Origin of the sequence: Clostridium aestuarii, assembly GCF_026735135.1 — a bacterium.
Taxonomy (GTDB): domain Bacteria; phylum Bacillota; class Clostridia; order Clostridiales; family Clostridiaceae; genus Clostridium_H; species Clostridium_H aestuarii.
Window position 1 is genome coordinate 122,843 of record NZ_JAPQER010000001.1, and the last position, 230,686, is coordinate 353,528.

The 230,686-nt window shown below is 27.9% G+C and carries 184 protein-coding genes, 4 pseudogenes and 4 riboswitches; of the genes and pseudogenes, 53 read left to right on the top strand and 135 right to left on the bottom strand.

Annotated features, from left to right (window positions below):
• Positions 1 to 227: 227 nt before the first annotated feature.
• Both OW763_RS00540 and OW763_RS00545 read left to right on the top strand, forming a co-directional pair.
• On the top strand, positions 228 to 1,502 hold the full coding sequence (locus OW763_RS00540; protein WP_272507207.1) for an ArsB/NhaD family transporter: 1,275 nt from the start codon (positions 228 to 230) through the stop codon (positions 1,500 to 1,502).
• Positions 1,503 to 1,586: 84 nt separating this feature from the next.
• A complete protein-coding gene (locus OW763_RS00545) occupies positions 1,587 to 2,072 on the top strand; it encodes a hypothetical protein (RefSeq protein WP_268039109.1) in 486 nt (161 codons plus the stop codon).
• Between the two features lie 98 nt (positions 2,073 to 2,170).
• Here the strand turns inward: OW763_RS00545 and OW763_RS00550 are convergent, their stop codons facing one another.
• The 14 genes from OW763_RS00550 to OW763_RS00615 all read right to left on the bottom strand — a co-directional run bounded on the left by OW763_RS00550 (position 2,171) and on the right by OW763_RS00615 (position 28,566).
• Positions 2,171 to 8,614 carry an Ig-like domain-containing protein gene (locus tag OW763_RS00550; RefSeq protein ID WP_268039110.1) on the bottom strand — a complete coding sequence of 2,148 codons (6,444 nt, stop codon included), beginning with the start codon at positions 8,612 to 8,614 and terminating at the stop codon, positions 2,171 to 2,173.
• Positions 8,615 to 8,627: 13 nt separating this feature from the next.
• Positions 8,628 to 9,326 (bottom strand): ECF transporter S component, encoded by a 699-nt coding sequence (locus OW763_RS00555; RefSeq protein WP_268039111.1) that lies wholly within the window; start codon positions 9,324 to 9,326, stop codon positions 8,628 to 8,630.
• Position 9,327: 1 nt separating this feature from the next.
• Positions 9,328 to 10,944: an ABC transporter ATP-binding protein gene (locus OW763_RS00560; protein WP_268039112.1), complete on the bottom strand. Its 1,617-nt coding sequence runs from the start codon at positions 10,942 to 10,944 to the stop codon at positions 9,328 to 9,330.
• Positions 10,932 to 11,834 carry an energy-coupling factor transporter transmembrane component T gene (locus OW763_RS00565; protein ID WP_268039113.1) on the bottom strand — a complete coding sequence of 301 codons (903 nt, stop codon included), beginning with the start codon at positions 11,832 to 11,834 and terminating at the stop codon, positions 10,932 to 10,934. The genes OW763_RS00560 and OW763_RS00565 overlap by 13 nt, the downstream gene beginning before the upstream one ends.
• Positions 11,835 to 11,863: 29 nt before the next feature.
• Positions 11,864 to 14,494 carry a DUF4430 domain-containing protein gene (locus tag OW763_RS16875; RefSeq protein WP_268039114.1) on the bottom strand — a complete coding sequence of 877 codons (2,631 nt, stop codon included), beginning with the start codon at positions 14,492 to 14,494 and terminating at the stop codon, positions 11,864 to 11,866.
• Between the two features lie 40 nt (positions 14,495 to 14,534).
• Positions 14,535 to 15,377, bottom strand: coding sequence for a DUF4430 domain-containing protein (locus OW763_RS00575; RefSeq protein ID WP_268039115.1), 843 nt, complete (start codon positions 15,375 to 15,377; stop codon positions 14,535 to 14,537).
• Between the two features lie 148 nt (positions 15,378 to 15,525).
• Positions 15,526 to 15,703, bottom strand: a riboswitch (cobalamin riboswitch).
• Between the two features lie 292 nt (positions 15,704 to 15,995).
• Entirely contained in the window at positions 15,996 to 17,198 is a 1,203-nt protein-coding gene (locus OW763_RS00580; protein WP_268039116.1) for a hypothetical protein, read from the bottom strand.
• Between the two features lie 315 nt (positions 17,199 to 17,513).
• The gene (gene ade / locus OW763_RS00585) at positions 17,514 to 19,211 is read right to left on the bottom strand and encodes an adenine deaminase (protein WP_268039117.1); all 1,698 of its coding nucleotides are present in this window, start codon (positions 19,209 to 19,211) and stop codon (positions 17,514 to 17,516) included.
• Between the two features lie 405 nt (positions 19,212 to 19,616).
• The gene (locus OW763_RS00590) at positions 19,617 to 20,798 is read right to left on the bottom strand and encodes a CaiB/BaiF CoA transferase family protein (RefSeq protein ID WP_268039118.1); all 1,182 of its coding nucleotides are present in this window, start codon (positions 20,796 to 20,798) and stop codon (positions 19,617 to 19,619) included.
• A 313-nt stretch (positions 20,799 to 21,111) separates the two neighbouring features.
• Positions 21,112 to 21,408, bottom strand: a complete 297-nt coding sequence (locus tag OW763_RS00595) for a nucleotidyltransferase domain-containing protein (RefSeq protein WP_268039119.1) — start codon at positions 21,406 to 21,408, stop codon at positions 21,112 to 21,114.
• Positions 21,409 to 21,487: 79 nt separating this feature from the next.
• Positions 21,488 to 22,249 carry a YdcF family protein gene (locus OW763_RS00600; RefSeq protein WP_268039120.1) on the bottom strand — a complete coding sequence of 254 codons (762 nt, stop codon included), beginning with the start codon at positions 22,247 to 22,249 and terminating at the stop codon, positions 21,488 to 21,490.
• Between the two features lie 214 nt (positions 22,250 to 22,463).
• On the bottom strand, positions 22,464 to 24,488 hold the full coding sequence (gene ptsG, locus OW763_RS00605; RefSeq protein WP_268039798.1) for a glucose-specific PTS transporter subunit IIBC: 2,025 nt from the start codon (positions 24,486 to 24,488) through the stop codon (positions 22,464 to 22,466).
• A 297-nt stretch (positions 24,489 to 24,785) separates the two neighbouring features.
• Complete coding sequence (locus OW763_RS00610) at positions 24,786 to 26,810, bottom strand: methyl-accepting chemotaxis protein (protein ID WP_268039121.1); 2,025 nt, start codon at positions 26,808 to 26,810, stop codon at positions 24,786 to 24,788.
• Positions 26,811 to 27,033: 223 nt separating this feature from the next.
• Positions 27,034 to 28,566, bottom strand: a complete 1,533-nt coding sequence (locus OW763_RS00615) for a SulP family inorganic anion transporter (RefSeq protein ID WP_268039122.1) — start codon at positions 28,564 to 28,566, stop codon at positions 27,034 to 27,036.
• Between the two features lie 304 nt (positions 28,567 to 28,870).
• Here OW763_RS00615 and OW763_RS00620 point away from each other — a divergent pair, with 304 nt between their 5' ends.
• On the top strand, positions 28,871 to 29,773 hold the full coding sequence (locus tag OW763_RS00620; RefSeq protein ID WP_268039123.1) for an alpha/beta hydrolase: 903 nt from the start codon (positions 28,871 to 28,873) through the stop codon (positions 29,771 to 29,773).
• 97 nt (positions 29,774 to 29,870) lie between these two features.
• Here the strand turns inward: OW763_RS00620 and OW763_RS00625 are convergent, their stop codons facing one another.
• The 5 genes from OW763_RS00625 to OW763_RS00645 form a co-directional block, all read right to left on the bottom strand.
• Complete coding sequence (locus OW763_RS00625; RefSeq protein ID WP_268039124.1) at positions 29,871 to 30,104, bottom strand: hypothetical protein; 234 nt, start codon at positions 30,102 to 30,104, stop codon at positions 29,871 to 29,873.
• 50 nt (positions 30,105 to 30,154) lie between these two features.
• Positions 30,155 to 32,062: a CehA/McbA family metallohydrolase gene (locus OW763_RS16880; protein WP_268039125.1), complete on the bottom strand. Its 1,908-nt coding sequence runs from the start codon at positions 32,060 to 32,062 to the stop codon at positions 30,155 to 30,157.
• 87 nt (positions 32,063 to 32,149) lie between these two features.
• The gene (locus OW763_RS00635) at positions 32,150 to 33,673 is read right to left on the bottom strand and encodes a sensor histidine kinase (RefSeq protein WP_268039126.1); all 1,524 of its coding nucleotides are present in this window, start codon (positions 33,671 to 33,673) and stop codon (positions 32,150 to 32,152) included.
• Positions 33,666 to 34,349 (bottom strand): response regulator transcription factor, encoded by a 684-nt coding sequence (locus tag OW763_RS00640; protein WP_268039127.1) that lies wholly within the window; start codon positions 34,347 to 34,349, stop codon positions 33,666 to 33,668. The genes OW763_RS00635 and OW763_RS00640 overlap by 8 nt, the downstream gene beginning before the upstream one ends.
• Positions 34,350 to 34,451: 102 nt before the next feature.
• Positions 34,452 to 34,913, bottom strand: a complete 462-nt coding sequence (locus tag OW763_RS00645; protein WP_268039128.1) for a DUF4342 domain-containing protein — start codon at positions 34,911 to 34,913, stop codon at positions 34,452 to 34,454.
• A 193-nt stretch (positions 34,914 to 35,106) separates the two neighbouring features.
• Between OW763_RS00645 and OW763_RS00650 the strand changes: the two genes are divergently transcribed.
• Both OW763_RS00650 and OW763_RS00655 read left to right on the top strand, forming a co-directional pair.
• On the top strand, positions 35,107 to 36,534 hold the full coding sequence (locus OW763_RS00650; protein ID WP_268039130.1) for a NosD domain-containing protein: 1,428 nt from the start codon (positions 35,107 to 35,109) through the stop codon (positions 36,532 to 36,534).
• A gap of 72 nt (positions 36,535 to 36,606) precedes the next feature.
• Complete coding sequence (locus OW763_RS00655) at positions 36,607 to 37,560, top strand: 2-hydroxyacid dehydrogenase (protein ID WP_268039131.1); 954 nt, start codon at positions 36,607 to 36,609, stop codon at positions 37,558 to 37,560.
• A 41-nt stretch (positions 37,561 to 37,601) separates the two neighbouring features.
• On the opposite strand, the gene OW763_RS00660 is transcribed toward OW763_RS00655, so the two are convergent.
• The 3 genes from OW763_RS00660 to OW763_RS00670 all read right to left on the bottom strand — a co-directional run bounded on the left by OW763_RS00660 (position 37,602) and on the right by OW763_RS00670 (position 41,429).
• Complete coding sequence (locus tag OW763_RS00660) at positions 37,602 to 39,065, bottom strand: LexA family protein (RefSeq protein WP_268039133.1); 1,464 nt, start codon at positions 39,063 to 39,065, stop codon at positions 37,602 to 37,604.
• A 126-nt stretch (positions 39,066 to 39,191) separates the two neighbouring features.
• Positions 39,192 to 40,394: a cation:proton antiporter gene (locus OW763_RS00665; RefSeq protein ID WP_268039134.1), complete on the bottom strand. Its 1,203-nt coding sequence runs from the start codon at positions 40,392 to 40,394 to the stop codon at positions 39,192 to 39,194.
• Between the two features lie 210 nt (positions 40,395 to 40,604).
• Positions 40,605 to 41,429 carry a mechanosensitive ion channel family protein gene (locus OW763_RS00670; RefSeq protein ID WP_268039136.1) on the bottom strand — a complete coding sequence of 275 codons (825 nt, stop codon included), beginning with the start codon at positions 41,427 to 41,429 and terminating at the stop codon, positions 40,605 to 40,607.
• 236 nt (positions 41,430 to 41,665) lie between these two features.
• Between OW763_RS00670 and OW763_RS00675 the strand changes: the two genes are divergently transcribed.
• Positions 41,666 to 42,031, top strand: coding sequence for a LapA family protein (locus OW763_RS00675; protein ID WP_268039137.1), 366 nt, complete (start codon positions 41,666 to 41,668; stop codon positions 42,029 to 42,031).
• A gap of 26 nt (positions 42,032 to 42,057) precedes the next feature.
• Here the strand turns inward: OW763_RS00675 and OW763_RS00680 are convergent, their stop codons facing one another.
• From OW763_RS00680 to OW763_RS00720, 9 genes are all read right to left on the bottom strand, one after another.
• Complete coding sequence (locus tag OW763_RS00680; RefSeq protein WP_268039138.1) at positions 42,058 to 43,227, bottom strand: M20 family metallopeptidase; 1,170 nt, start codon at positions 43,225 to 43,227, stop codon at positions 42,058 to 42,060.
• 175 nt (positions 43,228 to 43,402) lie between these two features.
• Positions 43,403 to 45,172: a diguanylate cyclase domain-containing protein gene (locus tag OW763_RS00685; protein WP_268039139.1), complete on the bottom strand. Its 1,770-nt coding sequence runs from the start codon at positions 45,170 to 45,172 to the stop codon at positions 43,403 to 43,405.
• A 17-nt stretch (positions 45,173 to 45,189) separates the two neighbouring features.
• A complete protein-coding gene (locus tag OW763_RS00690; protein ID WP_268039140.1) occupies positions 45,190 to 45,657 on the bottom strand; it encodes a chemotaxis protein CheX in 468 nt (155 codons plus the stop codon).
• A 2-nt stretch (positions 45,658 to 45,659) separates the two neighbouring features.
• On the bottom strand, positions 45,660 to 46,034 hold the full coding sequence (locus OW763_RS00695; RefSeq protein ID WP_268039141.1) for a response regulator: 375 nt from the start codon (positions 46,032 to 46,034) through the stop codon (positions 45,660 to 45,662).
• Positions 46,035 to 46,039: 5 nt separating this feature from the next.
• Positions 46,040 to 46,888, bottom strand: coding sequence for a CheR family methyltransferase (locus OW763_RS00700; RefSeq protein ID WP_268039142.1), 849 nt, complete (start codon positions 46,886 to 46,888; stop codon positions 46,040 to 46,042).
• A 12-nt stretch (positions 46,889 to 46,900) separates the two neighbouring features.
• A complete protein-coding gene (gene cheB / locus OW763_RS00705; RefSeq protein ID WP_268039143.1) occupies positions 46,901 to 47,980 on the bottom strand; it encodes a chemotaxis-specific protein-glutamate methyltransferase CheB in 1,080 nt (359 codons plus the stop codon).
• A 14-nt stretch (positions 47,981 to 47,994) separates the two neighbouring features.
• Positions 47,995 to 50,001: a methyl-accepting chemotaxis protein gene (locus OW763_RS00710; protein WP_268039144.1), complete on the bottom strand. Its 2,007-nt coding sequence runs from the start codon at positions 49,999 to 50,001 to the stop codon at positions 47,995 to 47,997.
• Positions 50,002 to 50,448 carry a chemotaxis protein CheW gene (locus OW763_RS00715; RefSeq protein WP_268039145.1) on the bottom strand — a complete coding sequence of 149 codons (447 nt, stop codon included), beginning with the start codon at positions 50,446 to 50,448 and terminating at the stop codon, positions 50,002 to 50,004.
• Positions 50,449 to 50,450: 2 nt separating this feature from the next.
• Positions 50,451 to 53,120, bottom strand: a complete 2,670-nt coding sequence (locus tag OW763_RS00720) for a chemotaxis protein CheA (protein WP_268039146.1) — start codon at positions 53,118 to 53,120, stop codon at positions 50,451 to 50,453.
• Positions 53,121 to 53,334: 214 nt separating this feature from the next.
• Between OW763_RS00720 and OW763_RS00725 the strand changes: the two genes are divergently transcribed.
• The 13 genes from OW763_RS00725 to OW763_RS00785 all read left to right on the top strand — a co-directional run bounded on the left by OW763_RS00725 (position 53,335) and on the right by OW763_RS00785 (position 62,998).
• Positions 53,335 to 54,102 (top strand): histidinol phosphate phosphatase, encoded by a 768-nt coding sequence (locus tag OW763_RS00725; RefSeq protein ID WP_268039147.1) that lies wholly within the window; start codon positions 53,335 to 53,337, stop codon positions 54,100 to 54,102.
• A 149-nt stretch (positions 54,103 to 54,251) separates the two neighbouring features.
• Positions 54,252 to 55,502 (top strand): ATP phosphoribosyltransferase regulatory subunit, encoded by a 1,251-nt coding sequence (locus OW763_RS00730; RefSeq protein ID WP_268039148.1) that lies wholly within the window; start codon positions 54,252 to 54,254, stop codon positions 55,500 to 55,502.
• A complete protein-coding gene (gene hisG / locus OW763_RS00735) occupies positions 55,489 to 56,133 on the top strand; it encodes an ATP phosphoribosyltransferase (RefSeq protein WP_272507219.1) in 645 nt (214 codons plus the stop codon). The genes OW763_RS00730 and hisG overlap by 14 nt, the downstream gene beginning before the upstream one ends.
• A complete protein-coding gene (hisD, locus tag OW763_RS00740) occupies positions 56,126 to 57,403 on the top strand; it encodes a histidinol dehydrogenase (RefSeq protein ID WP_268039150.1) in 1,278 nt (425 codons plus the stop codon). The genes hisG and hisD overlap by 8 nt, the downstream gene beginning before the upstream one ends.
• Positions 57,400 to 58,440 (top strand): histidinol-phosphate transaminase, encoded by a 1,041-nt coding sequence (gene hisC / locus OW763_RS00745; protein ID WP_268039151.1) that lies wholly within the window; start codon positions 57,400 to 57,402, stop codon positions 58,438 to 58,440. The genes hisD and hisC overlap by 4 nt, the downstream gene beginning before the upstream one ends.
• A gap of 4 nt (positions 58,441 to 58,444) precedes the next feature.
• A complete protein-coding gene (gene hisB, locus OW763_RS00750) occupies positions 58,445 to 59,029 on the top strand; it encodes an imidazoleglycerol-phosphate dehydratase HisB (RefSeq protein ID WP_268039152.1) in 585 nt (194 codons plus the stop codon).
• 11 nt (positions 59,030 to 59,040) lie between these two features.
• The gene (gene hisH, locus OW763_RS00755; RefSeq protein WP_268039153.1) at positions 59,041 to 59,643 is read left to right on the top strand and encodes an imidazole glycerol phosphate synthase subunit HisH; all 603 of its coding nucleotides are present in this window, start codon (positions 59,041 to 59,043) and stop codon (positions 59,641 to 59,643) included.
• Complete coding sequence (gene hisA / locus OW763_RS00760) at positions 59,640 to 60,347, top strand: 1-(5-phosphoribosyl)-5-[(5-phosphoribosylamino)methylideneamino]imidazole-4-carboxamide isomerase (protein WP_268039154.1); 708 nt, start codon at positions 59,640 to 59,642, stop codon at positions 60,345 to 60,347. Before hisH ends, hisA begins: the two co-directional genes overlap by 4 nt.
• 11 nt (positions 60,348 to 60,358) lie before the next feature.
• Complete coding sequence (gene hisF / locus OW763_RS00765) at positions 60,359 to 61,120, top strand: imidazole glycerol phosphate synthase subunit HisF (protein WP_268039155.1); 762 nt, start codon at positions 60,359 to 60,361, stop codon at positions 61,118 to 61,120.
• Between the two features lie 5 nt (positions 61,121 to 61,125).
• Positions 61,126 to 61,440, top strand: coding sequence for a phosphoribosyl-AMP cyclohydrolase (gene hisI, locus OW763_RS00770; protein ID WP_268039156.1), 315 nt, complete (start codon positions 61,126 to 61,128; stop codon positions 61,438 to 61,440).
• A 12-nt stretch (positions 61,441 to 61,452) separates the two neighbouring features.
• Complete coding sequence (gene hisE / locus OW763_RS00775) at positions 61,453 to 61,776, top strand: phosphoribosyl-ATP diphosphatase (protein WP_268039157.1); 324 nt, start codon at positions 61,453 to 61,455, stop codon at positions 61,774 to 61,776.
• Between the two features lie 264 nt (positions 61,777 to 62,040).
• A complete protein-coding gene (locus tag OW763_RS00780) occupies positions 62,041 to 62,646 on the top strand; it encodes a hypothetical protein (RefSeq protein WP_268039158.1) in 606 nt (201 codons plus the stop codon).
• A gap of 166 nt (positions 62,647 to 62,812) precedes the next feature.
• The gene (locus OW763_RS00785; protein ID WP_268039159.1) at positions 62,813 to 62,998 is read left to right on the top strand and encodes an alpha/beta-type small acid-soluble spore protein; all 186 of its coding nucleotides are present in this window, start codon (positions 62,813 to 62,815) and stop codon (positions 62,996 to 62,998) included.
• A 318-nt stretch (positions 62,999 to 63,316) separates the two neighbouring features.
• On the opposite strand, the gene OW763_RS00790 is transcribed toward OW763_RS00785, so the two are convergent.
• From OW763_RS00790 to OW763_RS00800, 3 genes are all read right to left on the bottom strand, one after another.
• Positions 63,317 to 63,967 (bottom strand): ABC transporter ATP-binding protein, encoded by a 651-nt coding sequence (locus OW763_RS00790; protein ID WP_268039160.1) that lies wholly within the window; start codon positions 63,965 to 63,967, stop codon positions 63,317 to 63,319.
• Positions 63,967 to 65,550 carry an ABC transporter permease gene (locus OW763_RS00795; RefSeq protein WP_268039799.1) on the bottom strand — a complete coding sequence of 528 codons (1,584 nt, stop codon included), beginning with the start codon at positions 65,548 to 65,550 and terminating at the stop codon, positions 63,967 to 63,969. The genes OW763_RS00790 and OW763_RS00795 overlap by 1 nt, the downstream gene beginning before the upstream one ends.
• A gap of 114 nt (positions 65,551 to 65,664) precedes the next feature.
• Positions 65,665 to 66,738, bottom strand: a complete 1,074-nt coding sequence (locus tag OW763_RS00800) for a Fe(3+) ABC transporter substrate-binding protein (RefSeq protein ID WP_268039161.1) — start codon at positions 66,736 to 66,738, stop codon at positions 65,665 to 65,667.
• A 388-nt stretch (positions 66,739 to 67,126) separates the two neighbouring features.
• Between OW763_RS00800 and OW763_RS00805 the strand changes: the two genes are divergently transcribed.
• Both OW763_RS00805 and OW763_RS00810 read left to right on the top strand, forming a co-directional pair.
• Positions 67,127 to 67,435, top strand: coding sequence for a hypothetical protein (locus OW763_RS00805; protein WP_418921786.1), 309 nt, complete (start codon positions 67,127 to 67,129; stop codon positions 67,433 to 67,435).
• Between the two features lie 448 nt (positions 67,436 to 67,883).
• The gene (locus tag OW763_RS00810) at positions 67,884 to 68,246 is read left to right on the top strand and encodes a phage holin family protein (protein ID WP_268039163.1); all 363 of its coding nucleotides are present in this window, start codon (positions 67,884 to 67,886) and stop codon (positions 68,244 to 68,246) included.
• A gap of 33 nt (positions 68,247 to 68,279) precedes the next feature.
• On the opposite strand, the gene OW763_RS00815 is transcribed toward OW763_RS00810, so the two are convergent.
• The 6 genes from OW763_RS00815 to OW763_RS00840 form a co-directional block, all read right to left on the bottom strand.
• Positions 68,280 to 70,406 carry a sensor histidine kinase gene (locus OW763_RS00815; RefSeq protein WP_268039164.1) on the bottom strand — a complete coding sequence of 709 codons (2,127 nt, stop codon included), beginning with the start codon at positions 70,404 to 70,406 and terminating at the stop codon, positions 68,280 to 68,282.
• 140 nt (positions 70,407 to 70,546) lie between these two features.
• On the bottom strand, positions 70,547 to 71,506 hold the full coding sequence (locus tag OW763_RS00820; protein ID WP_268039165.1) for a D-2-hydroxyacid dehydrogenase: 960 nt from the start codon (positions 71,504 to 71,506) through the stop codon (positions 70,547 to 70,549).
• A gap of 82 nt (positions 71,507 to 71,588) precedes the next feature.
• Positions 71,589 to 72,335: a sulfite exporter TauE/SafE family protein gene (locus tag OW763_RS00825; protein ID WP_268039166.1), complete on the bottom strand. Its 747-nt coding sequence runs from the start codon at positions 72,333 to 72,335 to the stop codon at positions 71,589 to 71,591.
• 195 nt (positions 72,336 to 72,530) lie between these two features.
• Positions 72,531 to 73,493, bottom strand: coding sequence for a patatin-like phospholipase family protein (locus OW763_RS00830; protein WP_268039167.1), 963 nt, complete (start codon positions 73,491 to 73,493; stop codon positions 72,531 to 72,533).
• A gap of 123 nt (positions 73,494 to 73,616) precedes the next feature.
• Positions 73,617 to 74,531 carry a DUF4846 domain-containing protein gene (locus tag OW763_RS00835; protein ID WP_268039168.1) on the bottom strand — a complete coding sequence of 305 codons (915 nt, stop codon included), beginning with the start codon at positions 74,529 to 74,531 and terminating at the stop codon, positions 73,617 to 73,619.
• A gap of 172 nt (positions 74,532 to 74,703) precedes the next feature.
• A complete protein-coding gene (locus OW763_RS00840; RefSeq protein ID WP_268039169.1) occupies positions 74,704 to 75,225 on the bottom strand; it encodes an ECF transporter S component in 522 nt (173 codons plus the stop codon).
• A 200-nt stretch (positions 75,226 to 75,425) separates the two neighbouring features.
• On the opposite strand from OW763_RS00840, the gene OW763_RS00845 reads away from it, so the two are divergent.
• A complete protein-coding gene (locus tag OW763_RS00845) occupies positions 75,426 to 76,517 on the top strand; it encodes a GerAB/ArcD/ProY family transporter (protein ID WP_268039170.1) in 1,092 nt (363 codons plus the stop codon).
• 66 nt (positions 76,518 to 76,583) lie between these two features.
• Here the strand turns inward: OW763_RS00845 and OW763_RS00850 are convergent, their stop codons facing one another.
• The 9 genes from OW763_RS00850 to OW763_RS00890 all read right to left on the bottom strand — a co-directional run bounded on the left by OW763_RS00850 (position 76,584) and on the right by OW763_RS00890 (position 87,071).
• Complete coding sequence (locus OW763_RS00850) at positions 76,584 to 77,888, bottom strand: amidohydrolase (RefSeq protein WP_268039171.1); 1,305 nt, start codon at positions 77,886 to 77,888, stop codon at positions 76,584 to 76,586.
• Between the two features lie 17 nt (positions 77,889 to 77,905).
• Positions 77,906 to 79,609 carry an adenine deaminase C-terminal domain-containing protein gene (locus OW763_RS00855; protein WP_268039172.1) on the bottom strand — a complete coding sequence of 568 codons (1,704 nt, stop codon included), beginning with the start codon at positions 79,607 to 79,609 and terminating at the stop codon, positions 77,906 to 77,908.
• 13 nt (positions 79,610 to 79,622) lie between these two features.
• Positions 79,623 to 80,693: an ABC transporter substrate-binding protein gene (locus OW763_RS00860; protein WP_268039173.1), complete on the bottom strand. Its 1,071-nt coding sequence runs from the start codon at positions 80,691 to 80,693 to the stop codon at positions 79,623 to 79,625.
• A gap of 22 nt (positions 80,694 to 80,715) precedes the next feature.
• A complete protein-coding gene (locus OW763_RS00865; RefSeq protein WP_268039174.1) occupies positions 80,716 to 81,756 on the bottom strand; it encodes an ABC transporter ATP-binding protein in 1,041 nt (346 codons plus the stop codon).
• 16 nt (positions 81,757 to 81,772) lie between these two features.
• Positions 81,773 to 82,555, bottom strand: a complete 783-nt coding sequence (locus OW763_RS00870; protein ID WP_268039175.1) for an ABC transporter permease — start codon at positions 82,553 to 82,555, stop codon at positions 81,773 to 81,775.
• A 1-nt stretch (position 82,556) separates the two neighbouring features.
• Complete coding sequence (locus OW763_RS00875; RefSeq protein WP_268039176.1) at positions 82,557 to 83,387, bottom strand: ABC transporter permease; 831 nt, start codon at positions 83,385 to 83,387, stop codon at positions 82,557 to 82,559.
• A 234-nt stretch (positions 83,388 to 83,621) separates the two neighbouring features.
• On the bottom strand, positions 83,622 to 85,238 hold the full coding sequence (locus tag OW763_RS00880) for an ABC-F family ATP-binding cassette domain-containing protein (RefSeq protein WP_268039800.1): 1,617 nt from the start codon (positions 85,236 to 85,238) through the stop codon (positions 83,622 to 83,624).
• A gap of 218 nt (positions 85,239 to 85,456) precedes the next feature.
• Positions 85,457 to 86,161, bottom strand: a complete 705-nt coding sequence (locus OW763_RS00885) for a lysophospholipid acyltransferase family protein (RefSeq protein ID WP_268039177.1) — start codon at positions 86,159 to 86,161, stop codon at positions 85,457 to 85,459.
• A gap of 31 nt (positions 86,162 to 86,192) precedes the next feature.
• Positions 86,193 to 87,071 carry a diacylglycerol/lipid kinase family protein gene (locus OW763_RS00890; RefSeq protein WP_268039178.1) on the bottom strand — a complete coding sequence of 293 codons (879 nt, stop codon included), beginning with the start codon at positions 87,069 to 87,071 and terminating at the stop codon, positions 86,193 to 86,195.
• Positions 87,072 to 87,324: 253 nt separating this feature from the next.
• Between OW763_RS00890 and OW763_RS00895 the strand changes: the two genes are divergently transcribed.
• Positions 87,325 to 87,555 carry a hypothetical protein gene (locus OW763_RS00895; protein ID WP_268039179.1) on the top strand — a complete coding sequence of 77 codons (231 nt, stop codon included), beginning with the start codon at positions 87,325 to 87,327 and terminating at the stop codon, positions 87,553 to 87,555.
• Between the two features lie 85 nt (positions 87,556 to 87,640).
• Here the strand turns inward: OW763_RS00895 and OW763_RS00900 are convergent, their stop codons facing one another.
• The 8 genes from OW763_RS00900 to OW763_RS00935 all read right to left on the bottom strand — a co-directional run bounded on the left by OW763_RS00900 (position 87,641) and on the right by OW763_RS00935 (position 96,233).
• Entirely contained in the window at positions 87,641 to 88,822 is a 1,182-nt protein-coding gene (locus OW763_RS00900) for a pyridoxal phosphate-dependent aminotransferase (RefSeq protein ID WP_268039180.1), read from the bottom strand.
• Positions 88,823 to 88,936: 114 nt separating this feature from the next.
• Positions 88,937 to 89,923, bottom strand: coding sequence for a LacI family DNA-binding transcriptional regulator (locus OW763_RS00905; protein ID WP_268039181.1), 987 nt, complete (start codon positions 89,921 to 89,923; stop codon positions 88,937 to 88,939).
• Between the two features lie 181 nt (positions 89,924 to 90,104).
• Complete coding sequence (gene iolG, locus OW763_RS00910) at positions 90,105 to 91,127, bottom strand: inositol 2-dehydrogenase (protein ID WP_268039182.1); 1,023 nt, start codon at positions 91,125 to 91,127, stop codon at positions 90,105 to 90,107.
• Positions 91,128 to 91,498: 371 nt separating this feature from the next.
• Positions 91,499 to 92,887 carry an MATE family efflux transporter gene (locus OW763_RS00915; protein ID WP_268039183.1) on the bottom strand — a complete coding sequence of 463 codons (1,389 nt, stop codon included), beginning with the start codon at positions 92,885 to 92,887 and terminating at the stop codon, positions 91,499 to 91,501.
• Between the two features lie 18 nt (positions 92,888 to 92,905).
• On the bottom strand, positions 92,906 to 93,685 hold the full coding sequence (locus OW763_RS00920; RefSeq protein ID WP_268039184.1) for a TrmB family transcriptional regulator: 780 nt from the start codon (positions 93,683 to 93,685) through the stop codon (positions 92,906 to 92,908).
• Positions 93,686 to 93,956: 271 nt separating this feature from the next.
• Entirely contained in the window at positions 93,957 to 94,295 is a 339-nt protein-coding gene (locus tag OW763_RS00925; RefSeq protein ID WP_268039185.1) for an arsenate reductase family protein, read from the bottom strand.
• 159 nt (positions 94,296 to 94,454) lie between these two features.
• Positions 94,455 to 94,625 (bottom strand): zinc-ribbon domain-containing protein, encoded by a 171-nt coding sequence (locus OW763_RS00930; RefSeq protein ID WP_268039186.1) that lies wholly within the window; start codon positions 94,623 to 94,625, stop codon positions 94,455 to 94,457.
• Between the two features lie 162 nt (positions 94,626 to 94,787).
• Positions 94,788 to 96,233, bottom strand: a complete 1,446-nt coding sequence (locus OW763_RS00935) for a DEAD/DEAH box helicase (RefSeq protein WP_268039187.1) — start codon at positions 96,231 to 96,233, stop codon at positions 94,788 to 94,790.
• Between the two features lie 243 nt (positions 96,234 to 96,476).
• Here OW763_RS00935 and OW763_RS00940 point away from each other — a divergent pair, with 243 nt between their 5' ends.
• Genes OW763_RS00940 through OW763_RS00950 form a run of 3 tightly spaced genes read left to right on the top strand, consistent with a single transcriptional unit; the run spans position 96,477 to position 98,879 of the window.
• On the top strand, positions 96,477 to 97,094 hold the full coding sequence (locus tag OW763_RS00940; RefSeq protein WP_268039188.1) for a TetR/AcrR family transcriptional regulator: 618 nt from the start codon (positions 96,477 to 96,479) through the stop codon (positions 97,092 to 97,094).
• Between the two features lie 12 nt (positions 97,095 to 97,106).
• Positions 97,107 to 98,033, top strand: a complete 927-nt coding sequence (locus OW763_RS00945; RefSeq protein ID WP_268039189.1) for an ATP-binding cassette domain-containing protein — start codon at positions 97,107 to 97,109, stop codon at positions 98,031 to 98,033.
• A 12-nt stretch (positions 98,034 to 98,045) separates the two neighbouring features.
• The gene (locus OW763_RS00950) at positions 98,046 to 98,879 is read left to right on the top strand and encodes an ABC transporter permease (protein WP_268039190.1); all 834 of its coding nucleotides are present in this window, start codon (positions 98,046 to 98,048) and stop codon (positions 98,877 to 98,879) included.
• Between the two features lie 105 nt (positions 98,880 to 98,984).
• Here the strand turns inward: OW763_RS00950 and OW763_RS00955 are convergent, their stop codons facing one another.
• Positions 98,985 to 99,596: a DNA-3-methyladenine glycosylase gene (locus tag OW763_RS00955; protein ID WP_268039191.1), complete on the bottom strand. Its 612-nt coding sequence runs from the start codon at positions 99,594 to 99,596 to the stop codon at positions 98,985 to 98,987.
• Positions 99,597 to 99,643: 47 nt separating this feature from the next.
• On the bottom strand, positions 99,644 to 100,828 hold the full coding sequence (locus OW763_RS00960) for an MFS transporter (protein ID WP_268039192.1): 1,185 nt from the start codon (positions 100,826 to 100,828) through the stop codon (positions 99,644 to 99,646).
• A gap of 434 nt (positions 100,829 to 101,262) precedes the next feature.
• On the opposite strand from OW763_RS00960, the gene OW763_RS00965 reads away from it, so the two are divergent.
• Positions 101,263 to 103,608 (top strand): diguanylate cyclase domain-containing protein, encoded by a 2,346-nt coding sequence (locus tag OW763_RS00965; protein ID WP_268039193.1) that lies wholly within the window; start codon positions 101,263 to 101,265, stop codon positions 103,606 to 103,608.
• 5 nt (positions 103,609 to 103,613) lie between these two features.
• Here the strand turns inward: OW763_RS00965 and pelG are convergent, their stop codons facing one another.
• The 5 genes from pelG to OW763_RS00990 are packed head-to-tail and all read right to left on the bottom strand — an operon-like array spanning position 103,614 to position 111,421.
• Positions 103,614 to 105,089 (bottom strand): exopolysaccharide Pel transporter PelG, encoded by a 1,476-nt coding sequence (gene pelG / locus OW763_RS00970; protein ID WP_268039194.1) that lies wholly within the window; start codon positions 105,087 to 105,089, stop codon positions 103,614 to 103,616.
• Positions 105,052 to 106,461 carry a GT4 family glycosyltransferase PelF gene (gene pelF / locus OW763_RS00975; protein ID WP_268039195.1) on the bottom strand — a complete coding sequence of 470 codons (1,410 nt, stop codon included), beginning with the start codon at positions 106,459 to 106,461 and terminating at the stop codon, positions 105,052 to 105,054. Before pelF ends, pelG begins: the two co-directional genes overlap by 38 nt.
• A gap of 4 nt (positions 106,462 to 106,465) precedes the next feature.
• Entirely contained in the window at positions 106,466 to 108,277 is a 1,812-nt protein-coding gene (locus OW763_RS00980) for a DUF2194 domain-containing protein (RefSeq protein WP_268039196.1), read from the bottom strand.
• On the bottom strand, positions 108,270 to 109,178 hold the full coding sequence (locus OW763_RS00985) for a tetratricopeptide repeat protein (protein WP_268039197.1): 909 nt from the start codon (positions 109,176 to 109,178) through the stop codon (positions 108,270 to 108,272). The genes OW763_RS00980 and OW763_RS00985 overlap by 8 nt, the downstream gene beginning before the upstream one ends.
• Positions 109,175 to 111,421, bottom strand: a complete 2,247-nt coding sequence (locus OW763_RS00990) for a GDP-mannose 4,6-dehydratase (protein ID WP_268039198.1) — start codon at positions 111,419 to 111,421, stop codon at positions 109,175 to 109,177. Before OW763_RS00990 ends, OW763_RS00985 begins: the two co-directional genes overlap by 4 nt.
• Before the next feature lie 496 nt (positions 111,422 to 111,917).
• Between OW763_RS00990 and OW763_RS00995 the strand changes: the two genes are divergently transcribed.
• Entirely contained in the window at positions 111,918 to 112,739 is an 822-nt protein-coding gene (locus OW763_RS00995) for an endo alpha-1,4 polygalactosaminidase (protein WP_268039199.1), read from the top strand.
• A 44-nt stretch (positions 112,740 to 112,783) separates the two neighbouring features.
• On the opposite strand, the gene OW763_RS01000 is transcribed toward OW763_RS00995, so the two are convergent.
• Positions 112,784 to 113,830 carry an aldose epimerase family protein gene (locus OW763_RS01000; protein ID WP_268039200.1) on the bottom strand — a complete coding sequence of 349 codons (1,047 nt, stop codon included), beginning with the start codon at positions 113,828 to 113,830 and terminating at the stop codon, positions 112,784 to 112,786.
• A 473-nt stretch (positions 113,831 to 114,303) separates the two neighbouring features.
• Between OW763_RS01000 and OW763_RS01005 the strand changes: the two genes are divergently transcribed.
• Positions 114,304 to 116,274: a BMP family ABC transporter substrate-binding protein gene (locus tag OW763_RS01005; protein ID WP_268039201.1), complete on the top strand. Its 1,971-nt coding sequence runs from the start codon at positions 114,304 to 114,306 to the stop codon at positions 116,272 to 116,274.
• Positions 116,275 to 116,300: 26 nt separating this feature from the next.
• On the opposite strand, the gene OW763_RS01010 is transcribed toward OW763_RS01005, so the two are convergent.
• The 3 genes from OW763_RS01010 to OW763_RS01020 all read right to left on the bottom strand — a co-directional run bounded on the left by OW763_RS01010 (position 116,301) and on the right by OW763_RS01020 (position 121,433).
• Positions 116,301 to 116,888, bottom strand: a complete 588-nt coding sequence (locus tag OW763_RS01010) for a metallophosphoesterase family protein (RefSeq protein WP_268039202.1) — start codon at positions 116,886 to 116,888, stop codon at positions 116,301 to 116,303.
• A complete protein-coding gene (locus tag OW763_RS01015; RefSeq protein WP_268039203.1) occupies positions 116,866 to 119,997 on the bottom strand; it encodes an insulinase family protein in 3,132 nt (1,043 codons plus the stop codon). Before OW763_RS01015 ends, OW763_RS01010 begins: the two co-directional genes overlap by 23 nt.
• A 134-nt stretch (positions 119,998 to 120,131) precedes the next feature.
• Entirely contained in the window at positions 120,132 to 121,433 is a 1,302-nt protein-coding gene (locus tag OW763_RS01020; protein ID WP_268039204.1) for a hemolysin family protein, read from the bottom strand.
• A 307-nt stretch (positions 121,434 to 121,740) separates the two neighbouring features.
• Here OW763_RS01020 and OW763_RS01025 point away from each other — a divergent pair, with 307 nt between their 5' ends.
• Positions 121,741 to 123,036, top strand: a complete 1,296-nt coding sequence (locus tag OW763_RS01025) for a DUF5050 domain-containing protein (RefSeq protein WP_268039801.1) — start codon at positions 121,741 to 121,743, stop codon at positions 123,034 to 123,036.
• A gap of 93 nt (positions 123,037 to 123,129) precedes the next feature.
• Here the strand turns inward: OW763_RS01025 and OW763_RS01030 are convergent, their stop codons facing one another.
• Positions 123,130 to 123,870, bottom strand: a complete 741-nt coding sequence (locus tag OW763_RS01030) for a hypothetical protein (protein ID WP_268039205.1) — start codon at positions 123,868 to 123,870, stop codon at positions 123,130 to 123,132.
• 302 nt (positions 123,871 to 124,172) lie between these two features.
• Here OW763_RS01030 and OW763_RS01035 point away from each other — a divergent pair, with 302 nt between their 5' ends.
• Positions 124,173 to 124,634, top strand: coding sequence for a ribonuclease H-like YkuK family protein (locus tag OW763_RS01035; RefSeq protein ID WP_268039206.1), 462 nt, complete (start codon positions 124,173 to 124,175; stop codon positions 124,632 to 124,634).
• A 967-nt stretch (positions 124,635 to 125,601) separates the two neighbouring features.
• On the opposite strand, the gene OW763_RS01040 is transcribed toward OW763_RS01035, so the two are convergent.
• From OW763_RS01040 to OW763_RS01095, 12 genes are all read right to left on the bottom strand, one after another.
• Entirely contained in the window at positions 125,602 to 126,819 is a 1,218-nt protein-coding gene (locus OW763_RS01040; protein WP_268039207.1) for a DUF5050 domain-containing protein, read from the bottom strand.
• Between the two features lie 336 nt (positions 126,820 to 127,155).
• Positions 127,156 to 128,109, bottom strand: coding sequence for a VgrG-related protein (locus OW763_RS01045; protein WP_268039208.1), 954 nt, complete (start codon positions 128,107 to 128,109; stop codon positions 127,156 to 127,158).
• A gap of 132 nt (positions 128,110 to 128,241) precedes the next feature.
• Positions 128,242 to 129,396, bottom strand: a complete 1,155-nt coding sequence (locus OW763_RS01050; protein WP_268039209.1) for a TolC family protein — start codon at positions 129,394 to 129,396, stop codon at positions 128,242 to 128,244.
• Positions 129,397 to 129,414: 18 nt separating this feature from the next.
• Positions 129,415 to 130,920, bottom strand: coding sequence for a TolC family protein (locus OW763_RS01055; protein WP_268039210.1), 1,506 nt, complete (start codon positions 130,918 to 130,920; stop codon positions 129,415 to 129,417).
• A gap of 27 nt (positions 130,921 to 130,947) precedes the next feature.
• The gene (locus OW763_RS01060) at positions 130,948 to 132,141 is read right to left on the bottom strand and encodes an ABC transporter permease (protein WP_268039211.1); all 1,194 of its coding nucleotides are present in this window, start codon (positions 132,139 to 132,141) and stop codon (positions 130,948 to 130,950) included.
• A 2-nt stretch (positions 132,142 to 132,143) separates the two neighbouring features.
• On the bottom strand, positions 132,144 to 133,325 hold the full coding sequence (locus tag OW763_RS01065; RefSeq protein ID WP_268039212.1) for an ABC transporter permease: 1,182 nt from the start codon (positions 133,323 to 133,325) through the stop codon (positions 132,144 to 132,146).
• Between the two features lie 2 nt (positions 133,326 to 133,327).
• A complete protein-coding gene (locus OW763_RS01070) occupies positions 133,328 to 134,560 on the bottom strand; it encodes an HlyD family secretion protein (protein WP_268039213.1) in 1,233 nt (410 codons plus the stop codon).
• A gap of 44 nt (positions 134,561 to 134,604) precedes the next feature.
• Positions 134,605 to 135,087: a MarR family winged helix-turn-helix transcriptional regulator gene (locus OW763_RS01075; RefSeq protein WP_268039214.1), complete on the bottom strand. Its 483-nt coding sequence runs from the start codon at positions 135,085 to 135,087 to the stop codon at positions 134,605 to 134,607.
• Positions 135,088 to 135,276: 189 nt separating this feature from the next.
• Entirely contained in the window at positions 135,277 to 140,880 is a 5,604-nt protein-coding gene (locus OW763_RS01080; RefSeq protein WP_268039215.1) for a carboxypeptidase regulatory-like domain-containing protein, read from the bottom strand.
• 206 nt (positions 140,881 to 141,086) lie between these two features.
• Positions 141,087 to 141,926 carry a hypothetical protein gene (locus OW763_RS01085; RefSeq protein WP_268039216.1) on the bottom strand — a complete coding sequence of 280 codons (840 nt, stop codon included), beginning with the start codon at positions 141,924 to 141,926 and terminating at the stop codon, positions 141,087 to 141,089.
• Positions 141,927 to 141,985: 59 nt separating this feature from the next.
• Positions 141,986 to 142,360, bottom strand: coding sequence for a hypothetical protein (locus tag OW763_RS01090; RefSeq protein WP_268039217.1), 375 nt, complete (start codon positions 142,358 to 142,360; stop codon positions 141,986 to 141,988).
• Positions 142,361 to 142,582: 222 nt separating this feature from the next.
• The gene (locus tag OW763_RS01095; protein WP_268039218.1) at positions 142,583 to 143,167 is read right to left on the bottom strand and encodes an NUDIX hydrolase; all 585 of its coding nucleotides are present in this window, start codon (positions 143,165 to 143,167) and stop codon (positions 142,583 to 142,585) included.
• 224 nt (positions 143,168 to 143,391) lie between these two features.
• Between OW763_RS01095 and OW763_RS01100 the strand changes: the two genes are divergently transcribed.
• A complete protein-coding gene (locus OW763_RS01100; RefSeq protein ID WP_268039219.1) occupies positions 143,392 to 144,612 on the top strand; it encodes a DEAD/DEAH box helicase in 1,221 nt (406 codons plus the stop codon).
• A 102-nt stretch (positions 144,613 to 144,714) separates the two neighbouring features.
• Here the strand turns inward: OW763_RS01100 and nagZ are convergent, their stop codons facing one another.
• The 4 genes from nagZ to OW763_RS01120 form a co-directional block, all read right to left on the bottom strand.
• Positions 144,715 to 145,980 carry a beta-N-acetylhexosaminidase gene (gene nagZ, locus OW763_RS01105; RefSeq protein ID WP_268039220.1) on the bottom strand — a complete coding sequence of 422 codons (1,266 nt, stop codon included), beginning with the start codon at positions 145,978 to 145,980 and terminating at the stop codon, positions 144,715 to 144,717.
• A 240-nt stretch (positions 145,981 to 146,220) separates the two neighbouring features.
• Positions 146,221 to 147,378 carry an amidohydrolase gene (locus tag OW763_RS01110; RefSeq protein WP_268039221.1) on the bottom strand — a complete coding sequence of 386 codons (1,158 nt, stop codon included), beginning with the start codon at positions 147,376 to 147,378 and terminating at the stop codon, positions 146,221 to 146,223.
• A gap of 62 nt (positions 147,379 to 147,440) precedes the next feature.
• Positions 147,441 to 147,866, bottom strand: a complete 426-nt coding sequence (locus OW763_RS01115) for a GatB/YqeY domain-containing protein (protein ID WP_268039222.1) — start codon at positions 147,864 to 147,866, stop codon at positions 147,441 to 147,443.
• Positions 147,867 to 148,023: 157 nt separating this feature from the next.
• Positions 148,024 to 148,857 (bottom strand): 5'-methylthioadenosine/S-adenosylhomocysteine nucleosidase, encoded by an 834-nt coding sequence (locus tag OW763_RS01120; RefSeq protein ID WP_268039223.1) that lies wholly within the window; start codon positions 148,855 to 148,857, stop codon positions 148,024 to 148,026.
• A gap of 123 nt (positions 148,858 to 148,980) precedes the next feature.
• Positions 148,981 to 149,082: riboswitch (purine riboswitch) on the bottom strand.
• A gap of 239 nt (positions 149,083 to 149,321) precedes the next feature.
• Between OW763_RS01120 and OW763_RS01125 the strand changes: the two genes are divergently transcribed.
• Complete coding sequence (locus tag OW763_RS01125) at positions 149,322 to 149,816, top strand: GNAT family N-acetyltransferase (RefSeq protein WP_268039224.1); 495 nt, start codon at positions 149,322 to 149,324, stop codon at positions 149,814 to 149,816.
• An 80-nt stretch (positions 149,817 to 149,896) separates the two neighbouring features.
• On the opposite strand, the gene tlp is transcribed toward OW763_RS01125, so the two are convergent.
• Positions 149,897 to 150,124: a small acid-soluble spore protein Tlp gene (tlp, locus tag OW763_RS01130; RefSeq protein WP_268039225.1), complete on the bottom strand. Its 228-nt coding sequence runs from the start codon at positions 150,122 to 150,124 to the stop codon at positions 149,897 to 149,899.
• 132 nt (positions 150,125 to 150,256) lie between these two features.
• A complete protein-coding gene (locus tag OW763_RS01135) occupies positions 150,257 to 150,937 on the bottom strand; it encodes a pseudouridine synthase (protein ID WP_268039226.1) in 681 nt (226 codons plus the stop codon).
• Between the two features lie 289 nt (positions 150,938 to 151,226).
• Between OW763_RS01135 and OW763_RS01140 the strand changes: the two genes are divergently transcribed.
• Positions 151,227 to 152,051, top strand: coding sequence for an aldo/keto reductase (locus OW763_RS01140; RefSeq protein WP_268039227.1), 825 nt, complete (start codon positions 151,227 to 151,229; stop codon positions 152,049 to 152,051).
• Positions 152,052 to 152,144: 93 nt separating this feature from the next.
• Here OW763_RS01140 and OW763_RS01145 read toward each other — a convergent pair whose 3' ends face one another.
• Positions 152,145 to 155,363 carry a ligand-binding sensor domain-containing protein gene (locus tag OW763_RS01145; protein ID WP_268039228.1) on the bottom strand — a complete coding sequence of 1,073 codons (3,219 nt, stop codon included), beginning with the start codon at positions 155,361 to 155,363 and terminating at the stop codon, positions 152,145 to 152,147.
• 551 nt (positions 155,364 to 155,914) lie between these two features.
• Here OW763_RS01145 and OW763_RS01150 point away from each other — a divergent pair.
• Positions 155,915 to 158,413, top strand: coding sequence for a 3-keto-alpha-glucoside-1,2-lyase-like domain-containing protein (locus OW763_RS01150; RefSeq protein ID WP_268039229.1), 2,499 nt, complete (start codon positions 155,915 to 155,917; stop codon positions 158,411 to 158,413).
• A 130-nt stretch (positions 158,414 to 158,543) separates the two neighbouring features.
• Here the strand turns inward: OW763_RS01150 and ablB are convergent, their stop codons facing one another.
• The 8 genes from ablB to OW763_RS01190 all read right to left on the bottom strand — a co-directional run bounded on the left by ablB (position 158,544) and on the right by OW763_RS01190 (position 168,260).
• Positions 158,544 to 159,389: a putative beta-lysine N-acetyltransferase gene (gene ablB / locus OW763_RS01155; protein WP_268039230.1), complete on the bottom strand. Its 846-nt coding sequence runs from the start codon at positions 159,387 to 159,389 to the stop codon at positions 158,544 to 158,546.
• Positions 159,379 to 160,698, bottom strand: coding sequence for a lysine 2,3-aminomutase (kamA, locus tag OW763_RS01160; RefSeq protein WP_268039231.1), 1,320 nt, complete (start codon positions 160,696 to 160,698; stop codon positions 159,379 to 159,381). The genes ablB and kamA overlap by 11 nt, the downstream gene beginning before the upstream one ends.
• A 211-nt stretch (positions 160,699 to 160,909) precedes the next feature.
• Positions 160,910 to 162,877 (bottom strand): FtsX-like permease family protein, encoded by a 1,968-nt coding sequence (locus OW763_RS01165; RefSeq protein ID WP_268039232.1) that lies wholly within the window; start codon positions 162,875 to 162,877, stop codon positions 160,910 to 160,912.
• Complete coding sequence (locus OW763_RS01170) at positions 162,867 to 163,634, bottom strand: ABC transporter ATP-binding protein (RefSeq protein ID WP_268039233.1); 768 nt, start codon at positions 163,632 to 163,634, stop codon at positions 162,867 to 162,869. Before OW763_RS01170 ends, OW763_RS01165 begins: the two co-directional genes overlap by 11 nt.
• A gap of 149 nt (positions 163,635 to 163,783) precedes the next feature.
• Positions 163,784 to 164,797 carry a sensor histidine kinase gene (locus tag OW763_RS01175; protein WP_268039234.1) on the bottom strand — a complete coding sequence of 338 codons (1,014 nt, stop codon included), beginning with the start codon at positions 164,795 to 164,797 and terminating at the stop codon, positions 163,784 to 163,786.
• The gene (locus OW763_RS01180; protein WP_268039235.1) at positions 164,794 to 165,459 is read right to left on the bottom strand and encodes a response regulator transcription factor; all 666 of its coding nucleotides are present in this window, start codon (positions 165,457 to 165,459) and stop codon (positions 164,794 to 164,796) included. Before OW763_RS01180 ends, OW763_RS01175 begins: the two co-directional genes overlap by 4 nt.
• A 109-nt stretch (positions 165,460 to 165,568) precedes the next feature.
• The gene (locus tag OW763_RS01185) at positions 165,569 to 166,114 is read right to left on the bottom strand and encodes a PadR family transcriptional regulator (protein ID WP_268039236.1); all 546 of its coding nucleotides are present in this window, start codon (positions 166,112 to 166,114) and stop codon (positions 165,569 to 165,571) included.
• Between the two features lie 457 nt (positions 166,115 to 166,571).
• Positions 166,572 to 168,260 (bottom strand): NAD(P)H-dependent oxidoreductase, encoded by a 1,689-nt coding sequence (locus OW763_RS01190; protein WP_268039237.1) that lies wholly within the window; start codon positions 168,258 to 168,260, stop codon positions 166,572 to 166,574.
• Positions 168,261 to 168,510: 250 nt separating this feature from the next.
• Between OW763_RS01190 and OW763_RS01195 the strand changes: the two genes are divergently transcribed.
• Both OW763_RS01195 and OW763_RS01200 read left to right on the top strand, forming a co-directional pair.
• Positions 168,511 to 168,909 (top strand): (deoxy)nucleoside triphosphate pyrophosphohydrolase, encoded by a 399-nt coding sequence (locus OW763_RS01195; RefSeq protein WP_268039238.1) that lies wholly within the window; start codon positions 168,511 to 168,513, stop codon positions 168,907 to 168,909.
• 212 nt (positions 168,910 to 169,121) lie between these two features.
• Positions 169,122 to 170,048, top strand: a complete 927-nt coding sequence (locus OW763_RS01200) for a DUF6414 family protein (protein ID WP_268039239.1) — start codon at positions 169,122 to 169,124, stop codon at positions 170,046 to 170,048.
• A gap of 111 nt (positions 170,049 to 170,159) precedes the next feature.
• Here OW763_RS01200 and OW763_RS01205 read toward each other — a convergent pair whose 3' ends face one another.
• On the bottom strand, positions 170,160 to 173,078 hold the full coding sequence (locus OW763_RS01205; protein ID WP_268039240.1) for a DEAD/DEAH box helicase: 2,919 nt from the start codon (positions 173,076 to 173,078) through the stop codon (positions 170,160 to 170,162).
• Between the two features lie 305 nt (positions 173,079 to 173,383).
• Here OW763_RS01205 and OW763_RS01210 point away from each other — a divergent pair, with 305 nt between their 5' ends.
• The 3 genes from OW763_RS01210 to OW763_RS01220 all read left to right on the top strand — a co-directional run bounded on the left by OW763_RS01210 (position 173,384) and on the right by OW763_RS01220 (position 176,063).
• The gene (locus OW763_RS01210) at positions 173,384 to 174,529 is read left to right on the top strand and encodes an SLC13 family permease (protein WP_268039241.1); all 1,146 of its coding nucleotides are present in this window, start codon (positions 173,384 to 173,386) and stop codon (positions 174,527 to 174,529) included.
• Positions 174,530 to 174,754: 225 nt separating this feature from the next.
• Positions 174,755 to 175,567 (top strand): alpha/beta fold hydrolase, encoded by an 813-nt coding sequence (locus tag OW763_RS01215; RefSeq protein WP_268039242.1) that lies wholly within the window; start codon positions 174,755 to 174,757, stop codon positions 175,565 to 175,567.
• Between the two features lie 217 nt (positions 175,568 to 175,784).
• Positions 175,785 to 176,063, top strand: coding sequence for a hypothetical protein (locus OW763_RS01220; RefSeq protein WP_268039243.1), 279 nt, complete (start codon positions 175,785 to 175,787; stop codon positions 176,061 to 176,063).
• 235 nt (positions 176,064 to 176,298) lie between these two features.
• Here the strand turns inward: OW763_RS01220 and ade (OW763_RS01225) are convergent, their stop codons facing one another.
• From ade (OW763_RS01225) to OW763_RS01240, 4 genes are all read right to left on the bottom strand, one after another.
• The gene (gene ade / locus OW763_RS01225) at positions 176,299 to 178,098 is read right to left on the bottom strand and encodes an adenine deaminase (RefSeq protein WP_268039244.1); all 1,800 of its coding nucleotides are present in this window, start codon (positions 178,096 to 178,098) and stop codon (positions 176,299 to 176,301) included.
• Positions 178,099 to 178,229: 131 nt separating this feature from the next.
• Positions 178,230 to 178,329: riboswitch (purine riboswitch) on the bottom strand.
• A 152-nt stretch (positions 178,330 to 178,481) separates the two neighbouring features.
• Positions 178,482 to 179,285, bottom strand: a complete 804-nt coding sequence (locus OW763_RS01230; protein WP_268039245.1) for a nitroreductase family protein — start codon at positions 179,283 to 179,285, stop codon at positions 178,482 to 178,484.
• Between the two features lie 284 nt (positions 179,286 to 179,569).
• On the bottom strand, positions 179,570 to 180,910 hold the full coding sequence (locus tag OW763_RS01235; RefSeq protein WP_268039246.1) for an acetyl-CoA hydrolase/transferase C-terminal domain-containing protein: 1,341 nt from the start codon (positions 180,908 to 180,910) through the stop codon (positions 179,570 to 179,572).
• A gap of 40 nt (positions 180,911 to 180,950) precedes the next feature.
• Positions 180,951 to 181,736 (bottom strand): enoyl-CoA hydratase/isomerase family protein, encoded by a 786-nt coding sequence (locus OW763_RS01240; protein WP_268039247.1) that lies wholly within the window; start codon positions 181,734 to 181,736, stop codon positions 180,951 to 180,953.
• Positions 181,737 to 182,010: 274 nt separating this feature from the next.
• Here OW763_RS01240 and OW763_RS01245 point away from each other — a divergent pair, with 274 nt between their 5' ends.
• On the top strand, positions 182,011 to 182,589 hold the full coding sequence (locus tag OW763_RS01245) for a cupin domain-containing protein (protein ID WP_268039248.1): 579 nt from the start codon (positions 182,011 to 182,013) through the stop codon (positions 182,587 to 182,589).
• 140 nt (positions 182,590 to 182,729) lie between these two features.
• Here OW763_RS01245 and OW763_RS01250 read toward each other — a convergent pair.
• The 3 genes and pseudogenes from OW763_RS01250 to OW763_RS01260 all read right to left on the bottom strand — a co-directional run.
• Positions 182,730 to 182,921, bottom strand: a pseudogene (locus tag OW763_RS01250) (cytochrome C biogenesis protein); the annotation flags it as partial.
• A 10-nt stretch (positions 182,922 to 182,931) separates the two neighbouring features.
• A complete protein-coding gene (locus tag OW763_RS01255) occupies positions 182,932 to 184,284 on the bottom strand; it encodes an amidohydrolase (RefSeq protein WP_268039249.1) in 1,353 nt (450 codons plus the stop codon).
• Between the two features lie 80 nt (positions 184,285 to 184,364).
• Positions 184,365 to 185,714, bottom strand: a complete 1,350-nt coding sequence (locus OW763_RS01260) for a nucleobase:cation symporter-2 family protein (RefSeq protein ID WP_268039250.1) — start codon at positions 185,712 to 185,714, stop codon at positions 184,365 to 184,367.
• Positions 185,715 to 185,836: 122 nt separating this feature from the next.
• Positions 185,837 to 185,936, bottom strand: a riboswitch (purine riboswitch).
• Positions 185,937 to 186,273: 337 nt separating this feature from the next.
• On the opposite strand from OW763_RS01260, the gene OW763_RS01265 reads away from it, so the two are divergent.
• On the top strand, positions 186,274 to 186,444 hold the full coding sequence (locus tag OW763_RS01265; protein WP_268039251.1) for a hypothetical protein: 171 nt from the start codon (positions 186,274 to 186,276) through the stop codon (positions 186,442 to 186,444).
• A gap of 22 nt (positions 186,445 to 186,466) precedes the next feature.
• On the opposite strand, the gene OW763_RS01270 is transcribed toward OW763_RS01265, so the two are convergent.
• From OW763_RS01270 to OW763_RS01300, 7 genes and pseudogenes are all read right to left on the bottom strand, one after another.
• The gene (locus OW763_RS01270; RefSeq protein ID WP_268039252.1) at positions 186,467 to 186,802 is read right to left on the bottom strand and encodes a YqfO family protein; all 336 of its coding nucleotides are present in this window, start codon (positions 186,800 to 186,802) and stop codon (positions 186,467 to 186,469) included.
• Between the two features lie 395 nt (positions 186,803 to 187,197).
• Positions 187,198 to 187,650 (bottom strand): annotated as a pseudogene (locus OW763_RS01275) (transposase); the annotation flags it as partial.
• A 491-nt stretch (positions 187,651 to 188,141) separates the two neighbouring features.
• A complete protein-coding gene (gene dpaL / locus OW763_RS01280) occupies positions 188,142 to 189,347 on the bottom strand; it encodes a diaminopropionate ammonia-lyase (RefSeq protein ID WP_268039253.1) in 1,206 nt (401 codons plus the stop codon).
• 65 nt (positions 189,348 to 189,412) lie between these two features.
• Complete coding sequence (locus tag OW763_RS01285; RefSeq protein ID WP_268039254.1) at positions 189,413 to 189,793, bottom strand: RidA family protein; 381 nt, start codon at positions 189,791 to 189,793, stop codon at positions 189,413 to 189,415.
• 43 nt (positions 189,794 to 189,836) lie between these two features.
• Positions 189,837 to 191,000 (bottom strand): M20 aminoacylase family protein, encoded by a 1,164-nt coding sequence (locus OW763_RS01290; RefSeq protein ID WP_268039255.1) that lies wholly within the window; start codon positions 190,998 to 191,000, stop codon positions 189,837 to 189,839.
• A gap of 178 nt (positions 191,001 to 191,178) precedes the next feature.
• Entirely contained in the window at positions 191,179 to 192,576 is a 1,398-nt protein-coding gene (locus OW763_RS01295) for an alanine/glycine:cation symporter family protein (protein ID WP_268039256.1), read from the bottom strand.
• A 38-nt stretch (positions 192,577 to 192,614) separates the two neighbouring features.
• Positions 192,615 to 192,743, bottom strand: a pseudogene (locus OW763_RS01300) (ATP-binding protein); the annotation flags it as partial.
• Between the two features lie 550 nt (positions 192,744 to 193,293).
• Between OW763_RS01300 and OW763_RS01305 the strand changes: the two are divergent.
• The 3 genes from OW763_RS01305 to OW763_RS16950 all read left to right on the top strand — a co-directional run bounded on the left by OW763_RS01305 (position 193,294) and on the right by OW763_RS16950 (position 194,981).
• Positions 193,294 to 194,232 (top strand): AraC family transcriptional regulator, encoded by a 939-nt coding sequence (locus tag OW763_RS01305; protein WP_268039257.1) that lies wholly within the window; start codon positions 193,294 to 193,296, stop codon positions 194,230 to 194,232.
• A gap of 248 nt (positions 194,233 to 194,480) precedes the next feature.
• A complete protein-coding gene (locus OW763_RS01310) occupies positions 194,481 to 194,786 on the top strand; it encodes an IS3 family transposase (protein WP_268039802.1) in 306 nt (101 codons plus the stop codon).
• A 3-nt stretch (positions 194,787 to 194,789) separates the two neighbouring features.
• Entirely contained in the window at positions 194,790 to 194,981 is a 192-nt protein-coding gene (locus tag OW763_RS16950; protein WP_418921787.1) for a DDE-type integrase/transposase/recombinase, read from the top strand.
• Positions 194,982 to 194,995: 14 nt separating this feature from the next.
• Here OW763_RS16950 and OW763_RS01315 read toward each other — a convergent pair.
• Positions 194,996 to 195,088: pseudogene (locus OW763_RS01315) on the bottom strand (cytochrome C biogenesis protein); the annotation flags it as partial.
• A 272-nt stretch (positions 195,089 to 195,360) separates the two neighbouring features.
• On the opposite strand from OW763_RS01315, the gene OW763_RS01320 reads away from it, so the two are divergent.
• Positions 195,361 to 195,531: a hypothetical protein gene (locus tag OW763_RS01320; protein WP_268039258.1), complete on the top strand. Its 171-nt coding sequence runs from the start codon at positions 195,361 to 195,363 to the stop codon at positions 195,529 to 195,531.
• Between the two features lie 75 nt (positions 195,532 to 195,606).
• Here the strand turns inward: OW763_RS01320 and OW763_RS01325 are convergent, their stop codons facing one another.
• The 10 genes from OW763_RS01325 to OW763_RS01370 form a co-directional block, all read right to left on the bottom strand.
• The gene (locus tag OW763_RS01325; RefSeq protein WP_268039259.1) at positions 195,607 to 195,876 is read right to left on the bottom strand and encodes a hypothetical protein; all 270 of its coding nucleotides are present in this window, start codon (positions 195,874 to 195,876) and stop codon (positions 195,607 to 195,609) included.
• Positions 195,877 to 195,991: 115 nt separating this feature from the next.
• Positions 195,992 to 196,729: a hypothetical protein gene (locus OW763_RS01330; RefSeq protein WP_268039260.1), complete on the bottom strand. Its 738-nt coding sequence runs from the start codon at positions 196,727 to 196,729 to the stop codon at positions 195,992 to 195,994.
• Complete coding sequence (locus OW763_RS01335) at positions 196,719 to 197,570, bottom strand: hypothetical protein (RefSeq protein WP_268039261.1); 852 nt, start codon at positions 197,568 to 197,570, stop codon at positions 196,719 to 196,721. Before OW763_RS01335 ends, OW763_RS01330 begins: the two co-directional genes overlap by 11 nt.
• A gap of 2 nt (positions 197,571 to 197,572) precedes the next feature.
• A complete protein-coding gene (locus tag OW763_RS01340; RefSeq protein ID WP_268039262.1) occupies positions 197,573 to 199,465 on the bottom strand; it encodes a hypothetical protein in 1,893 nt (630 codons plus the stop codon).
• Between the two features lie 84 nt (positions 199,466 to 199,549).
• Positions 199,550 to 200,383 (bottom strand): HNH endonuclease, encoded by an 834-nt coding sequence (locus tag OW763_RS01345; protein ID WP_268039263.1) that lies wholly within the window; start codon positions 200,381 to 200,383, stop codon positions 199,550 to 199,552.
• A gap of 12 nt (positions 200,384 to 200,395) precedes the next feature.
• Positions 200,396 to 201,136, bottom strand: a complete 741-nt coding sequence (locus OW763_RS01350) for an OmpA family protein (protein WP_268039264.1) — start codon at positions 201,134 to 201,136, stop codon at positions 200,396 to 200,398.
• A 2-nt stretch (positions 201,137 to 201,138) separates the two neighbouring features.
• Complete coding sequence (locus OW763_RS01355; protein WP_268039265.1) at positions 201,139 to 202,758, bottom strand: MotA/TolQ/ExbB proton channel family protein; 1,620 nt, start codon at positions 202,756 to 202,758, stop codon at positions 201,139 to 201,141.
• Between the two features lie 78 nt (positions 202,759 to 202,836).
• On the bottom strand, positions 202,837 to 204,189 hold the full coding sequence (locus OW763_RS01360) for an HRDC domain-containing protein (RefSeq protein ID WP_268039266.1): 1,353 nt from the start codon (positions 204,187 to 204,189) through the stop codon (positions 202,837 to 202,839).
• Positions 204,190 to 204,234: 45 nt separating this feature from the next.
• Entirely contained in the window at positions 204,235 to 206,748 is a 2,514-nt protein-coding gene (locus tag OW763_RS01365) for a DEAD/DEAH box helicase family protein (RefSeq protein ID WP_268039267.1), read from the bottom strand.
• Positions 206,749 to 206,769: 21 nt separating this feature from the next.
• Entirely contained in the window at positions 206,770 to 207,144 is a 375-nt protein-coding gene (locus tag OW763_RS01370; RefSeq protein WP_268039268.1) for an HIT family protein, read from the bottom strand.
• A gap of 194 nt (positions 207,145 to 207,338) precedes the next feature.
• Between OW763_RS01370 and OW763_RS01375 the strand changes: the two genes are divergently transcribed.
• Positions 207,339 to 207,650 carry a nucleoside triphosphate pyrophosphohydrolase gene (locus OW763_RS01375; protein WP_268039269.1) on the top strand — a complete coding sequence of 104 codons (312 nt, stop codon included), beginning with the start codon at positions 207,339 to 207,341 and terminating at the stop codon, positions 207,648 to 207,650.
• Between the two features lie 89 nt (positions 207,651 to 207,739).
• On the opposite strand, the gene OW763_RS01380 is transcribed toward OW763_RS01375, so the two are convergent.
• The 7 genes from OW763_RS01380 to mntA all read right to left on the bottom strand — a co-directional run bounded on the left by OW763_RS01380 (position 207,740) and on the right by mntA (position 212,382).
• Positions 207,740 to 208,993: a PDDEXK-like family protein gene (locus OW763_RS01380; RefSeq protein WP_268039270.1), complete on the bottom strand. Its 1,254-nt coding sequence runs from the start codon at positions 208,991 to 208,993 to the stop codon at positions 207,740 to 207,742.
• Positions 208,994 to 209,044: 51 nt separating this feature from the next.
• Positions 209,045 to 209,785, bottom strand: coding sequence for a hypothetical protein (locus tag OW763_RS01385; RefSeq protein ID WP_268039271.1), 741 nt, complete (start codon positions 209,783 to 209,785; stop codon positions 209,045 to 209,047).
• Between the two features lie 155 nt (positions 209,786 to 209,940).
• Entirely contained in the window at positions 209,941 to 210,549 is a 609-nt protein-coding gene (locus OW763_RS01390) for a methyltransferase (protein ID WP_268039272.1), read from the bottom strand.
• A 71-nt stretch (positions 210,550 to 210,620) separates the two neighbouring features.
• On the bottom strand, positions 210,621 to 211,007 hold the full coding sequence (locus OW763_RS01395) for a HEPN domain-containing protein (RefSeq protein ID WP_268039273.1): 387 nt from the start codon (positions 211,005 to 211,007) through the stop codon (positions 210,621 to 210,623).
• Entirely contained in the window at positions 211,000 to 211,311 is a 312-nt protein-coding gene (locus tag OW763_RS01400; RefSeq protein WP_268039274.1) for a nucleotidyltransferase domain-containing protein, read from the bottom strand. The genes OW763_RS01395 and OW763_RS01400 overlap by 8 nt, the downstream gene beginning before the upstream one ends.
• 212 nt (positions 211,312 to 211,523) lie before the next feature.
• Entirely contained in the window at positions 211,524 to 211,955 is a 432-nt protein-coding gene (locus OW763_RS01405) for a hypothetical protein (protein WP_268039275.1), read from the bottom strand.
• Positions 211,948 to 212,382, bottom strand: coding sequence for a type VII toxin-antitoxin system MntA family adenylyltransferase antitoxin (gene mntA / locus OW763_RS01410; protein ID WP_268039276.1), 435 nt, complete (start codon positions 212,380 to 212,382; stop codon positions 211,948 to 211,950). Before mntA ends, OW763_RS01405 begins: the two co-directional genes overlap by 8 nt.
• Positions 212,383 to 212,606: 224 nt before the next feature.
• Here mntA and OW763_RS01415 point away from each other — a divergent pair, with 224 nt between their 5' ends.
• Complete coding sequence (locus OW763_RS01415; protein ID WP_268039277.1) at positions 212,607 to 214,340, top strand: ABC transporter ATP-binding protein; 1,734 nt, start codon at positions 212,607 to 212,609, stop codon at positions 214,338 to 214,340.
• A 99-nt stretch (positions 214,341 to 214,439) separates the two neighbouring features.
• Here the strand turns inward: OW763_RS01415 and sstT are convergent, their stop codons facing one another.
• Both sstT and dptF read right to left on the bottom strand, forming a co-directional pair.
• Entirely contained in the window at positions 214,440 to 215,675 is a 1,236-nt protein-coding gene (gene sstT / locus OW763_RS01420) for a serine/threonine transporter SstT (protein WP_268039278.1), read from the bottom strand.
• A gap of 414 nt (positions 215,676 to 216,089) precedes the next feature.
• On the bottom strand, positions 216,090 to 218,294 hold the full coding sequence (gene dptF, locus OW763_RS01425) for a DNA phosphorothioation-dependent restriction protein DptF (RefSeq protein WP_268039279.1): 2,205 nt from the start codon (positions 218,292 to 218,294) through the stop codon (positions 216,090 to 216,092).
• A gap of 281 nt (positions 218,295 to 218,575) precedes the next feature.
• On the opposite strand from dptF, the gene OW763_RS01430 reads away from it, so the two are divergent.
• From OW763_RS01430 to OW763_RS01445, 4 genes are all read left to right on the top strand, one after another.
• Positions 218,576 to 219,946, top strand: a complete 1,371-nt coding sequence (locus OW763_RS01430; RefSeq protein ID WP_268039280.1) for a sigma-54 interaction domain-containing protein — start codon at positions 218,576 to 218,578, stop codon at positions 219,944 to 219,946.
• A gap of 317 nt (positions 219,947 to 220,263) precedes the next feature.
• The gene (locus OW763_RS01435) at positions 220,264 to 221,616 is read left to right on the top strand and encodes an aspartate aminotransferase family protein (RefSeq protein ID WP_268039281.1); all 1,353 of its coding nucleotides are present in this window, start codon (positions 220,264 to 220,266) and stop codon (positions 221,614 to 221,616) included.
• Between the two features lie 62 nt (positions 221,617 to 221,678).
• A complete protein-coding gene (locus OW763_RS01440) occupies positions 221,679 to 221,900 on the top strand; it encodes a hypothetical protein (protein WP_268039282.1) in 222 nt (73 codons plus the stop codon).
• Positions 221,901 to 222,383: 483 nt separating this feature from the next.
• The gene (locus OW763_RS01445; RefSeq protein ID WP_268039283.1) at positions 222,384 to 224,690 is read left to right on the top strand and encodes a diguanylate cyclase domain-containing protein; all 2,307 of its coding nucleotides are present in this window, start codon (positions 222,384 to 222,386) and stop codon (positions 224,688 to 224,690) included.
• A 94-nt stretch (positions 224,691 to 224,784) separates the two neighbouring features.
• Here OW763_RS01445 and OW763_RS01450 read toward each other — a convergent pair whose 3' ends face one another.
• The 4 genes from OW763_RS01450 to argB all read right to left on the bottom strand — a co-directional run bounded on the left by OW763_RS01450 (position 224,785) and on the right by argB (position 228,543).
• Positions 224,785 to 225,585 (bottom strand): HAD-IIA family hydrolase, encoded by an 801-nt coding sequence (locus tag OW763_RS01450; protein WP_268039284.1) that lies wholly within the window; start codon positions 225,583 to 225,585, stop codon positions 224,785 to 224,787.
• A gap of 243 nt (positions 225,586 to 225,828) precedes the next feature.
• Complete coding sequence (locus OW763_RS01455; RefSeq protein WP_268039285.1) at positions 225,829 to 226,329, bottom strand: flavin reductase family protein; 501 nt, start codon at positions 226,327 to 226,329, stop codon at positions 225,829 to 225,831.
• Between the two features lie 201 nt (positions 226,330 to 226,530).
• Entirely contained in the window at positions 226,531 to 227,145 is a 615-nt protein-coding gene (locus tag OW763_RS01460) for an acetate uptake transporter (RefSeq protein ID WP_268039286.1), read from the bottom strand.
• A 513-nt stretch (positions 227,146 to 227,658) separates the two neighbouring features.
• Positions 227,659 to 228,543: an acetylglutamate kinase gene (gene argB, locus OW763_RS01465; RefSeq protein ID WP_268039287.1), complete on the bottom strand. Its 885-nt coding sequence runs from the start codon at positions 228,541 to 228,543 to the stop codon at positions 227,659 to 227,661.
• 465 nt (positions 228,544 to 229,008) lie between these two features.
• On the opposite strand from argB, the gene OW763_RS01470 reads away from it, so the two are divergent.
• Complete coding sequence (locus OW763_RS01470; protein ID WP_268039288.1) at positions 229,009 to 230,574, top strand: putative bifunctional diguanylate cyclase/phosphodiesterase; 1,566 nt, start codon at positions 229,009 to 229,011, stop codon at positions 230,572 to 230,574.
• The last annotated feature ends 112 nt before the right edge of the window (positions 230,575 to 230,686 follow it).

Consider the following 230,686-nt stretch of genomic DNA (forward strand, 5'->3'; position numbering starts at 1 on the left):
TTCTTTTTTGAATAAAATTATTCACTTATTGTATCCATGGATGATTTTATTCATTTATTATACTTTTTAGAGAATAGTCTTTTTTCATTATATATTTAATTTTACAACTTTTCCTCTATATATTTAATTTTACAACTTTTCCTTGATATATTTCTTTTAGTAGTATAATCTAAAATTATATTTATTTTCAATTTTAATACATAATACATAATAAAAGGAGGACTCATATGTCACATAATACTATCTTAATTCCAACTGTTATATTTCTAATCGTATATGCATTAATAGTTAGCGAGAAACTAAATAGAGTTGTTGCAGCTCTTGGCGGAGCAGCAATAATGCTCGCTCTAAAACTCATATCACAGCAAGAAGCCTTTGCTAAAATTGATTTTAATACTATAAGCTTGCTTATTGGAATGATGCTTATTGTAAACATAACTAAGAGAACTGGATTATTTGAATATGTTGCCATAAAAGCAGCTAAATTTTCTAAAGGTAATCCCCTTACTCTTCTTATAGTATTTTCATTGATAACCTTTGTTTTTTCTGCTTTACTAGATAATGTTACTACCGTTTTGCTAATTGTTCCTGTAACATTAGTTGTAACTAGAACTTTAGATACTAATCCAATACCATTCTTAATAACTGAAATATTATCTTCAAATATTGGAGGTACTGCAACCTTAATAGGTGACCCACCTAATATAATGATAGGTAGTGCAGCACATATTAGCTTTTTAGAATTTATAAAAAATTTAGCTCCTATTGTAATAATTATTTTTATAGTTAATATGTTTTTAATAAAATTTATATACAAAAAACAAATAAAAACTACAGAAGATAAGAAACAAAAAATAATGTCTATGGATGAATACAAAGCAATAACTGACCCTGTTTTATTAAAAAAATGTTTATTTGTACTAGCCTTTACATTTTGCGGATTTTTACTTCATGCATCTTTTCATTTTGAATCAGCAACTGTAGCAATAATCGCTTCCTCTATGCTTTTACTTATAAGTAAAGTAGATCCTGAAGAAATATTAGAAGAGGTTGAATGGGGAACATTATTTTTCTTTATAGGTTTATTTATAATGACTGGAGTACTAGAAAATGTTGGTTTGATGGAGCTTTTAGCAAAAAAAGCTTTAGCATTAACGCAAGGCAATCAAACACTAACAGGAATTTTAATTTTATGGGTATCTTCTATTGCATCTTCGTTTATAGATAATATACCTTTTGTAGCTACAATGATACCTTTAATAAAATCAATGTCAACTATGGGACATATGAATGTTATGCCTTTATGGTGGGCTTTATCTCTTGGTTCTTGTTTAGGTGGAAATGGAACTATTGTAGGAGCTTCTGCTAATTTGATTGTAATAGGAATTGCTGGAAAAAATGGTCATAAAATATCTTTTAAAGACTATTTTAAAATAGGATTTCCTCTAATGATAATATCTATAATTATCTCTACAATATATCTTTTATTGTTTTATTTATAAAAACAATTTATACCATCATTTTAAAATGGTATAATGGTATTACAAGTTTTAAATTATAAATTTATATAAGGGATGTGCTACTTTATGGAAAAAAAGTATATGTCAGTTAAAGATTCCATGCTTAAATTTCAGTTAGAACAACTTGGAGCTGAAGTATGTAACATCAAAGGGCCTTTATGCTATATAAAATTTACAATAGATGATACAAAATTCAGATATCTGTATCACATAAACAGAAAAAATAAATATTTTCTTGAAAGAATTTCGCCCTATAGTATGCCTATTGCTAACTTTAATTCAGAAGAAAATATAGTTAACAGTATAAAAACAGATATTGATAAATTCAAAAATGCAAAAAATAGCAAAAAATTCGAAGAATTTATTTCCACAAATAAAAATTTAGTTCATATAGCTAAAACTTTTGAAAAAATTTATTTACATTATAATGTATCAAAATATGATTTAAAAGATATAAATGCTGAAATTTATAATATAAAAAATAAATTAGAAAGCATTATTAAAACTAATGAAGTAGTATATGATATTGATGAAGATATAGAAATATACTAAAAAAAGAATCCACAAATTTCGTGGATTCTTTTTGCATTAAATTTTAAACATATAAAAGATGTAGGACAGTTATAATAACCACTCTACATCTTTATTAATTATTTAACTGGTATTACTATTACATTTGAAAGCGGATTCATGTTTTCTAAATCATCAACTATCATGGCTCTTATCTCACATTCTCCACTTTCAGGTATTTTTAACATTCCTATAAGCTTTGTACTTTGTAAAGTATCAACTTGTTGTTGTGCTGCTGCATAAGTTAAAAATTTGCCTTGCTTAGTAAATAAAGCTGTAACTACAGTTATATTTTGAGTTTTATTAGTATTATTAGTTATTTTTACTATTACTTTTGCACTTCTTCCTAATTTGAATTCAGTTTGTTCAGTTAGGTTTTCTACTGATATTGCTTTTGATTTTTCATTTTCCAATGAAATAGTCTGTTTTACTATATCTGGACCATTTTCGCTGTATTTAGTTATTTCTGCTTCAAAAGTTCCTTTTGGAAGTTCAAATATAACTTGTCCATTTGCATTCGTTTTATAACTTCCTACACCTTCTATATTTATATCTACATCTATTACTTTAACTGTACTTACCGCTCCTGTACTCCAATCTGTTTTTTCTGCAGTAACAGTTAATGTATACTTGTTTTCCTCATTTGTTATATCTATATTTGGAATTAAAGTGGAGTAAGTTTTATTAATCGCATAAAATACTATCTCATCACCATCTGTTATATCCTGTGATTCTACTCCTACCATTGGAACTATTACTTCTCCATTTTTAACTATATAATCCATCCATCCAAATCCAGATAAACCTTTTATAGCTGTTATATAACTTGTATATGTTACATTTTCTTTTCCTACTGCTTTTGTCAATAATTCGAGAGCGTTTTTGGCTGTTCCTATTTCTACTTCTTCATTGAATAAAGTGCTTTTATCACCTTCTACTCTCACTCTTACTTTTTTGTCACTACTTATAACTTTTTTATAAATAATTGTTATTGTTCTTATATCCTTCTTACCTTCAGTGTCCTCTGCTTCTATTGTTACTATGTTTTCCCCTTCTGATAGTGTTACCTTATAGCTTCCACCTTCTTTTGGCGCTACTACTTCTTTTCCTAATTTAACTACTGGAGTTATATCTCCATCTTCCTTATCATTTACTTCTACTGTGAATATTAATTCCTCACTATTTATCATTTTATCTTCTAAACTAGTAATTATTATTGGAGCTTTATTATCTCCTTGATCAGGCTTTCTATCTCCCCAATTATAAATTGATCCATTGTCTTCTAAGTAATATATATACTGATCTAAAGCATATAAAGCTTGTTCTGTTGCCAATAGATTATATTTTGTGTTTGTAAATCCAAAACCACCATTATCTGATTTAAAACCTAATAATGCTTCAACTACATTCACACCATTCTTTGTAAATTCATCACCAGTTGGATTTATTCCATTGATGCATAATCCCATTACAACTTGAGAGCAGCTGTTAGAATTTTTGTCTCCCTTTGATGTATATGAACCATCTTCTTCTTGTACTGTTGACAACCAAGCAACTGCTCTTTTAATAGCTTCTTGTACTTCTGGGTATTGGCTATTATTATACGTTGCTAAAGCTGTCATTACCATTCCTGTAGTGTCAGGATCACTTATTTCTCCAAATAATGCCCAGCCACCATCATTATTTTTATTATCTATTAACTTCTTCACTAAGTCTTTTCTTGTCCAACTTGTTTTCTTTGGTATATTATACTCACCTGCATCTAATGCAATAAGTCCATATGCTATATCAATATTTGTACCATTAACCAAATTAATTTCGCATAATTTTTCAATTAAGTTTATATCTTTTATATCAGTCGGATCTCCACCAGCCGCTAAAACACCTAATATAGTTCTTTCATAATCAGTTGCAACTTTAAGATCTTCCATTTTGACACCATCAAAATAACTATTAGGAACAGATTTTGATGCTCTTGCAATACCAATTGCTTGCCAATCACCTATTTTTCCATTTTGTATAAGTAATTCACTAACACTATCTATAGCTTTCTCTACTTGTTCTCTTAATTCTTCATCACTAATTTCTATATATGTTATAGTGCAAATTTGTTTTTCTGCTTTATTTCCAACTTTATCTACTGCTTCTATTGTTATTGTATTTTTTCCTTCTGATAAAGCTACTTTATAGCTTCCATTTACTTGTGGAGTTACTACTTCTTCTCCCAATTTAACTATTGGAGTTATATCTCCATCTTTGTTATCATTTGCTGATACTGTAAATATTAATTCTGAGCTATTTACTGTTTTATTTTCTAAATTTGTAGTTATTACTGGTGCTTCATTATCTAATTCTTCTATAATTCCAAAATCATCATACATAGAAGTTCGAGTATATATATCCGAAAGTGCTGCAAAAGCAAATTGAGTAGCTCCTTCTTCTTCCTCTCCCATTCCTTCTATCATTTCAAATCCTTTGCCGTCTATTTTGCATGTAAGTAAAGAATCTACTAATGTTCTAGTACCTTTTTTCCACTGCTCAGAAGATATATTTTCTTTTGCTCTTACCAATGCTTGCACTACTGGACCTGTAGAATATGGACTACTTCCCGACTCATAATAATCATATCCTCCATTTTCCAATTGCTGTTCTTGTAAATAAGCTAAAGATGATGATATTAAAGCATCAACACCATCTATGTCTTTATGCTTTAAAAGTGCTCTAAGTGCATAAGCTGTAGTAGTTGCATCTTCATAATGTCCACTATTAGCTAAACCTACAAGTACCTTAACTGCTTTTTCAACATTGTATTCTGCTTTTGCCATATCAAGTGCTGTTATAGAATCTGCAAGTGCTGTAACAGAATCCGCATCATTTTCTCCTATTACAAATTTTCCTTCTTCATTTTGAGAATTTACAAGTTTATCAATGTAAGATTTTGCATCCTGACCAGTAGCTAAGCAGCCCATAATATTCTCTGCATAAGCTCCTACATTTTCACTAGTATTTAATGCAAATGATGTTTTATAATCATTTTTATCATTCATTAAGCTGTTATAGGCCATAACTTCAATAGCTTTTAAGTCTTCTTTATTTTTATAATATACTTTTAATTCTTCAATAACATCTTGTAATTCTTGTGTACTGCTGCCTTCACTTTTTAAAACTATATGCTGTCTTACTATCATAGGATAATCTTTATCCTTAGAAATCTCAACATTATAAGTTCCAGCTTTATTTAAGTTAAAAGAAACTTCCCCTTTTTCATCTGTTTCATAAGTTCCTTCTGCTCCTACCTTTACTTCAACACCTTTTATTGGTTCATTTCCAACTTCATTATTAACAACTTTTATTCCATCTTTTTCTACTCTAATTATTGGTATCTTAGTAAATATAGATGTTCCTGAATAAGCACTAATATAAAATACAAGTTCATCTGTAATTGATTCACCATTTACATCTGTCATTCCTTCAAAATCATTTACTCCAACCATAGGTTGAATAATATTACCATCTTTAAATTTAACGTAATAACACCAACCGCTACTTCCTCTCTTTTGTTCTTCATCTAATATACTTGTTAAAAACATAGAAGAATCATATTGAACTTTGTTTTCCCCTACAACTTCCTTTAAAACATCTAAAGGATGTGTTTCAATATTAAATGGATATTCTATTTCTTCATTAAATAATGTATTAGCATATCCCTCTACTCTTACTTTCACACTTGCTTTATTTTCATTGAAAATCGTAAGCTCTATAGTTTCCTTTATATCTTCATTTTCCTTAAGCTTAGCTGTTATAATTACTGTTCCAGAAGATACAGCAGTAACTTCTCCAGTATTTTCATTTATAACGGCAATATCTTTTTTTGAACTACTCCACTTAAATTCTTTACCTAAAATAACTTCTCCTACTCCATTTTTTGCTTTAGCATTCAGCTTAAGTTTATTTCCTACTTTAACTTTTTCTGAAGTTGATTCTATTTCTATTTCTTTTACTTCTTTTCCCTCAATTAAAAGTTCTATCGTATCTTTTATTTGTGTATTTTTAACCTTAGCTGTTATAGTTACACTTCCTGCTGAAACAGCAGTTACTACTCCATTTTCAATGCTTACTTTAGATTCATCTGAACTATTCCATTCAATTTCCGCATCTTCTATCCAATTTTCATTTTCATCAAAAACAACTGCATTAAGCTTTAAATGACTACCTACTAAAAGCTTTTTATCTTGTATATCTTGCATTTTTATATTTTTAGGTTGTCCTTTTTCTGCATCCTCAAAATCAATTTTCAATTTATTAAACATGGACTCATTATTATATACATCAACTAAAGCTGCAAAAGCATAATAGGTAGCTTGATAATCCATACCATTCTTACCATCGCCTTTAGAAAAACCTGAACTTTTATCATCACTTCCATTATATTTTGCCTTAAGTAGTGAATCTAACATAGTTTTGTCATTTTTAATCCACTCAGTTGAACAAAGAGGATTTATTCCATTTGCTATAAGAGCCTGTATTACAGTTCCTGTTGCAATAGGACTATTTACAAAATATCCTCCATTAAGATTAAATCCACCATCTTCATTCTGTTGTGTCTTTAAATAATTAATCAACTTATTTATTGTATCTTGTACACCATCTATATTCTTATAATGAGCAAGTGCTATTAGAACACCTGCTTCTGTTCCAACCTGTTTATATCCATTAGATTCTTCTAAATTTTTACCATTAACTATTTCTAATAAAGCTTTTACTGCATCTTCTTTATTATATTCAGCATATGCCATATCAAGAGCTATTATAGAATATGCAAGATATTCAGCTGAATCTGCATCCATTGTTTGATTTAGTATAAATTGACCTTTATATTGTCCTTCTTTCACTTGAGATGCTCTTAATATATCTACATAATTCTTAACTTGTCCATCTATTTCATAACGTCTTGGATTAATTCCAGCCCCTATTAAAGCAATTATAGTTTTAGCATTTAAAAATGCTGTATTAGTTTTTCCATATTTAAAAATATTATTTTGTATATGACCTTTATCTATTTGTGCTAAATTAGCTGCTGGACTAGCTAAAAATTCATATGAATTATAAGCAGTAAAATGCTTCTTTAAAAATTCTATTTCATTTTTAACTTTTTCTTGTTGTTCTTTACTTAATCCAGTATTTTTTTCTACATTAATATTAACTGAATCTGAAATACTATTGTCATCTTTTAAGCTTACTGTTATTGTAACAGTACCAGCTGCTAAAGATTTAACAGTTTTTTCTTCAACAACTGCAACTTTTTCATCTGAACTTTCCCATTTTAAATCAGCATCTTTTATTAATAAATCATTATCATCATAAGCTTTAGCTGCAAGTGATATAGTATCTCCTTCAACTAAATTTATGTTCTTTTCTCCCTGTATTTCAATTCTTGTAGCTTTAGAAACTTCAATGTATTTTAGTTCATTATAAACAGAATTATTTTGTCTTAAATCAGTAAGCGCTAACAATACTGATGCAGATACTTCTTTATTACCTGATCCACCAGAAGGATTGTTTTTGAACTTTTGTCCATCTTTACAAGATAATAATGCATCAAGCATTGTAACCGTATTGCCTTCTGAATTAACCTTTGTCCATTCGTCACTTAATGGGTCTTCTCCTAAAGCAATAAGTGCCTCAACAACTATTGCAGTAGTACTAGCGTCTTCATCTTCGCTCCATGAAGTTTTTTCTTTAATGAATGCATTATCACTTTGGAAAGATTTTAAATACTTTTTAGCTTTAGTAATTGTATCATTTACACCATCCATATTTCTATATTTAGAAATTGCAGTAAGAACAAGTGCAGTTGTTGCTGTATTAGGACTATATCCTCCTTCAATCCATCCCTCCCAATCATCATAATATCCTGCTTCTATAACTCCGAAAGAAATCATTTCATTTCCTTCATCATTTGCTTTAGATATTAATGCTTTAACTGCTTTTTCTTTATCATATTCATCTCCAACCATATCAAGAGCTAATATTGCTTTTGCTATATATTCAGAATTATCATCCTCATAAAATTTTTCTTCTAATAATCTTTGTACATAATTCTTTTCTTTATAATTTTTAGGATCATTATTTGAAGCAATTAATGTCATTATGTTTCTAGCATAACTATGAACATCTTGAATTCCATATATATTAATTTTTTCAGCTATATCTGATGTATTTGTTCCTGTTCTTCTTAAAGCCATTGCTATTTTATAATCATATACATTAGAATATCTGCCATCAAATCCTTCAAAATATGCTTTAACATCATCAATAGCTTCATCAATTTTGCTATTATCTATTGTTATAGCTGAACCTGTTGTAACATTTTCTTTAACTTGTCCCTCAATTGTTGGTTGTCCACCTGATTCTGCATATACATTTTTTAAATTAAAGCTTCCAAATATGCTAAATATCATTGATAAAATTAGTATTCTAGCAATATAGCGTTTAAAGTTCTCTAGCTTAAATGTTTTGCTCATTAAAATTTCCTCCTCATATTTTTATAAATTCATCATCTATATATTCAATTTTGTTTTTCTTATTATATCTTTCTAAAACCTTTATAAAACTACGTCCAAAAAAAACTGCAAAAATAACATTTCCAATTGCGTGTATTGTATCTTGGGGAAAACTTAATACAATTCCTGATATTATTGCTTTTATAGTTATTGGTCTAATAAATTCTACAATATACCATTGATCTAGTATTATTCCATATATATATCCCCAAATACCGCAACATATTATAAATCCTTTTATTCCTGTTTTCTTTATTACTTTCCTAAGTACTCCAAAACAAACACCACAAAGTCCCCAAGCCATCATTTGCCATAGTGTCCATGGACCATGTCCTAAAAAAAAGTTTGATATGAAAGCACACATGCTTCCTACCATAAATCCATTTATTGAACCTAATGTATATCCTGATACTGCACAAATAAATGTTACTGGTTGAAATCCTGGAATAGCTGCAAAAGGAACCCTCATAACTCCACCTAATGCTGACATTGTTGCTATAACAGCCATTGTTTTTGAATTTAATTCCTTAGTTTCAAATAAAACTATAAAAGCTAATATCAAAAACACTGCCGAAATTTGTACTTCACTTCCAAATTGGAAATCAAAATATGACATACTTAAAACCAGTACTATATAAGTTATTATGATTAAAAGCCCTATTATCTTTTTCATATTAAATCTCCTTTAAAACCTCTACAGCATCTTCTGATTTTATAATTTTACATTTGTTTTTAAATACTCTTGCAACCTGTGGTGAATAATATAATGAATCATATAATATGTCCACCGCTTGCCCTAATGCAGTTATTTCTCCATTAAACATGAGCATAACAGTATCAGCATAATCTGCAGCAAAATCAGAATCATGAGTAACAAGAACTATTGTTTTACCCTGCTCAGCCAACATCTTTATCATTTCTCCAAGCTTATCCTTTGCTGATGCATCCATTCCTCTAGTAGGCTCATCAAGAATTAAAATTTCAGGTTCTGTAACTAAAGTACATGCTATTGCTACCCTCTGTTTCTCACCACCACTCAAGTCTCTAGGATTTTTATCTTTTAAATGTTCAAGATTAAACTGCTTTATAATATTATCTACTTTAGCTTCTTCATATTCACCAATATTTCTTAAAGTATATGCAATTTCCTCAAAAACATTTTCTCTTCCAAAATAATCATTTGGATTTTGTGAAAGATATCCTACTAACTTTATCCTTTGCTTTACATCTAACTTTTTTATATTTTGATTTTTTATTTTAATCTGTCCTTTATACCTATTAATAACACCTGCAATTATCTTAAACAAGGTACTTTTTCCTGCTCCATTCTCACCCATAACTGCTAGAATTTCGCCTTTTTTTAAGTTAAAATTTATATTGTTAAGAGTTTTTTGACCTTTCTCATACTGAAATCTTAACTTTTTTACCTCTATAATATTTTCCTTATATTCCTTTTTACATTCTTTTGTTATATTAAATTCTTTATCTGATATAAGTTCTCTAGCTTCTTTTACGTTTACAGGTATATTATTTTTTTTAGCTTTTTTAAATATATAAGATATATTCGGCATAAAATATTTTTTATCTATTATTTTAGGTATTAAATTTGGTTTACCTTCTGCAATGATTTTTCCATCCTCCATAAATATTATCCTATCAGCTAAATCAAAGCATCTATCGAGACGCTGCTCTATTAGTATTACTGTCTTTCCCATATCTCTATTTAACTTTTTAATTGAATTTAAAACCTCTTCAGAACTTATAGGATCAAGTTGAGATATAGGCTCATCAAACAACAAAATATCAGGGTCCATAGATACTACTGATGCTATTGCTACCCTCTGTTTTTCACCACCTGATATTTCTGTAGTTGTTTTGTCTTTTATTTTGTACAATCCTAGTAATGACATAGCCTCAGCTACATTTCTTTTCATTTTATTAATTTCAGTATTAAGATTTTCAAGTCCAAAAGCTATTTCTCTTTCTACATCTTCAAGAACTATTTGTTTTTCAGGATGCTGATAAACCATTCCAACATTTTTAATTATATCTGCTTTGTTAAGCCCTCTTATATTTTTACCTTTTAAAAACACTTTTCCTTTAATCTTTCCACCATAATAATCTGGAATTACTCTATTAAAAAGTCTTACTAATGTGGATTTACCACAGCCAGATGGTCCTACTATAAGAATAAATTCTCCTTCATTTACTGATAAATTTATATCTTCAATAGCTGTTTTTTCTTCGTCAGGATACCAAAAGCTTAAATTTGCAACTCTTAATATTTCCACTGCTTCCACCCCCAATTCACAACTGTAGGTATGAAGAAAAGTACTGTAAACATCAATCCGTTAAAGGTTAAATTATTTATAGGATTATCTACTCTAGGATAAAACATCATTTTATTTAATCCCCACATTTGAAATAATTTTAAATATACAGCTGTAAAAATTGATGTTAATATAATTACTGTATCCCATAAACATAATGACATATTAAAATAAACACTTCTTTTTCCAATACCATATCCCCTTGAATACATTGATTCTGCCATATCTCCTGCATCTTCTATACTAGAAAGGAATAATATATTTACTATGTTACCCTGTTTTTTTATTTTGTTTTTAATGTTTTTATCTATTACTATATTTCCTCTTAATCTTTCTATTTCAGTTATATGAGTATATTTTTTAGCGAGAGTTGGAAAAAGTCTTATGGTCATATTCATAAGCAGTGCAGATTTTCTCAAATACTTTGAAAAAAAACTAAAACTTTTATCTGGGTTCACTATTAAATTTGCAAATCCAAAAACTAATGTTAAAGAAATTACTCTAAGCCCATTAAATATTCCATACATAACTGCTTCAAGAGTAATTCTTAGCGTTCCTAGTACTGGAATATTAAAATGTCCTTTATATAAAACTGTACTTCCATTATGAACTATTAAAGGATTTAAAATCATTACTAATATTACAAATGGTAAAATAAGCTTTGCATATTCCATCAAATCATAAATACAGCCGTCAATTACAGCCAATAATACTAATGATGCTAATATGATCAATAAATAAATTGGATTTTTAATAACAAGAAATGCTATTAAATAAATCAGTAATAAACTTATCCCTGCAGCTGGATGCAGTCCCTGTAAAAAAGTATTTCTTTTTTTATATATAAGCATATATTCTATCTACCTCATATGTCTTTTTATTATTGTTTAACCTTAAATTTATCAATTTCTACTTTTTTATTTAAAACTAAACTATTTATATAACCATAATAAGTTCCTGTTTTTAAGAATGTATTAAAATCTATTTTTCCATCTTCTTTTATCTGTTCAACATTCATATATTCAATATAACCAGATTCATCATATAAAATAATTGATACATTTTCATTTTTCAATTTACTATTTTCTATTAAAACTTTTCCTCCATTTGTTCTAACTATAACTATTTTAGTATCATCCTCATTTAAAATTGTATCTTCATATTCATCATCTGAATGATTATGATTTCCACCAGAAGTACCACTATCATTATTGTTATTATCATCCTCTTCAACAATTCCTTCATCATCATTTGGATTCTTTGCAAATATAAATTTAATACTATCATTTTCTTTAACTTTATAGTCTCCAATACTTTTACTTGGAAATTTCCTATTTACAGAATAACGCCACCCACTTAAAGTTCCTTTATCTCTTTGTCTTTGACCATCTATCATGGAAACATAGTCACTACTAATTCTGTAACTTATTTTCTCACTATCTAAAGCTTTTTTAAGAATATCCTTAACTGTATCTCCTGAATTAAATTCAATATCTTTATTTAATATAGAACCTTTATATCCTATAATTCTAAGTTCTACAATTAATTTGTTAGTTTTCTTATTATTATCATTTTCCTCATTATCATTGATTATTTTATTTACCTTTGCATTGTCAGACATAACTATATCTGATTGTGAATTATTGTCTACAGTTTCAACCTTAGAATCTCCTTCTATCTTTACTTTACATTTTTCTAAAATATCTAGTTCTTTAAAATTACCTTTAAATCTTACTTGTTGACCATTTTTTGCAGAAACAACGACCTTTGATATTTCAGAGTTTTTTGTTGATTTAATTAAAGTTTTTGTATGTATTACTATTGGTTTTTCAAATTTACCTTTTAGCTCTAGAAGCTTTTCTTTATCATCTTTAGATGATACTTCAACTTCTCCGAAGCTTCCAGATACATTATCTAAAAATGCATCTGAACTAACATCTGTTTTCTTTATATCTGTTTTTCCTTTTATCTCTATTCTAACCTTATAGCTTGAATTTACCCTTAAGTTATCTGTAGTTACATTGTTAAAGTGAACACTGTGCTCTCCTCCAGATAAAACAACAATTTGAGTTGCTTGTACATTTTCTATATATGCATTACCATTTTCACCAGCATCTATAGACAGTACCCCTTGGATTTTTAAATTTTTAAGCTTTACATTATTAGCTTCAATTTTAAAATCACTTGTAATTATTTCTTGTTTATTATCATTTCCATATACAGTTTCATCCTTATTTATAACTATATATTTTTTATTTTTATTTATATCCTTTTTATTTAATTCATCAAAAAGATTCTTATTATTCTTATAAATAGATAATGCTATCACTGCTTGCTGAGTAGCCATTGCATTGATATTTCCATCTTTTATATGTTTAAAACAGCCGTTTTCTGATCTATAAGTTAAAATTTCATCTACAATATTTTTACCATTTATTTTATAATTATTTAAATCATCACCAGCAATTACTACTGCCGTAAGTATTTGTGTTAAAGATTCTAAATTTTGCAATTCTGAATTATTTTCTAATTTTCGAAGCGATACCTTTAAATAATTTAATGCTTTTTTTACTGCAGGATAGTTCTTATCCTTTCCTTCCATTATCATAGAATATACAGCCATTGCAGTTACATCTGGGTTTTCATCGCTTTTTTCTGCTCCCGCAATCATTGAAAATCCACCATCTGATTTTTGCTCAGATTCTAAATATTCTAATGCTTTTGTTTTATCATAATCTGCATTTGCAGCTTCTAAAGCTATTATCCCCCATATATGTCCATTAATAAGCTCCCCATTTTCTTCAACTAATTTTTTAGTAATATCTATTAAATTGTTGCCATAAAAATTTTTAACATCACCGTCTAAAGCCATAACTGTAAGGCTTGATCTAGCATAATCTGTAAGCGCATAGTATTCAATATTTTCTTTTAGTTCTTTAGCTTTTTGCTGTGAATAACTTTCTTTAATTGCTTGTCCTCCCATTTTTAAAGCAATTATATCCCAGTCATCAATTTCATTTTTCGCTTTAATATTATCTACAGCACATTTTATTGCTTCATCTACTGTTATTATAACTTTTGTATCTTCTTTACTTGGATTCTTATTGTTACCTTCATTAACTTGATTATTTTTCTTATTTATATCACTATTTGTTTTTTCATTATCTTTAATTGATTTATTTATATTATTAACTTGTATATCCTGTACTTTATTATCTACTGATGAAGTATATTTTTGTAGCTCTACTTTTTCATCCTTTTGTTTATCTGAACTTTCTTTATTAACATCCTCCATGTTAATTTTCTGTATAGAATCATTGCCTTGAACGATTTTATTTTGTTTACCTAAATCAGTTACTTTATCTTTATCTGTATTTGACTCTTGTGAATCACATTTTTGTTCAATTTTAACTGTTTTTTGTGTAGTTTTACTATTTATTTTTGTTATACCTAATATCACTGCTAAAATAATAAAAACAGATATTAAAGCACTCTTTAACTTTTTGTTCACTTAATAGCCTCCTCTAGTTTTATTAATTTCTATTTAATTTCTATTTAGATTGAAATTCTCTCTTATCCCATTGATGATAATCTACCCTTACTATATCTCCTTTTTTTACATATAAATCATTAGCTCCAGTATTACATTTTTCTCCATTTAAATAAACAAACCAATCTATTCCCATTATTTTATTCTTTTTCTGTTTCTCTGTAAGCTGTGATTTAGGTATAGGATAAACATTATGAATTCCTTCTATTTCATATATAAATCCCCCTTTCTCTAAAACATCAAATTTATCTTTTAAATAAGTCATGAAATTTGTATTATCTTTAATTTCAATTTTCTTGCTTGATATTATTTGTTCTGGATTTTCTGTATAACCTTTAGCATTCTTAGAAATAATTATTGTAAAAATTTCTTTATTATCTTTTACTTTAAGTTCTTTATTGCTACTAGCCTCTAATGCTGTTTTTACATTATTTTGTTGAACTTCAGCAATTTCTTCACCTTTGACATTCTCATCATTTTGTTTATCTTTAATAATTTCTTTAGTTTTAATTTTTTCACTATCTTTGTTATTTTGTTTAATCTTACTATCTTCTTTAATGTATTCAGTTATTTTATTTTCTTGTTCTTCATTATCTTTTTTAATATTTTCTTTACCCTTATTTTTTTCTACTTGTTTATTTGAAGCATTGTTTCCTTCTTTATTAATTTTTTTTGAAGTTGAAATATTTTCTGTATCCTTATTAATTTCTTCTTGATTAACAATCTTCTGTAACGAAGTATCTTTATTAGATTTAGTATTTACTTGTGATACTTCACCACAACCTGAAAAAATAATAACTATCATTAAAACTAGAGAACAAATACTCTTTTTTATAACCTTCAAATTTTTACACCTCTTTTCAAATATTGTAAAATCAAAAAAAGACCCCACTAGGAGTCTCTTTATACATCTAAGCAAAATAATACATTTTTATTACTATACAAATTTGTTTTTATTGTTTTGCTCAAATGCTTCTACCGCCCTCCGAAGTATCACATTATAAATATAGGCAGGTTTCCTGACTCTTGATTCTTCCTACTCCCTTAACCTTCCCTCTCGGTGGTATATAAAGGTTTTGTCATCAATTACAGTAGCGGGGGCTGCAACAGCTTCTCACTGTTTTCCCTTTTAACCTTATTTTATAAGGCACCTATATTTTTACACTAACTTTTCAATTAATATACGATTTACTATCCATGATATTTTATCATAAATATGGTAGCAATTAAATATTTATATTTGCAAATTAATTATTTTCTTCTATTATAGGTATACCTCCATATCCACAATATATGGTAATTATTTTCAAACCGACCATAAATTTAACTTCGAATTAAATTTATGTGCTGTCTCTATACAACTCAATATTTTTCCAATTTGAGGTCCATTTCCATGTACTATTGATATAATATGGCCCTCTTCTATTTAATATACAAAAGTTGAGAGTTGATAAATCAACTCTCAATTGGAAATATACTCTATTTCTTTTTCTGCTTTTTGATTTAATGAATCTACTACCCATACCTTTATTTTATATTTAGATTTTTCAGGTAAAGCAAACAAAATATCTCTTATATTCTCATATAAAATACCATCATTTCTACAATCATAATTATCCTCTAGAATCACTTTTTCTCCATTTGTTTCATCGATAACCTGTAAACATATTTTTGATATATCACCAAATTTATCTTTAACAATATAACTTATATTTTTATTGTCTTTTACATTTATATCCACAATCTCTGGTTTATCATTTTTAACTGTTTCTTCATCTAATGCACTTAATAAATACCGTGCTTTAATTCCTTCTCTTTCATCTACTGCTTTTTCATAACATTGAAGTATTTTATTTTTATCTTTGCTTTTAATAATATTTTCTACAGATTTAAAATATTCTTCACTGGCTTTTTTAGCTTCATTGTATCCTTCTCTTTTTATTGAATAATTATTATATAATATACTTAAATTAAAATCTGGTTCCAAATCATCTTGTTCGTATACTAAATTATTGCCATCAAACTTAAAACTTTCCATGTTCGATATGCCGTTATTTATAATATTGTTAAATCTTATGTCTCCCATATTAAAATAAACTCTAGCATGTCCTATATTTCCTTTCCAATAAGCTCCTGTCTCTAAAATATATCCACAATAAGTCCATCCAACTACATTCACTGGATTTACAAAATCATAAGAATTCTTTATTATTTTTGTTTCATTAGCTTTAAAATTAACTTTAAATGTATACCATTTTGTATATCCATCTTCAAAGTTTTCATTGATTCTTTTTTCATTAGTAGCTTTTTCTAACTTCACAGGTATCTCTTTTTCACCTATATAAGTTTTAAAATTTGAAAAAATTGCTTGTTCTTGTTTTACCATACCTTCATAAAGCTCTTGAGCTGGAAATCCCATTAATACCTCTTTAGCTTCTCCCTCGTTTTTAAATTCAAACGTACATTTAGTTTTACCATTTTGTACATCTATATAAATATCCTCTGAACACATTATTACATCCTCATTATTCATAGGATAAACTCCGTCAGGCGTTCTTCCCATACTACAATCATCTGCTAAAACCACCGTTGTAAAAAATGTAAAAAATACAAAAGTCAAAAAAATTGATATAAGGACTTTAACTTTTAAATACCCACAATTCATTATTTTCTCCTCCTATTTTGTTTGAATGGTTTTAAAGTTATTTATTGCTTATCCATTTTTTACCATTTAACTAATATAATTATACTATATTATTTGTGGTTTTGCATAAAAATATAAAAAATTTATTATAGTGTGAAAATTTAGTATCTGTTCCCACTCTAGATAAATTTGAATTTTAAATATTAAAAGACTGATGATAATTTAACATCATCAGTCCCTGTAAATTAAAATCTATTTTTCTCCCATAAACAACGTCATAACAGCTTTGGGTGTATGAATTTTGTTTTCTGCTTCATCATAAATGAACTTATTATTTTAGCAAAATAAATCTATAAACTTATTTTTAGTAAAATCAAATATTCCTCTGGTTGTAATTCTTATTTCTGGTATAACAGGTAATCCCATAAATCCTAAAGTTAAAAATGGATCCAAGTTATCTTTAATACCATATTCTTTAGATATATTATTCATAATTATCAATTTATCGATTACATATTTAGGGTCATTAAATGTCATTAACCCGCCTATAGGTAAGCTTAAATTTTCTATAACCTTGCCTTTTGATGCTATAGCTATTCCACCACCTATATTTATAATACTATTAACTGCCACTTCCATATCCTTATCATTACTTCCTACTACTATAAGATTATGCGAATCATGAACTATAGTTTGTGCTACAGCACAATCTTTTAATCCTAGACCCTGTATAAATCCGACACAATATTTCCCTGTCATTTTATGTCTTTCAAAAACTGCTATTTTCAAAACATCTAATGCATTAACTTTTTTAATATGCCCATCCTTAACACTTACATCACATATTTCTTTTTTCGTTTCAATCGAATTTTCAATAACTCTTATTACATTTATACTATTAGATTTTGCTTTTATCTTAAAAATATCCTTATCTATATATTTCATATTGATAAAGGATTTAACATCTAACTTAGAATAATCAATAGTATCTTCAGTATATATTTTTCCATTTTTCATTGTATCCTTTATTGTAACATTTTTTAAATCCTTTAAAATTACTAAGTCTGCTTTATATCCTGGTGCAATTGCTCCTCTTCTTTTGAGCCCATAACATTGTGCTGAATTTAGAGTAGCTATAGTAATGGCTTTTATAGGGTTGATTCCATATTTAATAGCAATTCTTATACATTCATCTATAGATCCTTTTTCAGTTAGTTCAACTATATCTTTATCATCTGTACAAAATAAAAATCTATGAAAATTCTCATCATTTACTGCTGGCAATAAGTCTTTTAAATTTTTTGCAGCCGAACCCTGTCTAAGCATTACATACATACCTTTTTTAACCTTTTCGGTAGCTTGCTCAGATATTGTGCACTCATGATCTGTAACTATTCCACTATTCATATACGCATTTAACCACTTATTATCAATTTGAGGACAGTGACCATCTATAATCTTATTCTTAAATAAGCATAATTTATTTAACATATTCTCTTCTCCATGCACAACCGCTGGCACATCCATTACTTCTCCAAGCCCTAAAACTCTATCATCATTAATAAAGCATGCTAAATCTTCAGCTCTTAATACTGCTCCATTATCCTCAAACTCTACCGCTGGTACACAAGATGGCATCATATAAAATATATCAATTACACTTTTTTTACTGTTATCAATCATAAAATTTAATCCACTCATTCCCAATACATTTGCTATCTCATGAGGATCAGCTATACAGGTAGTCACTCCTTTTTTTATCAAAATATGAGAAAATATTTCTGGTGTAACTTTTGAAGATTCTATATGAACATGAGAATCTATAAAACCTGGTGCTATATAATCGCCGGTACAATCCATCTCGTTTTTCCCACTATAATCACCTATTCCTATGATCGTATCTCCATTTATAGCTACATCACCTTGTTCTATATTCTGAGTAAATACATTTACGATAAAAGCATTTTTCAATACAATATCTGATTTTTCATTGCCAAGCGCAGTATTAAGATTTCTCTTTAATTTTTCTATCATATTTATTCTATCCTCTCCTCTCTATCTTACTTTATATACATAAATATTTTTCAAATAACCTTATATAAATATCAATCCGAATACAAAAATAGTAAGTTAGAAGCATCACTATTGTTGTTAGGAACACAGGGATTACTTCTTTATAGTCATAAAAAATCAATTTAAGTTATATTTTGCATTATAAATAAGAGATAATTAGACAGTATATACTATATATATTATTTATAGCATTATTTATGTCATTCCTCTTATATATATTTAAAAGGATTTTAAAAAAGCGTTATCAGAATGATGTTTTTCATCATTCTGATAACGCTTTTAGTTGCTTATATTTTAAAACTTATATTAAATCTCTTATTATATATAATTACCATTTTGATAATTGAAGACATAATAAGCATGTCCTTATATAATTGAATTTTTACGCAACTCATCTATTTCGTTTTTGGAATATCCAATACTATTTAGAAGCTGTTCAGTATGTTCACCTATTTCAGGAAAAATATGTTTTGCTTCTCCTGGAGTATCAGATAACTTTATAGGAACACCTGTTAAAACAAGTTCCTTACCAGACCCTTTAAAATTACCAAGCTTTGTAATCATATTTCTAGCAACAACTTGAGGATGATTACTCATTTCTTCCATATTAAGAACTGGAGTAAAACATATATTGCTGGTTGAGAAAAACTCAACCCATTCTTCTCTAGTTTTTTCTTTCAATATAGAACTAATATCTTCAATAATGTCCTCTTGTTTTTCTTTATTCCATTGAAGTTTAATATATTCATTTTTGTCTAAACGTTCACAAAATTCAGCCCAAAACTTTCCTTCTACAGCTCCTAAACTTACATATTTCTCATCTTTAGTTTCATAAATATGATAACATGCATATCCGCCTGTTAGAGTTTCATTGCCTCTTTCTGGAAGCACTTTACTGCCAGACCATTCTCCTAAAGCATAAGCCAAAAGAGTAATAGAACCGTCAAGCATTGCCACATCACACAACTGTCCTTTACCTGTCTTTTGTCTACTAGCCAAAGCTAACAGAATAGCAATAACAGAATATAAAGAACCAGCCGCAGTATCAGCAATTTGTACTCCACTTATTGATGGCTTTCCTTTACAATTTCCTATTTGTTCTGTAACTCCAGCTAAGCTCAAATAGTTCAAATCATGACCAGCAGCATCTCTTAACGGTCCATCAAGTCCATAACCAGTCAATGAACAATAAATTAATCCTTCATTTATTTTCTTTAATGTATCATAACCTAATCCCATTCTCTCCATAACACCTGGTCTGAATTGATCAACTACCACATCAAATTTAGTAACTATTTTTTTAAATATTTCTTTGCCTTCTTGTTTTTTAAGATCTAAAGTTATACTTTTTTTATTACGATTAACTGTATAAAAACGTGAGCTTTCTTCATTAATAAATGGTCCAAGTTGCCTTCCTAATTCTCCAGTTTTAGGCTGCTCAACTTTAATAATTTCTGCTCCAAAATCTGCAAGTATTTGAGTACAAAGCGGACCTGGAAGATATCTAGATAAATCTAATATTTTTATTCCTTCTAAAGGTAAACTCATAATATTACTCCTTCCCTTAAGTTAAACTTGTCCAAATACAATTGTACCAATAACATACTATTAATTCAATATAATGATTTAATTACAAATATTGCATTACTAGATATCTTCAATATTCTTAATAATAATTTATTTAAATAAATTGCATAATTAAAAATTGTAAATGCGAAATGCAAGTTTTATTGTGAACATCACCTTAAAATTTCTCTTTCACTATATTTTAAGCTTATTATAACTCTTAAAACAGAAATTTTCGAAGTAGTAAACAAGAAAACTTGCATGTAAAATATGCTCTTGGAATTATGTAATTTTATTAATTACTACAATATATTATTTTCCCATTCTCTTTCATTTCCTTCTTATATTCTTCTGTACATTTTTCTAAATCAACTACCTGTACATCCACATGAAGTATTTCTCCTAATTCTTGTGACAACATAAATGTTTCAAATACATTATAGTGTTTATCACTTATGAAACCTACATCTAAATTCTCTTTATCTCCAGTTTCTCTATGCTCAACATTTCCAGAAACCATAACTAAATATGGTTTAGTATTATCTATTAGGAATCCATTAATTTTGTTTACATCATAACTATCTAATATCATATTCTTATCACCAGCCTAGAGTTATTTATAGTTTAGTATGCACTAAATTATAATTCTTATAAGCTTTGTTTTATTTATTTTATCTGTCAAAAAAATATGATTTTATAATAGCTAAAAATTCTCTTACATAATAATTAGGAGTTATAAGAGGATGAAGTGATGCTGGCATACCATAAGCTTTAAACCCCTGTCTTTTCGCTAACATCTTTGCCCTATATACATGAAAATTATTAGTAATTATTGTTATACTTACTTTTTTATTTCCATTAAGCTTTTGAAGTTTTTCTTTTGTAAACTTTAAATTTTCATATGTACTTCTAGATTTATCCTCTTTTATTATTTTTTCTTTATCGATATCATTTCTAACTAAAAATCTTTCCATAGCCTCAGCTTCTGATATATATTCACCAGGTCCCTGTCCACCAGAAACCACTATCATAGTATCTGGATTTTCTTTTATATATTCTAAGCTTTTTATCATTCTAGCATATAAAGCTTGAGACATTCTCTCTCCTTTTAACCCCGCCCCTAAAACAACCAAATAATCACTTTTTGCTTTATCATAGATAGTACCTGAATATATAAGCAGTCCTTCCACACTAATAAAAAACATTAGTATAATCGCTATTGATATTTTTAATATTTTTTTCACATTTTTTGAAAATTTATTGCATATTGTTTTTTTACCCGAACATCTGTCTGTTCCTAAAATTATCAATAATACTCCAAGTATTATCCAAAATTCAGAAAAGCTAATAATCTTTCCACCAAATATAAACATAGCTATAAAATATAAAATACTGCATATGCCTAAAATAATTGATATTGCTCCAGTTTTCATTTTTTCCTCCTCAAGTCAGTAATAGTTTTCATGTTAATATTACATTAAATGATAGATAGATGTGTAACAAACCAGTAAAAAAATCAATTTACTTTAAAATATTTTAAATAATTATAAATGAAGTTGTAAATAAGAATAGTAAAACTCATAAAAACAACATATCAAAAAGCTGCTGACAATTCGTCAACAGCTTTTTGAAACTTCTTTTATTAACTTATTTGATAGTTACAATATTATTTTGACCACGTTTTACTGTTAGTCCAATTTTAACAGATACACTTTTTCCTTCTTCTAAGTTTGTAAATACAACTGGAGTAACAACAGATGGTACTTTACCTTTTATTTGTTCTAAATCCGCACGAATTAACAATTGTCCTGCTTTTACAACATCTCCTTGTTTAACAAGTGCTTCAAACCCTTCACCCTCAAGAGCTACAGTATCGATACCAAAATGAACTAATATTTCTTGCCCATTATTAGCTGTTAATCCTACAGCATGTTTTGATGGTAAAATAGTTGTTACAGTTCCATTTACAGGTGATACTATTTCTCCATTTTTAGGTTCAATTGCAAAACCATCACCCATTATTTTTTTAGAAAAAACTTCATCTGGAACATCTTTTAAATCTACTATTTTTCCATCTAATGGAGCTACAAATGTATCATCGTTTACAACTACAGATTGTTTATTTGGTTCTACACTTACTGCAACTTCTTTTTCTACTACAACTTTTCCAGACATTATATCCTTAATTTGACCCTTTAATTGATCTGACTTTGGTCCAAAGATAGCTTGTATATTGTTACCAATTTCCAAGACACCTGAAGCTCCTAAGTTCTTAAGTCCTTGTTTATTAACATTTTCAATATCATTTACACTTACACGAAGACGAGTTATACAAGCATCTAACTTACTTATATTTTCTTTTCCGCCTAGTTCTTTTAATATACCTGCTGCAAGTTCTGCACCTTTTACGTTAATTGTTGCTGAACCTTCAACATCCTTTTCACGACCTGGAGTCATAAGATTCCATTTTCTAATAGCAAATCTAAATCCAAAGTAGTAAATTACTGAGAATCCTAATCCTACAACAATTACTAACCACCATGATGTACGATTTGGTATCACACCAAATAGAAGATAATCGATAACACCACCTGAGAATGTCATACCTATCTTAACATTTAATATCTGCATCAACATAAATGAAAATCCAGCAAATATACAATGAATTCCAAATAATACTGGTGCAACAAATAAGAATGAGAACTCAATTGGTTCTGTAATACCTGTTAAGAAAGAAGTTAAAGCCGCAGATGCTAAAATACCAGCTGCTAAAGTTTTCTTTTCAGGTCTTGCTTCCTGATACATTGCAAGTGCTGCTGCTGGTAATCCAAACATCATGAACGGGAATTTACCAGTCATAAACGTACCTGCTGTAAATGGTACATTATCTTTAAACTGAGCAAACCATATCAAGTTATCTCCATGTACAAGGTTTCCTGCACTATTTACATAATCACCAAATTGGAACCAGAATGGATTATAGAAAATATGATGTAACCCAAATGGTATTAATGAACGTTCTATTACTCCAAATATAAATGCTGCTGCTGTTTGATTAGAATCTATCATACTATGTGAAAATGCATTTAGTCCATTTTGAATAGGAGGCCATACAAATATCATAATAATTCCTAATGCTAACGCAAATACTGATGTGATAATTGGTACAAATCTCTTTCCTGCAAAGAATCCTAAATATGATGGTAATTCAATATTATAATATTTTTTATATAATTGCGCTGCTACAATACCAATAATAATACCGCCAAACACACCCGTTTGTAATGTATTAATTCCTAAGACATTTGCGTATTGTGGCATTTTGTCTATATTATCTGGAACATGTGCAAATATTGCCATTGTTTTGTTCATAATTAAAAATCCTACGATTGCTGCAAGTCCTGCAACACCATCTCCATCAGCTAAACCTACTGCAACACCTACAGCAAATATTAATGCAAGGTTAGCAAAAATAATACCTCCAGACTCCGCCATAACATTAGCAAATTGTTGAAACCAACTAACATTTAATGCTGGAACTAAATTTAAAAATTGTTCTTGTTGAAACATAGTACCAAATGCAAACAATAACCCTGCTGCTGGTAATAATGCCACTGGTAACATTAACGCTTTACCTACTTGTTGTAAAACACCAAAAATTTTTTTCATAATTTTTTCTCCTTTCTTTCCTTTAATTTTTTTACATATTACTAACATAAAATTGCTTAGAAATGGATTTCTAAATTAATTTTCATAACCTAAAAAGGCATGAGCAAGGTTAACTAAAGTAGATATACAGTATAAAACATACTATACTTCTATTTTAACTAACTTTTGCTCATGCCTGATCGTATCAGTAACACGCAAAATTTGTATTCTATTTTATTGTTTTTTATGTGTATCGTTTACAACTAAATTATATCATAAACTATAATGTTTTTTCAATACTTTTTTTAAAAGTTTTCTAAATTATCTTTCAACTTCATCAGTTTTAAATTTATCTGTTTGTTGTTTCAATTTTGAAGCTAAGTTATCTAATTCATTTACACTTGCACCTATTTCTTCAAAAGAACTAACTTGTTCTTCTACAGCTGCATTTATTTGTTCTACTGACAATGCATTATCTTGAGTAGTTGTAGATATTTCGTCCATTGCTTTTGTCATTTCTTCAGCAATTTCAAATTGCCTTTTTGATGATTCAGATATCATTCGAATTTTTCCATTTACTTCTTGTACTAATTTTAATATATTATCAAATTGAGTATTTGTATCATTTGCCTTTTCAACACTTGCTTTTGCTAATTCTTGACCTTCTATTATTGATGAATCAGCATTATTTGCTTTTTCCCGAATTTCAGATATTAACAAGCTAATCTTAGAGGCAGCCCCTTTGCTTTCTTCTGCTAGTTTTTTTACTTCATCCGCAACAACTGCAAATCCTTTTCCCTGCTCTCCAGCTCTAGCAGCTTCAATGGATGCATTTAATGCTAGCATATTAGTTTGATCTGCAATTGATGTTATCATTGAAACTATTTCACCTATATTCTCTGATGAAATTTTAAGTTTTTTTATAGAATCATATACATTTTCTGTGGATTCTTTAACCTTAATATTAGATTGAACAACTTCTTTTATATTTTCTACTCCTATACTAGCTGCATCTAAAATATTTTTACTTGTTTCAACTGTATTTTCTGATTCTTTAGAAATTATTTCTGAATTATTGGTCATTTCTTGAATACCAGCAGCTGTTTCTTCAACCATACTAGCATTATTTTGTAATCCACTAGATACCGTATTTATTTCTCTAGCAATACTTTCTGCGCCTTTATTCGACTGTTCTATTACTAATGATAATTCTTCTGATGACTTAGACAAAATATAAGCATCATCTTTCACATGTCCTATAAGCTGCTGCATTTTTTCAATAAATACATTAAACCATTTCGAAAGAGTTCCCATTTCATCTTTAGAGTCAACTTTCAATCTTTGTGTTAAATTTCCTTCTCCTTCAGAAATATCCTTTAACATGGCATTAGTTTTATTTATTGGCTTCGTTATTAAAATTGAAATATATATACCTAATAATACTGATATTATAATCGTTATTATAATCACTAAAACAATTATAATTACGGATTTTGATGCTGTAGTATTTATTAATTTTATATTATTTATATGCATTTCTTCAACTAAAGGCTGAATTTTATGAACTATATTTCTATATTCACCCATCAAGCCTTCTGTAGACTTTAGCCCAATTTCTTTATCTACACTAACTACTTGTTTAAATTTATTTTCATAGTTATCCATTAACGAATTTAAATTTGATTTGGTTTTTTCATCATAGCTAGAACTATTTAATAGATTTTTAAATTTTCCAACTATTTCTTCTAATTTTTCAACATACTTTATATCTTTTCTTAAAAGATAATCCTTTTCTGCTCGTCTAGCTTGTAACATTAAAATTTCTAATTGCTGATTTTGTGGTAATTTTTCTATACTGTCTTCAACTTCATGAACAGAATTTCTTAATTCTCCAACCAAACCATAGTCTTTAAACCCTCTAACTTTTAATTTGTCAACTACTTTTAAAAAAGAATCATGATATTGTTGTGTTAGATTTTTTAATTCATCCATTTTTTTTATAATTTGAACATTTTTCTGTGTTTCTTCGTAATTCTTTACCAATTCAATTTTATCTATCAAACTTTTAAAATTCACTTCAAGCGTATCAATATAGCTACTTTTTCCTGCTTTAAAAAACTCTATATTAGTTTGTTCTCTCAACATAAAATCTTTTTCATTTTTTCTCATTTCTAATGCAAATTGATAAATATTATTATTTTCTAAAAGCAAAGGTATCTTTTTATTAACAATATTAGTTGTAACTAAATACGCTGTTCCTCCTAATATCAACATAAAAATTATTATAAGTAAAAAACCTGCTCTTATTTTTACACTAATTTTTAAATCATTAAATTTATTTTTCATTAGTCCATACCTCTTCCTGTAGATACTTTTATTATCCGACATCCCCTTTTATTAACTTCTTTTAATTTTAAATATATCTATATTTAATATATTCGTGGATAATTTACAACTCTTAAGTTGAATTTTAGTTTTTTTTAAATTTAATTAAAAAAATTAAAATGCCAAAATTTTATGCACACACCTAAAAAGAGAGCAGCCTATTTAATATAGACTACTCTTCTTTTTATGCCAAATCATTAACAGCTACATGATATTTTGGATCTTTAATTATATTAACTTCCAATATTTTCTCTGAATCCTTTATTAATTGATAACACTCTGTGCTTAGATGTCTTAAATGAAGTTTTTTACCTGAATTCTTATATTTTTCTGTTAATGAATTTATACTCTCTATACCTGAATGATCAAAAACTCTCGCATGCTTAAAGTCTATTATAACCTCTTTAGTATCATTCTTTATATCAAACGCTTCAATAAAGTTACGAGCAGAACCAAAGAACACTGCTCCTCTTATCTCATATACTTTAACTCCATTTTCATCTACAAAAGAATTAACATCTATTTTCTTTCCTTTTTTCCATGCAAATACAAGTGCTGAAACTATTACACCTGTTGCTACTGCAATAGCTAAATCTGTAAATACTGTAACTACAGAAACCAATACGATAACAAAAGCATCACTTACTGGGATATTACGCATAATTCTAAAGCTTGCCCACTCAAAAGTTGCTATAACAACCATAAACATTACCCCAACTAATGCTGCTAAAGGTATTTTTTCAATTAACTTTGATCCGAATAATACGAATCCCAATAAAAATAATGATGCAGATAATCCTGATAATCTTTTCCGTCCACCAGAATTAATGTTTATCATGCTTTGTCCAATCATTGCACAACCACCCATTCCACCAAAAAATCCAGTTATAAAATTGGCAATTCCCTGTCCAATACATTCTTTATTTCCTCTTCCTCTTGTATCTGTAATTTCATCTACAAGAGTTAAAGTCATAAGTGATTCAATTAATCCTACTGCTGCAAAAATTATAGAATACGGTAATACTATTTTTAAAGTTTGTAAGCTTACAGGGATTTGGGGCATATGAAATTGTGGTAATCCGCCACCAACACTAGCTATATCCCCAACTGTTCTTGTATCTATTCCTAATCCATTCACTAACAAAGATACTACTACTATTGCTACTAACGGTGCTGGTACAGCCTTAGTTAATTTAGGCATAAAATAACTAATTGCCATAGTTAATAATACCATTCCTAACATTATCCATAATTGTGAACCTGTCATCCACTTCATTGTTCCATTGTCTGATGGAATTTTAAATTGATTCAACTGAGCTATAAAAATAACAATAGCAAGTCCATTTACAAATCCCAACATTACTGGATGCGGTATCAATCTTACAAACTTACCTAATTTTAACAATCCTATTATAATTTGAATAATTCCCATTACAACTACTGCTGCAAATAAATATTCCACACCATATTTAGCTACGAGTTCTACCATAACAACAGCTAATCCACCTGTAGCTCCAGAAATCATTCCTGGTCTTCCTCCTAAAATTGAAGTTATAAATCCTACTATAAATGCGGCATATAACCCCACCAGCGGCTGAACCCCTGCTACAAATGCAAAAGCTACAGCTTCAGGCACTAACGCCAATGCTACTGTAAGTCCCGATAACACTTCATCTTTTACATTAATTTTTTCATTATTTTTTTGTTTAAATATCATAAATGTCCTCCTCTTTTTATCATGTCACAAGGCATAATCTTATCATATATTTCATATAAAATCTATTAAAACATTCAGTTTTTGCTTGTGTAAACGTTGTATAGAATCAAACATAAAAAAACAGTATTTTAATTGAAAATATTGCCTGTAAGAATATATAATATTAATTATAAAATGTATTTTGATATCTATGATTATCAAAGTTTAAACTTTGATATATTAGTAATTGAGGAAATTATGCAAATTCCTCAATTTATAATCAATAAGCTTTTTATTCTATAAAAAATCTTGGGGGACAAAAATTATGCACATAATTATTACATTACTTATAATTTCATCATTATTACTTATATTTATAGGCTTTTATTTTTCAAACCTAGTTATAAACCCTAAAATAAGAGACTATGATTCAACTTACACTAAAGAAATAAAAACAGGTAAAATAATAAAAGAAAACTTTGAAAAATTACAAAATGAGATTTTAAAAATAAAATCACCTTATGGATATACTCTTAATGCTATATTTTTTCCCAATAATTCTTCTAAAAAAGTTATTATTTTCTCTCACGGAATAACCTGTAACCTTAATACTTCCATAAAATATATGAACATATTTTTAAAACGAGACTTTAACATACTTATTTATGATCATAGAAATCACGGAAAAAGTGAAGGTAAATATACAACCTTTGGATACTATGAAAAGTATGACCTTAAAACTTGTGTTGACTGGATATTAAATAGGATAGGACATGATGCAATTATAGGAATTCATGGTGAATCAATGGGCGCCAGTACAGCTCTTCAAACATGTGCTATTGATGATAGAGTAGCTTTTTATATAGCAGATTGTCCTTTTAGCGATTTAACTGAGATTTTAAAATTTAGATTAAAAGAAGAGTATAAATTCCTTTGTTGTCCTATAATTCCTATAGCAAGTTTATTCAGTAAAATAAGAACTGGTATGTCTTTTAAAGACGTTTCACCTATAAAATCTATTAACAACAATAACACCCCTATCTTTTTTATTCATGGAGAAAACGATAACTATATTCCTAAAGAAATGAGTATAGATATGTATACAATAAAAACTGGACCAAAGAAACTATATATTTCACCAAATGCTGATCACGCAGAAGCTTACTTGAAAAATAAAAAAGAATACGATAAATTAGTAGGAGAATTTTTAAAAGAGATTGGTTTATAATCCAATCTCTTTTAAACAGCTTTATATAAAAAACAATAGAGTACATAAAATTGTTCAAATTAATCAATCAAGTATTTATGAATAACCTATTCTTAATTTATAATATTAAATCCTTATTTTTAAGTTCTTCTCTAAACGCTTTTAAAAGTTTTTCTATTTTTTCATTGTCTTTACTAAAATCTATTTCATCTTTATATTCTTCACATTGTTTCTCTATATGTTTTGCAATTTCTTTTATTGTATTTGCATTTCTATCTAATCCTTCGCCACAAGTACTTTCATTACTGATGGTTTTACCATTTTTAAGCTTATAAAAGAAACTTATTTTCATATTATTCTCCTCCTAATAATCTAATATATTTTTATGGAAGGATTTTTATTCTATTTATTTTTAATATATTTTATAATATTCTTAACTTGTGCAAATATAGGAGAAGATATCCCTTGTCTACCATTTCTGTGTATTATTCTAACTACATACCACGCATCATCATTTACAATTAATGGTAATCTCCATTCTACTTTATTAGAAATTTCAAAATTCTTTTCTTCTAATATTCTTCCTCCATTAGATATTATTTGAATTTTATCTATAGGCGATGATTCATCTTCAGCAACAATTTGCAACTCCATTTCGTCTCCTTTATTTAACTCAATTACACTTCCCATCCAGTGATTATTAGCTTTAACAGTAAGTTTAAGGGTTTTAGTTTCAGAAGAATAAGTTCTTCTGAAATTCATTGCATTTATAATGGAATCTACATCTAACTTATCAGTAATAACAACCATTACATTATCAAAATCCCCCCAATTGTCTCTGTGGTTGTCCTGTCCATTTGTAGCACCAATATGCCACCCATTATCTAGTGCTTTAAAATAATATTCTTCCATTCTATGATAACCATGAGGTGGAACACCATTTCCTACTTCAATTAAATTTACAAACTTGTCAAATTCATTTAAGTATTCTACATTTTCAATCGAATCATTAGGATGATTAGCACAAAGTATTATGTTACCTTGAGTGCATATCCATTCATATAAATCATTTATTTTTTCAATTCTTTTTATTGTAATAATATTTTTATTGTTAATAATGTTCATATGATGCCAAAGCTCAGTTTTAACTTCAAATCCTACCATGGCAAGAAAATCATCATACTGTTTGTTTATCTTATTTGCTTCAAGGTTAATAGCTTCCCATCTACTCTTTCTTTCTCCTTTATATATTATAGCTTTAGGAGTATTGCATTTAGGACAAATCAAGCCATTAAGGTGATCAGTTACAATTAAAAAATCAAGTTTATTATTTCGTGCATGTTCATATGCATCTGTAGGTGTCCCTTTGCCATCAGAATAAGATGTATGTGAGTGAGAAATACCATAGTAAAATTTATAATCTGTATCCTTACTTTCAACTGAAAAACACCACTGAAACTCATATGAATTATTATCTATATCACAAACTGATATTTTAATATAATGTTGACCAACCCCCAACTCTTTATCTGGGATATAACTTATCATATTTTCATTAACTAATACTGGAACTTTCTTATTATCCAAATATAGCTGAACAGTAGTTAAGTTCAAAAAAGACTGCTTTTGTTTTAAAAAAGCGCATATTTTAGGAGTTGTATCAAAGATTGATGTCATGTTTCCAGGAATAAAATCAAATTCTATTTTAGAATGCACCTTAACTATATCTCTTGTATTTCTTATATACAACTGCTGTTTATATCCACCATAAACAATAGCCGTGATATCAACCAAATCTCCATTTTTTATATTAGATAAATTCAATTTATTGTATATATACACCCTATTCCCCGTACTATCTACCAATTTAGCTTTCATAGAAGAATCAAGATTTTCAATTCTAACATTTTTTATCTTTACAATTTGAGATTCATATTCACTATATTTTCCATCAATAATCTTTTGTATTGTTATATCATATATCTTTGGCAATATATGATCTGAAGATAGCTTCTTTATTTTATATTTTTTTATTTTTATCATTCTTTTTTTATTTATTCTTCCTGTTACCTCTACTAAATCCCCTTTTTCAAAGCTGTCTCCATCTATTTTTTTATATAAGTTAATTCCTGCTGTGTTATCTTGTATAAATATTTTTTCTCCTGCCGAAGTAACAATTCCTTGTACTTTAACCCTTGTATATGATAACTTATTTCTAGCTTCTTCTATAGTAATTACATCATTATTTTGGTCTTCTTTTAATTTATTATTTTCTGATATTATGAACTTATTTAGACGTGAGCTGTTCACTTAACATCACCTTTACTTATTACTTAACAAAATTACAAAATTCACTTTGTTAATTTATTCCTTAATATAATAATATATATTTTTCTTTTATGATGTTACATAAGTTGCTTTATTTTTTATAGGAATAGAAATACTAATTTTAGTACCAAAATCAACAACACTTTTGATATTTATTGTGCCTTTATGCTGAGCTATAATCCATTTTGCAATTGATAAGCCAAGCCCTGTTCCACCTTTATCTTTAGATCTTGATTTATCCGAGCGATAAAATCTATTAAAAACATAGGGAATATCTTCTTTAGGAATTCCTATACCCGTATCTTCAATTACAAGTATAGCTTTATTCTTGTTAGAATATGCATTTACTGTTATACTTCCTTTTTCAGCAGTAAATTTTATACTGTTATCTATAAATATTCTCAATGTCTGCTTTAATAACTTACGATCTGCAAATATCAAAATTTTTTCATCTGTTTTATTAATAATTTCATGATTAGTATCAATTAATTTGGTTTCCTTAAAAACCTCATCTACCAATTCATCCAAATAAAACTCACTTTTTTCTACCTTTTGAGTTTTCTTATCTGCTCTTGCAAGGAATAATAGCTTTTCAACTAGCTCCTTCATGTTTTGGGATTCACTTTTAATTGCAATTATAGATTCTTCTAAAACTTCCTTATCATTTTTTCCCCATCTATTGAGTAAATTAACATATCCCTGAATTACTGCAATTGGAGTTCTAAGTTCATGAGATGCATCCGATACAAATTGATTTTGCCTTTCATAAGATTCCTGAATTCTATCAAACATCTCATTAAAAGTTTGTGCTAATTCTTTAAGCTCGTCATGAGAACCATTAACATTAAGACGAGTATCTAAATTTTTAATATTAATAGCTTTTACAATTTTCGTCATATCATCTACAGGACGCAGCATCTTTTTACTTACTTTTGAAGCTACTACCATTGTTATAATTATTATAATAATATCTAAAACAACTAACGCAGTAAGCAGTATAAAAAAATATTCATTTTCCTCTTCCAAGTTTTTTGAAAACTGAAGATAATAAATTTTATCATTAACACTAATACCTTTATTTAAAATAAGTTTTTCATAATTATTTGTATCCCTAATAACTTCAGAATAATTTATATTAGGAATGTAATAACTTTCATATTCATTATCTTTAATAGATGTATAAATTAATTTCTTATTAATATCAAAAACATTAACTTCTATATTTTCTCTTAATACAGTATCATATATAAGTTTCTCAGGAATTTCTGAAATATTCTTCATCTTATTAACTATAATCTCGCTGTTTTTATCTACATTTTCACGTGTTTGTTCTATTAAAAAGAATTTAAATCCAAATAAAATCCCCACACTTACTAAAAAAAGAAGAATGGACAATATAAACGTATATACAAATGTAATTTTGAAAGTAATAGAAAATCGTAAAAGCCTTTTAAAACTGTTAATTATACCACTTAGTATAAACTGCAGCGCTTTAAAAAGTCCTGGTATTATATATATAATCTTCTTAATTATAATAAATGTATAATAAAAAATAACTTTTAGCATCTTTATTAATTTTGTTTTTTTATTCATCTTTTAGAAGGTATCCCACCCCTCGAATTGTATAAATAAATTTTTTATTATATTTATTATCGATTTTAGTTCTTAAATATCGTATATATACATCAACCACATTAGTATCTCCTAAATAATCAAACCCCCATACATTTTCCATAATTTGTTCTCTTGACAAAGCTATGTTTTGGTTTTCCATAAGATATTTTAACAGATCAAATTCCGTTTTTGTTAAATCTATATTTTCACTATTATAAGTTACAATATACTTGTTCAAATCCAAAGTTAATCCTCCTACATAAAAACTTTTTGAGGATTTAGTTTGAGAATTTTTTCTTTTTAATGTTACACGAATTCTAGCCAATAGCTCTTCTATAGCAAAAGGTTTCGTCATATAATCATCTGCACCAGTATCAAGCCCCATTACAACATCCATAGTTTCATCCTTTGCAGTCAACATTATAATTGGTGTTTCTGAAACCTGACGTATTCTTCGACATACTTCCATACCATTTAGTCCTGGTAACATTACATCTAATAAAATTAGATCATATTCTTCACTTAAAGCTTTTTCAAGCCCAGTTCTCCCATCATGTGCTTGCTCAACATTGTAACCTTCATATTTTAATTCTAATTCAACAAAACGAGCAATTTTCACTTCATCTTCTACTATAAGAATTTTTTGTGATGTCAATTTAATTCCTCCTAAAACAACTTCTTACTTTAAATTATATACTATTCCAATGTTTGTAAACAATAACAAAACAAAACTGACATAATATATATGTCAGTTCTATTAACACTCTTTTTTTACTTCACTGTCTTCAGTATTTATATCATCTATTACCTTGCTAACTTTATTTGTAATTTTATCTAGCACCTTATTTACTGAACAATCCTTTTCGTCATTTTTTTCTATTCTTATTTTATGTTTTGTAATTAGAGCAAGTAAAAAAACAACTAATACAACCGGTGTAGCAAAAATAGTAAATACAATAACTAAATTAAGTGGTATATTTAAAGCATTTTTTTCTTGTTTCTTTATTACAACTCTTGTTAGATTACCTTTTCTTATGATTTTTTTCATTTTACTAAAAAATTGACTTGAACATTTTTCTTTAGTTTTTTTTGCCCCTTCAAGGTATATTAATGCTTCTACCATTTCACCATTACATTTTTCTAAAGCTTCTTTTGCCTCCTTATACCCTACATGTGCTCTCTCTCTTAATAAATCAATTTGTTGTAATGATATTGCCATATTAATCCCTCCAAAATAATTTTATCTTCTTTACACTATCTATTATATTTAATAAAAATTAGAGTTATCTTAGTAAAAGATTAGAATTTGATTAGAAATTAAAATTCTTCAAGTAACTAAATTTACTAACAAATTATATAATGTTAATGGGCAATTAATGTTGCTCAAATATTAGAAAAGGAAGTTATGCTGTATGGATGAAATTATTATTAAAAACAGTAATCATTTAATAGAAAATATAGACAATTCCTTAGAACTAAAAGAAGAAAAAATAATAATAACTTCACTTTTAGAAAAATCTCCTGTAATATTTTTAAATGAAAAAGGATGGAGTGATGCGTCTGCTGGTAATTGGGATCCAAATACTAGAACAGCAACGTTAATTCAGGATATACATGCAACAATTGAAATTGATATAGATAATGTTATTCTTAATGGTAATAATAAAAAAATAGAAGGTTCTGATATTGGTATTGGAATATTTGTTCCTCATAAAAACAAAGTTACTTTAAAAAATCTAGATATATCACATTTTTCTTATGGAATTTTATATGAAAGATGTGATCATACCAAAATAGTAAATTGTAAAACAAACCACAACATAGGCCCTGGAATATTATTATTTAATTGTTATAATAACAAGTTAAATAACAACATTAGTTCTTACAATAGTACTAATGGATTCTCTTTATCTAATTGCCACTATAATAAAATAAAAAATAATATTATTGAAAATAATTTTAATAAAAATAGCGATAAGTCTTCAAATGGCATATTATTGAATAGTACTCATAACACAGAACTTGATAATAACAAGTTTATATCAAATCAAAAATATGGATTGTTGTTAAGAGATTGTTATAATGCTGATATTAAAAACAACTCTTTCAATAATAATACTACTGCACTTAAATGTGATTATTGTATGGATATATACGTTAATGAAAATAAAGTATTTAACAATTTAGCTAATGGTATAAAATTATGTTATTGTAACAAATGTACAATTGAAGATAATAAGGTTTATTCAAATTCTTACACAGGAATACAGTTAAATGGAAGTAACTCAAATGAAATTGAAAATAATGAAGTTTATAATACCAATGTTGGAATAGAACTTTATTTTTCAAATTCTAATACTATTTTAGAAAATACTATTACTGACAATAAAAAACATGGTATAGTGCTAAGAGATAATTCATTTCATAATGATATAATAAGAAACATTATTTCAAAAAATCATGACGGAATATATTTAAGTTTAGCACATTATAATAAAGTTTATGAAAATACAATTTCCTATAATATTAACTATGGAATCTATATATATACTTCTAGCATTAATAAAATCTATAACAACAATTTTATTAATAATACAAAACAAGCCGCTGATATACTCGGAAACAACTCAATGAATATGTATGATTATAAATGTGGTAATCATTGGAGTGATTGGACAAGTCCAGATGATAACTATGATTGTATAGCGGATAAACCTTATAAAATAGAAGGTGGAAATGAAGATAAACTTCCATGGATAATGCCTAATGGATGGTATTACAATTCTACACCTCGTACATTATGGTTATATTTAAATAAACTATTAAATAATCTTAAATAAAAAATTATGTAATTGACCTTGAAATTTATTATGATATTATTAACATATATAGAAAAAGAGAGGTGTTATTCAATGCGTATTGTTATGTTAGAACCCTTAGCTGTAAGTAAAGAAACTATCGATTCCCTTGCTAAATCTTTTACTAATCAAGGTCATGAATTTATTCCATGTTATCAAAAAACAGAGAATAAAGAGGCTCTTATTGCTCAAGCATCAGGAGCAGATGTATTTATTATTGCAAACTCTCCACTTAGTGCTGAAGTAATAAACTCAGCCCCTAATCTTAAAATGATTTCTGTTGCATTTACTGGTATAGATCATGTAGATATACAAGCTTGTAAAGAAAAAGAAATTACCATATGTAACGCTGCTGGTTATTCTACTCATTCAGTGGCTGAATTAACTTTTGGTCTTATTTTGTCTACTCTAAGGAATATTGTTCCATGTGATACTGCTGCAAGAAATGAAAACACCAAAGCAGGATTAGTGGGAAATGAACTTTATAATAAAACCCTTGGCATTGTAGGTACTGGTGCTATTGGAATAAGAGTAGCCGAAATTGGAAAAGCTTTTGGTTGTAAATTATTAGGTTATAGTAGAACTAAAAAACAAACTGCAGAAAATATAGGAATTAAATATGTAAGTCTTGAAAAACTTTTAAGCAAAAGTGACATTGTAAGCTTACATGTTCCTCTTACAGCTGAAACAAAGTCGCTTATTAATAAAGAGCGTATAGCATTAATGAAACCTTCAAGCATATTAATTAATGTTGCAAGAGGACCTGTTGTTGATAGTAATGCTCTTGCTGAAGCATTAAACAATTATAAGATTTCGGGAGCTGGTATTGATGTATTTGAAATGGAACCTCCTATTCCTGAAGACCATCCATTGTTAAACGCTAAAAATACTGTTGTTACTCCACATGCAGCTTTTGCTACAGATGAATCTATGGTTAGAAGAGCGGAAATAACATTTAATAATGTACTATCATGGTTAAATGATGAACCTGAAAATGTAATGCTTTAAAACTATCACTTGCATCAAACTTTAAGCTTAAAGTTTGATGCTTAGTTTTTTCTTATTACCCCTACTGCTTTTCCTATTAAATATATTCCTTCCTCATTAACTGGAATTGGGTCATACTTCTCGTTTTCCGGCATAAGTAACACTTTATTTTTTCCTATATGGAGTCTTTTTAACGTTGCACTTCCTTCAAGGTTAACAGCTACTATATCATTATGATTGGCACTAAATTGTTGTTGAACAACTACATAATCTCCATCATGAATATTAGCATTTATCATACTATTTCCTTTTACTTTAAGAATAAAACATTTTTTTAATCCCTTTAACCAATATTCAGGAATATAAAAGTTATCTTGCTGTTCTGTATCTATCAATATAGGTTCTCCTGCAGCTATATTACTAAATACTGGTATTTGTCTTAATTCTTCATTCTTATACTCCATATCCCCATCTTCATCATTAACAATAATCTCATTAAGATTGATATAATCTCGTGTCATATCAAATCTTTTATTATGCCTAAAATCAAAATATTCAAATTTTTCAATAGAAGAATCTTCTTTTTCCTTCAATGTATCATAGCTACTTTTAAAATTATATCTTTTTATTTTTACACCTAATTCTTTAGAATATATCCTTCCTCTTCTTACAAACGCAGAATACAAACTTTCTTTTTTATCTATATCAACTATAAATGTAATAGTTGAATATGGCCTTTCATTCTGTAATGTTTTAATAAATTCTATTTGTGACTTTGTATAATTTTCACTTTCATCTATAAATATATGTGAATATTTTGTATTTGCTTTTCTTTTAGCTTCTTTTATTGCAAATAACACAGCATCTTCATAATCTATGTGCCCTTGTTCTTTAATCTTTTCATTATATATTTTCATTAATTTAAATATTGCTTCTCTTGCTATACTATTTTTCTTAAGCGTTGATGGACCTTCTCCTCTTTTGCATTTTCTACCTTTTCTTTGAGCAGTTTTATATTCTTCACATGTTTCATAATTAAAACTCTTAATCCACTTTATTTCATCAATAAAAAAATTTATATAAGCCTCTTTTAATATTCTCATTCTTGGATAAAACTTTTTAACTTCTGGGAGACTTTGCTTTATAATTCTTCTCTTTATATCATCACTGAAAATAAGCTTATAGCTTATTTTATTGTTTTTATTATATTCATTAAAATATTCTTTTATAATATCATCCAACTTAACTATATGTGTTTTGCTTTCCGAACTAGAAAATAAAGTATAATAATCGTATTTCGTATCTTTTTCAAGCCTATTATATATATTATTTATGTAATCAAAATGATTTTGACTATAAGCTATCATCAAAATTTTTTCATCCTGACAAAGCGAATAATTATTCTTTAAGTACAAAGCTCTATATACTGATGCTGTAGTTTTACCACAACCTTCTATTCCTTTTATTATGCTGTATCTACTTGGTTTACTATCAATTAACTTTAATTGTTCTTTATTTGCTTGCATACACTCCCATCCCCCCTAAAAGAAACACTTATAAATTCAAACACTCTATTTTATTATAACATATTAAGATATTAAAAATATATTGTATAAATCATTGCATTTTTGCAAGGATTTATACAATATATCTTATGTTATCTTATTAATTTTTTTATTATCATTTACATAAACTATTTTAAGTAAAATAGGTGTTATGAGTGTTGTTACTATAACAACCAGTACTATTGGAGCAAAATACACTGAGCTAAGCAAACCAAGAGCAGCACCTTTATTTGCTATAATAAGAGCCACCTCTCCTCTTGAAACCATTCCTACTCCAATACGAATAGAATCTTCATTTGTATAACCACAAAGTCTAGCTCCTAATCCACATCCTATTATTTTAGTTACTATGGCAATTACTAACAGAACTATAGTAAATATTATCATTTTTGAATTCATGCCACTAATAGATGTATTAATACCTACATTAGCAAAAAAAATAGGAGATAGAAGCATATAACTCATAATTTCAATTCTGCGCTGTACATATTTACTTTGACATGTATTGGATATGACAACACCTGCTATAAAAGCACCAGTAATATCCGCTACTCCAAAACAATATTCTGAAACATAAGCAAAAACTAAACAAAAACTAAAAGCAATTAAAGGTATTCTCCTTTTTCTACCACAATCTTCAGATAATTTTTCGAATAAATAACTGAACCCTATTCCTACTATAACTGCAAGTACGAAAAAGGCTAAAATTTTCATAAATATTATCCCTAAGTGCACAGAAGAATCAGTAGTACTAGTTACTATTGTTAATAAAACAATACCTAAAATATCATCAATAATAGCTGCACCCATTATAGCCGTTCCAGAAGTGCTTTTTAGTTTACCTAATTCTTGTAATGTTTCAACAGTTATACTCACCGACGTTGCTGTTAAAACTATCCCAATAAAAACATTTTCTAAAAATGCTTTAGAGTAAATATTAATAAAGCTACTTCCACTACTATTAAAAATAGAAGCTGCTAAAAAACCTCCAAGTAAAGGAACTAACACACCAATTAGTGCAATTAGAAATGAAGCTTTTCCACATTTTTTTAATTCTTTAAAATCAGATTCCAATCCAGCTTGAAACATTAAAACAATAACCCCAAGTTCTGCCATTCTAGTTATAAAATCTGTTTCGTGAACTATGTTAAGTAAAGAAGGTCCAAAAATAAGCCCAGCCAATAAAGCTCCTACTACTTGAGGCATTCTAAACTTTCGTGTCAATAATCCTAATACTTTTGTACTTAATAAAATTATTGCTAAATCTAAAAGAAAATGAATAGAAAGCATTTAGACACCTCTCTTTTTTAGTTTTTATATATTTATTTGTATGTAAAATTTTATTTAATAATTACTTATATTAAAATCAAAATTTCAATGAATATCATGTTCCATAAAAATCTGAAATAATGGAAGTAAAATTCAACTACACACATAACTTTTATAATTTGATACAAAAAAAGCCATTCACTTGAATGACTTTGCTCTTATACCTTAAGGTTATTTTTTTAACATTACATCCATATGAGGATATGGTATGTTGATACCTTCTTCATCAAATCTAATTTTCACTATTTCTAGAAGATCATAATATACAGTCCAGTAATCTTCTGACTTACACCATACTCTAACAACAAAATTAACTGAACTTTCTCCATGTTCTCCTACTCTAATAAATGGTTCTGGATCATCTAATATCAATTTATGATTTTGCATAATATCCTTTAATACACTCTTAACTCTATTAACATCTTCTTCATATCCAACTCCAAAAACCAAATCTACTCTTCTTGTAGGCATAGCAGAATAATTAACAGCACTAGCATTAGATAAGCTACCATTTGGAATTAAAATCATTCGATTATCAGGTGTTTTTAAAGTTGTATAAAAAACTTGTATTTCTTCTACTGTTCCTGCATATCCAGCAACTTCAATATAATCTCCTAATTTAAAAGGCTTTAATAATAAAATTAAAACTCCACCTGCGAAATTAGCTAAACTTCCCTGCAACGCTAACCCTACAGCTAACCCTGCTGATCCTATTATAGCAACAAAAGATGTTGTTTCAACCCCAGCCATACCTATCACAGTAATGAACAGCAATATTTTTAATGCAATTCTTGTTACCGATAATATGAAAGACTCTAATGATTTATCTACTTTTGATTTTTTTACTGCTTTTTCAATTATCTTTACTAAATATTTAATTATTTTCATTCCGATTAAAAATACAACTACTGCAGTAATTAATTTCATTCCATAAGTCGTCACTAAATCTGTCAAATATTTTTCATTTATTTTGTTAAATACACTAATCCCATCCATATAAAATCACCTTTTCCTCTTATGTATTTTTTTATAAACTATACTTATATATTCGCGCTGAAAAAATATATATGCAACATAATAAACATATTTTATCAGTACATTGAATTTTTTTCAATATTTTTTAAATACTATTTATATATTCTTAATAATTTTATATAATATTATTAAAGACATGTCAAATTAATTTTAGAATTATGGAATTTAATAAAATAATAATTTGTTGAGGTGATTTTATGAGAATTGGATTTATTTTTTCATTATTGTTTGGAATTCTAGTTACAATCTTTGCTTTACAAAATGCCGACACTGTTTCAATTAAATTTTTCTCTGGTAATATTCAAATATCACAAGCACTTATAATTTTTATATCTGCAATTTCTGGTGCATTAATTGTTACATTATTAGGTCTTTACAGGGAATTACGCCTAAAGCTAAAACTTAGACAACAAAACAAAACAATTTCTCAACTACAAAAAGAAATTTCAGAACATAAACTAGAACTAGAAAACTTAAATACAAAACTAGCTACTTCTTCCTTACAAAACATGTTAAATAAACCCTTAGAAGAAGATTTAAATGATGAAAATTCAACTGAATAATCTAAGAAAAGTGCAACGCACTTTTCTTAGATAGTTAAACTATTTTTATTAAACTCTTCTTTTATTTTATTCAAAAGATCTTCATTTTTTATAATTTCTACACCAGTTAAAACTAATGTTCCTATTGCTTTACACATACCTTCATAAGCAGTTGGTCTACATGTTGCTTCAGCAAATTCGACAGTATGAGCTACCACATCTTTATCACTTATTTTAAAGTATGGATGTATTGCAGGGCAAACATAGCTTACATTTCCCACATCTGAAGAACCATAGCCCTGTTTAGGTTCATTTATTTCTTCAACCCCCATACCGTTTGACATTTTACAATAAATATCTGACAATGTTTTATTTGTAATCATATCATAATATGGTACCTCATCATTAATTATTTCCAATTTAGCCCCTGCTCCCAAAGCAGCTCCTTTAGCACAATCTTCAACCTTTTTTACTAATTCTTTAACATAAGATTTTTTAGCTGCTCTAACATAAAATTCAGTTACAGCTAATTCAGGAACTATATTAGGTGCTTTTCCACCTTCGGTAATTATCCCATGTATTCTAGCATCAGAAGCTATATGCTGTCTTAAAGCATTTATATTATTAAAAGTATTTATAGCTGCATCCAGTGCATTTATTCCCTTTTCTGGTTCAGACGCAGCATGAGCTGACTTACCTTTATAAATAAATTTTATAGATTCCATAGCTAAGAAGCTGCCACTCTTATAGTAATTCCCAGCAGGATGTGCTTCCATAGCAACATCTACATCATTAAAAGCCCCATTAGCAGCCATTTTAACTTTAGCTCCTCCAATTTCTTCTGCTGGAGTTCCAAATACAATAACCTTTCCCCCTAAATCAGATATTAATTTACTTAAAATTATACCTGCTCCACTGCTGACTACACCTAATATATTATGTCCACAGCCGTGTCCTATCTGAGGTAAAGCATCATATTCTGATAAATATGCTATTGTTGGTCCTTTTCTACCACTATCAAAAACCGCTTTAAAGGCAGTTTTAAAATTCATATATTTCTCTTCAACAGTAAACCCATGCCTTTTTAACAAATCCATATGTACTTTGCAAGCCTTATATTCTTCATACCCTAATTCAGGATTATTAAAAATATACTCACTAATTTCAATTAATTCACTTTTCAATTTTTCTGTTAAGTTCACTACTTTTTTAATCATTGTTTGTTCCCCCTTTTGAAAAATTATACCATATTCTTTTCTATGTTAACTAGTTCATACATATTGGTAATTACGCAATTTCATCAAATATTAAAACTATTTTCATATAAAAACTACCCCTTAAAATATCATACAGACATTTTCCATCTGTATCCACTTTAAGGGGTAGTTTTTATTATTGAATACAATAAATCACTTTCTTAAATACCTCAACTAAATTAGGATCGAATTGAGTTCCTGAACATCTTGTTATTTCTAAAACTGCTTCCTCTTTGCTCATAGCCTTCCTATATTTTCTATGAGTAGTCATGGAATCATATGCCTCTGCAATAGCTATCATTCTAGAAATCAAAGGTATTTGATTTCCTCTTAATTTATGTGGATATCCATTTCCATCCCATCTTTCATGATGGTACAAAATATACTCTGCTATAGGAATACACTCCTTAATACTCATAGATATTCTATATCCAATCTCCGGATGTTTCTTAACTATGTCAAATTCTTTTCTGTCTAGTTTGGATTTTTTATTCATTATTTTTTCTGGTACAACAATCATACCTATATCACCTAGTTTTTGATATATAGTTAATTCTTCTAATTGCTTTTGTGAAAACTCCAATTTTATTCCCATTTCAATTAATACTTTTCCTATTTTAGCAAGGTTTTTTTCTTGTTTATAAGGATTTTGTTTTAATTTCTTTTTTAAATATTCCAATATTTCTTCTCGTATTCTTTTGCTTTCTATAAATTTCTTGGAATACATATTTTCATCTGCTTCACTTATAATAGTAGATATATCCTGTTCCACTGTTTCTTTTGTAGCTATTCCTATAGCCATACTAACCTTACCTAGTACAGTCTTTTGTACACTACAAATCTCATTTATCTTTTTTTCTATTTTTTCTGCCATATTTCTATCCGTATTGGGAAGCACTATTATAAATTCATCGCCTCCTAATCTTGCAACTAAATCACATTTCCTACAACTTTCAGTTATTGCTTTTGCTGCCGTCTTTATTAAATCATCTCCTGCTTTATGTCCAAATACATCATTAGTTAATTTCAATCCATTTAAATCTGTAACCATTATGCTAATTGGCATATCTTCTTCTGTATCCAATTTACTAAATTCCTGTTCAAAATAAGTTCTATTATAAACTCCTGTTAATTGATCATGAAAGGTTAAGTAATATATATCGTTTTGTAATTTTTTTTCTTCTGATATATCAGAAAAAGTAATAACACACCCCATTTTTTCTCTATTTTTTTTAGGTATAGCCGTTACCTTACAAATAATTATATATTCTTTATTATCATTTCCCACCAAAACCACTTCTGTTTTTTCTTTTAATTTCATTATATCTATCTTTTGCCTAGTTTTATAATCTATTAATTTAACAACATCATTTAGTTTAACATTTGTAGCTTCACCACTGTATCCAGTAATACTTTGAGCATTTTCATTCATAAATTTAATATTACCATTTCTATCTGTTGCAATAACACCATCTTCTATACTTTGTAAAATTGTATTTAGCCATTTTCTCTCTTCTTGTAATTTATTTTTCATCTTATGCTTGTACAATGTCATTTCAATATTAAAATAAAGTTCTGCTTCCTTAAAAGGCTTTATTAAAAAAGAATATCCTTTACTTAATTTTGCTTCTTCTAGCATATCCTTATCTGATAAAGCTGTAAGATATATTACAGGTATATTTAATATATTTGTTATTTTTGTAGCTGCTTCAAGCCCATTCATTTCTCCTTCCAATTGTATATCCATAAGAATTATATCTGGATTATAAATTAGGGCAGATCTAATAGCACTTTGGCCTGTAGAACATATATCTGCTATTTCATATTTGAAATTAAGTAAGCTTTTTTTAATTGTTTTTGCTGTTGCTGTTGAATCCTCTACAATTAATACCTTTATTTCATTCATTTACTCGCTCCCCCAAATTAGTCTATATAATAAACCTGTAGTAAAAGCTCTTTGCTTTCTATAAAATAGCTTTTTGTAATTTTTAGAATGTTATCTTTATGAAAAATAAAATGATTATCTCCAACTATAGTAAAAGGAGGAGTTATATTAAAATAGTATTTTGTGCCTTTTAGCAATGCCTTGGTTCTACCTGCTATCATATTTATAATTTCTCCCACTCCATCATAAACTTCCTCATTTCTTAAATTCTCAGATGAAATTCCCGTCATATACGATATAATTAAACTAGCTGATTCTTTTGACATAGTTAAAGACATAAATGCTTTTTTTTCTCCTACCATAATCATAGCTCCTGATATTTCACCTTTGCACATACTATTTTGTTGATTTGTATTTTCTTCAATATATAATCCTGTCATAGTTTCAATAACATCTTTTATTGCAATATTAAGACTCTGTTCTAAGTAAATTATTTCTTTATCCAAGCTCACTCTCCCCTTCCCAACGATTCAAGCATCTTTTTTGTAACTTCTTCCATGGTGAAGGGTTTAATAACATAATGTATAGCTCCAGCCTGTATAGCTTTTATAATATTTAACTTTTCACTTTCTGTAGTTACCATCATAACAGGGATATTTTTGAATCTATCTTCTACTTTAAGTTTACTTAATAATTCAAAACCATCTATACCAGGCATATTCCAATCTAATAAAATTAGAGCAATATCTTTATATTCTTGTTCTATAATTTTCAAGGCATCTTCTCCATCTGCTGCCTCAAGGAAATCATACTCTATTACTTCTACTGCCATTTTCATTATTTTTCTTATTATAGCTGAATCATCAACAGATAAAATTTTCATTATATTCACCTCTTTACCTCATAATACACACTGCCCATATAATTCTTTTTATCATAACATTCATTATAGTTAAAGTATATTTCTGAACTTCCTAAGAAAAATTTACCATTTTCTTTCAAAGCCAATGCTATCCTTTTTAAAATATCATTTTTTAAATTGTCTGAGAAATATATCATAACATATCTGCAATATATCAAATCAAAATTTCCTAGGAAAACAAAACTTCTCTGCAAATTAAATCTATAAAACTTAACCATTTCCTTTATATTATCGTTTAAAATATAAACCCTACCTTTTTTTTGAAAATATTTTGCCTTATAAAATTCTGGCAACCCTCTCATAATAGATATAGCATCATATCTAGCTGATTTAGCAATCTCTATTATAGCACCTGAAATATCCGTTGCTATTATTTCAAATTGTGATGTACTTACATCTAAAATGTTATTTTTACTTAAATAATTATCTATTATCATAGCCATTGTATAAGGTTCCTGACCAGTAGAACATCCTGCACTCCATATTCTAACTTTATTTTTTTTATTTTCTCTTAGCATATTTACATATTGAGGCATTAAAACATTTTCTAATACTTCCCACGACTTTTTATCTCTAAACCACAAAGTTTCATTTGTAGTTATTGCATCGATTACCTTTTCAGTAATATACTCATTTTGATTATTATAAATTAATTTATAAAATTGTTCAAAAGTATTACATTTAAAATCTATAAGTAATTTTGAAAGTCTACTTTCAATCAAGTAAGCTTTATCATCTGAAAGCAAAATCCCACACTTATCTTCAATATATCTTTTCATAAGAGCAAACTCTTCTGATGACACATTTACTATCATTCTTATCACATCCTACACTTGTGTTAATATATTTATTCTATTTCCTATGTAAAGTATATCCAAACACTCATCTGAAAGCCCCTTATTGTCTACACATTTAGGCATACCATAAACTACACAACTATCTTCACTTTGTGTTATACAATAACAGTCACAGCTTTTCTTTAATTCTTTAACTCCTTCTACTCCATCACATCCCATTCCTGTTAATATAATAACTAAAACTTTTTTTCCACTATATTCTCTAGCAATAGATTTAAAAAGCACATCTGCTGAAGGTCTAACACCATTAACATAAGATGTATCTTTAGTTTTAATTATCTTTTCATTATTCCTGCTTTCTACTAGCGTATGTAGTCCGCCCTTAGCAATTAATACTTCTCCCAATTTTATTATTTCTTCATTTTTTGCTTCACTAACAGATAAATTGCATACCCTATCTAGTGATTTTGCCAAGGATTTAGTAAATTCAGAAGGCATATGCTGCACCACTAAAATAGGTTTATTTATATTATTATTTAACTTGTCCAATACTTTTTCTAGTGCTGTAGGTCCTCCAGTAGAGGATGCTATAAGTATTATATCTGGATTCTTAAAATTTTTCACTTTATATTTCATGACTTGTTTTTCCAAATAGGTGTTTTTACATTTTTTTTTCTCATCTAAATCAGTTAATGTATTTTTTGTGTTTTTATCAATAAAAATTTGATTTAAAATCATTTTTAAATTATTAGTAACCTTTTTAGAATTATTTATTTTTATACTTGGCTTTCTTATAAACTCTATAGCACCATTATTTAATGCTTCAATTGTTAATTTTGCAGTAGCATTGCTTGTTCCAGTTATTATAATCACCTTTATTTGTGGATATCTTTTCCTTACTATTTTAAGAATTTCTACTCCTTCCATTTCTAACACTACTATGTCTAAAAACATCACATCAAATTTAGAATATCTCATTCTTTCTAACGCTATAATTCCATTTGAGGCTGTATATTCAACTTTTGCTATACTCGTATTATTAACAATATTTCTAATTAGATTTCTGTCTAAAGTAGAATTTTCCACAACTAATACATTAAGCTTACCCAAGTAATCACTTCCATTTATTTTATTTTATATTCACTTACAAAGTGATTTAATTCTTTTCCCATCTCATCAAGTTCTTTAGATAATTCACTAGCACTTGTAGCAATTTCAAGGTTCTGTTCTGTATCTGAGCTAATTTTCTCTATATTTCTAGAAATTTCATTAGCACCTACTGTCATTTCTCTAGAACTTCTTGCTACTTCATCTGTTTTTAAGGAAACTTCCTCTGTATTTTTTACAATTTCATTTGAAGTCATTGAAATTTCTGAAACAGATCGTGCCACTTCTGCAACTCCTTTACCTGCTTCTGATATACTTGTTAATATTTTTTCTGATTTTTCATTTACATTCTTAATTTCATTATTAATCATTCTTATTTTTTCTGAAGCTTCTGAAGAAGAATCAGATATTAATTGTGTATTTGAAGATTGTTCTGTTACAGCAGAAGACACTATATTAATTGATGTAACCATTTCATTCATAACATCATTTATAATTTTCATGGCTTTTACAGCCTCATTTGTATCTAATTGAATTTCCTTTATTTGATCACTTATTTCTTCTGTAGCTCCCGTGGTCTGTTTAGCTAATTCTTTAACTTCGTTAGCTACTACTGCAAACCCTTTACCAGCTTCTCCTGCGCCCGCTGCCTCAATAGCTGCATTTAATGCTAACATATTTGTTTGATCTGCTATATCATTAATGATATCAATAATTTTTCCTATATTTTTTGATAAATTATTTAACTTAATTATGCTATTAGTTGTTTGTTCAATTTTTTCCTGAGCATCTTCTGTTATATTTAAAGCTCTTTCTCCATTTTTACTTATTTCATTAATAGATATGTTAATTTCCTTAGTAGACGTTGCTATACTTCCTACAAATTTATAAATTTCCTCTGAAAAATCCAAGATTCCTCTAGTGCTTTCAGACATACCTTCTACTAAGTCTGATACTTTATCTATTTCTGAAGATGTTTGTGCTGATGATGACGCTATATTTCTGATATTAACCGAAAACTCTTCTGCTGCTGAAACAATCATACTTATATTATTACTAATCTCAGCTGAAGCATTTGCACTTCCTTCTATACTTGCAGTTATTTCCTCTATAGAAGCCATCACACTTGTTGTTTTATAATTGGTTGCTTTACTTTTTCCTGATAAATCCTCAGCAGTTGATAAAAGTACTCTCGAAATTTGGTTCAATTTTTCAGATTTTTCTTGTACATTTTCTGTAAATTTTTTCAGTTTACTCACAAAACTATTAAAAGCTATTGATAGTCTTCCAATCTCATCATACGAAAACATTTCTGCTTTAACAGTTAGATCCCCTTCTTCTGCTTTTTTCATTAAATTTTCCATATGCATTACTGCTTTAGTAATTGATGTTGTAGCATACTTACCTATTACTCCCACTAACACAATACCCAAACCTAATAGTAAAACAATAATTTTCATTGCATTATTTTCTTTATTTAAAATAAGCTCATTACTATTTTTAGAATCATTTGTTTTCATTTCTATGGCTTCATATATAAAATCTTTCATATCATTATAAGCTTGGTCATATTGTGGCGTCTCCATTAATAATTCAAGAGCTTCTTGATTTTTATCATCATAAACTAATTGTATTAGCCTATCTGTATATGACTTATAAATTTTAATTGCTTCTTTTGTTTCTTCAATTTTTTTTGCACTTTCCCCTGAAAATTTTATATGATTTAAGTTATCTTCAATAATATCAAATCCATTTGCTATCTCAGTTACATACTTATTTTTAACTTGGATATCTTTTTCTAAAATAATATCTCTTAAATAAACTCTTACGCCTTGAAATTGTTCTGCTATTTCTCCTGTCTTATTTAACGCTATGGTATTATTTTCATAATTTTCACTATTGATTTTAGATAAATCAGATAGATTTTTTATACCTAAAAATCCTATTACAAAAGTAATCAAAATAGTAGTGGTAAATGCTATACCTAATTTTTGCCCTATTTTTAAATCTTTAAACTTTTTCATTTAACTATCCTCCTCTAAATTTTCAATGTTGTATATCTTCTTTAAATCCAATATTCTTAAAAGTTTTTCTTCTAGTTTCATTATGTTAGCTATATATTTTTCTTTACTTTTTCCCATTCTTTCTGGTAATTTACAAAAATCTTCTTTTTTTACATCTATAACATCTTCAGTTCTATCTACTAAAAAACCTATCTCATCTAGATTTTCATAATTCGACTTTAACACAATGCACTTAGGTCTTATATTTTCTTTATCATGCTCTTCCCCCAGTATTAAACTTAAATCAAATAGAGTAATAATATTTCCTCTAAGATTCATCAATCCTTTAACATAATTTTTAGTATCAGGTACAGATGTATACTCTGTATTTCTTGTAATTTCTTTAACTAAATCAATATCTATCCCTAAAAGAGTTTGTCCTAAATAAAACGTTAATATTTTCTTCATTTTTATCCCTCTTTTTCTAACTGTGTTCTCACTGTTTCTATTTTATATTTTTCTGGGGCAGCCATTTCTAAGAGCTCATATATATTTAGTATTAAGGTTATTTTATTCTCTATAATCGCACTTCCTAATATACCTTTATAATTGAATTCATCATTATTTAATTTCATATGCATTTCTACAGCATCATATATTTTATCTATCAATATACCTGCTGGATATTTTATACCCTTTAGCATTATAACGTAATATTTTTTATTATATTTTTGCTGCTTGCTTATAGGTATATAATCTGATGGTCTTATAATCCTAAGTGGATTGCCCATAATTTTTACATATTCCTTATCCCCTATTAATTCAATATCTTCTAATTGAATTTCCTCTACTCTTTTAATGAAAGATAAATCTAATCCAATTGTTTCATATTGTGAGCATTTAAATAATATAATTTTTCTTTTTTCTTCTATGTTTTCATTCTTTTCTTTTTCTATTTTTAGTTTTATCAATTCACTTTCATCTTTTAACTTTAATTTAGCTTTTTGTATAATACCATTTACATCTAAAATCATTGCTACTTTTCCATCTCCCAAAATTGTTACACCTGAGTAACAATTTGAATCTTTTATATATTTAGGCAGTGATTTTACTAATATTTCTTCACGTCCTTGAATTTCATCTACAATTAAACCAAATTCTTTAAAACCAATTTTTAAAACCAATATCCTTATTATTTTATCACTGCAACCTTCACAAGAATTTTCACATTTTCCTTCCAATATTTCTGTTAAATTGACAATTGGCAAAAACTTATTTCTAAGTTTTAAAACCTTAGAATCATTTATTTGTTCTATTCTTTTATTTTTATCTTTTGAGGTAACTCTAACTATCTCTTTAAGATTAATTTGTGGAAGAACAAATTTTTGATTTTTACTCTCTACTATAAGCGAAGAAATTATAGCAAGAGTTAATGGAATTATAAGTCTAACTGTAGTCTCTTTTTCTTTTTTTGTATATATTTCAATATTTCCACCTAATTTTTTTATGTTAGTTTTTACTACATCCATTCCTACTCCACGTCCTGAAATATTAGTTACATTCTCTATTGTAGAAAATCCTGGTATTAGAATAAGTTCTATAATTTCTTTTTCTGTCATTAAGAGAAGTTCATTTGGGGAAACTAATTTTTTTTCTAAAGCTGTCGTTTTTATCTTTTCTATATCTATTCCTTTACCATCATCCTTTACATCTATTATTACATATCCCGCTCTATAGTACGCCTTTAATCTTACATTCCCAGCATCCGGTTTTCCTTTTTTCAATCTTTCTGTACTATTTTCTAATCCATGATCTGCAGCATTTCTTACTAAATGAGTTAGCGGATCAGACAAAGCTTCTATAATAGACTTGTCTAACTCAACTTCTCCACCTTCTATTTCTAATTTAATATCCTTATTTAAACTTTTTGATAAATCTCTAATTATTCGCGGAAATTTATCAAAAATGTTAGCAATAGGCTGCATTCTTGTCTGCATTACTTTTTCTTGTAAATTAGATGTTAAATAGTCTATATGCTGAATAATTCCATCTACACCTTGAATATCCTTTTTGTGATTTTCCATAGATCTTAATAATTGATTTCTACCTAACACTAATTCTCCAGTTAAATTTAATAAATCATTTAAAAGACTTAATTTAACTCTAATACTTTCTTCTTTGTGTTGGCTATTTTTTTGCTTTATAATGTTTTTTTCTTTTTGGTAAACATCCTCATATTCTTCTGTTAACGCAATTTGATTATATGATTTATCTGGATTTTGTTTTTGATTGTTATTTTCATTAACCTCTATAACATTTTTATTATTCACTTCTAGATTATCTTTTTCTTCTAAAAATTTTATATTATCTTCTATTGTATATTCATGTATTTTAATTTCATCTAAATTTAATGCTAAAAGAATCAATTCTTTTTCTAATATAGAGGATACTAACAAATATAATCTATCTTCTGATTTATTCAATTTCTCTAAATCTATAATTTTACTAGTATCTATATTAGAGTCAATTATTTCACCTATAGACTTAACACATTCTATTAATTCCATAATTTCTATATTATTTTCTTTTAAATCCATTAAATTAATACTTATTTCATAAAACATGTGACCTATTTTTTTAGCTTTCCTTATTATTTCATAATCTATTTTTTCAAAATGAAAATTTTTATTGTAATTATCTAAATTAGTATTAATATCACATATATCTAAATTTTCTTTCTCTTTATTTCCTTGTAAAATTTGTAATTCCAACTGTAAAATATTATTTATTTTAGTGATATACTCATCTACATTAACATTTTCATTATCATATACATTTTCACTCAATGTTTTCAAACAATCATTAGCCGAAAGTAGTATGTCTATATCTCTATCATTCAATTTATACTTGTTATTTCTTATTTTTCCAAATAAGTTTTCCATTGAATGAGCTAACTCTACAATTTTATCTAACTTGAAGAAACCTGCTGTACCTTTTATACTATGAACTGCTCTAAATATTTTGTTGATACACTCAACATTCTCTTTTTCATCATTTAATTGCAGCAAACATTTTTCAACATTTGAAGTATGGACTTTAGCCTCTTCTATAAAATCGTTTATAAATTCTTCATTTATCATTTGGGTTCCACCTTTATGAAAATATACCAATAAATTATCCAGTTTAATTATTTAAAACAAATATTGTTATATTTTTTCGCTAATATAACAATACTATATCATATTATTTCTACAAAAAACTATCTCTTTTTTAATCTTTATTTTCCTTTTTAATACTTCCTATAACCTATTTAAAAGTGTTATACTATTCTAAAAAATATACGGGAGGTCACTTATGTTTGATTCACATATGCACACATCTTTTTCATCAGATTCAGAAATGAATATAGAATCTGCTATTAAGAAAGGACAAGATTTAGATATAGGACTAATTGTAACAGATCATTATGATTATAATTTTCCTATAGAAGGAGAATTCATATTTGATGTAAATACTTATTTTGATACATATTCCAAATATAGAAATGATAAACTACTTTTAGGTATTGAACTTGGAATGAAAGAAGATGCCTTAGAAGAAAATAAAAAACTCTGTGAAAAATATAAATTTGATTATGTTATAGGTTCAATTCATGTTATTAATAACATTGACATATATGAAGAACTATTCTATAAAGGAAAATCTAAAAAAGAAGTTTATCTTCAATATTTTAATGCAATGTTAAATTGTGTCAAATCTCATGATTTTATAGATTCCTTAGGTCATATAGACTACATTTCTAGATATGCAAGATTTCCGGATACTGAAATTTACTATAATGAATATAAAGAAGTAATAAGTGAAATACTTAAAACAATAATCAATAATGATATTGTTTTAGAATTAAATGCAAAAAGATTAAATAATAATAAAAACATTAAAGAAATGATTAATATTTATAAAAGATATTATGAATTAGGCGGTAAATACGTTACTCTTGGTTCTGATGCCCATACTTCTGAAAACATTGCAATAAATTTTAATAATGCAAGATATATACTTGAAGAATGTAAACTTAAAGATATTTATTTTAAAAATAGAAACAAAAACTTTAACATATAAGAAAAGTGCAACGCACTTTTCTTATAATGTGTAGCAATTTTATAAGTTTTTTCTTGACAAATTATTATAAAGAATGTATTATTATATAAATCACTTTAGTTCGCTAAATCATTAGCGTGATAAAACAATAAAATTTATAGGAGGTATATATGAATAGCTATAAAAATTATATACCAGATGGTACAAAAGATATTCTATTCAATGAATGTAGTTCTAAAAAAAATATTCAGCATCTTATCAGAAATACTTTTATCGAAAGAGGATATAAAGAAGTTATCTCACCTACATTAGAATATTATGACGTATTTGATTTTAAAAACCAACCTATACCTCAAGAAAAAATGTATAAGTTTTTTGATAACAAAGGCAGAATACTTGTACTTAGACCAGATATGACCATGCCTATAGCTAGAATTTGTAGTAGCAAAATAAGTAATTTCCCAATTAAATTATGCTATAGCGAAAATGTTTTTAGAATGAATGAGAGTTTGCATGGTAAGATGAATGAAATCACCCAATCTGGAGTTGAAATAATTGGAGCTAGCGATGTAAAAGCAGATGCGGAACTTATAATTACTGCTATTGAATCATTAATAAATGTGGGAATAAATAATTTCAAAATTGAAATAGGTAATATAAATTTTTATAAATCAATTATTGAAGATATAGGTATGGATGAAATAGAAACAGAAAAACTCAGAAAATTAGTTGAAAATAAAAATTTTGCTAGTGTAAGAAATTTCATTAATGAGAGAAAAAATATTATAGATGAAAACTCTATAGAAATACTTAAAAAATTGCCTGAATTGTTTGGAAATATTAGCACGATAAATGAAGCTGAAAAACTAATTAATGACAAAAACGCCTTATGTGCACTAAATAATATAAGAGAAGTATACTCCTTAATAGATAATATGGGATATAGTGAATTTATTTCTATCGACTTAGGAATGATACAACATATAAATTATTATACTGGATTTATATTTAGAGGATACGTTAATGAACTGGGAGAAGAAATATTAAGTGGCGGAAGGTATGATAATTCACTAGAAGAATTTGGAAATGGGAATTATGCTACTGGATTTGCATTAAATATTGATAACATTTTAAAAACATTAAAAAATAAAAATGAACCCCAAGAAGAGCTAAAGCCCCAATATATCATTTATTATCAAACTAATTTAATCAAAAAAGCATATGAAATATACAATAAACTCAAGAAAAAAATTAGAGTTGAAATGGCCCTTATAAATAATGAAAATGATGCAATAAAATATTGTTATGATAACAATATTGATAAACTGATTAGCCTTACAACTAAACATAAAATAATATTTGATATACCTAATAATACAAATAAAGCTTTTAATTGGAGTGAATTTAATGAAAAATATTAGGATAGCCTTAACCAAAGGAAGAATTGAGAAAAGCGCTATTAAAATTTTTGAAAATATAGGAATAGATTGCAGCCAATTAAAAAATAAAGGTAGAAAATTAATATTTAAAAGTAATAATTCAAATATAGAGTTTGTCCTTGTTAAAGCTGCTGATGTTTTAACATATGTTGAACACGGTACAGTTGATATTGGCATAGTAGGGAAAGATACTTTGTTAGAACAAAATAAGGAATTTTATGAAGTAGCTGATTTAAAAATAGGAAAATGTAAATTTTCATTAGCATCACTCCCCTCTTTTAATATTAACGAAGGATATAACAGAAAAAAAATAGCTACAAAATATCCAAATGTAGCAGCTAATTTTTTCAGATCTAAAGGTTTTGATGTTGAAATAATTAAAATAGAAGGTTCTGTAGAGCTAGCTCCTATATTAGGTTTAGCTGATGCAATAATAGATATAGTAGAAACTGGTAATACATTAAGAGAAAATGGATTAGTTATATTTGAAAATGTATGTGATATTAGTGCAAGAATGATTGTAAACAGAGCAAGTATGAAAATGCGGAAAAACGAGATAGTAGATATAATTCAAAAAATCGAGAAATATGTAGAAGGAGGTAGCAATGATTAATATAATCCAAGATAATATTAATGAATATATTCAAATAATAAAAAATAGAGCTAACACAGTTCAAAGTGATGTTAGCATTGTCGTTGAAAAAATATTAAAGGATATTAAAGTAAATGGAGATAATGCAGTACTAAATTACACTAAAAAATTTGATAGTCAAAATATAACAAATCTAAAAGTGTCTAAGGAAGAAATTAAAAATGCTTATACTAAAGTTGATGATGAATTTGTAAATGCACTAAAATTGGCTAAAGAAAATATTAAATCATATCATAAAAAACAAGTTCAAAATTCTTATATTACCACTAAAAATGAAATAGTTATGGGTCAAGTCATTAGAGGTCTTGAAACCGTTGGAATATATGTACCTGGAGGTACAGCAGCTTATCCATCATCTGTGCTTATGAATGCTATTCCTGCTAGTGTAGCTAAGGTAGATAAACTAGTTATGGTTACTCCTCCACTAGAAGATGGAAGTATAAATGCTAATATATTAGTAGCAGCAGATATTGCAGGTGTTGATGAAATATACAAGGTGGGTGGTGCACAAGCCGTTGCTGCTTTAGCATATGGTACTGAAAGTATACCAAAAGTTGATAAAATAGTAGGTCCTGGAAATATTTACGTCGCAACTGCTAAAAAGATGGTTTTTGGAAATGTAGATATTGATATGATCGCAGGTCCTAGTGAAATACTTATTATCAGTGATAAAAATGGTAATGAAAAATATATAGCTGCTGACTTGATGTCACAAGCTGAGCATGATATATTAGCTTCTTCTATATTAGTTACCACATCAATGGATTTAGCTAAAAAAGTGAAAAGCGAATTAAAAAACCAAGTACAATACTTAAGCAGAAAAGAAATAATTGAAAAATCATTAAATAATTTTGGTGCTATTATTGTTGTGGAAAATATAGACGAAGCAATAAAAATTGCAAATATAATTGCACCTGAACATTTAGAACTTATGATTAATGAACCTTTTATATATCTTAATGAAATTAAAAATGCTGGTTCAATTTTCTTAGGATACTATTCACCTGAACCTTTAGGCGATTACTTTGCGGGACCAAACCACGTATTGCCTACTAGTGGTACTGCTAAATTCTTCTCTCCTCTATCTGTAGATGATTTTATAAAAAAATCAAGCTATTTATATTATTCAAAAAATGCTCTAAATAAGGTAAAAGAACCAATAATAAAACTTGCTGATACAGAGGGACTAACGGCTCATGCAAATTCTATAAAAGTGAGGTTCGATTTATGAAATACATAAGAGATGATTTAAAAGATTTCACACCATATTTAGTTGAGAAAAAAAAATACGACATAAGATTGGATGCAAATGAAAGTTTTTTAAAATATAATAATGAAATATTACAAAAAATGTGTACAGCATTACTTAAGACTGATTTTAATAGATATCCTGATGCTGATGCTAGCAAAGTATGTAATTTATATTTAGATTACTTAGGTATAAAAGATGTTAGTATTATTGCAGGTAATGGTTCAGATGAACTTATTCAAATCATTGCTAACACCTTTTTAAATAATAACGACAAAGTAATGATGCTAGATCCAGATTTTAGTATGTATGGAGTATATACTAAATTAGCAAAAGGTAATATTATCAAATTTCCACTTGATGATAATTTTAATATTAACGTTGATACTCTCATTAATGAGATCAATAAAAACAATGTTAAAATATTATTCTTATCAACTCCAAATAATCCTACTGGAAACATAACCAAGCAAGATGACTTATTAAAAATAATTAACAATTCAAACTGCATAGTTGTTGTTGATGAAGCATATGTTGAATTTTATGGTGAAAGTATAGTTAATGAAATCAATAATTATGATAATTTAATTATATTACGAACCCTATCAAAAGCAGTAGGTCTTGCAGCTATAAGACTTGGTTTTTTGCTTACAAATAATGAATTATACAAACAAATATATAAAGCCAAACCACCTTTTAATGTGAATTCAATTACACAAAATTTAGCCACAGTAGTATTAGAAAATAAAGATATAATACAAGAAAACATAAATATTATTTTAAAAGAAAAAGAATTTTTATACAGTGGTCTTAAAAAAATAAATGATATTAAAATTTATAAATCTTACTCAAATTTTTTCTTAATAGAATGCGATAATGCATCATATATAAATAACTTATTAGAAACTAACGGTATTAAAGTTAGATATTTTGGAAAAGGAAGATTAAAAAACTATTTAAGAATAAATGTAGGCAGTAGAGAAGAAAATATATCATTATTAAATGTATTGAGTAGGTGAAATAATGAGAAACTTTGAATTAAATAGAGATACATTTGAAACTTCTATAAAAGCTAGTCTAAATATAGATGGACACGGTGAAAGCACTATTAATACTGGAATTGGTTTTTTTGATCACATGTTAACTCTTTTTGCTAAACATGGTTTCTTTGACTTAACCTTAAATACAATTGGAGATATCCATGTAGATTCACATCATACTATTGAAGATGTAGGTATAGTATTAGGACAATGTATAAAGAATGCTTTAGGTGATAAAAATGGTATTAAAAGATATGGCACAAGTTATTTGCCTATGGATGAAACTTTAGCTTTAGTAAGTCTTGATATAAGCAATAGACCTTTCTTAGTCTTTGATGCAAATTTCACCACTCCAAAACTAGGAGATTATGATACTGAGATGACAGAGGAATTTTTTAGAGCGTTAGCCTTTAATGCAGGTATAACACTGCATATTAAAATACTTCATGGAACCAATAATCATCATATGATAGAAGCAATCTTTAAGGCATTTGCTAGAGCCTTAAATGAAGCAACCACTATAGATAATAATATAAAAGGTGTGTTATCAAGCAAAGGCAGTTTGTAAGGAGTGAATTTATGATAGCAATAATAGATTATGGCATGGGAAATTTAAAAAGTGTTGAAAATGCTTTTAAATTGTTAAATATAGAAACCATAATTACAAGTGAAGAAAAAGAAATACTAAACTCTGATGGAATAATACTTCCAGGAGTAGGGGCATTTCCTGATGCTATGGATTGTATTAAAAGAAATAATATAGATGATATTATTTATAAAGCTGTATCTATGAATAAACCTTTATTAGGTATTTGTTTAGGAATGCAATTATTATTTGAAAGCAGCAGTGAAATCAAAGAAACAAAAGGATTAGGTCTTATAAAAGGTCATATAAAAAAATTTGAAGTTGATTTAAAAATTCCACATATGGGTTGGAATAATTTAATAATAAAAAAAGAAAATATGTTGTTAAGTAATATAAAAGAAAATTCTTATGTATACTTTGTTCATTCATATCATGCAGTATGTGAAGAAAAATATTTAGATGCATATTGTAAATACGACTTAAATGTTCCCGCTGTAGTTAGCAATGGAAATATATTTGGTATGCAATTTCATCCTGAAAAAAGTGGAGATGTGGGAATAAATATGCTTAAAAACTTTGGGGAGATGATAAAATGATTATATTTCCAGCAATAGATATTAAAAACAGGAAATGTGTTAGACTTTATAAAGGTGATTTTGATACAACAGAAGTAATGGCTGAAGATCCCGTAGAAGTAGCAAAAAAATTTGAAGCAGCAGGTGCAGAATATTTGCATATAGTAGATTTAGATGGAGCACAAAAAGGAGTTATCGAAAACATTGATATCATTGAAAATATCATAAATTCCATTAACATCCCTATTGAACTAGGCGGCGGAATAAGAGACATAGAAACAATAAATTCTCTTATTAAAAAAGGTGTATCAAGAGTTATACTTGGTACTGCTGCTCTTAATAATAAGGATTTAGTGCTTGATGCATTAAAAAAACATAAAGAAAAGATTGCAATCTCTATTGATGCCAAAAATGAACTAGTTGCTATAAATGGATGGGTTAATTTAAGTGAAGTGAATTACATAGACTTCGCAAAAGAAATGGAAAATATCGGAGTCGGAACTATTATCTTTACTGATATTAGCAAAGATGGAACTTTAAAAGGTCCTAACTATGAGCAGTTAACAGAATTAAATAAAAACGTAAAATGTAACATAATAGCTTCAGGTGGTATAAAAGATATAAATGATATTATTAAACTTAAAGAAATGAACTTATATGGAGCTATAACTGGTAAAGCAATATATTCAGGAAATATTAATTTAGAGGAAGCTTTAAAATTATAGGAGGTTTTATTTTGCTAACTAAAAGAATAATCCCCTGTCTTGATGTTAAAATGGGTCGAGTTGTTAAAGGAGTTAATTTCGTTAATTTAAAAGATGTAGGTGATCCTGTACAAGTAGCAGAAGTATATAATAAACAAGGTGCCGATGAAATAGTTTTTTTAGATATAACTGCAACTCATGAAGGTCGAAAAACTATGATAGATGTTGTTAGACGTACCGCTGAAAAAATTTTTATACCACTTACAGTTGGTGGTGGTATAAATAGCTTAGAAGACATTAAAAACATTTTACGAGCAGGTGCTGATAAAATATCTATTAATTCCTCTGCTATTAAAAATCCTGATCTTATAAAGGAAGCTTCAGATAAATTTGGAAGTCAATGTATAGTTATAGCTATTGATGCTAAACTTCGTGATGATAAAAGTGGTTACAATGTTTTTGTACATGGTGGTAGAATTGATACTAATATCGATGCTGTTCAGTGGGCAAAAAAAGTAGAATCCTTAGGAGCTGGAGAAATATTACTTACAAGTATGGATTCTGATGGTACTAAAGATGGATACAATTCAAATCTTTGCAATGCTATTTGTAATGCAGTTAATATTCCAGTAATAGCTTCTGGCGGATGTGGAAAAGTAGAAGATTTTTATGATGTTTTTAATAAAACAAATGTAGATGCGGCACTTGCAGCATCAATATTTCATTATAACCAAAATACAGTTTCAGATGTAAAGAAATACTTAAATAATAAAAATATAAGTGTAAGGTTGTAGATATTATGGATATTTTAAACAAAGTTGATTTTTCCAAAGGATTAGTTCCAACTATAATACAAGATTATGAAAACAATGAAGTTCTTATGCTTGCTTATATGGATAAAGAAGCTTTAAAAAGAACTTTAGAAAGTAACCAAACTTGGTTTTACAGCAGAAGTAGAAAAGAATATTGGCATAAAGGTGCAACATCAGGACATTTTCAAGATGTAAAAGAAATATATATAGACTGTGATAATGATACTCTACTTATAAAAGTAATTCAAACTGGTGCTGCTTGTCATACTGGTAATAGATCATGCTTTTATACTAAAATATAAAGGAGTTTAATTATGGACGTTATAAAAGATTTATATACAATTATTAAAGAAAGAAAAGAACAAAAAATAGAAGGTTCCTATACTAATTATTTATTTGAAAAAGGAACAGATAAAATATTAAAAAAAGTAGGCGAAGAATGTACAGAAGTAATTGTAGCTTCTAAAAATGATGACAAAAATGAACTAGTAAATGAAACCTGTGACTTGATATACCATATGCTAGTTTTGCTTGCAAATAGTAATATTCCTATAGATGATATTGAAAAAGAATTATTAGAAAGACGAAAAAAAATAGGAAATAAGAAAAATGAAAGAAAAGAAATACAAACTTATTAATTACTAAAATAATATATAATATCAGCTAAAAGAGAATCCAATATAAAGTCAATGCAGTTATTACTACTGTCACTGCTTATTGGGTTCTCTTTATATTATTAATATTATTGAAACTATCATAATTATGCTACAAAAGCTTATAATTTTCACAATTTAATCACAATTGTACCATATTTTAATCAAATTTTATTAGTATTATAAATACATAAGATAAATAAAAAAACTTAATAAACACAAAATATAAACAAATGGGAGGAATTAATTATGAAAAAAAGAAAAATTTTAGCTACATTAACATTAGTTTTAACTTTAGGATTAGGTGCTACTGCATTCGCTCAAAATGTAATACCTACTGATAACACACCAACTTCAACTACAACTACTAATTCAACTACAACAAAAGGAATTGGTTTAAGAAGAATAACAGGTAAAAGAGGATATGATTACGTTGTTTCTATAGCTAAAGATATTCTTAACATTGATGATGCTGCAATAGATCAAGCAAGAGCTGAAAATAAAACTATATATGATTTATTAGAAGAAAAAGGCATATCTCATGATGATTTTAAAGCTAAATTAATAGAATCAAAAGAAAAAGCAATAGATAATGCCGTTGAGCAAGGAACTATAACTAAAGAAGAAGGTGAAACTTATAAAGAAAATATAAAAAACAATTCAGCAAATGCTGTTCCAGGCCAAGGTAGACTTGGAGCGCCGAGAGGCAACGGTCAAGGTTTAAAAGATGGAACTGGCTCTAGAAATGGCGGTGGAAAAGGAAGAGGAACTGGAAACGGTTTAAGAGATGGAAGTGCTGGTGGCCAAGGCAGCCGTGGCGCAAGCAATGGATACAATTGTGTACTAAATGATTAATCACACTATAAGAATATTGCTTTGCAATATTCTTATATCATGTATTTAACTCTTGTCCTTTTTATTGCCAAGCTTTCCATTAGGTCACTAACATATTTCCTCTATATTTGTGCAAGCTATGAATATAAACACAAATAAAACTCACTTAACAAAGGAGGAAAAATATATGTCATATAAAAAATTAGTTCCAGAAGCTCGCGAAGGACTTAATAGAATGAAAATGGAAGTTGCTAATGAAATAGGAGTACCTTTAAAACAGGGTTATAATGGAGAATTAACTTCTAAGCAAAATGGCTCTGTTGGTGGAGAAATGGTAAAAAAAATGGTTCAACAGTATGAACAAAATCTATAATATTTATATATATAAAAAATAACTCATATGCGGATTCAAATCCGCATATGAGTTATTTTTGCATAAAATTTTCTTAGATACCAATAATAGATATAAAACTTTAATATAAGGAGTAATCTTCTATGTCAAAGAAAGAATTTTTTCTATGTTTAGTTCCTATTCTCCCACTAATTTTTTTAGCCGTATCAAAAATGCTAAATGAAACTTTTGTTGTGTTCTCTTTAATATGGTTAGTAGTTACGAGTTTGTTATTAATCGTATATCTGCTAAAAACACAAAGTAAAGAACAATAAATATGGAGTTTGGTGACTTAAAGATTTAGGTAATTTTACCTTTAGTTAAAACTATAACTTGATCTGCAATAGCTTTTGCATCTTCTTCATCATGAGTAACAAAAATTGAAGTTATACCCGTCTGCTTTATTATTTGCTTAAGCTCATTTCTTATTTTTTTCTGTAGATGAGCATCAAGATTACTAAACGGTTCATCTAAAAGTATTAGAGCGGGTTGTGGCGCAATAGCTCTAGCTAAAGCTACTCTTTGCTGCTGCCCTCCACTTAATTCATAAGGATATCTTTTTTCATATCCCTGCAAATTAACAAGCTTTAATACTTCTTCTAATCTTTTTTTCTTTTCACTACGTAAAATTTTTTTAAGCCCAAATTTAATATTCTCCTCAACAGTCATGTGTGGAAATAATGCATAGTCCTGAAACACCATTCCAATTCCTCGTTTTTCAGGATAAATAAAAGTACTATCATCAACCATAACTTTACCGTCTATCTTAATAGTGCCACTTAAAGCCTCTTCCAATCCAGAAACTAATCTTAATATTGTGCTTTTACCACATCCACTTTCACCTAATATACAAACAATCTCACCTTGCTTTATATTTAAACTAAAATTCTTTATTACATTTTCTTCACTATTTTTATATTTAAAATTTAAATTTTTTATCTCAATGTACATTATTTTTCCTCCTTATCCCCTATTTTATAGAAGAAATATATAGCTAAAAAACTTATCAAAATAATTACTATTGACGCAACAGCTGCCTCATGAATCATTTCATCATTAGCATATTCATAAGCCTTAGTAGCTAGTGTATTAAAGTTAAATGGTCTTAAAATTAAGGTTAGTGGTAATTCCTTTAAAACTTCTATAAATACTAAAAAAAAGCCACTTAGTACTGTACCTTTTATCATTGGCAAATCAACCTTAAAGAATGTTTTCGTTATACCAAACCCCAAAGTTCTTGATGCTTCTGAAAACTTTGTTCCTATTTTTTCGAATCCCGCTTCTACTGAATTATATCCTACCGCTAAAAATCTAATTATATATGCAAAAATTAACATGACTATACTAGTACTAAGTACTAAACTTGAAGAATTAACCCCAATAACCTTGTATAACCATTGTAGTTTTCTATCTAATGCAACAAAAGCAACAATAACCCCAATAGCAATAACCGCACCAGGAATTGAATATCCTAAAACTGTTATTCTTGAATAAATCTTTGATACAGCATTATCATTAAGTCTACAATAATTTGCTATAATTAAAGCAAAAATAACTATTAAAACTGCTGTAATCAATGCAACTGATAGAGAGCTAAACATGAATTGAATAAACTCCACACGTAATATTTTTTTATAAGTCAATAAGCTCCAGCTAAACAACTGAATAGTTGGTATTAAAAAGCCTAATGTAAAAATAATAAAACAGAATAAAGAAGCTATAAAAGCCTTAATTCCCTTTAGTTTTGTTCTTGATATAGGTCTTATTTTAGTAGTAGTAAAACTGTATTTCCTTCTTCCTCTTAAAAACTTTTCTAGAACTAACAATGTTAAAATTACTATTATAAGTATAGATGCTAATCTCGATGCAGAATCTATATCTCCCATACCAAACCAGGTTTTAAAAATAGCTGTACTAAAGGTTTGAACTCCAAAATAATTTACAACTCCATAATCATTTAATATCTCTAAAATCACTATACTTACTCCACCAACAATTGACCCTCTTAATATAGGCAGAACTACATACCAAAATATTTCTAAAGAACTTCTACCTAATACCCTACCATTTTCTATTAATGATGCAGACTGCTTTTCTAAAAAAGCTCTAGTTATCATATAAACATAAGGAAATAAAAATATAGTAAATATGAAAATAGCTCCTTCTATAGACATAATATCGAAGAACTTAGGGTTCACTTTTATATTCAGATTTCTTAGAGTAATTTGAATTATTCCAGTATAGCTTAACATTCCATTGTATGTATAAGCAGCAATATATGGTGGAATTGCTAAGGGTAAAATAAGCGCCCACTTGAAGAATTTCCTCAATGGGAAATCATAAACAGATATTATCCACGATAAAATTGTACCTATCAGTACTGTTAAACTTCCTGTTATAATAACTATTTTTAATGAATTAATTACATATCCTTTTAAAAGATATTGCTTAATATGGTACCAATTTTCATTAGGTTCTTTAAATACATTAACAAACATTTGTATATTAGGTAAAATAATCATCATAACTATCATAAAGCTTAAAACATTCCAACTGTTCAGCTTATTCTTCTTTAGTTTAATCACTATAGTCACATCCTTTTACAATAAATTCAGAAAAAGCAGCTGTGTCAGCTGCTTTTCAATATTTTATTTCCAATTTACTTCGTTTAAAATTTGAACTGCTCTCTTATTGTTTTCACCAAGCTTAGATAATCTTATATCTTGTTCTTTAAAACTTCCCCATGATTTAAGAAGTTCTGATGGTTCAACTTCTGGGTTTACTGGATATTCATAATTAGCCTCTGCATATTGTTTTTGTGCTTCTACACCTGACAAAAATTCTATAAATTTAACCGCATTCTCTTTATTCTTAGCATCTTTAGTTAATCCTGCACCACTAATATTTACATGTGTTCCTGTTGTTTGTTGATTTGGGAAGAACACTTTTACACTTTTTCCTACTTTAACTTCTTCTGAATCTGCTGAATTTAAAAGCTTTCCTACATAATAAGTATTCATAATAGCTATATCGCCAATACCAGCAACTACTGCTTTTGCTTGGTCTCTATCATTTCCTTGAGGCTCTCTAGCCATATTTCCCACAATTTCTTTTGCCCATTCTTTAGCTTTTTCTTCACCATTTATTTCTATAAATGAAGCTAATAATGATTGATTATATATATTCGTTGATGATCTAACTAAAATCTTTCCTTTCCATTTTGCATTTGTTAAGTCTTCGTATGTAGATAGATCTTTTGAATTAACTCTATCTTCTGAGTAAACCATAACTCTAGCTCTTTTAGTTAATCCAAACCATTGATTATCTTCGTCTCTATATTTTTCTGGAATATTTTTTGTAAGTTCATCGCTTTCAACTGACTGTAACAGTTCACTTTCCTTAGCTCTATATAACCTTCCAACATCTGCTGTTATTAAAACATCAGCTTGTGTATCTTTTCCTTCTCTTTTTAATCGCTCAATTAATTCGTCTGATTTGCCCTTTACAACATTTACTTTAATACCTGTTTTTTCTGTGAACATTTTATAAAGTTCTTCATCTGAATCATAATGCCTATCTGTATAAACATTTACTATCTTTTCTTGGTCTTTTGAAATGTTCTTCTTATCTGTTTTTTGACTACCTGAGCACCCAGCTAGTACACCTGCTGAAATTACTAAAGTTAATGCTGCTGAAATTAATCCTAATTTTTTCTTTATCATTTGTTTTCCTCCTTTGGAAACTTTTTTGATTAAATTAGTCTATTATTTAAAAGATTACGCATATAAAACATAGACCGTTAATTGATAATTCATAGCAATCATTAATATTATTTATTTGATATAGATTATCATTTACAATTAAATATTATTAGATCTTTTCATAATTGTCAATATGAAATTTAAGGAAATCACATAATGTTATTTTTTATCTGCATAATATATGCTTTAACCTTTTTCTAATTATAACCATATAATATAAGTGTAATTTGAAAAAGGAGTGTATAAATGCATGTATTTCTATGATTATTTTGAAGATTATGATTATCTAGAGGACTATGATGACATTCAGTATTTTCCTATTCCATATATGAACCCTTATTATAGATTTATGCCTATGTTCCGATTTTATCCAATGCCTATGCCATATATGATGAGGCAAACTTCTAAACCTCCTACAGGACCTCCACCATCTACTATTCCTGACAAAGACTCACCTAAACTTAAAGCTGTTGATCCTGGTGCAATCAAAAATTGTAAATATAGGTATGTATATTTATGGCTCAAAAATGGAAGGTCATTTTGGATATGGCTTACTTATGTAGGTAAAACTTCTATTTCAGGCTGGAGATGGACTGGTTTCTTCTGGGTTTACTTTGGAATTGATTTGAAAAAAATTGACAGTTTTATATGTGTATAGTACTCATAATTCCAAATTTATGCTGACCTTTAAAGAGAAATAAGAGTTGAACTTACATGTAGCTATATAACTTTTGAATTGTAAAAATTGAATAATTAAAAAATTTGTATTCAGCTACATAATTTTGGAATTATGCAATTTCAGAAAATAATAAAGGAAAGCATATATTGCATAGAATGAACTTCTATCAATATATGCTTTCCTTTAATTTCGCCCACAACATTTTTTATTTTTGTTATCTAAAATATTTTTTTAATTTATGTAAAAGATATATATAAGTAAGGAATTTGTATAATTAAAAATTTTAAAGGCAACATGCAAGTTTTGTTGTGAACAACGTTTTAAAAGAACTATTTTCGAAGTAATAAATAATGAAACTTGCATAGAACTATCTAAGTTTTGAATTATTCAACTTCCTTAAGTTAATATTTAAAGGAGTGTTTAAATTATGGATGAAAAGAATGAAAAACGCTATAGATCTGGTGCATCTCAATATATAATAAGATTTGTATTGGTTTCTATTATATTAACCGTAACATCATTTTTAACACCTGGTTTTAGTATTATAGGATTATGGCCAATACTGATGGCCGCAATTGTAATAACCGCACTAGATTACTTAGTAGAAAAGATTATGAAGATTGATGCATCCCCTTTTGGAAAAGGCTTAAAAGGATTTGTAATTGCAGCTTTAATATTATATATAACGCAATTTATAGTTCCCAACATGAGAGTCTCTGTAATAGGTGCATTTTTAGCAGCATTAGTTATTGGAGTGCTGGATGTTGTGTTCCCTAATAGAGTAATGTAATAAAAAGGTGCCAAAATAGCACCTTTTCTTTTTCTATGAATATACATCCGAAAATTCAATATTTATTCTTTCTATTTTATCATTTTGCTCTATAGTTTTAGGCTCTATCTTTTCTTTTTCTGAACACATTTTTTTAGGAAGCTCAACAATAAACTCACTGCCTTCTCCTTCTTTACTTTTAACACTTATATTGCCCTCATGCATTTTTACAATTCCTTCTACCAAAGATAGCCCTATTCCGCTTCCTTCATAATTTCTAGTAAAGGATTTATCAACCTGCATAAATCTTTTAAATATAATTTTTTGCTTATCTTTGGGTATACCTTGTCCATTATCTTTTACAGATATAATAATTTTTTCCTCTTCATCATAAATATTAACTTTTATTTCTCCATTATTTTGTGTAAACTTTATAGCATTTGACAGCAAATTCAACATAACTCTTTCAATTTTATAAGGATCACACGCTATAGTTTGTTCTTCCATTTCAGTATCAAAAATCAAATCTATATATTTATTCTTGGCATATGGTACTACTGATAGAGTTATATCTTCAACAATCTTGACAATATCGCCATTATGTAAATCAACTTCAAAAAAATTAGCATCCATTTTGGTAACATCTATTAGATTATTAACTAGCCTTAACAATCTATAACAATTTTGATTCATATAAACAATATACTTATTTATATTGTTTACACAAACCATAGGTTTATTTTCAGTATGATATTTAATCAATTTTAGTGAACCTAAAATTACATTTAAAGGAGTTCTTAATTCATGAGAAATGTTAGCAAAAAATTCGTTTTTTATTTTATCATACTGCTTTGCTTCTCTTAAAAGTTCTTCATTCTTTTGAGCTCTTTTTCTTTCTGTAATATCTCTAATAACACACATAGTAAGACATCTTCCATTTTCCATGTATGGAGCACCCGCGGCCTCTACATATGCAATCTCACCATTCATTCTTATAATTTTTTCTTCAATAATTGGCACTTTTTTCCCTTCTTGTTCATTTTTGATTCTTTCTATTGCTATCTCTTTATAATCTGGATGTACAAATTCCAATAAACTGTTACCTATTATGCTATTATCAGAATATATGTTGAAAATTCTTCTTCCTACCTTATTAATATATATACATTTTCCATTATCATGAACACAGATTCCATTCGGAGAAAGCTCTAAAAGCAATTTGTATCTTTCTTTGCTTTTTCTTAGTTCATTTTCAATTTGATTTCTTTCCTCTATTTCTTTCATTAAAAATTGATTTATTGCCTTTAATTCATCATTTTTATTTTTAAGCTTATCATTTAATTCATTAGACTTATCTCTCAAAATCTCATTAGGCTTTTTTATTAATGTTCTTATTACTGCTCTATAAATAAGATAAATTGATAAAATACAAATTATATGAATAATACAATTAATTGTTATACTTAACTCATTGTATATAGCTCTATATACAATAGATATTATTCTAGCTATTACACTACTTATAAAAGAAAGCTTCATATTTTTGATAATTTTATCATCAAAATGTTTTTTATTTCTATCAAGTATAAATATATTAACAACAAGAAATGCCAAACTCCCATATCTAATTTTTCTAAAAGCTGAGGTAACACCATAATTTTTTATATAAACTATAGGAAAAATTTCAAACTTGTATATAGCTAAAATCATCAATATAGATACTATTAAATAAACAAATATCACCTTAATTATATTAATTTTCTTGTATAAAAATCTATTTGCTATTAAACAAGATATACAATACATATATTCATACATAATCATCAATTGCATATTTATATTCGAAATCGGACCACCAATAAAAAAAACATTTTTTCTATATGAAATAATATTAAGCAATCCAATGACTGATATAAATCCAAAAGCAATTCCAATAAACATAAAATACTCATTTTTAGCAATCTTATAAGTACTAATTGCAGTAATAAATATAACAAATGGTATAGCTGTACTTAATAATCTAATTATAAGCATAAATAACTGAAAATTTCCTAAAGCTATACGAGAAATCATTAAAATCATAGCTATAAATAAAAATATATTAATTAATATATTTTTATTTAATCCTTTTATTTTTTTACTTAATACACCCATATTAAAACAAGAAATGTGTTTTTCCATAAATTATACCTCTTTCTTGCATCATAATCCATTTTTAAACATTTTACTCAATATTATTAATATTCTTCATTATTTTTACAATTCCTTCTAAATAAAAACAGACTAATTGACAAATTTATCAATTAGTCTGTTTTTTAAGTTTAAACTACATAGTTTCTCTTTTCATCATCTATAAATGCTTCAATATTTAATACTATTTCATCTATAAGTTTTTTTCTAGCTTCAAAGCTTGCCCACGCAATATGTGGAGTTATAAGTAACCTATCTTTATTATTTATTTTTAACAATGGATTATCTTTATTAATAGGCTCCTTTGATATAACATCTAAAGCTGCACCTGCAATTATTTTTTTATCTAAAGCCTTAGCTAAATCATATTCATTTACTATTTTGCCTCTACCGACATTTATTAAGAATGCAGATTCTTTCATAATATTTAATTTGTCCAAAGTTATTAGATTTTCTGTTTCTTCATTAAGTTGACAATGGATTGAAACTATATCACTTATTTTTAACAACTGTTCAAGTTCTTTTCTCTCATAATTCAGGTTATTATTTCTACCTGATGCAGAATAATAAATCACCTTACATCCAAAGCTTTCAGCTATTTTAGCTACACCTCTTCCTATTTCTCCTAAACCTATTATTCCCCAAATCTTACCATTAAGTTCATAAAACGTTTTTGAAAAATGGGTAAATAGCGTACTCTCGCAATACTCTCCACTCTTTGTATATTTATCATAGTAATTCAAGTGTTCCAATAAATAAAACATCGCAGCGAAAGTGTGTTGCACAACGCTGTTAGTAGAATAACCTGCAACATTAGCAACTCCTATATTATTTGCACTTGCATATTCTAAATCTACATTATTTGTACCTGTAGCTGCTATACATATCAGTCTTACTTTTTCAGCATATTTTAGATTTTCTTCATTTAAAACTACTTTATTAGTTATTATTATATCCGTATCTTTTATTCTCTGTACAACTTCTTTTTCATCAGTTGTATCATAAACTTTAACTTCTCCAAACTTATCAAAAACTTTTAAATCAATATCACTTCCTAAAGTATTTGCATCTAATATTACTATTTTTAACATCCGTATAATCTCCTTTGTCTATATTTTATTGTTTCAGGGAATTGCATAATTAAAAATTTCAAATGTGGAATGTAAGATTTCCTCATTTATATATTCCTAATAGTTTACCAGCCATAAGTAAGACTGCAACAAATAAAACAATTCTTATATATTTATCTCCTTTTTTAACAGCAAAATTGCTGCCTATATATCCCCCTAAACCATTTCCAACAGCCAAAGTCAATCCTAAAAGCCAATCTACTTTTCCGTTCACTATAAAAACAAGTAGCGCTGAAACCATATACATGGCAATTACAAATACCTTTAAGCTATTTATTTTCACAAGAGAAAATCCAGTAATCAGTGTTAATGATATTATAACTATAAACCCAGTTCCAGCCTGAACTAATCCTCCATATATTCCAACAAAGAAAAAAACTATTGAAGCTAAAGCTTTATGCTTTTTTGTTAATTCTTTTTTCATTGACGCAATTCTCTTTTGAGGTTGCCAGATTATAAATATAACAACAATTATCATAATTACACCAAGAATTTTATTAAAAACCTCATCTGGAAGCTTAATGGCTATTTTTGCTCCTACAATAGAACCTATAATTGCTGGAATACCCAGCATTAAACTAAATTTAATATCAAAATATCCTTTTTTCTTGAAATTTGTAACTGCAACAATGTTTTGTACCATTAAAGCAACTCTATTTGTACCATTTGCCACTACCGAAGGAAGCCCTAAAAAAATTAATAAAGGCATAGTCAGCAGCGAGCCTCCTCCTGCTAATGTGTTTATAAAACCAGCCACTACCCCTGCAGCTAGAACCATTAATAATTTCATTTTTTACCCCCTTTTTACAAATAATAATGAACAGTATTTATTATTTAAATATTTTGTATATTATATCATATTTTAAGAAAAGTGCTACGCACTTTTCTTAGTTTACATGCTGTATCAGCAAGCTTATACTAGCAGTTAACAAAGTTATCAACAATTTTAAATTTTTATAATTTATTATAGAACAAAATCAGGAGCCTATTCAGCTTCTGTTCTGTATCTCATTATATAATTTCGGAAATTCCATTTATGCAAGAATTGTTTTGCACTGACATATCCCGAATCAAAAAGCTTTTGGCTAGTTTCTTTTGTTATATCAAACTCAGTTGTTTTTACTCCTAATGTAGGAATGAATATAGTCCTTACTACATCCTTATCTCTAACATATATATCTTCATTTCTATTAATTATAGTAGTAATCATATCAAGTGAAAATGAGATAATATCATTTTTTCCCTGCTGTGTATAACTTTTTTCATCATCCACAAGATTAAATCCAAAGGTTGGAAATTTAGGTTTCCCTTTTACATCAAATATCCATACAGGAAAATTACTTAAAATCCCACCATCTACTATATAACTCATTTTATTATCGTAATGAAGTTTTACAGGTTTAAAAAAATAAGGAATGCTGATACTCATTCTTACAGCCTTAGCAATTTCAAACTCCATTGGATCTATTCCATATTTATAAAGATCATCTGGTAAAATCAATATATTTCTCTTTGTAATATCTGAAGCAATTATTTTAAGCTTTGATTTTCCATTAACACTTATATCTTTAAACTTTGTTTTTCCTTTTACTTTAAGGAGATTTTCCATCCATTTTTCTATATAATCCTCACTATTCATTCCTTTATCCTTAAACAAATTATAAATATGGGATATTTTTTCAAAAAAGTCTCCCAAATATTTCATACAAGAAATAGATTGTATCATATTTTTATCTAAAAATTTACTATAGTCTGTTTTAAGTATTACCTCTTTCACTTCTTTACCAGTATATCCTACAGCTAAAAGCGCCGCTATAATAGCACCTGCCGATGTTCCAGCACAATTTTGCCATCTATAGCCTTTTTCTTCAAGATAACATATTGCACCTACAAAAGCTATTCCTTTAACTCCTCCGCCTTCGAAAACAGCATCAATTTTTCTAGGCATACTTCCCCCTTTTTATCTATTAATTAACATTTCTAACGTTCTATCTAAATTAAATTTTACTTTATGACAAATCACCTGTATATGTATACTTTGTTACATTATATTCATGAATTCTAAAATTATTTAATTTTCTTTAAATCTCCTCAACATATCCTCATCAAAAGTCCATTCAGGTGTATATAATTTATCCTCAAAATTCAAATTGTACCAGGGGCTGAACAAGCTATTATCATTGTTGCATAATATCTGTATATCCTGTGCTGGCATATAACTTTGAGCAATCATAAAAACTTTTTCTCCTGTTTTCTTGTTTTTAGCCATATCCACAACTATTACTGCATGGCCTGGACTTCCTCCCTTTATATAAACATCTCCAATTTTCATAGAATCTTTTGAAATGGGGATTAGTTCTTTTTCTAATGATAGAGTACTTGCATATGCAAACACTACATTCATATATTTTCTGAAACTTTCATAGTTGTTCGATGGATTATATTTCTTCTTCCAGTAAGCTTTATCATTTTTAATACCAACTCTATAACCATCCATCCATTTTGAATAACTGCAGTTAAATCCACTTACAAAGTTAAAGTGAATTTTATCATACTCCTTATTTTTGTATAAATACTCTCCTCTTAACCTCATAACTGCATCTGCACACTGCTGCAAATCTCTATCTCCAATATCCATATCCACAACACCAATATAAACATTATCTCTTATTTTTTCTCTTCCATCATAATATAACACTTTTGATCCATGAGTCTTTAATGGAAGTTTTCTTAAATAGTCGCCAAAAGAATTTTTCTTTATACTTATTCTCTCAAATCCTTTTGGAACATTAAATCTTTCTTCTATCGTTTTACCTTTTTTATTGATAACATCGTACTCTTTTCCCTGGTTCTCATCCTTTATATCTGGGTTTTTAATAGATTTTTCTGTAGCAATTTGAGATTTTTTCATATCAACCTTATTACACGAAGTTGCAGAAAAAGCTGTTACTATACTAATGCAAACTAATAAAACCTTTTTTATCATATATATACCTACCTTTCCATTTTGAATCACTAAAACATTATAAATTAACTATAATATATTTATTCACCTCAAAAGTTAAAACAATATGACAAAAAACTTCTTAAGAATTTTTATTCCAAAATTCTTAAGAAGTTTTATTATCTCTATTGTTTTACCCAGATTTTATTAATTTTTAAGCTTCCAAATTAATTCCACTTTTATTGATTATTGGTTTAATTGCTGCTGCTATAGGGATTGTTATTGCAACTCCAAGTGCTGTTGTCGATAATGATGTTATCATTTTTAGCATAGCTGTATGGAAACCAACAAAAACCAACCAATTAACTATAAAGTATCCAAATAGTGATACCAATCCACCTACTATGAATGCTAAAATATTTTGTTTCATGCTATTTCCCTTTTTATTACCTGCAAATGCTATTTTGCCTGCTGCATATCCTGTTAATCCTTTTACTATAAATGTAGGTACAACCCATGCTGTAAACATTGGATTCATTCCATCAAACAATGCACAACCAATAGCTCCAGCTAATGCTGCATCCTTACCTATTAAAATAGCTGCAATAAATATAGCTGTTGTTCCCAAATGTATCATAGAATTACTTCCACCTAAAGCTATTGGAATGTGCATAGCTGTTCCTATAAAACATATTGCTGCAAAAAGTCCTATTAATACAACTCTTTTTATTTTCATAATAACTCCTCCCTTTAATGGATATTAACTATTTATATATATATTGCCTTTTTTTGTATTGTAAACTCATAATACTTTTTCGTCAAATGTATGGATACAATTTAGTTCAATTTGTAATTCCCCTACTTAATTCCTCATTAAAATCAATTAATTGGTTAACATATATATGAAAAGATTTTATAATTGAGGTAAATTAAATAATGAATAATAAAGAGACTCTTTCTGATAAACAATATATATCCATCATAATTTTGTTTTTTACAGGTTCAAATTCAATCTTTGTAATGGGTTTAGAAGCTAAAAAGGATGCATGGTTAGCTTTTATTTTAGCAATATTAATAACATTACCTATGGTGCTTATATATACACGACTTCACACTCTTTTTCCAGGGAAAGATTTGTTCGATATTCTTGAAATTTGTTTTGGAAAATTTGTTGGGAAATTAATGATACTTTTATATACTTGGTTTGTTTTTTATTTTGTTTCTGATATTCTAGTTACTTATAGCTTTTTTATTAATGTAGTTAATTTACATTACACTCCTACCATTATATTAAACATATTTTTGGCAATATTATGTGCTTTTGGGGTAAAAAAAGGTCTTACTGTTTTGGGTAGATGGTCAGAATCTTTTGTAATTGTACCTATTATCACTTTACTTACTATAGTATTATTATCAATTCCTAATATGAAAATAAATAATATTCTTCCTATACTACAAGATGGTATTAAACCGATTTTGAAAGGAACTTTTAGTACATTTACATTTCCACTTATTCAAATAGTAGTATTTACTATGGCTTTTTCAAATTTTGAAACTCCAAAATCTCCTTATAAAATCTATATTAAAGGATTATTAATAAGTGGGGTCTACTTATCTATACTTTCTATAACTAATATTCTAGTATTAGGAGTAAATACTGCTGGATTAGTATATTATCCCGCTTTTGCTACTATTTCAAAAATAGTTATTGGAGATATACTCCAAAGAATAGATATACTTATAGTCATAACATTTATCTTAGGTGGTTTTGTTAAAATAAGTATATTACTGCTTTGTATTTGTAAAGGAATAACCAAATTATTTGGATACCAAAACTATAAATTTATAATAATTCCTATAGCTTTACTTGTAATTAATTTATCTTATTTCCAATATGACAGCGTAATGCATTATTTTAACTTCAATATACGAATATGGCCTTATTATCATTTTCCTTTTCAGGTAATTTTTCCTATAATCACACTTATTACTGCTGAAGTTAAAAAGAAAAAGTTAAAAAACATATAGTAAGTAAAATAAATTTAAAAATACTTAATTTATTCTACTTACTATATGTTTTCATCCTCATAAAATTCAAACGTTGAAATTTTGTATTTTCTCTTTAATTTCTCTAAGCTGATAAGTAACATCACTCATATCCAACGATTTAATAGATTTATTTTTCACAAGTATTTTTCCGTTTACCATTACAGTATCTACATTAGAAGGATTAGCTGAATATACCAAAACAGAATAGTAATCATATACAGGCTGCATATTGATAGATTTTGTTTCTACTATCACAAGGTCAGCTTTTTTTCCTATTTCGATTGAACCTATTTCAGCATCCATACTTAACGCTCTAGCTCCTCCCATAGTTGCCATTTCTAAAATTTCACTGGCAGGGAACAGTGTTCTATCTTCATTTACAAGTTTATGCACCTTTCCAACTAGAGCCATCTGAGTCATTATGTCTAAAGTATTACCACTCATAGCTCCATCAGTACCTAACCCTATCTTTAATCCGTATTTATACATTTCAACTGCTGGTGCAGTGCCTTTTCCACCTTTTGAATTTGCCCCTACATTGTGGGATATGCCAACTTCTCTCATCTTCAAAATCTTTAAATCTTCATCCGTTACATGAATAAAATGTGCACCTATTAGTCTCTTATTTAACATACCGATACTATCTAAATAAGCAGTAGGAGTCATATCATATTTCTTTACATATTCCTCAAATTCATATTTCATTTCAGCTACATGCATTAAAATTGGGACATCATATTTTTCGGATATTTCCAAAACTTTTTTCAAGCTTTCTTCACTGTTTGTATAAGGTGCATGTGGTGCAATAGCAGGCGTTATAAGCTCACTTTCCTTCCATTTTTCAACAAACCATTTGCTGTACTCTAGCCCTCCATATGGCTCATTTGAATCTGGCGCAGGAAAATTAACCACTGTTTCTCCGAGTACAGCTCTCATTCCAGCTTCCTGTACAGCCTTTGCTACCTCGTCTTCAAAATAGTACATATCTGCAAAAGTTGTAACTCCGCCTAGCAACATTTCAGCTACAGCATATTTTGCTCCAGCATATACAAGCTGCTTATCTACTAAATTTTTTTCTAAAGGAAATATATATTTTTGAAGTCTATCAGAAACATCATCTCCCAAGCTCCTAAATACAACCATAGAAGCATGAGTATGAGCATTCACCATTCCAGGAATTAGTATGCCATCTTCCCCATCTATTATCTCACTATCAAGATATTTTGATATAAGACTTCTATCTCCTACATCTACAATCAAATTATCCTCTACCACTACAACTCCATCTTCTATAATATCTTTATTTTTATTCATTGTTATGACATTTACATTTTTTATCAATATGCTCATTTTACTCTCTCCCACATTTAATAAAACAAACTTACAACCTTCTGTTTTTTTACATCTATAAGACCTTTATCTGTTATTTTCAAGGCTGGGCTTACCGGAAGACATAAAGTACTGAAAGACATTATTTCATTCATATGTCTATACCCTAAATCCTTAAGCGCTTCTCTTACTTTCTTTAATTTATACGCTAAAACATCTATGCTATCTTCTGACAAAATTCCTCCCACAGGCAGCTCAACTCCAGCTACTATTTTGCCATCCTTGACAACACAATATCCGCCATTATTTTCTATAATCCAGTTAACAGCTATTGCCATATCTTCAGAATTTTTTCCCATTACAATTAGATTATGCTGATCATGGGCATAAGTAGATGCTATTGCTCCGCTTTCAATTATACTTCCTGTAACAAACCCAAAAGATTTATTTTTCTCTTCTGTATACCTGTTTAATACAGAAACCAAACAGTATTCTGACTTATGCCAATCAAGATTTCCGTCTTTAGCATTTATATTAACCTTTACCTCATTTGTAAATGTACTATCAGGATTAACTTTAATAGCTCTACAGCACACTTCACCATCATGCACTGGAGAAGAAACTCTAAAGTAATCCGTATCAATATAACCTAAATTGACACTATTATAAAAGCTTTCAGGGAAACATTTTTCATGTTGAGTATATCTATTTTCTCCACAGAATACTTCTTTTCCACTCTTATATACAAATTTTATATTAAATTTATTTATATCACTTATTAAAATAAAATCTGCTTTTTTACCTGGAGCAATAGCACCTCTGTCATTGAACCCCATTCTTCTAGCAGGAGTATGTGTAGTTACATATATAGCATTTTCTACAGACATACCTAGTTCTACAGATTTCTTTAATAGAAGATTCAAATGTCCCTCTATCAATTCATCTGCCATAACATCATCAGTTACAAGACAAAAATGTTCATACAAATTATTATCTATTAAAAACTTTATATTTTCCTCTGTCAAAGACTTTTTCTGAATTTCCATAAACATTCCATTTTCAATTTTTTCTTTCAATGATTCAACAGTCTGTTGTGTATGATCTGAATCCACACCACCATATATAAATTTAGCAAGATCTAAATCTGTTATTTTAGGACAATGTCCTTCTATTTTCATAAATGATTTTTCTTTTTTTATAATCTCTATTATAGATTTTATCAACGTTTTATCATCACTTATTAGATCTTTAAAATTCATAACCTCACCAAGACAGCACATATCATAGGACTGTATCAATTTTAAAACCTCTTCAATTCCAATGCTTCCTCCAGTAGTTTCAAGATATGCTGAAGTTGATGGAACAGAACTAGGAACACCGTAGAATATATCTACGGCATCCTGATTAGAACATTTTATCATAGCTTCTATTCCCTTTATTCCAAACACATTAGCTATTTCATGAGGATCAGCAACTATTGTAGTCACTCCATGTTGTACCACTGCTTGGGCAAAATGAGGTGGAGTTGTCATAGAGCTTTCAATATGCATATGAATATCAATTAACCCCGGAATCATATACATTCCTTCAGCATCTATAACCTTCTTTGGTTTTAACTCCTCAACACATTTATTTCCAACGTATAAAAACTTATCATTTACAACAGCAGCATTTGAGTAAATAAATTTTTTAAAGTATGTGTTATATATCAATGCATTTTTTATTAATAAATCTACCTTCATAATTTTATCATCCCTATTGATTTAAAATTCTATTCCATTTATCAATCCAACTTGTTCTTACAGAATTTACAAATTTATAATCGATAACATTTGATTTTTCTAAGCTTTCGCCATATGTTAAGTTTTTGCTTTCTTCTTCTGAAAGTTTCACTTCAACATTTACAGGAGATTCTCCTAATGCTTTAGCTGTTCTCGTTTGAACTTCTTCACTTAATGCATAGTTTATAAATTTTAAAGCTAATTCTTTATTTTTTGAACTTTTAACTACATTTATTGTGTTAAAATTTAAGTAAGCACCTTCTTCTGGGTCAATGAATTTAACATTAGGACTTGATTCTACCACTTTAGGATATGCAAAATCTGCTATAACAGCTGCTGTTATTTCTCCACTTGAGAACATATTTGCAAGATCTGATGATCTTTTATATGTTTTTACTAAGTTAGGTTTTAAAGCTTCTAATTCTTTAAAAGCAGCTTCTCCATTATCACCTTTAACATCAGCTCCGGCTTTAGCTGCTGCAGTATATACAACTGAAGGTCCAAAAGTAGTAGTTATATCTGGTATTGATACTTTACCCTTTAAAGATGCATTCCACAAGTCATTCCATGATTTAATTTCACCATCAACCTTTGATGGATCATATGCTATAGCAGCTCTGTTTAAAGTATATGCTGGTCCATAACCTTGATTTATTAAGTATTTAGCTTTTTCTGTTATTTTTTCAGCATTTGGTATTTTACTATAGTCCACTTTTTCAAATAATCCCTCTTTAATTCCATCTTGTGCAAAACCTTCTGCCAAGTATACTATGTCAATATTACTATTTGGATTTGTCTTTAATTTAGTTAATCTTTCAGAGTTATTTCCTGTTTCCAATACTATTTTTACATTGTTTGCTTTTTCAAATGGTTTAAATACATTCTCCCAAAGCTTATCTTCACTATATCCCCAAGTTGAAATTACAAGTTCAGTTGGTTCACTGCTATCCTTTTTGTCTGTTTTTGCTTGTTTATTTTCACCACATCCTACAAATGCTGCAGTAACTAGAATTGATGTTAAAAATAAAGCTATTTTCTTCTTCATATCTACAATCCTCCTAAGTTTTTTATACTAATATTATTTTATTTGAAGGTAAATATAGTTTTACCTTATCACCTTGCTTATACTTTATATCACTGCTCTCATTCACAACTAAAGTTCCTAAATCCGTTTCCACTGTGTATTGGTATTTTTCCCCTAAATATGTGCGAATCCCAATCACTCCCTTTATAACATTTTCTTCTTTATTTTCTCTTAATATTTCTATATCATCAGGTCTTATAGTTCCTTTAACATTTTTAGAATTTAACTTATTTTCATAATCACAAGTAAATTTAACTCCTGAATTTGACTCATAAGTCTTTTCACCTATTACTTCAAAATCCAAAAAATTTTCGAACCCTACAAATCTAGCTACAAACTCTGTAGATGGATAATTATAAATATTTTCAGGAGTATCATACTGCTCAATAACTCCCTTATTCATAACTGCCACCTTATCAGAAATAGAAAAACATTCTTCCTGATCATGAGTAACAAAAACTGTAGTTATTCCTAATTTCTGTTGAAGTCTTCTTATTTCTACTCTCATTTTTAATCTTAATTTTGCATCAAGATTGCTTAGTGGTTCATCTAAAAGCAAAAGATCAGGTTTTATAACAAGTGACCTAGCTATTGCAACCCTTTGTCTTTGCCCACCTGATAATTCTTTTGGATATCTGTTTTTATAATCCTGTAAATCAACAATTTCTAATATTTTATTAACCTTTTCATTAATTTCTTCTTTATTTGTCTTTCTCATTTTTAATCCAAAAGCTACATTATCAAAAACCGTTAAATGAGGAAACAATGCATAGCTTTGAAATACAATACCAAAGTTTCTCTTATGAACAGAAACTTTAGTATAATCTTTATCTTTAAAAATAAACTTTCCACCAGTAGGTTCTATAAATCCTGCAATAACCCTTAAAGTAGTAGTCTTTCCACAGCCACTGGGTCCTAATAAAGAAACTAATTCTCCTTCTTGTACATCTAAATTTAAATCTTTTAGTACATCTATTTTTCCATCATATGATACTTTTATACTTTCTAAATTTATTACCGCCATAATACCCCTCCAAAATCTATTTTGAAAAATAACTTAATCCTAAAGTTTTTTCTACAATGAACATTATTATAATAGTCATAATCATTAGAACAACCGAAAGAGCTGATACTGTAGGGTCGTAGTTATATTCTATATAGCTCATCATAGTAATTGGCAGAGTACTTACTCCAGGTCCTGTTAAAAATATGGATACAGGCACATTATTAAATGAATTAATAAATGCCAACATAAATGCAGCTATAACCCCTGATGTTATATTCGGAAATACTACAAGAAAAAAAGTTTTTATACTGCCAGAACCCAAACTTATAGCAGCTTCTTCTATTGAATAATCAAAACTTTCAAGACTTGAAGCAATAACCCTTATTATATAAGGAATGATTATAACAGTATGACCTATTATTAGACTTGTAAAAATAGGTAATCTTAACTTTATTATGATAAAATTAAACAATGCAAATCCAAAAACTATACCAGGCACTATTATTGGAGAAAAAAAGATATTCTTTAAAATTGATTTTCCTTTAAACTCATATCTGCTCAATGAATATGCTGCTGGTATTCCAACAATAAGTGCTATTATTGTAGCTAACACCGAAATTTCAATACTCATTTTAAAAGTTCTCATAAACATTTCCGAACTAAATATATTTGAAAACCACTTAAGACTAAAGCCTTGAGGCGGAAAAGTAATATATGTTTTAGACCCAAACGCTGTCGTTACAATTATCACTAAAGGTGCAAACAAAAACATATAAATTAAAGTTACAAAAAACGTCAGTAGTTTACTTTTCTTCATTTTAAACACCTCTTTCATTTAACCTACTAGCTAATTTGTTTATTACAAAAATTATAGTTACAGTAGTTATACTCATAATAGCTGCTACTACAGAAGCTGAATTCCAATCTCCAAGTGTCATGGTCTTTTGATATATTAATGTAGATAATACCATATTCCTATTTCCACCTAATAATTGTGGTGTAGTATACGCAGTTAATGATCCTGTGAAAACCAAAACACTTCCAACAATAATTCCAGGTATACTTAAAGGAAATACTACTTTGAAAAAAGCTTTAATTCTACTTGCTCCTAAACTTTCCGCAGCTTCTAATAAATCATTTTCTATATTTTCCATAACTCCAACTAAGGATACTACCATTAGTGGAAGAAATAAATAAACCGTACCTACAATAATAGCACTCTCTGTATACAAAAGTTTGTATGGCTCTTTGATAAGACCTACATTCATAAGAAATGTATTTATTATTCCATTCTTACCTAAAATGGTCATCCATGCAAAGGATCTTACAACGGAATTGGTTAAAAGAGGGAAAACTGTACAAGCAATCAATGCTCCTCTTATATTCTTATTGCTTCTAGAAATAAAATAAGCAACTGGTATTCCTAATACCATAGTGATAACCGATGTAATTAGCGCAATTTTTAAAGTTCTTTTAAAGATTGAAACATAATATTCATCTTTAAAAAACTCAACATACTTATCAAAGCTAATACCTGTTTTACCATAAAAAGTAGGTATTATTATGTTAATAATCGGTATGAATAAAAACACTAATATCAATGCAATACCAGGAACCAATAATAAATATAACCATTTGTTTTTCTTCATAAGGATTCTTCCTTTCTTGTAAATAAAAATCTTTTTTGAACTTAATCATTTTAATACTAAGTTAACTTTCGTAATGTAACGAACTTTATTGAGCATAAATTAATTAAAATTCACTTTAGTATAACATTTGATATTTTCTTAGTCAATATATAACTTAAAAAATTGCATAATAAAAAAACAAAGTCATTCAAATTTGGTGAATCCAAATTCAATGACTTTGTTTTTTATGTTATATTATTTATACATATTTTCAATTGTATTTTGAGCATCTTCATCTTCTAAGAATTCATCAAAAGTACTTTGTTTATCAAAAACTCCATTTGGTGTTAATTCAATAATTCTATCGGCAATAGTCTGTATGAACTTATGATCATGAGATGCTAAAAGCATTGTTCCTTTAAAGGCTATCAATCCATTATTAACAGCTTGAATAGATTCTAAATCCAAATGATTTGTTGGCTCATCAAGAATTAATACATTTGCATTGGAAAGCATTAATTTTGAGAACATGCATCTTACCTTTTCTCCTCCAGAAAGCACCTTTACCATTTTCAAAGGCTCCTCACCAGAAAACAACATCTTACCTAAGAAACCTCTAATAAAAGTTTCTGTTTTCTCTTCAGAATATTGTCTTAACCAATCTATCAAATTCAAATTAACATCTTCGAAATATCTTTCATTATCCTTTGGGAAATATGCTTTTTTAATAGTAACTCCCCATTTAAACGTGCCTTCATCCGGTTCCATCTCACCCGTCAAAATTTTAAACAAAGCTGTTCTTGCAATTTCGTTTCTTCCAAGAATAGCTATCTTTTCTCCTTTATTTAAAATGAAAGAAATATTATTTAAAACTTTTACTCCATCAATTGTTTTACTTATGCCATCAACTCTTAAAATATCTTTCCCAGCTTCTCTTTCCGGTGTAAATCCAACAAAAGGATATCTTCTTGATGATGGTTGAATATCTTCTACATCAATCTTATCTAAAAGTTTCTTTCTTGACGTAGCTTGTTTTGCTTTTGAAGCATTTGAACTAAATCTTGCAATAAAGTTTTGCAGTTCTTTAATTTTCTCTTCTTTTTTCTTATTTTGATCTTTCATTAATTTTAACGCTAATTGGCTAGACTCATACCAAAAATCGTAGTTACCAACAAATAATTTTGCTTTACCAAAATCAATGTCCAGCATATGGGTACATACTTTATTTAAAAAATGTCTATCATGTGATACTACTATAACTGTCTTTTCATAATTTAATAAAAATTCTTCTAACCAATTTATCGCTTTAAAATCTAAATGGTTTGTAGGCTCATCTAATAAAAGAATATCTGGATTACCAAAAAGTGATTGAGCTAATAAAACTTTCACCTTCTCACCAGCTTTTATATCTTTCATTTGCTTTGAATATAATTCTTTATCTACACCTAAGCCCATTAAAAGCTTTTCTGCATTTGTTTCAGCTTCCCAACCATCTAACTCTGCAAACTCTCCTTCTAATTCAGATGCTTTTATTCCATCCGCTTCAGTAAAATCTGCTTTTTGATAAAGAGCATCTTTTTCTTGCATTATTTCATAAAGTCTTTTGTGTCCCATAATTACTGTATCTAAAACAACACATTCGTCAAATTCAAAGTGGTTTTGTTTTAATACCGCTAATCTTTCACCTGGTGTTATAGATAATTGTCCTTCATTTGGTTCTATTTCACCAGATAAAATCTTTAAAAATGTTGATTTTCCTGCACCATTTGCACCTATTACTCCATAACAATTTCCCGGAGTAAATTTTACATTTACATCATCAAATAATTTTCTATCTCCAAATCTCAATCCTAAACCAGTAACTGTAATCAAATTAAATTTGTTATACAACTATTTGTATAACATCCTCCTTCCAACTTTTTCAAACAAAAAATTGCACAAATCACTGTGCAATTTTCAATCTCACTCACTAAATTATACACTTTTTTTTAAAATTATTAAACACTTTAATTCAAATAACTTGTTGAAAACATCATAATTTAGCTATTAACTGCCCTATACTTAAAAAATTTCATCTTTAAACTTAGTCATCATAGTGCACTTTCAATTATATCATGGGTAATTTTAGCTAATTTCTTTTTTTCTTCTACAGATAACTTTTCTAAATATATAGGTTTGTGAACTACCATTTTTAAATTGTTACCTCTTACTTTATTTCCAACTTCTAAAACATTATATGTCCCATCTATAGTAATAGGCACTACAGGTACATTAGCTTTAAGTGCTAGTTTCATACTTCCTCTTTTAAAATCTATCATTTCTGATTTTAAACTTCTCGTTCCTTCTGGAAAAATAATCATAGAATATCCCTTTTTTAAATTTTCTACACCTTCGTTAATAGCTTTTATACCTTCTCGAATGTTTTTTCTATCAATATATACAGTATGCATTGCACTTAACCAGGTTCTAACCAGAGGAATTTTTTTTATCTCTTGTTTCGCAATAAAGCCTGTAAGCCTGTTCAAATTTGAAACTAAAATAAAGCCATCAAAAATTGCTTGATGATTTGCCACAAAAACACAAGGTTCATCTGGAATATTTTCCACTCCTCTTACATAAGTTTTAGTCTCAGTTTTTTTTAAAACATGATCCGATATAGCCTTAACCTTTTCATAAACATATTCATCTACAAGTTTAACTGATTTTTTTCTTAAAAAAAGTATTTTCACGCCTCCTATTATGCTATTTAGCAAAAGATAAACTCCAAAATATGTATACCAAAGTAATTTAATCATTTGTCCTTCTCCCTCTTTCTTTAGTGTATTATTATGGAATAATAACTTTTATACTCTTAGGAATTATCTGTAAATCAATTTGTTGAACTTTTATTAATTCCCCATCAATATTTACCAAGATTCCTTTTTCTGATATCAATGTTATCTTTTTACCTTTATAAAAGGATACTTCTTTTATATCAGAATGTTTTCCTTTCATAAGCTTTGGGAATAAAACTAGTATTTTCATTTTACTTAGTTTATCAATAACACAGATATCCAAAATACCATCTTGTAAATCTGCATAAGGAGATACTTTCATACCTCCACCATAATATTTTCCATTTGCAATTGCTAATAGTGTTATTTGAGATTTTATTTCTTTATCATCAATTTTTAACTTAATATGTTTATATTTATAAGTAAATATTGTCATAAAAATACTTAATATATAAGCTACCCCCCCTGAAATAAAGGGAAATGTTTTTAATTTTCTAGCGTTATTTGTTACTTCCGCATCAATACCTACAGAAGAAATATTTATAAAATATCTATCATTAATCTTTGCTAAATCTAGCATTTCAGTTTTTCCAAATATAGTGCTTTTTAATATTTCTTTAACAGAAGTTCCTTTATTAATACTTCTTACAAAATCATTGCCGCTTCCACTAGGTATAACTGCAAGACAGCTATTACTATTAACCATACCATTCAAAACTTCATTAAGAGTTCCATCACCACCAACAGAATAAACTCTATAATCTTCTTTATTTACATAATTTCTAACTAATTCAGTAGCGTGTCCTTGTCTTTCAGTTATTTCAATAATAAACTCCTCATCTATTTCTTTAAATATATTCTTGATTTCTGGTATAATCTCACTTGCTTTCCCTTTACCAGCTTTAGGATTTATAATAAATAAGTGTTTCATTACTTTACCTCTTTCGTTTGAAAATATATGTCTCTTTAGTAATTTCATTTTATATTATATCAGAAAACCACATTATTAAACATCAATTACACTATTCAGTTACTCGGTGACAGAGGATAATTACTGTCAATTCTCCTCTGTCAGTTATAATTTATAAAAAATAAATTAGATACCGTTTTCACTAATTTACTTTATTTACATTTTATGTTTATTGGTATATAATATGGTTGTATTTTGAGGGAGGTACAAATATATGCAAAATTCAGTTAAAGATTATACTTTTTCACTACCTGTAGATTTAGTTGTAAAATTAAAGGAGTATTCAAAAAAAGGCTATACACCTTCATTTGATAATGCTATTGTAGCAGCTGTTAAAAATTATATAAAATCAATAGAAACACAAAAAATATATGATGAAATAACAGCTACTTCTAAAGATCCTTTATTTACAGCATCAGTTAAAAATGCATTAAATATCATTTAACTTAATATAGTTTTTATTCAAACAAAAACTATCAGAGTGTATTAGCTACATTCTGATAGTTTTATTAAATCATTAACCCTTTAACTTACTTAAATTCTTGAACCAATTTTTCAAAAGCAGAAATAGAATTTTTAATCATTTCAAAACTCACACAGTAGGACATTCTAAAATATCCTGGACATCCAAATCCACTACCTGGTACCAGCAATAAATTATATTTCATTGCTCTCTTTACAAATTCTACATCATCCTCAATAAGTGCTTTAGGAAAAAGATAAAACGCTCCTTTTGGTTTCACACATTCAAAACCAAGTCTTGTAAGATTTTCATATAAAAAATCTCTTCTCATTTTATATGCTGTAATATCTACTCTAGCATCTATTGCATCTCCCACAACCTTTTGAAATAATGCAGGAGCATTTACAAACCCTAAAGTACGATTACAAAAACTTAAAGCATTCATAAACATATTTATATTTTTAATTTTGTTACTTGCTGCAATGTAACCTATTCTTTCTCCTGCAAGCCCTAATGATTTACTAAACGAATTTACAATAATAGCATTATTAAAAATAGAAAGTATGCTTGGAAGTTTTATATCATCATAAAGTATTTCACTGTATGGTTGATCTGAAATTACAAATATATCTGTACCATATTCATCTTCTTTTTTTGCAACAATCATTGCAATATTCTTTAATTTTTCTTCTCCATATATAACTCCAGTAGGATTATTAGGAGTATTAATAATAACTGCTTTCGTATTTGATGTGATGTTTTTTTCTAATTCATTTAAATTTGGTTCAAAAGTTGAAGTATCAGGAGAAACCACTACTGTTTTTCCACCATGATTATTTGCATAAAAATTATACTCAACAAAATATGGTGCAAACACAATAACTTCTTCTCCTTGATTAAGCAACGCTTTTAAAACAACATTTAACCCTCCAGCAGCTCCAACTGTCATTACTATATTTTCACTTGAAAGCTTAATTCCACTTTCTTTTTCCAAAGATTTTGCTATTTTTTCGCGAACATCAGTAAAACCAGCATTGTTCATATATCTATGAATTCCTTTTTCATCACTCAAGATATGTTTTTTTAGTGACTCAGTAACCTCTTTTGGAGGTTCTGCATACGGATTTCCAAGACTATAATCATAAACCTTATCTGCCCCATACTTTTCAGCAAGTCTTGCACCTTCTTCAAACATTGCTCTTATCCATGAAGACCTACTTAAATTATCTACAACCTTTTCTGAAAACATAAAATCGCCCCTTTTTATTTATAAATACGCCAACCCTCTGACTTTAATTATTTAACATTTTACTACAAACCATTAATTTATACCATACATATAATTTAAAAATTTTATACATTATTAAATTTTTCTTGTTGTTTTTCTTAAAATTAATTCAGGATTTAAAACTGTATTATCTACTTCTTTATTATTAATTTTATCTAATATGGTTTTTGCAGCAATTACCCCCATATTATATTTAGGCTGTGCTATAGTTGTAAGTGAAATTTCAGGCAACTGTGCAAAAGATATATCATCAAATCCAATTACACCTATATCTTCTGGAATATTTAGTCCATATTCACGAACAGCTTGCATAACCCCAAGCGCTAACATATCTGTACCTGCAAAAACACCTGTTGGTATAATTCCTTTCTTCAAAGAATTCTTTATTAGTGTATATCCACTTTCCCTTGTAAAATCACCATTTTTAATCAAAGTCTCATCTAATTCAATTCCTTCTTCTGTCAGTGCTAACTTATACCCCTCTAAACGCATTCTATTGGTTTCAATGCTGTTTTGTCCACCTATAAACATTATCTTTTTATATGCATTCTCTAAAAGATGTTTTGTTGCTAAATATCCACCTTTTTTATCATCAATTACAACAAAATTTTCTTCTTTATATCCACTTTTAGTAGCTACACTTACTATAGGAATATCTATATTCTCTAAAGACCAACTTTTCATCCCACTATGTGCTAAAATTATACCATCTACCTGTTTACTAATTAATAAATCTATATATTTTTTCTCTCTTTTCACTTCCCAGTTTGAATTGCACAAAAATACATTATACCCATGTTCATTTAATTTTTCTTCTACACCTCTAGCTATCTCGGGATAAAAGGGATTAGTTATATCGGGAATAATAAGTCCTATTGTATTTGTTTTATTAGTAACTAATCCTTGTGCTATTGCATTAGGTTTATAATTCATTTTTTTAGCAGTTTTCCTAACTTTATCTTTTGTTTTATCACTAATATCATAGCTATCATTTAAAGCTTTTGAAACTGTAGCTATAGAAATATTTAATTCTTTTGCAATATCTTTAATTGTAGTTGACATATATATCATCCATTCATTTATTTTTGTATCTATCCTATCATAAAAATATACATTTTAAAAGAATATTGAGTTGCACTATTCTTAAACTGTTTGCTAATATAATAAAAAAGAGGATAAAAAGTTTTATAAAAGTAAAACCATTCATCCCTTTTTAGTAATATAAACTAAATAACCTATCTTATTAAAGTTCTATTTCTGATATTTTTACTGGTCTTCCTTCTTTATAAGACTTGGTAGCTGCAAGACCTATTAGCACAGGTTTTAATCCATCTATTCCTTGTACTGGAGTTTCTTTATCATTTTCTACTGCATCAAAGAAATCTGTTAATTCTGTTAAGAATGAATCTTTATATCTTTCTATAAAGAAATATTTAGGTTTTTCACTAAACACCCCACCTTCTGTGCTTAACACTGCGGAATTATTTGTATCATTAGATACAGTTATTCCACCCTTTGATCCAAATACTTCTACTCTTTGATCATATCCATATGCTGCTTTTCTACTGTTATCTATAACTCCTATTGCTCCATTTGCAAATTTTAAAGTTATTATAGCTGTATCTACATCGCCAGCTTCTCCTATTGCTGGATCTACAAGTACTGCTGCATTCGTATATACTTCTTCAACTTCACTTCCTGTAAGATATCTAACCATATCAAAGTCATGTATAGTCATATCTAAGAAAATTCCGCCTGATACTTTTACGTAATCTATTGGAGGTGCTTCTGGGTCTCTTGATGTAACTTTTACTATATGAACATCCCCTACTTTTCCTTCTTCTACTAAATCCCTAACTTGTTTAAAGTTATGGTCAAAACGTCTATTAAATCCTACTTGAAATTTAACTCCTGCTTCTTTTACAGCATCTAATGCTGCATCAATTCTTTCTATATCATAATCAATTGGTTTTTCACAGAAAATATGTTTTCCTGCATTTGCAGCTTCAATTGTTATTTGTGAGTGCGTATCTGTTGAAGAGCAAATTAGAACTGCATCTATTTCTGAATCATTTAATATTTCTTTATAATCCTTATAAACATTTTCTATTCCTAAGTTAGCTGCCCATTCTCTAATTTCGTCATTAACAAAAATGTCAGCAACTGATTTAACGTTTACATTTATAAAATTATTCACTATATTTTTAGTATGCATTTTTCCTATTCTTCCTGTTCCAATAACACCAACATTAATTTTTTTAGACATTTTTAATACCTCCTAAAATTATAATTTAACTTTAATGAGTAACCCTACTTACTGTTAACTCATTATTACTCACAGAGCATTAAAGCTTGTCTTTTATCATTGCTCCAATAATTTTCTATAACTTGCTTAAACGTTTAAGTAATTCAGAAAATAAATAACGGATAGCTTATTTACAGCTAAAACCGTTTTTGTGTCTTTACTAAAACGTTTAAGTGAGTCTTTACTCATATTATATACAACTAAAATAAAAATGTAAAGTTTTTTAATTATTTGAGGAAATTAAATTTTTTTAAACTATCTATTTTTAAAATTCATTCTTAGGTTTTAAATATTTACTAAGTAATCATGTACATGAAATATATTTTTTATCTTTAAACTGACTCTGTAACACTCTTTTCCTGCTTAATTTCTGTTATATTTTTCATCCATTTTCTAGAATATACTAATTTAATTCCAATAACAAATCTTATAAATTCCTCCATCGAAATTATAAAATAAACCCAATGAATTGGAAGTTTTAAAAGAAATGCTGAAATAAATCCAACTGGTACTCCTATTCCCCATGTACCAATCATATCTAAATAAAGTGTATATTTAGTTTTTCCTCCACTTCTTAAAATTCCTCCACCTATAATCATATTTGAAACCTTAACCCACAAAACTACACTAAATACAATTAGAAGTTTAACTGTCTTAACTTTTAAATCATTAGATACATTAAATACTGAAACATATAAATTTGAACAAATCACTAACAAAACGCCAAACGTTACTGCTCCTATAATTCCTAATTTAATAAACTTTCTTGAATATTTTAAAGCAGCTTCATTATCATCTGCTCCTAACTTCTTTCCTATCATAATACCAGCAGCACTACCTACCCCTGTAAAAAATCCTATACTTAAACTCTGAATTGGATATGTCAAAGTCATTGCTGCAACTTCATCTGTCCCTATTCTTCCATAAACAATAGAATACATTGTTTCTCCTACAGCCCACATAAATTCATTTAATAATAGTGGACTTGCTACAATAAGAATTTTTTTCATAAATGTAGATGATATATCAAAAATTTCATTGAATTTAAATGCACCTGGATATTTTCTAATATAAGTTAAAAGTAAAATCAAAGCACATTCAACATATCTAGTTATAGTTGTAGCATAAGCAGCACCATATAACCCCATATTAGGCAAACCTAATTTACCAAAGATAAAAATATAATTTAAAATAGTATTCAATGTAACTGCAAATAATCCTGCATACATTGGAGTCTTAACATGTTCTGTACTTCTTAAAACTGCTGAATAAATAGCAATCAGAAGCATTGGTATATACCCAATTGCAATAATCTTAAGATATTCACTTCCTAACTTAATTATTTTGACATCTTTAGTATATAAGCTTACTATCCTTTGTGGAAATATTAATGAAATAAAAGCAAATATAATTGTTATAAAAATTCCACACACAAGAGTTCCACCTAAAGCACGTGCTATATTTTTAATATCTTTTTTACCCCAAAATTGAGCTGTGAAAATAGCTGTTGCTGAAGCAACTGCTGATAATGTTATTAGTAAAATAAAAGGAAATCTTGATCCTAATCCAACAGCTGCAATTGCATCTTTACCAAGCTGCCCTATCATAAATTGATCAATCATACTCAATGAAGCCTGAAATAAACTTTGAATAGAGACTGGTATAGCTATTGCTAACATAATTTTATAATATGGTCTATCTTGAAAAAATTGTTTAATCATAACATATCCCCCTATTTCTTATCTATTTTCCAAAATGGTATTTATCTTTATATCTTCTTCAATCAAATCTTTTTGATATTTATTTTTAAGTTTTAAAAGATATATATCATGATGTATATGTTCAGAAATAATTGATGCCAAAAGTGTATTTTCCGTAAAGGTTCCTAGAAATTCTTCTCTATGTTTTCCTCTATCTGCAATTAATGTTCTTTTACAGTCTACTACAAGCATTATTCTTGTTTCTTTTCCAAAACAAGTTGAATCGCAGTGATTATATGTTTCTACTGGAATGTTTTCGCTATCAAGTTTTGAAAAGGAAAATACTATTACTCTAACTCCTCTTTTACCAAGTTCTACAAATTCCTTTGAAAATGCTTGAAGATTAAAATCAGTATTTATATAAACTTCTTTTTTTGCTGTTAAAAGTAGTGTCTTACACTTTGAAACAATATTATCATAGCCTTCAATATTTAAAAATCTTTCCTCTGAATCATCACTTTCCAATTCATTTAATTTAGTTTCTAACAAATCTGCAGTTTCAATAAATTCGCTCTTCATTTTATTCATCAAAGTTGTAGGATTTTCAGCCTTATATATTTGTGTACCCCCTGGTAATAGAAAAACAACTCCCCTCTTATATAAGTTATCCAAAGCTGCGTAAACAGAAGATCGAGATATATTTAAATTTTTAGCAATTTGATATCCTGTTAAACTTTTATTTTTTAATAAATTCACATAGACTGCCGCCTCTGTCTTTGTAAAATTAAGTTTTTTTAATAAACTTACAAAATCAATCATTTTAGCCCTCCTTTATAGTAGTATATTATGTACTACTATATTATCTAAGTATATAATATTCCATTTTATTACTATTGTCAATGTTTTTATTGACTTTATATTTGCACAATTATATTTAGCTAATTCAAATAAAATAAAAAAACTTCCTAAGAATTTATATTTCTAAATTCTTAAGAAGTTTTACTGAGGCTCTCGAATCAGTGAGCAATAAAACATACATACAGCTATGTGATTTTGGAATTGTGCACTTTTCTTAATATATATAATCATATTATTCCCAAATTTTCCAAACTTCTGGTTGATAACCTACTGTTGCCTTTTTCCCATTACGCACTATAGGCGTTTTGTAAAGCTTAGGATTATTTAATAATATCTCTTCTTTAACACTATCATTAATAATATGTTGAATATTTAATCTTACATATTCCTTAGATTTTTCATCAATTAAATTCATTAAACCTACTGCTGCTTTAATATTTCTTAATTCTCCCTTGCTTAGACCCTTTATAGTTAAATCAATAAATTGATATTTAATTTTTCTCTCTTTAAAATAGCGCTCAGCTTTTTTTGTATCAAAACATTTTTTTACTCCAAAAATTTGAATATTCATTTGTTCATATTCTCCTTAAAATGTATTAATTTTTGATTGTTTATTATTTAAAATTAATTTATATTATATGATAATACAATATTATACTTCCCTATATATTACAAAAAAACAAAAAACCCCATAAGAACTAATCCTTATAGGGTGTATAGTACAATGATACTATCTTCTGAATCCTCTGTTGTTATTGTTTTTTTGCTTTCTTGCTTTTCTGCATTCAGCACATCTTTGAGGTTCATTATCAAACCCTTTTTCTTTGTAGAACGCTTGTTCTCCTTCAGTGAAAACAAATTCATTTCCACAATCTTTACAAACTAAAGTTTTATCTGCCATTTTAACATTCCTCCTTTTTTTAATTAGATCTAAGTACTGATTAACAATATCTTCTCAAAAGAGGAAATGTTGTTTACCGTAATAAATCTTTTCTATGTAATAATCTTAATTACAAAGACTTATTGAGTTTAACACATTTATAAATGATATGCAATAGCAATCTTATTTTTTGGCTTTTTGAATTTTAACTTTCTTTTTCTTTATTGTTGTATTTTGAAGTGCCTTAAATACTTTATCCCCTTTTTTATTAAGTATGTCAACATAAGAAAAATTATCCTGAACATCTATAATTCCAATATCATCCGCACAAATTCCTTGAATATTTACAATTGCTCCAACAATATCTCCAGGACGTATTTTTTTCTTCTTTCCTGCATTTATATGAAGTTTTGTAATATCCTTATTCAACTCAATGTCCTTTTCATTCTTTGGTTTTTGTCTAACCTTAGCTTTAGTTTTAAAAATTTTCTTTCCACTTTCTACTTCTTCTTCTGAAGGAATTTCTTTCTTTGGTATTTTATAATTTACATATTCCTCAATTTCATTTAAAAATCTAGATTCATAAGGAGTTACAAATGAGACAGCTTTACCCTTATTACCAGCACGTCCTGTTCTTCCAATTCTATGAACATAACTTTCTTTTTCCATTGGTATATCATAATTTATAACATGAGTTATATCCTCTACATGAATTCCTCTGGCTGCAACATCAGTAGCTATTAAGAACTGTCCTTCTCCTCTCTTAAAGCTTTTAATTGCATCTAATCGATCCTTTTGCTCCATTCCACCATGTAATGAAATACAAGAATAACCTTTATTCTTCATCTTGTCAGTTAAATTGTCCACCGCATCTTTTGTATTACAAAATACTATGCAACTGTCTGGCCTTTCAGTATAAATTATTTTATTTAAAAGGGTAAATTTTTTCTTATGTTCAATTTCATAATATACTTGTTCAATTTTTTCTACGGTAATATTTTTTGTATTTAACTCTATCTTGCTAGGATTTATCATATATCTGTCACATAATCTCTCAATTTCGTCACTCATAGTTGCTGAAAATAACATAGTTACTCTATTAGCTGGTAATTTATTTATAACTGCTTCTACTTGATCTATAAATCCCATATTTAGCATTTTATCCGCCTCATCAATAATCAAGTATTTTATCTCTTTAAGTTCTATATTTCCTCTATCAATGTGATCTAAAGTTCTTCCTGGTGTACCAACAATAACATGTATTCTCTGTTTTAACTGCCTTTTTTGAATGTGCACAGGTTCTTTACCAAAAACAGCAGTACATCTTATTCTTTTAAATCTACCTATATTAGAAATATCCTCATTAACTTGCAGTGCCAACTCTCTAGTTGGAGTTAAAACTAACACCTGTGGTTTCTTTTCTTCTAACTCTACTTTTTCACAAATAGGAATAGCAAAAGCTGCAGTTTTTCCGCTTCCAGTTTGTGATTTAACTATAATGTCCTTACCCTCAATTGCAAATGGAATAGTCTTTTCTTGTACCTCCGATGGTTTTTCATACCCTAATTTTTGTAAAGCTTTTAATATTTCTTTACTTAAGCCAAAGTTCTTAAAATCTAATTTATCCATAATTTTTCGCCCTCATATTTCTATAATTATAATTTATTATTATAATCTGCTTAATCTAATATAAAATTCGCAAAATAATATTTACTTACCATTTTAATCTACCATATATGATGGTAACTAGTAAATAATTTTTTATTTACTTAAATTAGGTACTCACTACATTAATTACATTTGATCTATGACACGCTGTCATGTAATATATATGACAAGATGTCATTTGAAATTGAAAAAGGAGATAGTACTATGCCTAAAAATACTTTTTTTAATCTTAATAAAAATAAAATTGATAATATCATCAATGCCGCAGTAAAAGAATTTTCTAGAGTTCCTTTTGATAAAGCTTCTATTAATAATATAGTTTCAGATGCAAATATTCCACGAGGAAGCTTTTATCAATATTTTGAGAATAAAGAAGATTTATATGAATATGTAATTCGCAGTATTTGCATTAGTAAGGGGAACACTCTAAAAAGCCTACTAGAAAAAAATGGTGGTGATATATTCAAAAGTTTTGAATCTTTGTTTATACAAGAATTTCAATTTTTTAAAGATAAAAACTATCATGATTTGTTTAAAAATTTCTTTGCACACTCAAGACAAAGTATGCAAGAGAAAATTAGTAACAAAATATTAATGGATGATATGAATAAAAAACATCAAGAAATAATAAAAATGGTGAATATGCGTTTGTATAACCTTACTGAAGAAAATATTTTCACTCTTCTTCATTTACTATTTACTTCTATGCGTAATGTATTTATAAAAGCAGATAGAAAAAATCTAACAGAAGAAGAAGCCTTAAACACATATAAAAATATTTTGAACATATTTAAATATGGAGTTTTAAAAACAAATGATTAAGGAGATGTTTTAATGAATGATATTATTAAAGTAAAAGGACTTGTTAAAGATTATGGAAATAGTTTAGCCGTAGATAATATTAGCTTTAAAGTAAAAGAAGGAGAAATATTTGGCTTCTTAGGACCTAACGGTGCAGGTAAATCAACAACAATAAATATTCTGTGCACAATTATAGGAAGAACTAGTGGAGAAGTGTATATCAATGGATTAGATGTATATAAAGAACAAGATGAAGTACGAAAAAACATAGGGATAATTTTTCAAGAAAAAACATTAGATGAAAAACTAACAGCCCGTGAAAATTTAATCATACACGGCAGATTATATAACGTACCTGAAAAAGAAATTAATTTAAGAATAGATGAAGTATTAGAAATTGTGGAACTAAAAGATAGAAAAAAAGATATTGTATCATCCTTTTCTGGAGGAATGAAAAGAAGATTAGAAATTGCAAGAGGACTAATGCATTATCCTAAAGTGCTATTCTTAGATGAACCAACAACAGGTTTAGATCCTCAAACAAGAGTGCACATGTGGGAATATCTCTTAAAATTAAAAGAAGAGCACAACATGACAATTTTTTTAACTACACATTATATGGATGAAGCAGAAATTTGCGATAATATAGCAGTTATAGATAACGGTAAAATTGTAGCATATGGTACTCCAATGAAACTAAAAGAAGACTTAGCTTCAAATATTGTTAGATTTAAAGCTTCAAACATAGCTGAAGCAAAAAAGTTTATAAATAAACATTATGATTATAGTACAAAATTATATAGTGGCAACATTGTAGAAGTTACCACAACTAATTCTACAACCCCATTTGTAGTGGATTTCATAAAAAATTACAAAGGCGAAATTGACCATTTAGAAATCAATAGACCTACATTAAATGATGTTTTTATGAATATTACTGGAAAAGATATTAGAGAATAGGAGGATGAAAAATTGAGAGCTATTACAACTATATGGTATCGTGAATTTTTAAATTACATTAGAGATAAAGCACGTATTATCAGTTCTGTAGTAATGAGTGTTACCATGTTATTCGTTTTTACCTTTGCATTAGGAGAATTTGACACATCAATGTTAGGTATTGAACAAATTCAATACTTGCTGCCAGGAATTATTGCCACAACTGCTTTTATGACTTCAATTTCAAATGCTTTAAGTGTTGTTACTGATAAAACAGATGGATTCATGAAAGAGTTCCTTGTTTCTCCAACAAAACGCTCTAATATTGCAGTTGGAAAAATTTTAGGTTCAGCTACAACAGCAGTAATTCAAGGTACAATAATTTTAGCTATATCTCCTTTCTTTGGGATGAGGTATACAATTGGAATGATATTAGGAATATATATTGCAATGATAGCAATTTCAGTTACCTCTTCTTCAATAGGTCTATTTTTAGCTTCTACTGCAAAATCAGCTATTGGTTTTCAGATGCAAGTTCAAATGCTTATGATGCCAATGATGTTCTTATCAGGAGCCTATGTTCCAATTGAATTGCTACCTAACTGGATAAGACCTGTTGTATATATTAACCCTGTAACTTATGCAGTAAGTGCATTCAGAAATATTTCTATAAATACCACAAATATACCTAATGTAGTTCTTGAAAAAATGGGCTTAGTATTAAAAATAGGTGATTTTAAAGTAACACCTGTGGTTTCAATAAGCATTATGCTAATTATAGGATTAGTTTTCTTATTATTAGCAATAAGAGCCTTTAAGCGCACATCAATTACTAACAAAGTTTCTTTAAAAAGAGGAATGCATTAGAAGAACCTATTAACTTAAATCTGGCAGAGTTAAATTTACAATTTCCATTATGTTAAAATAAATAGGCATCTATCAGCAGGTTAATGCTTGATTGATGCCTAATCTCTATTTTTTAGATATCCATTCATTATCTTTTATATAAAATCTCCACAGAAAATCTTTCGCTTCTTCTGCATAATCAATTCCTATTCTTTTAACTTCTACAATTTCAAAACTGTTCTGATTGTCATCCTCTTCTATATAAAGAACATCTCCACATAAATCCTCTTTATTATGGTCTTTATTTATATTTAAAGCTATACAAAGCTTTGAAGGACCAGATGTTAAATTTTTCTTTTTTGCTTTAGTTAAATCATTATATGACTTTTTAAATCTTAATTGTGACATTTCTTCTAAACCTTCTAATGGTTCTACTGCTCTAATTAATACTCCTTCTGGTGAACCTTCTTTTTTAGTAATTGCATTAAAGCAATGATACATGCCATATATAAAATAAACATAAGCAATACCTGGTTTTCCATAAAGCGGTTCAAGTTTAGGTGTTCTTTTTCCTCCGTAAGCATGACAAGCTTTATCAATATTTCCTATATACGCTTCTGTTTCTACTATCCGTCCTTTAATTTTAAATCCATTTACTTCATGTACAAGAACTTTTCCCAAAAGTTCTTTAGCTACTATAAGAGTATCTCTTGCATAAAAGCTTCTTGAAATTTTCATTGATAATGATATTCTCCTTTCTTAAATAGTAAACTTAAAAAATGTTCTTATCTTGCAACAACTTCAGTACCCCTTATATTTTTATAATTAAGATTAATAATTACTACAATCGCTACTCCGATAAACATATATATAATTAAACTTCCAAACCCAACAGTTATTCCAAAAGCATCACCTAATTTTCCTATAGCCCAAATAAAAACATATTCTATCATTCCACCCATCATAGAAATCCATCCAATCATCCCAACATTTACTCCTGAAAAACGTTGCTGCATCATAGCCATAATTGTTGGATACATAGTAGCTGTGAAAATTCCTGTAAGAGCAAAAAATATAAGTTGAGATGTATACAGTCCCAACGCAATAAGTATTACATTACATATAAAAGAAAACAATAAGCATCTTTCATAACCAACTTTCTCAAGAATTTGACTAAATAGTCCTCTAACAATAGGATAACAAATCCAAAATATTGTTAAGTAATTTGCAGCTTGATCTTCGCTAACTTTGTGAGCTTCTCTTGCAAATATAATAAACCATGTACCCAATCCATATTCCCAAACTTGACCACATATAAATAATATTACAAACAGCCAAACAATCATATTTCTCCATGAATAAATATTTTCCTCAATAATATTAACTTTTTCCTCTACTTGAACAACATATTTATTTTCTGTTTCTTTTACAAACATAAGAATAAAAAATATAATTAAAGTAGGTATTGAACTTAAACCAAAAATCATCTGCCAATTAACTCCATTTTTCAGTAATCCACTCATTAACTTAGGTCCAACTAAAGCACCTATAGAAAACCCCAAATGTAACTTCATTAAAGATTTTCCTCTTGCATTTAGATCAAGTACTCCAACATAAAGATTTACCGCTAAAACACAAATTCCATAAGCAAACATATAAAAACAAAATAAAATATCAAATATTAATATAGATTGTACAAAAATCATCGCTAGTGAACTAATGCTATACAATATAAGTCCTATACTCAATATAAGTTTATGATTCCATTTTTCAATTGCATATCCTGTTCCCAAAGTAGCAAACTGCATAATAATTCCTGAAATTAAAACAAGTGTGGCAATATGTCCATATCCTCCTAGATAATCACTTTGAACCACTGAAAATACGTTTGTTCTCATACTAAATACAAATCCTATCATTGCAAAAGCAATAAAACATAACTGCATTAACTTATTTCTTGTAATTCTCATAATTTTATTCCTCCAATTTTATTATATGTATATAATATCACCACCCTCTTAAAAATCACAATCATTAACTTGTAATTTTATTTGAATTTTTATTTTTTCTTTTTTATTTTTATTTATTATTTTTTATTTTTAACTATATGAAATTTAATTTAACTTTAAGATAGTAGTGTATACAATTACAAATATAACCTCTCTAGGTTAACTCTATATACAATTCCAAGTTTAAAGTTTAAATTGAAAAAATATTTTATATACATTCACTCTACTTATCTTAACAACAGTTGTTACATATAATGTTAAAAATTTACTCACATTAACAATAAAAGAACGATTTTATACCAATTCATAAAGAATTATGTAGAATTTTATCAATATGTATTATAAAATAAAGGAAAACAAATTTTTATCGTTTGCGATGAAATGGGGAGATGATATTGAATATTTTTATTAAAAAATCTACATTTTTATTTATTTTAATAATTACGTTATTTTTGTGTAGTTCATTTGCTTACAATACAAAAGCAAATTCTTATAATAAAATTGATAAAATAAAGGTAGTTCTAGGGAGTGACTATCCTCCATATGTATTTAGAGACAGTAATGGAAACCTTCAGGGTATTGCAATAGACCAATGGAATCTTTGGGAAACCAGAACGGGAATAGCAGTTGAACTTCATGTAACTAGTTGGGCTGAAGCCCTAAATCTTATGGCAAAAGGGGAATTTGATGTAATTGATACTATTTATTTTAATCATGAGAGAGAAAAAATTTATAGTTTTTCAAAACCATATGCAAAAATAGAAGTACCTATTTTCTTTAATAAAAACATTTCAGGAATAACTGGAACTGACACCTTAAAGGGTTTTTCTGTAGGTGTAATAGCAGGTGATAACAGCATAAATTTTCTTAAAGAAAAAGGTATCAATGAGTTTCAGCAGTATGACAGTTATGAAGATCTGCTTAATGCTGCCAAAAATAATAAAGTAGTTGTTTTTGTCGCAGATAAGCCTTCTTCCCTTTATCATATGTACAAGCTAAAAATTCAAGATAAATTTAATTACTCTACCCCATTATATACAGGTAACCTTAACAGAGCAGTAAAAAAAGGAAATACTCAACTATTAAAAACTATTGAAGATGGTTTTTCATTAATTTCAAGCGCAGAATATAAGAAAATCGACAGAAAATGGTTAGGGACTCCATTTGTTATTCCTAAGTTTATCCATTATATTATAATTATATCAATCATTATTATGAGTATACTGTTTTTACTTATTTTTTGGAATAGGACACTGAATAAAAAAGTTAAACAAAAAACATCTGAACTTACAATGCTTATCAAAGAAATTAGTATCAGTGAGGAAAAATACAGAGAACTTTTAAGAAGTTTAAACATTGGAATTATTGTTTATTCATCAACAGGAGAAATTCTAATTTGTAATAAAGCATACTTAAAGCTATTAGGATTACCTAACAAAAAATATCTTAATGAAACTTTTTTGAATTCAGTTGGGTATTTTTCACATGAAAATGGAAATTTATTTACTATAGATGACTATCCAGCAACTAAAGTAATAAAAACCAAAATGCCTATTCGTGATTACACTATAGGCATAAGAAGAACTCCCTCTGAAGATATCCTTTGGGTTCAAGTTGATGCATTCCCAAAATTTGATATAAATAATAAATTAATAAAGGTTATAGTAACTTTTGTTGACATTACAGAACGAAAAAAAGCTGAAACTCATATATACCAAATGAGTATACACGATAGTTTAACTGAACTTAAAAACAGAAATTTTTTTGAAAATCAATTAAAAAAATATCAAACAAAGGATTTACCTAATCTTGCAATGGTTATATGTGATGTTGATGGTCTTAAGCTAATAAACGATACTCTTGGTCATTCAGTAGGAGATGAATATCTATGTGCTACTGCAAATATATTACGCTCTTGTTTTAGGAAACAAGATTTAATTGCAAGAATAGGCGGAGACGAGTTTGGTATCTTAATGGAGAACACCACATCAGAAGAAATAGAAAAAATCCGAGTGGATATAAATGAGTTTATTAAAAACATAAACAGCCATAATAAAGTAGTTCCACTTAGTATTTCCTTAGGATACGAACTCTATAAAAAAGAATATAAAAACTTAGGAGAACTTTTTAAAGTAGCAGATAATTATATGTACCGTGAAAAATTACATCATCAACAAAGTGCAAAAAGTGAAATTGTTAATGTGTTGATGAAAATGCTTGAAGCACGTGACTTTATTACTGAAGGACATGGTGAACGTTTGCAAGAACTTGCCGTTAAACTAGCAGAATCAATAGGAATGACTGACAATAAAATTAAAGATATAGGTTTGTTAGGACAGTTCCATGATATAGGTAAAGTTGGTATTTCAGATACTATACTTTTCAAACCTGGAAGACTTACTAAAGAAGAAGCAACTGAAATGAAAAAGCATACTGAAATAGGATATCGTATTGCTAAATCCACACCAGATCTTATGCATATTTCTGATTGGATTTTTAAACATCATGAATGGTGGGATGGTAATGGATATCCATTAGGAATAAAAGCTGAAGATATACCAATTCAATGCAGAATACTTTCAATTGTAGACACTTACGATGCAATGACTAATGACCGTCCTTATAGAAAAGCATTACCAAAAGAAGTAGCTCTTGAAGAAATAAAACACTGTGCTGGTACACAATTTGATCCAATACTTGTGGACAAATTTATTGCTATTATGAATGAGGAAATTGAATAATTTCCTCATTCATAAATGTACTGCACTATCTTAGTAAAAATTCCTCTTGTTTCTCTATAAACTATAGGTTGAGAACAAAAAGTATGGTGATTTATATATTTTAAAAATTTTATTAACCTATTAAGTCCAACTAGCAAAGTTATAAATGTAGCTAAGAAAAACCCTAACCCATAAAAACTTTCTCCAAAATATATAGTAATTAAAGAAAAGGTTAAATTAGTTATTAAAAAGGTTGTAGAAATTATTAAAGCTCCTTTTATATCTTCAAAGTATAATTCTATCAACATTATAATTAACATTATTATATTTGCATATGCCCCTAACGTTGTTATATTAAATATATCTATTGATAACTTAATAAGTCCTATTCTTGTTAAAATGAAACCACCTAAAACTAAAAATATCAATGTGAAAAATAATTGAAATTCCATTATATTTCTTATTTCAGCCCATAGAACATTTGTCATATCTTTTCTTGAATTCTTTATATCCAGTAAATTCCCTCTGCCAATAATATTAGAATAATATGCTCTATATTTTTCATAAAATGAAGTTTCCACAGATACAACAAACAGTACCATTGAAGGTATAATAGACAAAAACGCATAAAAAACAGGCACATCATATATTGGAGAATAACTATAAGTATATGCAATAATATTTTTTAAGCCACTGTTCCAAAAAACAAAATTGTGTACATATAATCCTAATGTGTAAAATAAATTCACAAAGAATAATGCTGGATATTTATCAAAATAACCTAAAAACAGAAAATACTTATCACTGCTTTCACTAAAAAAGCTTTTGATATATGCCATAAGCACTACTATTATAGTAAATATTCCTACATCCATAGCCACTAATAGTGATAAAACAGCTTTAATATTTGAAAATTTTATCAAGCAATATGCCAATACCAAAGTAATTACTATTCCAAATAAAAATCCTTTAACTATTTTTATATAATCTTTTAAAGCACTTAAATACACTGATTGAAGCCACATTATTATTAACTCCATATATAAAATATAGGAACAAAGCTTTATATTCCATTCTAAAGGTGATCTTACTAAAAATATAATAGCTGGCACTGCTCCTATAATTACTGAAATGCTTATAATCCCATAAAGTGAAGGTAAAATATCTTTAAATTCTTTATTATACAATTTATCAGATATAAACCTTGTTATGATCATAGAAAATCCACTAGTTACGATTTGAGAAAATATAAAAGCATATACTATGGATACTAAAAATAGTTCTCTTTCTACAAAAGAAATATTCATATAACGCATTAAAATCTGAATGACAGTTATCATCAATGTGCATAAAATAAATGGACCAACCGTGACCAATGAAGAATATAAGTACGCTCTGATATTATTGAAAAAGCTTTTACTTTTAAATAACTTTTTTAATTCAAATCCAATTCCTGCCACAGCTTCACTTCCTATACCCGTTATAGATTTCTTTATATCCATTAATAAAATTTTCTATGGTATATAAATTTGACACTCTGTTAAAAGCATTTTTTCCCATTTCTTTTCTCAATTTTTCATCTCTACATAATCTTATAATTTCTTTAGCCATTTTTTCATAATTCATAACTGGTACAATAAAACCAGCTTGTCCGTAATTATCATTTAAGCCATACAAAAGTTCTTTACAACTTCCTACATCTGTAGCTACAAAAGGCTTTTTAAAACACATTCCTTCCAATATAGCCAACGGCTGCCCTTCACTTATGCTGCTTAACACTAAAATATCCATCTTTCCTACATACTCCTTAATATTTACTTTTCCTGTAAATATTATATCTTCCGCTCCAATTTCTTTTACAATACTCTTGCATTCTTCATAATATTCCTCATTCTCATCTGTTGGACCCATTATATAAAACTTAGCATTTTTCATCTCCTGCTTTACCAAATTGAAGCTGTAAATCATTGTTTTAATATCTTTTATAGGAACAACTCTAATTACTGCTCCTATATTTATATTGTTATCATTTTCATCTTTACATGGTACATCTTTAAAATTGTTCATATCTACACCATTAGGAATTATATCTATTTTATCTTTGCTACATCCTAATTCGATTTCCATCTCTTTATTTTTATTAAAAAGAGTGATTACTTTATCTGAATTATCATATGCACACTTAGACATATTATAAAAAAAATCAATCCACATATTCTTAAAATATCCCTTTACCCATTGAGATTTTATTATTTCTTCTTCTCTTTCTCTTGTATATATTCCATGTTCAGTTAAAATAAAAGGCTTATTATATATGTGCTTTGCTAAGCTTCCTGCTATACCTGCATATCCTGTAGATACACTATGATATATATCAGCTTCTGGAATAGGACTTTTTAATACCAAGAAAATTGGCAAAAGCATAGACCTTACCATCCAAAAATATTCTGTAAAAGGAATTAAATCGTACTTCTCAATATAAGCCTCTTCTATTATATCGAAAAAATCCCAACTCATAAAAAGCTCCATTACATTGTTTGTTTTTGCTTCTCTCATAAATGAAAATATATTATCCCAGCATATTTCATCTCCTGTTACAAATGCTTTTAAATCTTTTTTCACCTCTTCCTTAATTTTATATTTCTTTTTATATCGAGTTTTATATTTAAGAAAACTATCTAAAAATATCTCTTCCACCTTTATTACATTATCAGGTATTTCATACTTAAAATTACCTTTATTTTTTTCTTCTGCTCCTATAGCGTAAATTACAAATTCATGTTCATTCATATTTTTAATAAGCATCTGTATCCAGCTGGAAACCCCTCCAGTTACATATGGATAACTGCCTTCAGCTATTATACATATCTTCACATTCTTACTCCTTTTCTATATTGATTGAAGCATAAGCTTCCTTAAGGCAAATTAAATAAACACCTTCATCAATTTTATTAACATCGCAGCCTTTGCTTTTTAATATTTCTTTTTCACTTCTTAATATAAAATAAGTATTTTTTCTAAAGCTCTCACAATAAATCTCAATTATATCCTTATCATAAGCTATATAAGGGTCACACTGTAAATATTTTTTTACTTCTTCTCCACCAGTTGATGCATTCATACTTCTAAGCCATGAATATTTGTCTTTTACTTGTTTTAATAAAGAAGTAAATTCTTCATACAGTTTAGTCCATCCTTTTCCATTATTTCTGTCATAATCTAAAACATCGTCTGGATGTACAAAGTGAGAAAAAACCCCTAAGGAAGTTACCCCATTATATATGGACCACATTTCATCAGATTTTTTTTCATATCCTGAAGTGAATCTTGGCATTTCAATTATTCCATCTGCTGATATCTCAAATTCTTGACAGTAGCTGTCTCCATATGCATCACTCATATAAACAGAAGAAATTATTTTTATATTTGGCATAGCCTCTATTACAGCTTGTCTTCCTTCTGGGCTTAAAATATTTGATGGTGGTACATATACTCTGAAATTATATTTTGGATATACTTCTTTAGCATACCTCATAACCTCTTGTAATGATTTGATCATATCAACCTTATTGTCCCATGAATTATAGCCTAAATTTTGTTTTATATATCCCTTATATGCAAAAGATTGATGATTATATCCGTGAATACCTATTTCTCCTCCGTTTTTAAGTAATTCCCTTCCATATATTATTAAATCATTTCTATTATTAGTATCTTGTATCACAAAAGGAGATTTAACTTTATCATTGTATGTTTCAATAATAAGTCCAGTGTATTTTACATCATATTTAGCCGCTGCTGCTATCATATCGGCCCACCAGATTTCTCTATAAAACTTAGGTATATTTCTACCAAATTCTTTATATATATTAGGCTCTACTCCTTCTGGCACAGGAGCTGGAAAATCATCAATATATAAAAGCTTCATATTAATAACAGGATAAATAAACTCTTCCTTACTTAAACTCAAAATACCTGTAATTAATCCTCTATTTATCTTTTCATTTAACATTGTTCCATTAAAAAATATAATTTTCCCTTTGTCTAAATTCTTACTCCAAAGCAGTGGCAACTTATCATAAGATTCAATATATATTTTTGTGTCATCACTCAACTTTAAATCTAAAGATGAATTTTCAATGCTTGAATCATTTATTTCAAACTCTTTTGCTCCTACAAGTACATTAGATAAAAGTTTAATTCCATAACTATTAATTAAATCATTCAAACTGCTAATTCCAAGTTCCTTATAAAAACTTTTAAAGCTTTCATCTATAACTGGACGTTCCATAAACAGCAAGCTGCCTCCACCTCTTGAATATTCAATAAAATTATCAATATTTTTTAAATAATCCATTCTTTCAAAAGCAAAAATCACCCCATCATAGTTCAGATCATTATTTTCATATTCTTCAACACTTAATTCCGTATAATCCTTTTTCATATTCTCAATAACTTTTATAACATTATTTTTAATATAAATACTATTAGTATCTGTTTTATCATATATAACTAAGTATTTTTCTTTATTTACATTTATTTTAACACCTGTATTTTCTTCACTATTTAACATCTTATAATCATTAGTATTTCTTATGAATTTTATAAATATATCTGAGCGTAAGCATTGATAAAATACAGCTAAGAGAAAAACTAAACTAAGAGAAAAAAACATATTCTTCTTATACAACACTTTCACCTTCTATCCAAAATCTCAATAAATTCAGACCTTCATTGGATAATTTTATTTTTCTATTTTTTTTAATAAACTCTATTGTTTCTTTAAATCTCGTATAATTTTTTGTCATATAATACAACTTCATATACATCAAATAAGGCTGTTCTTTTTGTGAATGATATCTTACAAATTCATCACATAGTTTTTTAGCATTACTATAATTTTCAAATTCAAATTCACAATTTATTTTTTCTACAAAATACTGTTCATTAGAACTATCAATACTAAGAACTTTTTCTAGCATGCCAGAATAAATAAAAAGAATCCTTTTATACTCACTCTTATCTAAAAGCCCACTGAATAAATATCTTTTTAACACTTCAACATATTCCTTAAGCACTTCTAAATCATTTTTATTGTTTTGATATTCCGTCTCTATTCTACCTATATTTATTTGAAATTGTCGTTTTATTTCCATTATAGCGGCTGCTGCATAATGTGAAGTTTCGCTATCTTCATCTTCTATAGACTTCTTTAATATTTTTATGTGCTTTTCATAATTTCCTTTTAATATATCACTGATCAAACTTCGCTTTACTTTATTCTCATTAATAAGCAACGCTTCCTCTACAGATATAATATTAGCTTCTTTTTCAAAATTTACTTTTTCAAATATATTTTCATCATTTTCTTTGTTTTTCACATATCGTTCGTAACTATTTAATATATCTTGTGAATCATTAACACGTTTATATACTATATTTGATATCATAAAATAAAGCACTCCCACAATAGGTATCAATAAGACTAATATGAATCTTAGAACTGCCTTTGTCTTGTCTTTAGTAATAACGTAAAAGACTAATAGATATACAATGCTTAATAAAACATGAATTTGAATAAACTTATTCATATCTTATACTCTTTCTCTGTAAAAGCACATTCTTCTACAGCTGTATTATCACACTCTCCTGATATAATTTTAGCTAATATTCCTTTTTTCTTAAATCTATCTATTATAATGTTAATATCTAAACAGTTAGTGTTAATAAGTAAAATATAAATATATCCATCTTTTCCAACCCCTAAATAGTCTTCTTCCCTTATACCTTTAGATATCATTTTATCTATTTTTACATAATTATTTTCTTTATCTAATACTCTTATCAATATAGAGTTCATCCTAAATTTATCTTTCTTTTCTCTAATTTTTTCTATCACTTCATTAAATTCTTTTGTTTTTAGTATTGAAGTATCTTTAACATATCTTTTATCATTAATTGATTGTTCATATTTATAAGCCTTAAGTAACGCTCCTGATATCAAATTAACTAATGTTTTAAATAGATTTTCATAATATAAAGTTAAGTTTTCAAAACTCACTTCATGAATAATAATCACACCTATTACTTTATTTGTATCATTATCAACTATGGGCGCTATCATCATTGGAATATTTTCATCTAATTTTCTATTTATAAAAATTTTCTGCTTATCTATAACCTCTGAAAATTCTATATAATCTTTAATTTTCATTGAAACAGGAATATCAAACTCAGTTACATTAGACTTTGCTTTTAGCCTTAAATATTTTTCACTTCTATTTATAGAGTATACTGATACTTTAGTTGTTTTCATTATTTCTTCTATAACACCTATAGATGAATTATATACACTTTCTTTTTCTAAACTATCTAATTTTTTTACTATGTTATATATTTTCCCAAAACTATCTTCAGAATCTATTATCTGACTTTCTAATTCTTCTTTTACTATTCTAGTTTCATTATATATTTGTTTAAGAAAATCATATTTTTGTGTTAGAGACGATATATTAAGCTTATGAGAATATATTTCTAGATTCTTCTTATCAATTGAATAACCTGCTATAACACCTACTAACAAATACATTGACACATGTATTAAATGTTTAGGCTCGTACAAGAAAACAATTAAATCCCCTCCTGAATTCAAAAATACAGTTATATAAATTATTAAAGAATATACAGTTGCGTAAATCCCATGTTTTCTTCCATATAACAATCCCATTATTCCAATATAAATTAAATTGTAGTCTATAGGGTCATGAAGGATATTTTCATTAAAAAAACTCAACTTTAAGTTCACATGCAACATTATTAAAAACAATATTATATTTTCTATATAAGAACTATGTTCTTTATACAAATTTACAAGCTTAAACCTAAAGTTTTTTTCAGGCTTTGAAATTTTATCTTTTTCACTATTTTCCAAATACCAATTATAAGTATTTTTTATTCCGTCTTCAAAACAGTACTTAGTATTCCAGTTTAATTCAGATTTTATTTTTGTATTATCTAACCTAGATCTTAATATATCTCCTTTTTTTCTTTCTTTATATATAACTTTATTTATTTTGGTTATTTTTGATAAAACATCTACCAATTGATTTAAGGATACTTCTGTATTAGTAGAAAGATTCATTACTCCTGAACATTTATCACACATTGATGCTTTATATATTCCATCTACTAAATCTTCTACATATATAAAATCTCTAGTTTGTTTTCCATTTCCAAATATAACTAAATTTTCTCCTCTTATTGCTTTCTTTAGAAATATTGAAATGACTCCAGCTTCTCCTGAAACTCCTTGTCTTGGTCCATATACATTTGAAAACCTAAAAACCAAAGTATTTAATCCATATATTTCTTTCCATTTTTTACAATAAAATTCTCCAACACTTTTACTCATACCATATGGTGCTATGGGATTACTCAAAGTTTCTTCAGTAACTGGTACTTTTTCTGTATTACCATAAACAGCTGCTGAAGATGCGAAAATAAACTTGTTAACTCCGTATTTTGAGGATAAATCTAACATATTAGTAAGACCTAAAAGGTTTGATTTTGTATCTAGATAAGGATGTTCCAAAGAAGTTTTAATATCTACCTGCGCTGAAAGGTGAATAACAATATCAAATTTATTTGCTCTAAATATTTCTTCACACTTTTTATCTGCTATATTGAAATTATAAAACTTATGTTTTACTTTTATATTTTCTAAATTTCCCGTAGAAAGATTATCTATTATATAAATTTTATGACCTTCTTTATAAAACCTTTCTACCACATGGGAACCAATAAATCCACATCCCCCTGTTATAAGTACCTTCATTTTAAACCTCCCATTTTTAATTAATATATTCATTATTATCAACTTTGAAAGGTATTTTTCTAACATAAAGCCCATTTATTATTGCTCAGTAACATACCAATTACATTATATATTTTTAAATAATTATTATCAATTGATATTTATTGTTGTTTTGGATACTTCTTCATATTCGATAAAATTTTACACAAAACTTAAATATCCTAATAATTTAAGTTTAGCTTTATAATATTAAAACATCGATGGTTCTCTAATATGCATCTTCATTCGCCAATTTTATCAATCTTATATATAATTAATTTCTTTTAAAATTACAAAATTTCTTAATTATAATTCAAAAATATGTTATAATAAAAAGCATATACTACCAAAATGCATTTTTTCAAAAAATGTAAGAAAACTTTAGAAACAACGAACATCGAAATTTACATGTAGCTACGTAATCTTAAAATTATGTGATTTTCTCAAAGGCTAATTATTGAAAGGTGGTATAGCTTTTATGAAATTTAAACTTAGATTGGTTATAATGGTATTTCTAATTATTTTTACACTTTATCCCCTAACCACATACTCAGCTAAAAATTACTCTTTTGGTATTTTTACATCTTCTGATTCCTGTGATTTAAATAAATTCTTAAAATACAAAGAAATAGTAGTGGATGCCACTATATTTTCAAAAGAAGATATTGATTATCTTCATGAAAATGGAGTAAAAGTATTCAGTTATATAAACATTGGATCTTTGGAAAAATTCCGACCTTATTATGAAGATTTTGCTAGTATTACCTTATCTAATTATGAAAACTGGTCTAACGAAAGATGGATTGATGTTTCAAATCCTAAATGGCAAAATTACGTTGTAAACACTCTATCAAAAGATTTATTTTCTAAAGGAATTGATGGGCTATTTATAGATAACATAGATATATATACTATATATAAAAAAGATAAAATATTCAATGGAATACATTGTATATTGAAAACCTTAAACGACAAATATAAAAAACCAATAATTATAAACAACGGTTATGATTTTATACAGAAGGCTTTATCCCTAAAGCTTAACCTAACAGACTTGTTTTATGGATTGAATAAAGAAGAAGTTTTTACTATTATAGAAAATTATGAAAATGACATATTTAGAACCAATATTCTTGAAGAAAGAAACTTTGTATTATCCTATCTAAATACTCTCAGTAAAAAAGGAATAAATATATATATTATAGAATACTCAAAAAACAAAAATCTAAATAAAAAAATGATTAAATACTATAATAAAAAAAATTATAAATTCTTTATATCTTCTACAGTTAATTTATAATTGAGGAAATTCCATAATTAAGAATTATGGAATTTCGTCAATTGTTACTTTATCTTAAATGCATATGTGGTTTTAGCTATATATTTTTCTCCTGGATTTAAAATATAGTCTGGGAAATTTGGATTGTTAACAGCATCAGGATACCATTGAGTTTCAATACAAACACCTAAATGATCACCAGAAGTTGTTCCCCCTCTTAATATCATATCTTTTCTAATAGAATTAGCTGTAAATAAAACTACTACTGGCTGATTTGTTGAAACTTCTAATTGCCTTCCACTGTTCTCATCTTCAAGTATAACTTGAGACTCATTAGCTTGATTTAGTATAAATGGATGATCATAACCATTACCATACTTTATCTGTTCATGCTCCACAAAAATATCCTTTTTTATTTTTTTTCCACCCCTAAAATCAAAAGGAGTATTATCTACACTTGAAGCTACTTTTGGAACACCTTCTGAATCAATAAGTATATATTCGTCTGCATTTATATTTAAATCATGATTAAGAATTTTTTCTTTACAATTACCTGATAAATTAAAATAACTGTGGTTAGTTAAAGTAATAATAGTCTTTTTATCAGTTTCTGCTTCATATGAGATTTCTAGAACATTACTATTATCAAATTTGTATACAGTCTTTACATTTAAATTTCCTGGGAAACCTTGTTCTCCATCAACACTTAAATAACTCAGTTCTAAAGCAGCATAGTCTTCGTGAATAATTTTTTTTACATTCCAAATTTGATTATTGAACCCCAAATGTCCCCCATGAAGATTAGCATTGAAGTTATTTGCCTGAAGTTTGTACTCAACATCATCAATAGAAAATGAAGCATTAGAAATTCTTCCTGCTGTTCTTCCTATAATTGCACCAAAGCAAGGAGATTTTTCTTCATAATCCTCAATATTATTTAGTCCTAATACAATATTTTCTATATTACCACATTTATCAGGCACACAAATTTCCGTTATAATTCCTCCATAGTTTAATACTTTAATAAATGATGAACCTTCGTTTATTAGAGTATATTCGTATACATCTTTATTATCTTTTGTTTTACCGAAATAATTTTTTAGTATTTTCATACTATATCACTCCCTTTAAGCTTCCAATTCAACTTTCACCACATACTTATCAGAAACAATAGGTTTATTTTTGCCATTAAAAATAACCTTTGATGATTTTGCTGTACTTGAAGCATCTACAGCTTCTTGTTTGCAGTTTCTTCTTTTGCAACTGCAGCACCTATTAATGATGCAGATAACATAATAACTTGTCCAATTTTAAAACGTGCTGGATGAAAGCATCAGGCAAACGTTTGCATAACTAGTATAATTTTAAGCTGATAATCATTCAGCTCAGTAATAAAATATTACGTGTTACTTACCATCATTATAAATTAATGTCATTTTACAACAATAAAGTAAATTATATATTATTAAATTTAGTATAAAATACTAACTATAGTTGTGTCAAGATTTTTTATAAAATGTTATACTTAAATTAAAAAACAAATAAAAAATATTTAGACTTAAAACTTAACAATAGAGGTGTAAGGATGGATAATTCAAAATTAATTCAAGTTTACAAAAAAGCTTTAAAACTTGGAAAATTAAGCTATTCAAAAGAAAAAACTACTGGACAAAATGGATATTTGCCTGCTTTAGAAGCATTTGTTGACAATTCTTCTATTATATCTGAATCTTACATTGGTCTTATTGAAATCCCATTAAAAAAAATTAAGGGAACCTATACTTTTTCACGGGCAAAAACATTCGCAAAAAATTTCATGCCTTTATTAAACGTAGAAACAGAGTTTGGAAACAAATGGTTAAATCTATATAACAGCCATGAAAAAGAAGGAATACGTGATCCTATAAAAGTTTATGAATATCTAAATTGGTTTTATGTTGTGGAAGGCAATAAAAGAGTAAGTGTTTTAAAATATATGGATGCTTATTCTATTTCTGCATACGTTACTAGGCTGATTCCTAAATATGATGAGAACAATCCATTAATTCGTACTTATTACAAGTTTATAGAATTTAATAAAAAAACTGGGCTAAATTGGATTTGGATGTCTGATGAAAAGAATTTTGATGAATTACAAGTATACTTAAATAACTACAATCCAAAACTTAAAATATATGAAGATAAATATACTCATTTTCAAAGCTATGTTTTTAATGCATTTAGAGAAACTTATATTAAAGCTGGTGGAAAAGAACTTGATATAACAACTGGTGATGCGTTTTTACAATATATAAAAATATATGGTATCCCTAATAAATTTGATTTATCTGATAACCTAAATTTAATTAAAAACTTTATTATAGAATTAAAAGCTAAAACAAATAATGAGCCTATACAAATTCATTCTGACTTGATACAAAAACCAAAGAAAAACATAATTACTTCCTTAGCCACCCTTGTAACTAATAAAAAGAAACTTAAAGCAGCTTTTGTATATAAAAAATCAATTCAAAATTGTGGATGGACTTATGCCCATGAACGTGGAAGACTTCATATTGAAAAAGTATTAGGCGACAGACTAAGTACAACTTATATTGAAAATGTTCCTGAAAATATGGATGCATATAATCATATAAAATCCTTAGCTGAAGAAGGACACGACATTATATTTACAACTGATCCTATATTTAAAAAAGCTACCCTTAAAGCTGCTTTGAATTATCCAGATATAAAATTTTTAAACTGCTCAGATTCACATCCATTTCAACATGTAATGATGTACTACGGAAAGCTTTATGAACCTAAATTTCTGATTGGTATTCTTGCAGGAGTACTTACAAAAACAAATGTAATTGGATATTCAGCCTCATATCCTTTAAGAGAAATAATAACTGAAATCAATGCATTTGCATTAGGTGCACAAATGGTAAATCCTAGAGCAAAAATAAAAGTACTATGGACATATAAAGAAAATGAACCTAAAGATTTAAAATGTATTAACCAAAAATTAAGTAAAGCAAATGTTGATATTATATTTTACCACGATTTGCCCGCTCCAGAATCCCATGCATTTCAATATGGATTATGTTCAATAAATCTTGGAGCAGAAACACATGAAAATTTTTTATTTTCACATTTTGCAAATTTATTACTAGATTTTGGAACATTCTATGAAAAGTTTTTGAAACTTATACTTAATGGTGAAAATAAAACTGTATTTGATATTTGGAATTCTAATTCACAATTAATTAATTATTGGCTTGGAATGGATTCAGAAATTGTAGATATTGTTTACTCCAACAGGTACGTTCCTAAAAAAACTCAAATGCTTATTGAAGCTTTCAAAAAGATGATAGTTCAAAAGCAATTTCATCCTTTTACAGGACCAATTTATGATCAAAATGATAATTTGAGAATAAAGGATGGTGAAATAGCTAACTATCAGCAACTTATTTCTATGAACTGGTTTGTAGATGGCATAGACGGAGAAATTCCTGAAATATATAATTACGAAGAAGATGATTTTAAAAATAGATCCTTTATATTGAAAGATTAAAGCTCTGCGAAATTACGTAGAGCCTTTTAATATTCAAAAATATAATAATTATATGCATTAATAATAGTACTTGAGTTGTATTGGATAATCCTATTCTGGTTGCCATAATTCAAATGTTGATGTCCATGAATATAATATTTAGGCTTATATTTATCAAGAAGTATATTAAAAGCTTCAAAGCCCCTATGACAAAAATCTTCTCCATCTCCAAGTCCTCTAGCTGGAGAATGAGTAACCAAAATATCAAACCCCCTATTTTTCACAATTTTAAACTTAGTTTTAAATACTTTGTTTTTAATTTGTCTTTCAGTATATTGAAAAGCTCCACCACAATAACTTTTGCTTCCACCTAAACCTAAAATCCGAATGTTTTTATATGTAACTAATTTGTTATCTATATTAACACATCCTTCTGGAGGTCTTTTCAAATAATTTTCATCATGATTTCCTGGAACATAAAACAAAGGTGCCTTAATCATTGTTACCAAAAAAGATAAATATGAAGCTTTCAAATCACCACTTGAAATAATCAAATCTATATCTTTAAAACGTTCTGCATCAAAGTGATCCCATATATATCTTGATTCCTTGTCACTTACAGCTAATATTTTCATCTACAGGTATATTCTCCTTTTTATCCATGTCTACAGTCATCTTTTCTTCTTTCTTATAATTTAAAAGCTTTTTTATAACAACAAACTTATCCTTATTTTCTTTTATTTTTGTCTCTCCACCTACAACACATAGATAATCCTGCTTCAATAAAGCCTCTATAACAGGTGCAAAATTTCTTATATCTTCTGCTGTAGTTGATATAATTTCTTCTCTTTCTTTTTGTATATCTGCTTGTTTAGTTTTACTTAGATAAAGCTCATCAGCTAACATACCATTAGCAGCAGGTCCCATAATATTACTCAACATATTTTCTGAACTGTCTATTTTTCCAATAGTTCCTATTATATAGTTAGTCATCTCTTTTTCATCTGCATCAAAGTTTTTAAGATATTCTGGAATATTATCAATAGTATCTATAGTTTTCTTTAAGTTTGGATCTCTATATGATGAAAACATTACAATTGAGTTATTTATCCCCATATTAGTACCATAAGCTCCACCTTTTATTCTTATATTACTCCATAAATAACCACTTTTCAATATATTAGAAAGCACTGCAAGCTTTCCATTTGCTTCATAACCTGCTTTTTTCAAATCTCCACCTTTGACTACATATTGAACCTTTGAAGAGGTCATTATTCCTTCATTTATTTTGGAACTATCAAAAATATATTTATAGCTTGAAAGCTTTTCATTTCTTAAATCACCTGAAAAATTTTTAAATCTGTCACTAAAATTTTTATAATTTTGATTTTCTCCAGTATAACTTACTATCATATCCTGTTTGTTGAATATTAGATTTCTAACTTCTTCTAAATTCTTTACTATTTCATCACTTTTACTATCAAATTTTTCATCTAGATTATATAAAAATCCATAAAAGCTTTCATTTTGATAATTGTTATATTTACCCGCTTGCGACATATAAGATAGCACTTTTTGTGCTGCCATATTGGCCCCAATTGACATCAATTCCATTTCTTTTTCCATTTTCATATTATTTATTATTTCTTTTAATCTTACCTTATCATTTAATTTACTCTTATACATAATTTCCTGTAAAAGTTGAAAATTCTTAGGTACTTTTTCACTTAATGATAGTATATTCACCATCATTTTAGGATAATATGTGTTATTATCTCTATGCTTTACAAAAGAACAATTATTAAAGGAAATTCCACCTGAATTAGTTAATATCTCCTCTGTTAAATCTTCTTTAGTGTAATTTTGAGTATCTATATTTTCTAAAACTTGTTCTAGCAAGTACATATAACCTAGTTTTTCTTGTGGTACTTTAGTAGTATCAAAATACATACTTATATAATCTACTCCATTAGTAAATATAGGATGATAAAGAATTTTAACACCATTTTCACTTTTTTCTATTGTGGTATATTCTTTAGCCTTTTTATTTATATCTTCACGAGTAAGACTTGGAAGTGTATTTAAAGTTTCCTTTGTATTTGGAGTTTCCTGCCACGCTTTAAGCTCTTTAGTGCGCTTTATGAGATTAGTTATATCTTCTTTTGAAAGAGAATCTTTAATATTTGCTAATTTTAATTTTAACTCTGATTCTTTCTTTTCTTCAAGCCCAGATATAGGTTTTAAAATCACTAATGAACAGTGTTTATTATCCAACAAATACTTCTGTATTAAATTTTCTAAATATCCTTTTTGTATCTTATTTTTAATATTGCTTATATCTGAATTAATATTTAAATATAAAGTTGGATCTCCATCGTATAACCAGCTTCTCATTATTAAATTATTATACATAAGTGCAAAATTACCTTTTACAGTACGGTTAGAAAGTTCATAAACATTAAGTACAGCATTTAATAAATCTTCATCAAAACCATTTTTCACTATATCCTGAAGTGCTTCATCAATTACCTTTTGAAACTTTTCTTTTTGATTTTTATTTATATTTTCTGCAGTTATACTAAAGACTGGTTGAAAATACTCTATATCAAATTGTGCTTTTATATTTTCACCAAATCCATTTTTCTTCAATGCCTTTGAAATAGGCGACGATGGCATTCCTGTAAGTAAACTTCTAAGCAATGAAAATCCTAGTACCGTATCTTTGTTTGTAACTCTATCAACTACATAGTTTGAAGTTAAATAAGTTTTATTTTTAAGTGGTGTTCCTTTAGCTACTGAATATTCAACAACCTTTGTTTTTCTTTCATTAAATGGCTTTTGAAACTGTATTTTAGTATCCACTTCTTTTTTATCAAAACTATTTAAATATTTTTCTTCTATAAATTTTAATGTTTTCTTAATATCTAAATTACCCGATAAATAAAAATAACTATTTGAAGGAGTATAGTATTTATTATACGTTTTTACAAAATCTTCATAATCTAAATTTGGAATATCATCTGGGTATCCACCAGATTCATATTTATATGAAGTGTCTGGAAAAAGCGACTGCGCAATAGCTTTATTTAATATCCGTTCAGGTGATGAATAGTTTCCCTTCATTTCATTGTAAACTATACCATTATACTTTAATTCTTCATCTGGAGAATTAAGTTCATATCTCCATCCTTCTTCTTGAAAGATCCTTTTATCTTTAACCATATTAGGATAAAAAACAGCATCTAAATATATACTCATTAAATTATAAAAATCTTTATTATTCTTACTTGATACTGGATACATAGTACTGTCACTTGCTGTCATAGCATTTAAAAAAGTATTCAATGATTGTTTGCTCATTTCTATAAACGGATCCTTAACAGGATAGTTTTTAGACCCCTGAAGTACTGAATGTTCTATAATATGATTTATTCCTGTATTATCCTTAGCTGGAGTACGAAATGTTACAGAAAACATTTTATCATCATTATTATTATCTAAAAACATAAGATGTGCTCCACTTTTTATATGCTCATACTGATATGCATTACATTTCAAATCCTTAATCCATTTTTTAGATACTAATTTAAATCCACCTAAAGCATCCTGTTTTGTTGCTACATATGCAACTTTAGGATTTAACTCTAAAGCTTTAACTTTATTAACTTTCTCAAATACTAGTGTTTGAGAAGTCATAACTGCAGCTAAAGTTAAAACTAATATGGATTTTAATTTCTTATTCATTGCTAAATCTCCTCTTTTTTTATATTTAAATTCTAATTTTATTACGTATTAAAATAACATATAACTTTGTAATCTAACTAACTTGTTGGTTCATCTATTAATACTATAAGCGTATCTTGTTAACACTATTTGCTTTATTTAATTAAAATTTTAACCTTATCAATTCTCTTTTGTTTTACTTTGTCTATCTTTAAAATTAAATTATCATATTCGATAGATTCATCATCTCTTGCTTTAGGAATATAGCCAAGAAAATCTATAATAAACCCTCCTATAGTATCAAATCCATAAGAAGGTATGTTCGTGTGTAATGTTTTGTTTATTTCATCTATAGGGGTAAATCCATCAACTATATAACTTTTATCATCCAACTTACTAATAAGTTCATTTTTTTCTTCATGCTCATCAAATATATTTCCCATTACCTCTTCTACTAAATCTTCTATAGTAACAATTCCAGTAAAAGTTCCATATTCATCAATCAATAAAGCTATATGATTTTTGTTGTTTTGTAATTCTTTAAATAATTCATCTATATTCTTTGTCTCTGGTACAAAGTATGCAGGTTTTAATAGATTTTTAATAGTATCATGATTAATTTCACCTTTATTAGATTCAATAAATAAATCTTTCATGTATATAATACCGATTATGTTATCAATATTCCCCTCATATACTGGAATTCTTGAATATTTTTCTTCCAAAATTCTAGCTAATAATTTATCAGCAGATAGATTTATATCCAACATGAATACATTAAATCTTGGAGTCATAATCTCTTTCGCTAATGTATTATCAAATTCAAATATTCCATCTATCATGTATTTTTCTATATCATTGATTACTCCATGTTCTTCTCCAGTACTTATCATCATACGAATTTCTTCTCTAGAAACCTTCTCATTAATATCATTAGTACTAACACCTGAAATTTTCACAAGTAAATTGGTTGAAAAAGTTAAAATTTTTACAAATGGAGTAGTAACTTTTGAAATTATTAAAATTGGCTTTACTGCAAACATAGCAATTTTTTGTGCATTTTGTAATGCCATCCTTTTAGGATATAACTCACCAAGTACTAAGGTAATATAGGCTAAAATTATTGTAACTGTTATAAGTGCAATTTGATTACTACCCGGAATATTCATCGACGCTAAAACACCTGCTAATGGTTGTGAGAGATTAGTTGCTGCAGAGGCACTTGCAAAAAAACCGCCTAATGTAATTCCAACCTGAATTGTTGCTAAAAATTTACTTGGCTCCTTAGTTAATTTCAATAAAAGTTTTGCTTTTTCATCTCCTTCTTTAGCAAGAAATGAAACTTTTGATTTATTTAAGGATATAATAGCCATCTCTGATGCTGCAAAAAATGCATTCAATAGAATTAAAACTAAAATTAAAAGTATCTTAAACAATATGTTTTTCTCCACAACCATTAAATAAATTCCTCCCTCGTATTTTTATCCCATATGGGTATTATATCTCTTGATATAAAATGTATTCAGACATACTAAAAGATATCTCAAAGCCAGTATAATCTAGCTCTAGGGTATCTTAAGTTGAAAATACATTTTAAAGGAAATCCTAATTTTTAATAATCAATCTATCTCTTTTTATCTAATTAACTAATGAAATTTATCATTTATTTCTAATTTTGAATTTATGTTAAAGTTAAGGATATATTTTCCGATAATCAATAATGAGGAAATTAGAAAGGATGATATTATGAAAAAGATTACTTCTATGTTAAAGCATACATTCTGTACATTGCTGTCATGTTTGCTTGTTTTTACTGGGGTCAGTGTAGCACAAGCCGCATTATCTCCTGCAGTTATTGCTAAAGCTGCAACTACTACTGATAATGCGTTTGTTTATTATGTATCAAATGGATCTTTATACCGTGTAATGAGCGACGGTACAAAAGAACAAAGGCTAGTTAACTCTTTTGAAGGATCCAGACTTACACCAGCTGGAAAATACTTATACTATATGTATAGCGAAAATTCCACAACATTACTGCGTACTCCTGTAGATGGTTCAGCACTTCTACCATCACGTTTTGAATCTGATGTAGTATACTACACAGTCGATGGTGATTTTATTTATTACATGAACACTAAAGGTGCTATTTATCGTGCTTCTGTAAATGCTAAAAAGGCTTCTGAAGCCAAGCTAGTAACAGATATGGCTGATATAACCCATCCTGGATTTACTGTTATTAATGGACGAATATATTATAATGGCCGTAAAAGTGGACGTACAACTTGGTTAGCTTCAAAAGCAACTAATGGAAGTGGACAAGTCCAATGGCTTGCAGCAGGCGCTATTCCTTCTCCATGGTTTGTACGTACCGATAACACATCAATTTATATAATAGTAAACACTAAACCTGAAGAAACTCAGTATTCACTAAATTGTATGGTACTTTATTCAATACCTAAAAAAGGTGGAGCTGCAAAAGCAATTAATCTAAAAACTCCACTTGACACAAACTCTATATATTCTGGTTCATGGACTAATGGATATTATCTATTTAACAAGGATATATCACTTGGTTCAGAGGGTAGATATGACTATACAACTAGTAAAGGCTGTATTATTGATATGAAAGGCAATATAATTCAAATACATGATACAGGTATCTATGAAATTGCCAATATTGCTCCTAACAAATTTGCTTTTATAGATGCATACGGTAACGCTTTTGTTAGTACACTAAACAACAATAAAGTTGTAGATACAAAACAACTTTCCATAAATTATGCAGGTTATGTACGTAATCTTATGACTGATGGTAAAGTAAGAGCAACTATGCTTTTCGCACAAAGCGGAGCATATATGTTACAATCAGATCTATCACTGAAAAAAATGGTTGGTATTGAATGGGATCTATGCATGTATAAAGACGATGTGTCTGGATTTTTCTATATCAATGCTGGTGATAATTGTAGATTATATCATATAAAAGACGATGGTAAGACAAGCAAAAAACTAACTGATAAGACAGTTAAAAGAATCGTATTAATCTCAAAAAATTAATATTTTATCATAACTATTAATTTAAATATGAAAAGCCTTATAGTAGTTACAAATTAACTACTATAAGGCTTTTTCATTATTTGAAACTAATATTTACTTTATCTCAGCTTTTGCATTTTTATCAAATGGATTAGTTCTAACTGCTAAAGAAAAAAGATATGGGTAATCATTTTGTAAATGCTCAACATAATTAATCCATTCTAATATCAATATTTTATATACTCTTGATACATCTCCACCGATATGTTCCAAATCATCTTTAGATAAAGAATCAACCTCTTGTCTATTAGCTAATTCTTCAGTTAAGTGAAAAATTGCCCATAAAAGGTCTGTAAAAGATTGATGCTCCAATAAATTTGGATTTTGAAGTAAAGTAAGCATAAAGCTTCTTTTATTCATTAAAAATTCTTTTAAAACTTTAACATCTTTACTTTCAAATTTTAATTCAAAATTCTTATTACTTATATTACTCTTTAAGTTTTTAAAATCTTTTTTTGTCCATTTATCTGATATTCTAAAATCTTGTTCCTTTTTATCTATATCTACTTGAAATTTAGTAACTTTTTTAAGCAGTTCAGTACCTACTTCACTAAAAAAAGTACCTATAACCATATTAAGCTTGTTCAACCTCTCCTTCTTCTGTCTGTTGCTTAATAATTTATTAAGCACAAAAGTTACTAGTAAAGTTGAAATTGGTAAAAAACCCAGTTGCGCAATTAATATCCTAAAAATATACTTATAATCATTAAATATTAAATAATGACCAAAATAAATTATACAAGATAATGAAATAAATAATGCTATCAATTTTGTTTTCCAATTGATTCTTCTCATTCGTCTCCTCCTAAATTGTTAATATATACTATATAATAACCTAATAATTACTTATCGTCTATTATATAACGAATCAGGATAATTGCAAGTTTATAATTCAGAAAATGGAACTTGCATATAGCTATATAATTTGGTAATTATATAATTTTTCTAAATAGTTTAATGTAAGATTAATCTAAAACATAATTTTTTTAAAATTTTCATAACAATAATAGGATATACTAAATATAATAAAGCAAAATCAAATGCATACTTTATCTTATTTAACCATCTCACAAAATTAAAATGGGAGGGAAAATGTTATGAAAAGTATCACATATGGTGAAGTCTCTTTTAGCGGAATGTGTAAATTAATTAAAAACTATATTTCAAAAAACAAGACACAAGAATACAAAATAACTGTGGGTACGGATTCTCAAAATTATGATATAACTAAGGTTGTAATTGTAGTAGCAATTTGGATAGTCGGAAAAGGTGGAATATTTTTTTACGATATAAAAAAAGTAAATAAAATTATAAACATACGACAAAAACTGTTTTATGAAACCAGTTTAAGTATAGAAATGGCTACAAAGCTCTCTTCATATTTTAATAAAGATAATAAAAAATATGACATAAGTATTCATGTTGATGCTGGTAACAATGGAGCTTCTTCATCAGTAATACCTGAAATAGTAGGTTGGGTTAAAGGCTGTGGTTTTAACTGTAATACTAAACCTGATTCATATGCAGCTTCATCAATTGCAAATAGATACTCAAAATAAGAAAAGTGCGTCGCACTTTTCTTAAACTGGAAATCAAATTTATTTATAATTTTTCTATTTGTATAAAAATAATAGCAGCCAGTTTATATAAAATCTATAAACTGACTGCTAAGCAAACCCTAATTCATTTTTAAATTGACTCTTTGTTTCCTTATACACAAGACTTTCCTTCCTAATTACCTCTGTTACAATTACATAAACTTTAATTGATGTTTCGGTAAATCTAAAATTTTAATTTTTAAAACATTTTTACACTTTAATTCTTAACTTTTTTAATTCTTTGACTCTAATTCTTGGTTCTTGGTTCTTGGTTCTTGGTTCTTGGTTCTTGGTTCTTGGTTCTTGGTTCTTGGTTCTTTAACTTTTAACTTTTAATTCTTAATTCTTAATTCTTAATTCTTAATTCTTTGACTCTTTGACTCTTTGACTCTTTGACTCTTTGACTCTTTGACTCTTTGACTCTTTGACTCTTTGACTCTTTGACTCTTTGACTCTTTGACTCTTGATTCTTGATTCTTTGACTCTTGATTCTTTGACTCTTGATTCTTTGACTCTTGATTCTTTGACTCTTGATTCTTTGACTCTTGATTCTTTGACTCTTGATTCTTTGATTCTTTGACTCTTTGACTCTTTGACTCTTTGACTCTTGACTCTTGATTCTTTGATTCTTTGATTCTTTGATTCTTTGATTCTTTGATTCTTTGATTCTTTGATTCTTTGATTCTTTGATTCTTTGATTCTTTGATTCTTAACCCTTGATTCTTGATTCTTGATTCTTGGTTCAATAAATTAGGGTTTGCAAGAAGAGTTTTTGTTCTTCTTGTTTATATTATATCATAGCTTAATAAAAATTAAAAGGTTATTTTCTGAATTTTCAATATTTTTTGTACTTTTAATAATTAGCCTGCTCCTTTACTAAGGGGCAGGCTGTTTTTGAATATATAATATATCTATTATTACCTAGATTTTAATTTATACTTACTTCATCATCTACAACTTGCCTAGCCATTCCGTCTTTTTTTATTTTATACAAACGTCCTTCATCCGATAAATTTGAATAATAAATCCACTCTTCTTTTATTTCAATATTTTTAATAGAATCATCACATATTTTTTGATTATTAGTACCATCAGTTTTAACTTTATAAATTTTATTATTGTCTTTTAAATTACCATAATAAAACCAGCCATCAGTTACACAGTAATAATTCATATCTCTAACAAATTTAAATTTATCATTATTGCATGTTGGCATTGTTATTCTTTTATAATTTCTGTTACCTCCAAACCAAACTTTATAAGGAGAATTTTGTCTTCTATCTTCATCTGTAAAATTAAAATACCTTAATTGAGTTCCTTTATTTGAATCAGCCTCCCATGTTGCATCTAATTGATAATATACACCTTCTATTTTCACCATATTCCATATATGCGCAATTTCATCTGAATCAACAGTATGACATTCTATCCCAGCCTTATTTAATAAATATTTCATGGCATTTGTATAACCTAAGCATATGGCTTTTCCTTTAACAATAGCACTATATGCATTAACCTCATCTATAGAACCACCATTATTATCATAGTTATACGAAACATTTTTAGTTATATATCTATATATAGCTAATTCTTTTTCTAATTCTGAAAAATCTGGTTTGATAATTTCATTTAAAATATAATCTATTTTTTCATTAAAGTTTTTTTTCATTTCTTTAATCTTTGATTTATCATATGTGTAAGTTATTTTGAATTTCTTTTTATCATTACTTAGCTGAAAGTTTTTTATATAAAAAAGTTCATAATTAACACGATACCAAATAGCCTTTGTTAAATTTTTTAATTCATTATCATCTATAGTAAAATTTGAAACATCTACTTCATCTTTTAATTCGTCAATAGAATCATATAACACTTTGTATAATTCTATATTATTAGGATTGGCATATTCTTTAATATCTTTATCAATTTGGTATTTATCATATTTCACCAAGTTTTCAGAGCGTTTATCTGTATTCTTTAATAAGCTACTCAAATTATCTTCAATTTTATTTTCAGTACCATTGGAACTTTGTTTATTACTGTTAATATTTTTGTGTTGCTGATTTAGTAAGGAATAAATTGCAGATACAGAAATTGTTATTACCAATACAATAATTAAGCTTACTTTAATACCTTTATTTTTCATTAAATTTTCTCCTTTGTATAATATGTTTTAGTACGTAAAGAACTAGTATAAAAAATATAAACTTATCTATAAAAAAATTTATATTTTTCATTTAAACTTTTTAATTATTCTATTTTCTCCACGAACAACTTATATTCCTGATTATACTATTAATATTTTTTTATAAGTAACAAAATAGTTAAAATTATTTACAGAATAGTTGCAAAAACAACATAATTAGAATAAAAAATTACTAAGAATTTTAATTCCTAAATTTGTAATTTACGTATTTTTATTCATAAAAACAAAAACTATCAAAATGTATTATTACACCTTGATAGTTTTACATATTACTACTTAAGCAAAATTTTTCTCTAACATATTAAACATATCTTGCTTTTCTTTAGTAAATCTATTGTATACACTTCTTTTTACTTGTTCAGAACTACTTCTAAAGTAAATATTAACCTTCTTACGTTCATTGTATAAATCATTTATAATATTACGATCATTATTATTTAAATTTAACTTTGAAAATATAGATAATGTTCCTCCTACCCCGTGCTGAACTACAGTTGACCACAAGCTTTCTTTCAAAGCATTACTTCTTTTATTTACATCAAATCCAAATTTGGATTTTAAATCTAGTGCAGCTTTATCATAATAATATTTTTTTACATAATCTTGCTGAACCTTTATAAATTTATCCCTATTAGCCAAAGCTATATTTCTCCATGCAGAATCAAAGTTTTTTCCAAAATTACTGCCATCTCTATTCTTTGCCTCTGAAAGTTTCGAATAAAACTCACTATAATTTCCTTTAAGCCAACTTACAAAAGAATTTAACGAACCTGTTTTTGATGAAAATTGCCATGCACCATAGGACTTTCCACCATAATCACCTGGATTATTGCTTATTAATCCAGGATTCAAATTTGATTCATACTTAGACGCTTTTAATCCTAATCTACTTAATTTGTTATTTACTCCATTACTGTAAATATTTAAAGATTCCTGAGAATAACTAGTTCTTCTCATAGCTGAATTAAAATTCCTTAAAGTTGCAAGAGATGTATCTGCACCAATAGAATTGTCCTCTGTTAAAGCAGTTGATAAAAACTCTGCCATCATTGAACCATTTGTGCTTTCCATCATTTGGTTTAACATTGTTTCAAAAGCCAAATTCTGCATTTGTTTATTTAAGTTTTTTGTATCATTTTCTACATTTATATTATTATCAATATTATTTTTCATTTGTGACATATAATTTTTCAAGTATATATTCTTAATAGCATTTGTAGATAATCCCATAAATTTTTCCTCACTTCATATAAAAATTTCACTAGTATTGTTATCGTGTAATAAAAATATTAATTTATAGGAATAAATTAACTACTGCTAAAAAGGTACTCCGATATTATCGAAGTACCTTTAACAATAGTTCTAACGAACTACCTTTGTATAATTTTTGAAATTTTCCTCTGCTATGTAGTAATTAAGCTTTGCCTTATTATATTCACATACAGCCATTAATTTATTTTCTTCAGCTGCATCACATTGCACTTGTGTACTTAATCCTACTTTTAACTTGGCTTTTTCAGTTTCTAATAATGTATTTGCTTTATCACAATCTAATTTTCTAGCTTCAATATCATTTTCTAAATTTAATATTCCATTATAATCCATTCTTATTTTAGCTTCTATGTTTCTCTTTTCATCTTCCATTTTATATCCTAATTCGATAATCTCATCCTCTAAATCTTCTTCTTTATTTTTATAATCCTGTGATGGTTTTAAAGCATTTTCTATCTCTGATTTATGGTTATCTACATAATCTTTTACGACATCTTTTTGCTTTATATCTATCTTTTGTTTTTCATTCATTGATTTTATAGTATGATACTTTATCAACATATTTTCAATAATATCATCTAATTTATCAACTTTAAAAACCTCATAAGGAATATCTGCTTTTTTAAGATTTAAAACTTCATTTACTTGCTTTCCTGTTGTCATGTTCAATTTTATTCTAATTTCCTCTTCATCATTTTTAAACTGTTGAAGCTTTATCTTAGCATCTGTTAACTTTGTTTCATCCTCAATTAAGGAAACCTGTGCTTGTGTTCCATATTTAATTTGTTGTTTTTTATTCTCTAAAACTTGAGTTAATCTTTCTATTTTTTTCTCTTGAATCTCTATCATTTCATTTTGAAGCATTATATTATAATAGGCTTCAGTAGCTTTAAGCACCACTTCATCTTGTTTTTGAGCACGTTCCCATTCAAGTTCATTAATTTCCCAATCTCTCTTAAATGGATAAACATAACGTCTCATTTCTTCATCATAAGCTTTTTTATCCTTATCAACATACTCATCATCATTATCATCATCTAAAGCCTCATGGTACCATCTATCTTTTACCTTTATCTTTTTTTCAAAAAGATTTAATTCTGAATTGTTTCCAGTAGTAAATCTAATTATATCATTTAAATCAACTTGTGAATTTTTAGAAACTGATCCCCATGCTGAACTAGAACCTATCCCTAAAACTCCAATTAATGCCATTGCTAAAGTTGCTGTTTTCATTTTCTTATTCATAGTAACTACTCCTTTCTTCTAATAATTAGGTCCTATTTTACTAGCTTTTTCAAGTTTATATAGTGCTAATTTGTAATTTCTCACAGCAGTATTATAATCCATTTGGGATTTATTCAATCCAAGTTCCGCATCTAACGTCAACGATATTGTACCCATTCCAGTTTCATATGCTTTATTAGCTGAATCTAACTGCTGATTTGATTTTTTCACATTTTGAGTAGCCAATTCTATTTCTTTTCTCTTATGAATAACATCTAAATAAGCGTTTTGTATATTTTGTTCTATATTTTTTTTAGCTTCAGATAATGCCACTTCTGATTCATCTATTGTTTTTTCAGCATTCATCCACTCATATTCATCATCATCAAAATAATCCTCTAACTTTTCCTTAGTTCTTTTTGCTTCTCTTAAATTTATATCAGCCTCAAAAATTTCAAACCTATCTTTTAAAGCACTTTGTAAATAGACTTTATATATTTTAGGCTCTTTAATACTCTTGTTTAATGCATCCGCAAGTTCTACTTTTCGTCTTTGACTTACTCCAATAGCACTTTTAAACTGAACCTTACCATTTTCTATATCTCTTCCTAAATTATCTACATCCAATTTTATTTTATCAATTTCAATTTTAGTTATCTTTCTTTCAACCTCAGAAGACGTACCATTTTTACAGCTTGTAACTAAATCTTCATATTTATCTAGAGCTCTTTTATACAACTGACTCTTTAAATTATATCCTTCTTGAGCATAAAGAAGCTTATCATATGCTTCCTTTACCTTAACATCTACCATTTCATTAGCAGCTTCCTGCTTCTTAATTGTTTTTTCAATCATGCACTGAACAGCATACCAAGGTATTTCCTTCGGCATAATAAATTTCTCATACTCCTCTTTGCTTGATAAATACTTTGGCTTTCCATCATTATCTGCCAATCCAACACTTATTACCTTTGCTTTAGCAGCTTCAAATTCTTCTTCCTTAGATTTAAGTTCTTCATATTTTTTTCTCATATAATCTATATTTACACCTAATAGCGCAAGTTTTGCATCTAGACCAGCTTTCATAGCTTCTGCTTCAGCAATTTTAGTTTTTATTTTTTCTATAGTTTTAGCATTTTCTTCATTATCAGGAATAGATTTTAATTTTTCTTTTAATTTTTTAATACCATCTTCAATTTCACTATATCCTTTTACAGTATCACTTAATTGTTTCTTTTGTGCTTTAAACTCATCACTATTGATTTTTTTATATGCTTCTTTATAGTCTTCAAAATCATCTTTAGCTTGAGCAGCTTCTCTACTCAAATCCTTATATTTTTTAAATTTTCTATTTAAAGTGTTTAATCCAGTTTTTAATCTTTTCAAATCAGTATTGCTGTTTCGTGAAAATGTTACAGCCTCTTCTTTTGACAGCCTTAATACACCCGTTGAAGGAGCAGCACTTGCTGAAAGTACCATTCCTCCTAAAAAGATGGATGCAAAGCACAACGATAATGTTTTTAATATAATTTTTTTATTTCTCATAGCTCCCCATCCTTTAAAATATTTTAACTATGCACTCACTTCCGCTGCTTTAGCTTTATTTAACTTTTTATTTTGTAGAAATTTATCTAAGGCAATTCTAAGTATATATAACCCAACTCCTAATGGAAGCCATACTGCAGTATAACGCAATCCCATATTAACATATGGAAGTATTGCCTCAAAATTAGCACCTTTCATATTTATATTTCTCAGTGGATTAATAAAACTTCCTAAAGGCCAAATCATATTAACTATATTGTATAAACCCTTTGGCATCATAAAATCTGGCCACACATATCCACAAGTAAGAATTGCTGGTACAGATAAAAATAAGCAAATCTGTACACATGGAAGTACTTCTTTAAATATTGCAGCAAAAACAAAACAAACTGCAATTAAATTCAAAATAAATATTAACAATAATATACAATCATATAATACTATTCCTCTAATCGGTAGATTAAAATACTTGCCAACTATATAAAAACAAATAGCAAATTGTATAATAGTACAAACTGATACAAATAAAATCCTTCCAATAACTTTTCCTAAGTGCTTCAAACCATCCTTTGATTTAAATTTTATATTCATTAATTTTTTCTTATCTTCTATTAACATTGGTGCAAGAACTTCTAGAAATGTTTGCTGTATCATTACCCCTATAATCCCAAACATTAAATATTTCATATAACTAATTTGAGGATCATATATTACACGCTGAACAAAAGACATAGAAGTAATTGTTTTTTTAGCACTATATAGATTCATTCCTTTTGCTTCTAATACCTTCATCTGAACTCCTGCATTAAGTGTATTTAATATTTCACTTCCATAAGCAAAAGCATTATTTCCAATAACAAGATTAGTCTGATCCACTATAAACAATGTCTTAGGAGCATTCATTTCCTTCATATTCTTCTGAAAATCTTTTGGTATTACAAGTCCAGCATATGCCTTTTTTCTCTTTATCAATTCCTTAAGCTCATTTTCTGAATCCACATATTTTACAATTTTAAAGCCTTCACTTTCATCAAATTGCTTTATAATACTCCTTGATATACTGGAATTATCCTGATCAACAATAACCGTAGGTATTTGTTCTACAAAAGTCTTACTATACACAGTTCCAAAAACAAATGTGAAAAATATAGGCACAGCAAGTAATATGATTAAATTTTTTAACCAAACTACGGTCATTTTAAGAATTTCTTTTTTACTCATATCTATGCCACCACCTCTATATTATCTTTATGTTGTCTTTTATCCCTCAACTTTTTCCATGCAATTTTTATAATTTTTTTCATAAAAAATACCACAAATGAAATCATCCATATATAGATAACAAATCGCGCTAGCCAGTTCATATCTTTTGCAACATAACTAATATCAATAGCTTTCATACTTAAATCCCTCAATGGTTCAGCATAATGAACATATGGAAGAAACTCTCCTATTTGTTCAAACAATTTTGGCATAGCCATTAATGGAAATGTAAAACCTCCCAAAATACTAGAAGGAAGTACTGATATTGCAGCCATTTGAGTAGCGAATAATTTACTTGGTATAATTAATCTAACTAACATTCCCAAACTAACCATACCAATAGAATAAATTAATGTCAGCTTCAATCCAGCTTCTACAGAACCCCTATAAGGAACTCCAAAATAATGAAATTGAACCCATATAGTAGTTATAATTGATACTGCTCCTAAAACACCCCAGAACAATGCTTTAAGCATATATAATATAAAGTATTTTTCCTTTTCACGTACACAATCTGCTCCTATCATAACTAACCCTACCTGAAGAATTGTTATCAACATACCTGGTATAAGGAAATTCACATAATTTCTAGTAGGATTATTAAGAAGTCTATATGTGAAATACATAGGCATTACCTTTTTAATTGATTCATTTGGAAGTATATTTAGCTTACCTTCCATAACTTTTTGTAAATACCCAGTTTTAATAGTTAATAATATTTCTGTCATTCTAGCTTTAGCCGCACTAGTAACAGACATTTGAGATCCATCATAAAACACAAGTATTTTTGGTCCTTTTCCCTCTACTAAATCCTTGGAAAATGAAGAAGGAATAATCACACCTACCATAGCCTTTCCCTGTTCTATAAACTCTTGTATATCGCTATCCTTTCGTGAACAACTAACTATATCAAAAATTTCATTACTTCTTATTTCTTCTGTAATCATTCTGCTAAATGAAGATTCATCTCTATCTACTACAATAGTAGGTATATTTAAAATTTGCTTAGCTTGCATATTATAACCAAATAAAAAACTTGAAGAAATAGGAATAACAAACAGCATTAGAAATATCATTAAAGTCTTCTTTAAAACAGCTATCCAATCTCTTGGAGTTATCCAAGCCTTTATTTTTTCTTTCATAACTATTTCCCAGCTTTCTTAACGTCTTGTTTAGTCTGTTCTTCAGTTTTTTGTTTAGTATCTTCTTTAACTTCTCCTTTAGCATCGGATTTATTTTCCTGGTTAATTTCTTCTTTTTTAGAATCTTCCTTCTTAGCATCTTCTTTATTACCAAAATCAACTAACGCTGTCATTCCAGGATATAATTCTTTGTCCATTTTAGAGAATTTTATTTTAACCCCATAAGATAAAATATCATATTGACCATTATCATTTGTTGCTCTCTTAGTTGCAAAATCAGGTTTTTTATTAACTCTTACAATTTCTCCTTCAAAGCTTTCATCTTTATAAGCAAGTAATTTAACATTAACCTTTTTACCTACAGAAACCATAGAAAGCTCTGTTTCTGGAACCTTAACTTCAAGCCACAAATTACTTGTTTTTGAAATTGTAATTAAAGGCATTCCTGTAGAAACAAGTTCTCCTACCTTTGGATTAACTGTAGTAACAACTCCATCTGTTGGCGCAGTAATCACTGAATCAGCAATATATGTGGAAACCTCTTTTGAAGCTGCTTGTGCTTGAAGCACTTGTCCTTTTGCAGCTTGAATCATCGAATCAGCTTTAGAAACCAAAGCTTTTGCTGCAAGCTTATCCTCTTCTCTAGCACCATTTAATGCTTCATCATATGTTTGTTTAGCTATTTCCACCTTCATAGCAACTTCCTTTAATTTTGTTGAAGCTTCCTCGTCCTGTTGCTGTGTAGCTATTCCTTGCTCATATAAAGCATGTACTCTTTCATAAGAATCCTTAGCAAATTTATGCGCTTCCTGTACAAAATCATATGCTGCTTTTGCTTTTGCTATAACTTCCGCTTTAGCACCATTTTCTGCTTTTTCTGATTGTGCCATAGCTGCATTTTTAGCTGCTTCTGCTGCCTTCATCTGTCCTGTTGCTGCCGCTGCAGCTGCATCTGCTTGAGCTTTTTTAGCTAGCATTGCATCGTTTGCTATACGAATTAATACATCACCCTTTTTAACTTTATCTCCTTCTGATACTTTAACCTCTATTATATTACCTGGAACTTTTGTATTAATAGTAGTTTCATCAGTTTCTACTTGTCCTTGTACAACAAGGTTTTGATCTTTAGATTGTATTAAGTTGTCTCCTGTTACACTTAATGAAGAAACACCACACCCTGTAAAAGTAGTGGAAATAATCATTGCAGAAATAATAGCTTTGTTTACGCTTTTCATATGTAAGATCCTCCCTGTAATTAATTCATTATAATATTTTATTTTTATTTAAAATTAACATCAATTAAATACTTTTGAATTTTTTCTAATATATCGTTTGTCATTTGTTTCTCTTCTATTGTTAAAAACATCATAATTTCAGAAGAAAACTTCTTATATTCAGGTAATACTTCATTTAATACTTTTTTCCCCTCTTTTGTAATCATGGTTTTTATACTTCTTCTATCTTCAGGATTATTAACACGATAAATAAGCCCTTTAGACTGCATTCTATCTACTAAAGAAGTCATATTTGCTTTTGTAACACACATTCTGCTTCCAAGTTCAGATAACGCAATTCCTTCATCACCAACTAAATAAACTAAATACAAGCACTGGAATTGAGTTTTTGATAAACCGATTTTTTTATAATACATATCAAAAATCTTATCTATTAAAAATGTTGTTTTAATAAAATTACCCATTATTCTTGTCGAGACATCGTCAAGCCAATCATAAGCATTTACTAAATTCTCAATATTCTTCAACGCTTATCCACCTCCATTTTAGTAAATACATATAATGTATATATGTTTATAGTACACATATATATAGTAAACATATGTACTATATTTGTCAACTACCTTTTAGCTAAAAAAACATAAAAAATAAAGGATAGTGCTCTTCATATAACACATTACCCTTTATTTTTTTACTTATCATAAAAATTTCTTATTCTATTTTTCTTTATTTGCTTTTACAATATACCTACCTTTAGGCACATTTCCAAACAAATAGCTTCCATTTTCTATAGTTCTTGTATATCTTACTGGTATTAAAATTGGATCTTCTTCCGTTCCTATAACTTTATATAAAATAACAACTGCTCCTTCTATCGAACTTCCTTGTGAATCTTTTATTTGCCCATTTACAGTTCCATTAGATGTTTGTGGTGCTATTTGCATAGTAGTATTAATATTTATAATTGAACCTTCTTCAATTATAGATATTTCTATAACATTAACTTCATATCCCATACCTGTTATTCTTATTGTATAATTTTCTACATCAAGGTTTATAAATACATATTGTCCGAATTCATTTGTAGATGTTGTGGATATTTCTGTTTCTTGTTCATTTTCTATCTTCAATAACCTTACTATTAAATTCTCAATTGGGTTATCATTTATATCAACCACATGTCCTGTTATTGTTGATTTATTAAACGCCAAATCTGAATTTAATTTTAAATTTACATTTGCAGTTTGCCCTGGTGCTAATGAAATAATTATAGGTCCACATAACAAATATTCTTTTTTTACTGAATAGATATATAGCTCAGATTGAGGCACTATATCTGTTATATAATACTTTCCTTTATCATCTGTTAATGCATGATATAAAGGATTTTTCAAATTATTTAAAATTTTAACTAGTGCATCTTGTATTGGATTTCCATTTAAATCAGTAACATATCCTATAATAGAAGCTTTACTCAAATAAGGATTGTCTGTTAACTGTAAATCCAACCTTTTTTCTTCTCCAACTGTAACAATTTCAGTCTTTTCTGATTGACCTAACACAAATTCTTCTGATGAAATATATGGAAGCAGCATATCTACCATATTGGATTGTATAGGACCAAAAACAACTGCTGTTACTTCATCAATAACACTAAATAAAACTTTAACATTATTTGATATAATTCTATTTACATTTTCACTAAATCGTATATTAATGGAAATAACAGCAGTATAACTTGTTGATGGTGGAATAGAATCTATTGTCCACGTAATAATTCCACCAGTAAAATCTCCCGAATGAAATATTTCTCCAACATCTGGAATAACGATCATTCCATTATATGACACCCTTAAATCTAAATCATCTGTAATATTAACATTAAATAGAGTATTAGTATTACTTGGGTTTGAAACAATTAATTTGTAGTAAATAACATCCCCAACTAATGCTTCTATATTTTCTGTAGTAAATTCTCCTTCTTCATCTTTAGTAAAATTCTTTTGAGACTTTGAAATTACTATATTACTATCCGTTACATAAACTGTTTCACTATCAATTTGAGTTGATCCAGCAGTTCCACCTTCTTCAACATTCCAATTTAACTTAGATATATTTACTTGTGCATCTTCAGGACTTACATTTACAGAATTTATTGATGCTTGAAAAGTATATATTATTGTAGTTTTTTGGTTACCTGAACTTATTGTTCCCTCATATGGGAATGCCAATTCTTGAGATGGAATTATATAATCTCCATTTCTTTTTAAGCTATCAGGAACATAACTTTGATTAGGAAGTAAAACATCTGATACTTGAATATTATATGCTGTCATTTTTCTTGGAATAGTAACTTCTATCATATAGTTTACTATATCTCCAACTAATACAGCATTACGGTCTACACTTTTTAAAATTTTAGGTAAAACTAAATTTAAATTTACCTTATTAGACAGAACAGGTCCTAATGTAATAGGATTAATTTGTGAAGTGTCAAATTCAGCAGAAGCTTCATTAAATATTTCTTTGCCAGCATTTAATCCTGAATTAATCCTTACTGCAAAGATTAAAACTTTGGAAACTCCTATTTCCAACAATTCTTCTGTCCAAGTAATAGTACCATCTGGATTTCCTTCTGGTACGGAGGATACTACCTCTCCTTCTGGAAATGGTATTCTAACTCCTGTGTAGGTAAAACCTGAATCCAATTTATCAGATGTAACAACATTATATGCAGCACTAGTACCATCATTTGTAATAATAATTCTATATTCTATAATATCTTCGGCTGCTGCATCATAAATCGCATTTGTACTAAAACTACCTCCTATCGATACATTTCTTTGTTCCTTTAATATTGCTATATGAGGAGTTTTTACAACTATATCTAAAAAATCTTCCTTGTACTTAGATAAGCTCTCACCACTATTAATCGCCCATTGCACTTTACTAGTATTTGTTTGAATTTCTTCGTATGGTGGAATATCTATTGTATTTATAATTCTTGTTGTAAATGTATATATAATAGTTTTAACTTCATAAGATGCGTCTATATCAGAGTTAATTGGGAATTCAATGGTTTGCTCATTTATAGTAGGAGTAATTTCTACAGCAGAATCTGGTGGTTCTTCTCTTGTTGATGGACCAATATATGATTGATTAGCAGGCAGCTCATCTTTAATTAATGGTGTATATGCAATTGTACCTTGAGGTACTATCGCAGTTATTGTATATATTATCTCATCACCTAATACTCCCTGCGTTATAGAAGACTGCTTAATAATATTAACTTTAGGTACTCTTAATTTCACACTGTTTGTGTTATTATCTCCATAGGTTACCTCAAACCCATTATTATTAGTACTATATATAAATGAAGCTTTATTAGTTATATTGTCTCCTGCTGCAATTCCAGGTAAAGAAACAACTTTGAAAGTTAATACAGCTTCTTGAGTAATATCTAATTCTTCAATATACCAAGTAATAATTCCATCCACTTCATTTGCTGTACCAATTGATGAAATCAATGAGCCTTCATCATATTGTAAGAATGGACTTAATACTTCAGTAACAATAGCATTATATGCTTTTTCAGATCCATTATTAGATATAGAGATTTTATATTCTATAATATCTCCAATCTCATATTGCATATTTTTTGTGGTGAAGCTGCCTTCTTTGGTAAAATTTCTTTGTTCCTTAATACCAATTAAATTAGGCATTTTTACTTCTAGCGCAACACTCTCATTAACAGTTAAAGTCCTTGTTCCTGCTTCATCTATACTCCAATTAACTAAAGCATTATTAATTTGAGAATCTATATATGGTTGAATATGCTGACCATTAGTTACCCTAATATCAAAAGTATATACAATGGTAACACTATCTGATACAGCATCAACATAAGGTATTGTTGAAAACTTTATAACACCTTCATTTACAATTGGTTCAATTGCTTCTCCATCTTTTTTTGCGCTTCCTTCAATAAACAATTGAGTTGTATTTGGTAAAGTATCAGTAACTTGGATGTTATATCCAATCGTTCCCTTTGGTATTGTTATATTTAAAGAATAACTTACCACATCTCCTATTTTAGTTTCTAATGGATTACTATTTTTCTCTAAAACAATCTTTTCAGATTTTAATGTACTGCTTGCAATAAAAGCTTCACCTGGATATTGATATGATCTATCTGGTTGTGAATAAGGTCTTTGAAGCACAGCAGTATTTATAAATTCTTCTCCACTACCTAAATCTGAATCTACATTTACATCAAAGCTTAATGTAACACTTTCATTAGGTGATAGCTTTCTAATGAGCATTGATACATTTTCTCCATCAAAAGAAGGATCATCAAAACTTCCACTTCCACTAGCACTCAAATTGTCTGCATAAGTTAATCCTTCAGGAATATTATCTGTTAAATTCATTTCAAATGCATCTACAACAGATTTCTCTAAATCTTGAACATTTGTAACAGTTATTGAATAGGTGTACGTTTCTTCTGGTTTTACAGCATTAATACTAGGTCCATTCACTTCTTTAACTAATTGAATATTGGGTTCTCCAAATTCTACGGATACTTGCTCTCTATCACTGTATCCAAGTCCTTCAGTATTTTCACCAGCAAGCTTAGCCAAATTACTTTTAAATCCAACAAAATCAAGATTTTGAACAATTATTTTAAAAGTTGCAGTCCACAAACTGTTTCCTGATATTGTTCCTAATGTCCATCTTAATCCATTTGGTGATACTGTCACTGGTGTAAATGCCTCTCCTAAATTACCACCATAAGTAACATATAACTCTTCACTTAAAGGTCCCATATTTAATGGTGCATACTCGTCTATTTCTATTTCCTTTTGAGAAGCTAAAATCCCCTCTGAGCTATAAGTTATCTTAAACTCCACTTCATCACCTGGAGATGCTTTTTTAATATCCTTTACTGTTCCATCCTTATAATAATAATTTAGTATTTCCTTCTTTATAATTGGTTGTTTTATTGTAATGCTTACTGATGAACTATCTGGTGTTTCTGTAGTTATAGTTTGATTAATACCTTCAATACTTACATTATTAGATAGATTATCCCTTGCACATACTGAATTTTCTCCAGAATAAAATTCATTTACTCTTGTTGAAAACGTAATAGAACCACTACTACTAACTTCTAAAATTCCTAAATTCCATTCTACTTCCGTAGTTCCATCTAAGTTATTTAAAATATTATTTGGTACTATTGATGCTGAATCAGTATTATAACTTTGACCATCGCTAATAATATCATTTATGACAAAAGACCCAACATCATCATATTGATTTATTTTATAAGATAAAGTATAGTTGTTTATTTTTCCTACATCCGTTATTTTATTACCTACGCCTTTATTTATTACGGCATCCATAGCATTAGTAACTATTGAGTCTTCAACAGGTCCCGATTCTCCATCTAATACAGCATCACTTTTTAATGGAGTTAAATGTGATATTCTATTACCACTATTTTCAATACAATTTTCCGTATAATTATCCCAAATCGCTGCTTTGAAAGTAATTACATTAATGGAATTTTGAGATAAATTAATTTCTCCCCAGTCCAACGTTACAAAATCCTGACACTCTGGGTTACCTTCAGGAATTATTATTTGAGGACTTGATAAAATATCAACATCAGGTCCAATAACATTTAGTTCTCCTAAATATCTTACTCCATTAGGAAGATTATCTATTAATGTAACTAATGATTCACTAATAATATTATTAATTACTGTTAATTTATATTCATATATCCATCCAGGAGATATTTCTAGTAAAATATTTCCTGCTCCCTTTGGCATTTTACCAGGAGCTGAATTTATTAAATCATATCTACGAGGAATAAAACTTGTTAACACATCTTTTATAATCTTTTCATTTCCAGAATCAAAATCTCCTCTTGGTAAAGTATCAACAGCACCTTTTAATATTATGCTTTCTAATGATATATCAAAAGGCACAACTTCTCCAGTTTCTCTAAAAAATTCATCTGCTTTTAATGTTATTTGTATATTAAAATTCGTTTCATTAGGAGCTAAATCCTTAATATTAACCCAACTTATTGTTATTTTTCCATTTTCATCTTCTTTGATACTAGTAGGTATAATAGAACTGTCCTGAAAAGATATACCATCAGGCAAAATAACTTCTACTGATAAGTTATATCCTCTTTGAGTATTGTTAATATTAGAAAAATAAAACTTAACACTTTCATTCATACCTATAACTGCACCAGCAGGCTTAGGAGATATATTCACATTAAAATCTAATGGTGAAATAGCCACACCATCACCTCTTTTACTATTTTCGTATACTAATATATTTATAAAATCCTATTTATATTATATTCTGACTATTTTGTTTAGTGATGTGCTCTTATTAACATTTGTTAGTAGATAACATAAATCTAATTTCAGCCATAGTATATATTGTTATAATTTTAAAAGGATTACCTTTATGTTTTTTGGTTATGTGAAATTTATCTTTATATTTAAATTTTATCGTAATTCCACTCAGAGTCTTTTTTTAATTTTATAACAGCATTCTTTTGAAGTTTTTCTGGTAAAAAATCTATGGATGTTTTTGATTCTCCTGTCCAATGAATAGGTTTGTCATCATAGTTTATTCCATCAAATATATAGTTGTAATGTATAGTAAGCCTTAATTTTTTTGAATATTTTAATTCTTCGGTTTTAAAAGAAGTAAGCCTAACATTTAAGTTAAAGGATTTCCAATACCATTTAGCTGCTTTATGAACTTTTAAGTCATCTACAAACGCAATAGTTCCATCACTATATAAATTTACACTACCCTTAAAAGAAAAATATTTTTCATTAAACTGTGAAACCGGCGCATTTCCTGTTACATATGCACTTGTACCTATAAGTTCTGGAAAATCATCGCTTGGTGTATAATCATCATTTTTTAAATATATATTATAAAATTCAGTGTAATTCAGTTCATTTTTAATCAATATATTTAGTTGATACTGATTAATATTATAGATTTTTGTTGTATTATTAACTTCTATTTTTGTTGGTTTAATTACTTCTTTGTCTGTAGCCAAATATACTGCTAATATAGCCATTACTGTAAGAATAAAAACTATTGTAGCACTACCTACTGTAGTTGCTACAATTATTCCTGTTGCTTTTAATAATTCTAAAACAAATGGAATAGTTGCTATAATAAGAGCACCTGCTAATGCAATTTCTTTGTTATTACTCTTAATATGCTGTATTTCATTGTAATTCTTATTGTTTTCTGATTGTGCATAGATAATATTATTTTTATGAATTTGAAAATTATTTAATTTATGATAATAACTCATTGTAGGGTCACCATTAATACGGGCAAACTCAGATTTTTTTAATCTTTCAATTAACTTTTTCACTTTAATTTGGTTTTCTTTACTAATAAAATATTATTATAATTCCACTCTGCAAGTTCTCTTATATAAAGCATAGATTTTTGATTTTGTTTTGGTATATATTTTACAGCCTTATCAAATAACTTTAAAAACTCTGTTTTATTACCACCTAAGTATTTAATAGTTTCAGGGTATTCTTTGTATAAGTAATCATACAAATAGTTAAAATCAATTTTAGACAAATCATATTTCTGTCTGCTTTTATCTATTCGTTTTTGAAACTTTTTCTCATTAAAGTTCATCCATGGACTGTAAAACATATCTTGAAACATATACTCATGGAATCCTGGCATGTATCTGATAAATATTTTGTTTGAATCATATCTTTGATTCATAATTAGTACTCCTTGTTAAAATAATGTTCACTAATATTCTATTCTTCACAGAAAAACATGTATATTTTTTTCTTCATTAAAATTGACAAACTTAATAAGTTTAATACAAAAGTAATCTTTATAAAAACTTATACTTTTTTAAAAATATATTTTACATATTTTTTAAATATAAATAAAACTTCCTAAGAATTTAAATTTCAAAATTCTTAGGAAGTTTTATTGTTAAATATAATTTTGTATAGCCATCAATGCTTTAATATCTATTTTTTTATCAGAATTAATCAATTCTTTAGCTTGTTCTTTAGATAATAGCATAGCTTCAATATCCTCATCTGGTTCTAAGTAGTCTTTTGATATTTTTCCTGAACAAGTACAATAGACTAATGCCGCACACTCATCTGTCATACCTGTTGATACATATGCCTTTTTTTTGCTCTTGTTGTAATCAATTTGGATTAAATCAAGTCCTGTTTCTTCCTTTAACTCACGCTTTACAGTAGTTTCAAAATCTTCTCCACTATCTATAAGTCCAGCTGGAAGCTCATATACATAATCATTAATAGGTACTCTAAATTGTTTTATAAGCACTAACTTATTCTCTTCTATATGAATAGATGCTATTATAACAGCGTCTATATCATCCTCTGCTCCATTAAAAAATTTATTGTTAACTGCATCTAAATCTTTTCTTGAAGCTATAGACCAATTTTTAACTTCCCCATTCTTATTTAAATATTCTGCATCATATAGCTTTAAATATTTTGTATCTGCCAATACATTAATATGATTTACTTTTGTTTTAGCCATATTATCAACTCCAATATAAATTTATAGGCACTTCAATTTTATATTATATATCAAATTTTCTGTTTTTTCACTAAACTAAGGAAAGTAATATTATTTTATGACCAGCAAATAATAAAAGCTCTAATTGACAAAACTAGATACTCAGTATAAAATTATAGAAGTTTTTACTGTAAAAATAATTTTAAATTGTTCACAAACACAGTCAAATTATAAAGGAGATAAATATGCTAATTTCATTTGATAAGTTAGAATTAAATTCAAATCTAATAGAAGGATTAAAAAAAGAAGGTATAAATGCGCCTACAGATATTCAATCAAAATCAATACCTTTAGCATTAGAAAATAAAGATATAATAGGTCAGTCAGAAACAGGAAGTGGAAAAACATTAGCCTATTTACTACCGATATTTCAAAAGATAAATAGTGAAAAAAAAGAAATGCAAGCTATTATATTAGCCCCTACTCATGAATTAGTTATGCAAATAGATAGACAAATCAAACTTTTGTCAGAAAATTCTGGAGCAAATATAACTTCTACTACTATAATAGGTGAAGTTAATGTAAAAAGACAAATCGAAAAATTAAAACAAAAGCCTCATATAATTGTAGGTTCAACAGGTAGAATCCTTCAACTTATAAAGAAGAAAAAAATAAGTGCTCACACTATTAAAACTATTGTTATAGATGAAGGTGACAAACTTTTAGATAAAAATAATTTAAATTCAGTAAAAGATGTTATAAAAACTACAATGAGAGATAGACAATTAATGGTATTTTCAGCTACTATAAATGAAAACACCATAAACATAGCAAAAACTTTAATGAAAGAAGCAGAAGTTATAAAAATCAAAGATAAAAAAATGGTAAATCCAGACATTAATCATATGTATATTTGTACAGAACAAAGAGATAAAATAGAAATTTTAAGAAAATTAATAGCTGCAATAAAACCTGAAAAAGCTATTGTATTTCTAAATAAAAGTGATGAAATTGATATAACTACCTCAAAACTTCAACACCACAAAATAAAAGCATATGCACTATATGGTGCTGCTGAAAAAGAAGATCGAAAAAAAGCATTAAATGGTTTTAGAAGTGGAAAATATCAAGTTTTAATAGCTTCCGATGTAGCTGCTAGAGGCCTGGACATAAAAGGTGTAACTCACATATTTAATTTAGATTTACCTGAAAAATCAACGGAATATCTACATAGAGTAGGTAGAACTGGTAGATCTGGGGAATTAGGTATTGCTATTTCTATAGTTACACAAAAAGAAATATCCTTAATTAGAAAATACGAAAAAGATTTTAATATAAAAATTAAAGCAAAGAAAGTATTTAAAGGAACTCTTTTAGACGCAGACAAAGTAAAGCCAGATGGTACAAATAACAATAATAGGAACTCAAATTCAAATAAAAAAAATAATTTTAAAAAATCCAAATAAATATTTGAGGGCTGTCTCAAAATAAAAAAGCCACACTATGTTGCGTGATTTTTAGATTACAAACCATTATATTGTATATAAAATCTATTTTGAGACATACCCTTATTTATATAATTTATTTAAAATTTCTTTATGTTCTTCACTTCCTATTACTTCTAATCCTGATTCTTTATTAGGAACATCACTTAAAACATATTTTTCTTTTAATTTAATAATCCGTCTTACACTTTCATCGATTCTATTCATACTTATTTGTCCACAATTCACTGCATCTTTTAAGCTTTGTAATACTTCAATTTGTTTTTTTAGAGTATGGCACACTAAAATAACATCTGCTCCTGCTTTTATAGATTCTATTGCTGCATTTTTAATAATATAGTTCTTGTCAATAGCATCCATTTCCATATCATCTGTAATTATAACTCCATTAAACTTCAATTCATTTCTTAAAATACCTGTTAATACTTTTTTAGATAAGGTAGCTGGTCTTTTGCTAATATCAATTTGAGGTAAAACAATATGAGCAGTCATTACTACATCTACCCCCTCATCAATTGCATTTTTAAAAGGAATCAATTCAAATTTATCAAGTCTTTGTTTATCGTAATTTACAATTGGTAATCCTATATGGGAATCTATATTAGTATCTCCATGACCTGGAAAATGCTTTACTACTGAAATAATATTTGCATCTTGTAACCCCTTCATAGTCGCAACTCCTAATGTGCTAACTATTTTAGGATCAATTCCAAAAGATCTATCTCCTATGACCTTGTTTTTAGGATTACTGTATATATCTAATACAGGTGCAAAATTCATGTTAAAGCCAAAAGCTTTTAATTCTGTTCCTATCACTTTACCTATTTCATATGATACTTTTTTGTCATTTACCTTCCCTATAACTTTATTTGAAGGAAATTTCGTAGCACCTTCAGGTAATCTTGTAATTCTTCCTCCTTCTTCATCAACAGTTATGAATAACGGTATCTTATTCTTTGAATTTATGTATTTTATGCTGTTATTTAAATTTAAAAGTTGTTTTGAATTTTGTATATTTCTTTTAAATAAAATAACCCCACCTATTTTATAATCCTCTACTAACTGACGCAAACCAGAATTAATCTCATATCCATTAAATCCGACAATTATCATTTGCCCCAATTTTTCTTCTAAAGATAAATTATCTATAATATCATTTAATTTCTTTTCTTCTAAATGCTCCTTATTACTAACTTCCTTTTTGTTTTGTTCTTCTATTATTTTTTTTGTTTTACCTTCTTGAAAGTTATTAGTATCTTTCATATATATCATTTTATATCCTATAATTCCTGTTAAAAATATTATCATTAAAATCAATATTCGTTTCATTTTGTATTCTCCTTGAAAATTTTCTTAGATGCCATAACATCATTCAATTTTTGTATCAATTATGTAAACATTGGTTAAATTTCTATTTTTATTATAACATTTTAAGATAAATTATTAGATAAAAATAGCCATGACTGTAATCTGTTTTTACATTCATGGCAAATATTAATAACTTCATATAGTATATAAAGTTATTTTATTATTAATTTACATCTACAAAACTAAGATTTTTTCTTAATTTTATTTCTTGACTATTTTTCCATTTACAATTACCATATCAACTTTGCTTCTTAAATCAAATGGATGTCCTGTAAAAGCAACTATATCTGCGTCTTTACCTTTTTCCAGACTTCCTACTTTGTCATCTATTCCAAGGATTTCAGCAGGATTAATAGTTATCGCTTTAAGCGCTTCTTTTTCATCTAATCCTTCTCTTGATGCAATAGCTGCACAAACTGGTAGGTATTGTAGTGGAATTACAGGATGATCTGTCATTATGGCAACTTTAATTCCTTTATTTTTAAGTATTCCTGGTGTTTCAAAAGTAAGATTTTTAAGCTCTATCTTTGATCTGTTAGATAGACTTGGTCCTACTATAATTCCTTTTTGGTAACCTTCTTTTAGATAATCACCTATAAGATGCCCTTCAGTGCAATGATCTAGTGTAATATCAACATCAAATTCCTTAGCGATTCTAAGAGCTGTTAAAATATCATCTGCTCTGTGCGCATGAGCTTTCAACGGTATTTCTTTTCTTATAACCTTTGAAAGAGCCTCCATTTTCATATCAAATTCTGGCGCTTTATCTTCTTTATTATTTGCCTTTTCTTGTTTTTTAACGTATTTTTGTGCTTTAATCAAATTTTCTCTTAAGATGGCTGCTGTTGCCATTCTTGTACTTGGACTTTTCTTTAAAGCATTATAGCACCTCTTAGGATTCTCTCCGAAGGCACACTTCATAGCCACACACTCATCTAATATCATATCATCAATTCTATCACCACAAGTTTTAATAACTGCAAATTGTCCGCCTATAACATTTGCACTTCCTGGACCTGTTGCTACAGTTGTTACTCCACCTTCTAAAGCATCTTTAAAACATATGTCCATAGGATTTATAGCATCTATAGCTCTTAACTCTGGTGTAACTGGATCAACAATTTCATTTCCATCAGCACCTTCAAAACCCATTCCATCTTCCCACATACCAAGGTGGCAGTGTGCATCTATCATTCCTGGCATAATGAACTTACCTTTCATATCGATAACTTCTACATTTTCAGGAATATCAATATTAATTCCAATGTCCTTTATTTTTCCATCTTTAATTAGTATCATACCATTTTCATAATTCTCTTTAGCCATAGTATGTATATTCGCATTTTTAATTAAAACCATGCCCATCCCCCCAGATTTCAAACATTATTCGTTTAATAAATTTCTAAAAAACCAATTGTATATTAACCGAGTATCTTTTTCACCATAGGATTGACTTTTGATCTATCAAATTTACCATTAACTTTTGGCATAATTTCCTTCATTATTTTTCCCATATCTTTTGCTGTATAACTTCCATTAGATATAATTTCTTTTAACATACCCATTACTTCCTCTTCACTTAATTGTTCTGGAAGATATTTAGTTAAAACTTCAATAGCAAAATTCCCTTCAGCTATTTTTTCTTCACTATTTAATTGCTTAGCATATTCTAATGCTTCTTTTGTTTGCTTTATATTCTTTTCTATTATTTTTACAATACCTTCATCAGAAATATCTTTTCTTTCATTAACTTCAAATGCTTTAATATCAGCACTTACCAATCTCAAAATACTTACTTTTGCTTTATCTCTTGCCTTCATTGCTGCTATTTCATCTTTTTTTAACAATTGTTTCAACATAATATATAGTTAGTAGATTTCACCTACTAACTATTCACCTCTTTTCTCTAGAATATTTTATATATTTAAATTATACCAATATTATACACAAAATCAAAGCTTCCTAAAACTTAAATTCCAAAGTTCTTAGGAAGCTTTATAATTTTTACTTTGAATATTCCTTAATTAATGTTTTTATTACTTCAAGAACAAATTGTTGACAATATTCCCCTGAATTTCTATCATAACCTTCATTATGCACTTCACTATTAGATAATATTCTAATTCCTAGAAAAGGCACATTATATGTTTTTGCAATCTGAGCAGATGAAGCTGTTTCCATCTCTTCTACTGATGTTCCATATTGTTTGTTGATCCATTTGATTCTATCTAGTTCACGGTTCCATTGATCAGCAGAACCAATAATTCCTTCTACTACTTTACCTTCTTTATATAGCTTTTCTACACTTTTAGCCGCTTTAATAAGTTGAGCATCACCTTCAAAATCTTTTAATTCCTTCATTTCACCATTTATACTTACATTGATATCCATTGGAATCCATTCTTCAGAATTAATTCCTTTACCATAGTCACTATGCTCAGATCTAAACGATCCAAAATTAATAGCTTTTTTTCCTATGACAATATCATAACGATGCAAAGCAGGATCATGTCCTCCAGAAGTTCCTTGGTTGATTATTGCTATAGGATTAAATTTTTCAATAGCTAATACTGTTGATGCTGCAGCATTTGTCATACCTATTTCTGTTTTCGCAACAACTACAGGAAATTCATCTATAGTTCCCTTCCAAAACTTCCAACCTCCATATGTTATTTCCTCAACATTTTTCAACTGTGTTATTAATTTTTGTGTTTCCACATCCATTGCTCCTTGAATTACAATTGGTCTAGAGACTTCTTGAGTTTTAGGATTAGTACACCCCATAAATGCAACTGTCATCAAAATTGCTAAAATTAATGCTAAAAAACTTTTTTTCATATTCATATCTCCTTTTCTTATGTAAAATAATATATTAAGTTCTTGGATAAGTGCTTTTTAGTTTTACATAAAAATGAAACACCTTATCTATATTCAAGCATAAGGTGTTTATTTGTCATATACGTATGACAATAAAACACTTATAGCCAAAACTATTTACGGTAGTTGGTAGAAACATTTAGCCCATATTGCTAAATTTATATAAGCGAACAATTTTTATATTTATTTGTAAAATGTTTGTATTATGTATTATACACTAGAAATTTACACATTTCAACATATAAATTTATATTTTGTTCCTTTATTGTAATTAATTATACAAATAACATTTTTTCACTAATTTTAGATACTATATTTATTTTTCATTTGAATATATGTTATAGTAACGTTATTATCTTTAATTTTAAAATTCTTAAAAAAAATCAATTTCAAATTTAATATATATTTAAAAGGTGGAGATTTAATTGAATAACTTAAAAATAAGAAATGTTTTACCAGAGGAGTTAGATTGTATTACTGAAATAGAAGCTACTTGTTTTCCAGCTGCTGAAGCCGCTCCTAAAAACGTATTTAAAGAAAGATTTTCAGTTTTTCCAGAAGGCTTTTTTGTAGCTGAATTAAACAATGAAATCATAGGATTTATTAATGGAGGAGTAACAAACGAAAATCATATACAAGATGAATTTTTTGAAACTATGAGTCTTCATATACCTAATGGAGATAATATAGCAATCTTTGGTCTTGATGTTCATCCTAAATATCAAAAAAGAGGATATGCTAAACAATTAATGAAGCATTTCATTGAATCAGCAAAAAAAAGTGATCGAAAAAATGTATTGCTTACATGTAAAAATCACTTGATAGAATATTATAAACAATTTGGTTATATTAATGAAGGTGTATCTGAATCTATACACGGTGGAGCTGAATGGTATGATATGTATCTTGAATTAAAATAGTAAAATTAATAAAATAAAAACAACTTCAAAAACTACAAATGAGTTTGTGAATTCACACAAACTCATTTGTAGTCCCATTTTTATTTATATCCGTTTTTTTTATCTCTTGCTTCATCCTCAATTTCTCTTTTCATAGAATTAAGTGCTTCTTCTCTTCTTTCATTTTTTTCTGTTAATGTTTTTTTCATTTTTTCATCATCTGTTTTTCTAATCATTTCTTCAGCAAGTTCACAATTTTGAATAGTCTTATTAATATTATATTGGATTTTATCTACATTATCTCTTCTATCATCTTGTTTATTTTTCATAACTTTATCTCTCCTTTGTTTTATTGTACTTCTTCATTAAGCAACATTATTTTAAAGGATTAATATCTGAAAGATGCAATTTTTTTTGTAGATAAACATCTTCTTTTTTATTATGGATAAAAATATGTTTTGTTATACATTCCTTAATTCTATTATCTCTTTCTCTGTAAGATTACGCCACTTGCCAATATCTATGCCATCAGTTTTTATATTGATAATTCGAATACGTTCTAGTCGCAAAACTTTATATCCAAAAGTTTTGCTCATTCTGCGAATTTGTTTATTAAGTCCTTGCGTAAGAATAATACGAAAAGTATCCTCACTTATTCTACTCACTTTACAAGGTCTTGTCCTAGTTTCACAAATTTCCACACCTTCAGACATTCCTTTCATAAAAAAATCATCAAAAGGTTTATTAACAGTTACAATGTACTCTTTCTCATGTTCATTTTCTGATTTTAAAATTTCATTTGCTAAATCCCCATCATTTGTCATTAATATTAACCCTTGGGATGCTTTGTCCAATCTACCAACTGGAAAAATATATTCTGGATAATTCATAAAATTAATTATATTGCTTTTCACGTCCTTCGCTGCAGTACATGTAATTCCTACTGGTTTATTTAATGCAATATAAATTTTATCTTTCACTGGAATAGGTTCATTATCAACAAGGATAATATCCTCCTCTTTTACCCATTGCCCCGGCTCACAAAGTTGCCCATTTACTATTACTCTATTTGCCTCAATAAGTCTATTAGTTTCTTTTCTTGAACACAATCCCAAATTACTAAAAAGTTTATTTATTCTCATTTTGAAATCTTTATCCTTTCGCTTATATCTATTTTATTTTCCCTTTTCATCTACCTGTACTTTATTCTTAATCATATTAACCCTCCTATACTTACCTTTTTGGTAGTATATTACAAAAAGTTCACTCTTATATTATTAATTATACAATGGTATACTAAAGTCGTAAAATTAAAAAGATGATACTTCTATAGGAAGCTTTATATTATGGATACACTAAAATATATGATGAAAATAATATTCACTATGAAAAATGGTAATATATTATTCTTAGTTTAAAGGAGATGTATAAATGAAAAATATAAAAGATTGTACAGTACTTAATAATGAAGTTAAAATGCCTTGGCTGGGATTTGGAACTTTTAAGGTAGAAGATGGAAATAAAATTGTAGATGCTGTTAAAAAAGCTTTAGAAATAGGTTATAGCCATATTGATACAGCTGCAATTTATGGCAATGAAGCTGGAGTTGGTCAAGCAATAAAAGAAAGTGGAATAAAAAGAGAAGAAATATTCTTAGTAAGTAAAGTTTGGAATTCAGAACAAGGCTATGAATCAACTTTAAGAGCATTTGATGAATCACTAAATAAACTCAACACAGACTATTTGGATTTATATTTAATCCATTGGCCAAAAGAATTAACTAAAGAAACTTGGAAAGCATTAGAAAAACTATATAAAGAGGGTCGAGTAAGAGCTATAGGTGTTTCTAATTTCAAAGTACATCACCTTAAAGAATTAATGGAAGATGCTGAAATTATGCCTATGGTTAACCAAGTTGAATTTCACCCTCAATTTCCTCAAACTGAATTAATAGAATTTTGTAAGAAAAATAATATTCAATTGACAGCATGGGGACCTTTAATGCAAGGTAAAATATTTGAACTTCCTCTAATGAAAGAACTTGCACAAAAATACAATAAATCTATTGCACAAATAGCTTTAAGATGGGATCTACAAATGGGAGTTGTAACTATACCAAAATCAATAAAATCTGAAAGGATTAAAAGTAATTCAGAAATATTTGACTTTGAAATATCAGATGAAGATATGAAAAGAATTTCTGAATTAAATACAGGAGTACGAATTGGTCCTGACCCTGATAATATAGATTTCTAAGGTAAAAGCTCAACTTTAACATCTAACTTTTCAAATATATTGAAAAAAAATCTGCAAATGAATTTATGAATTTACACAAACTCATTTGCAGTATTAATTCCAAATTTCAACTCTATTTCTTCCACTTATTTTTCCTCTATAAAGAGCGTTATCAGCAAATTTTATACACTGTTCTATTGTTTTACCTTGTTCAAAGAAATCTATACCTTGAGTTAAGGTGATTTTAATAGAATACTCGTTACTTTCTACAACCATATTTTCAATATCTTTTCGTATTCCTTCAGCAATCATAACAGCTTCTTCTTTTCCAATTTCACTAAGCAAAATTATAAACTCTTCGCCACCAAACCTTCCAACAAAATCTACTTTCCTAACTGAATTCTTAAGCATATTAGCAACATTTACTAAAACCAGATCTCCAGCATCATGTCCATATTGATCATTTACACTTTTAAAATAATCTATATCTACCATAACAATAGCAAAAGTTGTATTATTTTCTGCAGCTCGAAGCCATTCTACTTGAGCCTTTTCTTTAAAACCTCTGCGGTTAAGAAGTCCAGTTAAATGATCTTGTCTTATTAGTTTTTCTAGTTCTTCTGCTTGTTTTTTTAGCAATATATTATTTTCAAGAAGAACTTCATTTTTTTGTAAAATCTCCTTCTTCTGTTGAATTATTTGCTCAGTTCTTGATTGGACTTCTCTTTCAAGATATATCTGTTGTTTTTTCAGCAAACTAATCTTTCTAAAATATACAGCTAATAAAACGCTTCCAATAAAAAATACTCCGCCAACTCTAACCCACCACAATTTCCACCATGGAGGAAGGATTGTTATTTTTAAACTTACACCATTTGTATTCCATAAACCATCATCATTTGATGCTTTCACTCGAAATATATATGTGCCAGGATCAACATTTGTATATTGAGCACTACGTGTTAAATAATCACCTTTTATCCACTCTTTATCAAATCCTTCAAGCATATAAGCAAAATTGTTTTTGTCAGATTGTCTATAATTAAGTGTAGAAAATGTCATTCCAAAAGTTGCATCATTATAGTTTAAGGTAATCTCATCTGTCCTATAGATTGGTTTCGTAAGAATCCCTGATTCAGAAATTGTTACTGCCTTATGCATCATCCTAAATTCTGTAAGATAAACAGGCGGTATAAATTTATTTTCCACAATATCATGCGGATTAAAAATACTAAGTCCTTCAACACCACCAAAATACAGTTCTCCATCCACTCCTTTTAAAAAAGCACTTTGGTTAAATTCATTTCCCTGCAAACCATCTCGAACATCATACTGTTCAAAAGTTTCACTATCAGGATCAAATTTATTGATACCACAATTGGTACTTATCCATAAAAAGCCCTCGCTATCCTCAACAACTCCATATAACTCCTGATTTGAAAGACCGTCTTTTTCTGTATAGCACTTAAATTGTTCTGTTTTAGGATTAAAACAATTCAATCCACCACCATATGTACTTATCCAAAAAATGCCTTCAAAATCTTGATAAATTGCTGTAACATCGTTATGACTCAATGTATTAGGATCATTCCATGATTTCTCATATCGTTTAAATTCATTTTTGCCACTTTGTATTGCTTCTGAAGAAAGCATACTCATACCGCCACCCCATGTTCCTACCCATATGTTTCCGGATTGATCCTCCATAATTGTTTTGATAAAATTATCTCCTATACTTTGTTTATTCTCAGGATCATAAAGATATTTTTTAAATTCAATTTCTCCTCTTTCGATATTATCAGGATCAAGTCTATTTAAACCTCCACCCCATGTTCCTATCCACAGAATACCTCGACTATCTTCATAAATCGATAGAATTGAATTATTTCCAAGACTTTTTGGATCCTTAGAATTATAACTGTATCGTATAAATCTAGGATCTTTTTTAAGCCGTTCTTCAGCTGTTAATCGATTAAGCCCGTCATTCCATGTTCCAAACCACATATCGCCTCTTCTATCTTCTACCATTGTCCAAATAGTATTACCACTTATACTCGTTTTATCTTGAGGATCATTAATAAATTTCAAATCAACAGTTTTCTTATTTTTTAATCTATTAACTCCACCATTCCATGTACCAATCCAAAGAGTATCATTATGGTCTTCAAGTACAGATAAAACAATATCACTACTTAAACTTTTATCATCATTTTCATTGTGCTTAAGAATAGAAAAATTCTCCGTTGTGTAGTCCATCTTATTAAGACCATTACCATATGTTCCAATCCACAATAATCCCTGCTGATCAAAATAAAGTGATCTTACATCATTTCCGCTTAGGCTATGTGCATCACCAGTTTGTGGCATAAAACTTTGAAATTCATAGTTTTCATCCATTTTACTAAGCCCTTCACCATTAGATCCAATCCAAAGATTACCTTGAGAATCTTCTACCATAGAAGATACAGATTCATTATGCAAAATAGTTTGATTGTCTAGTTTATACTTAAAATGTTCAAAACTAATACCATTGTCATTTTCTTTCAATCTATTTAAACCATTATCGGTTCCAATAAATAAACCTCTATCCTTTGATTTAAAGATAGAAAGAACATTATTACTAGAAATACTTTCTGGATTTTCTGTGTCAAATTTAAAGTGAGTAAAACCTTCCTCTTTGTTTTTCAAATTAATATAATCTAGTCCACCTCCGTTAGTAGCTACCCAAAGACGTCCTTTATCATCTTCGTATAAATCTCGAATATAATTATTACTTAAACTATTTACATTGCTTTCATTATGTTTATATCTTTTAAATACAATTGTTTTATCATTATTATCTAGTTTACAACTGTTTAAGCCACCATTTCTAGTTCCTACCCAAAGAGTTCCTTGTGAATCTAAAAGAAGAGTTCTAACATTATTATCACTTAGAGTAGTATTCTCTTTAGGATTAAATCTATAGTTTGTAAATGTTTCTGTTGTTCTATCAAATTTACTTAAACCTCCATTTGTTCCAACCCACATAATTCCATCATCACCAAAAATAATTGTCCAAACCGAATTGTCAGAAAGTGAGTTTTGATTATCCACATCATTCTTAAAAGTACAAAACTTATATCCATCAAAGCGAGTCAATCCCCCTTGAGTTCCAAACCATAAAAATCCAAATTCATCCTGAGAAATTACATTCACTGATACCTGGGGAAGACCTTCCTTTCTACTAATATGTTCAAAATAAGCATTAATTTCCTTTCCATATGCTGTAAAAGTAACGCATATAAAAAATAGTACTATAACAATAAAAGTTTTCCTGATTATTGGCATATTCATAATAACCCACCTTATTTCTCTAATTAATACCCCTATAAATATTATTACAAATTAATAAATGTCATTGAATAAAAATATAATATAGTAACATCATAAATTCTTATTTAATATTATAACATTATAACATCCTCTTATTATGGTATTAAATACTATAAATTACTATATTTTCTTATAAATCAATATTTTTCTTGACTATCATAAATTTATAAATTAACATGATAGTAAGCTTATTCTATTTAAAGCTTAAAATATGGATTAACTTACATTCAGTAATGTTTTTTTGATATTTTCTTTACTTCAAAATTTTAATGTTTTAAAAAATAATTCTATTTATATTAAATCAAAGTTAATTTTCAGAATTTTCTTTTCTTATCATCTTCTATAATTCAAACTATTAAAAATTTCGCTTTTTACAAACAGCACTACACTAGCAAAAGTTGCGTGTTTATGCTTATATTCTTTATAATTATATCATTATTAACAATATTTGTAAGTTAATCTTTTTTATTAAATTTTGTGCATTAAGCACAGCGAAAGGAATGAAGATTTTTATGTTAAAAAAGCGAAAAGGTTCAATAGCATTAGGACTTGTATTAACTATGTTTTTTTCTCTTGCACCTACATCTTATGCATTTGCTTGGAACCCAATAAAAAAGGCTAAAAACTGGACTAAAGGTGCTGTAAAAGATGTAAAAGATGCTACAAAGGACGCAAGCGAAGCTGTAAAAGATGCTGCAGAAGATGTTGCAGATGATGTAAGTAAAGCTGCAAAGGATGCTGCAAAAGATGTAGGTAAATGGGGTAAAGGGGCCACAAAAGATATTAGCAAATGGAGTAAAGGGGCTATAAAAGATGTAGGTAAATGGGGCAAAGGGGCTATTAAAGATATTGGTGATTTTACAAAAGATAATTTTTCTGGTAATAAAACACAAAGTGAACTTGCTGCTCTCCCAGTTCTTAACTTAGATGAATCTCAAATGCTCAATGTGTTTAATCCTGGATATGGTTCTTTTACTTATCTTGATAATGTGAAAGAAAAGAAACTCTCTCCTAGTGCCTATATAAAACTTGAAAATGAACTTAAAAAATCAGATTTATCAGAGAATATTATAGATTTTATACTTGAAACTGTTTCTGGAGTTGATGGAGATAATATAGGAGGAGCTGTTGCAGATTTATTCCCTGGTTCTTTTTTGTATAGAAATGCAGTTGCAAAAGTACTCAATAATGTCATCAGTAATAAAGATTTTGTAAACATAAATCCATACACAGACGCAATTAAATCAAAAAATTGTCTAGAAGGATTTAGTGCACATTATGACATTCCAATAGATAAAAATAGTAATCTTCAAAGTAATTTACTACTTGTTGTTACTGGCGTAAAATATGGCTCAAGAGATGATTTTAAGATAGCTGTAAGTACTATAACTAAGAATGGAAAAGAAACTAAAGTACCCGTTGTTAAAAAAGCACTTAATGGAAAAGAAATTGCTTTTGAAGCAAAGCTTAATGGAATAGATAATAATATTGATAAAATAAGAATTTCATATAATAATAAATTTAATAAACCTAACGATCCAGTAAGACTTATTGCAAATGGAATACAAGATGCTATAAATGGAGCTATACCTATTGGTAACCCTATTAGCAATGATACTAGGGATAAGATTATTAAAGTTCTTAATAAGCATGCCCTTGATAAATTTGGTGGAGAGCATGATACATCAGCTATTACTACTGAGTATATTATTGGGGAAATACCTTATGTAGGAACTGCTATTCAAGCTATTGGAGGAACTAATTGGCTTACAAAACAAATAAGAAAAATAAAGGGGAAAATACAAGTAAAAAGTTATGCAGAAATTTCAGATGCAAAAATATTAGTTAAAAAATATAATTCAGCATCAGAATTAAATAATTCAGTTAACAATGCTACCGATACTAATACTAACACTATATTAAAAACTACTGCATATGATTTTTCAAGCAATACACCAAAAATAAAATGTTTTGGTGAAACATGGTTCAATAATTCAACTAGAAACGAAGGACAATTAGTATGTCAAACACCTGTTAATGGACACGGATTAGCTATAATAGATGAAAATAATTATAGTGATTTTGCAGCAGAAACTATGATAAGTGTATCCGGTACAGGTAATGCAGGTCTAGAATTTAGAATTAATAATGTTATAGCTAATAAAAATCAATTCCAAGGTTATATGGCAGGTATAACTGCAGGCAATAATGGAACAGGTGAAGTATTTTTAGGTAGACACAATTTCGGTTGGAAACAAATAAAAAATGTTAAAACAACTATAGCCCAAGGTAAAGAATATAAGCTTAAAGTAGTAGCTGTGGGAACTACTATACAAGTATATTTAAATGATAAGTTGATGATTAATGTAAATGATGATTCATATAGAGATGGTTACATTGGTTATCATGTATGGAATACCAAAGTTACTTTTGACAATCTTGTTATAGCAGAACAAACAGCTGTAGACAATATTGAATATAATTTTTCTAGTAATAAACCTAGCATGGAATATTATAGTGGTAATTGGGATTATTATGAAAGCACTAGTTCTACACAATTAAGATGTATAACAGGAAACAAAACTAACTCTTTATCTACACTAGAAGATAATACTTATTCTGACTTTTTAGCATCTACTACTGTAACTACACTTGATAAAAATGGTAATGCAGGACTAGAATTTAGAATAAACAATATAAAGGCTCCTAACAATCAATTTCAAGGATATTTGGCAGCTATAAAAATAGGTGATAATGGAAAAGGTCAGATATTCTTAGGGAAAACTGACTATGGCTGGAAAAGAATCAAAACAGTTAATACTACTATAACACAAGGATTACAATACAAACTTACAGTATTAGCAATAGGAAATAATATTAAAGTATATTTAAATGGTAATTTAATGATAGATGTAAATGATTCATCATTTGCAAATGGTTCTATTGGATATGATGCATACAATAATATAGCCTTTTTCGATAATCTTGAAATAACACCTATTAAAAAATAAGTAAATTAACAACACTAACTAAAATAAATCTTAAAATTCATTTATTAATTTAATCAAAACAACTGATAATAAAAAAGTTCTAAGCTTTAGATTATTTCCTAAAGCTTAGAACTTTTTCAACTGAAATTTATCAGTATAAACTCTTATACCATACATTCATACTTTCCAAATCACCAGAAATATTAGTATTATTAATTAACGTGCCTCCATATTCATAGTTGGATTTTGCAAAAGTAATATTCATGCCATATGATATAGCTCTTGCAATAGTAAATGCAGTAAAAAAACTATTTTTTCTCATTTTTTCTTCCATTTTAGAGAGCAAAAATGTACTAAAACCATTTCCTCTGTATTCAGGTAATGTAGCAAAATCAGTCATTTCAACACTTTTAGATGAATAATCCATTTCTGTAGATGCTAAAGATACAATTTTTTCTTTGTATTTTATAGAAAAATAAATAAAATTCTCATTCATAGTTTTTTCTATGTATTTTTCATCATGAATAGGAAATGGATAAGTTTCAAATACCTCTTTGTATACTTTGCATATCTGTTCTATATCATTTAATTGGCAAATTTGAAACTGGTACTCTTCTCCAAGTTCTATTTGTTTCTTAATTTTATTTTTTGCACAAGATATATCAATAATTTTTTTCATTTCACTTTCTTGTTTTATACTAGCTCTTTCTTCACTAAAATATTTACTAGCAAAAATCACATCTTCAATACCATTATAAAATCTAGGAATAGCAGCTTCCTCAATATATCCTGACTTAATAAACTCACCTTTTAATGAATACGGTATTTTAGCAAATGTTTTAGTATATTGATTTTTCTTAACCATATCATCTAAAACTGGTATTATATTTTGAAAATCCCATTTATCTAATTTCATTAAATAAATCCTATTATTATATTTGCCATGATTAATTATGGAATTACCTATTTTCTCTGTTTTATCATAATTAATCTTCATTATCTTCTCGCCTTTGTAATCTATTATTATTTTTGGGAATCAACGATATGGTATCATTGGAATCCATTAAAAGTTTCTCTATCCCTACAGCTCTATATTCATCAGATTCATCTGTATTCTTAAGGAGCTTACACTCCTCACAGCCTTTACTGCAATCAGGATTTTTATAGTTATCAGGTTCTTTATATGATGTAATTATACCCTCATAATTTCTTAAAATAACTTTATTTGGTGCAGAGGAAATGAGATAATTAGGCATAACTCGTATCTTTCCCCCTCCACCTGGAGCATCAATTACATATGTTGGAATTGCAAATCCACTTGTATGACCAATCATACGTTCCATAATCTCTATACCTTTAGAAACAGGAGTTCTAAAATGAGCTAACCCTTCTGATAAATCACATTGATATAAATAATATGGACGAACTCTATTTTTAACTAATTGTTGACAAAGCTTCTTAATAATTTCTGGACAATCGTTTACTCCAGCCAGCAAAACGCTTTGATTTCCAAGTGGTATACCACCATCTGCTAGTTTCCTAAGTGCTTCCTTTGAGGATTTGGTAAGCTCTCTTGGATGATTAAAATGAGTATTTACCCATACAGGATTATGTTTTTTTAACACTTCTACTAATCCATCTGTTATTCTATATGGTAGAACTACTGGTACTCTAGAACCTATTCTAATCACTTCTACATGAGGAATCTTTTGAATCTCAGTTAATATCCAATCTAAATTTTCATCACTTAATAATAATGCATCTCCTCCTGATAATAAAACGTCTCTTATTTGAGGAGTATTCTTTATATATTCAATCCCTTTTTTTAGTTCCTCTCTATTAGGAATAGATGATACATCTCCCACTTTTCTTTTTCTTGTACAGTGTCTACAATACATGGCACAAACATTACTTATATGAAATAACACTCTATCTGGATAGCGATGTGTTATTCCAGGAGCTGGACTATCTTTATCTTCATGGAGTGGGTCTGCCATTTCATGATTTCCAACTAATGATTCATTTATAGACGGAAAAGACTGTAAAAATATTGGGTCATTTTTATAATCTTCTGAATCAATTAATGATAGATAATACGGAGTTATAGAAAGAGGGAATGTTGACGTAATTTCCTCTAGTTTTTTTCTTTCTTCATCATTAAATTTTATATTTAAAAGTTTCTCAAAAGTACTAATATTAGTTATTGAATTCTTAATTTGCCATTTCCAATCTTTCCAATACGAAAGACTCTTGTTTTTATAATTTTCTTCAAGCTCTTTTAATTTTTCTTCTCCTACTAATTGCATTGTTAACCTCCTACCATATAGTCTCATTTTTATTATTACAGTTATATAGAAATCTATTCTGATTACTTAGTAATTAAAGGTATTAAAGTATACTTTGAGCATAAAAAAAGACTATGAAGTTTTAAGCTATATTAGCTCTCTTCATAGTCTTCTCTTTAATCCTTTTATCTAATCAACTTTCATCTTTAACTATATATTATTAATAAAGTATTTACTTATTAATAATACTTTTACTCCCCATAAAAGTGGCAATGAAATATGCACCATAAATTGAAACAACAAATCCTGCTGTAAGAAATATGCTTCCTAAAATATTTACTTTAGCAGAATATTCAATCAAATCATGAGCAACTGTTAAACCCACAACAGAATGAACAACTGCCAAGCTCAGTGGTAATACAAAGTAACAGGCTATTTGCATGAAAAGTGCTTTATTAATCATCCCTCTATCTACTCCAAGTTTTAATAACAAATCGTATCTTTTCTTGTTATCAGCAGCTTCGGAAAGCTGTTGAAGTGCCAGTATTGCTGCACTTGTAATTAAAAATACAAATCCAAGATAAATTGCAAGAAAAGAAACTAAAGCTTTTGTAGATATAGATTGCTCATATATTTTTGCTTTTGAAATAAAATAGCTAAAACTCCATTCTTTATGATCTACTGCTTTCATATATTGAGAAAGTTTATCTTCTAACTCAATTGCTCCTTCTAAATTAAAGCAATCCATATTGGCATACACATAACTTGGCTTCATATAAGAAATTATGCTATCATCAACAACAAAATATGTTGGTGAAAAATTATTAATAGAACTTTTTTGAACTTCTCCTTTTGGAAATACTTTCTTACCAGCAATCTCAATAGGAAAGTTGTTTTTTACTCCTTCTTCAAGCTTCGGCAAAATCATTTCATCATTTGACACAATAATATATGAATTTTCATTTAATGTTAAAGGCTTCATATCCATCATTGATAGAATCTCATTGTAATCTTTTAAGCTGATAAATTCCATAGAATGTTTAACCTGGTTTTTTCGCATTTCTGAGGCATATTCAAATGTATCCTCTAAGTATATACCCTTTGCTGCATATTCAATATATTCATCATATTCCTTAATGTATTCACTTCCTTTTATCTCTTTTGGAAGATTATCAATAATAGATTTTGGTGTTTCCTCAAACTTTGCATGAAATGTGAAATCAAATGGAACAGATTTTTTCAAATCAGTAGAAAGTATATTTTCCATACTAAGCCCAGTAGAAAATATTCCTATAGTTAATAGCAGAAGAATGCAAACTACAGACATAGATACAAAGTTTGTATTAATTTTGCTGTTAAGCTGTCTTAAAACAAACATATTTAAATTCTTAAAATAAAGATTTTCATTTTTCTGTATCAGCTTTATTAAAAATCCTGTGAGAGAAAAGAAAAATAAAATCGTTCCAATTGTTCCAAGTATGATTGAACCAGTAAACATCCAGTCTAAATCCATCATTCCATTTTTTATAATAAGGTAATATGCACCGCCTAAACACATAAGAGATATAATAAATAATCCAAATGAAACCTTTATATTTTTAATTTTCAAAGTTTCATTTTTTCTATCACCATAAATCAAATCAATAAGTTTATATTTTGAAATCGCCACAGTATTAAATACTATAACTGTTATAAATATAACCCCAAAATATAAAATGCTCTTTACTACTGCATCTCTAGAAAAGACAAACTCGTATGCAGTTAAGTCAACCTCAAATATTTTTGCTGTAAATACTGACATAAACTGTGATAAAAACACACCTGAAATAAGTCCTATTATCAAAGCAAACAATGCAATCACTGAGGTTTCCAAAACAAGAATAGTTGAAATTTTACCTTTTTCCATACCAAGTGCAAGATAAATACCAAGCTCTTTTTTTCGGCGTTTAATAAAAAAGTTGTTGGCATATACAATCAGGAAACCCAAAACAATAGCAACAAATATAGAAATATATTTCAGTACTTGTGTCAGAGTCTTCATTGCAGCATGTTGTGTTTTAGTAACTTCCATAATTCCCTGTTGAGCTTCAATGGAATTAAACATATAAAAAACGCATACTCCAAATGCCAATGTAAAAAAATAAATTGCATATTCTTTAAAGCTTTTTCCAACATTTTTGAAGGCAAGTTTAGTTAACATTGTTTATGTCACCTCCAAGAAGAGTAATTACTTCCATAATTTTATTAAAAAACTCTTTTCTTGTATCATTTCCTTTAATAATTTCATTGAATATCTTTCCATCTTTAATAAAAAGAATTCTTTTACAGTAACTTGCTGTAAAAGCATCATGAGTTACCATTAAAATAGTAGCATTCATTTCATCATTTAGTTTTTCAAAGCTTTCAAGCAGCATTCTTGCTGATTTTGAATCCAATGCACCTGTAGGTTCATCTGCTAAAACAAGAGATGGATTAGTAATAATTGCTCTTGCACTAGCAACACGTTGTTTTTGTCCTCCTGACATTTGATATGGATATTTATTTAAAACATCTTTTATGTTTAGTTTCTCTGCAACTTCTTGCACTCTCTTCTTAATCTGATTTGCTGGAATCTTTAATATAGTGAGCGCAAGTGCAATATTTTCGTAAGCAGTAAGTGTATCCAGCAAATTAAAATCCTGAAATATAAATCCAAGTTTTTCACGTCTGAATTTAGATAATGCTTTTGATTTAATTTCAGTAATATCTTTGTTATCAATATGAATATGTCCTGATGTTACTGAGTCAATAGTAGATATGCAGTTAAGTAGTGTGGTTTTGCCACTGCCTGATGCACCCATTATTCCTATATATTCACCTTTGTTTACATCAAAGCTTATATTATCTACAGCTTTTGTAATATTACCTTTTGCGCCATAGTATTTTTGAATGTTTTGTACCTTTAAAATTATATCCATTATTAGTCCTCACCTTTCTATATTATCTTGTGTTAAAATTAATCCGATAAATCCTTCAAAATTATTCTATAAGTTATAAGCTTAATTCACCTTAGATTTAGCTTACATTTAACTTACAGTTTTGTAAGAAAACAAAATGAGCCGTATTTCTACGACTCAAAAAATATAGTTTTATCCTTTGGAAAGATAATATTTACTGTTGTACCTATTTCTTTTTTAGACTCAACTTCAAGTCCTAAGTGCATTTTTTCGCAAAGCTTTTTGCAAAGATATAAACCTATTCCCGTTGATTTAGCAAATTTACGTCCATTTTCTCCTGTAAATCCTTTGTCAAATATTTTTGATATATCCTTTTCACAAATACCAATTCCGTTATCGAAAATAGAGAGAGTAATTTGATTTTCTTTTTCTTGTGACGAAAAGGAAAGAGATAAGGGGTTTTTTTTATATTTGATGCTATTTGAAATTATCTGACCTATAATAAAATCAAGCCATTTTGGATCTGAAAACACTGTATAGCATAAATTGTTAAGCTTTATCTCTATTCTATTTTGAATAAGCTGTCTAGAATATTTTTTGATAACTAATTTCACAAAGCTTTCAAGATTAATATTTCTAATAGAATAATCCTTTTCAACATTAGTACTTCTTGCATAATAAAGCGCCTGTTCCACAAAAGAATCTATTTTTTGTGTTTCATCTATTATACTTTTTGTTACTTCACTTTTATTATTCTCACAAATAAGATCGATGCAAGCAATGGGTATTTTTACCTCATGAATCCAAGTTTCTATATATTCTCTATATTCTTCCTGTGATATTTTATAACCTGCAATTTCATCATTCATTGCTTTTGTTGCTTGCTGCAGAATATCTGTTAAAATTTTACCCTCTATAAAATCAGGTGATTCAATCATCTGGCTAATAAACTGTTTTTGTTCCATTGCATTTAGTGTATAATAAAGATTATTATAAAAACTCCTCTTATACAAAAATTCTATTATTAATGTTGATGTAGTAATTAAAATTATACAAATAATCATAAATATTATTGCAAAGCTACCTATCTTCATTACTGACAGCAAACTTCCCAAAAATATGATAATAATTCCCTGCGAAAATATAAAAGGTATTTTTTCCTTAAAAAAGCTTATCATTTTCATATCATATATCCTTGTGCTCGCTTGGTTTCAATTAACCCCTTTATACCAATATCTTCAAGTTTTTTGCGAAGCCTGTTCACATTTACTGTTAACGTATTGTCATCTATAAATTCATCGGATTGCCAAAGCTCATTCATAATATCATCACGATAGACAATATTGCCTTTATTTCTCATTAAAATAGTTAAAATCCTTAGTTCATTTTTTGTAAGCTCCGTTTCTTTTTCTTCAAAGCTGACAATGCTTTTTGAGATATTCAGCATAACATTGCTACTCTCAATTATTTGATTATCTATATTTGATTCTGCTCGTTTTAATACAGCACTAATATGGGCAAGTAATATTTGTGTATTGTAAGGCTTTGTGATAAAATCATCTGCTCCTAAATTCATGCTCATCAACTCATCCATATCGCTATTTCTGCTTGTTACAACAATAATAGGAACAGAAGATCGTTTTCTTATTTCTCTACACACATGATAGCCATCATAATATGGAAGATTTATATCCAAAAGAATTAGGTTTGAATTTGATTTTAATGTTTCTTCAACGATATTTTCAAAATCATCACTATAGCTGCACTTGTATCCGTAGGTATTTAAAAGCTTTGATAATTCTTCTCTTAGTGTAACATCATCTTCTATAATAAATATTTTTGACATTTCATCATCCTCCTACATTAGTACTGATAGACTCAATTAAATCTTAGATAAAAAGCACAGTAAGTATTCAATACTTCTTGTGGATTTTTCTTTATATTTATTAAGCCTCTTATAATTCAAGAAGCTCTAGGCACTCATCAACCCACTGAATATTACATTTAGCTGTAAAATAACCTCTTTTTATTGCCATTAGCCAATATATCTTCTCTCCTTTTTTTCCAGTTAATTGTTCTCGATAATCAAGTTTTCCTTCTGCCTCTTTCAATCTTTTAGAAAATTCTTTGTTAATTTGTCTATACTCAATAAGCTCTTTTTTTAAAATATCTTTATCTCCATTTGACCCCAAAAATACTCTCATAGTCATTTCATCACGCATTTTCATAGTATTCTTCGCTGAATGTTCATCGAGCCAACGAATTAGTTCTCTTCTACCATCATCAGCTAGTGTGAATACTTTTTTATTCGGTTTATCCTTTTGTACTACATGTTCTGAAGTTACCCACTCTTTTTTCTCAAGAGTATCTAATTCTCGATATATTTGACTAGTTTGTGTATTCCAAAAGAAATTTAGTGATTCACTAAATAACTTCATAACATCATATCCTGTCATTGACCCATATTCCAATAATCCTAGTATTCCATGTTTTAGTGACATCTTAATCCTCCTAAATTTTTCATCGACTCATAATCTAATATTCCATATGTATTATATTATATATATGGAATATTATACATACAAGAATTTTTTATTAAACCTATAATGCTCAAACTATTCTTTCTATAAAAAGAGCTGTCTCGCTCTAGAAATTAGTTTCTACTTTGAGACAGCATCTTTATATTTTGAGAGTTTATTAAAATACATCATTAAAAAAGTTAAAAATTTCTTTTTCATTAGTTAATTTTCCTTTATTCTTTATTAAAATTCAAATTAATACTTTCAAAATTTTGATCAGTTTCATCTTTTCTCTTTCTACGCCTTCTACGACTTAGAGATAAACCACCAAACCCACTTATGATAGCCATACATGTTTACGTTATAATTTCATAATTATCCCTCCATATAATTTTTAACTTTATCTCTTTAATATTAATTAAATTTTTTTATGGTTAAGTTACTTTCTCACCCTTCCTCCTGCTACATATTTAGGATACCAATTAGAAAACCAATTAGTAAATTTCAATGCACCAAAAGTTAATATATATATAGCTGGTGTAAATTCTAATAAACTAAATTCTTTCAAAATAGCAAACAAAATTCCCTGTATAATAAATATTACACTCCAGAATAATGTTAAAACTTCATTTGTCTTAGTAAATAAGATATTTTCTTTAATATTCCCATTAAAATTAAACTTTGAATAGTCAGATGTCAGTGGTGTTTCATTGAACAGTGAAGCACCCCATATTAAAGCTATAGCAAAATAATTGATAAGGGTGCCATCTGACTTAAGTAATGAACTTCCAACAGTTTGAACTATTGCTAGTATACCAAAATATTGAAAACTCATTTGCTCAAAATAAGTAACTTCTTTATGCTTTTTCTTGGCAGTTACTATTAAGCAACTAAGCAGCAACGGAATCCAAACACCAAAGAAAGTACTAAAAGTAATACATGACCATGATATAATCCAAGGTATAAAGGTGATTCCCATCCATTTTTGTCCTTTTATTCCCAGAATTTTATCCTTCTTAGACTCTTCCTTTGACTCACTAGCTTCTTTTGAATCATCTGATCCAAAAATTTTACCCATAGCCATCATGAAATTCAGATCTCCCTCAATACGATAAAGGCCATCCATCATAGCTTTTGCACCTTCTAGTTCCCCATTTGAAATTTTAAGCCATATATCATAAGTAGTTATAATTTTTGTTGTAAAAGAATTACTGGCACCTTCATATAACTCACATACTTGATCTTTGATTATAAAATGATGCGTTTCTTTTAAATCTGTAAACTCAATTTCAAGTATGGAATTTATTCCTTTAGCATTCTCACTGACAAAGCTTTGTCTCATAAGCTTCAGATATGAAAGTCCCTTTTGTTGCTTATTATTTTGTGCTCTTTCATCAACATTTGTCATAATTTCAGTTTCTACGTCATTATTAATATCCCAGCTTAAATTTGCAATTTCAATAAAATCATCAACAGGAATTAAAGGTTGATTAAGAATTTCTTTTGTACTAGATTCAATTTTTCCATTTCTAGCATATTCACTTCCAGCTTGTTCCAAAGCATCTGAATACCACTTTAAACGTCCCTTCATAGTATTTTGTGATAATAATTCACCCATTACACAACAAATACTTTCATCTACATTATTTTTTGTAATTTTATCAAATGATTCTTTTAATATATCGAAGTTGCTAAAATGAGGGAAACCACAATTAGAAATAATTATGTTTTTACTTTTAATTCTTTTATATCTTACTGGATGAGTATATTCACCATCTTTTTCAACAATAAATGGTTCCGCTAAAGGTAATGTTCTTTCAACAAATGTTTTTAAAATTGATGTCATACCATAATGATATATAGGTGTTCCCCATATTATTAAGTCTGAATCAATTAATTTTTGTAATAAATTCTCCATATCATCTTTGTGTATACATTTTCCTGGAGTTTTAGTCCAACAATTAAAACATCCTATACAATTTTTTATATTTTCCTTGTGAAGTTCTATATACTCTATTTGACTTTCTAATTCAACAGATTGATAACCCTTTAAAAAGCTATCAATTATTTTAGCTGTATTTCCATGCTTTCCTCTAGGACTTCCATTAACAACTGTTATTTTTTTCAATTTATTACCCACTCCTCTGATTCAATTAACTAGAGGCCTCTTCAGCCCACTGAATATTGATATAGCTGTAAAATAATCTCTCTCAATTTTTAATAGATGCATTCTTATATTCCACATATATTATATTATACATGTGGAATATAAGAATGCAAGAATTTTTTACTAAAACTTCGAAATTCTTTAGATATTCTTAAAGCAAAAATTGATATTTTCTTCCTCATATGCTAATCTATCATATGAGGTGTTTAAGATGAAAAAATCACTAAAAGTTGTCGGTGCAATAATTGAAAATGATAATAATGAAATACTATGTGCTCTTCGTTCTCCTAAAATGACACTTCCTAACATGTGGGAATTTCCTGGTGGAAAAGTTGAAGCAAATGAAAATTTTGCCCAAGCTATAGTAAGAGAAATTGAAGAAGAATTGAAATGTTCTATTGAATATAAAGAAATATTTAATGATAATACCCATGAATATGAAAAGTTTACTGTAAACCTAATAACAATCAAATGTAAAATTAAAGATGGTAAACCTACTGCTGACGAGCACTCTAAGATTATATGGCTTAAAAGAGAAAATCTTGAGTCCTTAAGATGGGCACCAGCTGATGTTCCTGCAGTAAAACAATTAGCAAGTGAAAAAGTATAGTTTTAATCTTGTGTATTACTTAATACAAGTATATAGAAAAATCCCATAAAATCATTTAATTTTAAGTAACATGCATTATAATGGATGTAAAATACAATATGTTTAAAACTCTAATACTCATAATAATTTAATATTTTATAGAATATATATATATAAGATTTACTAATATATAAGGTAGGTGAAGAGTCTGGTTAATTAAATCAGGCTATTTTTTGAATAATTTAATTTATATGCCTATTTATCTAAATGAAAAATTATTACTTTCAATATATCCTATAGTAATAGATGGATATATTGAAAGTAAATCTATAAAATCTACGAAAGACAAAAGTAATTCTTTAAAAATATCAAAAGATTGTAAACATCAACACTCTAACGATCATAAAGTATCAAACAATAATAAAGATCATAATAAGACAAAGGACCTTTCAGAAACTACAACAGATGATTCTTCTGGAACATTAGATGATAAACATGCTAATAAAAACGAATTAACAATAAAAAAAATATATACTAAATTTTATTTATTTCATGACTTGAGAAATACTATGATAAATACAAATATGCTAAGGCATATTACAGAACTAGATATTATTAATAATAATATCCAGTCAGGAGAATATGTGGAATTTGATTCAAAAATTACATCAGAGTCAACCTGTAACGGAATAATAAACTTAATAAATATTATACATGAATATGATTCTAAAGAACTAGATAAATTATTAAAAAATACAGAAACCCAAAATTCTCTTACTAATTATACTATAATAGAAAGGCAACTTGAAAATTTTAAAAAACTATTGGAAATGAATGATTCAGATAATATTGTAATGCAATTTAATAAATGTAAAGCAGTATTAAATATTGATAAAAAGTGTTTTTATAGTAGAAACATATATGACAACTCAAATTTTTCCTGTAAAGTATTGTGTAAAGTTTTAAGATGTATAAACAATAATGACAGTATCTGCTTGTTAGATAAAACAGGTATGCAGGATTATTATAAAGATTACATAAAATCATTAGATCCTTACTTAGATATACTAAAGGAAAATAATATAGTTATACCTGAAAATATAATAACAGAAATAACAGGACCAGCTATACAGGTAATTCCAATGGGCATATATGTTTAGATTTAAAAATGTATATAAGAATAATGGAAAACAAAAATAACTATCCTCAAAAACACATCCCCAAATATTTTTTAACAATGCAAAGTGAAAAAGTATAGTTTTAGTCTTAAACTATACTTTTTTATTAAATTCAGTATATAACTTAACTGGAATTTCATGCTCCAGAACCAGCTTAACAGTTATAGGTTTTTCACCATGATATTCTACAGTATTACCTTTTCCTATGTATATATATGGCTCTACCTTTCCATCAATTTCTTTGTATTTTCTAACAAATAAATGAAGATTTATATTTCTCTCTTGGTTAAATATTATATTTTTACCTCTATCCGAAGTTGTTGCAGTATTATTAGGGCTTTGCCATTGAAAATATTTTCTATTAATAAACTTATCATTATAATTTATACTTTCTTTTATATCTTCTTCTTTATGCAAATCTACAAACAAAAAGTATTCATTTCCATTAACAAGTAATCCAGCTCCTCTAAAAGAACTATGAATTTTTCTATAATTAGAAAGTAACGCAGCATCTATCATTTGATATTGTTCATATAATTTTAAATGAGGAACACCATAATATTTCCCCTCAAACTCTTTTTCGTATCTTATAAGCCCATAATTTATAATATCTTCTATGTATTTTTTTAAAGTGTCATTTTCTAGTAAACATTTAAACTCTTCATTTCTATATAGCACTTCATTTTTATATTTAAAAAGTTTTACGTTGCTACTTTTTTGACCTTTATCATAATAATCTTGATTTAAACATTCTAGTGCATGTCTAACACTATCATCGTCAACATATTCTATATATTTTAAAATCTCATCTTTTGCACTGCTGAAAGATATTTTATCATTATTTAAAAGATATTTTATTATACTAAATTCATAAATTCTTTTTAATGGTAAACTTCTTGATAATTGTTTCATTGTTTTATAAAAAATTTCATTTTCTAAAAATTTCTTTAGCTTTTCATCCTTTTCTACCTTTGCTACAAACCCAAGATATGTTTTTTCTTTTGAGATAAACCTAACAGGCTCTGGAGAACCATCATACTTAAGATAATCTAATAATAACTCAGGTCTTCTCCCTTGATTCATTTTTTTAAACTCAAAATACTCTTCCTTAAGGTATTTCATAGCATTAAAATTTTCTCCATCTATCTGCTCTAAAATTCTTTCCACAGATATTTTATCCATTTGTATATGTGTACAACCTGGTAAATTTGAGAATCCTGTTGCCACAGCTACCCTTAAGCTATCTTTGTCATAATATCTAGCTCCATTTAAAGCTATTGCTATTAAAAATGTTTTTCTATGATTTCCTATAAAATCTAATACCGTTAAGAAACTTTTACTTTCATGTTTACGTAGTCCTCTTCCTAATTGCTGAATAAAAACAATTGGTGAATTAGTAGGTCTTAGCATTAAAGCAGTATTAATAGAAGGTATATCTACCCCCTCATTAAATATATCCACTGTAAATATCACTTTTAGCTTATCTGTATCAGATTCAAGTTTTTTAATATATTCCGCTCTTTCATCTACAGAATTTTCTCCTGTTAAACAAACACTCCTTATACCTCTCTTGTTAAATTGTGCACTCATATACTCAGCATGTTCAACACCTGCACAAAAGCCTACACACTTGCACTTTTCACCATCATGTCCATAAAACCTCATTTTATCAATAATAAAGTCAACTCTTTCGTTAACCTTTAGTCTTTTAGTTATCTCAGTTATATTATCTATATTAACATTACTTAAATCCACCCCATCAATATCTGTAATACCAAAATAATGAAATGGAATTACTAAATCATCTTCTAGTGCATCATGCAATCGCACTTCTAACGCAACATTGTTATTGAATAATTCAAAAATATTTTCACAATCACTTCTTTCAGGTGTAGCAGTCATACCTAAAAGAAATTTAGGTTTAAAATAATCTAACACCCTCTGATAACTTGGACTTGCTGCATGATGTGCTTCATCAATTATTATATAATCAAAATAATTTTCTTGAAATTCATTAAAGTGCTTTGACATTGTTTGTATAGTTGAAAATAAATAATCCACATCTTTTTCTTTTATATTACCTGTGTATAACCCCATAGACTTTTTGTTGTCATTAATTAGATTTTCATATGTAACTTTTGCTTTTCGTAAAATCTCTTCTCTATGAACTATAAAAAGCATTTTATTTGGATTAAAATTTTTAACATCAAAAGCAGACATATATGTTTTCCCAGTACCTGTAGCTGCTATAACTAATGCCCTATCTTCTCCATGTTGTCTCAATCTAGCTAGATTTTCCATAGCTCTACTTTGCATATTATTTGGAGTAATAGGCTTAAAATTAATGAAATTTTGTTTTTTAATTTTTTCAATCTTTTTTAATTCTTTTATAAAGCTTGAATATCTATTTAAAAAATCATCATCAACTATTTCAGTACAATTCCATAGATTTTCATACTCCTTAATTACATCCTGCACAAAATAATCATCTTTTTTGGATATAACCTGTGTATTCCACTCAACATTACTCTTTAACGCACTTTGAGTTATATTAGACGATCCTATAATAATCTTATAATTATCTTTATTTTCAAATATATAAGCCTTTGTATGAAACCCTATTTTATCTGTTATAAATATTTTTAAATCTATATTGTTGAAACTTTTTATTTTTTCTAAAGCTTTTGGATCAGTAAAATTAAGATAAGTTGATGTAATTATTTTTCCCTTAATTTCTTTTTTCTCTAACTCCTTGAATTTATCTAATAGAAGTTGAATTCCACTATAATTTATAAAAGCTACACTAAAATAAAATTTTTCACATTCATCTAAGGACTTCTGTAATTCATATAAAAGATTTCCTTTATCTGAATTTACTATCAGTTTATTACTGCTTGTCCATTCTTCTTTATCACTTAATTCAATATCCTTTGGTACAATTTGATTATCAGTTTTCTCACTTAGATTTGCTATTTCTTTTTCTATATCTATGTTTTCTTTTGCCTTTATCATTTCATTATCTCACCTTATTTTTATAATAAACATTTACTATATATTTTTGCAATAACATAAGTCCATTAATATCAATTTATAGTTTAATATCAAATATATTACTTTATATCTATAATTTTCTTATGTTCATATTATAGCTTTTAACATGATTTGGAGCAAATTTGAATGAAAAAATATGTTTAAATGTAAAAATGTATATGACAATAATGTAAAACAAGTTTTGTTTTTACCAACTTGCAATTATTATTAAATGTAAATATAATATTAATGATAAATCTATAATAACTAACTTTAGGAGCTCTAGTATGCAGAATTTAATTATATTTAAAAACTCAAATATCAATAATATAATATTATTTTTAAAAAAAGAACTAGTATTGACAATAACCACACTTCTTGCTATTGTTTCATCCACTATATCTATACCCAAACTTCAATACATTAATTTTACAGTGCTAATACTTTTGTTTAATTTAATGATAGTTGTTTCAGCTTTTAAACATCTTAATGTATTAGACTACATAGCCACTTTTTTGCTCACTAAATGCAAAAGTAATCGAGTTATTTTTTTTGTACTTATATCTATTACTTTTACTTCATCTATGTTTATTACAAATGATGTTGCATTGATAACATTTGTACCACTTGCATTAATCATTGGAAAGAAAACTAAAATTAATACTTTGAGTCTCGTAATATATGAAACGCTAGCTGCTAATTTGGGAAGTTCATTGACCCCTATGGGAAACCCTCAAAACCTTTATATTTACTCTTTTTATAATATTAAACCAATTAATTTTTTTATGATTATGATACCTATTATTGTATTATCTATAATATTCCTAGGCATAATTATTATTAGAACTGATAATAACTCTGTATCACTTCACTTATCACATGTTTCTATTAAAAACAACATGCATGTACTATGTTTTTATATGCTATTTATAATTATATTACTCTCTGTATTTCATATTATAGATTATAGGTTTTCATTCATTCTGACATTATTGGTTGTTTTAGTATTAAATAAAAAACTATTGTTAAAAGTAGATTATTCATTACTATGCACATTTATTGCATTCTTTATATTTGTTGGTAATATATCATCTATGGATATTGTTAAGAATTTTTTGTCTAGTATTCTAAATAACCCCAAAAGCACATACTTTTTTTCAATATTAACAAGTCAGTTTATAAGTAATGTACCTTCTACTATATTAATATCTCCATTTACTAATAACTATAAAGAACTTTTACTAGGTTCTAATATAGGAGGAATGGGATCTTTAATTGCATCTATGGCCAGTTTAATTTCCTATAAACTTTATTCCAAAGAGTATCCTTCCGAAAATAAAAAATATCTTAAATTGTTCACTTTTTATAATATTATAGGACTAATACTCTTTATACCTTTAATATATTTCATAGATTTCATTTCTTTTTTTTAATATTTAGTTACTTTTTTTTAAAGCTATTGCTAATATTTATTTTGACCATAAAAAATATATGTTTAAAACTCTAAAATGTAATCTCGATAAATGGATGATGTTCTCTCTATTGTACACTTAAATTATTTGTAAATACATACAATAAAGAGGATTTTTATGATTAATGTATAAATATGTATATATAGCATTTAATGATATTTATTAAAATTAACAGGAGGTATTTTTATGTCATATTTTTTAACTAGTGATAATGTCAAACTCTATTATGAAACATGTGGTGAAGGCAGCCCTATAGTACTTATTCACGGTTGGTCATGCAGTCATCTACACTTTAGAGATCAGATTAAAGAACTTTCAAAAAAATACAAAGTTGCAGCACTAGATTTAAGAGGACATGGTCTTTCGGAAGTACCTAATTATGGACTTACTATTTCACGTTTTGCTAAAGATGTAAAAGATTTTATTGAATATTTGAAATTAGACCAACCTAGCTTGATAGGTTGGTCTATGGGAACTACAATAATTTTTGATTTTGTAAGACAGTTTGGATGCCAAAATATTAATAAACTATGCCTCATTGATATGACACCTAAAATCATAACTGATGATGAATGGAATTTAGGTCTTTATGGTCAATTCTCTCACAAAGACAATCTTGATACAATGGTTGGTATAAATACTGATTGGAATGAATTTTCAAAAGTATTCGTCCCTGCTATCTTTGCTAAAACAGGCTGCAAAGACAAAGACTTGCAAGACTGGGCCTTCAATGAATCTTTGAAAAATTCTCCTCATGTTATGGCTCGTATGTGGATAGATATGTCTGCTCAAGATCATAGGGATATGCTTAGCTCAATTACAGTTCCAACACTCATTACACACGGAGGGGAAAGTGCTCTTTACTTAAAGGAAAACAGTGAATATTTAAATAAAAACATACCTGACAGCAAACTTGTTACTTTCGACGGCTGCGGACATGGACTTCAACTTGAAGATCCAGAAAAGTTCAATAAGGAACTCATGAACTTTATTGGATAAATATTTTTTAAAAATACAAAGCTAAAAAGTATAGTTTTAATCTTAAACTATACTTTTTATTTTTTCTAAAGCTTTTGTATCAGTAAAACTAAGATAAGTTGATGTTATTATTCAAAATAAAAAACTTTCTAAGAACTTAAAATGTCAAATTTGTTCTTTTTAGCATATTATATAATGAAATATTTCTTTATGAAATATTTCTAAGGAGTGAAAATTTATGTATTCTAATAGTATTCCTAATTTTCCAATGGCTGATCCTCCTTTTGACCTTCCAACGGAAGCAAAAGGACAAGCAGGTTTTAGATCAATTGACCCAGGTGCTATTAACCCATGCAAATATAAATTCACTTATATATGGTTAGAAAATGGTGATTCTTTTTGGGTATGGCTCACTTATGTAGGAAGAAGATCTATTGCTGGATGGAAATGGAATGGTTGTTACTGGATTTACTTTGGAGTAGACTTAAGAAAAATCGATAGTTTTTATTGCTATTAATCTATACTATAATAGTATAACTTTATCTTTAGCAATATTGAATATTCTTGCATCAGTAGAAATACTGGTGCTTTTCTAATTTAATAATTTCCACCTATAGTAAGTACCCTATATCATTAAAATTTTTTTCTTAATTCTGTTACTCTATTTGCATCAAAAAGCCCTCACAATGTGAGGGCTTGGCTTTGTATTCCAAATAAATTTCTAATATACTAAAATTTTATTATTTCTATAATTATTCTTCCACAAACAGTGATACAAATTCAAACTTATTACAATCCACCAATCCCCTATTGGTTAATCTTAGTTCTGGTAAGCAAGCAAGTGGAATAAGTGCCATTGTCATAAATGGTGAAACTATATCACATCCGATTTGTTTCCATGCACTATCTAATTTTTCTACCATTTCAGCCATTTCTTCTAAAGGCTTATTACTCATAAGACCTGCTATTGGCAATGGAACTAAACCTAATACTTTGCCATCTTGTACCGCTACCATTCCTCCACCACATTCTATTAATGTATTAGCAGCTAATGACATATCCTCATCATTTGTTCCTATAACTAGTAAGTTGTGAGCATCATGAGCAACTGTTGCAGCCATAGCCCCTCTTTTAATGCCAAATCCTTTAACAAATCCATATCCTGCTGTTCCTGTTTCATGATGTCTTTCAAAAACAACTGCTTTTAAAACATCTTTACTTGGGTCACATTGAACTTTATCATCTTTAACCTTAAGCTGAATATGTCTCTCATATGTACCAACTCTTTCAGGTATAATTTCAATAACCCTTGCAGTTACCTCTTCTTTATTCTCAGCCATAATATTAAAGGAAGCTGGTGTTATTTTATCTTTAATATGCATAGAATGCATAGCATCTTTAGGATAATCATATTTAGCTATTGATGTAGTTAATACTCCATCCTTTGCAACTAAATTTCCATCTATAATAACTTTTGTTATTTTTACATTTTTTAAATCTTCTATAAATACAATGTCTGCGCATTTTCCTGGAGTTATAGAACCTAATTCATGATCCATTTGGAAACATTGTGCACAGTTTATTGTTACCATTTGGATTGCAGTTAACGGGTCTATCCCTTCCTCTATAGCACGTTTTATAATATGATCTAAATGTCCATCTTTAAGCAATGTATGTGGATGAGTATCATCAGATATTAAAACAGCAAATCTACTATCTACTTTATTTTCTGTAATTGACTTACTTACTTCCTTTAAATCATGCCATGCAGAACCCTCTCTAAACATTGCATACATCCCAAGACGCATTTTAGCAAGGGCATCTTCAGCTCTTGTAGATTCGTGACAACATCTTACACCTGATGCAATATATCCATTTAACCCTTTTCCTGTTTCAGGTAAAGAATAATGTCCCGTTACTGTCTTATTAGCTTTTAAAGTTTCTCCTACCACTCCATGAGCATGATCTGTAGAATAAAGTATACCTGGAAAATTCATCATTTCTCCTAGACCAACTACTTCATCCCACTTCATTGTTTCTGCAACATCTTTTGGTCCTACAGCTGCTCCTGTATCTTCAAAACCTGGAACTGCTGGTACACAAGATGGTGTAGTTACCATATTTTTAAGTGGAGTACCCTTGCCATCTTCAATCATATAACGTACACCATTCAATCCAAGTACATTACAAATTTCATGTGGATCCATATATATTCCAACAGTACCATGTGGAACTACTGAACGAGCATATTCACTTACACTTAACATTGATGATTCAACATGAATATGACCATCTAAAAAACCTGGTGCAATATATTGACCTTTTGCATCAATTACTTCTGTATTTTCTCCTATACAATGTTTTGCATCACCTACTAATGCAACTCTTCCGCAGCTAATTGCTACATCTATATTTTCAATAACTTCTCTTGTACAAACATTTATAAGCTTTGAATTTGTAATTACCATATCAGCTGATTCAAATCCCTGTGCTACACTTGATAAAGTTTTACTTACCTCCCAAAGAGGCTTTATATTAAATTTATTAAACATATTTATATCTCCTTTTATATTTTTATAGATTTGATGCTCATAATATAAAAAAGACGATAAGGTATTCATACTATAAATGAAAGCCTTATCGTCCATTATTTTAGATAATAAAAATAAATATTTAAAATAACTATAAGTAGGATTCCACTCATAGTCAGACAATTTAAGGTTATCTGGTAGAAACTTCCCTCCATATTGGGGAATTATATGAGCAAGTTATTAAATTATGACTATATAAACAAGTTTACAAACTCTTTAAATAAAATCAAATTAAGTAAAATAATAAATTATTTAAAAGAATTTGTAACCTGATATTATCAAAATTAACCTTTTAAGTCAATATTTTTTAGGAACATTAATATAAAACAATATAGTATTTCAATCTATTTCTCTATACTAACTAAATATCTACATCCTCTTTTATCATAACCTTGTAGCTGCTTAAATTCTTTTTTACACTGAAAATTTTGCATAGCAATATCTAAATGACTTAATACTATTCCCATATCGATTCTATTTAAATTATCATATATTTTTTTACTTATAATATTAGTCCTCTTAATACAGTATATGTGAACATAATTATCGTCAACTACAAACCTCCATGGCTGACTATTAGTTGCTGATGGTGCTATCCTAGCTGCTTCAAATATTGCTTTCCATCCTCTTTGTATTTTCCCTTCTACTAATTCATTCATATCTTTTCTTTTAAACTCACTTATGTTTTTTCTATACAACTTATCAGAATCCTCACAATATCCGAATGCTATTAAAAAAACTGGTTTATGATTTTCTTGAATTTTAATAATTTCATTTAGAACTTTTTTCTTAAAGGGTGTTCCTATCCAGCAAGTTCCTAAACCCATTTCTGTAAGATTTAATATTACTTTTTCAAAGATGTATCCAAGATTTTCTAAATATCCTTCTTTTTCTTCAGAAGTTACAATTATATACTGAGGAGCTTTAATCTTTCCATATTTGCCTATTATCCCACCATACATCTTTTCAACCATATCTGTATCATCAACAATATAAGTTTTAAATTCTATATTATCATAAATACCCTTAATGTTATCACATATAAATTGAATTTTTTCTATTGTATCTTTTGAAATTTTATCACCTTTATATTTTCTTACTGATTTTCTCTTAAATATAGCTTCATATAATTTCAAATTATCATACATATCACTATTCCCCCTTTTATAATACATATCTATAAAAATATATTTAAATGTTTAGAAATAATTTCTGTCTCTATTTTTATTATTATCTTATTAACTCATTATTTCCATATAACATAGTATATCTATAATTGTCTATATAAATCCATACAAATCTCCTCCTTAAAAATCGAAAAACTCCCTAAGAACTTAAATTTCTAAATTCTTAAGAAGTTTTGTTGGTAAATATCAAAAATTTTTGGATAGTTTCTCAAATTGCGACTTTTCTCAGGTTTACCCTAAAATAGTTATCTTCTGTTGCTCTTTCTCCAAATTTTCATATTCTGAGCCTCTTTAATTAATTCGTCACGGAAATCAGGATGAGCAATGTTTATGAGATTTTCAGCACGCTGCCAAGTGTTTTGACCTTTCATCTTTGCTATACCATATTCTGTTACTATCATATCAGTAGCTGATCTTGGATCAGTAACTATTGCACCTGGAGTAAGTATAGGCTTAATCCTTGAATACGTTTTACCTTTAATATTAATAGTTGAAGGCAAGCAAATAAAACTCTGTCCACCCTTTGATTTATATGCCCCTTCTACAAAATCCAATTGTCCACCGGTACCACTTAAATGTTTAGTACCAATGCTCTCAGCGCAAACTTGCCCAAATAAATCCATTTCCACAGCAGCATTTATAGATATCATATCATCTATCTGAGCTATTACTTTTGGATCATTTGTATAATCTATAGGACACGATGCAAGTCCAGGATTATCATCTATAAATTCATACATTTCTTGTGTTCCCATAGCAAAAGAATAAACCTGTTTGTATCTGTCAATTGTTTTACGTGATCCATTTATTTTACCTGCTTTACTCATGTCCACATAAGCATCAGCATACATTTCAGTATGAACACCTAAATCTTTCAAATCAGATTGTGCCACCATCTTACCAACAGCATTTGGAACTCCTCCTATACCTAGTTGAATACAGTTTCCATCATACATACGACCTAAAATATACGAAGCAATCTTTTTATCAATTTCATTAGGCTCAACTGCAGGTAAAGTACACAATGGAACATTTTTACCTTCTACTACATAATCCACCTGTGAAATATGGACATTTTCCTGAAATCCTCCTAAACAACGAGGCAAATTTTCATTAACTTCTAAAATAACAGTTTTAGCTGTTTCAATCATTGCGCAACAACTTACAGAACTAGCTCCGAAATTAAAATAACCATATTTATCCATAGGAGTAACCATTATTACAGCTACATTTGTAGGAATACAGTCCTTACGAGTCATCATAGGGTTTTCATGAAGTTTTTGTGGACAATGATAAAGATTTTTACCAATATATTTTCTATCATAACCAGCTGTATGCCATGCACTCCATACAAAATGTTCTCCACTTGGATCAGCTTCAGCAGTATAGTGATAATAAGCACCTATATCACATCGTATCTTAACATCCCACAGCTCATCTTTTCGTTTAGACAATGCTTCATCAAAATCATGAGAACTATTAATTGTAGCAGCATATTCTACCCAATCACCAGATTTAACTAATTTAACTGCTTCCTCTACTGTAACAAGTTTCTTTTTATACTCATCTTTAAATCTTACATTCATATTCCTATCATACTCCCCTTTTTAATTAAATTTTATTTAGTTATTTACCAATATACTTAGGTTGTCTTTTTTCCAAGAAAGCTTTCAACCCTTCTTTAAAATCCTCGGTCTTACTACACTCTACCTGAGCTCTCACTTCTTCTTTTAAATATTCTTCAAAATCTGAGAATTGACTTTTATAAATTAATTCCTTTATGTTTTTATAAGAAACAGCAGGACCTTTTGCCATTTTTAATGCAAATTTATTTGTTTTCTCCTCAAGTTCTTCCTTCTTATATACCTCTGAAACTATACCCATGTCTAATGCTTCTCTTGCAGATATTTTCTTTCCTGTTAAAGCCAATTCACTAGCTTTTGCTGCTCCCACAGCTCTTGTTAATAGATAAACACCCCCACAGTCAGGGATAAGTCCAATCTTTACAAATGCTTGTAAAAACAAAGCATTTTCTGCTGCAATACAAATATCACATGCTATGGCAACATTAAAACCAGCTCCTGCCACTGGCCCATGTACAGATGCAATAACAGGCTTAGGGAGTTTTTTAATCTTCAATGCTACTTCCGCGGCTTTTTCAATTAATTGACTAAAGCCTTGTCCTTCTTCTATGGATTTATACATTGCCGCAATATCCCCACCACCGCTAAATCCTTTTCCAGCTCCATTTAAAACTATTACCTTTACATTTGCATTTTTTTCACATTGGTCTAATTCTTCACTTAATTCCGATAGCAAAGAATAATCCATTGAATTTAAGTTATTTGGGCTATTAAGTGTAATCCTGGCAATACCATCGTTGTAAGTAGAAAGAATTTTTTTATAACTCATACTATCACTCCTTATATTATTTTCTTTTTTTTCCTAATTTTACATAATAAAGTACATTGTATTATATGTAATTTTTTTGTTAATATGTTTGGTATATAAATAAAACTTCCTAAGAATCTTTAGGCTTAAATTCCTAAATTCTTAAGAAGTTTTATAAACTTTTATCTTTCCTCTTTATATGACTGCCGAGGTACAACATTCCTGTCACTCGAAGCACATTCTCTAAACATAAAACATATTATAATTTTATAAGTCTATGAAAGGACTGAGCAATATGTATAATTTTTATACAACATATCCATATCCTTACTATGTTAACATCCCAATCTGTAATCCATACAATATGTGCTATGCTTGTGGAATGTATCCATATTCTTACTGGTTTAACGCATCAATGCATATGCATAACCCAGACTTTTGCAAACATTCTATTAAATTAAAGGATTATGGACCAGAACCGTTTGTATTTAATATTGAAGAGGCTACTAAGCAAAATAATACTTTTCGTACCGCTTTATGGACAGGAGACAATTTGCAACTTACCTTGATGAGCATCGATGTTGGAGACGACATAGGTTTAGAGGTTCATCCCGAAGGTGATCAATTCATACGTATTGAAGAAGGTCAAGGACTTGTTAAAATGGGGGATAGTAAAGATAAATTGAACTTTCAAGCAAAAGTCTATGACGACTATGCAATCATGATACCTGCTGGTAAATGGCACAATGTAATCAACACAGGTGATAAACCACTTAAATTATACGCTCTCTATGCACCACCTGAGCATCCACGTGATACAGTTCATAAAACTAAAGCAGATGCAGAAGCTGCTGAAGAGAACTATGGCTACTAATATCAAAAGCACTGTAAAAACAGCTTCCTATGTTTACCTTTATTTATTGGGGTTTACTCTAACGTAGTGGCGAGGAAGGTTTACCTATCCTCGCTTGCTAAATACATTTAGTATATAAATAAAACTTTCACCTTTTCTCTTTATATGTCATATGCACTTAACATAGGTATTATATTTATGACAGCTTCTTCATAAGGGTGAGCTTTTTTAAGTGTATCAACTGCCTTTTTTACAATTTCTTTTTTGCAACAAAATTCTACTTTACATTCTTCCTTTTCACATATTTCACCTATTGTACCTTCAAATGGATCAGCACCTTCTAAAGGTCTCCAAAAAGAAAAACTAAAAACGTTTAGGTAAAATAATACCTGCTTTTTTAACTAATGCTGTTGCTTTTTCTTGTGCTTCTCTAATAATATCCTCCTCATTTATGGTTAATAATATTTTATTCTTCATTAACCACTTACCATTACACATAGAAGATTCTATATCACTAGAGTGCATTGAATATACTATATTTCCAATTGGGTTATGGATAGGAATACTGCCAATAGATTTAGGATTAATAATTATTAAATCTGCTTTTTTTCCTACCTCCAAAGAACCTATTTCATCTTCCCACAGGGCACAACCTGCACCATTTATTGTAGCCATCTCTAACACCTGTTCAGCAGGCACAACCTCTGGATTCAATCTTCTACCTTTATGTATCAATGAAGTTAAATGCATTTCATCAAACATATCCATTCTATTATTAGAAGGAGCACCGTCAGTTCCAATTGAAACATTGATTCCCTTTTCAAGCATTTCTGGAATACGTGCAAAACCTAAAACAACTTTCATTGCAGCACCAGGATTATGGGATACTTTTACATTATGAAGCTTAAACAAATCAATTTCTTGCTCTGTAAGCCACACAGTGTGCACAGCTAAAAAGTTTTTATCTAATACCCCTAATTTAGCTAAATGCTCAACAGTAGTATTACCACGAGTTGCTTCTGCATATCTAACTTCCTCTTCTATTTCAGCAACATGCATATGAATACCAACTTCATATTTATCAGCTAGTTCTTTAGTTTTAGTTATCAACTTATCAGTAGTGTTAAATATAGTTCTTAATCCAAACCAATGCTTAATACGTCCATCTGCTTTACCATTCCATTTTTCAACTAATTCTACTTGTTTCTCTAAAGCTTCCTCTGTGGTTTCTTGCCACTTTAATGGTAAACCATCACCACAATCCATAGTAGAACGGCAAAGAACCCCTCTAATTCCTGCTTCTGTTACTGCTTTTCCCATACCATCTACTTCTTGTCCACCAGCTTCACAGAAGGTAGTAACACCTGAACGTATTAGCTCCGCACAACAAGCTAGTGAAGAAATATAAGAATCCTCTAAATCCATATTACTTTCATACGGCCATATACGTTTACGAAGCCAAGTTAAAAGATCTACATCATCAGCTAATCCCCTAGCTAATTGTTGCGATAAATGGACATGGGTATTTACCAAACCAGGCATTATAATTTTTCCATTGACATCTATAATTTCAACATTAGATTTAATTAATTCAGCGTTTACATTACCTAAAGCAATGATTTTAGAATTTTCAATTAAAATATCCCCCTGTTGAAATATTTTTTTTGAACAATCCATTGTAATAATAAAACCATTTTTTATTAAAATTTGACTCATAATATGATCTCCTTTATATATATGTCTATTTTTTGCATATGTAGTTGAATGAAACATAGTAAAATTTAAATATAAAAATTCTACACAGCCTCTTTGTATTCTTCTGATTTAGGTACTTGGGTAGCTGTTTTAGGCAAAAGTATATTTAATATTACTGCAGCTAAAGCCCCCACTGTAATTCCAGAAGAAAAAATGTAATTTGCAAGGCTTGGCAAACTATTTAAGATATCTTTAGGTAAAACAGTAGTTCCAAGAGCTAAAAGTATAGGTAATCCGATTAACAACATATTTCTTTCATCAAAATCTTCATGCTGAATTGATTTTAAACCGTTCATAGCAATAATTACACAAACTACTGCAAAAACTCCACTAACAACTGCACTAGGTATACAAGCAATTACATTCATTAATTTAGGTAACATCCCAAGTATAACTAATATAATTCCTCCAGCCATAATAGCCATTCTGCTTCCAACACCTGTTACTGCAATAATACCTGCATTTGTTGAATAACCAGTCATTGGAGTACCACCAAACAATGCACCTACAAAACAACCAATTCCCTCACCGACAGCACCTCTATTTAAACTTTTATCAGTTAATTCCTTTCCAGTAACAGCAGAAACTGCAAACCAAGTTCCTGAAGTTTCAACTAAAATAACTGCATAAATAAATAACATAGTTAAAATTGCTTTTAAATCAAATACCGGTTTCCCAAATGGTAATAATTTAGGGAATGAAAACCAATCTGCCTTTGCAACAGTTGTAAAATCTACTACACCTAATAATGAAGCTACTATAGTACCACCAATTAATGAAATCATTACAGATGTAAGTTTAACAAATTTACCAAACTTATTTGCTTTACGTCCAATCATCATACAAATAACTAATAAGGATGATGAAACAAGAGCAAGGATGCAATTTGTTTTTAAATTACCAGGTGCAGTAAAAATGTTAGTCATAGCAACTGGCATTAAAGCGATACCTACTATGACAATGACAGTACCTCCAACAATATGTGGAATAAATTTAGAAATTATTTTTGAAAGAAAACGTAATGGATAACCAAGTATTATTAAAAATAAGGAACCTGGAATTAAACTACCAACCATGGCTTGCAGACCTAACTTGCTTCCTATAGCAGCTAATGCACCTATAGGAATATAGGATGGTCCCTGCATAATAGGCAAGCGCATACATAAGCCAGTTTGTATTACTGTTGCAACTCCAGCGGCAATAAAACTCATTTGGATAAAATAAGCTGTATTTTGGGCATTAAGAGATAAAATACCTGCCAAAATTATAGGAACTATGTACAAATCCATAGCAAAAACGTGTTGTAACCCTAAAAAAAAGGCATATTTTACACTGATTTTTTCATCAATTCCAACAATTAAATTAGTATGTTTAGCTTTAGTGTTTTTCATTATAAAATCCTCCTAATAAATTTCATTCTCATAATATAAAAAAGACGATAAGGTATTCATACTATAAATGAAAACCTTATCGTCCATTATTTTAGATAATAAAAATAAATATTTAAAATAACTATAAGCAGGATTCCACTCATAGTCAGACAATTTAAGGTTATCTGGTAGAAACTTCCCTCCATATTCGGGAATTATATGAGCAAGTTATTAAATTATAACTATATAAATAAATCTACAAACTATTTAAATAAAATCAAATTAAGTAAAATAATGAATTATTTAAAAGAATTTGTAACCTGATATTATCAAAATTAACCTTTTAAGTCAATATTTTTTACGAATATTAATATAAAAAAATATAATTTCACTCGTAAACGCCACGAAAGATTATTATATAATAAATTAATATTTCCGTTATCAATATATAAGTAAAACTCCTTAAGAACTTAAATTTCTAAATTCTTAAGAAGTTTTGTTGTCCAATATATAAATTCTTTAATTTCTCATTTATACTTTTCTATAACTTATTGCATTTAAAATTTTAGGAGTGATTTTAATGAAAATATTAAAAAATTTTTACGATAGATTATTTAAAAATACTGAGGAAAATGAAGTATCAATAATAGATACTTTAGAAGAAATAAAAGATAAGCTTGATAATGATGAAAAATACAATTTAGCAGCATCAGAAGCTTTTATAAACATGCAGAATATGTTTAGTATATAAATAAAACTTTCACCTTTTCTACTTATATGTCATATGCACTTAATATAGGTATTATATTTATGACAGCTTCTTCATAAGGATGAACTTTTTTAATTGTATCAACTGCCTTTTTTACAATTTCTTTTTTGCAACAAAATTCTACTTTACATTCTTTTTCTTCACATATTTCACCTATTGTACCTTCAAAAGGATCAGCACCATCTAAAGGTCTCCAAAACCCTGTTACCTTAGACAAAGACATACAATTATCATAATTCCCACCTATAGTGAGTGCCCCTATATCATTAAGATTTTTTCTTAATTCTTTTAAATATTCTTCTGGGATAAATGTTTCTATTTTAAAAGTATTAAACTGCATAATATATATTCCTTTCTATAATACATTTTTGCATAATTCTAAAATTCCATATCTATATTCAGAATTTTTAATTATGAAATTTCCTCTATATTTTACCACTACTATACTTCTTTACAAATATATTTTTCTTAACAAAACATCATCATTACAAAACTGTAAGTTTAAAACTCTAAAATGTAATCTAAATGAATGGTTGATATTCTCTCTATTATATATAATTAAATTACGAAATTAATAAAAAAAACGGCAAAGCCGCATCTTCTTCACTCAAAATAACCCGACAGCGTCAGGCATTAGCCTTCATAAAACTTTTGTAGTTTTTAATACACAAAAAGTTTTTTACAAACTCAATTAAAAATATGCATTAGCATGCGAGCTATAGCTCTTTTTATTATTTATTCCAAACTATATTTAATACCATGAACTCCTTCGTATTCTTTAGGATACATTATTCCCCCACAATTTTGGCACTTTAAAAGATCTACTCCAAAAGCTTTCAATATCCTATACTTCCACTTTCTTAATTTCCTCCTAGAATCCATAAGCTTATCATGAATAAGCTTAAAGAATATACCTTTATGCTTATTGTTTTTTGAATACATCCCATAGTATCTAATCATTTTAAAATTTTTATTAGGCAAATGCGATATTACTTTTCCTATAAAATCTAGTAGATCCATTTCTAATTCTACTTTTTCTCCATCTTCATGTCTTTCATACCTAATAGTGACTTTATGACCATCATATTTCACTACTCTAGATTCTGCAATATCAGGTCTCCCTGTATACCTTCCAACATACTTAGCTGCTCCATTTGAATCTTTAACTTGACCTTTACCATAAACATAAAATCCATCTTTTAATTTTGCAAATTCCTGAAACCTTTTGAATTTAAATGTTTTAGACTACTTCATTTTATCAAAAAAATTTATACTTTCCTATACAAAAATAAAACAGCAAAATCTGCTGTTTAGATAATTCCTTTATATATTTTGTTTATATAAATATAAATCCATTATTTGATTATCATTCATTGTATACTTAAAATTTACAAAAAATTCTTTATCCTTAGGGGTCCTTCTGGACTCTAAGTGTCCCAGTTGTGTGTTTATGGGTAAAAGCAATTGATATTCTCTCATATTATTGATACAATCTCCTTGGTATTTTGTTTTTGTGATGATTACATAATACCAGAGGTAGATTCTTTTGAGTCTGCCTCTAGTATTTTTATACAAAAAAAAGGGCGTCTCAGCCCTAGAATATATTTTCTATTTTGAGACAGCCCTTTTCTATTTCAAGACGGAAAATTTTTGACGCATACAGCTCTACTAATTATATTTTAGTAACTTGGATGGAGACCATCCCAAACAATTCTTGTATAATTTTCTTTATCTGTATCCCCTTCAGTTGAAATACAGAGAATTTTTGAATCTCGATCCAGCTTTAACTGCTCTCTCAGATAACTTAAACTTTGGTTTTGCATTACTTCCGCTATAAATCCAAGAGTTACTGCTCCACTCTCTCCAGATATGACTTTCTTATCATCTGCCAAAGGATTGCCAAGTACTCGCATTCCCTTCGCTGCAATGTAATCCGGTATAGACACAAAGTTATCTGCATACTCATTAAGCACGTTCCAACCTATTGTACAAGGTTCTCCACAAGCAAGTCCTGCCATTATGGTATCCATATCACCTGTTACCATATGTAAACTACCATCTTTAGCTTCTGCAGTTTTAAAAATACAATCCGCTTTATTAGGCTCAACAATAGTAATTATAGGTCGATCTTGCTTTGCGTAATAATCAGTAAAAAATCCAGTAATGGCTCCTGCCATAGCACCTACTCCAGCCTGTAGAAAAATATGTGTAGGATTTTCGTCTTTTAATTGTTCGATTATTTCATATCCCATGGTTGTATATCCTTCCATAATCCAACCTGGAATACTTTCATAACCCTCCCAAGCAGTATCTTGCACTAAAACCCAGCCATACTTTTCTGCATTAGCATTTGCCAAACGTACAGTATCATCATAATTTAAATCTGTAATAGAAGCATCTGCGCCAAGTGCTTTAATATTATTCAATCTTTCTATTGAGCTTCCTTTAGGCATATATACTACACTTTTATAGCCCAGTCTATTGGCTGTCCAAGCGATACCTCTTCCATGGTTACCATCTGTAGCAGTTACAAAAGTAATTTCTCCAAGCCTATTCTTGATTTCATCACTTGTCATTTTTTCATAGGAAAGGTCTGCAATATCCATTCCCAGTTTATTTGCAATATATTTACCAACACAATAGCTTCCACCTAATCCCTTAAATGCATTAAGTCCAAATCTATAACTCTCATCTTTTACATATATATTCTTAACACCTAAATACTTAGAAAGTTCATTTAATTCTGCCAAAGGTGTAACTGAATATCCTGGAAAACTCTTATGAAATGCATTTACTTTTTTTGCGTTTTCTATTCCAAACTGCTCCACAGAATATTCTTCTTTTTTATCTCTATTATATTGTACAGATTTTATACACTCATTCATACGCTATCTCCTCTTAACACAATTTTCTTAATTCAATTCTACTATAATGTTTATTCTACTTATATTTAACCAATTACTGCAATTGCTTCAATTTCTACAAGCGCATTTTTAGGTAGTTCTGCAACCTGATATGCTGCTCTTGATGGACAATCTCCTGTAAAATAGGAAGCATAGACTTCATTCATCGCAGCAAAATCAGAAATGTTTTTCAAAAGCACAGTAGTCTTTACGATATTTGTCATATTTGCGCCTGCTTGCTCTAATATTGATTTTATATTTTCTAAAGACTGCTTTGTTTGACTAATGATGTCGTCACCTGCAAATTCACCTGTTGAAGGGTTTATAGGTAATTGACCTGAAACATAAATTGTATTACCTGCTTGTATTGCCTGTGAGTAAGGGCCGATTGCTGCTGGTGCACCTTTAGTCTCGATTCTTTTTTTCATAATTTCATTTTCCTCTCTTTTATAAATTAATATTTTTCTAATATTACTGTGGAAGTCGCACTTTGATTAGTTCTGCAAAGAACTCTGCCCCAATCTCTAATACATCGTCATTATAATCATACATAGAATTGTGAAGGGGAGTATTTTCAGAAGCAATAGCACTTTTTCCACTTCCAAGGAATACAAAACATCCCGGAACATGTGTTAAAAAAGTCCCAAAATCTTCAGAAGCCATCCATGGTTCACAATTTGCATTGACTTTATCTTCTCCCACAATATTTTTGCCAGCTGTTGCAACAATATTTACACATTTTTCCCAATTAACAGTAGGCGCAAATTCATGCGTATATTCAAATTCACAATCTGCTCCATTCATCTTACAAATGCCTTCACAAATACTTCTCATTCTCGTTTCAATTAGTTCCTGAATTTCAACTGTGCAGCTTCTAGTATCTCCTAAAATTTCTACATTAGAAGGAATCGCATTATGAACACCATCTGTATGCAATTCAGTACAAGAAACCACCACTTGTTGTAACGGATTTACATTACGTGATGCTATAGTTTGCAATCCAAGTATAATCTGCGAAGCAGTCACAAGTGGATCAATTCCGATATGTGGGCTAGAGGCATGAGAACCTTTTCCATTAATGCGAATTACAAAATTATCCTCACTAGCCATAATCCCTCCCGGACGCGTATGTATTGTTCCTTCTGGAATAAATGGCGCATTGTGCAATCCATATATTTCATCAATTGGATATTCTTCAAATATTCCATCATCAATCATTGCTTGCGAACCTTTTCCTGGCTCTTCTGCTGGTTGGAAAATAAATCTAACTGTACCATTAAAATTCTTTCTTTCCACAAGCAATCGAGCTGCTCCTAACAAGGTTGCAGTATGTCCATCATGTCCACAAGCATGCATTTTCCCATGATTCTTTGATGCGTAAAGAAGTTCTCCCTTTTCAAGCATATTGATAGCATCCATATCAGCCCTAAGTCCAATTACTTCTTCTCCATCTCCAACTTTAAGACTTGCTACAACACCGGTACCACCAATATTTTTATGAACTTCAAGACCCATATCAGTAAGCACTTTGGCTATATATTCTGATGTATTCTTTTCTTCAAATGCACTTTCAGGATGCATATGAAAATATTGTCTCCATTCTTTAAGTTGATTAGCAAAATCAATATTCTTCATAAATTTACCCTCTTTCATTTTAATTATCTCATTACATTCAGACATAAATACTTAAATATAGCAACCATTCTTGTCATACTAGGATTTTTATGCTAATTTTGCATAAAAATCCTAGTTCTTCATTCACTCGATTGCTAGTTGTGCAATTTGTGTGCAATCATTTTTGACTATGAGAGACTCAAGACTCAATAGTAACATCCAATTTTGTTATATCGGTATTTTTATCCCATTCTGGTTCTTCTTTTCCTTGTTTTAGTTGATTAACATAATCATTAAATGTATAATGCACGTATTTAAATAACTTGAATAAAGCTATTAAATTTACAAATACAATCAATGCAACTATTATATCTATAAGCCCCCAAATTACTGCAAGTGGCGCCACGCAACTGATTCCAAGTATGATTGCAGTTACTATTCTGTATATCCAAATTGGAGTTTTAGATTTCTCTTTGAAAATGTACCTTATGTTTGTTTCCCCGTAAAACAAATCCGCTAAAAGCGTAGTGAATCCAAACATAAACATAGCACCAAATACAATCCATTTTCCTAATGGTCCCATTGCAACACCAAAAGATTCCTGAAGAAGGTGTATTCCCACTTTATCGGTTGATAGAACACCCGTCAATATAATTGCAAATGCGGTACAAGAACATATAATTATTGTCGTAATAAATGTACCCATCATTGCCAACAGCGCTTGCTCAACAGGATGCTTAACATCTGCAGATGCGTGCATTGTACCTGCTGTACCATTACCTGCATCATTTGAAAATAGACCTCTTGCAGTTCCGTTACGGAAAGCTTGCATAACAGTATGACCCACTACACCACCAAGTGCCGCTTGAGGTTTAAATGCACTTTTTATGATTAATGCGAATACGGAAGGTAACGCATTAATATTTATGATTATTATATATAGTACTACTGCAGTATATGCAAGTGCCATAAAAGGAACTATACGTGAAGAGACATCTGCAAGCCTTTTTACTCCACCCACAATAACTAACCCAGTTAAAGCTATAACTACAATCCCTGGGATTATAGGATTCACATCAACAACTCCCGAGAATGCATTGGCTATTGAATTAGTCTGAAGAGATGCAATAAATATACCTATTCCAAATACATATAACAAAGCCATCGTTATAGCCAAAGGTTTGCTTTTTAGTCCCTTTTCTATATAATAGGCCGCTCCTCCTCTGTATGTACCATCTTCTTGTTTCTCTCTAAACAACTGACCCAAAACAACCTCTGCAAAAGTTATTACCATACCAAATACTGCCGTAACCCACATCCAAAAGACAGCACCAGGACCACCTGCAACTAGTGCACTTGCCACGCCAACTAAGCTACCTGTTCCTACTTGACTTCCTACTGCCGCACACAAGGTACCAAATCCGGATACCCCTCCGTCTTTACCTTTGACGCTTCTTTTCATGACTCCCATGGCGTGTTTGAAATATTTAAGCTGTGGAACCCCCAATCGTAAAGAATAATATAGCCCCGTTCCAAGTAATAGGTACCCAATAACTGAACCCCATAAATAGTCACTAATTTTAACAATCAAATCCATATAATGTTTCCCTCCATTCATTTTACTTTTTAAGTTATTTATGACTTATGTGTTAATCTATCGATCATTGCCGCCGTCATAACAGGATCTTTAAATATTTCATCCCATCTTTCAAAGGAAAGATTTGTAGTTATTATTGTAGATTTTCTACCAGTTCTTAGCGATGGATATGTGAAAAGTAGCTAGAACATTTTCTAAACTTTTTCACCAATTAATTCAATAAACTCTACAAAATCCTTCGGATTTCAGGTATAATGTTTATGGTATATTGTTTGAAGCTTGGGATTCATTTGATGCATTGCAGTGCTTGAATGAAGTACTCCAGGCTTCTTTTCCTTTATCTAGCTTTTCACTAATGTATCTATTTACAGTAGAATAGCTTATATCATATCCTTTCTATTATTTTTTCAGTTAAAATCCTTTTGATTCTATTACTAGAATTATACTTAGGTGCTGATACAATGTTTTTGATAATTTCAATTATTTTACTAGTGTAATTTTAGATTAGCATAAATAGGTTTTTGAAAAATATTGCGTATTACAGTAATAGATCTTCAAATCTAATACTATAATTAACTAAATAAAAGTACAAAAATTCTATCCATCTTCTCTATTTTACAAAACCTTCCCCCCTTCTTGTTCTTAATTATATATTAATGTATAATACTAATATATAATACAGTTGATTATTTTTTGTAAATATATTGAGGTGAGCTCATGTTAGAAAAAAAGCTAAGAATTGATTCTGAAAAAAGAGAACTACCTGTACATATACATCAAGGGTTTCCTATAGGAATTATAACAAGTCAATTTACAGAAGATACTTATGATTATGTAAACTGGCATTGGCACGAAGAAATCCAATATAATGTTGTACTAAACGGTACATTTTGTTTTCATGTTGCTAATAAGGAATTCATAATAGGCAAAGGGGACGGTATTTTTATAAATACACAGCATATACATATGGCTGAAGCAAAAGAACCCGACTCTTCCTATTTATTTGTATATTTTCATCCAAGTTTATTAACTAATCAAAAAGACAGTTATTTATATAAAACTTATATATCATCACTATTGTCCGATAATTCTGCCAGTTCGCTATTGTTGCATCAAGAAATCGATAACGATAAAAAAGTAATCGATTTCATACTGGAAGTAAAGTCGCTTTATGATGAAAAAAACAAGGGATATGAGCTGGATATTTTATCTTCTCTCATACAGTTATGGAAATATACAATATCTTGTGCTAATGAAAAATGCCTAATAACCGACCGTAATGATTTGTTTACAAACGATCGTCTTAAAAAAATTTTTTCTTATATAAATGAAAATTATGCAACACAATTCACATTAGAAGACATATCAGACCACATCAATTTAAGTAGAAGTCACTGCTGCCGTTTTTTCAAAAATTGCGTAGGACAAAATTTATTTCAATATATTATAAACTTTAGAATAAATAAAAGCATTGAGCTACTAATCAATACCAATAAGAGCATTGCCAATATCGCTTATGAGGTTGGATTTAATAGCCAAAGCTATTTTACAAAATGTTTCACTGCGATAAAAAACAAAACTCCAAATAATATTAGAAATGAATTTAAAAACAAGAAACTGGAAAAAGAATATCTAATAAAGATTGGTAATAATTAGTTTTTGTTCTTATCAGTATCATATCCCAAGAAATGCTGTAAGCGTAAAAAAATCTCCGTATTTATTTTTAAAAATCCATTTTATAAACTAAATCCAGTAGTAAGCAACAGTGAAGTGCTCCCTTTTAAGTAGACACGGTTTAAAAATACCTGTTAAAATCTACTTAAAGGGAGTGTTTTTTATGACAACAAAAATGTTAATTATCCAATTGAAATAAAATTACAAGCTATACTGATCTAGAAGTAAAAATATTAAATGTTTATAATAATTCTAAAAAAGTATATGGCTATAGAAGAATTAGGGTTGCACTTTTTCGTGAATTCAATTTAGTAGTTAATCATAAGAAGGTCTTAGGATTAATGAGAAAGTTAGGAATTAAATCTGTAATTAGAAAACGTAAATTTAAATATAGCAAACCTAAAGGGATAGAATCTGGTGGTATAAAAAGAAACATTATTAATAGAGATTTTAATGCAAGTAAACATACTGAAAAGTGGGCTACAGATATTACATATCTGTTTTATGGTGATGGTAGAAAGAAAGCCTATCTTTAAGCTATAAAAGACTTATATAATAATGAAATAGTTGCTTATAAAGTTTCCAAATCGTTAGAATTGACCTTTGTATTAGATACTATAAATCAAGCTATTAACAGTAAAGGAAAAAGCTTAGAGGGTCTAATTATTCATAGTGATCAAGGTTTTCATTATACTTCAAAAGAATATCAACATATTTTAGCCAAAAATTAAATAACCGCACACCAAGTGAGTGCCCCTATCTCATTAAGCTTTTTTCTTAATTCTTTTAAATATTCTTCTGGAATAAAAGTTTCTATTTTAAAAACATTAAACTGCATAATATATATTCCTTTCTATAATACATTTTTGTATAATTCTAAAATTACATATCTACATTCAGAATTTTTAATTATGAAATTTCCTCTATATTTTACCACTACTATACCTCTTTAAAAATATATTTTTCTTAACAAAACATCATCATTACAAAACTGTAAGTTTAAAACTCTAAAATGTAATCTAGATGAATGGTTGATATTCTCCCTATTATATATAATTAAATTACAAAGTGAAGTTAAGAAATTAAAAATAAATTATAGAGGTGATTTTAATGAAAATATTAAAAAAGTTTTGCGATAGATTATTCAAAAATACTGAGGAAAATGAAGTATCAATAATAGATACTTTAGAGGAAATAAAAGATAAGCTTGATAATGATGAAAAATACAATTTAGCAGCATCAGAAGCTCTTATAAATATGCAAAATATGTTTAGTATATAAATAAAACTTCATAAGAATCTTTATTCTAAAGTTCTTAAGAAGTTTTGTTGGTAAATACTAAAATTCTTTAATTTCTTATTTATTCTTTTCTACAATATAATCATGCTTCATACTAAACTCACAATATGAATCTTTATAGTTTCTGGTAAGTTTATAACAAAATATTTTATCAAATGAGGTTTCTAATAAATATTTACTTTCATTAATCAAATTATAAAAAGCTTGTTTCTTATTTTCTCCATAAGCAATACCTATAACCTGTAAATTTTCTATATCTGGAACATCACATTCTGAATTTGGTTGATATGTATACCCTTCATCTGTTAGAAATATATAGTTCTCCATAAAAGTCCTCCTCTAAAATAAGTGATCTGATCTTATCACGAAGAACAATATATTTCAAATTTAGCTTTTACTTCTTTATATCTTATATTATAAAATTTTTATATTTAAATAAATATTAAAGATATTTATTTAAATATTCCATAAACAACTTCTCAAGTTCTTCTTTTTCAATCGTCGGTGAAATTACAACTGGATAACTTTTATTAAACTCAAAAATAATTCTTCTTCCTACTCTTTCATCTTTACCTAAATCATCTTTATTCTTAATTTTTGATTTTAATATTTTAGATAAATTATTGTCATTTACTATATCAAGTATATTTATTAAAAACTTATCATTTCTAAATATCTCATATTTTATAATATAGTTATACAAATCTAAATTTTTAACTATTAACCTAAAATATTTATTTTTTTCTTCCTGGCACTCAACATTATCTGTAATATATTCAGCTGCCAATACACATTTATATACATAATTTTCCCAATCAAATTTCTTAATTACAATATTCTTAAAATTTTTATGGCTTTCTTTAATCTGCAGATATTGATTTAATAAATATTCTCTTTTATTTACACAAAATAATGAATGCCAAAATATTTCATTAAAATGTATATCTCTATCAGTTTTGATATAATATTTTGATATTACATCAAAAGCTTGTTTATATATCTTAAACCTTTCATTTTCACCTTTAGTAGTATTTAAATATATAGGGAAATCTGGAGCCTCATCAATATATACAACTTCTCCTGAAAAATATTCTTCGTTACTTTCTATTTGATCATTTAAAAAATCTTCATAAAACTTCACACTATTTTTATATCCTTTTTTCAATAACTTAATTTTCATTGATACATAACTCCTTTATTGCTAATGCGTGTTTTTCTAATATTCTATCAGTAATTTTATATATTACTTCATCAATATTTTCCATACTTATTTCATCAACAATCTTACTTTTCAATAAATTATACAACTTAAAATCTAAGCCATTTGAAGGCACCTCCATTTCATTTATATATAAAACCTCATCTTCTCCACTATTTTCTTCTAAAAACTTATACAATGCTTTTTGTAATCCCATGTATACATAATGGTTATTTAATGTATTACTTTTGTTCATACCTTGAAATTGTAAATCTTTATTCTTATAATTTATAATAATTGTTTCAATACCTAATTCAATCTTAATATCTGACTTTAATCTTGAATCAATTTTCTTTTCAAACAAATCGAAAGGTTGTTTTAAACTGCCTTCGAATATTGCAACATTTGAAAATCCTAGAACAGAATTTTTTGGTACACTTATATCTTTTTTAAAGCGATTATAAAATAGTATTAATTCATTATTGCTATCAAAATTCATTGTTTTTTTAGATTTAATTAATAATTGAATAGCCGTTCTTTTACTTAATGAAATTCTAGACTTAGGTATATTAATAAATCTTTTATCTTTACTTAATTTATAAAATTTATTATCTTTAGATTGAATAATTAAAATAAGTTCTGCCTCATTGTTGTCAATTAAATTGTTTAAAAACTCACATTTTAGTCTAAAATCTATATCAAATCTATAGTTATAATTATTTTCATTTAATTCTACTTCTATAGTGAATGTACTATTATTATAACTATTTGAGTTTGGTGTTAAAACAGGATATGGAAAATTTGCTTCTCTTCTATATATCATTTTTATGCCTCCAATAAATAAACAAATTTAAGTGTTTTATTGTATTTATCATTTAACTCTGATTTAATTTCAAAAACACCATTTTTCATACTTATTCCAATAATTGATTTATCTTTGACTTTTAATCGCTTTCCTGTTTTAGCATCTATTATCTTATGATAACTATCATTTATATTAAATTCATCCATATGTTCCACTCCCATACCATCAACCACAGCCAATGAAACATCGCAACTCTTAATTTTTTTCATTTCATTATTACTTGATAAATCAACTCTTATATATTCTAAATTATTGCTAATAACTCTCATAACTGAACTAGGATCAACTTTTAAAAATACTTTTTTATTTCCATTTCCTACATCTTTTTTCACCTTTCTATAATTTCTAGATTTTCTAGATCTTATATTTATATAATGTTTTGAACCTTTAATATGCTTTGAACCTATTGATACCTTATCTTCAACTTTTACAATTTTCTTTTCTTTTCCATTTTCATTTTTTAATTTCACTATAGTTGCTGTTTCTTTTAATTCCTTCTTAAAATTGTTCACTGTATTATATAAAATATCAGTTGTATCCATAATTCCATCCGTTGGATTATTTTTTCTTATAGTTTCTTCCACTATTTCCCCTATTTTTTTACTTAAATTATTAATAAACCTTTTTGCATTACTTTGATATTCCTTATTCTTTATATGAGTGAAAGATAACTCTGTATGAGATTCATTTTCCAACATTTTTAAAAAATCATCTTCTTTTGAAGAATATGGAATTAATACAGCATTAAAAGGTTTATTAGCATATCCTTTGATTTTTTTATCTTCTATTTTCATTCCAATGGTTCTAATTATGCCAACTCTCCCTTTTTGTATACGTTCATCATAATTAAAATATAACTTAAAATTATACTTGGTTTTCTTATCACTTATTACAATTTTTTGGGGTTTAAACTTCAAATATGTATTTAAGTATAACGTAGTAAATTCATTTTTAATATCTTTTATATTCCGTTCTTTGTAATATTTTTCATCACTGATATATTTTATAATTGACTTATCATTTATTGTGATTTTGTTAACACTAATAACTAATTTTTTTTCAATTATAGCTACAAAAAAACTATCACAAACACATTTTACTATCTCCTCTTCACTATGAAATTGTTCTCTTAAAAAAGGAATTATTATTTTTAATCCTCTACTGTCTTTTTTAAAAATATCATGAAATCTATTTTGATAAGGATAAAACTTGTCTTCTTTTTGATCTGTAAAATACCCAGTTGCTCTATAACACTTTTCATGAAAATTATGCTCTATTAATTGAACTGTCCCACCTAGGTGTTTATTTCCCTCCTCATCACAATTTGCAAAATACATCATATATAAATCTGAAGCAGCATTAGATGCAATCTTTCCAATACCATGGGATCCACCTCTACACTTTTCAAAACTTTCATTCGCCCCCTCAATATGTACACCTTTTGTATATGCATAAGCACTCCATGAATTATCCTTACTTTCACTCTGACCACTCAATGCACCTTTTAACCCTATTGTGTTTGAATCTTCAAACACAATATATTCACACTCATCAACCTTTGTCATTTTCTTCATATGATCTATAGTTTCCTTTGTATAACGATTTCTTGCATTTAAAACATTTATTCTGCTTATTATTTCATTAATTCCTGGAATATATTTTTTATTTATAGATCCGGTCTCTATTCTTACTATAATTGGATCTTGACTATTGCTTAATTTAGCATCAAGTGAATTTTGTATATTTTCTCTCACTAACCCATATACACCAAAATCGTAAAATTTTTCTAATACTTTATTGAAAGATACCTCTTCAATATGAGGTATCTCTGAAAATTTCCACATGTTATTCATACTATTCTCTTTTTATTATCTATACTTAAAATTTAAGTCTATTTTGTATTTTCTAAATTCTTTCATATATTAAATTTTTCTCCCCTAAATCTTAATTAACTTCTTATAATGCTCATGATAAGGCTGTTTAGCATGACATTTTTTACACAAAACTCTTAAATTTGAATAACTATTGTTATATTTTGAGCCATCTATATGATGAACATCTAACATTTGTGGATTATTAAAAAATACTTCTCCACATTCTTCACATGTCCAATTCTTATATCTCTTGTAGTCTCTAGCTATTTCACTCCAGTTATCTGCATATTCATTTAATGGTGATGTTAAGTCTGTATATTTAGGAATTTGTTTAAATTCAGTATCATATTGATTTAAGAATTCTTTAATATTAAATGCTTTGTATATTTTATTTTTTTGTATTTGTATAACATCTGTATATCCATTATAATTAAGTGTCTTTAAACAATTTTTGCATATTCCCAATTTTCTTTCTATATTTTCTTCTATCGGCTTATGAGTTTCTTTATCCAAAATATTCGCTATAAACGTTCCATCTGTTCTTCTACTAACAACATACCTATTTAATCTCTTACTAAGACTCATTTTTTGTAAGGTTTCACACCAAGCTACATGATATTTATACTGAGTTTTATATGAATATTGATCACGTATGTATAAAATTATTTTTTTACCTCTATATTCTAATGTCTTATCTCTATTTACTGTTAATTCGTCTAAAGACTTAATATCTTGTCCTTCTCCAATTAACCTTTTTACCCATTCAGAGTTTTTCTCAAATTCTACTTCCTGAAATTCAGTGCTACTATCATAAGTTATATCACAATTTTTAGGTATACCCAGTTTTGTTCTTATTGTTTCAAATGGTATAAATTCATTAAAATCTATTAGTTTCATATTATTATACACCTACTTTTTATCTTCATATTCTTTAATAATTTGAGAAATTATATAGTCTGCATTCGTTCTTATTTTAAATTCAACTCTTCTTGATTTCTTTTTATTTTCATTACCATTCTCATCATAATATCTATGACTATAAGACATCCCATTTGCTGTCAAATGCTCAATTAACCACTTATGATATTGTTTTGAATCTTTTAAATTCATAACATATTGTAATACATTCCTCGTCCTATCTTGTGAAAGACTCATATTATTAAAATATGAATTTAATTGTTTAGAATCTTGATTCCATTCACTTGATGTATACCCTTCAATCCTTACTTCTTCTATATTATTCTTGTATTTTCCATAAATAATTTTTATATATCTAGGGAAAAAATCATCCAGTATATTTTTGAATTGTGGTTTTACTAAAACTTGTCCTCTATCAAAAAACACTTCTGGTTCTTGAAATCTAACGGCTAAATCCTTTGGATCTATAACAATTTTCCAGTTCTTTAAATCATCTTTAAATTCTTCATTTAGATCTTCATAAATATTAACTCTAATAGCTTTATAAGTATCTACAACCTGTTTTATTGCTTTCTGTTCTTTTTTTATTTTAATATTTTCTTTACTGACTTTTGACATAAATGATATAGAAATAAACAAAAATATTATCATTAATCCCGACATTAAATCTGAAATTGAAGACCAAACATTATCTTCTTTTTTGTTTCTTTTTTTACTTTTCAATAAATGCATATTTAGTTAACTCCTTCTGCTATACTTACTACTTGTTTTAATTTATCTGCAAGTGGTATATAGTCTTGAGCAAACCTATTAGATATTTGCACTAATTGTGTACCTAATGTTTTTAAGGAATTATTAAGTTCTATTTCTAAAATTTTATGTAACTGATCTACTTTGTTTTTAAATCTTTCTTCTGAATTTTCTAGCATATTTCTTATTTGTTCAGATATATCCACATTAACATTTTCTATATTACCTCTCATACTTGTAAAAGCATTATCTAGATTTCCTGTTATACTGTTTGTTGCATTTTCTAATGTTTGAACTTGTGCCTGCATAGATTTGGTATTAAAATCTAGTGTCTTGCTAATTTCTTCTTTAAATGTTGATAAAGTCACTTTAAATCTATTAGATGCATCTACTATATTAGTATTAATATCTGGAACAATAGTTTTTAATTCTTCTACAACTTGATTAAAGTTTCCTAAATAATTTTCTGTATATCCTTCAATAATACTTGTACTATTATTGAATTTATTTTGTATTTGGTTAAATACTGTATCTAAAGTTATATTAGTATTACTATTTAGCTCTTTTAAATGCTGCTGTACAATATTCATATTTTCTTCCATAGTTTCATTAGTATTTTTCAACAAAATATTAATTGATCTATTTGTCTCTTGAAAATAAGTATTAATTGAAGGAATTGATTGTTTTGCATTACTAGTAATTTCAGATAATGTTTCCATATTAATCTTCATATTCTTTTGATTATTATCCATATTTATTAATATTGGTTCTAACTTTTCACTCATACTAATTAATACATTTGCTTTATCAGCAATAGTTTTTGTAGATTTTTCCGTTTTAATTATTGATTCAATTGTTGTTTTTAATTGTTTTTCTGATACTTCAATATGTTCTTTATAATTTTCCTGCCATATTAACAATGAACCTACAGCTTCATTTAATTGCTTGAAATTTTCACCAAATTGTTCTGTAATCTTATTATTAAACTCTTTAATAACACCATTTAAAGCTTCTATTAAAGATTTTGAATTTTGCTCAGCCATAGTTTCAGCAAAAGATTTAAACTCTTTAATTAATTCTTCCTGCTTTACATTTACACCCGTATTAAATAATTTAATTTCTTTTAAAATATCTTCTTGTTTTTTATTAGAATTTTCATCTATTATTTTAAATCTATCTATCAATTGTTGTTGATTAGCTGTTAATGTACTGTTTAATGTCTTTAATTCATTAATTATAGTTTTTACTACTTCTGTATCATCTTCATAATTCATAGCTTCTTCTTGTTTTGATAAATTCTTTTTTTCTTGTATACCCTTCATAATAATGGATGCTATCATTCCAGCAATAGATGTTATAAAAGCTGTTTTCATCCCACTAAGTAAACTAGGTATACTTGATTCTATATCTGTAGTATTAAAAGTTGCTAATCCTAAACAAATACCTATAAATGTACCCAGCATTCCTAATGTAGCTGCTATATTGGGAAGATTTGTTTCTTCTTCTGGTTTTTCTTTATTATATTTAATAAATTTTTTTAAACATACACCTATGCTTATAATAATCGCTACAGTAAATATTATATTTATTATTTTTAAACTCACCTTAATATCTCCTTTTCAATATCTTTATATATTTTTAATATTTTCGATTATAACCTATTTGTATTATTTCGTTCTTCTTTAATTTTTTAGAATCTCCAATATCCTCTCCCCATACTGTTCAACTTTCTTTTCTCCAAAACCTCTTACCTTAAGTAACTGTGATTTATTTTTTGGTATTTTATCTAGCAATTCTTCCATTTCTGCATTATTAAATATGAAATAAGGTTTTATTTTTAATTGCTTAGATTTTTCTAATCTAAACTTTTTTAGTTCCTGTGTAAGCTGCTCTCTGGTCATTTGTACATTTTCAAACTTATCTGCTGCAATTTCACTAGCTGCTTTTTGTATTAAATTAGTTTTATATGTAGACTTAACCCCTTTTGATTTTCCTTTTAATATGTTTATAATATCTTGTCCATATTTATCTATCTTCACTTTTCCTAAACCTTTTATATAATAGAGTTCTTCAATAGAATCTGGCATATTTTCAACAATCTGTTCTATTACTACATTAGGAAAAACACAATGATAACTTATAGGTTTATATCCTTCTTCTTTTGCTTTTTCATTACGATATACTCTTAATTTTTCAAATAATTTATTTCCATCTTGTTTAAAAATATTTTCATTGTTATTCATTTCAAATTGTTTTATATCTGTAGGATTTATAAAATCCTTTTCTACTATAGAGAATTTTGCTAAATTATTGTATGCTTTTAGTTTGTTTAGTTTTATTAGCAATTTACCGATGTTATTCATATCTTGTAAAGTTAAAGCTACCTTGTTTTCTTTTTGAAGTTTTTCAAGTCTTGATATAGCTCCGTCATGTTTAACTATACAATTTTTAGTTTCCTCTGGTGCTTTATTTTGATCAATTATACTCTTTTCATTTGCAAGTATAACTAAAGATTCAAAAGGTATATCTATATTAAGCTCTTTTGACAATACATATTTTAATACGTTTATATGTCTTTTGTTTTGTGAAATTGGACTATACATTCCCTGTTCATTACCATTATTAAACCTTCTTATAAAATCTCCATTTGAATCAATTCTTATGTTTCCATTTAATTTTTTAGCCTCTAATACGCAAATATATCTACTGGATATTACAACAAAATCTAATTGTGCAATATAATCTTCATATTCAATTCTTATATCATGAAGACATATGATAGGTAGAAATGTATTTTTAAGTTCAAAATATACTTTCTTTTCACCATATAATCCTTGCTTTTGATAATATATATTTCTATTTACCTTGTCCTTTTTTTCTCCATCTTTAAGTTTTCCTGCTAACAATTCTAAATCCTTAAGCTGTTTATTTTCCATTGAAAAATCTTTTAAAAATCTAGCTTTATCAATATTTACTTCATTTAAATTTTCATTATTACCACTAATTATTTTAAATACTTTATTAAGTAATCCCATATGTATGTCCCCCTAAGCGCTTATATGTTTAATCTTTTACACTTACTATTTTTTATTTATCCCTTCCTCTCTATTCCTATAATACTCCCTAACTCTCATCTCCACAGCATCTCTAAAATTCTCCAAGAAAGCATCATTATCCTTAAACTCTCCTAATCTCTCATTTAAACAAAACTCTTCTCCTTCTATATAAAAGAAATCTCCATGAGTTTTTGCTAAGAATTTTATTGGATTATCCTTTGCTAGCTTCACATACTCTTTCTTTCCCCACTGTTTGTAGTTTGCTGTGTTTTTTGTTTTAAGCATATCCATACCATTTGAACCTTTTTCATAGAACTCTTTGAAACTTTTATATACATCATCATCATTTATTTTTAGCTTCATATTTCCATTATTATAGAAAGCAAATAAAATAGGCATCTTATATGTTTTAGCCATAGAGGTTTTTTCTATCATATTTATAAAATCTTCTCCAAAAGTTCCGAACAAAGCTTTTTCTTCTTCCCTTAACTCATTGTTTTCCTTTAGAAATTTAAAGTAATTTTTAAATATATTTAGCTTAGATTTTCTTCTTATGTTGTCATACAAATCATCATCTATATAAGTAAACATTTCTAATCTTAATGGTCTATGTTTTACAGTTTCTTTTACTCTGTAATAATCTTGAAGGATTAAATCTTGTATCTTTTGTGATGCTTGTTCTTGTCTTTTAAATATATCTATAAGCTGCCATTGAAAATCTATAGTGCAGTCTTCCGGATAATTTTCTTCCTTTGGCATTATCCCTATAGTTCCTCTTTTTTTAATTATTTTAGGATCTCCTGTTAGGAAAAAAGGTACTAAATTAGCTTTTTTATAATTTCCTATAAAATCCAAAACATTTAAATATTTTTTATCCTTATGTTTTCTAAGTCCTCTACCAAGTTGCTGTAAAAATATTGTTGGTGACTGGGTTGGTCTTAAAAACATAACCATATCTATTGATGGTATATCTAATCCTTCATTAAACATATCCACAGAAAATATAACCTTAATCTCATTTTTAACTAGTTTATTCACCGCTTCTTCTCTATCTTGTGCATAACTTCCTAAATCACCGCTGTATACTGCACAAGCTTCTACTCCATCTTCACAAAAATACTTTGCCATATATTCAGCATGTTGTTTAGTTGAACAAAATACTAAAGCTCTTTTACTGCAAAATTTTCTATAATTATTTAGTATCAAATTTGCCCTTTTAGAAATCATAAGAGCTTCTTCTAACTGCTTTTCATTATACTTTCCATTTTTATACTCTATATTGTTATAATCCGTATCATCATAAATTCCGTAATATCTGAAAGGAACTAACCATTCCTTATTAATTGCTCCCTTTAGTCCAACTTCATAAACTAAATTATAGTCGCATATTGCAAATACATCTTTGTTATCTAATCTTTCTGGTGTTGCAGTAAGACCGAGTAAAAACTTAGGCTTAAAATAATTTATTATGTTTTGATAATTTCCTGCTGCTGCATGATGAAATTCATCTACAACTATGTACTCAAAATAATTTCTTGGGAAATACTCTTCATTTAAATATTCTTCTTTACCTAAGGTTTGAACTGTGGCAAATAAACATTCACAATCCTTATCTTTTTTTCCACTGCCGAAAAATCCAGTTTTTATATTTTCTCTAACATTTTTAAAAGATTTCTCTGCTTGAGTTAATATTTCTTCTCTATGTGCAACAAACAACACTCTTTTAAAATCCTTTGAATCAAAAGCAGCTAAATAAGTTTTACCTATACCAGTAGCTGCAACAACTAGTCCTTTATCTGCTCCCTCACCTCTAGACTTTTTTAGTTCATATAAAGCTTCTATCTGTGCACCTCTTGGCTTATACATTTGTATAACTTTATTTTCAGTATTTTCTTCTTCTTGTTTATCTTTATCATCTTGCCTAATAAGTTTAGGTTTCACCCAAGTTTTTGAATATCTTTTAAGTTCAGCTTCATCTACAACAATTGATTTATTTAAAAACAAATCTTCAAAAACTTGCTTATAATAATTAAAATCTTCTTCATGCCCTGCTTTTCTTATTCTATAATTCCACTCTATCCCTCTTGTTAATGCTGATCTTGAAATATTAGATGAGCCAATAAATATATCTCCACCATTTTCATATTCAAATATGTATGCCTTTGGGTGAAAGCTTCTTGACTTATCACTATAAAATCTTAAGTCCACTTTATCTCCTAAAATATCCTTAACTAAATATAATGCAGAAGGCTGAGTTATATTTAAATAGTTTCCTGTAAGAATTCTTATAGGGATATCCTTTTCTCCTATAAGCTTTAAGTCTTCTTCTAAAAGCCTAACTCCAGACTCCATCAAAAAAGCTACTATTATATCCACCTTTTTTGCTTTTTGAATTGCTTTTTTTAAGCTATTGTAAAAATAATCATTGTCACCAGTAATACAATTTTTATCTAGCTCAATCTCTTTATTTTTTATATTTTCATCAATAATTATTTCCTTAGAAGCTATAGAATTTTCTTCAATGTTGTTAAGCATCATATCCTCCTAGATTTCAAACTATTAACCATCATATTCAACAAGCTGTTTTTTTAGTTTTCTTACTCCACCTCTTGGATTTTCTATATCTCCCTTATATCTTGGAATCAAATGCACATGAAGATGCATTATCGTCTGTCCTGCCCAATAACCTACATTCACTCCAACATTGTATCCTTGTGGTTCATATTGAATATCAAGCATTTCTTTAACTTCGTGCATTAAACTGTATATTGCAATAACTTCTTCTCCAGTGGCTTCAAAAAAGTTTGCAAAATGCCTTTTAGGTATAATTAGAGTATGCCCTTCATTTACAGGATAAGTATCTAAAATCGCAAAAGCTAACTTATTTTCAGCTATTATCTTATCTTTATCATAATTACAAAATAAACATTCCATATTAAAACTCCTTTAATTTTTTCATGTATTTTGAACCATTAAATTAATAATTTACAAATTAATTCATTAATATATATATTATTACATAAACATTTTACCATAAAGTAAAATGTTTCTTTACAAATAGTAAATAAAAATTTAAACTAAACCCATAAAACTTATGCTAAATTTCATAATATCAGGAGGTCTAAAAAATGCCTACATACAACAAATTAGTTCGTGATAAAATTCCTGAAATCATAGAAAATGCAGGGAAACAATTTGATATTCATATTGCTGATACTTCTGAAGCTTTATCTTTACTTGAAGCAAAACTTGATGAAGAGGTTTTAGAATTTCACCAAGATAAAAATCTTGAAGAACTTTCTGACATACTAGAAGTTATCTTCTCCCTTGCAAAAAGCCTTGGGTTTTCCGAAGAAGATCTTCTAAATAAAAGACTTACTAAAAAAGAAGAGCGAGGCGGATTTGATAAAAATATTGTATTAGAAAAAGTTTACGAATAGAAAAAACATCTTAAGAATTTTGGAATAAAATTCTTAAGATGTTTTTCTAAATCTCCTATATATTAAATATCAAACATATAACAGACCATTTATTTTATTAAGTTATTTACTTCCTCTGATTTTGAAACCTTTTTTGCCAATTCTAAAACTTGTTTTGAAACAGCTTTTACTGCCTTATCAAACTCTTCTTTGTCTAAAAGCTTATAAATTTTATTATTAAAGTTCAAATCATAATCTAAATATGTATATCTAAAGCTATCTTTTTTGTTGAAACCTAATTTTTCTACTGCATCAGCTAAATCCTTAAAATCTTTTTTATATTTCACCCATTCTTCTTCTTTTAAATCATATAAAGTTATTGAACAATATATGTTATTATCATATCCATCTTTTCCTATTATAAAATTTAATTGTTTCCCTAAGTATTTTCCATAAGTATAATAAAGTTCTACTTCTCCTGATTTCTTTTTCCTTTGATCAATAATATACTCAATCCATTCCTGATTAAAAACATTACTACCTTCATCATCGGTAAAATTTAACTCTATCATTTTTGCTGTTATAGTATCATGTACTTCTTTCCAAAATTTAAATTCAATTTCTGCTTTTGCTAATGGGATAGCTTTAACTAATTTATCGGCAATTTCTATATTATCTCCTTGCAGCAATAAATCTTTTAGTTCCATTTCCATTCCCCCATTTATTCCATTTGTTATTTTTCTTATTAAAATTGCATACTGATTTAAGCTTTCTCTTATATTTGGAATTAACGCTACCTTTTCTATACAAGCTTCAATCCATTTTAAAATATGATTTTTAAAAGATATAATTTTATAATTTGTCTTTTTATCTCCTTTTCCTGTACTTTGCTCACTTGCTTCATCCCCATATAAATTAAGATAGAAGATTTTATATTTTTTATTCTTTGTTTTAGCATAATTCTCATATCTTTTAAGCTGTTCATATTGATCTTCTGCATCAATCTTAAGTTCAATGATTATTAATATATCCTCGTTTTCAATACTTAAATCTAACCTTCCATATTTACCAATACTTTTTTCTCTTTCAACTATAATGTTTTTATAATCTAAGTCCTTAATTTTTAATACTTTTTCAACAAATAACTTTAAAAACACTTTTTCTTGATTATGACTTCCTTGCGGATTCAAAAGCTCATATATAAATGCTGAATGAGTTTTAACCTCAAGTCTTTCCATATTTAAAATAGAAAAAATATTAAATAATCCACCTGTGCTTTTTTGAATTGTATTATGCTTGTCTATTAAAGTTCTAGCCTGAGAAATTAAAGCTTGTACTTTTATTTCTTCTCCTTTTGTAATCATATAATTTTTTCTCCCTACCTGTTTAATGTCAAAACAAATAATAACCCACGCTTATTTTCCCACTCCCTCTTCTGAATATTTTTTTTCAGTATCTATTTCATATGACCCTTCAAGCATATTAATATAAAGACCACCTTCTAATATCTTATCCACTGCAATTTTAAACTCATCCCCTACATCAGCATTTTTATATAAATAGTAATCTTTTATATTAACTGTAAAAGAATATTCATAATTTACATTATCAGGACTAGTTAGAGCATAAAATACTTCTTTATAATAATCTATAGGATACTCATCTTTTGATTTATCTCTAGGATTAGCTTCACCATCTAATGAAACAACTTTTGTAGCTTTTGCAAATGTATAAAAATCTACAAACTCAAAGCTATTAGGGTCAACTTTAACTTCTATAGGAATTTTTTCTATAAATTCTTCTTTTAAAGCTTTCCCCCCCTCCAAGTAGTATCCCATATATTTTCTAGGAATACATTCTGTAATAACATCATTTTTTAACCATACTCTATCTATTTCTCTACCATCTATGCTTAATTTTTTATCTAACACAATGGTATTTGTATTACCAGAATCATTGCCACCAGCATACCCAACTATTTTGCCCTTAATTAGTAATGTATCCTCTTCATTTTCTGTGTTTTTTTCTAACTTAGTTTCTTTTTTAACATCTTGTCCCTTTATATCCGTTGTTTTTTGAGATATGTTTTTTTGCGAACAACCAGCTACTGATAAAACTATCATTAAACAAAGTATTAAATTAATTAATTTTTTCATAATATCCCCCTGTTCATATTTATAATAGTCGCTTGTACATTCCAAACTTTATCAAAAAGGAGTTCCCCCTTTAATATCAAATATATATCGTAATAACACCATATTCTTATTAATTCATTAATATGTATATTGTTACATAATTGTTTTATCATTTTTCAAAAATTTACTGTATAAACTAAAAACCTTTCACGATCATCTAACTCATATAATTCATCTAGTTTAATCTCTTTTTTAAGAGTAAATGATGTGCAATTTTCTATGTAATATATATAATCTTCTGAAGGATAATATAGTATAATATCCACCGTTCTTTCAACTTCTTCTACAGAAATTAAGATATTTGAGATAACCTTCATAAATATCTGTACTGAAAATGGGTTGAAAAAATAAAATTTATTATCTGTTGGTTTTATTTGATAATTTTCTGCAAAACAATTTAGAAAATTTATTTTATCTTCTTTCTTATTATGTTTTTTTAAATAATCTTTCTTATTATAAAGAGCCCTATCATATAAATAATTATTCATTTCTATGCCTGTAACATAACACTCAAAAGAATAATTTAAATAAAAATTAAGTCTTCCTTTTCCACACCCAAAGTCAATTACACTATCATTTTCATTTAATTTATAATTTTTAAACAAAGTTTCTAAAGCATCATAAGAAGTAGCTTCATATCTATTATAATGAACTGAGTCATAGAATATTTTTTGATTTCCTGATGTTTTTATATTAAGAATTTTTTCAAACTGTTCATCACTCATAATTTTTTCTCCCTTGAAAAAACCTTCCTAACAATTTTTATTTTAAAATTCTTAGGAAGGTTTTTTATTCTTTATTCAATATTCTCTATAACCATGTTATATATATTTTCAGCAATACTTATACATTCATCAGCTTCTTCATCTGTTACAACAAGAGGAATATCTGCTGGATATCTTGTTTCAATATAATATTGATTCACAAATGCACAATCTTTTAAATATTTTTTAAATATATTTTTTACTTTTGATGATTCCTTACATAAATATATTAGACTATGTCCACCAACAATATATCCAAGATTTTTTAACAAAAACCCTTTTAATACTTTCTCTATACACTGCTGACAATGAAAAGCTACTATGTCATTACCACAATCATTGTCTTTTAAAACTTTTGCAGATTTTAAATCTCTTTCGCTTTTATTAATCCATTCTTTATATCTTAAGCTATCAACCATAGATACAAACCCCTTTTTCATTTATTAAATAAGCAAAACTCGTACTATCACATACACAATCGTTCCATTCAGATTCAGTATATATTAAAACATCAATAGGTATGCTGCTCTCAATATTTAGATATACATCAGTCAAGAGTTCTCTTTTATTTTCAGTATCTTTTATAATGCAAATATCTATATCACTTTTTGTTGTTGCTGTCCCTTTTACTTGAGAACCAAAAAGAATTATCTTTAAAGGAGAATATTTTTCTACTATCTGTTTTTTTATATTTACTATTTCTTTTTCAATAGTAACATTCATATAATATACCTCTCTTAAATTTTATATTATCTATTTTACCATAGATTTAGTATATTTATGTCCTCTATTATTTTTAAAAGTCTTTCTTTATTCATAATAACACATCACCTCTTCTAAAATATATAAAGTTTTCATTTTCTCTATAAGTTCTATCAGTCTCATCACACACAAAAAAATAGGTTGATTTGTCTTTACACAAATTAACCTACATTTCATTGGTTAGTCAAAAATCCTTTTATATATTGATGAATTTCTCTTTCAATATTTTCACTACTTTCTAAGAATTTAATTATATTCTCTATAGGTGGCTGCTTATATCTGTGTCCTATCTTATTTCTAATCAATCTTGCTGCATTTAAATAATTTCCTTGTTCCTCATTTAATATATTATTTTCTTTAAGCTTTTTTATTGCCTTATCTATTGATATACCGATTTCATACAAATTATATTCTTTTAAAAGCATCGATATAAAATCTTCATATATAATGAATAAACTTAAATATTTGTATTTTAAGCTGTTTGAGAATTCATTTTTTAATTCTGAATTATCCATATACTTTTTTAAAAATTTAATAGATTTTTGAATATCATTTGCTGTGATATCTAAATCATATATTAATTTTTTTAATCTCCCTTTATTCACTATCTAAAACCACCTTATCTAATATATACCAAAATTCTTCATTTTCTTTGTAAAGCCTGTCATATAATTCTAACGCTTCATCTAATAAATTGTCTTTAATTATTACTTCTCTACTATTTAAAGCTTCTATTTTAATCATATTATTAATACTTTCATCATTTATATCTATAAAATCTATACTTCTTCCTAATAGTTCTTCAAGTTCTAATGTAATATTTAATTCAATATTAAAAGGAATTTTATCTTCTGAAATTACTGCAATATCTATATCTGATTCTTCATTGAAGTTTCCTGATGCTAAACTGCCAAAAATGATAACATTAGTAATACCATTATTTAAAAATATACTTTTAAATAAATCGCTATGAATAATTTTAAGCACTTCATCTCTATTATTATCAGCTATAAATACTTCACTAAAGCTCACATAAATTCCTCCTTAATTTTACAACTGAAGAAATTGCATAATTAAAAATTTCAAATACAAAATGTAATTTTCTCAACTGTTAACTTTTATGAAAATTATTTGATTATATAAAACAATTATACCATAGTAAATACCTTATTTTAATAATATTACGTTGATACTATTATTTTTTACCGTTTTACGTTATAATAAAATTTATTATTTAAAATGGGGGGAAGCAAAAGATGAATACATTAGAAAAATTTATAAGCTATTATAAGCCTTATAAAAAAATGTTTTTTATGGATATGTTTTGTGCACTTATATTATCAGTTATAGATTTATCATTTCCAATAATAGTTAAATATTTGTTGAATGATATTTATGTAAAAGATACTAATGTAATACTTAAATATGCAATTATAATAGGGATTTTTATGTTTTTTATGTATGTGATAAGGTTTTTTTGCCAATATTACATAACATCTTGGGGACATATAATGGGAGCAAAGATGGAGGCGGATATGAGGGAAGATATATTTACTCACCTTCAAAAACTCTCTTTTTCTTATTATGATAATAACACTACAGGAAAGTTAATGTCTAGAGTAGTTACAGATTTGTTTGATATATCAGAGCTTGCTCATCATGGACCTGAAGATGTATTTATTTCTATACTTAAGATTGTAGGTTCTTTTATACTTCTCTTAAATATCAATGTTAAAATAACTCTTATATTGTTTGCAATAACACTAATTATGTTATATTTCTCTTATTTTTATAATAAAAGAATGCGATATATATTTAAAAAAAATAAAGCTAAAATTGCAAATGTTAATGCACAACTTCAAGATAGTTTCTCAGGAATAAGAGTGGTAAAATCATTTGCAAATGAAAATATAGAAAGCATTAAATTCAATAAAGGGAATAAAGAATTTTTAGATACCAAAGAAAAAAGCTATCATTTGATGGGACGTTTTTTTAGTATGAATGGATTTTTTCAAGGTATGTTATATCTTTCTGTAATAGTATTTGGAGGAATATTTATAAGTACAGGAGCTATAAAAGTTTCAGATTTGGTTGTTTATATATTATATATAAATATATTTTTAAAACCTATAGAAAAATTGGTGAATTTCACAGAACAATATCAAAAGGGAATATCAGGATTTGAGAGATTTTTAGAAATAATGAATACCAAGCCAGATATAAAAGATAAAAAAGGAGCAGTGAAAATAAAAGATGTTAAAGGGAAAATAGAGTTTAAAAATGTATCCTTTAGTTATGATAATAAGAATTCTATACTTAATAATATAAATATGAATGTGGAATGTGGAAAAACAGTAGCTATAGTTGGTCCATCAGGTAGTGGGAAAACTACATTTTGTAATATTATTCCTAGATTTTATGAAATATATGAGGGAATGGTTACTATTGATGGTATAGATATTAAAAATATTAAATTAAAGTCATTAAGAAGAAATATTGGAGTAGTTCAACAAGATGTATACATTTTTGGAGGAACAATAAAAGATAATATAGCTTATGGAAATTCAAATGCTACAGAAGAAGAAGTTATAAACGCAGCTAAAAAAGCTAATGCTCATGAATTCATAATGGAACTTGAAAATGGATATGATACTTATGTGGGTGAAAGAGGCGTTAAACTTTCAGGAGGACAGAAGCAAAGAATATCCATTGCAAGAGTATTTCTTAAGAATCCACCAATTCTTATATTGGATGAAGCAACATCTGCTCTGGATAATGAAAGTGAAAGATATATACAAAAATCTTTGGAGAAATTATCTCAAAATAGAACAACCATAGTTATAGCACATAGATTAAGTACCATAAAAAATGCAGATAAAATAGTTGTACTAACACAAGAAGGCATAAAAGAAACTGGAACCCATGATGAACTTTTGTTGAAAGATGGAGTATACGCTAAACTTTATAATATGCAATTTGAAGCAGTGTAAAAATATTATATTAGAGAAAAATTATGCAACAAGCCCTCTATCGTAGTTTCATGACTACAATAGAGGGCTTTATTAGTTATCTAAATACCGTACATATTATTATTTAGTATTAATAGAAATTTTCTTTCCTTTTTTTCTCCACTGTGCAAATTCAGCAACAGCAGTGAAAAGTGCATCTGTTGAAGAGTTAAGTGCAGTTTCACAAGAATCTTGAATAACTCCTATAACAAATCCTACACCTACTACTTGCATTGCTACGTCATTTGGAATACCAAACAAACTACATGCAAGAGGAATTAGTAGTAATGAACCACCAGCTACTCCAGAAGCTCCACAAGCACTTACAGCTGAAAGCAAGCTCAATATTAATGCTGTACCAATGTCTACTTTAATGCCTAATGTGTTAACTGCTGCAAGTGTTAATACAGAAATTGTAATCGCTGCACCAGCCATATTTATAGTGGCACCAAGTGGAATTGATACTGAGTAAGTATCCTTATCTAACCCTAGTTCTTCACATAAGGTCATATTTACTGGTATATTAGCAGCTGAACTACGTGTAAAGAATGCTGTAATACCACTATCCTTTAAACACTTTAATACAAGTGGATATGGATTTTGACGAATACCAATAAATGTAATGATAGGATTTACAACTAATGCCATAAAGAACATACATCCAACCAATACAAGAAGTAATTGTCCGTAATTTAGTAAAGACTTAATACCATGTGTAGCAATTGTATCAAATACTAGACCCATAATACCAAGTGGTGCAAAGCTTATTACCCATCTTACAACTTGAGATAATGCATCTGAAAAATTGCTAATCATTGTTTTAGTAGTTTCAGGTGCATTCTTTAACGCAAGACCAAGAAGTAATGCCCAAGCTAAAATACCGATGTAGTTAGCATTAAAAAGTGCTTTTACAGGATTGTCAACTACATTCATAAGTAATTTTTTTAATACTTCAGCAACTCCTCCTGGGGGCGATATACTATCAATACCTGCTCCAAGTGTTAGTGATACTGGGAACATGAAACTTGCAATAACAGCAACAAGTCCTGCTAAAAATGTTCCTAAAAGGTATAGAATTACAATTGATTTCATATTAGTTTTCTGACCACTCTTATGTTGAGAAATAGCAGACATTACTAAGAAAAATACCAGTATAGGTGCAACAGCTTTTAATCCACCTACAAATAATGACCCTAAAATAGCCACTGGTTTTGCTGCATCTGGAGCTATAATAGCTAAAATAATACCGACGATCAAACCTATAATAATTCGCTTAACCAAACTCATTTGATTCCATTGCTTTAATAAGTTTGTCATTTTCTACCTCCTATGATAATATAAAATTTTTTCTCTGAAAATAAATGTAATCAGCTTACAGAAAACAACATACAATTAATTAAACGTATTCTCTTCTTATGCTGAATACTCTTAACTTTCAGACAACACTGAAAGTTTAACACGAAATTTGTCTAATTACAAGGAAATTTGTCTAATTATAAGATGTTTTTTTCTTTAAATCTTCAATACTCATTTCATTATCTGATGAGTAGCAATAGTTGTTTATACCTTCTTAAAAAAATAGACTAAATCAGTGAAACCTTTGTGTTTAAAAGGTTTTCTAATTTAGTCCTAGTATAACAATCTCATTAATTATTATATATTCATAAAAAAACTTCTTAAGAATTTTAAAATAAAAACTCTTAAGAAGTTTGCTTTTTTAATATTATTAAATTACCAGTTTTTGAAAGTCACTTTTGAAAGTTCACAGTTATCTAAATTATTAGGTCTATATCCCTTAATAACTTGTATTAATAATTTATATAATGTAAAATCTACATCTATTTCATAAGCATTTCCTAACTTTTCACTTTTATATTTTAACTTTAATGTTGTAATGAATTTCTTAAGATCCGCCTCTTTGCTCTTAGGCAAATTACTTGTATCCGCTTTAAATTCAAGTTCTTCACTGATTTTATGTTCAATTTGGTCTTTATCAGCTCCACCATTCCATTTCACGATTCCATTTTTCACATTATCATATAAAGTTTTAAGTTTTAACTTATCTCCTCTATTCCAAAAATATAATCCTTCCATATAATTCTCATAAGCATGATCTTTTAAAGAGAATACATCTTCATTTTCACAAATATAATAGCTTCTAATAAATAATTTCAATAATTCATATTTTATTTTTTTATCTTCAATTTCTTCAAAACTCATGTGCTTAATCTTATCAATATACCCTTTAGGATAATCAATATACTCTTTAAAATAAAGTAATATATCTTTAGATTCATTAAAATTTATTATAAAATCATTTATCTTTTTATTTTTAATCTTTGAAGGATCTAAACTACTTAACGCTTCAAATATAAATGATAATTTTTTATGATTAAAAATAATATTGGGCATAAGTGATTTTATATAATTCAAATTATTAAGCTTAGAAATATTCTTTTTAAATACTGGAGAATTAACATTAATATATGATATTGGAACTATTAACTCATACATGAAATTTATTAATGCTCTTGTTGAGATTATTATCTTATTTTTAATAATACATTGAACTACTAAATCTGCTATTGATTCTTGTACCTTTTCATTGCTTAATAATTCATAATTAGCCTTAATAGGGCAGCAATCACAATTGCTACATTTAATACAATTTTTCTTATATGAATTATAGAAAATATTAAGTTCTGATACATCTGTAATTTTAGTTATTAAATCTTTTATATAATCTGAATGAACCTTACCATTTTTCAATGTAAACATATGGTAATCATTGAAATTAACAAATTGAAATGGACTATTTTCGTTAAAACTACTATCCACAATACTATTCTCTAAAATTTTCTTATCTTGAATATACCTCTTTAAAATAGAGAATTTTTCTCCATATTGAGAATCTATAAAGGCATTCAATTTCTCAATATTAATAGCTAATATAAGCTTTTTTTTACTTTTTTCAATTTTTTTATCACTGAAATCATTTAAAACTTTATTTAAATTATCCATTGATGTTTTATTTGACTCTAAATTTTCTATAGTATCATTATGAATAGTAAATTTCTCCATAACATCTGGATAATTATTATTAACATATGATATGATATGTTTTTTACCATCTCCAACACTACCACAAGCTAAAATTAATTGAGCTCTATCAGATTCATTTGCTTTAAATATTAAGCTTTCTAATTCTTTTTGAGCATCTCTTTCAATGTGCATATACCTTTTAAAAGGAGTAATTCCACCTAGTCCTTCAACACATTCTTTTGATGTCTCTTTTAATCTAGATAATTCTTGTATTAAACACTTTTCATCCGATTCTTTATCATCAATAATACTTTCAATCATAAGATCTTCAAAAATATCCTCTGCTTCATCTTTTTCATTCATATTAGAATTATCATCTATTGATACATCACTTTTATCAATTTCTTGTGTTTCTGTTATTGAACTCTCCATTTTTTTCATTAAATTTGATATCATTTCTGTATTGTCTTTTTTTGATGGTATTGGATTTTTATATGGATCAACTTCAAAATTATCATCAATATAATTTTGAATAAACCAACAAGTAATCTTGTAAATATTTTTATGTATATTTAAAGCTACTTCTAATTCTCTTTCAACATCAGTATCAATTTCTTCATTCCCAAGTATTCTAACCGCATGAAATAATTTATCTATTTCACCTTTTAAAACTCCATAACCTTCTAATTTTGTTAATCTTTCTATTTGAGTCATCTTAGTTAATAACCCGTATCCTTCTAACTTAGATACTTCTTGAATTAAATTTTCAGCAAAATTTTTCCCCTTAACAATCACGCTCTGTGGGGATGTAAATATTATTTTATTAAAATTTCTTATGTAATTATTTAAATATCTATAATCCTTATCTAAATAACTAAAAACATCGTTTTCCAATTATAAATCTTCCTTTCTAGTAATTTAACATTTACATTACTATATATAGTTTAACATATAATATCAGTATTATATGTTTTTATATATAATAGATAATGTTTCTTGTATCTAATTATTATCACTTAACTTTAAAAAGCCTTTGATTTTTAAAGGCTTTTTCATAAAATTACATTAGTTCTATTATACCACACTACTAGTTTTCATATAATACTTACATTCTTTTAAAAGTGGATATTTATTTGCTATAATATAAATAAAACAACTCAGTAAAAGGAGATCTAATGGATAAAGACGCAATAGTAGAACAATTATACACATCATTTATTGGTAAAGGGGAAATTTTTAATAGGAATTTTAATGAGATTCTTTTAAAAGCCTTAGATTCAGTAAGTGATGGGATATCCTTTTGTGATAAAAATGGATACTTGTTATATGTAAATAAAGCATGTTGCGAAATAGTAGGAGCTGACAAAGAAGAGCTACTTAATAAGAAAGTAGATAGTCTTTCACCAGACAAACCCATGTTAATAGAGGTTATTGAAAAGGAAAAAAGTATTATAGATATAGAGTATTTTTGGAATTTCAAAGGAAAAAAGACTCATCTTATAAATTCAGGCTATCCTATATTTGATGAAGATGGCACTATTATTGGTGCTATAGATATTTTTAGGAGTATTGAGCGTTCTAGAAAACTTGCAAATACAATTGCAGGACATCAAGCGTTTTTTATGTTTGATGATATTGTTGGTGAAAGCAATAATTTAAAAGAAGTTATAAATTTAGCTAAGACATTTTCAAAAAGTAATGAGAGCATCTTAATATATGGGGAAACCGGTACTGGAAAAGAATTATTTGCTCAATCTATTCACAATTATAGTAACAGAAAACGCAAACCTTTTGTTGCATTAAACTGTGCAAACTTGCCAAATGAACTTATAGACAGTGAACTTTTTGGATATGAAGAAGGTGCTTTTACTGGAGCCAGAAAAGGTGGAAAACCTGGAAAGTTTGAACTGGCAAATGGAGGAACATTGTTTCTTGACGAACTAGGAGAAATGCAGATCCATATTCAGGCTAAATTATTGCGTGTACTTGAAACTATGTGCATAAATAGAATTGGTGGAAACAAACCTATAAATGTAGATGTAAGAATAATAGCTGCTACGAACAGGAATTTAGAAGAAATGGTTGAAGAGGGAAAGTTCAGAAGAGATCTTTATTATAGATTAAAAGTTTTATATCTTGAAATTCCTTCTTTAAAAGATCGAAAACATGACATATTATTACTTGCAGACTATTTTGTAAAGAAACTTGTAAATAAGGGAAATAAGTATGTTAAAGGTCTAGATAATAAGGCAAAAGAAATGCTTATGAAACATAGTTGGAAAGGAAATGTTAGAGAACTTGAAAATGTAATATCCCGATCCATGTTTATATGTGATGGAGAATGGATTACAGAAAGTGTACTTGTTACTGCTGGATTTCAAGAACTAAAATACGAAGAGATAATAAAAAAGGAATCAATAAAAATAAGCAAGGATATTTTAATGAATACATTAAATTCAACTGAAGGCAATAAGAAAAAAGCAGCTGAAATTTTAGGTGTTTCTAGACCAACATTATACAAATTTTTAAAAAAGTATGGTTTATAACTGAGTGTAAAGTGTTTACATGTAAACACTTTACACTTAATATTTTATAGAAAGCACTTATAATCAGCAGTATTTTAAAACACGGAACGAACCAAAGTGTAAACCATTTTACACTTTGGTTCGTTTTTTTATATATAAAAACATACTGTAGCCCTGATAATATAAAGGTTAACAACATGCAATTCATATTTTGGAATACTTCTTGCATATAGAATATTTAAGAGTAAATATGTACCCTGAATTAAGGCATCTTCAAAAACGACCAATCAATATAGTATTCTATTTTTCAGATGCCTAACTTAAAGGAGGAACCAAAATTGAATAAAAATATTGATAAATGTATATCTATTGTAGAAAAAGATAAAAAAATATATGCACAATCAGGTAAAATTCCATACTTTCCATTGGCTGTTAAAAAAGGACATGGAGCAATAATTGAAGATGCTGATGGTAACGAGTATATTGATATGCTTTCCAGTGCTGCTATGCTTAACACTGGAAACTCCCACCCTAAAATTGTAGAGGCAATTACAAATCAAGCAAAAGATTTTATTCATTATATTTATCCTTATGTATATCATGAACCACTTGTAGATCTTGCAAAAGAAATTATAGATATTACTCCTGGAAATTTTGAAAAAAGAATTATATTTGGACTTACAGGGTCTGATGCTAATGATGGAATGATAAAATTTGCACGGGCATATACAGGAAGAAGTAAAATGATATCTTTTATAGGATCTTATCATGGTTCAACATACGGAGCTATTTCTCTTTCAGCATTAAATCTTAATATGCGCAGAAAAATAGGTCCTCTAGTTCCTGGGATGCATCATATACATTACCCTGACTGCTACCGTTGTAGATTTGGTAAAAAGCAATGCAGCTGTAATTTAGAATGTATTAACGAACTTGAAGATGCATTTAAATATTATTTACCACCAGAAGAAGTTGCCGCTGTATTAATAGAACCTATAGCTGGAGATGCAGGATTTATAATACCTCCTAAAAAGTACATGGAGAAACTTTATAGTATCTGCAAAGAAAATGGGATATTATTTGTAGTTGATGAAGTACAGCAGGGATTCGGAAGAACTGGAAAATGGTTTGGAATAGATAATTTTGATATAGAACCTGATATGGTTGTGCTTGGAAAATCAATTGCATCAGGTATGCCTATGAGTGCTATTGTAGGAAGAAAAGAAATCATGGAGTCTTTAGACGCACCTGCTCATACCTTTACTGGAGCAGCAAATCCACTTTCTTGTAAGGCTGCCATTGCAACACTTGAAGTTATACGGGAAGAAAAACTTATAGACTGTTCAAAAACTTTAGGTGAATATATGAAAACACGTTTTAAAGATATGCAGGAAAGATATGAAATCATTGGTGATGTACGCGGTATTGGAATGACTATAGGGGTTGATCTTGTTAAAGATAGAATTACTAAGGAAAGAAACACTGATGCAGCTGCAAAAATTTGTTATCGTTCATGGGAAAACGGCGTGTTAGTTACTTTTATTTCAAGCAATGTTTTAAGAATACAACCGCCGCTTGTGATAAGCAAAGAACAGATTGATAAATCACTAGATATTATTGAAGAAGCTATAAAAGATTACTTAAAAGGTAATATTCCTGATGATGTTTTAGAATTTTCAAAGGGTTGGTAAAAATAAATATATTCTCTTCATTTGGGGAAACATAAGATTATTATAGTAAAGGAGGTTTTTTTATGCACAATTTTAAACTAAATGATTTAAAAGAAATACATGTAGGTAATTTACCTGCTGCAAAAATGGGAATTATAGATAGTTTGTCAGGAGAAGATTCTCACAAACCTCAAATAACTCCTGAACATATTGCATCTTATAGACAAGGTCATGAATTAGGCAGTGAAATAGAAAATCTGTTAAAAGGCGACCAAAGTACACGCTCATATAAAGTTGAAGATTAATAAAAGTACAAGAAACCCTTTGTATTTTCGATAAAAATATCATTTTGGGAAATGTATATATGTAAAAAACCTTCTTAAGAACTTATATTCTAAAATTCTTAGGAAGGTTTACATAAATATATTCTTAACTCAAATATCATTTATTTTCCATGATATCTATTAAGCATTTCTTCTAATCTTTGCTCTTCCACTTGCTTAATTAAGCTGATATTGTAGTTATAATATTTTGTTATAATATAAATGAAATAACGTAGAACAATTCTCTGTGTAATAAAAAATAAATTTTCTTATTCTCATTATTCCCCTAGCATATATTAAAGGGCTTATAAGCCCTTAACATATCCGCTGAATATATCATTGATTTTTTATAAGATTAATTCTTTTACAAAAAAACAGGAACTCATTTGTAGAAATTTATCATAATTTAGTATAAAATTAAAAAGAATAGATTTTTGTGATATCCAATGAAATGAGGAAATATTATTGAATACTTTTATGAAAAAATTTTTACTTTTATGTACATTAATAATTTCATTACTTTTTAGCTGTTCATTTACTTTTAATACCAAATCAACTTCTTATAAAAAAATTGATAAAATAAAGGTGGTTATGGATGATAATTATCCACCTTATGTATTTAAAGATAGCAGCGGAAATCTTCAAGGTATTATCATAGATCAATGGAAACTTTTTGAAAACAGAACAGGAATAAAAGTAGAAATCTATGCAACAAATTGGGACAAAGCTCAAATTTTTATGGAAAGAGGAACATTTGATGTAATAGATACTATTTTTTTTAATGAAAAAAGAGCAAAAATGTATAACTTTTCAAAGCCATATGCCAAAATAGAAGTGCCTATTTTCTTTAATAAAAATATTTCAGGAATAAACAGTGTTGAAACCCTAAAAAGTTTTGCTGTAGCTGTAAAAAAAGGTGATTATAGTGTAAATTTTCTTAAAGAAAAAGGTATTACTGATTTTCATGAATATGACAGCTACAAATCTATGATTATTGCTGCTAAAAATAAAGAGGCAATTGTTTTTGTTATGGACAAACCACCAGCTCTTTATTATATGTATAAAATGAAAATTGAAAACAACTTTAAATATTCTGATTCTCTATATACTGGTGAATTTCATAGAGCCGTTAGAAAAGGAAATCCTGAGCTGTTAAAAGTTATTGAAGATGGTTTTTCATTAATTTCAAATAGAGAATATAAGGAAATCGACAGAAAATGGATAGGAACTTCTCCTATCAATCCCGAATTTATATATTACATGATAATTATGTTAATTGCTATCATCAGTATAACACTTTTGCTTATTTTTTGGAATCGAATGCTTAATAAAAATGTTAAAGAAAAAACCTCTGAGCTTACCAAACTTATTAAAGAATTGAGCACTAGTGAAAATAGAATTAGAGCATTATTTAAAGCACTTCCTGATATGGTTTTTGTAATTAATCTAGATGGAATATTTCTTGATTATCACTCTGAGAATACTCAAGACCTTTATGTTCATTCTAATAAGTTTATTGGAAAGTCTATTAGCGATATATTTCCTGATGAACTATCTGATAGATTTATACAATGTATAACTGTTCTATTTGAAACTGGTAAAACCCAAGTTGAAGAATATTCATTAGATATACATGGTGAACTTCATCATTTTGAAGCTCGCTTGGTACAATGTGATGCAGATAGCGTAATGGGCATAGTTAGAGACATAACAGAACGCAAAAAATCTGAAGCTCATATATATAAAATGAGTATGCATGATAATTTAACTGGTCTTAATAATAGAAATTATTTTGAAAATGAATTAAAACGCTATCAAAATAGTACAGGAAATTTATATGGTTTTGCAATGGTTATATGTGATCTTGACGGTCTAAAATTAGTAAATGATACTCTTGGTCACTCTGTAGGAGATGAATATTTATGTACTGTTGCAAATATACTTCGCTCCTGTTTTAGGAAACACGATGTGATTGCAAGAATCGGTGGAGACGAGTTTGGTATTTTAATGAATAACACTTCTCAAGAAGAAATTGAAAAAATTAAAATAAACATAAATAAAAACATTGAGCATGTAAATCACACCAATAAACTAGTTCCTTTTAGTATTTCTTTTGGTTATGAAATGTATAAAGAAAAATATAAAGACTTAGGAAAAATGTTTAAAGAAGCAGATAATTATATGTATCGTGAAAAACTGCATCATCACCAGAGTACCAAAAGTGAAATTGTTCAGGTATTAATGAAAATGCTAGAAGCACGTGATTTTATTACCGAAGGCCACGGCGAACGTTTACAGAAGCTAGCAACTAAACTTGCAAAATCAGTAGGTATGTCAGCCAATGAAATTAAAGATATTTCTTTACTAGGACAATTTCACGATATAGGAAAAGTTGGAATTTCAGATGCTATACTTTTTAAACCTGGCAAGCTTAATGAAGAAGAAGCCTCAGAAATGAAAAAGCATACAGAGATTGGTTATCGTATTGCTCAGTCTTCACCAGACCTTATGCACATTTCTGATTGGATTTTCAAACATCATGAATGGTGGAATGGTCAAGGATACCCCTTGGGTCTAAAAGGAGAAGATATACCTATTCAATGTAGAATACTTTCAATTGTAGATGCTTACGATGCAATAATTAATGATCGGCCTTACAGAAAAGCATTAAAAAAGGAAACTGCTATAGCAGAAATTAAACAATGTGCTAGTATCCAATTTGATCCAATGCTTGTAGATAAATTTATTGATATTCTAAATAAAGATTTATAAGTTGAATAATCAAAAACCTTCCTAAGAATTTTTATTCTAAAATTCTTAGGAAGGTTTCTATTAATATCTTTTTAATACTTTTGTATAACTTCTACTATAGAGAATTGACTACTTGTCCTAATTCTTTTATAGATGGGAATACATAATCTGCTTTGATATCAGAGTCTTCATACATTTTTTTAGTTGTTTCTCCACTTAAAACTAATATTGAAGTTATACCAGCATTTAATCCTGTTTTTATATCTGTATATAATCTATCACCAACCATAGCTACCTCATCCATATTAAGATTATATTTTTCAACTAATGCTTCAATAATATACTTATATGGTTTTCCAACTACTAATGGTCGTTTGCCAGTAGAAGCTTCAATCATTTCTATCATAGAACCTGTGTCTGGCATAAAATTCCCACCTTCAAGTGGACAATTAAAATCTGGATGTGTTGCTATATATTCTACACCATGACGAATAAAATCACATGCAGTCCATATCTTCTCATATGTAAGTGTAGTATCAAAACCCAATACAACAAAATCAGGTTTTTCATTTCTATCTTTAACTAGTTTAAAGCTATTCTGTGCAAATTCCTTTTCTAACAAAGGAGTACCCAGTAAAAAAACTTTAGCTCCATATTTTCTTTTTTTTAAGAAAATTGCTGTAGCTTCCCCAGATGTAAAAATCCTATTTTCATCTACATTACACCCAAGTTTCATTAGTTTCTGTTTGTATGCAATTCTATTTTTAGAAGAATTATTTGTAAGAAATATGAATGTCTTGTTTTTATCTTTAAGAATATCTAAAAATTCTAAAGAACCGTCTATTAAATCATTTCCTAAATAAAAAGTTCCATCCATATCTAAGAGAAAACATTTAATATTTTTCAAATCCACCATTTGTATTCCTCCACTACAAAAAAATTTTCTTAATTTTTAATATATTGTACTCATCTCCATCACCTCAAATTTTCATCTTCTTTATTATAATTACAATATATATTTCTTTTTTTATACTTTTATTACAATTTATTGTATTATATATATTTTAACATAAAATATATTAGTTATTACAAACTAAAAAACCTCACTAAGAATTTCTATTCTAAAATTCTTAGTGAGGTTTTATTTAAGTAAAAAAATTTATCTAAATTTTAAAAGATCTATTTTTGAATAATCGACATTGCCTTTTTCATCAACAATATCTTCATTAGCATGAACATATTCTACTTTCCCTACAAACATTTCATGTGAACCTGTTTTTATAGAATCTACAATAGTACATTCTATGTTTACAGGACAATCTAATAATAATGGAGCATTAACCTTTGTGCCATCTCCTACATTCATTCCTAATTTAGCTAATTTGTCCTCATCTCTACCACTGCGGCTTCCAAGATATGCGTATTGTTCTCTTAATTCTTCTGGAACTAAATTAACAACAAATACTCCTGTTTCTTTAATCATATGGTATGAATAGCGACTAGGAACTATACCTACCATAACCATTGGTGGATCGAAACTACAGTTACACGCATATTCAACAGCTAATGCATTATTCTTTCCTTCTTTATCTCTACACGAGATTAATACATCTGGTGCAGGCTTTAAACAACTTTTAAATTCAGCAGCCTTCTTTTCCATTTAAACCCCTCCATTTACTAAATATTACAAGATTTATTATATCATAACTTTTTAATAAATGACATATACCCAATTAAATAATATTTCTTTTATAATATTATTAGTTGACGTACATATGCATTCTTTTGGTATATGCACGTCAACTAAATAAAAACACATGAGAATTTTAAATAAAAATTCTCATGTGTTTTTATATTATTATTATTTAAAAATTCCAAATGGTTTTCCCACAGGTAAAAATTGTTTTCCAAAGTGGTTATTTAATACTGAAGCAGCTGAGCCATAGAAAGCAGCTATTGATACTAATAATTCTGACACTGCAGCTAATTTATGTGCAGCTTCATGCATAATTCCAAAACTACTTAAAGTTAATCCTATAAGTAGAAGGTCAATTAAGCAGAAAATTATAAATAATACCTTATGTGTCTCCATTGAGCCAATTGTCATGAAAATTGAAAATATTAAATATCCTAGAAAAGCAAATCCTAATTGTTTTACATCATATTTTGATGCTAAAGTTTGTCCAAAAACTCCATTTTGAATCAACCAACAAGATGCTACTCCAAACCAGAAAAATGCATAACCACCAAAAGCTGTTGTTCCAAATGTATTATCTCTTTTTGAATCGTTAATACAAGCAAACAATTGTGCAAATGCACCTAAAAATATTGCCCATGGAATAATAAAGGATACACCTTCTGTCCATCCTAGTTTTTGAGATGATGCAACTAATGTTACCATTGCAAGACCTAATAATCCTAATGCTGATGGATCTGCTGCTGTGATTTTCACATTTTTTGTTTCATTAACATTCATAATATATACGCCATGTAAAGTTTAATTAAATCTAATAATATTCAATAAAAATACTAATTTTAACCTTGTTCCCTATTAAATAGATTGATTTTATAATTTCAAAAACATACTGCTTTTGTTTAAAATAGCACTGTAATAGCATAACATGAAATATAGTTCTTTTAGATGTATACGTTTACTTATTATTTGTACAATTTGATAAAAATTATAGTATTTTATTTGTATTACTAGCTTCATTAACCCTACAGCGCTTTCCACCCCCTTGAATTTTTCTTTTGTTTTTTTCGTATAGTTTTCAATTCTATTGATTTTCTAATACGAATATATGCAAAATAATCTCTTCTTGAATTTATCAGATTTCTATAGCAAAGTCAAGAATTTTGTCGAAAGTTGATATTCCCCCTTCATTTTAAATATTGTAAATTTTTTTACTATATGTTATTTAAATTTATATAAAAATTCCTAAGAATTTTTATTCTACAATTCTTAGGAATTTTCTTTTCAATAATAACTTTATTCATTAATTATCATAGTTCCAACACCTTCATTTGAGAAAAGCTCAAGAAGTATTGAATGAGGTGTTCTACCATCAATAATATGAGTTCTTTTAACTCCTCCCTGTATAGCCTCTACACAGCAATCCACCTTTGGTATCATACCACCATTTATTACTTTGTAATCTATAAGAGCAGGTATATCCTCTAAGTTTAATACTGAAATTAAACTATCCACCTCATTAATATCTCTTAAAATCCCTGGTACATCGGTAAGTAAAATAAGTTTTTCAGCCTTCAGTTTTGCACTGATTTTAGCTGCTGCCAAATCTGCATTAATATTATATACTTCTCCATCCTCTTCCCCTAAAGCTACTGTTGATATTACAGGTATATACCCTCCATCTAAGCTATTTTTAATAATGTCTTCATTAATCTCTGTTATTTCTCCCACATATCCAAGGTCTGCTCCATTTTTTTTCTCAGCTTTTTTTGCCTTTAGCAAATTAGCATCTATCCCGCATATTCCTACTGCATTTCCGCCACTTTTAAGAATTAAAGAAACAATATCTTTATTAACCTTTCCTGCAAGTACCATCTGAACAATTTCAATAGTTTCTTCATCTGTTACTCTTAGGCCATTAACAAATTCGCTCTCTTTTCCTACTCTTTTTAATAATTTATTTATTTCAGGACCTCCACCATGAACAACCACAACTCTAATCCCCACACAGCTTAATAAAATAATATCATTAATAACTGCTTTTTTTAGTTCTTCATTTATCATTGCATTACCACCATATTTAATAACAATAGTTTTGCCAGTATACTTTTGAATATATGGTAATGCTTGAATAAGTGTTTTTGCTTTTTCCATACTCGTACTCTCATATTTTTTAAACATTTAATAGCCCCCCATTATTCTTTAATACATGAAATTTATTCAGACTCTTTAATATAATAAACATTTCTCTAATTAAGGAAATTGGATAATTTCGCATTTAAAATTTTTAATTATGTAATTTCATCAATTAAAAATATAGTAATTTAAAAGTCAAAATTATTTTAAAACATATCCACAATATAACAGTTTGAATTGACTAATAATTATTCATTTATTTGTATAATTATTAGTTTTATATAATATATAATACCATAAATCAATGGTATGTAAAGAATAAACATACCGTATTTTTATTTTCAACTAAGTTCAAAATATCATATATGATAACTAATTTGTTTCATTCACATTAACGCTTTAAATATTCCAAATTTTTTATTATTAAACTTTTTTCCAAAAATATCGATAAATATATGATGTAATTTACATAAATAAAAATTCACAACTGAATGGAGATGATTATTTTTTATGAAATATCTACATATAAATTCAAAACATATAGTAATAAAACACCTTTTATCTGGAGTATTGTTTGGATTTTTATTTCCTATATGTGCACATATTTTCGAAATAAAAAGATTAGACTTAAAATTTACAATGAAAAGCTTAAATTATATACACACAAATAATAAATTGCTATTTATGATAGATACGGCTCCATTTTTTTTAGGTATGTTTGCATTAGTTGCTGGAATTATTAGAGATAAATTGGAAATAACTAATGCTAAATTAGAAGAGCAGGTTATAGTAGATGATTTAACAGGACTTTATAATAGACGCTATGTAAGAAAAAACTTTAAAAAATTCATAGAAAATGCACAAATAAATGGAACAAAAATATCTTTGATATGTATTGATTTTGATAGATTTAAAATGTTTAATGATACTTTAGGACATGATTTTGGTGATAATTTATTAATTTCAGTTTCTAGACGATTTTTAAAAGAGTCAAACAAAGGAGAACATATTATACAACTTGGTGGAGATGTGTTTATGATTATTGTTGAAAATCTACACTCATTATGTGATATCAAAAAAACTGTACAACATTACATTAACCTATTTAAAAAACCAATTATTGTTGACAATAAAGAATATATTATAAACATAAGTACAGGTGTTTCAATCTTTCCTGATCATGGTGAAGATATTAAAACTCTTTTTAAGCATACTGATATTGCAATGTATAATAATAAAAATAATAAAAAAATGGAATATGAAATTTTCAACTATAATATGATTACAAATCTAAATGAAAATTTTGATATTGAAAACGAACTTCAATATTCTTTGAAAAAAGAAGAACTATTTGTAGTATATCAACCTATTATTGATACAAATACATTAAAACTTCAAGGTGCTGAAGCTCTTTTGAGATGGAATAATTCCAAATTAGGAATGGTATCACCTGCAAAATTTATTCCTGTAGCTGAAAGTACTAATTTAATTATTGATATAGGAAAATGGGTGTTAAAAGAAGCTTGCATTCAAAATAAAGCCTGGCAAGATAAAGGCTATAACCCTATCTTCATTTCGGTGAATATTTCAGTAAATCAATTAAAACATACAAAATTTTATCATACAGTAAAAGAAATTCTTGAAGAAACAAAACTTAATCCAAAATACTTGAAATTAGAAATAACAGAAAGTGGTTCTATGGAAAATTTTGAAGAAATAAAATATATTCTTAAAAAAATAAAAAAACTAAACGTAAAGATTTGTATAGATGATTTTGGTACAGGCTATTCATCTTTAGCTCAATTAAAATCATTATCAATGGATACTTTGAAAATAGATAAATTATTTGTAGACGATTTAAATATAAATATTAGTAGTAACTTAATCACATCCGCAATTGTAGCTATGGCAAAAAAATTAAATTTAAATATAATTGCAGAAGGTGTAGAAACTGTTGAACAGTTTGAATATTTAAAAGAAATTAATTGTGATCAGCTTCAAGGATATTTATTCAGCAAACCTTTAGAAAAAATTTTTTTTGAAAAATTATTTAATAATGAAATCCACATACCATAGATGCTGTAAATTATGTGCAATTATATTCATATACAGTATTATCCTATCATTACAGAATCATTTTTATGTTTTCTAATCTCCGAGTAAATAATTCTATTTTTCCTAATTATTG

Excerpts from the sequence above, each read along its gene's own strand:
- OW763_RS01455 (WP_268039285.1), bottom strand. The coding sequence starts at position 226,329 with ATGGAAAAGAAGGCTGCTGAATTTAAAAGTTGTTTAAAGCCTGCACCA.
- hisA (WP_268039154.1), top strand. The coding sequence starts at position 59,640 with ATGATTATATTTCCAGCAATAGATATTAAAAACAGGAAATGTGTTAGA.
- OW763_RS01025 (WP_268039801.1), top strand. The coding sequence starts at position 121,741 with ATGTTAAAGCATACATTCTGTACATTGCTGTCATGTTTGCTTGTTTTT.
- OW763_RS00800 (WP_268039161.1), bottom strand. The coding sequence starts at position 66,738 with ATGATAAAGAAAAAATTAGGATTAATTTCAGCAGCATTAACTTTAGTA.
- OW763_RS01365 (WP_268039267.1), bottom strand. The coding sequence starts at position 206,748 with ATGATGCTTAACAACATTGAAGAAAATTCTATAGCTTCTAAGGAAATA.
- OW763_RS01325 (WP_268039259.1), bottom strand. The coding sequence starts at position 195,876 with ATGGAGAACTATATATTTCTAACAGATGAAGGGTATACATATCAACCA.
- dpaL (WP_268039253.1), bottom strand. The coding sequence starts at position 189,347 with ATGAATGAGTGTATAAAATCTGTACAATATAATAGAGATAAAAAAGAA.
- OW763_RS01460 (WP_268039286.1), bottom strand. The coding sequence starts at position 227,145 with ATGAATGTTAATGAAACAAAAAATGTGAAAATCACAGCAGCAGATCCA.
- OW763_RS00825 (WP_268039166.1), bottom strand. The coding sequence starts at position 72,335 with ATGAAATTATTAATGGTTCTAGCTGCAGGGGTAGTGGCTGGTTTTATA.
- OW763_RS01340 (WP_268039262.1), bottom strand. The coding sequence starts at position 199,465 with ATGAATAACATGTGGAAATTTTCAGAGATACCTCATATTGAAGAGGTA.
- OW763_RS01260 (WP_268039250.1), bottom strand. The coding sequence starts at position 185,714 with ATGAAAAACACTAAAGCTAAACATACTAATTTAATTGTTGGAATTGAT.
- OW763_RS01085 (WP_268039216.1), bottom strand. The coding sequence starts at position 141,926 with ATGAGTTATTATCATAAATTAAATAATTTTCAAATTCATAAAAATAAT.
- OW763_RS01010 (WP_268039202.1), bottom strand. The coding sequence starts at position 116,888 with ATGAAAATATTAGCTGTAAGTGACAAGGAATCAAGATATATATGGGAT.
- OW763_RS00830 (WP_268039167.1), bottom strand. The coding sequence starts at position 73,493 with ATGCCTAGAAAAATTGATGCTGTTTTCGAAGGCGGAGGAGTTAAAGGA.
- hisI (WP_268039156.1), top strand. The coding sequence starts at position 61,126 with ATGGATATTTTAAACAAAGTTGATTTTTCCAAAGGATTAGTTCCAACT.
- OW763_RS01180 (WP_268039235.1), bottom strand. The coding sequence starts at position 165,459 with ATGTCAAAAATATTTATTATAGAAGATGATGTTACACTAAGAGAAGAA.
- OW763_RS01415 (WP_268039277.1), top strand. The coding sequence starts at position 212,607 with ATGAATACATTAGAAAAATTTATAAGCTATTATAAGCCTTATAAAAAA.
- hisG (WP_272507219.1), top strand. The coding sequence starts at position 55,489 with ATGAAAAATATTAGGATAGCCTTAACCAAAGGAAGAATTGAGAAAAGC.
- OW763_RS00730 (WP_268039148.1), top strand. The coding sequence starts at position 54,252 with ATGAATAGCTATAAAAATTATATACCAGATGGTACAAAAGATATTCTA.
- OW763_RS01450 (WP_268039284.1), bottom strand. The coding sequence starts at position 225,585 with ATGGTGGATTTGAAAAATATTAAATGTTTTCTCTTAGATATGGATGGA.
- hisD (WP_268039150.1), top strand. The coding sequence starts at position 56,126 with ATGATTAATATAATCCAAGATAATATTAATGAATATATTCAAATAATA.
- OW763_RS01285 (WP_268039254.1), bottom strand. The coding sequence starts at position 189,793 with ATGAAAAAAAGAATCGAGACTAAAGGTGCACCAGCAGCAATCGGCCCT.
- OW763_RS00780 (WP_268039158.1), top strand. The coding sequence starts at position 62,041 with ATGAAAAAAAGAAAAATTTTAGCTACATTAACATTAGTTTTAACTTTA.
- OW763_RS01055 (WP_268039210.1), bottom strand. The coding sequence starts at position 130,920 with ATGAGAAATAAAAAAATTATATTAAAAACATTATCGTTGTGCTTTGCA.
- OW763_RS00845 (WP_268039170.1), top strand. The coding sequence starts at position 75,426 with ATGAATAATAAAGAGACTCTTTCTGATAAACAATATATATCCATCATA.
- OW763_RS00635 (WP_268039126.1), bottom strand. The coding sequence starts at position 33,673 with ATGAATAAAAAAACAAAATTAATAAAGATGCTAAAAGTTATTTTTTAT.
- pelG (WP_268039194.1), bottom strand. The coding sequence starts at position 105,089 with ATGGATATAAAGAAATCTATAACGGGTATAGGAAGTGAAGCTGTGGCA.
- OW763_RS00625 (WP_268039124.1), bottom strand. The coding sequence starts at position 30,104 with ATGAAAATAAGTTTCTTTTATAAGCTTAAAAATGGTAAAACCATCAGT.
- OW763_RS00885 (WP_268039177.1), bottom strand. The coding sequence starts at position 86,161 with ATGATTAAATTACTTTGGTATACATATTTTGGAGTTTATCTTTTGCTA.
- OW763_RS01245 (WP_268039248.1), top strand. The coding sequence starts at position 182,011 with ATGTATAATTTTTATACAACATATCCATATCCTTACTATGTTAACATC.
- OW763_RS01470 (WP_268039288.1), top strand. The coding sequence starts at position 229,009 with ATGAAATATCTACATATAAATTCAAAACATATAGTAATAAAACACCTT.
- OW763_RS01400 (WP_268039274.1), bottom strand. The coding sequence starts at position 211,311 with ATGAATGTTACTATTGAAAAAGAAATAGTAAATATAAAAAAACAGATA.
- OW763_RS01265 (WP_268039251.1), top strand. The coding sequence starts at position 186,274 with ATGAAAATATTAAAAAATTTTTACGATAGATTATTTAAAAATACTGAG.
- OW763_RS00675 (WP_268039137.1), top strand. The coding sequence starts at position 41,666 with ATGAGAATTGGATTTATTTTTTCATTATTGTTTGGAATTCTAGTTACA.
- OW763_RS01230 (WP_268039245.1), bottom strand. The coding sequence starts at position 179,285 with ATGTATGATAATTTGAAATTATATGAAGCTATATTTAAGAGAAAATCA.
- OW763_RS01000 (WP_268039200.1), bottom strand. The coding sequence starts at position 113,830 with ATGAAAATACTAAAAAATTATTTCGGTAAAACAAAAGATAATAAAGAT.
- OW763_RS00785 (WP_268039159.1), top strand. The coding sequence starts at position 62,813 with ATGTCATATAAAAAATTAGTTCCAGAAGCTCGCGAAGGACTTAATAGA.
- OW763_RS01020 (WP_268039204.1), bottom strand. The coding sequence starts at position 121,433 with ATGGTTGTGGAGAAAAACATATTGTTTAAGATACTTTTAATTTTAGTT.
- OW763_RS01205 (WP_268039240.1), bottom strand. The coding sequence starts at position 173,078 with ATGATAAAGGCAAAAGAAAACATAGATATAGAAAAAGAAATAGCAAAT.
- OW763_RS00900 (WP_268039180.1), bottom strand. The coding sequence starts at position 88,822 with ATGTTTTCAGAAAAGGTTGTAGATAATTTAAGTAGGTCTTCATGGATA.
- OW763_RS00665 (WP_268039134.1), bottom strand. The coding sequence starts at position 40,394 with ATGCTTTCTATTCATTTTCTTTTAGATTTAGCAATAATTTTATTAAGT.
- OW763_RS00815 (WP_268039164.1), bottom strand. The coding sequence starts at position 70,406 with ATGGAAAAACACATTTCTTGTTTTAATATGGGTGTATTAAGTAAAAAA.
- ade (WP_268039244.1), bottom strand. The coding sequence starts at position 178,098 with ATGTTTAATAAATTTAATATAAAGCCTCTTTGGGAGGTAAGTAAAACT.
- OW763_RS00610 (WP_268039121.1), bottom strand. The coding sequence starts at position 26,810 with ATGAAAAATAAATTTAATGATTTAAAAATTAGTGTAAAAATAAGAGCA.
- OW763_RS01175 (WP_268039234.1), bottom strand. The coding sequence starts at position 164,797 with ATGAAAATGATAAGCTTTTTTAAGGAAAAAATACCTTTTATATTTTCG.
- OW763_RS01270 (WP_268039252.1), bottom strand. The coding sequence starts at position 186,802 with ATGCAGTTTAATACTTTTAAAATAGAAACATTTATCCCAGAAGAATAT.
- OW763_RS01120 (WP_268039223.1), bottom strand. The coding sequence starts at position 148,857 with ATGAAAAAAAGTTTTTTAGCATTAATTTTAGCAATTTTGATGACAGTT.
- OW763_RS01185 (WP_268039236.1), bottom strand. The coding sequence starts at position 166,114 with ATGTCACTAAAACATGGAATACTAGGATTATTGGAATATGGGTCAATG.
- OW763_RS00875 (WP_268039176.1), bottom strand. The coding sequence starts at position 83,387 with ATGAAGAAAAACAAATGGTTATATTTATTATTGGTTCCTGGTATTGCA.
- OW763_RS00890 (WP_268039178.1), bottom strand. The coding sequence starts at position 87,071 with ATGAAACACTTATTTATTATAAATCCTAAAGCTGGTAAAGGGAAAGCA.
- OW763_RS00685 (WP_268039139.1), bottom strand. The coding sequence starts at position 45,172 with ATGAATGAAATAAAGGTATTAATTGTAGAGGATTCAACAGCAACAGCA.
- OW763_RS00620 (WP_268039123.1), top strand. The coding sequence starts at position 28,871 with ATGCACATAATTATTACATTACTTATAATTTCATCATTATTACTTATA.
- OW763_RS01195 (WP_268039238.1), top strand. The coding sequence starts at position 168,511 with ATGAAAAAATCACTAAAAGTTGTCGGTGCAATAATTGAAAATGATAAT.
- OW763_RS00700 (WP_268039142.1), bottom strand. The coding sequence starts at position 46,888 with ATGATAGTAAATGTGTCATCAGAAGAGTTTGCTCTTATGAAAAGATAT.
- OW763_RS01295 (WP_268039256.1), bottom strand. The coding sequence starts at position 192,576 with ATGGATTTGATTGTTAAAATTAGTGACTATTTATGGGGTTCAGTTATT.
- OW763_RS00645 (WP_268039128.1), bottom strand. The coding sequence starts at position 34,913 with ATGGCAATATCATTACAACAAATTGATTTATTAAGAGAGAGAGCACAT.
- OW763_RS01215 (WP_268039242.1), top strand. The coding sequence starts at position 174,755 with ATGTCATATTTTTTAACTAGTGATAATGTCAAACTCTATTATGAAACA.
- OW763_RS01040 (WP_268039207.1), bottom strand. The coding sequence starts at position 126,819 with ATGAAAAATAAAGGTATTAAAGTAAGCTTAATTATTGTATTGGTAATA.
- OW763_RS01045 (WP_268039208.1), bottom strand. The coding sequence starts at position 128,109 with ATGGGATTATCTACAAATGCTATTAAGAATATATACTTGAAAAATTAT.
- kamA (WP_268039231.1), bottom strand. The coding sequence starts at position 160,698 with ATGCAATTAGTAGGAGAAGAAAAATTAAAAGAGCTTGAAGAAAATTAT.
- OW763_RS01100 (WP_268039219.1), top strand. The coding sequence starts at position 143,392 with ATGCTAATTTCATTTGATAAGTTAGAATTAAATTCAAATCTAATAGAA.
- OW763_RS00860 (WP_268039173.1), bottom strand. The coding sequence starts at position 80,693 with ATGAAGAAGAAAATAGCTTTATTTTTAACATCAATTCTAGTTACTGCA.
- hisH (WP_268039153.1), top strand. The coding sequence starts at position 59,041 with ATGATAGCAATAATAGATTATGGCATGGGAAATTTAAAAAGTGTTGAA.
- OW763_RS01030 (WP_268039205.1), bottom strand. The coding sequence starts at position 123,870 with ATGAGAAGAATCAATTGGAAAACAAAATTGATAGCATTATTTATTTCA.
- OW763_RS01235 (WP_268039246.1), bottom strand. The coding sequence starts at position 180,910 with ATGAATGTAAGATTTAAAGATGAGTATAAAAAGAAACTTGTTACAGTA.
- OW763_RS00960 (WP_268039192.1), bottom strand. The coding sequence starts at position 100,828 with ATGAGAATTACAAGAAATAAGTTAATGCAGTTATGTTTTATTGCTTTT.
- OW763_RS00720 (WP_268039146.1), bottom strand. The coding sequence starts at position 53,120 with ATGATAAATGAAGAATTTATAAACGATTTTATAGAAGAGGCTAAAGTC.
- nagZ (WP_268039220.1), bottom strand. The coding sequence starts at position 145,980 with ATGAAACGAATATTGATTTTAATGATAATATTTTTAACAGGAATTATA.
- OW763_RS01350 (WP_268039264.1), bottom strand. The coding sequence starts at position 201,136 with ATGCATTTATTGAAAAGTAAAAAAAGAAACAAAAAAGAAGATAATGTT.
- OW763_RS01015 (WP_268039203.1), bottom strand. The coding sequence starts at position 119,997 with ATGAATAAGAAATTAAAATCCATATTAGTTTTAACTTTAGCTGCAGTT.
- OW763_RS00660 (WP_268039133.1), bottom strand. The coding sequence starts at position 39,065 with ATGCAAGCAAATAAAGAACAATTAAAGTTAATTGATAGTAAACCAAGT.
- OW763_RS00855 (WP_268039172.1), bottom strand. The coding sequence starts at position 79,609 with ATGAAGGTAGATTTATTAATAAAAAATGCATTGATATATAACACATAC.
- OW763_RS00615 (WP_268039122.1), bottom strand. The coding sequence starts at position 28,566 with ATGATATTTAAACAAAAAAATAATGAAAAAATTAATGTAAAAGATGAA.
- OW763_RS01165 (WP_268039232.1), bottom strand. The coding sequence starts at position 162,877 with ATGTTAACTAAACTTGCCTTCAAAAATGTTGGAAAAAGCTTTAAAGAA.
- OW763_RS00565 (WP_268039113.1), bottom strand. The coding sequence starts at position 11,834 with ATGCTTATATATAAAAAAAGAAATACTTTTTTACAGGGACTGCATCCA.
- OW763_RS00540 (WP_272507207.1), top strand. The coding sequence starts at position 228 with ATGTCACATAATACTATCTTAATTCCAACTGTTATATTTCTAATCGTA.
- ade (WP_268039117.1), bottom strand. The coding sequence starts at position 19,211 with ATGATAGAAAAATTAAAGAGAAATCTTAATACTGCGCTTGGCAATGAA.
- OW763_RS00935 (WP_268039187.1), bottom strand. The coding sequence starts at position 96,233 with ATGGATAAATTAGATTTTAAGAACTTTGGCTTAAGTAAAGAAATATTA.
- OW763_RS00835 (WP_268039168.1), bottom strand. The coding sequence starts at position 74,531 with ATGATAAAAAAGGTTTTATTAGTTTGCATTAGTATAGTAACAGCTTTT.
- OW763_RS01060 (WP_268039211.1), bottom strand. The coding sequence starts at position 132,141 with ATGAGTAAAAAAGAAATTCTTAAAATGACCGTAGTTTGGTTAAAAAAT.
- OW763_RS00870 (WP_268039175.1), bottom strand. The coding sequence starts at position 82,555 with ATGAAGAAAAGTAAACTACTGACGTTTTTTGTAACTTTAATTTATATG.
- OW763_RS00595 (WP_268039119.1), bottom strand. The coding sequence starts at position 21,408 with ATGATATTAGATAGTTATGATGTAAACAAAATTAATGGATTCCTAATA.
- OW763_RS00590 (WP_268039118.1), bottom strand. The coding sequence starts at position 20,798 with ATGAGTTTACCTTTAGAAGGAATAAAAATATTAGATTTATCTAGATAT.
- OW763_RS00925 (WP_268039185.1), bottom strand. The coding sequence starts at position 94,295 with ATGAATATTCAAATTTTTGGAGTAAAAAAATGTTTTGATACAAAAAAA.
- OW763_RS01065 (WP_268039212.1), bottom strand. The coding sequence starts at position 133,325 with ATGAAAGAAAAAATAAAGGCTTGGATAACTCCAAGAGATTGGATAGCT.
- iolG (WP_268039182.1), bottom strand. The coding sequence starts at position 91,127 with ATGTCTAAAAAAATTAATGTTGGTGTTATTGGAACAGGAAGAATAGGA.
- OW763_RS00840 (WP_268039169.1), bottom strand. The coding sequence starts at position 75,225 with ATGAAAATAAAAAGAGTTGTATTAATAGGACTTTTTGCAGCAATATGT.
- OW763_RS00545 (WP_268039109.1), top strand. The coding sequence starts at position 1,587 with ATGGAAAAAAAGTATATGTCAGTTAAAGATTCCATGCTTAAATTTCAG.
- OW763_RS01140 (WP_268039227.1), top strand. The coding sequence starts at position 151,227 with ATGAAAAATATAAAAGATTGTACAGTACTTAATAATGAAGTTAAAATG.
- OW763_RS00915 (WP_268039183.1), bottom strand. The coding sequence starts at position 92,887 with ATGATTAAACAATTTTTTCAAGATAGACCATATTATAAAATTATGTTA.
- OW763_RS01385 (WP_268039271.1), bottom strand. The coding sequence starts at position 209,785 with ATGAAAAAATTAATTAATTTAATACTTTGTTTAATGATAGTTTTATCA.
- hisE (WP_268039157.1), top strand. The coding sequence starts at position 61,453 with ATGGACGTTATAAAAGATTTATATACAATTATTAAAGAAAGAAAAGAA.
- OW763_RS01150 (WP_268039229.1), top strand. The coding sequence starts at position 155,915 with ATGTTAAAAAAGCGAAAAGGTTCAATAGCATTAGGACTTGTATTAACT.
- OW763_RS00920 (WP_268039184.1), bottom strand. The coding sequence starts at position 93,685 with ATGATTGATTTTGTAAGTTTATTAAAAAAACTTAATTTTACAAAGACA.
- ablB (WP_268039230.1), bottom strand. The coding sequence starts at position 159,389 with ATGAAGATTAATTATGATAAAACAGAGAAAATAGGTAATTCCATAATT.
- OW763_RS00990 (WP_268039198.1), bottom strand. The coding sequence starts at position 111,421 with ATGAAGGTACTTATAACAGGGGGATGTGGATTTATTGGTTCCCATGTG.
- OW763_RS01370 (WP_268039268.1), bottom strand. The coding sequence starts at position 207,144 with ATGGAATGTTTATTTTGTAATTATGATAAAGATAAGATAATAGCTGAA.
- sstT (WP_268039278.1), bottom strand. The coding sequence starts at position 215,675 with ATGACAAACTTATTAAAGCAATGGAATCAAATGAGTTTGGTTAAGCGA.
- hisC (WP_268039151.1), top strand. The coding sequence starts at position 57,400 with ATGAAATACATAAGAGATGATTTAAAAGATTTCACACCATATTTAGTT.
- OW763_RS00985 (WP_268039197.1), bottom strand. The coding sequence starts at position 109,178 with ATGAATAAGTTTATTCAAATTCATGTTTTATTAAGCATTGTATATCTA.
- OW763_RS01345 (WP_268039263.1), bottom strand. The coding sequence starts at position 200,383 with ATGAAACTAATAGATTTTAATGAATTTATACCATTTGAAACAATAAGA.
- OW763_RS00930 (WP_268039186.1), bottom strand. The coding sequence starts at position 94,625 with ATGGCAGATAAAACTTTAGTTTGTAAAGATTGTGGAAATGAATTTGTT.
- OW763_RS00945 (WP_268039189.1), top strand. The coding sequence starts at position 97,107 with ATGAATGATATTATTAAAGTAAAAGGACTTGTTAAAGATTATGGAAAT.
- OW763_RS00940 (WP_268039188.1), top strand. The coding sequence starts at position 96,477 with ATGCCTAAAAATACTTTTTTTAATCTTAATAAAAATAAAATTGATAAT.
- OW763_RS00695 (WP_268039141.1), bottom strand. The coding sequence starts at position 46,034 with ATGAAAATTTTATCTGTTGATGATTCAGCTATAATAAGAAAAATAATG.
- OW763_RS01430 (WP_268039280.1), top strand. The coding sequence starts at position 218,576 with ATGGATAAAGACGCAATAGTAGAACAATTATACACATCATTTATTGGT.
- OW763_RS01330 (WP_268039260.1), bottom strand. The coding sequence starts at position 196,729 with ATGAAAATTAAGTTATTGAAAAAAGGATATAAAAATAGTGTGAAGTTT.
- OW763_RS01320 (WP_268039258.1), top strand. The coding sequence starts at position 195,361 with ATGAAAATATTAAAAAAGTTTTGCGATAGATTATTCAAAAATACTGAG.
- OW763_RS00955 (WP_268039191.1), bottom strand. The coding sequence starts at position 99,596 with ATGAAAATTTCAAGAAGCTTTTATGCAAGAGATACTCTTATAGTAGCT.
- OW763_RS00810 (WP_268039163.1), top strand. The coding sequence starts at position 67,884 with ATGGATGAAAAGAATGAAAAACGCTATAGATCTGGTGCATCTCAATAT.
- OW763_RS01095 (WP_268039218.1), bottom strand. The coding sequence starts at position 143,167 with ATGGCTAAAACAAAAGTAAATCATATTAATGTATTGGCAGATACAAAA.
- OW763_RS00650 (WP_268039130.1), top strand. The coding sequence starts at position 35,107 with ATGGATGAAATTATTATTAAAAACAGTAATCATTTAATAGAAAATATA.
- tlp (WP_268039225.1), bottom strand. The coding sequence starts at position 150,124 with ATGAAAAATAAACAAGATGATAGAAGAGATAATGTAGATAAAATCCAA.
- OW763_RS00670 (WP_268039136.1), bottom strand. The coding sequence starts at position 41,429 with ATGGATGGGATTAGTGTATTTAACAAAATAAATGAAAAATATTTGACA.
- OW763_RS01220 (WP_268039243.1), top strand. The coding sequence starts at position 175,785 with ATGTATTCTAATAGTATTCCTAATTTTCCAATGGCTGATCCTCCTTTT.
- OW763_RS01005 (WP_268039201.1), top strand. The coding sequence starts at position 114,304 with ATGGATAATTCAAAATTAATTCAAGTTTACAAAAAAGCTTTAAAACTT.
- OW763_RS01440 (WP_268039282.1), top strand. The coding sequence starts at position 221,679 with ATGCACAATTTTAAACTAAATGATTTAAAAGAAATACATGTAGGTAAT.
- OW763_RS01135 (WP_268039226.1), bottom strand. The coding sequence starts at position 150,937 with ATGAGAATAAATAAACTTTTTAGTAATTTGGGATTGTGTTCAAGAAAA.
- OW763_RS00895 (WP_268039179.1), top strand. The coding sequence starts at position 87,325 with ATGCAAAATTCAGTTAAAGATTATACTTTTTCACTACCTGTAGATTTA.
- OW763_RS01050 (WP_268039209.1), bottom strand. The coding sequence starts at position 129,396 with ATGAATAAGAAAATGAAAACAGCAACTTTAGCAATGGCATTAATTGGA.
- OW763_RS01035 (WP_268039206.1), top strand. The coding sequence starts at position 124,173 with ATGAAAAGTATCACATATGGTGAAGTCTCTTTTAGCGGAATGTGTAAA.
- OW763_RS00820 (WP_268039165.1), bottom strand. The coding sequence starts at position 71,506 with ATGTTAAAAATAGTAATATTAGATGCAAATACTTTAGGAAGTGATATT.
- OW763_RS01210 (WP_268039241.1), top strand. The coding sequence starts at position 173,384 with ATGCAGAATTTAATTATATTTAAAAACTCAAATATCAATAATATAATA.
- OW763_RS00995 (WP_268039199.1), top strand. The coding sequence starts at position 111,918 with ATGAAATTTAAACTTAGATTGGTTATAATGGTATTTCTAATTATTTTT.
- OW763_RS01145 (WP_268039228.1), bottom strand. The coding sequence starts at position 155,363 with ATGAATATGCCAATAATCAGGAAAACTTTTATTGTTATAGTACTATTT.
- OW763_RS00805 (WP_418921786.1), top strand. The coding sequence starts at position 67,127 with ATGCCTATGTTCCGATTTTATCCAATGCCTATGCCATATATGATGAGG.
- OW763_RS01395 (WP_268039273.1), bottom strand. The coding sequence starts at position 211,007 with ATGGTTGATAGCTTAAGATATAAAGAATGGATTAATAAAAGCGAAAGA.
- OW763_RS01090 (WP_268039217.1), bottom strand. The coding sequence starts at position 142,360 with ATGAATCAAAGATATGATTCAAACAAAATATTTATCAGATACATGCCA.
- OW763_RS01240 (WP_268039247.1), bottom strand. The coding sequence starts at position 181,736 with ATGAGTTATAAAAAAATTCTTTCTACTTACAACGATGGTATTGCCAGG.
- OW763_RS01375 (WP_268039269.1), top strand. The coding sequence starts at position 207,339 with ATGCCTACATACAACAAATTAGTTCGTGATAAAATTCCTGAAATCATA.
- OW763_RS00795 (WP_268039799.1), bottom strand. The coding sequence starts at position 65,550 with ATGATAGTTATGATGATTATTTTACCTAATATACAAATGTTTGTTAAT.
- OW763_RS00790 (WP_268039160.1), bottom strand. The coding sequence starts at position 63,967 with ATGTACATTGAGATAAAAAATTTAAATTTTAAATATAAAAATAGTGAA.
- OW763_RS00580 (WP_268039116.1), bottom strand. The coding sequence starts at position 17,198 with ATGAATTGTGGGTATTTAAAAGTTAAAGTCCTTATATCAATTTTTTTG.
- OW763_RS00865 (WP_268039174.1), bottom strand. The coding sequence starts at position 81,756 with ATGGCGGTAATAAATTTAGAAAGTATAAAAGTATCATATGATGGAAAA.
- OW763_RS00555 (WP_268039111.1), bottom strand. The coding sequence starts at position 9,326 with ATGAAAAAGATAATAGGGCTTTTAATCATAATAACTTATATAGTACTG.
- OW763_RS00550 (WP_268039110.1), bottom strand. The coding sequence starts at position 8,614 with ATGAGCAAAACATTTAAGCTAGAGAACTTTAAACGCTATATTGCTAGA.
- OW763_RS01255 (WP_268039249.1), bottom strand. The coding sequence starts at position 184,284 with ATGAGTCAAATTTTAATAAAAAATGGTTTTATTATTACAATGGATTGT.
- OW763_RS01360 (WP_268039266.1), bottom strand. The coding sequence starts at position 204,189 with ATGGGATTACTTAATAAAGTATTTAAAATAATTAGTGGTAATAATGAA.
- OW763_RS01170 (WP_268039233.1), bottom strand. The coding sequence starts at position 163,634 with ATGGATATAATTTTAAAGGTACAAAACATTCAAAAATACTATGGCGCA.
- OW763_RS00710 (WP_268039144.1), bottom strand. The coding sequence starts at position 50,001 with ATGAAAAAGTTTAAAGATTTAAAAATAGGGCAAAAATTAGGTATAGCA.
- OW763_RS00680 (WP_268039138.1), bottom strand. The coding sequence starts at position 43,227 with ATGATTAAAAAAGTAGTGAACTTAACAGAAAAATTGAAAAGTGAATTA.
- OW763_RS00600 (WP_268039120.1), bottom strand. The coding sequence starts at position 22,249 with ATGAAAACTGGAGCAATATCAATTATTTTAGGCATATGCAGTATTTTA.
- hisB (WP_268039152.1), top strand. The coding sequence starts at position 58,445 with ATGAGAAACTTTGAATTAAATAGAGATACATTTGAAACTTCTATAAAA.
- OW763_RS01305 (WP_268039257.1), top strand. The coding sequence starts at position 193,294 with ATGTTAGAAAAAAAGCTAAGAATTGATTCTGAAAAAAGAGAACTACCT.
- OW763_RS00905 (WP_268039181.1), bottom strand. The coding sequence starts at position 89,923 with ATGTCAACTACAATTAAAGATATTGCAAAAGAATTAAATATTTCTATA.
- OW763_RS01110 (WP_268039221.1), bottom strand. The coding sequence starts at position 147,378 with ATGGTTTTAATTAAAAATGCGAATATACATACTATGGCTAAAGAGAAT.
- OW763_RS01070 (WP_268039213.1), bottom strand. The coding sequence starts at position 134,560 with ATGAAAAGCGTAAACAAAGCTATTATTTCTGCAATGATTATTTCCACT.
- OW763_RS00850 (WP_268039171.1), bottom strand. The coding sequence starts at position 77,888 with ATGAGCATATTGATAAAAAATGTAAATGTCATAACAATGAATAAAAAT.
- OW763_RS00715 (WP_268039145.1), bottom strand. The coding sequence starts at position 50,448 with ATGAAGAAAATATTAACGTTTTATTTAGGACAAACTCTTTTAGGGATA.
- OW763_RS01290 (WP_268039255.1), bottom strand. The coding sequence starts at position 191,000 with ATGAAGAATATTGATTTTGCTAATCAACTTAAAGAATGGAGACAATAT.
- OW763_RS01390 (WP_268039272.1), bottom strand. The coding sequence starts at position 210,549 with ATGAGTGATGAACAGTTTGAAAAAATTCTTAATATAAAAACATCAGGA.
- OW763_RS01335 (WP_268039261.1), bottom strand. The coding sequence starts at position 197,570 with ATGATATATAGAAGAGAAGCAAATTTTCCATATCCTGTTTTAACACCA.
- argB (WP_268039287.1), bottom strand. The coding sequence starts at position 228,543 with ATGTTTAAAAAATATGAGAGTACGAGTATGGAAAAAGCAAAAACACTT.
- OW763_RS00725 (WP_268039147.1), top strand. The coding sequence starts at position 53,335 with ATGTTTGATTCACATATGCACACATCTTTTTCATCAGATTCAGAAATG.
- OW763_RS00655 (WP_268039131.1), top strand. The coding sequence starts at position 36,607 with ATGCGTATTGTTATGTTAGAACCCTTAGCTGTAAGTAAAGAAACTATC.
- OW763_RS01380 (WP_268039270.1), bottom strand. The coding sequence starts at position 208,993 with ATGATTACAAAAGGAGAAGAAATAAAAGTACAAGCTTTAATTTCTCAG.